This window comes from Glycomyces sp. NRRL B-16210 (genome assembly GCF_000719515.1).
In the GTDB taxonomy this organism is placed as follows: domain Bacteria; phylum Actinomycetota; class Actinomycetes; order Mycobacteriales; family Micromonosporaceae; genus Glycomyces.
Window position 1 is genome coordinate 228,564 of record NZ_JOGR01000001.1, and the last position, 230,686, is coordinate 459,249.

Below are 230,686 nucleotides of genomic sequence, written 5' to 3' on the forward strand. Positions count from 1 at the left end.
CAGCTCGTGGACGGGGTGTGGCGGAGGCGCTGGAGGAAGCCTCGATCTCAGACACCCTAAAAGCCTACCGGCCTTAAGCGGACGGCCTGTAACGCCAGGACGCGAGCCCGGTGAATTTCCAGTGTGGGCCCAGTTACGTCCTTCGGGCGCAATGCGAGGTTTAGTGGGAAGGGCAGGGACGGAGCCGTCTCGGCGGCGGCGCGAGAGCGCCCGATCCGGCCGCGGGAAAGCGGGGGAGACGTTCGCGACATCCTTCTTCCCGGCAAGGCCGAGGGCCGGGACGCCGCGTGGCGTCCCGGCCCGTACTCCGCACCTTTTCGCTGACAGGCTCGCTGGTTGAACAGGCTGGTTGAACCGGCTAGTTGAACAGGTCCGAGATGATCCCGCTCAGTTCACCGAGGAGGTCCTGCTGCTCTTCCTCGCTGCTCGTCTGGCCGTCGGCGGCCGGGCTGCTCGCGCCTCCCGTGGTCGGATCGGAGGTCGGAGCGCTCGTCTCCGCCGCCGTGCCTTCGTCTGCCGACGCCGTCGGTTCGTCGGCGGTCTCGTCGCCGGAGGTGGAGGTGCCGGTGCCGCCGCTCTCGGCGCCGCCGGACTCGCCGGGCTCGATCGGCGGCGTGGCGTTCACCGAGTTCTGGGCGCACGCTCCGGGGATCGGCCCGAGCGCGTCGCTCGCCCCGCCCTTGTCCGTGCAGTCCAGGGCTCCGCGCAGTTCCACCGACCGCACCGCGGCCGCCTCGACCACGTCGATCAGCTCCTCGCCCGCGTCCAGCGCCTCGCCGTCGAACCCGCTCACCATGCCGGCGAGCACCCAGCGGTGCTCGTTGGTGAACAGGTCCACATAGTCCAGCGGCGACGGGTCGTGGTTCGCGACCGCGACCTCGCCGAGCAGGGCCGTGCCGCTGCGCAGCTCCGAGGCCGCGTCGCGCAGCGCCGCCGCGACGGACTCTTCGTCGTCGCCGACCGCGGCCGCCTCCTCGATGCGGGTGCGGGCGAACTCCAAGTAGAGCTGCGCCTTCCCCAGATCGTCGCCGGCGAGCGCCAGCTGCGCCCTCTCGGTGGAGCGCTTCACGCTGTACAGCGTCTCTCCCGGCAAGGCGTCGCCCGAAGCGGCGGACACCCCCGAGATGGCGACGGTGCCGGTCAGCAGCGCCGCGACGATCGCGATCCTGCGGCCGCCGCGGGGGCGGCGCGGGAACATGTCGACCAGGACGGGCGCGCGCTTGGTCTCGGGCACCGCGGCACTGGCGCGGTGCCGGGCGGTGGCGCCGATGCCCTCGTCGACCGCGACGGCCATGAGCCGGCGCCTGGTGGCGTCCTGCCAATGGCGCGACGGACTGCCGGCGACGGCGAGCTGCTCGCGGAGACCGCCGAGCCGATCGGCGACGCCGACGAGTTCGGCGAACGCCTCTTCACCGGCTGACACCGCCGTCGACGCGCCTGATGCGTCGACGCTGCGGCGTGAGTGAGGGAGGGCGGAACCGCCTGAGTCAAGCAGCCGCGCGAATTCCTCCGCGCGACGGCGCTCCATTGGGTTCAAGTTCAAAGTCACCGGGCACACCCCCTCTCACTGCATGGATCCTGCTCCTGTACTGAGAACAACGCACGAGTAGCCCCTGAGGTTACGGTTCGCCGCGAACCTTGCGACCTGGGTCTCATCCCGGAGGTCGCAGTGGGGTCTCGCGGCGGTATCGAGCCGGTAAACGGCTCTGACCTGGCAGTGTCGGTCCGAGCGGGGCGGGGCCCCGACGGACTGCGGAATGATCGGCCGCGGGACGTGGGCCCGCGGCGGGCTGAGAAGACGGGTTTTCGTCGGGTTCCCGACAGCGGCCTGGGCCGTCGGGAAGGGGTCGGCGGGTGGACGGCGGTAGTGGGGACCGGTGGCGGTCCCGAGGCCCTCAGCCCCGGAAGCCCTCCGGCAGCAGCCGCGCGAGCGTGCGCACGGCCCGGTACTGGAGCGCCTTGACCGCACCTTCGTTCTTGCCCATGGTGCGGGCGGTCTCGGCGACGGTGAACCCCTGGAGGAACCGCAGGACGATGCACTCCTGCTGGTCGGGGTTGAGCTTCTTGACGGCGGTGAGGAGCGTCGCGTTGGACAGCTTCTCCAGCGCGGCCGTCTCCGGCGAGGTGGCCGGATCCGAGTCGGGCGCGTCGCCCCCGAGGACGTCCGGCTTGACGATCTCCAGCCGGTACCGCCCGGACTTGAAGTGGTCCACCACGAGGTTGCGCGCGATCGTGACCAGCCACGCCCCGAAGGCCCGGCCCTGCCAGCTGAAGCTGGAGATGCGCCGCAGCGCCCGCAGGAACGTCTCGGACGCGAGGTCCTCGGCGAGCTGCGCGTTGTTCACGCGGAAGTAGATGTAGCGGTACACCGTGTCGTTGTAGCGGTCGTAGATCTCCCCGAACGCCCGCGGATCGCCGTCCTGGGCGCGCGCCACGAGCTCGGCGACCTCGTCGCCGTCCGCCTGGTCGCCGTCCTGCTGCTCCCGGCCGGCCCCCGGGCTCGCGACCGCGCCGCCCGACGACCCCCGCCCCGAGTGCACCTGGTGCTGCTCGGCCGTGCCGGTGTCCAGGCTCAGGACCGTCCACACGGCCTGCTTGAGCGCCTCGAAGGTCGAGGCGGGCAGTTGCGACAGGGCTCCGGCGACGGCGCCGGCGCGGGGGAAAGGGGCGGATGCTGTGGTGAACGATGCCGGTTCGAGGCTTGCAGGCAAGCTCGGCGAAGCTTGCAAGCCGTGGATGTGGCCAGCCAAGGCTGGTGCAATACCGGGCACTAGTGGCCTCCTCGGGTGAGGGGTCGGGCCGAGTCATGCGATCGGGTCCCGCAGGGACTGACCCGCCTGAGTCTAGAAATCAGGAGTGCCCTCGCCGCGGATTTGCGACCGGCGTGTCGCTTTCGGTGACGGCTCGGGCCAGGTCGATGTCGGCGCTCACTCGGCGCTGCGACGTACCCTTCGTTGCGGGGGCGGAATCCCACCATTACCTCCCCATATGTTCGGCGGTCCGCGCTCGCGGACCCGTTATGGCTCAATAGTGAGCGAGGAATGACGGAGGGTGTCGCACAGAATGTGCGATCCCTCGGGCGCCCCCGCGTTCCCCCGAAGGGGGCACCGGGCGAGAGGAGCAGGGTGAACAGGCTGACGCTGTTGACTACAAAGGAATGCCACCTGTGCGCGGCGGCGCGCGAGGCCCTCGACCGGGTGACGCGCGAGTCCGGGGTCGGCTGGTCCGAGATCGACGTGGCCGAGGACGCGGCGATGGCGCGCGAGTACGGCGACCGGCTCCCGGTGGTGCTGCTCGACGGCCGCGAGCACGGCTACTGGGACGTGGACGTGCCCCGGCTCCTGCGCGACCTGGCGGTCACCGACGGTGAAAACGCCGACACACCGAAAATCCGCGATTAACGGGCGACACCTGACTTTTAGGGCAAAATCGTTCCGGACGGCGGCTCGCCGGGGGAAACCGGACTTCGGTACAGCTGGGCTTCGCCCAGTGTTACGGGGGTGTACCGCACCGGCCCTGCGGGCCGCCGTATCCCCGCCCCCGCCCCGGACGGCCTGATCGCCGCGGCGATCGCGGCGCCGATCCCCTCGCGCCGCACGGGTTAGCGCCGCCTATGCGAAGCGGCGCACTTCTCACCTCCTAAGCTGAGTGACGCGCCGGTGAACGGCGCCACGGAACCAGCGGACCAGGAGTTCCACCATTGACCACCACCGGCGAAGGCACCGACCGACTGGCCCCCACCGCTCCTCCCGCGACGGCCGCCGACCTCCCGGCCGCCACGGTCAGGCGACTGCCCGAGTACCTGCGCGCGCTCGGCGCGCTCTCCGAGACCAGCGTCGAGACCGTCTCCTCCGAGACCCTCGCCGCCGCCACCGGCGTCAACTCGGCGATGCTCCGCAAGGACCTCTCGCAGCTCGGGGCCTCGGGGATGCGCGGCGTCGGCTACAACGTCGCCGCCCTCGCCACGCACATCGCCGGTGTGCTCGGACTCACCAAGGACTCGCGCGTGGCCATCATCGGCCTGGGGCACTTGGGACAGGCGCTCGCCCGCTACCCCGGGTTCTCCGACCGCGGCTTCGACATAGTTGGCCTCTTCGACGCCGACCCGGGCATCATAGGGAAGGACCTGGACGGCATCCAGGTCCGCGACGTGGCGCTCCTGGCGCGCGCCGTACGTGACGAAGGCATCAACATAGGGGTCATCGCCACACCCGGAGCGGCCGCCCAACACGTCGCCGACCTTCTCGTAGATGCTGGTGTCACAAGCATTCTCAATTTCGCGCCGTGCGTGCTGGCCGTCCCGCAGGGCGTGGTGGTCCGCAAGGTCGACCTGGCCGTCGAACTCCAGATCCTCTCCTTCCACGAACATCACAAGACGCTCGGCCCGCAAGAGACGCAGTATCGGAAGACCCGCAAAGAGAGTCAACAGACGGGAACGGTGACGTGAACCTCCTGGTAGTCGGCATCTCGCACCGCAGTGCCGCGGTCGAGACCCTGGAACGACTCGCGGTCGGCCCCGAGGCCGCCGCCGACCTCGCCCGAGCGCTGCTGCGCGGCGGCGAGGTCCGGGAGGCCGTGGTGCTCTCGACGTGCAACCGCGTCGAGGTCTACGCCAACGCCGACACCTTCCACGGCGGCCTCTCGGCCGTCGTCGACGAGCTCCACCGCGTCTGGGGGCTCACAGAGATTGAGGCCTCCCTCGACTTCGCCTCCTGCGGCTACGTGCGCCACGGCGCCGACGCCGTCGCCCACGCCTTCCGCGTCGCGGCCGGGCTCGACTCCATGGTCGCCGGCGAACCGCAGATCCTCGGCCAGCTCCGCGAGGCCTACGAGACCGCCCGCGAAGCCGACCACGTGGGCCGCCACCTGCACGAACTGTTCCAGCAGGCCCTGCGCGTCGGCAAGCGCGTCCACGCCGAGACCGACGTCGACGCCGCCGCGCCCTCCGTCGTCACCGCCGCCCTCGACCTCGCCGAGCGCGCCCTCCCCGGCGGCCTCGCAAAGGCCCGCGCCGCCGTCGTCGGCGCCGGAGCCATGGGCGCCCTCGCCACCGCCACCCTCGCGCGCGCCGGCGTCGACACGCTCGCCGTCGCCAACCGCGACCGCGCCAAGGCCCAGCGCCTGGCCCTCGAATGGGGCGCCGAGGCCGCCGAGTACGGCGACCTCCCCTCCCTCGCCGCCGACGTCGACCTGCTCGTCTGCGCGACCTCCTCGCCCGAGCCGGTCCTGCGCGCCGCCGACCTCGAAGGCCGCACCGGCCCGCTCGTCGTCTGCGACCTCGCCCTGCCCAAGGACGTCGCCGAGGACGTGGCGCTCCTGGAGGGCGTCACGGTCGTCGACATCGCCGAGATCCAGCGCGACACCACCGCCGGAGGCGCCGCCGGGGCCGCCACCGAGACCCTCGCCCAGGTCGAGGCGCTCCTGGCCGAGGAGATCGCGGCCTACAACGAGAGCCTGCGCGCCGACACCGTCACCCCCACCGTCGCCGCGCTCCGCTCGGTCGCCGCCGACATCGTCGACGCCGAGCTCTCGCGCGTCGCCCGCCGCGGCGACTTCTCCGACGACCAGCGCGCCGAGGTCGCCCGCACCGTCCACCGCGTGGTCCAGCGGCTCCTGCACGAGCCCACCGTGCGCGTCCGCGAGCTCGCCGGCCGGCCCGGCGCGCCCGACTACGCCCGCGCCCTGCGCGACCTGTTCGCCCTGGAGGCGGACGCCGTCGCCGCCGTCGGCGACGTCGGCGAGGCCCTCAAGATCAATCCCGTCCCCGTCGAGGCCCCCGCGGCGGCGGCCCCGGGGGCGACACCGGCACCGGCCTTCCCGGCCGTCTCCATTGCGTCGCAAGGGCTCTCATGCCCGCTGCCTGACGCGGCCGCCACCGGCGGCACGCGCCCCGAAGGCGCCTCCCTCTCCATGCCCGCCGCCCCGCCACAGCCTGGAGCGACTACGCCGCCCCGGCACTAAGAAGGGAAGCAACCCGTGATCCGAATCGGGACCAGGGGATCGAAACTCGCGCTCGCGCAGAGCGGCACGGTGGCGGACGAGATCGCCCGCCTCACCGGCGAGCAGGTCGAACTCGTCGAGATCAAGACCACAGGGGACGGGACCACCGTGCCCGTCGCCCAGCTCGGGGTCGGCGTCTTCGTCAACCAGCTCCGCGAGTCGCTCGAATCCGGTGAGATCGACATCGCCGTGCACTCGTACAAGGACCTGCCCACCGCCCAGCCCGACCACCTCGTCATCAGCGTCCCCCCGCGGGCCGACCCGCGCGACGTGCTCATCACCTCGGGCGGGCGCACCCTCGATGAGCTGGGGCCGGGCGCGAGGATCGGCACCGGCGCGCCCCGGCGCATCGCCCAGGTGAACGCCCTGGGGCGCGGGTTCGAATGCGTCCCGATCCGCGGCAACATCGACACGCGCATCGCCCGCGTCGGCGACGACCTCGATGGGGTGATCCTCGCCGCGGCCGGGATCAAGCGCTCCGGACGCGAGGCGGAAGTGACCGAATACCTGGACCCGCTCGTGATGCTTCCCGCTCCGGCACAAGGGGCGTTGGCGGTCGAATGCCGCAAAGCGGACAAGACATCCGCACGGATTTCGAGTATGCTCAACGACCGGTACACACAGGCCGCCGTCGCCGCCGAACGCGCACTTCTGCAACGACTCGAAGCCGGATGCAGCGCACCCGTCGCCGCACTCGCCGATATCGCCGAAAGCGCCGAACCCGGAGAGGTCGACCTGTATCTGCGGGGGCTCGTCGGCGCCGAGGACGGTTCCGTCACCGAACGGCTCTCGACCACCGCCACACTCCCCGACGCGGGCGAGACGGGCACCGCCGATCTGGTCGCCAGGGCCGCCGCCGCGGGGAGGGCGCTGGCCGAGGACCTCCTCGAGGTCGGCGCCGACCAACTACTGAAGTTAGACGCAAGCTCAGACGATTGTTGATGGAGAGAACATGACCAGTGCCCGTAAGCCGGTGGGCCGCGTGCGTTTCGTGGGAACCGGCCCAGGCGATCCGGGACTGCTGACCAAGCGCGCCCTCGACGCGATCCGCGAGGCCGACCGGATCTACTACGACCGGTCGCTGCCCCAGTCGCTCATCGAGGCCGCCAAGGAACTCACCGGAGACGACTCGCGGCTCAAGCTGATCGAATCCTCCCCGAGCGACCAGGGCAAGCTCATGGCCGCCGCCGCCCGCGAGGGCGAGAACATCGCCCGCCTCGTCGTCGGCGACGCCTACCCGAACCGCCTGGCCAAGGCCGAGATCAAGGCCGCGTCCGCCGAGCAGGCCCGCTTCGAGGTCATCCCCGGCATGAGCCACGCGCAGGCGGTCGCCGTCTACGCGGGGATGCCGCCCGGCGAGATCCGCACCGTCATCGACATCGACGACATCGCCTCCATCGAGCCCCAGATGATCGCCGACGCGATCAAGCGCGGCTCGCTCACCGTCACCGCCGACGTCTCCGACCTGTCGTCCCTGCGCGACATCCTGCTCGCCGGCGGCGTCTCCGGCGAGACCGCGGTGGCCGTGACCGGCGACGCGACCGGCGAGACCGAGTACACCACCACCTCCTCGGTGGACACCTTCGTGGAGGCGGCCCTCGGCTACGCCGGGCAGGTCGTGCTCACCATCGGCCCCGGCGTCGACGACCGGCACGAGCTCGCGTGGTGGGAGGGGCGCCCGCTGTACGGCTGGAAGGTCCTCATCCCGCGCACCAAGGAGCAGGCCGGGGTCATGTCCGAGCGCCTGCGGGCCTACGGCGCGATCCCGTGCGAGGTGCCGACCATCGCCGTCGAGCCGCCGCGCACGCCCGCCCAGATGGAGCGGGCCATCAAGGGCCTCGTGGACGGGCGCTACGCGTGGATCGTCTTCACCAGCCAGAACTCGGTGAAGGCCATCTGGGAGAAGTTCAAGGAGCACGGGCTCGACGCCCGCGCCTTCGGCGGCCTGCGCATCGCCTGCATCGGCGAGGCCACCGCCGACGCCGTGCGCGAGTTCGGCATCGAGCCCGAACTCCTGCCGACCGGGCAGCAGTCCTCCGAGGGCCTGCTGGAGGTCTTCCCGCCGCACGACCCGGTGCTCGACATGGTCGGCCGGGTGCTCCTGCCGCGCGCCGACATCGCCACCGAGACCCTGGTCCAGGGCCTGAGCGAGCGCGGCTGGGAGGTCGACGACGTCACCGCCTACCGCACCGTGCGCGCCTCGCCGCCGGCCGCCGACATCCGCGACGCGATCAAGTCCGGCGGCTTCGACGCGGTCCTGTTCACCTCCTCCTCGACGGTGCGCAACCTCGTCGGCATCGCCGGGAAGCCGCACCAGCGGACCGTGGTCGCCTGCATCGGGCCGGCCACGGCCGACACCGCCACGGAGTTCGGGCTGCGCGTGGACGCCAAGCCCGACAACGCCTCCGTGCCCGACCTCATCGAGGCGCTCGCCGAGTACGCGACCGAGCTGAAGCAGCGCCTCGCCGAAGGCCCCATCAAGACCCGCCGCGGCCAGAAGGTGCAGGGCCCCACGGCCCTGCGGTTCCGGTAGAGGGCGCCGAGCTCAGGAAGGAAGTGGCCGCAGTGCCGAACAGCTCCGAATTCCCGATCATCCGGCCTCGGAGGCTGCGCCGCACTGCGGCCCTTCGCCGTCTGGTGGCCGAGACCCGCGTCCACCCGTCCGACCTCGTGCTGCCGCTGTTCGTCAAGGAGGGCTTGACCGAGCCGGCCGCGATCAGCTCCATGCCCGGGGTCTACCAGCACACCGTGGACTCGGTGCGCAAGCTCGCGGTCGAGGCCGCGCAGGCGGGGATCGGCGGGCTCATGCCTTTCGGCATCCCGGCGGTGCGCGACGCGGTCGGCTCGGGCGCGACCGACCCGAACGGGATCCTGAACCGGACCACGCGCGCGATCCGCGAGGAGATCGGCGACGACCTCGTGGTCATCCCCGACCTGTGCCTGGACGAGTTCACCGACCACGGCCACTGCGGCGTCCTGCGCGAGGACGGCACCGTGGACAACGACGCGACGCTGGTGCGGTACGCGGAGATGGGCCGGTGCCTGGCCGAGGCCGGGGCCGATCTGCTCGGCGCCTCGGGGATGATGGACGGCCAGATCGGCTATGTGCGTGCGGCCCTTGACGAGTCGGGCCACACCGACACCGGGCTGCTCGCATACGCGGCGAAGTACGCGAGCGCGTTCTACGGGCCGTTCCGCGACGCGGTCGACTCGCAGCTCAAGGGCGACCGGCGCACCTACCAGCAGGACGGCCCGAACGCGACCGAGGCGCTGCTGGAGATCGACCTCGACATCGAGCAGGGCGCGGACATCGTGATGGTCAAGCCCGCGCTGCCGTACCTCGACATCGTGAGGGCGGCGGCCGAGCGCAGCCCGGTTCCCGTTGCGGCCTACCACATCAGCGGCGAGTACGCCCAGATCGTGGCGGCGGCCGAGAAGGGCTGGATCGACAAGGACGCCGCGATCCTGGAGTCCCTCACCAGCATCAAGCGGGCGGGAGCCGGAATCATCGCCACCTACACGGCCCTGGAAGCCGCAGCCCTCCTCCGCTGAGCGAAGTCATTTTGCATTCATTGCAGCTATAATGGCTGCATGAGTGAAATCAGTATGACCATCAGGCATGTACCGGCCGAATGGCGCGATGAGTTGGCCTCCAGGGCGGCCCGCCAGCGGCAGTCGTTGCAGGAGTACATGCTCAGCCAGATCGAAGGCATTGTCGCGCGGCCACCGCTTGACCTGGTCATCGAGCGCGCCCGCGAACGTGTCCGCGCTTCGAATTCCAGCGTCACGATCGAAGACATCATCGAGTCGCGGGACGCGGATCGCCGGTGAGCGTCGGAGACGGGCTTGCCGTCGATGCGTCCGCAGTCGCCGCAGTGCTCATCGAGCCGGGTGCGGTCGCTGAATGGGCAGTCGGCCAAATGCGCGGCAAGCGGCTGTTCGCCTCGGAGATGCTGCATTACGAGACTGCGAACATCATCCGCCGTGAGGCGCGGAAAGGCACCATCGACGAGACCGCGGCCGCATTGGCGTTTCGGGACCTGCTGGACATGCAGGTGCACTGCGAGTCGTTCGCGGTGGTCGCGGATCGAGTCTGGGAGCTGCGACGAAGTGTGACCGCTTACGACGCCTCATATATCGCGGTCGCCGAGTGGCGGCGGGCACCGCTGCTGACCACCGATCTGCGACTGACTCGCGGCAACGGGCCGCGGTGCGAATTCCTCACGCCCCCGAGCCTGTGATCCGCCGCGGCTCTGGCGGCAGGGTTGTGGACAGGTAGGCGCGGAGTGCCCGCTTGGTCTCCTTCACCACCTTCGGCAGGTCGGGTTCCTCGGCCGCCATGATCATCGGCAGCAGGCCTCTGAACAGGTGGACCGCTACCTCGGCGGTGAGCGTCCGCTTTTCAGGCGGAAGGCCTGGGGCCTTCTTCTCCAGGATCTTGTCCAGGCGCTCGAACATCAGCTTCTGCGCCGGTCTCTTCGCGCTCGCCAGTTCCGGGGCCAATTGCGGGTCCGACAAGAGCGCGTAGAAGCCCGGGTTCGCTCTGTCGAAGGCCACCACCGGGTCGATGATCCGGTCGAGCATCGCCTCCAGTGGCAACTCCGCCACCGCCAGGTCGAAGGCCTCCCCGTGGGCCTCGCGCAGCCGCGTCACGTACCGCGCCATCAGCGCCTCGGCGATCGCCTCCTTGTTCTCGAAGAACTGGTACAGCGTCCCCGGCGAGGCCCCCGCCTTCGCGGCTATCGCGTTCGTGCTCGCCTTCGCGAAGCCCTGCTCGGCGAAGACCTCGGCCGCCGCGTCCAGCAGTTCCGCCATGCGCTTCTCACCCCTGGCCTGGCGTTTTTTGACGGGTCTGCTGACGGGCTTCGCCGTGTCCTCGGTCACCGGTCTCCCCTCGACTTGCAAATACGAGTCATCACTCGTATTTTAGATTGCGAGCGCTCACTCGTATTCAGTCTATGCCGGTCGGGAGACCCCATGACCACCACCGCGCCAACCCGTCCCGCGCGCCGCCTCGGCGACGCCGTCTTCCGCCGCAGGCGACCGATCCTCCTCGCCGCGCTCCTGGTCTTCCTCGCCGCGGCCCTCGTCGGCTCCGGGACCATGAACGCCCTCGTCCTCTCCCGGTTCGAGGCCCCCGGCTCCGAATCGATCGTCGCCGGCGAACGCCTCGACCGCGACTTCGGCGTCGGCTCCGCCAACTTCCTGCTCCTCGTCACCGCCGCCGACGGCGACGTCGACTCCGCCGCCAGCGCCGCCGCCGGAGCGGCCCTCACCGCCGAACTCGCCGCCCTCGACCCCGTCGCCGCCGTCCAGTCCTACTGGGACGCGCAGTCCCCGGCGCTCCGGAGCGAGGACGGCGCCCAAGCCCTCGTCACCGCCTACCTCCCCGGCGAGGTGACCTTCGTTCGCGAGGAGGTCCTGCCGCAGCTCAAGACCGAGTTCACGCGCGAGGGCGGCGCCATCGCGGTCGCCGTCGGCGGCTCCGACGAACTCTTCCGCGAAGCCGCCCAACTCGCCCGCGAGGACTTCCTCCTCGCCGAGGCCATCGTCATCCCCGGCCTGCTCCTGCTGCTCATCGCCTTGTACCGCCGCCCCGTCGCCGCGTTCCTCACCCTCGGCGTCGGCCTCTTCGCGCTGGCGGTCTCCCTCGCCGCCATGCGCGCCGTCGCCGCCGCGACCGAGGTCTCCACCTTCGCCGCCAACCTCATCCTCGTCATGAGCATCGGCCTGGCCGTGGACTACTGCCTGTTCGTCGTCAACCGCTTCCGCGAGGAGGCGGCGGTCCACGACCGGGCCGAAGCGGTCGCGCGCACCGTCGCCAGCGCCGGGCGCACGGTCGTCTACAGCGCCGTGACCGTGGCCGCGAGCCTCTCGGTGCTGCTGCTCATGCCGTTCCCGTTCCTGCGCTCCTTCGGCTACGCCGGGATCATCGTGCCCCTCGCGGCCGTGCTCGGCGCGGCCGTGGTCCTCCCCGCGGCCCTCGCCGTCTGGGGCGGGCGGGTCGAGCGGCGCAGGCCCCCGCGCCCTGTCGAGCAGGGCCGCTGGTTCCGGTCGGCGACTGCGGTCATGCGCCGCCCGATCCTGTGGGGCGCAGCCGCTCTCGTGCTCGTCGGCGTGCTCGCCTCGCCGCTCGCCGGCGTCCGGTTCGGCGTGCCCGACGAGCGGGCGCTCCCCGAGGACGCGCCCAGCCGCGTCGTCGCCGACCAGATCGCCGCCGGTTTCACCGCCGAGGAGACCGACGCGCTGCTCGTCCACGTCTCCGGCGCGGACCGGTCCGGTCTCGCCGCATACGCCGCCGCGTTGTCCGAAGTGGACGGCATCGCCCAGGTCGACTCCGCCTCGGGCCGCTTCGTCGACGGGCTGCCCGCGGGAGACGGCGACCCCGGCCGCTTCGCCTGGTCCGGCGACGCCACCTGGGTCTCGGCCGTGCCGACCGTCGCGGCCATGCGCGAGGACCCCTACGCCATGGTCGGCCAGATCCGCGACCTCGAAGCGCCTTTCGCTGTCGCCGTTTCGGGCTACCCCGCCGACCTCGCCGACTTCCGCGACGCCCTGCTCGACCGGCTGCCGCTCATCCTCGGCCTCATCGTCCTCATCACCTTCGTGATCCTGTTCCTCATGACCGGCAGCCTCATCGCACCGATCAAAGCATTGATCCTCAATGGACTCTCATTGGCGGTGATGTTCGGCGCCCTCGTATGGGTCTTCCAGGAGGGGCACCTGTCGGGGCTCATCGGGTTCACCCCGCAGGGCTCGTTCGAACCGAGCATCCCGATCCTCATGTTCTGCATCGCCTTCGGCCTGTCGATGGACTACGAGGTGTTCATGCTCGCCCGCATCAAGGAGGAGTACGACCGCATCGGCGACCGCCTCGGGTCCATCGCGGTCGGACTCCAGCGCTCGGCGCCGCTCGTCACCGCCGCGGCCCTCGTGCTCGCCTTCACCTTCGCCGTCTACGCGACCGGCGACGTGGTGTTCCTCCAGATGCTCGGCCTGGGCATGGCGCTGGCGGTGGTCGTGGACGCCACCGTCATCCGCGGGGTGCTGCTGCCGGCGATCATGCGCCTGACCGGCCGCGTCAACTGGTGGGCGCCGGCGCCGTTGCGACGCCTGCACGACCGCATCGGACTGCGCGACTAGCGGGGCTCAGAGGACCATGACCGGCTCGGGGCGGAGGCGGACGCCGAACTTCTCCTCGACGGTGTCCGCCACCTCGTCGGCGAGGGCCAGGAGCTCGGCGGTGGTCGCCCCGCCCCGGTTCGTCAGCGCCAGCGTGTGCTTCGTGGACAGACCCGCGTTGCCGCTGCGGTAGCCCTTCGCGAAGCCCGCCGCGCCGATGAGCCACGCCGCCGAGACCTTCACCAGGCCGTCCCCGGCGGGCCAGTGGGGCGGTTCGCCGCCCGCGCGTTCGGCCAGCTCGTGGAAGACCGCGGCGCCGACGACCGGGTTGACGAAGAACGAGCCCGCGCTCCACGAGTCGTGGTCCTCGGCGTCCAGGACCATGCCCTTGCCGCGGCGCAGCGCGATCACCGCCTCGCGCACCTCGGCCGGCGGTGCGGCCTCGCCGACCTCGACCCCCAGGCGCTTCGCCAGCTCGGCGTAGGCGATCGGCCGGGAGAGGTGGCTCGGTTCGAGCCGGAAGTCCACGCTCAGCACCAGGTACCGATCGTCGTGCTTGAAGACGCTGTGGCGGTAGGCGAACCGGCATTCGGTGGGGGACCAGTCGCGGATCTCGTCGCTTCGGCGGTCCCAGACGCGCACCGCCGCGATGGTCTGGGCGACCTCCTGGCCGTAGGCGCCGACGTTCTGGATCGGCGTCGCCCCGGCCGAGCCGGGGATGCCGCTGAGGCACTCGACGCCCGAGAGGCCCTCGGCGACCGTCCACGCCACGAACGCGTCCCACTCCTGCCCGGCCTCGACCCGCACCACGTCCCCGACGCGGGCGATCCCCCCGCCGCGCAGGAGCACGACCGTGCCGTCGAAGCCCGCGTCGCCGATCACCACGTTGCTGCCGCCCGCGAGGACCAGGGTCGGCCCCTCGGCGGCGCGCAGCGCGGCCACGGCCTCCTCGGAGGAGCCCGTCTCGACCAGCTCGGCGGCCGGGCCGCCCAGCCGCAGTGTCGTGTACCCGCTGAGCGGTCTGCCGGGAATCCGACGTTCCGGGCGGTGCTCGCTTGGCCGTGGGCTGGCGTCTGTCACGCCGAAAAGCCTAAGCTTTACGCAGGCTACGAGGAACGGCGGTCACCATGGCTAAGCTGCGCATCACCGACTACCTCACCGAACTCAAGACCGAGGCCGCGGGCCTGCGCTCGGTCTGCGAGACCGAGGTGCTCGACCGCGTCGCGCCCTCGCGCCCGGACACGACCGTCGCCGGAATCCTCCTCGACCTCGCCCGCCTCTACCGCTGGGCCGTCGAGGCCCTGTTCGCCCCGACCGTCGAGGACGAGGACCTCCCCGAACCGCCGCCGGTCGCCGCCGCGGGCCCGGCCGTGCTCGACGTCTTCGACCAGTCGCTCGCCGCCGTCCTCGACGCGATCGAGTCGCGACCCGCCGAGGCGCCCGCGTGGACGTGGGCGCCGGTGGAGTGGCGGGCCGAGTTCTGGCACCGCCGCGTCGCCGTCGCCACCGGGATCGCCCGCTGGGACCTCCAGATGGCCGTCGGGGCGACCGCGCCGGTGCCCGTCGCCCTCGCCGCCGAGGCGATCACCGAGGTCTTCGAGGCGTTCCTGCCCGTCGGGGCCCGCCGCGGGGCCCATCCCGAGACCTCCGGGCTGGTGCAGCTGTTCGCCCAGGACGCCGACGCGACCTGGTTCGTGCGATTGCGGCAGGGCCGCGTGGCCCTGCTCGACCAGCCCGACGCGCGCACCGAGCTCCAGTCCCGCGCCGCCGGATCGGCCTCCGACATCGCCCTGGCCCTGTGGGGCCGCCTGCCGTTCGGGATCTGCGACGTGGTGGGCGACGAGCACCTGCTCCAGGCGCTGCGGGTCGAGTAGCGGCGCGGATAACGTTTCGGTAAACCTTCCAGGGAATCCGGACAAACGTTCGGGGCCCGGTTGGCAAAGGCATTCTTTCAAGGTTAGGCTCACCACACGCTCCGCGGCGCCCGCCGTCGCGGCGCCCGTCGCAGCGCAGGGTCGCGCCGCCTGGTGAGACCCGCTCCGCGACGTCAACCGCCTTTTACCACGGATCGTCTGGCACGTACCTGCCAGTGAAAGGGAACACATCACCATGGCAACAGTGACCTTCTCGGATGCCACGCGCATCTACCCGGGCACCGAAAAGCCCGCCGTCGACAAGCTCAACCTGGAGATCCAGGAGGGCGAGTTCCTCGTCCTCGTCGGCCCGTCCGGTTGCGGCAAGTCCACCTCGCTGCGGATGCTCGCCGGCCTGGAGGAGATCGACGAAGGCTCGATCTTCATCAACGAGACCGACGTCTCGAACCTCCCGCCGAAGTCCCGCGACATCGCGATGGTCTTCCAGAACTACGCGCTCTACCCGCACATGTCCGTCTTCGACAACATGGCGTTCGCGCTCAAGCTGCGCCGCATGCCGAAGGCCGAGATCAAGCAGCGCGTGGAAGACGCCGCGAAGCTCCTCGACCTCACCGACTACCTCGGCCGCAAGCCCAAGGCCCTCTCCGGCGGTCAGCGCCAGCGCGTCGCCATGGGTCGCGCGATCGTGCGCGAGCCGCAGGTGTTCCTCATGGACGAGCCGCTGTCGAACCTCGACGCCAAGCTCCGCGTCCAGACCCGTTCGCAGATCGCCTCGCTCCAGAAGCGCCTGGGCATCACCACCGTCTACGTCACCCACGACCAGGTCGAGGCGCTGACGATGGGCCACCGCATCGCGGTCCTCAAGGACGGCCTGCTCCAGCAGTGCGACAGCCCGCGCGTGCTCTACGAGAAGCCGAAGAACACCTTCGTCGCGGGCTTCATCGGCTCCCCGGCGATGAACCTCAAGACCGTGAGCCTGACCGAGTCCGGCGGCCTGTTCGGCGACGTGACCCTCCCGCTCTCGCGCGAGATCCGCGACGCGGCCACCCAGGACGGCGGCGACCAGCAGGTCACCATCGGCATCCGCCCCGAGCACTGCAAGCTCGGCACGGAGTCCTCGGGCGGCATCGCGATCGAGGTCGACCTCGTCGAGGAGCTCGGCTCCGAGGCGTACGTCTACGGCCACGCCGCCTACAGCGGCGCGTCCGAGCGGTTCGTGGTGCGCACCGAGTCGCGCAACGTCCCGCGCCTGGCCGAGACCGTGTTCGTCGTGCCCGAGCCGGGCCACGAGCACGTGTTCCACGCCGCCACCGGCGAGCGCCTGAACTAAGCGACACGCATCGAGGGGCCGCGCGGTTCGCCGCGCGGCCCTTTCGCGTGAGCGCGACGGAGCCGAAACGCCGCCGCAACGCCCGGGGCGCTACGGTTGTGCGTATGGCCGCGGTCACCCCCAGTAGACCGATCCCCGCCGGCGCCGACGAGTTCACCGTCGGCACGGCGTTCCACCGCGCCCTGGACGACGGGCGCGTCGAGTGCACCGTGTGCCCCAGGGCCTGCCGGCTGCGCGAGGGCCAGCGGGGACTGTGCTTCGTGCGGGCCAGGTACGGCGACCTGATCGTCCTGACCTCCTACGGGCGCTCCTCGGGATTCTGCGTCGACCCGATCGAGAAGAAGCCGCTCAACCACTTCCTGCCGGGCACGCCGGTGCTGTCCTTCGGCACCGCCGGGTGCAACCTGGCGTGCCGGTTCTGCCAGAACTGGGACATCTCCAAGTCCCGCGAGATCGACACCCTCTCCTCGCAGGCGAGCCCCGAGCGGCTCGCCGAGGAGGCGAAGCGCCTGGGCTGCAAGTCGATCGCGTTCACCTACAACGACCCGACGGTGTTCTTGGAGTACGCGGCCGACTGCGCCGAGGCGGCCCGGGCGGCCGGGCTCAAGGCCGTGGCGGTCTCGGCCGGGTACATCAACGAGGCGGCGCGGTCGGAGCTGTACGCGCACATGGACGCGGCGAACATCGACCTCAAGGCCTTCAGCGAGGACTTCTACCGCAAGGTCGCGTTCGCATCGCTGCGCACGGTCCTCGACACGCTCGAATACCTGGTGCACGACACAGAAGTGTGGACCGAGATCACGACGCTGCTCATCCCAGGGCACAATGACTCCGACAGCGAGATCGCGGCCGAGTGCGCGTGGATCGCCGAGCACCTCGGCCCGGAGGTGCCGCTGCACTTCACGGCGTTCCACCCGGACTTCAAGATGCGAGACGTGCCGCCGACGCCGCCGGCCACGCTGCGGCGGGCGAGGCGGATCGCGCACGAGGCGGGACTGCGGTACGTCTACACCGGGAACGTGCACGACCCGGAGGGGCAGACGACGACGTGCGTCTGTGGCGAAGCCCTCATCGTGCGCGATTGGTACCGAATCAACCGATATGCAGTGTCGGATAGCGGACAGTGCACTGGTTGCGGTGCGCGCGTTCCCGGAGTTTTCGACGGACCCGCGGGAGACTGGGGTCCCAGGCGGCAACCGATCCGCATCGCCGCACCGTCCAAGAGACCGATGCCCGAACGACCGACCGCACCGACGTCACAGCCAGCACCGAGACGAACACCCGCAACACCCGAAACGCCCGTATAGAACCGCACACCGTCCCGAGAGCCCACACGGATCCGCCGGTCAGCACCCAGACCACAGGCCGGACCACCGAAAACCCACCACCGGAAGACCTGCGATGCCTTCGATCACTTCAGACACGGTTCGGCCCCCGGCCGTCGCCGGCCGGTTCTACCCGGCCGACCCCGAGCGGCTGCGCGCCGACATCACCCGACTCATCGACGCCGTCGGCCCCGTGAGCGAACCGCTCGCGGCGGCCTACATCGTCCCGCACGCCGGCTACCGCTACTCGGGCCCGGTAGCCGCGGAGGTCTACGCCCGACTCGCCGCACATCGCGGCCGCATCCGGCGCGTCGTGCTGGTGGGGCCCTCCCACCAGTACCCGCTGCGCGGGCACGCCGCCGCGCCGTACACGGCCTGGCGGACCCCGCTCGGGGACGTGGCCGCCGCCGCGACGAACGTCGTGGGGTCCTCGCGGCTGCCGCACGAGGCCGAGCACGCGCTCGAGGTGCAGCTGCCGTTCCTCCAGGTCGCGCTGGGGGAGGACATCGAGGTCACGCCGGTGGCGTGCGGCATGAGCCAGACGCCGGACACCGCCCGGATCGTCGGCGCGCTGCTCGAGGAGGCCGGGGACGACACGGTGCTGCTGTGCTCGACCGACCTGTCGCACTACCACGACCAGGAGACCGCGACGCGGGTCGACGCGGCGACCGCCGAGGCGATCCGGTCCCTGCGCCCGCGCGAGATCGCGCCGCAGCACGCTTGCGGCGTGTTCGCGCTGCGCGGGACGGTGGCCTGGGCCGACGCGACCGGCAGGCGCCCGAGGCAGCTCGCGCTCGCCACGTCAGCGGACACGGCGGGCACGCCCGAACGGGTGGTCGGCTACCCGGCCTTCGCGATCGAATTCCCAGGAGTAGCCGAATAACAGCCCGGCCCGGCGGGCCTCGGCCGGCGGACTCCGGATCGCCGGACCTCGGATCGGCGGACCATTGTCGGACCCTGGAGGCACCCTTGTCATCGGGGGGCCGGCGCTCGCACACTCCCGAGTGCGGGGGCGTGTGATGCGCGCTCGCTGCGGCGAAACTCCCATGCCGTCCTCCACGGGCGGCATTTACCCTGTAAGACGTGACCGAGCACGAGCAAGAGACCACTGAAACCGACGACCTTCCCGAGCAGATGCAGATCCGGCGCGAGAAGCGCGCCGCCCTCCTCGCGGAAGGCAAGGAGCCCTACGCGCTCGGCTACCCGCGCACCCATTCGCTCGCCGAACTGCGCGAGCGCTTCGCCGACCTCCCCGACGGCGAATCCTCAGGCGTCACCGTCTCCACCACCGGACGGGTGATCTTCGTCCGCACCGCCGGGAAGCTCTGCTTCGCCCGCCTGCGGGACGGCGACGGCACCGAGTTCCAGGTGATGCTCTCCCAGGGCAAGGTCGGCGAGGAGGCCCTCGCCGACTGGAAGCGACTGGCCGACATCGGCGACCACATCGGCGTCACCGGCGAGGTCGTCACCTCCAAGCGCGGCGAGCTGTCGGTCATGGCCGACTCCTTCCAGATCACCGCCAAGGCCCTGCGCCCCCTCCCGGTGGCCCACAAGCCGCTCGCCGAGGAGACGCGGGTGCGCCAGCGCTACGTCGACCTCATCGTGCGCCCCGAGGCCCGCGCGAACGCCCGCGGGCGCGCCAAGGTGGTCCGGTCCCTGCGCGAGCACCTCGACGACCAGGGCTTCATCGAGGTCGAGACCCCGATGCTCCAGGTCCAGCCGGGCGGGGCCACCGCGCGGCCGTTCGTGACGCACATGAACGCGTACGACATGGACCTGTACATGCGCATCGCCCCCGAGCTCTATTTGAAACGGTGCGTAGTCGGGGGGATCGAGCGCGTATTCGAGATCAACCGGAACTTCCGCAACGAAGGCGCCGACTCGACGCATTCACCCGAGTTCGCGATGCTGGAGGCCTATCAGGCCTACGGCGACTACCGGACGATCGCGGCGCTCACCAAATCGCTCATTCAAGGCGCGGCCCGATCGGTGTTCGGCACCGAGACCGTCACTCTCGCGGACGGCTCCGAGTACGACCTCGGCGGCGAGTGGGCCGAGATCACCGTCTTCGGCTCCCTTTCCGAAGCGCTCGGAGAAACAGTGACCGTCGACACCCCGCTGGAGACCCTGCGGGCTTACGCCGACAAAGTCGAACTCGGCGTCGACCCGAAGTGGGGGCCGGGGAAACTGGCCGAGGAATTGTTCGAGCATCTGGTCTCGGACCATCTCCACGCGCCCACCTTCGTCTTCGACTACCCCGAGGAGACCTCGCCGCTCACTCGCGGTCACCGCACCACTCCCGGTCTCACCGAGAAATGGGACCTGTACGTGCGCGGTTTCGAACTCGGCACCGGATATTCGGAGCTCATCGACCCGGTGATCCAGCGCGAACGCCTCGAAGCCCAGGCCAGACTGGCCGCGAAGGGCGACGACGAGGCCATGACCGTCGACGAGGACTTCCTGCGGGCGATGGAGTACGGGCTGCCGCCGCTGTGCGGCATGGGCATGGGAATCGACCGACTCCTTATGGCGCTCACCGGACTCGGCATCCGAGAGACCATCCTCTTCCCGCTGGTGAAACCCGAATAGCAAAGGAATGCGACCGCGCCGGTAGCGGTGTTTCACACAGGCCGTGCATTGGCCTTCACTTCCGGCGCGGTCCCTTTTTGCCCGCAGAGGGGAGCGTTGGACGTATTCAAGTCGCCGAGGCCCCGTCCGGTGTCCGCGTAATTGCAAATATCTTCACCCACCCTCTTTCCCTTCTCTAAGGGACTCGTATATGCTCTGGCACTAGTAAGACGGTTGTCCCGTTAGCGCCAGTCGCTTCAGTTCGAGAGGAATTTGCCATGGCGAAGAAGACACAGGTCATCCTGATCGACGATATCGACGGCAGCAAGGCTGAGGAGACCGTCAAATTCGCTATCGACGGGCAGGCCTACGAGATCGATCTCTCGGCCTCTCACGCCAAGGAACTGCGCGACGCGCTGGAGAAATTCCAGGAGGCCGGCACCCGCCTCGGCCGCTACAGCCTGGGCGCGCCCCGCGGACCGGTCCGCGGCTCGGCCGCCCCGCGCCGCCAGACTGTGGATCGTGAGCAGAACAAGGCCATCCGCGAGTGGGCCGAGCGCAACGGCAAGCGCGTCTCGCCCCGCGGGCGCATCCCGCAGGCGATCGTCGAGGAATACAACGCCGCCCACCACTAGAGCAACGGACCGACTCCTCGCCCGCCCCCGCTGGGGGGCGGGCGTTTTCGCGTGACGGGCGCCCGGCGCGGGCGCGAATTGATTGCGAACGCCCGCCCACGGGTATTGCGCTCAGAGCGAACCTGTTATCACCTGGAATGGCCGAAGGTGCACGCTTGTTGTCACCCACGTGGCAACCGCCGCCCGCAGAACCGGGAGATAAGGTGTACCCACAGGGTTTTGCAAGCCACGACCAGTAACGACGACAAGTAGCGGCGGACGCGAGGAGCAGAAGCGCATGTTTGAACGGTTTACGGACCGTGCCCGACGCGTGGTCGTCTTGGCTCAAGAAGAAGCCAGGATGCTCAACCACAACTACATCGGCACGGAACACATCCTGCTCGGCCTCATCCACGAGGGCGAGGGCGTGGCGGCGAAGGCCCTGGAGAGCCTGGGCATCTCCCTCGAAGGCGTCCGCCAGCAGGTCGAGGAGATCATCGGTCAGGGCCAGCAGGCCCCCTCCGGGCACATCCCCTTCACCCCCCGGGCGAAGAAGGTCCTGGAGCTGAGCCTGCGCGAGGCGCTCCAGCTCGGCCACAACTACATCGGCACCGAGCACATCCTGCTCGGGCTCATCCGCGAGGGCGAGGGCGTCGCCGCCCAGGTCCTCATCAAGCTCGGCGCCGACCTCAACCGGGTCCGCCAGCAGGTCCTCCAGCTCCTGTCGGGCTACCAGGGCAAGGAGCCCGCGGGCGCCACCGCCGGGGGCACCTCGACCGAGGCGCAGCAGTCCGGCTCGCTCGTGCTCGACCAGTTCGGCCGCAACCTCACCCAGGCGGCCCGCGACGGCAAGCTCGACCCCGTGATCGGGCGCCAGCGCGAGATCGAGCGCGTCATGCAGGTGCTCTCGCGCCGCACCAAGAACAACCCGGTGCTCATCGGCGAGCCCGGCGTCGGCAAGACCGCCGCCGTCGAGGGCCTCGCGCAGGCGATCACCAAGGGCGAGGTCCCCGAGACGCTCAAGGACAAGCAGCTGTACACGCTCGACCTGGGCGCCCTGGTGGCCGGTTCGCGCTACCGCGGCGACTTCGAGGAGCGGCTGAAGAAGGTCCTCAAGGAGATCAAGACCCGCGGCGACATCATCCTCTTCATCGACGAGATCCACACGCTCGTCGGCGCAGGGGCCGCCGAGGGCGCGATCGACGCGGCCTCCATCCTCAAGCCGATGCTCGCCCGCGGCGAGCTCCAGACGATCGGCGCGACCACGCTCGACGAGTACCGCAAGTACCTCGAGAAGGACGCGGCCCTGGAGCGGCGCTTCCAGCCGATCCAGGTGGCCGAGCCGTCGCTGGCGCACACCATCGAGATCCTCAAGGGCCTGCGGGACCGCTACGAGGCCCACCACCGCGTGTCGATCACCGACGGCGCCCTGGTGCAGGCCGCGACGCTCGCCGACCGCTACATCTCGGACCGGTTCCTGCCGGACAAGGCCATCGACCTCATCGACGAGGCGGGCGCGCGGATGCGCATCCGCCGGATGACCGCTCCGCCGGACCTGCGCGAGATCGACGACGAGATCGCCGAGACGCGCCGCCAGAAGGAGTCGGCGATCGACGCCCAGGACTTCGAGGCCGCCGCGCGCCTGCGCGACACCGAGAAGCGCCTCCACGAGAAGCGCGCCAAGCGCGAGCAGGAGTGGAAGGCCGGCGACCTCGACCAGGTCACCGAGGTCGACGAGGAGATGATCTCCGAGGTCCTCGCGAACTGGACGGGCATCCCCGTCTACAAGCTGACCGAGGAGGAGACCTCCCGTCTGCTGAAGATGGAAGAGGAGATCCACAAGCGGATCATCGGCCAGGAGGACGCGGTCAAGGCCGTCTCCAAGGCCATCCGGCGCACCCGCGCGGGCCTCAAGGACCCGAAGCGACCGTCCGGTTCGTTCATCTTCGCCGGCCCCTCGGGCGTCGGCAAGACCGAGCTGGCGAAGGCGCTCGCGGAGTTCCTGTTCGGCTCCGAGGACGCGCTGATCCAGCTCGACATGTCCGAGTTCCACGACCGGTACACCGTCTCGCGCCTGGTCGGTGCGCCTCCCGGGTACGTCGGCTACGACGAGGGCGGGCAGCTCACCGAGAAGGTGCGCCGCAAGCCGTTCTCGGTGGTCCTGTTCGACGAGATCGAGAAGGCCCACCCGGACGTGTTCAACACGCTCCTCCAGATCCTGGAGGACGGTCGCCTGACCGACGGCCAGGGCCGCATCGTGGACTTCAAGAACACGGTGCTGATCCTGACGACGAACCTCGGCACGAGGGACGTCGGCAAGGCCGTGTCGCTGGGCTTCCAGGCGGACGCGACCGAGGGCGGCGACTACGAGCGGATGAAGGAGAAGGTGAACGAGGAGCTGAAGAACCACTTCCGCCCCGAGTTCCTCAACCGCATCGACGACACGATCGTGTTCCCGAAGCACACGCAGGAGGCGATCGTCTCGATCGTGGACCTGATGGTCAAGCGCATCGAGGACCAGCTCACCAACCGCGACATGGCGCTGGAGCTGACCGACAACGCGAAGCTGTACCTGGGGCACAAGGGCTACGACCCGGTGCTCGGGGCGCGGCCGCTGCGCCGGACGATCCAGCGCGAGATCGAGGACACGCTCTCGGAGAAGATCCTCTTCAACGAGTTCACGGCGGGTCAGATCGTCGTGGTGGACGTGGACGGCGATCCGACGGACGTCGAGAAGACGAACCTGACGTTCAGGGCCGCCGACAAGCCCGCGGGCGTGCCGGACACGCCCCCGGCCGAACTGGCCGGCGAGCGGGCTCCCAAGAGCCCGGGAGCCGGGACCGGCACGCTGCCGCCGAAGAGCCCGGGGGCCGGGCCGCGCGGCAGCCAGGCGGGCCAGGGCGGCGCTTAAACGCCAGTGAAACGGGGCGGGACCGAATGGTCCCGCCCCGTTTCGCGTGCGCGGCGGGTTGCCTCGACCCCGCATGAGATGCGACACCGATCCTCGCCCGGGGTGCGAAGTGGCCTGCAATGTCCCACTATCGTCCCCTTGGAGACATACGAGGATTACTTGCGCATTGGAGAACGTATGAACCGCAAGAGGATCGGGACGTCCGCGGTGGCCCTGGCCGGCTGCGTGATGGCCGGGGCGCTCGTCGGCTGCGACGATTCGCCGGAGCTCGACGCGATCGACCAGATCGAGGCGGAGCTGTTCACTGGCACCAGGACGTTCACCATCGGGGGCGACACGGTGAACGTCTCGTGCTCGGGCAGCTTCGTGACCGACGGGCCGACCGTGGTGCTCCTGCACGGCGGCGGCGACGACCTGACCGCGATGGCCGACTTCCAGGAGGCGATCAGCGCCGACGCCCGGGTGTGCTCCTACGACCGGCTCGGCGCGGGCGCGAGCGACCAGCCCGAGGGACTCCAGGACTTCGCCGCGGTCGGGGAGACCCTGGACGGGGTCATCGAGGCGGTGGCCGGCGGCGAGCCCGTCGTCCTCGTCGGCCACTCGATGGGCGGCCTGATCGCGGGCAGGTACGCGCCCGACCACACCGACAAGGTCGCCGGCCTGGTGCTGCTGGACGCGACCCCGCCGACCGGGGCGGGCGACCTGGAGGAGCGGATCCCGGAGGACGCGGACGGGGCCGCGGGCGAGCTGCGGGCCGGGACGCTCGCGTTCTACGCGGGCGAGAACCCCGAGCAACTGGTCTTCGCCGACGGGGAGGTGCGGTCGGCGGGCGACGTCCCGGTGCGGGTGATCCAGCACGGGGTGCAGTACCTCGCAGAGGCCGAGCCGGACTACGGCCAAGGCCTCGAAGAGGACTGGACGGCGGGCCAGAACGCCTGGCTGGGACTCTCCAGCGACAGCCGGCTGGACACCGCCGAGGACAGCGGGCACTACATCTACCTCGAAGCGCCCGACGTGGCCTTGGAGGCAGTGGCCGACGTGCTCGCACGAGCCTGAACACATGCGCCCGCCCGGCGGTCCGCGTCGGACCGCCGGGCAGGCGCAAACTGAGCAGCGTCCAGGGACGCAAGGGCTGAGCCCCACAGAGCGGGCGGTGCGGGAGGGACCTTTCGGACCCTCCCGCACCGCCTGATCTGTGGAGTGGCTACTCGCAGGTCCAGACGACCGCGTTCGTGACCGGCAGGTCGGCTTCGTCCGTTTCGATGTAGACGCTCCCGGCGATCAAGGTGCCGTCGGCGCTGATCTCCTGCGCGTAGTCGCCGTGGACCCTGGCGTCCGGGTCTACGACGCCGGGCAGCTCGACGACCGTCGCACCGGCCTGGTAGGCCGCGAGCGTGGGCGTGCCCGGCACGTATCCGGCGACGGTCCCGTCGGCGCTGACCGACACTTCCAGGTCGAGGGCGGTCCGCTCCGCGGTGCCCTCGGCGAGGTTCCAGCGGACGCCCAGGGGCTGCGTGCCCGCGCCCGGCACGAAGTACTGGCCGGAGGCCCAGTCGCCGTTGAGGTCCGTGGCGAGGGAGAAGGACTCGGCCGGGTCGGCTCCCTCGGGAACCGGCAGCGCGGCATGGGTGCCGTCGGGGTGCCACGTGTACGCCGAGGTGGTGCCGTTCTCGTCGTAGACGGCCCCGACGATCGTGCCGTCGTCGCCGATGTCCTGGGCGCTGCCCGAGATCGCGCCGTCGGGCAGTGTCAGCTCGACGTACCCGGACCCGTCGGCGGGCCACAGGAGCGGGATGCCGCCGTCGAAGGACGCGCCGCTGCCGACGACGTCGCCGCCCTCGTTGATTCCCAGCGCCCGCCCGCCGTCCTCGGCGACGGGCAGTTCGGCGAGCGTGCCGTCGCTCCAGATATAGGGGACGTCGCGCCCCAACGTGTTCGTCGAGTACCCGGTGCCGGTCCCCGAGGAGTTCACGTCGTGGATTCGCGGGTGGTCGCCGGGCATGGGCACGTCGGTGACCTCGCCGTCGGCGTACAAGCGCGGAAAAGCGCCGAGACCGTCGGGCCAGCTCTGGTCCAGCGGCAGCGCGTAGTAGGCGATGACCGAGCCGTCGTCGCTCATGCCGCTGACGGAGGTGGACACCAGGCCTTCGGGGATCGGCAGCGCCTCCCGGGAGCAGGTCTGGGCGGTGGCGGGGTCCTCCTCGGCAGACGCGAACTGGGACGCGACCACCGTGGTTCCGGCAGCCGCGGCGGCCGCGATTCCGGCCGCGAGCAGCTTGCGTGCGGTGCGTCGTTTCACCGTGGTCTGCATGTTGTCGTCCACCTGTTCTGTAGGAATCTGATCGGCCGCCGGCCGAACTGGACCGCGGATCCGCAGGTCCGGCAATTCGTACAGAGTGTGCTGGATCGGGTCGGTTTTCAAGGCGGACGACAGGCGGGACACCGGCAGGAGGCCGCCACCGGGAGCAACCACGGAAGAAAGAACGCCGAGGCGTACGCCTCAGCGGTGCCGCCGACCGGATCGGCGGATTCGTCCGGGGGAGTGGGTAGGCCGAAAACCAGGCCGTCGAGACCCAAGCGAAAACGCCGGGGCTCGCACATAAGTGCAGCTCCGGCGTTTCCTGCTGGTCAGTGGCGGAGGATAGGGGATTCGAACCCCTGAGAGCTTTCACTCAACACGCTTTCCAAGCGTGCGCACTAGGCCACTATGCGAATCCTCCGCCGGGAAGCTTACCGGATCGCCTCAGCGGTGCTGATCCGGGTTGTTCGACGTGACCTGCGTTGCGTCGGCATCGGATGCGTCCGCTTCGACCTCGCCCGTCACGGGGCCGTCCGGCGTCGCGGGCAGGTCGCGGAGGCGGATCACCGGGGACAGGAAGAGCGCGATCAGGACGGCCCCGGAGCCGATCGCCGCCACCGTCAGCGCGCCGTGGGCGCCGATCCGGCCGGCCAGCAGCCCGGCGGACAGGCCGCCGAGCGCACCGCCGCCGAACAGCAGCGTGCGGAAGACCGCCGTCATCCGCGCCATCAGCGACTGCGGCGTGCTGGCCTGCCGGAGGCTGACGATGACGACTCCGGCCACGCCGAGGCCGAGGTAGGTGGTGAAGAAGGACAGGACGAACATGCCCACCATCACCGGCCGGGGCCCGGCGGCCACGACGATCAGGGTCGGCCCGATCAGCAGGGCCGACTGGGCGACGAGGTAGACCATCCCGAGTCGGAACCGCCGGATGACCCTGCGGGAGATCACCGCCCCGATGAGGCCGCCCACCGAAGCGGTGGCGAGGATGCCCCCGAGGGTCGTCGAGTCCAGGTGCAGGTCGCGAGTTCCGTACAGCAGGAACATGGTCCATACGGTGACCATGGAGAAGTTGCAGCAGAACCCGATCAGGGCGAGCGAGCGGAGGACCGGATCGCCGATCACCCAGCGCAGGCCGTCGCGCAGCTCGCTCGGCAGATGCCGCTTCGCGGGCGGCGCGGGCCGCGGCTCTGGCGTGCGGATGAGCAGCAGCGAGACCAGGGACACCAGGTAGGAACCGGTGTTGACGATGAGCGCGACGGGAGCGGTGACGGCGCTGATCAACAGGCCCGCCAGTCCCGGGCCCGCCACCTCGGCGGTCGAGGAGCTCATCCCCATCTTCGCGCCCGCTTCGACATAGTGCTTCGGGTCGCGCACGAGCGCGGGCACATAGGCCATCCAGCTCACGTCGAACAGCACCGAGGCGATGCCGACCGCGCAGGCGATCACCAGCAGCCAGGACATGTCGAGCGCGCCCCTCCAGTAGAGGAGGGGCACCAGCGCGAGCAGGACCGCCCGGGCGAGGTTGGCGCCGAGCATGATCGGCCGCCTCCGCACCCGGTCGGCCCACACCCCGAAGACCAGCGCGAGGCCGAGGTACGGGACGAGTTGCAGAAACCGCAGGACGCCGACCTGCTCGTCGCTGGCGTCGAAGGCGAGGATCGCGGTCAGCGGCAGGGCGAGGTTCGTGACCTGCGTCCCGAGCAGCGAGACGGACTCGCCGAACCAGAACTTGAGGAAGTCGCCGTTGCGCCACAGGCCGCCCTCGGCGGGCTTGTGCGGGGGAGTGAGCGTGGTGGTCATCGCCGTGCTCGTCCGAACGCCGGTCCGCAGTCGGTGTGCCCGGCCCGACCGTAGGGATCGGTCTCGCCGGTCCGAAGCGTTTCCGACGCCGATGCAGTAGCGCTACTATGGTCTCTCATGAACAACAGTAGCACTTCTGACGAGTTGCTCGACGGTCTCCGCGCGCTGCTCACACGGCTCACGCCGGGCGAACGACTGCCGACCAGCCGAGACCTCGTCAAGGAGTACCGGGTCGGGCCGGCGACCGTGGCCCGGGCCATCGCCGCCCTCGCCGCCGAGGGCGCGGTGGTCACCCGTCCCGGCAGCGGCACGTTCAAGGCCGCGCGGAACCGCATCGACGCGGCCGAAGGCGACACCGACTGGCAGACCGTCGCCCTCGCCGACCGCGCCGTCGACACCAGCCTGATCGCCGACCCGCTCGGACCGGCGCCGGAGGGCACCATCGCCATGGACGGCGGCTACGTGCACCCCTCGCTCCAGCCCACCCGCGCGCTGAGCGCGGCGCTCGCCCGCGCCGCCCGGCACCCGCAGGCCTGGGACCGCGCCCCGGCCGGCGGCCTCCCGGCACTGCGCACGGTCTTCGCCCGAATCGTCGGCGGCAGCGTGACGGCCGACGACGTGCTGGTCACCGCCGGAGGGCAGAGCGCCCTGTCGATCGCGTTCCGGGCCATCGCCGGACCGGGCAGCCCGATCCTGGTCGAGTCGCCGACCTACCCGCTGGCGCTGGCCGCCGCCCGCGCCGCGAAGCTGCGGCCGACACCCGTGCCGACCGACGCCGACGGCCTGCGCCCCGACATGCTGGCCGACGCCTTCGCGATGACCGGCGCGCGAGTGCTGTACTGCCAGCCGACCTTCCAGAACCCGACCGGCGCCGTAATGTCGCCCGAGCGGCGCCGCCAGACCCTCGACATCGCCCGCGCCGCGGGCGCGTTCGTCATCGAAGACGACTTCGCGAGGCACCTCGGGCACGGCGGCCCCGTGCCCCGGCCGCTGGTCGCCGACGACGCCGACGGAACGGTCGTCCACGTCACCTCGCTCACCAAGCCCGCCGCGCCGGGCCTGCGGATCGGAGCGCTCGCGGCCCGCGGCCCGGTCATGGAGCGCATGCGCGCGGTGCGCCTAGTCGACGACTTCTTCATCAACCGGCCACTCCAGGAGGCCGCGCTGGAGGTGCTCAGCTCACCGTCCTGGGACCGGCACGTGCGCACGCTCGGTGCAGCGCTTCGCGAGCGGTGCGCCGCGTTGGCCGCCGCATTGGCCCGGGAGGTCCCCGAGGCGACCTTGGCGCGGCTGCCGACGGGCGGACTGCACCTATGGGTCCGCCTGCCGTCCGGCGTCGACGACGCCGCGCTCGCCGGCGCCGCCCGACGGCGAGGGGTGGCCGTGAGCGCGGGCGGGCGGTACTTCGCCACCGAGACCCCGGCGCCCCATCTGCGCATCGGGTTCGCCGCGACGGCCGATCTCGCGGAGCTGGCCGAGGGCGCCCGCCGGTTGCGGGCCGCGCTCGCCGAGCTCGGCCCGAACGGGCGGGGTTGAAGGCGCGACCGCGTCCGGCGCCGGTCCGTGCCCGCTCCCGGTCCGACCGAGACGGTGACCTCTGCGACCTTCGGGGCTCGCCCGCTACTGGATCGCCGCCGCCGTGCGGTAGGCTATTGCCCGTCCCTCATGCGGCGTCATCTTGTGAACCTCCCCAGGGCCGGAAGGCAGCAAGGATAAGCGGGCTCTGGCGGGTGCGTGAGGGACCCAGCCGCCTTAGCTCAGTCGGCAGAGCGATTCACTCGTAATGAATAGGTCGACGGTTCGATTCCGTCAGGCGGCTCCATCAAGACCCTGTTCAGCAGGGTCTTTTTTCTTGCCCGCGGCCCGTCCCGGGTCGATCTCGCCGGGCGGTCCTCCTCGCCCTCCGGCCGGCGGCGCGCCGGCCCGAAACCTCGGAGACGGACACCTTGTGCGTGTGCCCGCGGTAATCGCCCATTTACGATCTGCCCATGGGCCATGGCAAACCGTGGAAAGCTCACGATCACTATGGCCCCTTTGCGACAGTGCCGGTAGGCTCTGCTCGCAAACACCGATTATCACCCCTAAGGATGAAACGTCATGACCGGAACCGAAGCACCGACGCTGTCCGCTTACGAGCGAATCGGTGGAGCCCCCGCGGTCACCGAGACGGTCGAGCGGTTCTACCGCCGCCTGCTGGACGACCCCGAGCTCTCCGGATTCTTCGCCGACACCGACCTGGCGATCCTCAAGCGCCACCAGGTCGCCCTCATCTCGCAGGTCCTCGACGGCCCCAAGTCCTACGAGGGCCGCGAGCTCGCCGAGGCCCACCGCGGCATGGGCATCACGGCCGGGCAGTTCGAGGCCGTCGGCGCCCACCTCGTCGCCGTCCTCAACGAGCTCGAGGTCCCGCAGGACATCATCGAGGCGGTCGTCAAGGTCCTCGCATCGGTCGCCCCGGACGTCATCGGGACGGACGACTAGTCGCATGATCGACGCCGAACGGCTGAAGAAGAACTGGAGCCTGGTCGCCTCCCACGGCGACCAGGTCCCGCTGTACTTCTACTCGACGCTGTTCCTCACCCATCCCGAAACGCGCGACCTGTTCCCCATGAACATGGCCGCGCAGCGCGACAAGCTCGTGACCGCGCTCGGGGCCGTGGTCAGCAACGTCGACACCATCGACGCGGTCGTCCCCACCCTCCAGGCGCTCGGGCGCGACCACCGCAAGTTCGGGGCGCTGCGCGGCCACTACCCGGCCGTCGGCGAGGCGCTGGTGGCGACTCTCGAGCACTTCAGCGGCCCTCACTGGACGCCCGCCATCGCCGCGGACTGGACGGCGGCCTACGGCCTCGTCGCCGCGACCATGGCCGACGCCGCCGACGCGGCCGCCCACTACACGCCGCCCTGGTGGGACGCCGAAGTCGTCGCCCACGAGCGCATCGACCTCGAGACGGCCGTGATCACCATCGACCCGGGGAACCGGATCGACTACCTCCCCGGCCAATCGCTCACGCTGTGCACGAACCTGCGCCCGCGCGTCTGGCGCCACTACACGCCGGCGAACGCCCCCAGGGCGGACGGCACCGTCGAACTGCACGTCCGCGCCGTCGACGGCGGCGAGGTCTCGACCGCGCTGGTCTCCCTCGTCCGCCCCGGCGACACCCTCAGGGTCGGCCCGGCCGTCGGCAACGGGCTCACCCTCCGCCCCGGCCGCGGCCCGGTCGCCATGATCGCCGGCGGCACCGGCATCGCCCCGATGAAGGCGCTCGTCGAGCAGATCGCCGCCGCCCCCAGGCACACGACCCTGTACTGGGGCGCGCGCAGCCCCGCGGGCCTGTACTGCATCGAGCCCATGCGCGCCCTCGCCGCCGCGTACGACTGGCTCGACCTCGTGCCGTGCGTCGACGAGGACCTGTTCGGCGAGATCCGCTCGGGCTCCCCGGCGGAGCTGGCCGTCGCGCACGGCCGCTGCGCCGGCGCCGATGTCTACCTTTGCGGGCCGCCGGGAATGGTGGAGTCGAGCAGGAAGCACCTGGTCGGCTCCGGCATCCGGGCGGAGGCCATCCACTTCGAGCCCTCGGGCGAGTGAGAGAGGACGTTCCATCATGTACAACTACCGGTCGTCCGGTGTGAAAGTGACCGTCGGACAGGTCAACAACGCCAGGTTCTCCATGACGAGCCTGACGCGGCGCGGCTACCAGCCCGACGAGGTCCACCGCTTCCTCGAACGCGTGGCCGACGAGCTGGCCAGCCGCGACCAGCGCGAGGCCGCCCTGCGGACCGACGCGGAGAAGCTGAAGGAGGCGCTGCGGTCCTGGCAGTCGCAGCAGAACTCGCAGCGGCTCCAGAGCGCGTCCCCCGTGACGCCGACCTCGACGGCCGTCAACCTCGTCTCGCAGGCGCAGCAGCAGGCCGAGAGCTTCGTCAACCAGGCGCAGCACTACTCGCGCCAGATCATCGCCCAGGCGAGGGCCCAGGCCTCCGAGCTCATGCGCCAGACCCAGGAGCGCGCCAAGGGCGAGGCGGACCGGGCCGTCGCCGAGTACCGCCGGGGCAACGACGGGCGCCACGACCGCGCCGCGGAGGACCGCATCAGGCAATTGGTGCGCGCCCGCAGCTTCCTGGAGGCCGTGGAGGTCGCCGAGGAGCAGCTGCGCCTGACCCGTGAGGGGCTTGAGCACGAGGTCGCGAAGCTCCAAGACGAGTCGTGAGCGCCGCCGGGGCCGGCGCGCGAGCGGCGCCCGCCCCGGAGGGGGCGGGCGCCTTCTCGGACTAGAGGTACTGCGCCAGGATCGGGGTCAGGAGGTTTGCGATCTTCGCGTGCCCGGCGTCGTGCGGGTGCACGTTGTCGCCGGTGTCCGCGACCGGGTCGACCCAGCCGACCGTGTCGACGTAGTGGACCTTCTGGTCCCCGGCCGCGTTGCGGGCGGCCACGGCGTTCTGGACCTCTTGCAGCAGCCGCTCCCTGAAGACCCCCATCGCGAGGATCTCCGCGTCCGGGTACGCCTGCCGGGCCCGCTCCAGCAGGAGCACGTAGTCGCTCTGGAACTCGACCGAGGACACCTTGTTATTGGTGCCCAGATTGATGACGACCAGGTCGGTCTCGTAGGTCGAGAAGTCCCACATCTCGTCGAAGTCCTGGTTCGTCGTGCGCAGGAACCAGTCGACCATGCCCCGGCAGTCGGCGGTCGAGACGCACGCGCCGCCCTCGGCCACCTGCATGTGCGACGCCCCGAGCGCCTCGGCCGACAGCCACGGGTAGGTCGTGAACGGCCGGTCCCCGTTCGGCTGGCCCACGGTGATCGAGTCGCCGATGAACTCGATGTGGTGCTCCGGGCGCGCGATCGACACGGTCGCCCCGCCGCTCGCCAGGAGGAACCCGCCGAAGGCCGGGTCGCCGGTGTAGGACCCGGCGCGCTCGCGGAAGCCGATGCGGATCGTGTGGGTGCCCGAACCGAGCCCCGAGCGGATCGTGACGTTCCCGGAGGCGTTGCGCAGCCACGTCTCCGCGCCGCCGTCGACCGAGTACCACAGGTCGATGGTGCCGCGGAGCTTCACGCCGATCGAGGAGCCGGTGAACGCCGACTCGACGTACCCGCCGGCCCAGCCCATCGTGTAGTACGAGGAGTCGGCTCTGCTCCAGCGCCCGTAGTACTGGAGGTTCGCGTCGGTGACCGAGCCGTCCCCGGTCGCGCCGGTCGAGCCGACCGGGACGAGCTGCCAGCGCTGCGCCGCCAGGTCGTTGCGGTCGTACTGGGACACGCGGCTGCCCGCGCTGGTGGCCCATTCCCAGTTGTCGAGGGCCTTGCCGGAGTTGCGGTTGACGAGCTCGACCGAGCCGCCTGACACGGCGTTGACTTGCCATTGCTGGTTGGTGCCGTTGTTGTCGGTCCACTGGACGATGTCGGCGCCGTTCTCGGTGGACTTCGCGTAGACGTCGAGGACCTGACCGGAGTGCCGGGCCTGGATCCGGTAGTGGCCGCCGGAGTCGACGAAGCGGAACTGCTGCTCGGCGGCGTCGGAGGGGGCGGCGAGGACGGCGGCCGCGCCCGCGGTCGCCGAGCCGTTCTGGATGCTCACGGCCAGGCCCGAGTGCTCGTTGACGATCCGGTACCAGGTGCCGGTCTCGACGGCTCCGGCCGGGGAGGTGCCGATGACGGTGAGGCTGACGGCGCAGGCGGTCACGACCGCGGCGGCCAGCCAGCGGGCGAGCCGCCGGCGGCGGGGAGGTGCGGGGGTACGCAACGCGGACTCCTTCTATTGAAACGTTTAAATGTGTGTGTACTCCATGAGGATATCGGTAACATCCGTTCGAGGCCACCCCTCGCGACCCCTCACGGCCTCCCCTTGCGACCCTCCCTCACAAGCGCGTCCCTCGGCCCGAACAGCGACGCCGCCGCTCCCGCGGGCCGGCCTGTGCCGCTCGCTCCAAGACCACCGGTCGCGCCGCCGAACGTCGGACCCAGGCCGTACCCTGGCTTCAGGCGAGCCGCGAACCGGCTCGGCACAGCCCCGGGCGGGCGCCGCCCGGGACCGCACGGAACGGGCACCGCCCGAGAGAGCAACGAGGCGCCGCCCCAAGGGCGCGTCGACCTGGAGGATGACGTGGCACTCGCGCTGTACCGCAAATACCGGCCGCAGACCTTCGCCGAAGTCGTCGGCCAGGAGCACGTCACCGAACCGCTCATCAACGCCATCCGCGCCGGGCGACTCAACCACGCCTACCTGTTCTCCGGGCCGCGCGGCTGCGGCAAGACCTCCTCGGCGCGCATCCTCGCCCGCTCCCTCAACTGCGCCCAGGGCCCCACGCCCGAGCCGTGCGGGGAGTGCCGCTCCTGCCGGGCCCTCGCGGCCGACGGCCACGGCTCGGTCGACGTGATCGAGATCGACGCGGCCAGCCACGGCGGCGTGGACGATGCGCGCGAGCTGCGCGAACGCGCCGTCTTCGCGCCCGTGGACTCGCGCTACAAGATCTACATCATCGACGAGGCCCACATGGTCACCGCCGCCGGCTTCAACGCGCTGCTCAAGCTCGTGGAGGAGCCGCCGGAGTACGTCCTGTTCATCTTCGCGACCACCGAGCCCGACAAGGTCCTGCCGACGATCCGCTCGCGCACGCACCACTACCCGTTCCGCCTCATCGCGCCGCCCGCGATGCGCGAGCTGTGCCGCAAGCTCTGCGACGAGGAGGGCGCGGTCGTCGCCGAGGACGTGCTCCCGCTCGTGGTGCGCGCCGGCGGCGGCTCGGCCCGCGACACGCTCTCGGTCCTCGACCAGCTCATCGCCGGGGCCGGCGCCGAGGGCGTCACCTACGAGCGGGCCGCCGGGCTCCTCGGGGTCACCGACGCCGGGCTGCTCGACGAGATGTGCGAGGCCTTCGCCGCCGCCGACGGCGCGGCCGTCATGGAAGTGGTCGAACGCGTCGTCGAAGGCGGCCACGACCCGCGCCGCTTCGCCGGGGACCTCCTCGAACGCCTCCGCGACCTCATCGTGCTCACCCAGGTCCCCGACGCGGGCTCGCTCGGGCTCGTGGACGCGCCCGCCGACCAGCTCGCGAAGATGACCAGCCAGGCCACCCGCATGGGCACCTCCACGCTCACTCGCATGGCCGAGGTCGTCGCCGCGGGGCTGGCCGGGATGCGCGGCGCGACCGCGCCGCGGCTCCTGCTCGAACTCGCCTGCGTGAGAGCGATCCTGCCCGGCTCGGACGAGTCCATGGCCGGGCTCATGCAGCGCCTCGAAACCCTCGAACAGCGCGCCGCCGGAGCGGCCTTCGCCGAACCGCGCCCAGCGGCCGCACCCGCCGCGACCGCGCCTGCCGCACAGGCGCCCGCCGCGACCGGCCCCGCCGCCGTCCGCAGCGCCCTCGCCAAACCAGCCGAACCCGCCAAACCGGCCGAACCCGCTGAGCCCGCGAAGGCCGAACCCCCGGCTCCCGAACCCGCACCGGCCGCCGCGAGCGCCCCGCCGCGAGCACCCGAGCCGCCCGCGGACGAGTGGGCCGAGGCGGCCCCCGCTGTGCCCGAGCCCGCTGCGGCCGCGCCCTCCGGCGAGGTCAGCGTCTCGGCCGCCTCGATCCGCCGCCAGTGGGACCGGATCATGATGGCCGTCAAGGACCGCAAGCGCACCACCGCCGCGCTCCTGTCGGAGGCCACGGTCGCCGACGCCACCGACAACGAGGTGGTCCTCGCCTTCAAGCACGCCTTCCACGCCGAGAACCTCCAGAAGGAGCCCGCGTACGGCATCGTCGTGCAGGTCTTCAACGAGGTCCTCGGCGGGACCTGGAAGATCCGGTGCGAGGTCGGGGAGGTCGCGAACCTCCCAAAAGCGGGGCCGGGAACGGCGCCGGCCCCGGCGCCTAGGAGCCCGGCCCCCTCCGCCGCCCGATCGTCGAGCGCCCCCGCGCAGCGCGCCCCGGCCGCCCGCTCGCACGAGGAGCCGCCGCCGGACGACTACGACGAGCCGAGTCCTGACGACCCGGTCGCGCCCGGCGGCTTCGGCACCAGCGAGGAGCAGGCCGTGAAACTCCTCGCCACCGCGTTCGGCGCCAAGCAGATCGCCTGAGCCGACCGGCCGTTCGCGGTGGGGCGCCTCGCGCCGCGGCGTGCTCGGCGGGTGGGCGTCGGCGCGGGCGGCTAGGCTGGCCCAAGGAACCGGACCCCGACAGCCACGGCGAGGAGTGAGCGACATGTTCCCAGGCGGAGACATGCAGAAGCTGTTGCAGCAGGCGCAGCAGATGCAGGCCGACATGCTGGCCGCGCAGGCCGAACTGGCCGAGACCGAGGTCAGCGCCTCGGCCGGCGGCGGGCTCGTCACCGCGACCGTGACCGGCGACGGCGACCTCGTCGGCGTCAAGATCGACCCGAAGGCGGTCGACCCCGAAGACGTCGAGACCCTCGAAGACCTCGTGCTCGCCGCGATCCAGGCGGCCACCGAGGACGCCAAGCGCATCGCCGCCGAGAAGATGAGCCCGCTCGGCGACGCCCTCGGCGGCATGACCGGCGGCCTCGGCCTCCCCGGCATGTAGCCGGCGCTCCGAGCCCGGAGCGGCGCCCGCACCGCGACCGGGCGGCGCGCCGCGCCCGACCCGCTTCGCCCCCGCGCGGACCGGGCCGAGCGCCTTCCCACACCGACCACGTTCGAGCGGCGAGAAAAGAGAGTTCCTTGTACGACGGGGCATTGGGCGACCTCATCGAGGAGCTGGGCCAGCTGCCCGGCATCGGGCCGAAGAGCGCCCAGCGGCTCGCCTTCCACCTGCTCGCCTCCGAGAGCGCCGAGGTCGAGCGGCTCACCTCCGCGCTCGAGCGCGTCAAGGCGCAGGTCCGGTTCTGCGAGACCTGCGGCAACGTCACCGAGGCCGAGCAGTGCGGGATCTGCCGCGACCCGCGCCGCTCCGAGGCGCTCATCTGCGTGGTCGAGGAACCCAAGGACGTGCTCGCGATCGAGCGCACCGGCGAGTTCCGCGGCCGGTACCACGTGCTCGGCGGGGCGATCAACCCGCTCGAGGGCATCGGCCCCGACGACCTGCGCATCCGCCAGCTCATGGTGCGCCTCCAGGCCGGGGAGACCAAGGAGCTCATCGTCGCCACCGACCCCAACACCGAGGGCGAGGCCACCGCCACCTACCTGGCGATGCTCATCAAGCCCATGGGCTTCAAGGTCACCCGCCTCGCCAGCGGCCTGCCGGTCGGCGGCGACCTGGAGTACGCCGACGAGGTCACGCTCGGGCGGGCCTTCTCCGGCCGCCGCGACATGGCCTGAACGCGGCCGCGACCATGGCCGCAACCGAGGCGATGCAAACGGTTTCACCGCCGTTCGCCCGCTCGCCGCCTCCCGCGTCGACTTTTTCGATCTCGTTGCGCCCCAACGCATCTCAGACCCATGCGAGCTGTGCGGTTTGGGTAACAATAGTCGCCGGAACGGTCACGATCGCATAACGCTTAACAGTGTCGTAACTCACCTTGACCTAGTCTTGGGCTACCTCCGAATACCCAACGACCGACGGGTGAGACAACCTATGCGCACGTCACCAATCCCAGTCAGGCGCGCCCTGGCCGCAGCGGCGGCAGCCGCGATGGCTCTGGGCCTGTTCACCGCCTGCGGATCCGACGGCGGCTCCGAAGGGGACGCCAGCTCCGCGGAAGACTTCGACTTCTCCTGCCCCGAGCGGACCGACGGCGACCCGGCGCCCGACGAGGCGGCCAACGAATCGCAGCCGTTCGTCTTCGGCGCCCCCGGCGACCCGTCGAGCATCGACCCGGTGCTCGCCTCCGACGGCGAGACCTTCCGCGTCACCCGCCAGCTCTACGAGACCCTCATCGACACCGAGTGCACCGACAACGTGCCCGGTCTCGCCGAGTCCTGGGACCAGAACGACGAAGGCACCGAGTGGACCTTCCACCTGCGCGAGGGCGTGAACTTCCACGACGGCACCGCGCTCGACGGCGCGGCCGTCTGCGCCAACTTCGACCGGTGGGCGAACTTCAAGGGCGGCTTCCAGTCCCCGAACTTCAGCTACTACTACTCGGCGGTCTTCGGCGGCTTCGCCGAGAACGACCCCGAGATGGGCGTGGAGTACGAGCCGATCTACGCCGGCTGCGAGGCCGACGGCCTCACCGCCACGATCAGCCTGACGAAGTACACCTCCAGCTTCCCGGGCGCGTTCAGCCTCTCCTCCTTCTCGATCATCAGCCCCGCCTCGCTTGAGGCGATCGCCGACGTCGAGCTCCCGTCCGCCGACTCGCCGCTGCCGGAGTACTCGCAGACCGCCGGCACGCTCGCCGGCACCGGCCCGTACACCCTCACCGAGTGGGACCACAGCGAGCAGCAGGTCACCCTGACCCGCAACGACGACTACTGGGGCGAGACCGCGAAGGTCAAGACCCTGATCTTCCGCACCATCTCCGACGAGACCGCCCGCCGCCAGGCCCTCACCGCCGGCGACATCCACGGCTACGACCTCGCCGCCCCCGCCGACGTGCAGCCGCTGCTCGACGACGGCTACCAGGTGCCGATCCGCGGCGTCTTCAACCTGCTGTACCTCGCCTACACCCAGGGCCACGAGCCGCTCGAGGACCACGCCGTCCGCGAGGCGCTCTCCTACGCCGTCGACCGCCAGCGCCTGGTCGACTCGGTGCTCCCGCCGGGCGGCCTCATCGCCACCCAGTTCCAGCCGCCGAGCCTCGAAGGCTGGTCCGAGGACGTCGTGACCTACGAGTACGACCCCGAGAAGGCCCAGGAGCTGCTGGCCGAGGCCGGCCAGGAGGACCTGACCCTCGAGTTCTGCTACCCGACCGACGTGACCCGGCCGTACATGCCGGCGCCGAAGGACATCTTCGACATCGTCGCCGAGAACCTCAAGGAGGTCGGCGTGACCGTCGAGGCCAGGCCGATCACCTGGGTCGAGTACATCCCGGCGACGCGCAGCGGCGAGTGCCCGCTGTACTTCCTGGGCTGGACCGGCGACTTCGCCGACCCGTACAACTTCCTCGGCACCTGGTTCGCGGCCCCCTCGACCGAGTGGGGCTTCGACAACCAGGAGGTGTTCGACGCCATCGCCGAAGCCAACACCGAGCCCGACCAGGACACCCGCGTGGACCTGTGGAAGACCGCCAACGAGCTGATCATGGAAGAGCTCCCGGGTCTGCCGCTGACCTCCTCGCCGCCGTCGATCGCGTTCGCGCCGAACGTGTACCCGCCGGACGTCTCCCCGCTGACGCAGGAGAACTTCGCGCAGGTCTACTTCACCGCCGACGCCTAACAGAAACCAGTAACAGCCGAATATGCTGCGCTACACCGTTAAGCGCCTCCTGCAGTTGGCCGTGGCGCTCTTGGGACTCTCTCTGCTCCTGTTCGCGTGGTTCAAGGCCCTTCCGGGCGGACCCGAGAACCGGCTGCTCCCCGAGAACGCCACGGACCAGCAGCGGGAGGCGCTGCGGGCGGCCCTCGGGCTCGACGAGCCCGTGTGGGTCCAGTACGGGGAGTTCCTCGGCCGGATCGTCCGCCTCGACTTCGGTTCCTCGTTGTCGAGCGGGCGGCCCATCGCCACCGAACTGGCCGACCGCCTGCCCGCCACCATCGAACTCTCGCTGGCCGCCATGGTCATCGCCGTCGGCATCGGCATCCCGCTGGGGTACCTGGCGGCGCGGCGGCGCGGCACCTGGATCGACTTCGGGTCGGTCTCGGGGTCGCTCGTGGGGGTGTGCATCCCCGTGTTCTTCCTCGCCGCCATGCTCAAGGTGGTGTTCGCGCAGGAGCTCGGCTGGCTGCCGACGGCGTTCCGGCTCTCGGCCGGGGCCTCGTACACGGAGGTCACGGGCCTGCGGGTGCTCGACGGGATCATCACCGGGGAGTTCGACATCGCCGCCGACGCGTTCTTGCACCTGGTGCTGCCGGCGATGGCGCTCTCCTCGATCCCGCTCGCGGTGATCGTGCGGATCACGCGGGCGAGCGTGCTCGACGTGGTCGGGGAGGACTACGTGCGGACCGCGGACGCCAAGGGGCTCAAGCCCGGCACGATCCGCGGGCGCCACGTCATGCGCAACGCGATGCTGCCGATCGTGACCGTGATCGGCCTGCTGCTGGGGAGCCTGTTCTCGGGGGCGGTGCTCACCGAGAGCGTGTTCGCGTTCGGCGGCATCGGCTCCTTCGTCTACCAGGCGACCACCGAGCGGGACTATCCGGCGCTGATGGGCTTCATCCTCATCATCGCGGTGTCCTATGTGGTGTTGAACCTGATCGTGGACCTCTCCTACGGATTCCTCGACCCGAGAGTGCGGGTGCGGAAATGACGACCGCCAAGATCGAGAAGCTCGAACGCCTCATCGAGGCGACCGCGACCGCGCGGGACGCGAAGACCGGTTCCCTGTGGCGCCAGTCGATCCGGCGCATGCGCCGGTCGCCGATGGCGATCTGCGGCGCGGTCATCGTGGCGCTGTTCGTGATCGTGGCCGTGCTCGGCCCGTGGATCGCGCCCTACGAGGCCTCCGCGCAGACCTGGGGCAAGGAGGTGTTCCTCAACCGGAACATCTTCCCCGGGCCGCGCCCGGAGAACTGGTTCGGCCTCGACCACCTCGGCCGGGACATGTTCTCGCGCATGATCGTCGGGGCCCGCCAGACCCTCCTGGTCGGCGTGGTCGCGACCCTCATCGGGTTCCTCGCCGGGGCGTTCATCGGCGGGATCGCCGCCGCCGCGGGCACCTTCGGGGGCCGCTGGGGCGAGCGCCTCGAAGCGGTCATCATGCGCTCGGTGGACGTCGCGCTCGCGATCCCCATGCTGCTGCTGGCGCTCAGCGTCGCGGCGCTGCTGGGCCCGAGCCTGTCCACGGTCATGATCGCCGTCGGGGTCGCGCAGATCCCGATCTTCGCGCGCCTGCTGCGCGGCTCGATGCTCGCGCAGGCGCACTCGGACTACGTGCTGGCCGCGATCGCCCTCGGGGTCCCCAAGGCGCGCATCGTGGTCTCGCACATCCTGCCCAACTCGCTGGGGCCGGTGATCGTGCAGGCCACGCTGGTGCTCGCCACGGCGATCATCGAGGCCGCGGCGCTGTCGTACCTGGGCCTGGGCAACCCCGACCCGGGCAATCCCGAGTGGGGCACGATGCTCGCCGACGCGCAGCGGTTCCTCTCGGGCGCACCGCAACTGGCGATCTACCCGGCGGTGGCCATCATCGTCACCGCGCTCGGCTTCACCCTCCTGGGCGAGGCCATGCGCGAATCGCTCGATCCCCGACTGAGAAGGCAGGAATAGTGGCACTGCTCGAAGTAGAGGACCTGCGGGTCGCCTTCGGCGCGGCCACCGCGGTCGACGGCGTCTCCTTCGCCGTGGACGAGGGCAAGGTGGTCGGGCTCGTGGGCGAGTCCGGCTGCGGCAAGTCCGTCACCAGCCTGGCGATCATGGGCCTGCTGCCGAAGGGCAAGGGCCGCAAGGCCCGCGCCGCGAAGTCCCGAAACGGCAAGGTGCCCGCGCAGGCGGAGGCCACCGGGCCCGAAGGCACCGGACCGGAGGGCGCGGCCGGAGACGGCGCGGTGCCGCCCGGCCATGGCGGCGCCGTCGCGGCGACCCCGCAGGGGATCGCGGTCGGCAGACGCAGCAACCGGGGCGGCGCGGACGTGTCGGGCCGCGCGGCCTTCGACGGCGTCGACCTGTTGACGCTGCCGCCCGCCGCGATGCGCCGCCGCCGCGGCGCCGACCTCGCGATGGTCTTCCAGGACCCCCTGTCGAGCCTGAACCCGGTCGTCCCGGTGGGCCGCCAGATCACCGAGGTCCTCGAACGGCACCGGGGCCTCAAGGGCGACAAGGCCGTCAAGGAGGCCGCGAACCTGCTCGACCGGGTCGGCATCCCCGACCCCCTGCGCCGCTTGAAGGAGTACCCGCACCAGCTCTCGGGCGGGATGCGCCAGCGGGTGCTCATCGCGATCGCGGTCGCGTGCGCGCCGCGGCTGCTCATCGCCGACGAGCCGACCACCGCGCTCGACGTCACCATCCAGGCGCAGATCCTCGAACTGCTCAAGGACCTCGTCGACTCCGAGGGCACGGCGCTGCTCATGATCACCCACGACCTCGGCGTGGTCGCCGGGATCTGCGACGAGGTGAACGTGCTCTACTCCGGCCGCGTGGTCGAGTCGGCGCCGGTGCGCGACCTGTTCGCCCGGCCCACGCACCCCTACACGGTGGGGCTGCTCGGGTCGATCCCGCGGCTCGACCTGGGCACCCACGAACCGCTGACGCCGATCAGGGGCTCGATCGCGGACGTGATCCGCTGGAAGGACGGCTGCGCGTTCGCGCCCCGCTGCGACCGCGTCGCGCCCGCCTGCGTCGAGGGCGAGCCCGCCCTGGTGGGCGCGCCGCACGCCCACCGCTGCGTCATGGCAGAGGAGATCGCATGAGCACCGAACCGCAGGCTCCCGAGGACGCCGAGCCGCAGGTCCCCGACGAGCCGGCCCCGGCCGCCGAGCCGCTGCTGGAGGTCGAGGACCTCGAAGTCCACTTCCCGATCCGGCGCGGCATCGTCGTCGAACGCGTCGTCGGGCACGTCCGCGCGGTCGACGGCGTCGGCCTCAGCGTCGACGCGGGCGGCACCTACGGCCTGGTCGGCGAGTCCGGTTGCGGCAAGACCACCTTCGGCAGGGCCGTGCTGCGCCTGGAGGAGCCGACCGCCGGCCGCGTCCGGCTCGGCGGCGACGAGGTCACCGCCCTCAAGGGCGAGCGGCTGCGGCGGTTCCGCTCGCGGATGCAGATGGTCTTCCAGGACCCGCTCGGCTCGCTCAACCCCAGGCACAATGTGGACATGCTGCTCGCGGAGCCGTTGAAGGTCCACGGGATCGGCTCGAAGGAGGAGCGGCGCAAGCTCGCGGTCGAGACCCTCGACGCGGTGGGCCTGCCCAAGTCGGTCATGGAGCGCTACCCGCACGAGTTCTCCGGCGGGCAGCGCCAGCGGCTCGGGATCGCGCGGGCGCTCATGCTGCGCCCGGACCTGATCGTGTGCGACGAGCCGGTCAGCGCCCTGGACGTGTCGATCCAGGCGCAGGTGATGAACCTGCTCGAAGAGCTCCAGGGCGAGTTCGGGCTGACCTACCTGGTGATCGCCCACGACCTCGCGGTCGTGCGCCACCTCTCGGACCGGGTCGGGGTCATGTACCTCGGCAAGCTCGTCGAGGAGGCCGACTCCGAGGCGATCTACGAGAACCCGCGCCACCCGTACACGAAGGCCCTGCTCTCAGCGGTGCCCCAACCGAACCCGGAGATCGAGGCGACCCGCGAGCGGATCATCCTCAAAGGAGACCTGCCGAGCCCGGCGAACCCGCCGAGCGGCTGCCGCTTCCGCACGCGGTGCCCGTGGGCAGAGGACGTCTGCGCCGAGGTCGAACCCGAATGGCGCGAGACCGCCGCCGGCCACAAGGTCGCCTGCCACTTCGACCTGTGACGGACGAAGGCGCGGACGGCATCTGCCGTCCGCGCCTTCGCATCGCGATCACCCACCGAGCCGGACGAGACGGCGGCCCGCCCGCCGTGCAGTCAGCTGAACGCACGGCATGAACGTTGGTCATCAACTGTCACAATGGCGGCATGGAGACTTTCACCGCCCCGGACGAGTTGAGCCGCGGCATGCGCCGCAACGGCGTCATGATCTGCGCCTTCTTCGGCCTCGGCTGGTACATCGGCGGCGCCGGGATCATCGAAGGACCCGCCTACTGGGTCGGGTTCGCTCTGGCGGCCGCGGTGAGCATCGGGCTCGCGGTCGCGACCGGGAAGGTCGAGTCGGGCCGCGGGCGCCCCCGGGAGCTGCCGAAGGACTGGGGCCGCCGGTACGGCATCTGGATCGCCTTCGAGGTCGTGCTCATCGTCGCCGCGGTCTTCCTCTACGGCGCATTGGACCTCGTCGACTTCCTGCCGGGGACGATCGCGGTCATCGTCGGCTCCCACTTCCTCCCGCTGGCGCGGGCCTTCGACGAGCCGATGTACAAGTGGACCGGCTACGCGATGATCCTCGCCGGCGCGGCCGGGATCGCCGCGGGCGCCGGCGGCGTCGCGATCGGGGGAGCGGTGGCCGGCTTCGGCAGCGCCGTGGTCCTGTGGGCCACCGGCTTCGCGGTCCTCAAGCGCGGCTGAGCCGGTCGAGCCGCACCTCGCCGCCCTGCACCACGAGCTTCAGGTTCTTCTCGGGTTCGGTGAGCACCCCGATGTCGGCGAGCGGGTCGCCGTCCACCACCAGGAGATCGGCCCTGGCCCCGGGAACGACCTGGCCGATGCGCCCCTCCTCGCCGAGCAGGCGCGCCGCGGTGACCGTGGCCGAGCGGATCACGTCGGCCGCCGGGATGACCGCGCCCCGGATCGCGAACTCCTCCAACTGGTGCCGGCGCATCCCGCCGAGCAGGTCCGAGCCGTAGCAGAGGTTCACCCCGGCCTCGTGCGCCCGTTCCAGCGCCTGGAGCCCGGCGTCGAGCACCATGCCGTTCTTGGCGAGGCTCTCCGCGGGAAGCCCGTACTCGGCGCCCTCGACGGCCATCCGCTGATACGTCACCAAGGTGGGCACCAGGAACGCGTCGTGCTCCAGGAACAGCTCCACACTGGACTCATCGAGCAGGTTCCCGTGTTCGATCGACCGCACGCCCGCCTTCAGGCCCCGGTTGATCGCCCGCGCGGTGTAGGCGTGCCCGGCGACGTACCGGTTCGCCGCCTCCGCCTCTTCGACGATGGCGCGGATCTCCGCGATCGAGAACTGGGTCGAGTCGACCCGGTCGGTCGGCGAGGCGACGCCGCCCGACAGCATGATCTTGACGTGGAACGCGCCGGTGCGCAGTTGCTCCCTGGCCGCCTTGCGGACCCCGTCCACGCCGTCGCACACGACCCCGAGGCCGGGACAGCACTGGTGGTCGTCGCTGACGCTGCGCCCGCGCGGGCGCATGTCCACGTGCCCGCCGGTCTGCGAGAGCGCCTTGCCGCCGAAGAACACCCGCGGGCCCTCGATGAGGCCCTCGGCCGCCGCGTCGGCGATCCCGAAGTCGGCGCCGCCGGGGTCGCGCACCGTGGTGAACCCGCGGTCGAGCATCGCGCGCAGCTCGATCGCGGCCTTCACCGCGACGTACGCGGGCGACTCGTCGGCGATCCGGCCGAGGTCGGCGCTGTGCGCGTTGACGTGCACATGGCAGTCCACGAGCCCCGGCATGAGCGTCTTCCCGGCGAGGTCGACCACGGGAGCGCCCTCGGGCGCCGCGACATCGGGCCCGACCTCGGCGATCTCCCCGTCCCGCACGAGCACCCTCTGGTCCGCGACGAGTGCGCCGGCGACGGGGTCGAGCACGTTGGCGCGGTCGAACAGCAAGGTCATCGGCGTCTCCAGACGGTTCGCGGAAGCGGCGCGGCTCGTTCCTAGCCGCACGGCAAGTTCTCCGTATCAATATGCCCGACCGTCCTCGCTTGGCGCGCGGTGCCCCCGTTGCCGAAGGTGAACGGAGATGCCCGTGCGCTTCATTCGTGCGATGATTCCCCGTCCACCGGGTCGTCTGCACTGGTGACCCTCGAACGCCGCACCCAAGGAGCGACCATGTCCTACCCCGAGCCGAAGTACTTCGGCGAGACCGGCGAGGTGAACGCGCACTTCCGCCCCGCCGCGCACCCCGCCGAGCTGGTGTTCGCCAACGGCGGCTCAGCCGACTACCTCGCCACCGGCGCCTCCACCGACGGCAGGTTCGGCCTCTACCAATGGAACATGAGCGCGCGCCGCTCCGGGCCCGACCCGCACTTCCACAAGACCATCTCCGAGTCGTTCTACATCCTCTCGGGGACCGTGCGGATCTACAACGGCGTCAAGTGGATCGACACTGAGCCGGGCGACTTCGTGCACGTGCCCGAAGGCGGCGTGCACGGTTTCCGCAACGAGAGCGGCGAACCGGCCTCGATGCTCCTGCTGTTCGCCCCCGGCGCGCCGCGCGAGGCCTACTTCGAGGGCCTGGCGAGCCTCGGCGACATGACCGAGGCCGAACGCAAGGCCTTCTTCATCGAGCACGACAACTACTGGATCGAGGACTGACCGGTCCGACTCAGGGGATGAGGATCGCGTACTCGCGCAGGTGCCTCTCGAACCCCGGGGCCACCTCGACCTCCAGGATCACCTCGTCGAGGCTCTGGAAGGGGCCCAGGCGCTCGACGCGCTCGACCACCCGCGCCGCGGTCGCCTCGGTGAAGCCCGGCAGGTCGCGCAGTACCGCCGCGGGCGCGTGGTTGAGGTCGACCAGGCCGCCGTCGTCGAGGCGCCGCGGCTGATCGGGACGGCCGATGCCGTTGCGCTTGGCGAGGGACGGGTCCGCCTCGGCCAGCCGCCTCGCGTCCTCGCGCAACTGGCGCTCGCGCTCCAGGGCGGGCGCGACCCAGTCGCCGGCGGAGGGCGCGGTCGTCTTGGCGGCCGGCGTGCGCGTCCGCTCCTGCCGCGGGCCCTGCACCCACACGTACTTGCGGATCGCGAACAGGTGGGCACTGGCGCCGATCGTGGTGGCGAGCATCGCGAGGACCTCGGTCGGGAAGACCCAGGCCGGCGCCGTCGCCAACTCGAACGAGGTGAGCAGCAGGAAGAACGCGCCGAGCGCGACCGAGTAGAGGACGAGCGGCACCAGCGTCACCGCGCTCGCGCGCCGTCCGACCGCGAGGCCGAAGGCGAGCGGCGCCCCCAGCATCGGCAGCAGGAGCGGCAGCAGCGCCCAGACGATCGTGCCCGCCGTCCGCGCGGCGCCGCCGCCCGTTCGCGGCGGGTGGGCGGGCGCGGGGCTGTACGGCGAGGCGGGCATGTGCCGAGGATAGCGGCCCGCCGCCCGACCGGGACCGCCCGTGAACGCGGCGAAGGCCGGACGGTTCGCCGTCCGGCCTTCGTTCGTCTCGCTAGAGGTTCTCGACGACCTCGCGCATGAGGCGGGCGGTCTCGCTGGGGGTCTTGCCGACTTTGACGCCGGCGGCCTCCAGGGCCTCCTTCTTCGACTCGGCGGTGCCGGCCGAACCGGAGATGATGGCGCCGGCGTGGCCCATCGTCTTGCCCTCCGGCGCGGTGAAGCCCGCGATGTAGCCGACCACGGGCTTGGTCACGTGCTCCTTGATGTACGCGGCGGCCCGCTCCTCGGCGTCGCCGCCGATCTCGCCGATCATGACGATCGCCTTGGTCTCCGGGTCCTCCTCGAAGGCCTTGAGGCAGTCGATGTGGGTGGTCCCGATGACCGGGTCGCCGCCGATGCCGACGGAGGTCGAGAAGCCGATGTCGCGCAGCTCGTACATGAGCTGGTAGGTCAGCGTGCCCGACTTGGAGACCAGGCCGATGGGGCCGGCGCCGGTGATGTCGGCGGGGGTGATGCCCGCGTTCGACTTGCCGGGGCTGGCGATCCCGGGGCAGTTGGGCCCGACGATGCGGGTCTTGCCGCCCTTGGACTCGGCGTGGTTCCAGAAGGTCACCGAGTCGTGCACCGGGATGCCCTCGGTGATGACGATGACCAGTTCGATCTCGGCGTCGATCGCCTCGATGACGGCGGCCTTGGAGAAGGCCGGGGGTACGAACACGACCGAGGCGTTCGCGCCGGTCTCACTGATGGCCTCCTGCACGGAGGCGAACACCGGGAGGCTCACGCCGTCGACGTCGACCTTGGTGCCGGCCTTGCGCGGGTTGACGCCGCCGACGATCTCGGTGCCGGCCTTGAGCATGCGGCGGGTGTGCTTCATGCCCTCGGAGCCGGTCATGCCCTGGACGATGACCTTGGAGTTCTCGTTGAGGAAGATCGCCATGGACTTAAGCCCCCTGGTTCGCGAGTTCGGCGGCCTTGTCGGCCGCGGCGTCCATGGTCTCGACCACGGTGATGAGCGGGTGGTTCGCGTCGGCGAGGATCTTGCGACCGGCCTCGGCGTTGTTGCCGTCGATGCGGGCGACCAGCGGCTTGGTGACGTCCTCGCCGCGGTCGGCGAGGGTCTGGAGGGCGCCGAGGATGCCGCGGGCGACCTCGTCGCAGGCGGTGATGCCGCCGAAGATGTTCACGAACACGCTCTTGACCTGCGGGTCCGACAGGACCACTTCGAGGCCGTTCGCCATGACCGCGGCCGAGGCGCCGCCGCCGATGTCGAGGAAGTTCGCGGGCTTGACGCCGCCGTGGCCCTCGCCGGCGTAGGACACGACGTCGAGGGTGGACATGACCAGCCCCGCGCCGTTGCCGATGATGCCGACCGAGCCGTCGAGCTTGACGTAGTTCAGGCCGGACTCGGTGGCGCGCCGCTCCAGCGGGTCGACGGCCGACTTGTCCTCGAACTCGGCGTTCTCGGGGTGGCGGAAGGAGGCGTTCTCGTCGAGCGTGACCTTCGCGTCGAGCGCGAGGACCCGGCCCTCGGGGGTGCGCACGAGGGGGTTGACCTCGACGAGCGTGGCGTCTTCGGCCACGAACGCGCCCCAGAGCTTGACGAACACGTCGACGAGCTGGTCGCGCAGGTCCTCGGGGAACCCGGCCTTGTCGAAGATGGAGTTCGCGATCTCCGGGGTGACGCCGACGCCGGCGTCGATCGGGAGCTTCACGACCTTCTCGGGGTCGGTGTGGGCGACCTCTTCGATCTCCATGCCGCCGGCGACCGAGGCGATGCACAGGAAGGTGCGGTTCGCGCGGTCGAGGAGGTAGGAGAAGTAGTACTCGGAGTCGATGTCGGCGGTGACCGTCAGCATGACCTTCTCGACGGTGTGGCCCTTGATGTCCATGCCGAGGATGTTCGTGGCGTGGGTCTCGACCTCGGCGACGGAGTCGGCGAGTTTGACGCCGCCCGCCTTGCCTCGACCGCCGACCTTCACCTGCGCTTTGACGACCACCCGGTCACCGAGGCGCTCGGCGAGCTCCACGGCCTCCTGCGGGGTGGTGGCGACGCCGCCGTCCAGCACCGGCACGCTGTGCCGGGCGAACAGTGCGCGGCCCTGGTATTCGTACAGATCCACTGTAGAGTCCGCTCCACTAGCTAGTCTTCTGTGACCGGGTCGGCCTGGGCCTCCGCCCAGGGGCCCGGTGCGGGCCGCGGTCTCGGCGAACCGGGGCCGGTGGGCGGGGAACAGGCACAGGTGCCCGTTATCGCAGGGTAACGCGCGGCGAGCCGCCGGAGCGTACGGCGGGCGGCCGGTGTGACGAGTCAGGCTTGCGCGGCGCGGCGCAGGGCGCCGGCTGGGGATTCACGATGCGGCGGCGAAGAAGTGAGCGGAACGGGCCCGGGCCTGGCGCACCCGCGGTCGGGCGTGTCGCGGCAGAGGCGCCCCCGGTTCGATAATGACTCGGGGGTGCGACATCGGGGCGGGGACGAGTTCGGCCGTTGTGACTCGGGGCGGCTCGGAATTGCGCGGAGCACCGGGGAAAGAGGCGGGGACCGGACGCACCCCTCAGGCGTCCGGTCCCCTTAGCGGGAACCAAGCCCACCCCTCAATGGCTTGATTCCCTTAGGCACGATGCCCTATCGCCACCCCTCAATCGACAGGGCATCGGCAGTTTGTGGCATGGCTCTAGCGCGTTCCCTGATCGGGGCGAGGCCCTGATGCGTGTGCTCGAACCATTGCGGTGCGGTCTTTCGACTCGCGGCCGATGCGTCTTCCGCGTTTTCCTTCTGCGTCCGACACTTATAAGAACGAGGCCCGCCGAGCGCGGTTACGGTCGCCGTTGCGGTTTTCTCGAAAAAACTTTGAGCCGGGTCGTTCGCCCAGGTCGCGGCCTATCTCAGACGGCCGCGGGGCGTCCCTGATCGGGTGAGGCGACGTGTTCGCGGACCCATTCGGCGATCACCTGGGTCGAGGCCCCGGGGCCGAATATCTCGGCCACTCCGGCCTCGCGCAGCTGCGCGGCGTCCTCGTCGGGAATGATGCCGCCGCCGAAGACGACGATGTCGCGCGCGTCGGCCTCGTCGAGTAGTCGCAGCACGCGCGGGAACAGCGTCATATGGGCGCCGGAGAGGATGCTCAGTCCGATCGCGTCGGCGTCCTCGGCGATCGCGGTCGCCACGACCTGCTCGGGGGAGTTGTGGAGGCCGGTGTAGACCACTTCCATGCCCGCGTCGCGCAGGGCCCGCGCCACGACCTTCGCGCCGCGGTCGTGCCCGTCGAGCCCGACCTTCGCCACGACCACCCGGATCGGTGCGCCACTTGCAGACATCGATGTACCTCCTCGTACGGAGACCGCGGCGTTCACGGCGCTTTTGGCGAACCGTGGACGCCGCGGCCGTTGCATACGAGTGAGCTTAGTCGCGACCGGCGGGAGCCGGTAGGCCTAACGGCCGTAGGGGCCCTGCGGGGGCTGCTGCCCCTGCTGGGGGTAGCCGGGCGGCGGGGGCGGGTAGCCGCCGGGCTGTCCCTGCTGGCCGTACGGCTGCTGTCCCTGCTGCGGGTAGCCGGCCTGCTGCGGGTATCCGGGCCCGGCGGGCGTGCCCTTGATGTACGCCTTGGACGCGTCGTCCTTGATGTAGATGAAGGACGCGTAGCCGTAGGCGCCGGCGAGCAGGATGCTCTGGACGAGGCTGATCACGCCCAGCCCGCCGAACACCGCGATGGTGTTGAAGGAGCTGAACAGGCCGAGCACGGCGCTGCCCGCGGCGATCATCATGAGGATGATGCCGGTGAGGCGGAGGCCGTTCGAGGTGATCTGGCCCCGCGGCAGCGCGTAGCCGTACCAGCCCAGCGCGAGCGCGAACAGGATGCTCAGCGGGGCGGTGACGATGGCGAAGCCGCCGAGCACCGCCAGGACGATGATGCTGGTGAGCAGGCCGATGCCGGAGCCGACGATCGCCATGAGCCCGATGCGCTTGACGCCTTCGGGGGCCTCGCCGGCCGCCGGGGCCGTCTGCGGCTGCGGGTATCCCGGCTGCTGTTGCTGCGGGGGCGGCGGGTAGCCGCCGGGCTGGCCCTGCTGCGGGCCGGGCTGGCCGTACGGCTGCTGCGGCCCGGGGCTCTGCGGGGTCGGTCCGAGCGGGCCCTGCGGGGGCTGCGAGGCCTGCTGGCCCGTGGGCTGGAAGCCGGTCTGCGAGCCGCTCTGCTGGGGCATGACGGTGGTCTCGGCGAACGCGGCGGCGGGCGGTTCGGCCGGGCCGGTCGGGTTGCCGAGCGGCGAGGCCGGGGGCGGGGGCGTCGTCGGCGCGGGCGGGACGGCGCCGCGCTGGATCTTCATGGTGCGGTCGAGGTTGTCCTCGTCGCCCGGTCCGGCGGCGGGCGCGGCGGGACCGGGCGCGCCGGCGCCGGGCGCACCGCCGGGCTTGAGCTTGAAGGTGCCGCCGTCCTCGTCGTCTGGTCGGTCGTTCTCAGGGGGAGTCATTGCATCCACGCTCCATGCCGGATCAGGTCGTGACTTCTCTCGCACTCACCTTAGCTTCCGCATGCCGCAACCGGGGGAAGCCGTCCCTCGTTCAGCGCGAACGCCAGGGGCGCAAGGGTTTCGAGTGGCGCCCGCATCGGCCGGGGCCGTACTCCCGCAAGCGGTGTCAGGCGAGGTGCTTGACGAGGACGCCGCGGTGGGTCGGCTTGGCCGCGTCGAAGCGCTCCTGGCCGGTGGGGGTGAGCATGAGGAAGTTCGCGCGGCGGTCGAACTCGCACGCGGCCCGGGTCACGAGCCCGGCCTTCTCCAGGCGGGTGACGGTGCGGGAGAGGGCGCTCTGGCTGAGGTACATCTCGGCCTCGATGTCCTTCATCTTGGCCTGGCCGCCGCCTTCGCCGCAGCACCGGGACAGGATCTGGAGCACCTCGAACTCGCTCAGTCCCAGGCCGTGCCGGGCCTGGAGCTCGTTCTCCAGCTCGCACGAGGCGGCGTGGTACACGCGCAGTGTCTCTGACCACTTGACGCACACGTCTTCGCCCGATGCAGCCTCCATGACCAGGAGATTACCATGTCAAGGCATTTAATGTCCATGCATTTGATGTGTTGACATCCAATGCACGCGCATGTAAATTCGTGCCCATGACGATCACCGCCACAAAACCCCTGGACAACAGCAATTCGAACCCCGTCGATGCGCCCGCACACGCCCCGTCCCGATGGGGACCGCGGCTCTGGGCCGTCCTCTTCGTCGCCGGCCTCGCGATGTTCCTCGACGCCCTCGACGTCTCCATGGTCGGCGTCGCGCTCCCCTCCATCGGCGCCGAGCTCGGCCTGGAGACCGCCTCGCTCCAATGGATCGTCAACGGCTACATCCTCGGCTACGGCGGCCTGCTCCTCCTGGGCGGACGCATGGCCGACCTGCTGGGACGGCGCCGGGTGTTCCTCGCCGCGCTCGTCGTCTTCGGCGCCGCCTCGCTCATCGGCGGCATGGTCGACAGCGAGGCCCTGCTCATCGCCTCGCGCATCGTCAAGGGCGTCGCCGCCGCCTTCACCGCCCCGGCGGCCCTGTCGATCATCACGACGACCTTCAAAGAGGGCCACGACCGCAACAAGGCCCTGTCGATCTTCGCCGTCTTCGGCGCCACCGGCTACGCCTCCGGGCTCATCGCCTCAGGGCTGCTCACCAGCATCGACTGGCGCCTGACCTTCTACGCGCCGGTCGCCGTGGTCGCCGTCGTCCTCGTCGCCGCGTTCATCGTGGTGCCCCGCACCGCCGAGAACGAGCGCGGCGGCATCGACTTCGCCGGCTCGGCCACCCTCACCGGCGGGATGCTCGCCGCCGTCTACACCATCGTCACCGTCCCCGAGACCGGTTTCACGCCGCTGGTCACCGCCACCGCCGTCGCCGCGGTGGCCCTCCTCGCGGCGTTCTTCGTCATCGAGAAGCGCATCGCCCACCCGCTGGTGCGCCTGAGCATCTTCAAGGTCAAGTCGATCGTGCGGGCCAACCTGGCCGCGCTGGCGATCTTCGGCTCCTACATCAGCTTCCAGACCATCGTGTCCCTCTACCTCCAGAACACGCTCCGGTGGGAGCCGCTCACCATGGCGCTCGCGCTGGCCCCGGCCGGAATCCTCGTGGCGTTCCTGTCGCCGTTCGCCGGGCGCCTGATCGACCGCTACGGCACCAAGCCGATGATCATCGCCTCGATGGCGGCGTTCGTACTCGGCTACGTGTGGTTCATCGTGCGCGGCGGCAGCGCCGAGCCGAACTACCTCGCCGACTACCTGCCGGCGTTCCTGCTGCTGGGCCTCGGCTTCGCGATCGGCTTCTCCTCGGTCATGGTCCAGGCCACCGAGGGCATCGCCGACGACGAGCAGGGCCTGGCCTCGGGGCTCGTGCAGACCTCCGGGCAGATCGGCGGCGCGGTCGTCCTCGCCGTCGTCACCGGGCTGATCACCGGCGGCGCGGCCACCGGCATCGCCCAGTACCGGCCCGGCCTCTACATGGTCACCGCCGTCGCCCTGATCGGCCTGGCCGCCAGCGCGACCGCCCTGTTCGGCCGCCGCGCCGAGGACACCGTCGAGGCCGCATAACCCCACTCCTGCGCACCGCGGACCGGGCCGCCGTCCCATGACGGCGGCCCGGTCCGTTCAATCCACCGCGAGTGCGGCCGTCGGCGGTCCGGCCAGTGCGCGCCGGGTCGGGACCGCGGTCGCCGTCCATGCGAGGAGCACGGCGACGCCCGCGGCGGCCGGGATGACCCACAGCGGGCCGTGGGGCCACGGCTCGCCGAGGAACCCGAGGCCGAGCGCGGCCATCGGCAGGACCGAGAACGCGAGCCCGGCGCCGACGGCGATGGCGGCGGTGACGAGCGCTTCGCGGGTGACCATGGCCCGCACCTGGCGCGGCGTGGCGCCGACCGCGCGCAGCGAGGCGAACTCGGCCCGCCGCCGCGAGGTGGCCGCGACCAGGCCGTTGGCCGTCCCGAGGAGTACGTAGCCGGTCATGGCGAGGGTCGCCATGAGGCTGATCCACTGGTCGGGCGTCATGCCCTCGGGCGCCTGCGGGACCGCCGCGCCCGTGCCCACCGCCAGGCCCGGCACGCCCGCGGCCCATGCGGCCACGGCCTCGGGGTCGCCGGTGACGAGCGCGGCGTCGTAGAAGCGCGGCGCGTCGAGGAGGTCGGCGGCGAGGACGACCGTCCCGAAGCCGAAACCGCGCTCGTAGGTCGCGGCGATCCTCGGGCTGACTTCAGTGCCGTCGGCGAGGACGAGGTCGATCGCGTCGCCGATGCCGACGCCCCACAGCCGTGCGGCGGCCGAGGCGACGGCGACCGTCTCGCCGCGCAGTTCGGCGAGGTCGCCTTCGACTTGCCCGAGGTCGGCGACCTGTTCGATGCCCGGCGTGAACGCCAGGGCGGCGAAGGACTCGACGCCGCCCGCGTCGTCGGTGAGCCGGGCGACCATCGTGTCCGCGACGCCGACGGCGGCCTCCACGCCCGGCTCGGCGCCGAGTGCGGCCAGGTCGGCGGCGGCCACGGGCCCGGTGACCGTGGCGTCGGCGACCGCGCCCGCCTCGATCTCGGCGGCGGTCACCTCCACGAACGTGGTCTGCGAGAACACCTGCGTCACGGTCAGGCCCACGGCCAGGGCGAGGACGGCGACGGCCCCGGCGGTGCGGCGCGCGAACGCGCGGCTGTTCTTGACCGCCAGCCAGACCGGCGCGGGCGTCCGGTCGTCCAGGCGCTTCGCCGCCCGCCGCGTGAGGGCGCCGACGAGGAGCGGCCCGGCCATCGCGAAGCCGATGACGGCCACGATGGTGGCGGTGACGGCGGAGATGAACGCGGTCTCGCCGGGGACGGCGAGCGGCACGAGCGACTGCGCCGCGGCCGCCAGCAGCAGGAGGACGCCGACGACGGTGCGGACGCGCCCGGGCGCCTTCGGCTCCACGCGCGCCTCGGCGACCGCGGCGGTCGCCGGCAGGCGCGAGGTCCGCATGGCCGCGCCGCGCGCGGCCAACTGCACGGTGAGCAGCATGGCGGCCGCGACGATCAACGCGCTGATCGGCGTGCGCGCCAGAGGGAGCCCTTCGGGGAGCATCCCGCTCTCGGCGAGGAAGCCGGTGAAGGCCCCGGCGAGCGCGTACCCGGCGGCGATGCCGGGCACGAGCGCGATCGCGGCGGCGGCGCTGGCCTGGGCGGCGATGAGGCGCCGCACCTGGCGCGGGGTCGCGCCGACCGCGCGCAGGAGTGCGAGGTCGCGGCGCTGGTTCGCGACGGCGACGCCGAGCGCCCCGGCGGTGATGAACCCGACGAGGAGCACGATGGTGCCGGCCATCGAGATCGCCATGGCGACCAGGTCGGCGTCGGCGGCCGCGTCGCCGAGGCGTTCGACCGCGCCGCGCGCCTCGCCGGTGGTGACCTCCAGGTCCGGCAGCGCCTCGCGCAGTCCGTCGGCGACCGCGCCGATGTCGGCGCCGGTCTCGGTGCGGACGGCGATGAGGTCCGCCTCGTGCTCCTCCAGGCCCGCGAGGGCCCGAGCGGTGGCGGCGTCGGCGTGGATTCCGGGTGCGTCGGTCAGGCCCACGACGACCAGATCGGCCGCACCGGTGGGCGAGGTGACGGCGACGCTGTCGCCGACTGCCAGTCCCGCTTCGGCCGCGGTCGCGGCGTCGAGCACGATCTCGCCGGGGCCCGGCTCGCGGCCGTCCACGGTCGCGCCGGTGAGCGCGGCGGTGTCCCAACCGTGCCCCTCGACCGTTCCCGCAACCGCGCTCTCGGTCGCCATCCGCACGGTGAACGCGATGTCGGCGGCAGCCGCCTCCACCCCCGGCACGGCCTCGACGGCCGCGACGAGTCCCGCGTCGATCGTCTCCCGTTCGGGCAGCCGCAGGTCGATGTCCTCGACCACCGGATACGTCTGCGAGGCCGCGACCAGCACTTCGGCCCCGTCGAGCCGCTCGGGCCCGATGTGCGAGGTGAGCCCGGTCTCGGCGAGGACCGCCGCGACGGTGACCATCGCGGCCCCGCCGGCGACGGCGAGGCCGACCGCGACGAGCCCGGGCAGCCGGTGTCGGGCCATGTGCAGCGACGGGCCGGCCATGCCGAGCCGGCCCGACCGCAGGCGTGCGGCCATTCAGCGCCGCCCGAGGGCCGTCAGGCGCCGAGCGAGCTCGTCCGCGTCCGGATTCGGCAGGTAGGAGTCGATGCGGCCGTCGGCGACGACGCACGCGGCGTGCGCGTGGGCCGCGGCGGCCGGGTCGTGCGTGACCATGACGACCGTCTGCTCCCACTCGTCCACCAGCTCGCGCAGCAGGGCGAGCACCTCGGCGGCCGTGTCGAGGTCGAGGGCGCCGGTCGGCTCGTCGGCGAAGACCACGTCGGGCCGGGCCGCGAGCGACCGCGCGATGGCCGCGCGCTGCTGCTGCCCGCCCGACAGCTCCCCGGGCCTGCGGTCGAGCAGGTCCGCGAGGCCGACGCGCGCCACGAGATGGCGCAGCCAGTTCCCGTCGGCGGCCGCCCCCGACAGGCGCAGCGGCAGCGTCAGGTTCTCCTCCACCGTCAGCGACGGCAGCAGGTTGTACGACTGGAACACGAACCCGATCCGCCTGCGCCGCAGCAGGGTCCGCTTCGTCTCGCTCAGGCCCGACAGGCGCTGGCCGCCGACGCGGACCTCGCCGCCGGTCGGGTCGTCGAGCCCGGCCGCGCAGTGCAGGAGCGTGGACTTGCCCGAACCCGACGGGCCCATGACCGCCAGGAACGTGCCCCGCTGGACCTCCAGCGAGACGCGGTCGAGGACGGTGTGCTCGCCGTCGTACGTCTTCGTCACGTCGCGCATGAGCAGCGCCGGGGGCCGGGCCGTGTCGGTGCGCAGCTCCCCGCGAGGGGTGGTGAGGGTCTTCATCGGCGCTTCCCCGCGACCGCCCGGACGATGAGCGCGATGCCGCTGAAGGCGGCCATGGCGCCGAACGGGATCGCCAGGAGCGCCAGCCCGATGAGCTGGAGGCCGAAGTTGAAGACCGCCCCGCCGATGAGGCCGATCCACAGCGCGGTGCTGGTGAGCTGGTAGTGGCTGGTCGCGGCCTTCGGCGGCGACGCGGGGGCGTTGATGCGGTACTGGTCGTTCACGGTGTTCCCTCCGTGGGATCGGATGACCATCACGCTATGGCGAAACGCCTTCGCGCCCAATGCAGTCAGCTGGCGAATCCGAGGTGGGGCCAGCCGCAGGCCGGGGGGTACAGGTAGCTGTAGCGACGATCGGCGCCGCCGAGGGTAGGTTTCTGGGGCGACCGCACGGCCACAGCGCCGCCGAGCCGCGGCTCAGGCGCCGCAGGAGCACTGTCGCCGCAGTACAGCGGCACCACGGCCGCGCCGAGACGTCGCAGCCGCACACCACCGGGGGGAGGTCCGCACATGGCGGAGAGCCGATTCACGCGCTGGCGCGCCCGGTTCGACGACCTGCTGCGCCCCGCGGGCGCGCAGACCGAGACCGGGCCGCTCCTGCGCGCGTCCCTGCGCGCCTCCGGGTACGGCGCCGTCGGCGCCGGCTTCGGCATCCTCGCGCTGTACACGCTGCCGCTGCTGGCGCTCACCGGCCTGCTCGCGGTCCTCGGCGTCGGCCGCCCGCTCGTGGGCCCGATGATGCAGTGGGTGCGGGTCGTCGCCGGGCTCGAACGCCGCCGCCTGCGGCGCATGGGCCACGAGGTCGAATCGCCCTACACCGACCCGATCGCCGAACCCGCCCGCACGCTCAGGGAGGTCCGCACCGACCCGAGCGCCCGCCGCGACCTGCTCTGGACCGTCCTGCACGGCACCTGGGGCCTCATCCTCGGCGCGATCCTGCTCCAGATGCCGTTCATCGCCGTCCGCGACGTCACCTACCCCCTGTGGTGGTACTTCCTGCCCGCCTCCGAGCAGCAGATCCTCAACGGCCTGATCACCGCCCAGTCGGCCAACTCCGCGATCCTCGGCTGCGCCACCGGCATCGCCGTGTTCGTGCTGTGGCTCCTGTTCGCCCCCAAGATCCTCGACTTCCAGGCCCGCCCCGGCCTGAACCTCCTCGGCCCCGACCCCGAGGTCGACCTGTCCGAACGCGTCGCCCAGCTCACCGCGACCCGCGCCGCCGCGCTCGACGCCCACGCGGTCGAACTGCGCCGGATCGAACGGGCCCTGCACGACGGGGCCCAGAACCGGCTCGTCGCCGTCGCCGTCCTCATCGGCGCGGCCCGCCGCGAGGTCGAACGCGCCCCCGAGCGGGCCGACGAGATCCTCGAACGCGCCCAGACCACCGTCGAAGGCGCGCTCGCCGAACTGCGCGCCGTCGTCCGCTCGATCCTCCCGCCCGTGCTCGAGGACCGCGGTCTCGCCGGGGCCCTCAGCGCCCTCGCCTCCGACTGCGCCGTCCCCTGCACCGTCGAAGTCGACGTCGAGGGCCGCTGCCCGGCGAGCGTCGAGGCCACCGCCTACTTCGTCGTCGCCGAATCGCTCACCAACGTGGCCAAGCACTCCCGGGCCTCCAGTGCCTCCGTCGAGGTCCGCCGCCGAGGGAATACGCTCGGCGTCGTCGTCACCGACGACGGCCGGGGCGGCGCCGACGCCGCCACCGGCTCCGGACTCGCCGGCATCGGCCGCCGCGTCGAGGCGCTCGACGGCACGGTGAGCGTCACCAGCCCACCCGGTGGGCCGACCGAGATCAGAGTGGAGCTGCCATGCGGATCGTGATCGCCGAGGACGACACCCTCCTGCGCGAGGGCCTCAACCTCGTCCTCCAAGGCGAGGGCTTCGACGTCGTCGCCTCCGTCGGCGGCCCCGAGGCGTTCCTCGCCGCCGTCGAGGAACACCGCCCCGACATCGCGGTCGTGGACGTGCGGATGCCGCCCACCCACACCGACGAGGGCATCAAGGCCGCCGTCGCCGCCCGCCGCAACCTGCCCGGCCTGGCCGTCCTCGTCCTCTCCGCCTACGTCGAGCAGTCCTTCGCGACCGACCTCCTCGCCGACGGCGCCCGCAGCGTCGGCTACCTCCTGAAAGAACGCGTCGGCCGCGTCGACGCGTTCGTCGAGGCCCTGCACCGCGTCGCCACCGGCGGCACCGCCATCGACCCCGAAGTGGTCGCCCAGCTGTTCGCCCAGCGCCGCGCCGACGACCCCGTCGAACGCCTCACCCCGCGCGAGAAGGAAGTCCTCTCCGTCATGGCCGAAGGCCTCGGCAACGCCGCGATCGCGCAGCGGCTCTTCATCACCGAGAACGCCGTCCACAAGCACATCCGCAACATCTTCCTCAAACTCGACCTCAACCCCGGCGACCAGACCGACCGCCGAGTCGCCGCCGTCCTCCACTACCTCGAACGCGCCTGATCCGCACCCGCGCGCCGCGAATCGCGCCGAAACCGCACGTGACGTCCACAATGCTGCGATCCTCGAAAGCCTGAACGGCACGCACCGGCACCGAGGAGGACGTCATGCGCGCGATCTGGGCCGAACTGATCGGCACCTTCTGTCTCGTGTTCTTCGCCGTCGGCGCGGCGGTCTTCGGCATCGAGGCCGGCGCCATCGGCTTCGTCGGCGTCGCCCTCGCCTTCGGCCTCGTGCTCTTCGCGCTCGCCTACGCGCTCGGCCCCATCTCCGGCTGCCACGTCAACCCCGCCGTCACCCTCGGCGCCCTCCTCACCGGGCGCATCAACGCCGGAGCCGCCATCGGCTACTGGATCGCCCAGTTCATCGGCGGCATCGGCGCGGCCGCGGTCCTCAAGTACATGACCACCGGCGGCGGCGCCACCGACCAGACCGGCGCACTCGGCGCCAACGACTACGGCGCCACCGTCGACGTCGGCGGCGCCTTCGTCATCGAGACGCTCCTGACCTTCCTGCTCGTGCTCGTCGTCCTCGCCGTCACCAGCAAGAAAGGCGCGACACCCGCCGCGGGAGCGGCCATCGGCCTCGTGCTCACCGTCATCCACCTCGTCGGACTCCCGCTCACCGGCACCTCCGTCAACCCGGCCCGCTCACTCGGCCCGGCCCTGTTCGCCGGCGGCGCACCGCTGGAGCACCTGTGGCTGTTCATCGTCGCACCGCTCGTCGGCGGCCTCCTCGCCGCCGTCGTCCAACCGCTCCTCTACGGCCGCGAGCACACACCCGTCGAAGAGAACGTCTGAACAGGCGACGGGCAACAGGCAACGGGCCCCGGCCGCTCTGCGGCCGGGGCCCGTTCGCGTCCGAAAGGCTCAGTCGTACAAATGCTCAGTCGTACTGAGGCTCAGTCGTACTCCGGGGCCGCCCACAGCCCCCGCCGCTCAGCCCGCGCGAGCTTCTCCGCCTTGCGCAGCGTGTCCCCGATCGTCAGATCCTGGTGGCGCAGAATATAGGTGAACGCCATGCCCTCGGCGACCGCCAGCACCGCGTAGTTCATCCCGTTCTCCATGACCACATGCGCCAGCAACCGGTCGTACTGGTCGAACATCGGATCACCCGGATCGGTGAACAGATGCACCGTCCGACCCTCCAACTTCTTGCGCGCGTACTCCTTCGCCTCCGCGCCCCAGTCCTCCGCCTCACGGAAACCGCCCGACTCCGGAGCGTTGATCCCCATGATCCGCACCCGGACCTTCTCGCCGTCGATCCTCGCGCGGAACGTGTCGCCGTCGACCACCTCGTAGGCCTCGACCGTCGCGTAGAAGTCGCCCGGACCCTCCATGAACCTGCCTCCTCCAGCCCGCCCCCACAGGCGGGCGACGACCCATCCTCGCATTCGCCCGCCCGTCATGGGAACCGTCCTCCACGTGCCCCCTTGTGACAGACTGGTCGGCGTGGAGCAACGACCGAGACGGCGGCCCGGCCCCGCGCGCAACGCGCAGCGCGACACCGTGCGCATCGACGACTCCGCGAACCCCCTCCCCGCCCAGAGCCGCACCGACACCGCGATCCCCTCTCGCGCCAAGGCCCCCCGCCGCCCCCGGGCCCTGGTCGCCTCCGCGCTGGCGACGACCACGTGGTCCATCGTGGTCGTGTTCACGCCGATCCTCGTGTGCGTCATCCTCGGCTGGTGGCAGGCCGGGCGCGAAGGCTCGGTCGCCACGGTGGTCGCCGCCGCCGGAATCGCGTGGCTCTCGGGCCACGGCGTGCCCGTCGACATCGGACCGATGCACCTGAGCGTCACCCCGCTCGCCTTGACCGCCGTGATCGCCTGGCGCCTCGCGAAGGCCGCCGCCGGGACGACCCGCGCCATCGGCGGCCGCAACGCCGCCGCGGTCCGCGCCGCGGCCGGGCTCGTCACCATCCTCTACACCGGCGCGGTCGCCGGGGCGGCGGCCCTGTGCGGCACCGGACCGTTCAGTGTGGACGTCTTGCCGGCGCTGCTGCACGCCGTGCCGCTCGTCGTCGCCGCGACCGCCTACGGCGCCGCCCGCGAGGCCGGGGTCCTGCCCTGGGACGCGGCCTCCGAGTGGCTGCGCCGCGGCCTGCGCACCGGGTTGACCACCGCCGGCGCGCTCCTGGCCTGCGGCGCCGCCGCGACCGGCGTCGCGTTCGCCGTGCGCGGACCGGTCGTCGCCGACACGCTCGCCGTCTACGGCGACGAGTCCTGGATCGTGGCCCTGCTGAGCCTGCTCTACCTGCCGAACCTCGCGGTGTGGGCCGCCGCGTACCTCGTCGGCCCCGGCTTCGCCGTCGGCGCGGGCACCGCCGTCCAGGCCGAACTCGTCGAGATCGGGCCGCTCCCGGCGTTCCCGGTCTTCGCGGCCGTGCCCTCCGCGCCGCTGCCCGACTACGCGACCCTCCTCATCGGACTGCCGCTGATGCTCGCGGCGGTCTTCGGCGTGGTCCTCACCTACCGCTCCCCGGACCTGCGGGCCCCGCGCGTGACCACCGCGGCGATCCTCGCGGCCGCGACCGCCGCCGCGACCCTGGGGCTGCTCTCCTACCTCTCGGGCGGCGCGGCCGGTCGGCACCTGCTCGCCGACCTGGGGCCCGACCCGCTCGCCGTGGCCGGGATCGGCGCCGTCCAGTTCCTCATCGGCCTCGTTGGCGCCGCGATGATCGCGCGCCTGTTCGCCGTGCACCGCCGGGCCGCCGAGGCCGAGCTCGTGCGCAGAGACACGGTGGTCATCCCCGAACCCGCGCCGAGCCGCGAGGACGCGTTAGGGTTCTGGGCGTGACCACCGCGCCAATCCACGGCTCCGCGGGCGCCGCCGACGCGAGGCTCGTCGTGCTCGTCTCCGGCTCCGGCTCGAACCTCCAGGCCCTGCTCGACGCCTGCGCCGACCCCGCCTACGGGGCCCGGGTCGTCGCCGTCGGCGCCGACCGGAACGGCACCTTCGGCGCCGAGCGCGCCGCGAAGGCGGGCGTGCCGGCCTTCGTGCACCGCGTCAAGGACTACCCGACCCGCGACGCCTGGGACGAGGCCCTCACGCGCACGGTCGCCTCGTACGCGCCGGACCTGATCGTCTCGGCCGGGTTCCTGAAGCTCTGCGGCCCGCGCTTCCTGGGGGCCTTCCCGGGCCGGTACATCAACACCCACAACTCGCTGCTGCCCGCCTTCCCCGGGATGAACGGCCCCGGCGAGGCGCTCGCGGCGGGCGTCAAGCTCGCGGGCGCGACCCTGTTCATCTGCGACTCCGGGGTCGACACCGGGCCGATCGTGGCGCAGTGCGCGGTCCCGGTCGAGGACGACGACACCGTCGAGACGCTGACCGAGCGGATCAAGGAGGCCGAGCGGGCCCAACTGGTCACCGCGGTCGGCCGCATGGTCCGCGACGGCTGGAAGGTCGAAGACCGCCGCGTCCGCCTCGGCTGAGGCCGCCATGCCCCCGCCCTTCCCTCTCGCCTTCGGCGCTCCCCTCGCCGTCAACGCGCTCGAATCCACGACGATGCTCGTCTCTCTCGCCTTGGTGCCCTTGGGCCTCCTCCTCGCCTGGGCGCTCGCTTCGGTGCGCCTGCGGCGCGGCGTGCCTTCGCCGACCGCGTGGCGGCACTCGATCGCCGAGGTCGGGATGGTCGCCGGAACGCTGCCCTGGCTGTTCCTGGTGCTCACCCCGCGCGGCGGCTCGGGCGGGGTCCAGCTCGTCCCGTTCGCCGACCTCGTCGACCTGGCCTCGGCCGATCCCCGCACGATCGTGGAGCAACTGGTCGGCAACCTCCTGCTGTTCTTCCTCGCCGGAGTCTTCGTGCCGCTGCGGTTCAAGGTCGGCCTGTGGGCGGTGTTCCTCGGCGGGGCCGTCGGCGCCTCCCTGGTCGAGACCGCGCAGTTCGCGTTCGGGACCGGACGGGTCGCCTCTGTGGACGACGTGCTGCTCAACGCGGTCGGCGCACTGCTCGGCGCGCTCGCCTCGCGCCATTGGTGGCGATCCTCACCGGCGCTCGCGGCGGAACGGGCCGAAACGGCCGTGTTACGCTCGGCTGGTCGCGACTGGCGAGTGACGTCTTTCGAGGTTTCCCGTGGCACGGACCGGGCAGCTCGTTGTTGAGGGGAGACCTTCTGAGACGTTCGCAGGTGGAGCACCACCAGGGAGCGGCACTGCTGAACCTGTCACTGCGGTCGAACGCCTGGGCCGCAGTCTTACTCGATCAGGAGCAGTGCATTCATGTCCGAGCGGAAGCTCATCAAGCGAGCCCTCATCTCCGTATTCGACAAGACCGGCGTGGTCGAACTCGCGGCGGACCTCCATGCTTCGGGCGTCGCGCTCGTGTCGACCGGCTCGACGGCCGCGCGCATCGCCGAGGCCGGCATCCCCGTGACCAAGGTCGAGGAGCTCACCGGGTTCCCCGAGATCCTCGACGACCGCGTGAAGACCCTGCACCCGAAGGTCCACGCCGGGATGCTCGCCGACGTGCGCCGCGAATCCCACCGCGACCAGCTCGCCGAGCTCGGCATCGAGGCGTTCGATCTGCTCGTGGGCAACCTGTACCCGTTCGCGGCCACGGTCGCCTCGGGCGCGGGTTTCGACGACATCGTCGAGAAGATCGACGTCGGCGGCCCTTCGATGGTGCGCGGCGCGGCGAAGAACCACGCGAACGTCGCCGTGGTCGTCGACCCCGCCGACTACGACCTGGTGCGCGCCGCAGCGGTCGAAGGCACCACCGCGCAGCAGCGCCTTCGCCTGGCCGCCAAGGCCTTCGCGCACCTCGCGACCTACGACGCGGCGGTCGCGACGTGGCTCGCCGAGCAATCCGCGGACGGCGGTCTGAGCGACTTCCAGGCCGTGCCGATGGCGAAGCTCGCGGACCTGCGCTACGGCGAGAACCCGCACCAGGCCGCGGCGGTGTACAGCGCGCCGGGCGCGGCGGGCCTGGCGCAGGCCGAGCAGCTGCACGGCAAGGCGATGAGCTTCAACAACTACACGGACGCGGACGCCGCTTGGCGTGCCGCGCACGACTTCAGCGCGCCCGCGGTCGCGATCATCAAGCACGCCAACCCGTGCGGGATCGCCGTGGGCGCTTCGATCGCCGAGGCACACCGCAAGGCGCACGAGTGCGACCCGCTGAGCGCGTTCGGCGGCGTGATCGCCGCGAACGGCGAGGTGGACGCGGAGGCGGCGGCGCAGATCGCGGAGATCTTCACCGAGGTGGTGGTGGCTCCGGCGTTCACCGACGAGGCGGTCGTGATCCTCTCGGCGAAGAAGAACCTGCGGCTGCTGCGCGCGCCGGAGTGGGTGCCGGCGGGGATCGAGCTCAAGCCGATCTCGGGCGGGGTGCTCGCTCAGAAGCCGGACCGGATCGACGCCGACGGTGACGACCCGGCGAACTGGACGCTCGCGACGGGCACGGCGGCGGACGCCGAGACGCTCGCGGACCTGGTGTTCGCTTGGCGCGCGGTGCGTTCGGTGAAGTCGAACGCGATCCTGTTGGCGCGCGGGGGCGCTTCGGTGGGCGTGGGCATGGGCCAGGTGAACCGGGTCGACTCGGCGAAGCTCGCGGTGGAGCGGGCCGGGGCCGAGCGCGCCCGCGGCGCGGTCGCGTCGTCTGACGCGTTCTTCCCGTTCCCGGACGGGCTGGAGATCCTGGTCGAAGCCGGGGTCAAGGCCGTGGTGCAACCGGGCGGCTCGGTGCGCGACGAGGCCGTGATCGACGCGGCCAAGCGCGCCGGAGTGACGATGTACCTCACGGGAACGCGGCACTTCACACACTGAGGAACGAAGTGTGTGAAGCGGAAGTGCAGCACGCACTGAGGAACGAAGCGAAGAAAGCCGAGGCCTGGAACGGGCCGGCGGCTTGGCCGCCGTGGGACTCTCGCGGGTGAGGCGGGTCGGTCGGCCGACCCGCCTCACCCTTGCGAAGCTGAGAAGACTCTCAGGCGCATACGCCCAGTGCCGGTTGGGCATAGACGAGGAATTCACGATAGATTCTTCTCATGATGCAGATGCTCTGTCCGAAATGTCAGAACCTTATGCACCAGTACGAACGCAACGGCGTCGTCGTGGAGCAGTGTTCCGAGTGCAAAGGCATTTTCCTCGACCGAGGCGAGCTTGAGCACCTGATGAGCGCCGAGGCCGTGTTCCATCGTGGAGCGGCGGTCGCGCCGCCCCCGCCCGCGCCGCCGCGCTACGACGATCGCCGACACGACGACCGCCGCTATGACGACCGGCGCCGCGACGACCACTACGACGATCGCCGCCGCAGCGACGACTACCACTACAAGAAGAAGAAGCGCAAGAGCGTCTTCGAAGAGCTCTTCGACTTCTGACCGCCGTCGGCGGCCCCGCCGCCGACGCGCTCTCCAACCCCCTCGCCCACCCCGAGCGGCCGCCTCACGTCCCCGTCAGCGGGTAGACCTTCGTCGGCGTCCACGGCACGGCCGCCGCCTCGGGGTTGCCCGGGCTCGGGTGCGTGTACAGCGTGAACGAGGCCACCGGGAACTTCGCCTCGAACCCGGACAGCTCGTCGAACGCCCGGTCCAGCGCCTCGCTCGGCACGTTCTGCGCCACGGTGATGTGCGGGTGGTACGGGAAGCTCCGCTCCCGCGCCATCGGGCCGGTCCGGATCGCCGCCTCCAGCCGCTCGCACCCGGCGATGCCGTCCACGACCGCGACGAACACGACCTCGGTGACCGGCCGGAACGACCCCGTCCCCCGCAGGTGCAGGTTGAACGGCCCGAACGCGGCGCTCACCTCGTCGAGGCGCGCCTGCGCCGCCGCCAGGTCGCCCGCGTCGATCTCGGTGGGCCCCAGCAGGGTCAGGTGCGCGGGCACCGTCCCGCCGAACGGGTCGCCGGAGGCGATGCGCGCCTGGTCGAGCACCTCGCGCCACGGCGAGGGCACCGGCACGGCCACGCCGACGACGACGGCCTCACCGGGCCGCGCCGACAAGTCGGACTCGGCCACTAAAGCGCCGCCGGAGGGAAGAAGCCGACCTTCTTGTACGCCTTCGCGAGGGTCCGCGAGGCGACCTGCCTGGCCCTCTCGGCCCCCTGCGCGAGGATCCGGTCCAGCTCGGCCCTGTCGGCCAGGTACTCCTTGGTCCGCCGCGTGATCGGCCCGATCGCCTCGACCACGACCTCGGCCAGGTCGCCCTTGAAGTCCCCGTAGCCCTTCCCGGCGTACTCGGCCTCGAGCTTCGCGACGGTGGTGTCGCCCAGCGCGGCGTAGATGTTCAGCAGGTTCGACACGCCCGGCTTGCGCTCGACGTCGTAGCGCACCTCGGCCTCGGAGTCGGTGACGGCGCTCTTGATCTTCTTGCGGATCTGGCCGGGCTCGTCGAGCAGGTAGACGCACCCGCGCGGGCTCGGCGAGGACTTCGACATCTTCTTCTCGGGCTCGGAGAGGTCCTTGATCGTCGCGGTCTCCTTGACGATCCTCGCCTCGGGCACCTTGAAGGTGCTCCCGTACGTGGTGTTGAACCGGACGGCGAGGTCGCGCGAGAGCTCCAGGTGCTGGCGCTGGTCCTCGCCGACGGGGACCTGCTCGGTCTGGTACAGCAGGATGTCGGCCGCCTGGAGCACCGGGTAGGTGAACAGGCCCACCGTTGTGCGTTCTTGTTTGGCGGACTTGTCCTTGAACTGGGTCATGCGCCCGGCCTCGCCGAAGCCGGTCTCGCAGCCGAGGATCCACGCGAGCATCGGGTGCTCGGGCACCTGCGACTGGACGAACAGCGAGCACTTCTCGGGGTCGAGTCCCAGGGCCAGCAGCTGCGCGGCACTGACACGGGAGCGCTCGTGCAATACCTTTGGCTCGTGATCGACGGTGATCGCGTGGAGGTCGACGACGCAGTAGAAGGCGTCCGCGGTGTCCTGGATCGGCACCCACTGCCGCAGCGCGCCCAGGTAGTTCCCGAGGTGGAACGAGTCCGAGGTGGGCTGGATCCCTGAGAAGGCGCGGGGCTTGCGGTCGGCAGTGGTCATGGACCGATTCTGACATCCGGGCCGAGACGGCGACCACCCGGTATTGCGGCGCCGACGATCGTGATGTTTAATTGTGTTGGATCTTGAGCATTATGTGCTCGCGTATTTTATGGGAGGCGCCATGTTGGCGCAGCAGCGACAGAGCAGGATCGCCGAGCGCGTCCACCGGACCGGGGCGGTCCGCGTGGCCGAACTCGTCGAGGAGTTCGGCGTCTCGGACATGACCATCCGCCGCGACCTGGAGACCCTCGCCGAACGCGGTCTCGTCGCCAAGGTCCACGGCGGCGCGACCGCCGTCGACTTCGGCTCCACGGCCGAACCGGGCTTCGCCGTCAAGCAGGTCCGCCAGGAGGCGGAGAAGCAGGCCATCGCCGACGCCGCCGCGACGCTCGTCGGCCCCGGGCAGGCCATCGCCCTCTCGGCCGGGACCACCACGTGGACCCTCGCCCACCGCCTCACCGACGTCGCCGACCTCACCGTGGTCACCAACTCCGTGCCCGTCGCCGACGTCTTCTACCGCGCCGGCCGCAGCGACCAGACCGTCATCCTCACCGGCGGCGTCCGCACCCCCTCGGATGCCCTCGTCGGCCCCTTCGCCGTCGCCTCGCTCGAACGCGTCAACGTCGACACCGTCTTCCTCGGCGTCCACGGCATGTCCGAACGCGCGGGTTTCACCACCCCCAACCTCCTCGAGGCCGAGACCGTCTCCACCCTCGCCGGCAAGGGCCGGCGCCTCGTGGTCCTCGCCGACCACACCAAGTTCGACGTCGTCGGCATCGCCACCATCGCCGCGCTCGGCGACGCCGACGTCATCGTCACCGACTCCCTCCTCGACGAGGAGGCCCGGCGCGTGCTGGGCGACCATGCCGACCAGGTCGTGCTCGCGCCGGTGCCCGAAACCGGGGCCCGCACCACCACCGAGAAGAGACCATGACCGCCTTCCACACCGAGACCGGCAGCCTCGCCGACGGCCGCCAGGTCATCTACTTCAACTCCAGCCCCGACGCCGGGCGCGCCGGCTTCGCCGACAAGCGCGACCTCGGCGACCGCGTCAGCGCCGGCCAACTGCGCTACGACGTCCTGCGCGACGAATGGGTCGCCGTCTCCGCCGGGCGCAGCTCCCGCCCGACCCTCCCGGTCGCCTGCCCGCTGTGCCCCACCGACGGCGATGAGCTCACCGAGATCCCCGCCCCCGACTACGAGGTCGCCGTCTTCGAGAACCGCTTCCCCAGCTTCGGCGGCTTCGGCGAACCCGGGCCCCTCCCCCCTGCCGATCCCGGTACCGGCATGGCGGTCACCGCCCCCGCCTCAGGACGCTGCGAGGTCGTCTGCTTCTCGGACCAGCATGAGTCCTCCCTCGTGGACCTCAGCCCCGAACGGGTCGAACTCGTCGTCCGCGCCCTCGCCTCGCGCACCGCCGAGCTCTCCGCCCGCGGCGACATCGCCCAGGTCTTCTGCTTCGAGAACCGCGGCGTCGAGATCGGCGTGACCCTCCACCACCCCCACGGCCAGATCTACGGCTACCCCTACGTCACCCCGCAGACCCGCACCCACCTCGCCGCCGCCGCCCGCCACAAGCGGGCCACCGGCCGCGACCTGTTCGACGACATCATCGAGGCCGAGCGCCGCGGCCCCCGCGTCATCGCCGAGAACGACCACTGGATCGCCTTCACCCCCTTCGCTGCCCGCTGGCCCTTCGAGGTCCACCTCTACCCGCTCCAGCGCTTCGCCGACCTCGCCGAACTCACCGACGAGTCGATCGCCGCGTTCGCCCCGCTCTACCTCGACGTGCTGAAACGCTGCGACGTCGCCTTCCCGGGCGAGGCCATGCCGTACATGGCAGGCTGGCACCAGGCCCCCGTCGGCGAAGGACGCGAACTGGGGCGCCTGCGCCTGGAGGTCGTCTCGATCCGCCGCGGCGCGGGCAAGGTCAAGTTCCTGGCCTCCTCGGAGTCGGTCATGGGCGGATTCGTCAACGACCTCGGCCCCGAGACGGCCGCTGAGATCCTGAAGGAAGCACTGTGAAGTACCTCGTCACCGGCGGCGCCGGCTACATCGGATCGATCGTCGCCACGATGCTGCTCGAAGAAGGGCACGAGGTCGTCGTCCTCGACGACTGCTCGACCGGCGCCGCCGACCGCGTCCCCGCCGGAGCGACCCTCGTCCGCCGGCCCGTCCAAGAGGTCGCCGAGGTCCTCGACGGCACCTTCGACGGGGTGCTCCACTTCGCCGGGCTCATCGCCGCGGGCGAGTCCATGGAGAAGCCCGGCATCTACTGGGAGGCCAACACCACCGGCACCTTCGCCCTCCTCACCGCTATGCGCGCCGCCGGGGTCGGCACCCTCGTGTTCTCCTCCACCGCCGCCGTCTACGGCAACCCCACCGAGGTCCCCATCCGCGAGGACGCCGTCAAGGACCCCACCTCCACCTACGGCGCGACCAAGCTCGCCAGCGACATGGCCATCGCCTCGGCCGTTACCGCCCACGGCCTCGCCGCGGTCTCCCTGCGCTACTTCAACGTCGTCGGCGCCTACAAGGACAAGACCGGCACCTGGCACGGCGAGAACCACGAGCCCGAGACCCACATCATCCCGATCGCCTTCGACGCCGCCTCGGGCGCGCGCGAGTCCTTCGGCCTCTTCGGCGACGACTACCCGACCCCCGACGGCACCTGCGTGCGCGACTACATCCACGTCGCCGACCTCGCCGAGGCCCACCTGCTCGCCCTCAAGGCCGCCGAGTCGGGGCGGCACAAGATCTACAACCTCGGCAACGGCAACGGCTTCTCCAACAAGGAGGTCGTCGCCACCGTCAAGCGCGTCACCGGCGTCGACTTCCCCGTGAGCATCGGCCCGCGCCGCGCCGGCGACCCCGCCGAACTCGTCGCCTCCTCCGAGCGCGCCAAGACCGAACTGGGCTGGAAGCCCAGCCGCGACACCCTCGACCGCATGGTCGCCGACGCCTGGGAGTACTACCAGCATGCCCGCTCCTGACCCGCACGCCGCCCGCCTCGCCGAGTCCGCCGCCGCGGCCCACCGCGAGGTCTTCGGCGCCGAGCCCGAAGGCGCCTGGGCCGCGCCCGGCCGCGTGAACCTCATCGGCGAGCACACCGACTACAACGACGGCTTCGTGATGCCCTTCGCGCTGCCGTTCTACGCGGCGGTGGCCGTCTCCAGGTCCGAGACCTGGGAGTTCCACTCCACGTACGACGGCGGCTCGACCGTCCGCTCCGAGCGCCTCGACGGTCCCTCCGGGGAGCGCGTCGACGGCTGGGCGGCCTACCTCGCGGGCGTCGCCTGGGCGCTGAACGAGTCGGGCTACCCGGTCGGCCCGGTCCGCATCGCGCTCCACTCGGACGTGCCGCACGGCGCGGGACTGTCCTCTTCGGCCGCGCTCGAATGCGCGGCGCTGATCGCCCTCGCCGACCTCCACGGCCACGAGATCGACCGCGCCGAGGCCGCCCGCATCGCGCAGAAGGCCGAGAACGAGTACGTCGGCGCCCCCACCGGGGTGCTCGACCAGTCCGCCTCGCTGCTGTGCACCGCCGGGAACGTCATGTTCATGGACTGCCGCGACCTCTCCCGCGAGCAGGTCCCGTTCGACCTGGCGCCCGAGGGGCTGACGATGCTCGTCATCGACACGCGGGCCCCGCACCGCCACGCCGACGGCGAGTACGGCGCCCGCCGCGCCGACTGCGAGGAGGCCGCCAGGCTGCTGGGCGTGAGCCACCTGCGCGACGCCCCGGCCGACGCCGAACTGGCGGACGACCGGCTCAACCGCCGGATGCGCCACGTCCTGTCCGAGAACGCGCGGGTCAAGGCGACCGTGGCGATCCTCAAGGGAGGCAACGTTTCCGGTATCGGCGAACTGCTCACGGCCTCGCACGTGTCACTGCGCGACGACTACGAGGTCTCCTCGGTCGAGCTCGACTCCGCGGTGGACGCGGCGCTCGGCGCCGGCGCCCTCGGCGCCCGCATGACCGGCGGCGGCTTCGGCGGCAGCGCGATCGCCCTGGTCGAGGCCGACGCGGCCGCGAAGGTCGAAGCGGCCGTGGTCGAGGCGGCGGCCGGGGCCGGCCTGCCGGTCCCGCGGGTGTTCGTCGCCCGCGCCGCGGCCGGCGCGCACCGCGTGCACTAGGTCAGTACGTCGGCGGCCGGGACCCCCAGGTCCCGGCCGTCCTCGCGTCCGGCCCCCGCATCGTCGCGCGGTCGCACCACTCCTGCATGGCGAAGGCGCCGCAGAAGAACCACGAGAGCACGACCGCCGGCCGGCCCTCGCTCGGCATGGCCTTGAATCCGGACTCGGGCCGCTCGCTCATCGGGGGTGCTCCTGGGGTCGGGAGTGCGCGGGCCGCCCACGATAGCCCCGCCCGTCCACGGGCCCGGCCGCACCGGAGAGACCGCATTCCGGTCCTCGCTGCCGATGCGCATTCCCGGCCGCACTGCCAACGCGCACTCCCGATGCGGCACTCCCGATGCCACGGCGCATTCGCGGTGCCACTGTGACTGAAGTTCGCGACCGGCCGCTCACGCGCGTGCGGGCCGCGCCCTCTGCCATACTCCGGTCATGGAATTCGTCCACCTGCTGCTGCGCTACCTCCACCTGCTCGGCTTCGCCGCGATCTTCGGCGGCTGGCTGGTCTCGCTCCTCAAGCGCAAGTTCGACTTCAACGCCGCGATGCTCTACGGCGCGGCCGCCCAGCTCGCCACCGGCATCGTCCTCTACGGGCTCGCCAGCGCCGACGGCGACGCCAACCACGCCAAGCTCGGCGTCAAGTTCCTCTTCGCGCTGCTGCTCGCGGTCATGATCGCGATCCCGGTCTGGAAGAAGCGCGAGAAGGTCGCCGCGGGGCACTTCTACGCGACCGGCGCGCTCATCGCCGCGACCGCCGCGGTGGCCGTCTTCTGGCAGTAGCGGGTCTGGAAACGGTTACCGATTCCAGGCGCCCGCGCGCGCCGTTCACCCGCCGGTAACGGCCCGCGGGTGCCCGGAGCTGCAACCACGCCGTAGTCCAGGCGAAACACCAGTTCACCACTGGTCTCAGTCATAGGATGTTTCGGTAACGAAATCATCAAGGACAGTGTCAAAGGACCGCGACTGCGGCCATGATTAGGCGGGTATCGACTTACCCCCTTGGATTGTCAAAGGAGACCAGATGGCTGTCAAGCCGTTCAAGCTGGCCCTGGCGGGCTTCTCCGCCATCGGCCTCGCCGCCCTCGCCGCCTGCGGCGACGCGCCCACCGACGACGGCGGCGACGACAACAACGCCGAGGCGTCGTTCCACGCCTGCATGGTCACCGACTCCGGTGGCGTCGACGACAAGTCCTTCAACGAGTCCTCCTGGGCCGGCATGGAGGCCGCCGCCGACGAGAACTCCGACATCAAGGTCTCCTTCAAGGAGTCGGCCTCCGAGACCGACTACGACCCGAACCTCCAGTCCTCGGTCGACGACGGCTGCGACTTCATCGTCGGCGTCGGCGGCCTCATGACCGCGAACGTGGACACCATCGCCGAGGCCAACCCCGAGCTTCCCTTCGCCACGGTCGACGGCCTCTCGGCGATCGACAACGTCTACTCGGTCGAGTTCGACACCGCCCAGTCGGCCTTCCTCGCCGGCTACGTCGCGGCCGCGCAGACCGAGACGGGCACCGTCGCCACCTGGGGCGGCCTCCAGATCCCGCCGGTGACCATCTTCATGGACGGCTTCGCCGCGGGCATCGAGCAGCACAACGCCGACAAGGGCACCGAGGTCGAGCTCCTCGGCTGGGACGCCGAAGCGCAGGAGGGCACCTTCCTCAACAGCTTCGAGGACACCGCCGGCGGCAAGAGCACTTCGGACACGTTCATCCAGCAGGGCGCGGACATCATCTTCCCGGTCGCCGGCCCCGCGGGCCTGGGCGCTCTGACGGCCGCCCAGGAGAACGACGCGGTCTACGCGATCTGGGTCGACACCGACGGCTTCGAGTCCACCGAGTACGGCGCCGAGATCATCACCTCCGCCGAGAAGGGCCTGGCGAACGCCGTGCGCGACGCCGTGCTCGCCGCTTACGACGGCACCACCGGCGGCGAGTACGTCGGCACCTTGGAGAACGGCGGGGTGGCGCTGGCGCCGTTCCACGACTTCGACTCGGTCGTCTCGGACGAGACGAAGGCCGAGATCGAGGAGCTGACGCAGCAGATCATCGACGGCACCCTGGTCGTCGAGTCGCCGTCCAGCCCGAGCGCCGGCTAGCGCCGCACTCGGGTAGCACCGACACTCTGATCCAAAGGGACGTGCATTGCGACTCGAACTGAAGGGCCTGACGAAGAAGTTCGGCTCGTTCACCGCGGACGACGACATCGACCTGGTGGTCGAGCCCGGCCAGATCCACGCCGTCCTCGGCGAGAACGGCGCGGGCAAGTCGACGCTCATGAACATGCTCTACGGGATCTTGCAGCCGACCAGCGGCGAGATCCTCATCGACGGGGAGCCGGTGGACTTCTCCGACCCGGGCGAGGCGATCGCCGCGGGGATCGGGATGGTGCACCAGCACTTCAAGCTCGTCGGGCCCTTCAGCGTCGCCGACAATGTGCAGCTCGGCCGGGAGCACACCCGTTTCGCGGGGGTGCTCTCGGCCGGCGCGGCGCGCCGGGCCGTCCGCGACGTGTCCGAGCAGTACGGGCTGCACCTCGACCCGGACGCGATCTGCGAGGACCTGCCGGTCGGGGTCCAGCAGCGCGTCGAGATCGTCAAGGCCCTGTCGGGCCCGAAGACCGAGCTGCTCATCCTGGACGAGCCCACGGCGGTGCTCACGCCCGCCGAGATCACCGAGCTGCTCCAGATCATGCGCAACCTCGCCGAGGGCGGCACGTCGATCCTGTTCATCTCGCACAAGCTCAAAGAGGTCCAGGCCGTGGCCGACACCATCACGGTGATCCGCCGCGGCAAGGTCGTCGCCGAGCTGGAGCCCACGGCGTCTGAGTCCGAGATGGCCTCCGCGATGGTCGGCCGGGCCGTCTCGCTCCAGGTGGACAAGTCCGCTGCGGAGCCGGGCGAGCCGCGTCTGGAGGTCACCGACCTGACGGTGGTCACCGACGCGGGCGTGAAGGCCCTCGACGGGCTCGAACTGACCGTCCACGCCGGTGAGATCGTGGGCCTGGCGGGCGTGGAGGGCAACGGCCAGACCGAGCTGGCCCGCTCGATCCTCGGCCTCCTCAAGCCCGACGCCGGGCACATCGCGATCGACGGCGAGGACGTGCACGGCCGCAACCCGGCCCGGCGCATCAAGGCGGGCCTGGGCTACATCCCCGAGGACCGCGGCCGCGACGGCCTGGTCGCGGAGTTCTCGGTCGCCGAGAACCTGGTGCTCAACCAGTACCGCGACGCCCCGTTCGCGAGCAGCGGCGTGGTCAACGCCTCCGCGGTGGACCGCCGAGCGGTGGACTCGATCGCCGAGTTCGACATCCGCACCCAGTCTCCGGACGAGTCCGCCTCGTCGCTGTCGGGCGGCAACCAGCAGAAGGTCATCATCGCCCGCGAGTTCTCCCGGCCCCGCCGGTTCCTCGTGGCGGCGCAGCCGACCCGCGGCGTGGACGTCGGCGCCACCCAGTTCATCCACTCCCGGCTCGTCGCCGAGCGCGACACCGGGACCGGGATCCTGCTCATCTCGTCCGAACTGGACGAGATCTACGCCCTGGCCGACCGCATCGCCGTGATCTACAACGGCCGCATCGTCGGCGAGGTCGACCCCGACACCCCGCGCGAGGTGATCGGCCGCCTCATGGTCGGCGGCCGCCTCGACGACGAGACTGACACGGCCGACGACGAAGCCGACAGCGGCCCGGAGGCCGCCGCCGTCGTGAACGACGCCGAGGTCGAGACCGAGACCGAGACCGATGTCGAGACCAGCACCGAAACCGACGAGGACGCCAATGGAGGTGACCGTTGAGCACGGAGACCGAGACCCCGGCCCCCGAGCAGCCCGAGTCGGCTGAGACCACCGAGCCGAGGCCCAACTTCATGCGGCTCTTCGGCCGCTACCTGATCGAGGCGAACTCGGTCATGGTCACCATCTACTCGCTGGTGATGGCGTTCTTCATCGGCGCGGTCCTGCTCATCGTCTCTGACGAGGGCGTCCGCTCCACCTGGACCTACTTCTTCGCGCGCCCCCAGGACGCCCTGTCCGCCTCCTGGAACCTCGTCTACGACTCCTACCTGGCCCTGTTCCAAGGCGCGATCCTCAACCTGAACACCCTGGAGGCCTTCCGCGCCGGGGACGTCGAGTTCGGGAACCTCCTGCGGCCCCTCTCCGAGACGCTCCTCAACGCGACCCCGCTGATCTTCACCGGCCTAGCCGTCGGCCTCGCCTTCCGCGCGGGCCTGTTCAACATCGGCGCCCAGGGCCAGATGATCTTCGGGATGCTCGGCGCCCTCGTCATCGGCTTCACCCTCAACCTCCCGGCCGCGATCCACCTGCCGCTCGCGGTCATCGCCGGCGCGGTCGCCGGCGGCATCTTCGGCGCCGTCCCCGGCGTCCTCAAGGCCACCACCGGGGCGCACGAGGTCATCTCTTCGATCATGCTCAACAACATCGCCGCGCTGTTCCTGGTGTGGGCGATCGGGTCCCAGTTCCTCCACTCGGAGACCAAGTCCGAACTGGTCACCAAGCCCGTCAACGAGACGGCGACCCTCCCGACCCTGCTCTCCTCGTTCAACCCGAGCCTGCGGGTCAACCTCGCGCTCCTCCTCGGCGTCGCCGCCGCGGTCTTCGTGTGGTGGCTGCTGTCGAAGTCCACCTTCGGGTTCCGCATCCGCGCCGTCGGCTTCAACGAGCACGCCTCCGCGACCGCAGGGATGCGCATCGGCGCGACCTACACGACCACCATGGCCGCCGCGGGCGCCCTCGCCGGGCTCGCCGGCGCGGCCCTGTCGCTCGGCGTCGGCGCCTCGGGCATCACCACCAACACCGCGCTGGAGTACGGCTTCGACGGCATCACCGTCGCCCTCCTGGGCCGCGCCAAGCCCGGCGGCATCGTCGCGGCCGCGATCCTGTTCGGCGCGCTCAAGGCCGGGTCGCTCTCGGCCCAGCCGGCCGTCCCGGTCGACATCTCGATCCTGCTCCAGGCGATCATCGTGCTCTTCATCGCCGCGCCCGCACTGGTCAAGGCGATCCTGCACCTGAGGGCCCCGCGCGGCGGCCTGGTCACCCTCGAAGCGAAAGGCTGGTGAGCCCCATGGCATCGGACACCATGACCGCACCGCCGCTCGTCGACGAGACCAAACCGGTCCGCCACCTCCTGGCGGGCGTCGTCTTCCTGGTCCTGGCCGTCGCCGTCCGCGCCGCCGTCTCCCTGGTCGGCATCGGCGAGAGCGCCACCGTGGCCTTCGACCGCACGCTCACCGACTTCTCCTGGACCCTCCCGAGCGACCCGGTCGTCGCCTTCCTCAACCTCGTCGTGGTCGGCCTGGCGATCTGGATGATCGTCGGACTCCCGCAGCGCTGGTTCAAGATCGCCACCGCCGCGGCCGTCACCGCCGTCGTCCTGTCGCTCCTGATCTGGAACTACTCCCAGCCCGGCACCGTCTTCCGGGCCGAGTCGATCCTCGCCGGTGCCCTGTTCCTGTCGATGCCGTACCTGTTCGGCGCCTTCTCGGGCGTCGTCTGCGAACGCTCGGGCGTCATCAACATCGGCATCGAGGGCCAGTTCCTCATGGGCGCCTTCACCGGGGTCCTGGTCGCCAACATCACCGGGAACGTCTACGCCGGCATGGTCGGCGCGATGCTCGCCGGTTCCCTCTCGACCATGCTGCTGGCCCTCCTCGCCACCAAGTACCAGGTCAACCAGGTCGTCGTCGGCGTCATCCTCAACCTCCTCGCCCTCGGCTTCACCAGCTTCATGTACGACCAGTTGAAGAAGGCCGAGGGCCTCAACTCCGCGTACTCGGTCAAGACCATCACCTGGGGCCCGCTCACCGACATCCCGATCCTCGGCCCGGTCCTGTTCCAGCAGAAGGTCTTCGTGTACGTCGGCATCGCCATGGTCGCCGTCGTCTGGTTCCTGCTCTATCGCACCCGCTGGGGCCTGCGCACCCGCGCGGTCGGCGAGCACCCCGCCGCCGCCGACTCCATGGGCGTCAACGTCAACCGCCTCCGCTTCTGGAACGTCACCGTCGCGGGCCTCCTCTCCGGCTTCGGCGGCGCCTGGTTCACCATCGCGAACTCGCTCGCCTTCGGCAAGAACATGACCGCCGGGCTCGGGTTCGTCGCGCTCGCGGTCATGATCGTCGGCCGCTGGAACCCCCTCGGGGTCCTCGCCGGGGCGCTCATCTTCGGCTTCACCACGCAGGTCGCGCGCGACCTCGACGCCGCGGGCGCCTCGATCGTCCCCGGCGAGTTCCTCCAGATGCTCCCGTACGCGGTCACCCTCGTGGTCGTGGCCGGCCTCATCGGCAGGGCCAAGGCCCCCGCGGCCGACGGCGTGCCCTACAACCCGGGGGACAAGTAGTGGGCTCCGGCGCCGCGCCCGTCGACTGGGAGACGCTGCGCCGCACCGCGAGGGAGGCCATGCGCCACGCGTACGTGCCCTACTCGAAGTACCCCGTGGGCGTTGCCGGACTCGTCGACGACGGCCGGATCGTCTCCGGCTGCAACGTCGAGAACGCCTCCTACGGGCTGACGCTCTGCGCCGAATGCGGCATGGTCTCGGACCTGGCCGTCTCCGGCGGCGGCCGACTGGTCGCGGTCGCCTGCGTCGACGGCGCGGGCGAACCCCTCACCCCCTGCGGCCGGTGCCGCCAACTGCTCTTCGAGCACGGCGGCCCCGAATGCCTCGTGGACGACCGGCCCGGACCGACCACCGTGGGCGCACTGCTGCCCGGCGCGTTCGGGCCCGACCACCTGGCGCAGGACTGAAAACGAGGCGCGGCCCCGATCGGGCCGCGCCCAGGACGAGTGAGGGAACGCCCATGATCACCGCTGTCGACGTCATCCGCGCCAAGAGGGACGGCGGCGAGCTCTCGACCGCCCAGATCGACTGGGTCATCGACGCCTACACCAAGGGCGAGGTCGCCGACGAGCAGATGTCCGCCCTGGCCATGGCGATCTTCCTCAACGGCGCGCGGCCGCGCGAGATCGCCGACTGGACCGCCGCGATGATCCGCTCGGGGATCACCCTCGACCTCGCCGCCGTCGGCAGGCCCTGCGTCGACAAGCACTCCACCGGCGGCGTCGGCGACAAGATCACGCTGCCGCTGGCCCCGCTCGTCGCCGTCTTCGATGTCGCCGTCCCGCAGCTCTCGGGCCGGGGCCTGGGCCACACCGGCGGCACCCTCGACAAGCTCGAAGCGATCCCGGGCCTCCAGGTCGACCTGACCGAGGGCCGGGTTCTCCAGCAGCTCAAGGACATCGGCGCGGTCATCTGCGCGGCCACCGGCGACCTCGCCCCCGCCGACAAGAAGCTCTACGCCCTGCGCGACATCACCTCCACAGTGGAGTCGATCCCGCTCATCGCCTCCTCCATCATGTGCAAGAAGATCGCCGAGGGCGCGGACGCGATCGTGCTCGACGTCAAGGTCGGCTCCGGCGCCTTCATGAAGGAGTTCGGGCAGGCCCGCGAACTCGCCGAGACCATGGTCCGCCTCGGCTCCGACCACGGCGTCGACACCCGCGCCCTGCTCACCGACATGTCGATCCCCTTGGGCCGCACCGCCGGCAACGCCCTCGAAGTGCGCGAGTCCGTGGAAGTCCTCTCCGGCGGGGGACCGGCCGACGTGGTCGAGCTGACCGTGGCCCTCGCCGAGGAGATGCTCGCCGCCGCGGGCAGGCCCGACGCCGACCCGGCCGCCGCGCTGCGCGACGGCCGCGCGATGGACGTGTGGCGCAAGATGATCGCCGCCCAAGGCGGCGAGGTCGACGCGGCGCTGCCGACCGCCCGCGAGAGCGAGGAGGTCACCGCCGACGCCGACGGGTTCGTGTCCGAGATGGACGCCTACGCCGTGGGCGTCGCCGCCTGGCGCCTCGGCGCGGGCCGCGAACGCCAGGGCCAGCCGGTGCAGGCGGGCGCGGGCGTCGAGATCCTCAAGACCGTGGGGGAGAAGGTCACGGCGGGCGAGGCGGTCTTCCGCCTCCACACCGACACGCCCGAGCGCTTCGCCGCCGCCAAGGAGAGCCTCGCCGGTCGGTGGACGGTCGGCGCCGAGCCCGCCGCGCGCGGACCGATCGTCCTCGACCGCGTCACCGCCTGACCGGGCACCGCGGAAGGCCCGGCCTTCCGCAGGCCGCAGGCGAGTCCGACCTACTTGAGCCGGCGGCGCCAGTCCGGGACGAGGACCTCGATGCGGGTCTTGCGCGAGCCGTTCCACTCGGTGCGGAGCCCGTGCTCGCCGAGGACCTTCACGATCTCCTCGCCGATCGACTCGACGTCCTCAGTGGCGTCCGACCGCGAGCCGTACGAGAGGTGCACGGCGCCCTGCGGGGCGTACTCGGTGTCCTGCATGTGGAAGAACGCGTAACCGCGGGTCGCGTCGTCGGCCTCGCCCCAGATCTCGGTGGTGCCGCAGTTCTGGCAGCACGCGAAGTTCTCCCGGGCGACGATGCCCCGGCCGTCGAGGTCGGCGAAGGCCGCGGTGAGCCGGTCGCAGTCGCTGGCGCCCCAGGCGGCCTGCGCGGCGACGCGTTCGCGCCACAGCGGCGCGGCGATCGCCTGCGCCTGCGCCGAGGACAGCCGCGGGTCGGAGTCGGACAGCTCGTGCAGGGCATCGACCAGCTCGTCGAATTCGAGGTAGCCCTCGTCGATGAACCGCTGCGCCTGCCCGCTCGCCCAGGCGGCCGCCTCCGGATCGGGCTCGGGCGGGTCGGCCGGGTTCCACCATCCGGCCCGCTCCCACGCGTGGTCGCCCTGCCAGCCGGGTTCGTTCGCGGCCCAGGCGAGGAACAGCCCGGGCGCGGCCTCGGCGGGCACCGTCGCCTCCTGCCACGGATCGTCGCCGGTCCGGAAGGAGACCAGGAGCGTGCCGGGCGCGTCGCCGAGCCCGGCCTGGAGGCTGTCGTGGGGCATGTGGGGGATTCGCAGCAGCACGATGAACTGCGAGCCCTCCTGCCCGATCGCTCGCACCCGGGAGGCGAGTTCCGCCGCGCTGGGATGCTCGATGGTGCGGTTCTTGTCGTCGTAGCCGCGGACGGGCAGGGAACCGGCCGGGACGCGCGTGGGGGATTCGTCCATGGGCGAACCCTACGACAGGCGGTCCACGGCGGCTCCGAACGCCGCCGTGAGCGCGACGGCCGTCATCCTCGGGCCGGAAAAACCCGGACGCTAACGGAATGGAATATTCCCTTCTGTTAAGCTTGCATCATCGAGCGAGCGACCCGCCCGCCGGAACGAAGGAGCACGACATGACCACCGAATGGAACCTGCTGAACGAGGCCCACACCGCGCTGCTCGGCGCGGTCCAAGGCGTCGGCGACGCCGAGTGGGACCTGCCCACCCCGTGCGAGCACTGGACCGTCACGCAGGTCCTCCAGCACGCGGCGGGCGACCAGGTCGGTTTCGCCGCCGCCATCACCGGCGGCGCGGGCCCGGCCGAGAACCCGTTCGCCCCCTCGGGCCGGCTCGACGCCGACCCGGTCGAGCACGTCAAGGCCGCGATCACCGCCGCCGCCGAGGCCTGGGGCACCGTCGCCGCGGACGCCGCCGAGGTGCCGGTCCCGGTTCCGCCGAACCTGCTCGACGCCGCGACCGGCTCGGGAGCCTGCGCGCTCGACGCGGCCGTCCACGCCTGGGACATCGCCCGGGCAACCGGCCAGGAACAGCCGCTCACTCCCTGGGCCGCAAGGGAACTGCTCGAAGTCGCGAAGCGGATCGTGGAGCCGCTGCGGAACTTCGGGGCCTACGCGCCGGCCCTCGCGCCGCAGGAGGGCGACGACGAGGCCGCGGCGCTCCTGCGCTACCTGGGCCGCGACCCCGAATGGGCCGCCTGAGCCCTGACGGGTGCCGATACACACTGCCGAAAAGCGGAATTCCCGCCCGAACCGGGTGGTTGCACCTGGGTATGAGCACCATCGGATTGATCGGCAGCGGCAAGATCGGCGGCGCCGTCGCGCGCCTGGCGGTGGCCGCGGGCTACGACGTCGTACTGAGCAACCGGCGCGGACCGGATTCCCTGGCCGACCTGGTCGCGGAACTGGGACCGAAGGCCAGGGCCGCCACGCCCGCCGAGGCCGCCGCCGCGGGGGACCTGGTCGTGGTCACCGTCCCCCTCCACGCCTACAAGAGCGTCCCGGTCGAGGAGCTGCGCGGCAAGACCGTCATCGACACCAACAACTACTACCCCGAGCGCGACGGCCGCATCCCCGAGCTCGACGCCGAGACCACCACGGTCAGCGAACTGCTCCAGGCGCACCTGCCCGAGTCGCACGTGGTGAAGGCCTTCAACAACATCTACTTCGACCACATCGGCGAGCTGGCCCGCCCGACCGGCAGCGCCGAGCGCTCGGTCCTCGCGATCGCCGGGGACGACGCCGCCGCGAAGCGCGCGGTCAGCGACTTCCTCGACGCGGTCGGGTACGACGCCTACGACGTGGGCCCGCTGTCCGAAGGCTGGCGCTACCAGCGCGACACCGCCGCCTACGTGCTGTACTTCGCGACGCCGCCGAGCAAGGAGAACGGTCTCGGCCACGGCCGCCAGGTCACCGCGTCCTTCCTCCAGGAACGCCTGGACGCCGCGAAGCGCTACAGCGAGATGTGAACGCGGCCTTGACCGGCCGCGGTCGGCTCGCGCATCGGCTCGATACACTCGGCCGATGCGCGAGCGGCAACCGCAACCTTCGGCCCTGATCACCGGCGCCGCATCGGGAATCGGCGCGGCGTTCGCCAGAGCGCTTGCGGCCGAGGGCTACCGGCTCGTGCTCGTGGACTGCGACGGCGAAGGCCTCGAGCGCGCCGCCGCGTCGCTGCCCGCGGACTGCGAGACGCTGACCGCCGACCTCACGGTGGAAGCGGACCTCGCCCGGATCGAGCGCCGCTGCGGCGAAGGCCTCGACCTGCTGGTGAACAACGCCGGATTCGGCCACCCGACCCGGTTCCTCGCGACCCCGCCGGAGGCCGAGACCGCGATGCTGCGGCTGCACACCGAGGCCGTGCTCCGATTGACGCTCGCCGCGCTGCCATCGATGGTCGAGCGCCGTCGAGGCGGCGTCATCAACCTCGCCTCCGTGCTCGGGTTCTTCCCCAGTTCGACCTACTCGGCCAGCAAGGCGTGGGTGATCAACTTCAGCCGGTCGACGGCGGTGAAGATGCGCGGGCACGAGGTCGCCGTCATGGCGCTGTGCCCCGGATTCACGCGCACCGAATTCCACGACAGCGCCCGGATGAACATGAGCGGCGTCCCCGGCTTCCTGTGGCTCGAAGCCGAAGTGCTCGTCGCGAAAGCGCTGCGGGACTGGCGGAGGCGCCGGTCCGTCAGCATCCCCGGTTGGCAGTACAAGGTCATCGCCACGCTCGCGCGGCACCTGCCGATGGCGCTGATCGACCGCATCCTCACCCACAGCGGCAAGCGGTCGGTAGTCGACTGATCAGCGCTCGGGGAAAGCGGCCCCGGTGAGCGTTTCGGAGATCTCCCGGAGACGGTGAAGACTTCCGTACTCGAACCCGAGGCGCTGGCTTACCCGGACCGGGTTAGTTCTCCGCTCGCTTACACACTCCCGTGCCGGGCAACGCGAACGCGGAGAAGGCGATGGAACCCGCCTGCGGGCGGCTCGCCGATCCGGACCGGGTCCGTTCTCCGCTCGCCCACACCCCACGCCCGGCAACGCGAACGCGGAGCGACCACCGCCCCTCCCGCTCACCGAACCCCGAACAGTGACCAGGGCGCGGGTCGGCCTGCACGGTGGCCTTCCCGCGCCCTGATCGGCTCTATGCGTAGGGGTCGTCCTCTTCGTCCTCCGGGACCCCGCCCCACACGTCGTCGTCCTCGACGAGCCAGACCTTGCGCTCCTGCGGGCCGTCCTCGCCGGCCCCGCGGCCCGCCGCGCCGCCGGGGAGCATCCCCCCGCCGCCGACGACCCCGCCGCGTCCCGCGCCAGTGCCGCCCACACCGCCGCCGCCGACGCCGCCTCGGCCCATGCCGCCGCCCGCGCCGGCACCGCCGACACCGCCGCTGCGCAGGCCCGAGCCCGTACCGCCACCGGCGCCGCCTCCGGGCCGCAGCCCCGATCCGCTGCCGCCGACGCCTCCGGGCCGGCCGCCGCCGGTCCCGCTCGTCAGCCCCTTGGTCGAACCGAGACCGCCGGGGACGCGCCCGCCGGTGCCGGTGGCGCCCGGCACGCGCCCGCCCGTGCCGCCGGGGACCCGCGGGGTCAACGGCTTGCCCGAGGTGGTCGATCCCGGCCGGGTGCTCAGGCCCCGCGGCGTGGCGACCCCGCCCGGGACGCTGCCGCCGCCCGGCGGCATCAGGTTGCTCGGAGTACCGCTCTGGAGGCCGCCGCCACCGCCGCCACCGCCGAGGGCGCTCGGCGGCAGGGTCGAGCCGGGAACGCCGCCGCTGGCGAGACCGCCGGAGGCGTCCTCGGGCAGCGGCGTGCTGGAGCTCCACGGGTTGTCCCCGGTCGTCAGGTCGCTCCCGCCGGTGATCGAACCGGGCACCGAGCCGCCGTACCCGCCGCCGCCGGTGAGTCCGCCGTTGGCGAGGTTGTCCGGGTCGTCCAGGCCCGCGCTGAACGGGTTCTCGTCGCCGATCCCGCTCAGGTCGCTGCCGCCGGTGATCGAACCGGGCGGCGTGCCGCCGGCGCTGTACGCGCTCGGCAGGTCGCTCCCGCCACCGCCGCCGGTGGTGCTGCTGAGGCTGGGGCTGCCGAACCCGGAGGAGTCGTCGAGCTTCGACAGGTCGCTCGGGGCGGTCATGCCGTCCAGGCTCCCGCCGCCGGGGAGGTCGGGCATCCCGCCGCCCCCGCCGGTGTCGAGGCCGCCGCTGCCGGGCAGGTCCGTCATGCCCTCGTTGAACGTGGTCGGCTGCGACGGGCGCACGTCGGGCTCGACCTCGGTCACCTGCGCCTCGACGTTGCTGTGGCGCTCGGTGACCTCCTCGTTGACGCGCGCGGCCTCCTCGTCGAGGTGGCTGGCGCCCTTCGGGCCCAGCGTCTCCAGGCGCTGCGTCGCGTACTCCTCGGCCTTGCTGGTCGCCAGCTCCTCGCCCTTGAGCCCGCCCTCGGTGTAGTCGGGGTTGGCGGTGACGAACTCCATCCACATGTCATAGGTGCGCTGGCGGCCGTCGCTCACCTCGTCCACGATCATCGGGTCGAACCCGGCGAGCTCCAAGGCGGCCTTGGTCTCGTCGTTCTCGCGGATCTCGCAGTTGCGGAAGAACGGGGGGCGGATGTGGATGCGGTGGGAGCCGCACTTGGTGCCCTCCATGTAGAACTTCGGCGCGGGGTAGACGCACGCGGTGCCGCCCTGCTGCTCGAAGATCTCGGACTGCTTGGTGTCGAGGACCTTGATGACGCCGTCGGTGCCGTCCTCGCCGCCGATGTCGCTCTGGATCGTGCGGCAGTTCTTGACGACGGTCTCGGCCTGCTCCTCGAAGGCGTCGAAGTCGACGCCCTTCCAGCCCGAGGAGAGGGCGGTGAGGCCCTGCTCGATCTTCGGGCCGACGATCCGGAACTCCTCGTAGAAGTCGATCCAGGCGTCCCGGATGGTGTCGAGGGCGTAGTCGGCCTCGGGCTGCGGGCGGATCGAGGCGACCATGGACTGGATGGTCTGGCCCTCGGGGAGCATCATGGTGCCCTCGCGGCCGGCGCGGAGGTTGTTGATCTGGGTCGCCTGCGGCACCGCCGACATGAGCTTGACCCAGGCGGCCTCGGCGGGCTCCTCCACTTTGCACGTGCAGGAGTCGGTGCCGCAGTGCGGGCTGACCATGAGGGCGTTCGCCGCCGCCCGGTACTGGGACGCGGACTGGCCCGCGTCCATCTTCCCGTACTCCTCGCGTTCGATCTGGGACGCCTCGGTCATCGGCCCGCCTCGCTCTCGGCTCGTTCAACGATGTCGGTCTGGATCTGGGTGAGGTGCTCGCCGGTCACCCACGCGACGAGTTCGTCGGTGGTGAACGGGTACACCGCCATCTGGTCGGCGTCGGAGTCCGGGTAGAACTCCGGTGCGGTCTCGTAGGCGTCGACGCCCGGGTCGTGGAGGAAGTCGATGGAGAGGTACACGACCCAGTCGCCCTTGCGCCCGTAGGCGTCGAGGTAGAAGCGGTTGGCCGAGTCGGCGGCGATGTAGAGGCTCTCGTCCCAGTCGCCGCCGAGTTCGCCCTCGGTCTGGTCGGTGTAGGCGACCCCGGCGGGGTTCTCGCGCCGCTGCTCCACCCGGTCGGCGAAGTTCGCCTCGGCCTCGGCCTCGGTGCTCCAGGGGGCGAGGCCGCCGCGGGCGGTCGCGTCGCCGGTCACCGAGAAGTCGAACGAGCCCTGCGTGTCGGCGAAGGCGGCGAGGTCGAACAGCCCGGCGCATCCGGCGGCCTCGGCGTCGATCCCCTCCTCCAGTCCGTCGCTCTGCAACTCGCCGTCGATCCCCGTGGCGCCCAGGCGCTCCTGGAGGTCGGTGAAGTCGCCGAAGACCTCGCAGCCGCGCCAGTCATCCATGACGGCGAGGCTGCCGGAGGGGCCGTTCGCGGTCGCGTCGGACCCGGATCCGTTACAGGCGGCCAAGGTCAGTCCCGCCGCGAGGGCGGCGGCGCCCGCGGTGGCGCGGCGGTTCCATGCCCGCACGTCGCTACCCCGTGAGTTCGGCATCGTAGCCGTCCATCTCGGTGGCGGCGGCCTCGTCGGCCTCGACGGCGAGTTCGGCGGTGTCCTCGAGCGTCTCGATGATGCCGCTGAGGGAGGCCCGCAGGTTCTGGAGGTTCTCCCAGGTGGTCTGGTGGAAGGTCTCGTAGTTCGCCTGCGCGGAGGCCGAGCCATCGAGCTGGCCGAAAGCGGGCAGGCGCCCGAGTTCGTTGCCCTTCTTGAGTCTGGGGATGATCGAGTCGAGGTGGTCCAGTTGCTCCTGGATCAGGGTCCGGTACTCCTGGAGGGCTTCGGGGTCGAGCTCTGTCTCTGCCATGGCGTGGCCGATCTGTGCGGGTCTCGGGCGCCCGGTCCGGCCCGGGCGCCGTCGATCGTCTGGAATGGATGACTACTGGGTGATCGTGCTGATCGCGCGTCGCCGCCCTCGCCGTGCTGCTGCGGGCGGTCGCGTGGAGTTCGCCGTGTCCTCGGCCGTTCGAGGGCCGCTGGACGCCTACCCGGGGGCGGCCCGGCCCAGGGCCGCTTCACCGGCCTCGACGGTCTTCGCGGTCTCGGCGGCGGCCGTCGCGGGGACAAGGCCGTGGACGCAGGTGAGAGAACGCTCTCTAGTCAAGGCGTCGGTCAACATTGCTCCTGGCGGTGCTCACGGGCTGCTTCATTGGCAAGCCAATATTATGCCGTCTTTTCGGAAGTTTGTTAATGGCTCGCCATGAACCGTACGGGCGCAAGCAAAGCCGACGGTCGCGATTGAACCGTATTGACCTGGCATTTCGCACAGTTGTTCACAGGGGTCCATGGATGCCCGGCGAATCCGACTGCCGTGCAACGTGAACAACACTACAAGTTTCAAGTATCCGGAAACGGAATCGGCGCTGAGAATTCACGGGTCCGTCACGGTCCGCGCGACCCTGTCCACCACTGTGGTCCCACGCGCCAAGGCAGCACCGCTCGTCGCACCGAAGCCGATGCGCCCGAGCCGTTCCCGCGTCGCCCCAAGCGAAGCGACGGGGCCGGCGCACAGCGCCGGCCCCGTCCCTCATCCCATGTGGTCTAGCCGAGGAAACCGGTGTTCAGCAGCAGGTTCGGGCTGCCGTTGGTGCCCGCGACGGCGCCGGCGACGGCCCCGTCGATCAGGGCCGCGGCGACCTCTTCAGGGGTCGCCTCCGGGTTGGCCTCCAGGTACAGCGCCGCGACGCCCGCGACGTGCGGGGTCGCCATCGAGGTGCCCGAGATGGTGTTCTGGGCGTCCTCGCCGTCGATCCACGAGGAGGTGATGCCCGCGCCCGGGGCGAGGATGTCGACGCAGTCGCCCCAGTTGGACCAGGAGGTCTGGGTGTCGCTGGAGTCGGTGGCGCCCACGGTGATCGCGCTCGGCTCGGCGCCGGGGGAGACGTTGCACGCGTCCTGGCCCTCGTTGCCGGCGGCGATCGCGAAGGTCACGCCCGAGTCGACCGCCGCGGCGATCGCGTCGTTGAGCGCCTGGCTGAAGGTGCCGCCGAGGCTCATGTTCGCCACGGCCGGGCCGTCGGCGTTCGCGGCGACCCAGTCGATGCCGCCGATGATCGCCGAGTACGAACCCGAACCGGCGCAGTCGAGGACGCGCACGGCGCGGATCGTGACGTTCTTGGCGACGCCGTACGTGGTGCCGCCGACGGTCCCGGCGACGTGCGTGCCGTGGCCGTGGCAGTCGTACGGGTCGGCGTCGTCGTCGATGAAGTCGTAGCCCTCGCCGATGCGGTCGGCGAAGTCCAGGTGCGCGTCGTTGATGCCGGTGTCGAGGATGAACGCGTCGACGCCGTCGCCGGTCCAGTTGTACTCGTACGCCTCCTCGAGCGGGAGCACCTCCTGGTCGATGCGGTCGAGACCCCATGAGGGCGGGTCGATCTGGACCTCGGCGACGTGCGCGAGGCGGTCCTGCTCGACGTACGCGACCGCGTCGTCGGCGGCCAGCTCGAGGGCCTCGGCCTCGGTCATCTCGGCCACGTATCCGTCGACCAGGTCGAGGCTGCGCTCGATGTCGACGTCCACGCCGAGGTCGTCGGCCAGGGCGCTCAGACCGGTCGCGCCGGCGCGGTCCTCCAGGACCACGATGTACGAGCCGTCGATGGCGTCCGGCGAGTCGGCGCCGAGAATGATCGCGTCGGGGACCTCTTCGGCCGAGGCGAAGGCCGAAGCCGCGATGAGCGAGCCTCCGGCCGTCGCCACCGCGATCCCTACCGCCGCGGCGGTGCGAATCCGCCTTTGCTTACCTGCCCTAGACAAGGTAGCACTCCTTTGTTGTGCCCCAAGGCGTCCGCGGTGCTTGGGCCGCGTCCGACCCGGGGAGGGTGGTCGGTTCGGGCCCGGAGCTCGTGCGAACGGGGGGCGGACCCGGGTCCGCTGCCGAGGGGGCTCGGCGGCGGGCCGTTCCGGCCCGCTCGGTTCGAGATCGAGCGGCCCGGGGCGGGTCCGGCGGGGTCGGCGGGCGGGGAGGCCCGGACCGGTGCGGACCGGCCCTGCCGGGCCGGGACGCGCCACCCGGCCGGGCGCGGTGGCCCGGACGGGCCGACAGGCCCTGCGTGTGAGCCTAAGCCTTAGAACAAATCGTGTAAAGGCCTTGTAACGACCGAATACATCAGTGAATGAGAAAACCCTGTTAAAGGTCCAAAACAGACAACTCTGTGTCAGTGACCGATCACCCGGTCCCGGAAGGCGAACGCGCGCACCTCAGAAGCGACCGTTCGCCCAGCTGGCGAGCCCCGAGAAACGCGTCGGGACCGCCGATCCGTCCCCTGCCGCACCGGCTCTCGTTTGGCGCAGCGTTCACCGCCGGCCCCCTTGTGGGGGACCGGCGGTGTTCGCTCCGGGGTGCGGGGGACCGCGGGCGGGCCCGGGCCGAGGCGCGGCCGACGGTGCGAGGGCTCCAGGTCGCGGCCGCCGGGGGGTTCGCGCTCCGGCCGGCGGAGGGACCCGCCCGCGGTCCCCCGCTATTCAGTTGGGTGGAGGGAATCAGACTTCGAGCGACCAGGTGTTGAGCGTGCCGGTGTCGCCGGCGTAGTTGTCGACCACGCGGAGCGTCCAGGCGCCCGCCTTGGTCTCGCTCGACAGGTTCACCGTGTAGGTCGCGATGACGTTGTCGGCCGCGTCGGCCCCGGAGGACTTGACCTGGTAGCTGCTGCCGTCAGGGGCGATCAGGTAGATCGCGAGGTCCCCGCGGTAGGTGTGGCTGATGTTCACCGACACCTTCGAGGCGTTGCTCGCCGCGCCCTCGCAGTCGAGGGTGATGGTGGACTCGACCGTGGCGCGGTCGGCGATGAACTGCGCGGTGCCGTTCGACCCGGCGCAGTCGGCCGGTTCGCCGGGAGTGCCGCCGCCGTCCTCGGTGCCGGTGTACAGCAGCAGGTTCGGGCTGCCCTGGACGTCGGAGAGGCGGCCCTCGCCGGCGTTGCCGATGACCCAGGCCTTGACCTCGGCGGTGGTCGCGCCGGGGTTGAGGCTCAGGTAGACGGCGACGGCTCCCGCGACGTGCGGGGAGGCCATCGAGGTGCCCGAGATCGTGTTGGTCGCGGTCGGGCTTGTGTGCCAGGCGGAGGTGATGCCCACGCCGGGCGCGAACACGTCCACGCAGCTGCCGTAGTTGGAGAAGTAGGCGCGGGTGTCGGTGTTGTCGCTGGCGCCCACCGTGATCGCCTCGCCGGAGGAGGCGGGCGACTTGATGCACGCGTCGGTGTCCTCGTTGCCGGCGGCGACCGCGAAGGTCACGCCCGAGAGGACGGCGTTGTCGACGGCGCTGTTGACCGCGGCGGAGTAGTCCCCGCCGAGGCTCATGTTGGCGACCGACGGTCCGGAGGCGTTGGCGGCCACCCAGTCGATGCCGGCGATGACGCCCGCGTAGGTGCCCGAGCCGGAGCAGTCCAGCACGCGCACGCCGACGAGCGTGACCTGCTTGGCCAGGCCGTAGGTGGTGCCGCCGACGGTGCCGGCGACGTGGGTGCCGTGCCCGTTGCAGTCGGTGGGGTCGGAGTCGCCGTCGACGAAGTCGTAGCCGGCGCCGACGCGGCCGGTGAACTCGCTGTGCGAGGCCAGGATGCCGGTGTCCACGATGTACGCGGTCACGCCGGAGCCGTCGCCGAGGTACTCGTAGTTCCCGTCGAGCGGGAGGTCGAGCTGGTCGACCCGGTCGAGGCCCCAGGTGGCCCCGGTCTGCACGTCGTCGACGGTGACGATCTGGTTCTGCTCGACGAAGGCGACCGCGTCGTCGGCGGCGAGTCGGGCCGCCTCGTTCGCGGAGAGCTCGGCGAGGTGGCCGTTCAGGGTGTCGAAGCTTTCGACGACTTCGCCGCCGTACTGCTCGGTCACGTTCTCTGCTGCGGCCGTGGACAGGTCGTCGGCCATGACGACCAGATAGGACCCGGGGATCGCGGTGGCGGAGTCGGCGCCGAGGACTTGGCCGAGCGGTTCGGCCTGGGCGGCGATGCCGCCCAAGGTGATTGCGCCGACGGTCGCGACGCCTGCCAGCGTGGCGACCGCGAGTCGGCGGGTCGTATGGTGCGAGACGGTCATAAGGGGGGTACTCCCTCTCGGTTCAGTCTGCCCGGTGCGCAATGCGATGAATAGGGCGCACCGGCGTTGCGGGCACGGTTCGGTGGAACCGGGCCCTTTCGGGCTTTCAAACCGAGGTTAGGGAAATCACATCGAATTGTGAAGACCCTGGAAGATGCCCATAAATCAGTGAATTAAGCTTCGGTTACCGATCGGTATGGGAGCGTTCGATACCGGTATCATATTCAGCCCGGTCATCGGGCCGCGCAACCGAACGAGACCGCACGCCGAATCCCGCCGACGACGAGAAACCAAGGGACGCAAGCGAAACCGACGCTCAGTCGGCCAGCTCCATCCAGCGCTCCTCGATCTCGTCGCGCTCGGTCTCCAAAGCGGACAAACGGTCCTGAAGTTCGGAGAGTTTTCCAGGATCGGTCGCGAACTCGGCCATCTCGCCGTGCACGCCGGCGATCCGCTCCTCGACCTTCTCCAAGCGCCGCTCCAGCTTCGACAGCTCCTTCTGCGTCGCCCGGTCCACCGCCGCGGCCGACTTCACCGGCGCCGCACCCGAGGACTTCGCCTGCACCGCAACGGGCTTCTCCGAAGCCGCCCGCCGCTCCAGGTACTCCTCGACCCCGCGCGGCAGCATCCGCAGACTCCGGTCGCCCAGCAGCGCCCACGTCTCGTCGGCGACCCGCTCGGTGAAGTACCGGTCGTGGCTGACGACCACCATCGTCCCCGCCCAGTCGTCGAGCAGGTCCTCCAACTGCGTCAGCGTCTCGATGTCGAGGTCGTTCGTCGGCTCGTCGAGGAACAGCACGTTCGGCTCGGCCATGAGCAGCCGCGCGAGCTGGAGCCGCCGCCGCTGGCCGCCGGAGAGGTCGCGCACGAACGTGCGCTGGCGCCCGCCGACGAACCCGAGCCGCTCGGCGAGCTGCCCGGCCGTCATCTCCTTCTTGCCCAACTGGACCCGCTTGGCCACCATCTCGATCGCCTCGAGCACCCGCCAGGACGCGTCGAGGTCCTCCATGTGCTGGGTCAGCCACGCCAGCTTCACCGTGCGGCCCACCTTGATCCGCCCGGCCGCCGGCTGCTTCTCGTCGATCGCCTCCGCGAGCGTGCGCAGCAGCGAGGTCTTCCCCGCGCCGTTCACGCCGAGCAACCCGATCCGCTTGCCCGGACCCAGGATCCAGTCCAGATGCTCCAAAAGGGTCTGATCCCCGGCCTTGACCGTCACGTCCCGCGCCTCGAACACGGTCTTGCCCAGCCGCCCGGTCGCGAAGCTCACCAGCTCGGCGGTGTCGCGCGGCGGCGGCTCGTTCGCGATGAGCTCGTTGGCCGCGTCCACCCGGAACTTCGCCTTCGAAGTGCGCGCCTTGGGGCCGCGGCGCAGCCACGCCAGCTCCTTGCGCATGAGGTTCTGGCGCTTCTCCTCGGCCACGTTCGCCTGCCGCTCGCGCTCGGCGCGCGCGAGCACATAAGCCGAATAGCCGCCCTCGTACTCGAACACGTTGCCGCGCTGGACGTCCCACACGTTGCTGCAAATCTCGTCCAAGAACCACCGGTCGTGGGTGACGACCACGATCGCCGAACGCGTTGCGTTCAGATGCGAGGCGAGCCAGGCGATCCCCTCGATGTCGAGGTGGTTGGTCGGCTCGTCCAGGAGCAGCAGGTCGGCCGGCTCGGCCCCGGCGGGCAGGCGCCCGTCGACCGAACCGGTGAGCACCCGGGCGAGGTCGACGCGGCGGCGCTCGCCGCCGGAGAGCACGCCGATGCGCGAATCGAGGCCCTCGGGCAGCGCCGGGGCGTCGAGGCCGCCGAAGAGCCCGGTGAGGATCTCGCGGACCCGCGCAGAGGAGGCCCACTCGTGCGCCTCGGCGTCGCCGAAGAGGGCCTCGTGGACCGAGCGGGCGTCGTCGAGGGCGTCGGTCTGGCCGAGCACGGCGAGGCGCGTGCCGCCGGTGTGGACGACGCGGCCGGAGTCGGGCTCGTCCGCGCGCGCGATGAGCCGCAGCAGCGTGGACTTCCCGTCGCCGTTGCGGCCGACGACGCCGACGCGCTGGCCGGCGGCGATGCCGAGGGAGACCGAGTCGAGGATGACCTGGTCGGGGTAGGCCTTCGAGACGGTTTCGAGGTTGACGAGATTGGGCGCTGACACGAGGCACAACACTACCCGGGGAGCCCAGGCGCCGGTCAGGACGTGGCCCGGCCGGTGGCGGGGCCGATTCGGCGTGACGGTCGGCACCGGTTCGTATGCTCTGGTGATGGAGCTGGAGTTCAGCGGGGCGATCTGGTACTGGCGCGGGCCCGCGCCCTGGTATTTCGTGACCGTGCCCGAATCCGAGTGCCGCGAGCTCGCGGCCGCTTCCGAAGTGGTCAGCTACGGCTGGGGGATGGTCCCGGTGACCGCCCGGATCGGGTCGGTGTCCTGGGAGACCTCCCTGTGGCCCAAGGACGGCGCCTACATCGTGCCGCTCAAGGCGGACGTGCGCCGCAGGGCCGGAGTCGACGACGGCGACACGGTGACCGTGCGCCTCTCGGTGGACGGCGTATGAACCGCTCGGGCCGGAACGCGGATGCGTCCCGGCCCGAGCGGTGGTCGTATTCCTTCGCCCGCGCGGCGTTCTGCCGCGTGCGGGCCGGAGAACGCGCCGCTCGTGGCGGCGGTTCGGCGCGGTCGCCTCGTGGGCCGACCATCGCGCATCGGTTCGATCGGACCGCCTTGTGGACGGTCCGGATCGCAGGTCTCCGATCGATTCGGCGCGGCCGCAACGGGCTTCGCCGGTGGCGCTCCCGGCGGCCCTAGGCCCGGTTGTAGGCGCTCGCCACGGCCCGCATCGTCGCGAGGACGATGTTCGGGTGGACGCCCGCGCCCCACACGGTCTTCCCGTCGATCACGCACTCCACATAGGACGCCGCCTGGGCGTGCTGCCCGGCCGACAGCGCGTGCTCGGCGTAGTCGAGGACCTCGACGTGGACGCCCACGGACGTCAGCGCGTCCGTGAACGCCGACAGCGGGCCGTTCCCCGCCCCGGAGATCTTGTGCTCGACGCCGTCGAGCACGATCTGCGCGTCCAGCGTCAGCTGCTCGTCGGCGTAGGCGGTGTTGTGGTTCTCCACGACCAGGCGCGTGGTCGGCTGGTACTCGGGGTGGTACTCGCGGCGGAACAGCTCGTGGATCTCGGCGGTCGAGACCTCCTTGCCGGAGGCGTCGGTGTGCCGCTGGATCGCCTGGCTGAACTCGATCTGCATGCGCCGCGGCAGGTCGAAGCCGTACTCGCTCTGCATGACGTAGGCGACCCCGCCCTTGCCGGACTGCGAGTTGACGCGGATGACCGCCTCGTAGGTGCGGCCCACGTCCTTCGGGTCGATCGGCAGGTACGGCACGCCCCAGGTGAACTCGTCGACCGGGACGCCCGCGGCCGCGGCGTCGGCCTCCAGGTGCGCGAAGCCCTTCTTGATCGCGTCCTGGTGCGAGCCGGAGAACGCGGTGTACACCAGGTCCCCGGCGTACGGGTGCCGCTCGGGCACCGGCAGCTGGTTGCAGTACTCGACCGCGCGCTTGATCTCGTCGATGTTCGAGAAGTCGATCCGCGGGTCCACGCCCTGGCTGAACAGGTTCATGCCCAGCGTCACCAGGCACACGTTGCCGGTGCGCTCGCCGTTGCCGAACAGGCAGCCCTCGACGCGGTCGGCCCCGGCCTGCACGGCCAGCTCGGCCGCCGCGACGCCGGTGCCGCGGTCGTTGTGCGGGTGCACCGACAGGATCAGCGACTCGCGGTTCGGCAGGTTGCGGTGCATCCACTCGATCGAGTCGGCGTACACGTTCGGCGTGGCCATCTCCACCGTCGCCGGCAGGTTCACGATCAGCGGCCACTCAGGGGTCGGCTGGATGACCTCGGCGACCTTCGCGCACACCTCGACGGCGTACTCCAGCTCGGTGCCGGTGTAGGACTCGGGGGAGTACTCGTAGCGGATCGCCGTGTCGGGGGTGTGCATCTCGGCGTACTTCAGGCACAGCCGCGCGCCCTGCGTGGCGATGTCGGTGATGCCGTCCTTGTCCAGGCCGAACACCACGCGCCGCTGGAGCGTCGAGGTCGAGTTGTAGAAGTGCACGATCGCCTGCTTCGCGCCGCGCAGGCTCTCGAAGGTCCGCTCGATCAGGTGCTCGCGGCACTGCGTCAGGACCTGGATCGTGACGTCCTCGGGGATGAGGTCCTGCTCGATCAGCAGGCGCACGAAGTCGAAGTCGGTCTGGCTCGCCGAGGGGAACCCGACCTCGATCTCCTTGTACCCCATGTCGACCAGCAGTTGGAACATCTTCTTCTTGCGGTCGGGGGTCATCGGGTCGATGAGGGCCTGGTTGCCGTCGCGCAGGTCCACCGCGCACCAGACGGGGGCCGTGGCGGTCACCTTGTCGGGCCAGCTGCGGTCGGGCAGCGAGACGGTGAACTGCGAATGGTACGGCTGGTAGCGCTGAACGCGGTCTGCGAAGGACGAAGTCACGGATGCTCCTGTGATGTGGATGGTCTAGCAGTCTTTGCCTGAGCCAGCCGGCATGCGAGAACCCGCGGCGAGGGAGCCGACCTAGTTGGCCCCGCCGCGGCACGTAAGGAGCATCGTGAACCGCATGATGCCCGTGAGCTTACACCCCGGCCGAGGCCCCGGTCGACGCCGTTGCCCGGATGCCGGGACGCTGTCGCCGAATGCCGGACGGTCCTACGGGCGGATCAGCAGCTCGTCGATCGACAGGCGGCGACGCGGGGTGCGGTCGGGGCCGGCCACCGACTCCGGCAGCGAGGCCGCGTCGCCCGGGACGCCGATCGCGGCCACGGTCGTCGGCACCAGCGGGCCCTCCAGGTCGAACTCCGCGGCCAGCGCCGCGGCGTCGAACCCGCCCATCTGGCGGACGGTGAGCCCTTCGGCGGCGGCCTGGAACGTCAGGTGCGCCATGGCCTGCCCGAGGTCGTAGGCCGCGTGCGAGAGCGGGCCCTTCGCGTTGGCGTCGGTGCGCACCGCCACCAGCAGCGCCGAGGCGTGGGCGGCCCAGTCGCGGTTGCCGGGGTTGAGGCAGTCGAGGACGCGCTTGAACTCGCCGGTCTCGCGCCGGGCGAGCAGGAACCGCCACGGCTGGGTGTTCCCGGCGCTCGGCGCCCAGCGGGCGGCCTCGAGGAGGGCGGTGACCTGCTCGTCGGTCAGGTCGACCTCGGGGGTGAACGCGCGGGTGGAGTGGCGGGAGGCCAGGAGCGGGTGGATCGGGGCCGCCGTCTGGGCGTGGCGGTCGATGGAAGCGGTCATGCGGAGTCCTTCGATGCAGTGCCGTCGTCGGACGGCGCCTTGCGAACCTGTGAACATATGCCGTGGGCGCGGCGCGATCGTGCGCCGCGAGCGCGCGTCGTCGCGCGGCGGCGGCCCCGCGGGCCGTGCGGGCCGCAGGCACCGCCACAGTTCATGGTGCCACGACCGGCCCCGGAAGGACCGCTCGTGTCGCCTTCCTTACTCACCGGTCCCACCGGTGGGTGAGGCGTCCGCCGAAGCGTCGGGCGTCTCCGACGGCTCCTCGCTCGATCCCGGCGTTGGCGTCGCCGAGGGGTCGACGCTCGGCGACGGCTTCTCGGGCGCCTTGGCGTCCAAGGGATCGGCGTCGCTCGCCTCGCCCGGCAACTCGACGGTGGCGACCGCCTCGGTCGGCGGCCCGGTCAGCTCCAGCGTCCCGAAATCGGCCGTGACCGACAGGATCGTCCCGGCCTCGTCGAGGCACCACTCGCCGCCGGGCATCGGCGAGGCGACCACGACCGTGTTCGACGTGAGCGTGAAGCAGTCGCCCTCCTGCGCGACCGCGAACGGCAGATGCCGGTCGAGCAGCTTCGGCAGCCACTCCACGAACGGCAGCTGCACCCGCGGGTCGAGGTCCTCGGGGATCTCCCCGGTGATCCCGGCGATCTTGACGCAGCGCCCGGCCGCGCACTGGAAGAACCCGCCGGTCGTCCACGCCACCGTCACGTCCACCGTGCCGCCCAGCGCCCAGTCCGGCACGTCCACCCGCCAGGTGCCGTCCTCGGCGGCCCAGACGGTGACCGTGCCGCCCTCCGACCACGCGTACTCGGCGGTGAAGGTCGCGTCGAGCGCCTTCGTCACCCGCCCGATCAAGGCCGCCTGCGCGCTGACGCGCTGCGGCGGCGGATCCGGTTCATCGACCACCGTCGCTGTCCCGCATCCCGAGGCCGCCGCCGCCATGCCGGCGAGCGTGAGCGTCGCCACTGTCTTGCCCAAAGAGAAAGCCACGGCCCGATTCTCTGTCCCATCACCCAGAACGACCTGGCGACACACCGGTATGCGCAGTTAAGGTGACATGGCCGCCCGCGCACGGGCGGCCCCGTGCACCCGACACATGAACGAGTGAGGTGGAAGTCCGTGGCGCTAGTCGTGCAGAAGTACGGCGGTTCATCGGTGGAGAATGCCGAACGCGTCAAGCGCGTGGCGGAACGGATCGTCGCCACGCGAAAGCGGGGGGACGACGTGGTCGTCGTCGTCTCCGCCATGGGCGACACCACCGATGAACTGCTCGACATGGCCGCCAAGGTCTCGCCGGTGCCCGAGCCGCGCGAACTCGACATGCTCCTGACCGCCGGCGAGCGCATCTCGATGTCGCTGCTGGCCATGGCCATAAACGACCTCGGCTTCCAGGCCCGGTCGTTCACCGGCTCGCAGGCCGGGATGCTCACCACCGCCGTCCACGGCGGGGCCCGCATCATCGACGTCACGCCCGGCCGCATCCGCGCCGCCCTCGACGAGGGGTACATCACCATCGTCGCCGGCTTCCAGGGCGTCAGCCCCGACACCAAGGACATCACCACGCTCGGGCGGGGCGGGTCGGACATGACCGCCGTGGCGCTCGCGGCCGCGCTCGAAGCGGACGTGTGCGAGATCTACTCCGACGTCGACGGCGTCTTCAGCGCCGACCCCCGGATCGTGCCGAACGCGAAGAAGCTCGACGCGATCACCTTCGAGGAGATGCTGGAGATGGCCGCCTCGGGCGCCAAGATCCTGTACCTGCGCAGCGTGGAGTACGCCCGCCGATACGGCATCCCGCTGCACGTCCGCTCGTCGTACTCGAACAAGACCGGCACCATCGTGTCGGGTTACATGGAGGAGCTGCCCGTGGAGCAAGCACTCATCAGCGGCGTCGCGCACGACCGCTCCGAAGCGAAGATCACCGTCACGCGCGTGCCCGACAAGCCCGGCGCCGCCGCTTCGATCTTCCAGGTGATCGCCGACGCCGAGGTCGACATCGACATGATCGTGCAGAACGTGTCGACCGCCGGGAACGGCCACACCGACATCTCCTTCACCCTCCCCAAGGAGGCCGGGCCGAAGGCCACCGGAGAGCTCAAGCGCCACCAGGACGCGATCGGGTTCGAGAAGCTCATCTACGACGAGCACATCGGCAAGATCTCCCTGGTCGGGGCCGGGATGCGCTCGCACCCGGGCGTGACGGCGAACTTCTGCCAGGCGCTGGCCGACGCCGGCGTCAACATCGAGATCATCTCGACCTCGGAGATCCGCATCTCCGTGGTCTGCCGCGACACCGACCTGGACGCGGCGGTGCGGGCCGTGCACGACAAGTTCGAGCTCGGCGGCGAAGAGGCGGCCGTGGTCTACGCCGGGACGGGGCGATAGGCATGGGACGCAAGCTCAACGTCGCGATCGTCGGCGCCACCGGCGTCGTCGGGTCGATCATGCGCCGGCTCATCGCCGCCGAGCGCGGCAACTGGGGCGAGGTGCGGCTCGTCGCCTCGGCGCGGTCGGCCGGCAAGCGCCTCGAGGTCGGCGACGAGGTGATCACCGTGCGGGCGCTCGACGCCGACGTGTTCGACGGGATCGACATCGCCCACTTCGACCTGCCCGACGAGGTCAGCGCCGAGTGGGTGCCGGTCGCCGCGGCCAAGGGCGTGGTCGTGATCGACAAGTCCGGGCACTTCCGCATGGACCCCGAGGTGCCGCTGGTGTGCCGCGAGGCCAACCCCGAGGCGGCCCTGGTGCGGCCCAAGGGGATCATCGCGAACGCCAACTGCACCACCCTCGCGCTCATCCCGACCCTCGCGGCCCTGAACGCGCACTTCGGGCTCCAGTCGATGTCGGTGGCCTCCTACCAGGCCGCGTCCGGCTCGGGCAAGGAAGGCCTGGAGGCGCTGTACGCGCAGTCGCAGAAGATCGCCGGGGTCGACCGGATCGGCACCGAGGACGGCGACGTGCGCGCGGTCCTCGGCGAGGAGTTCCACGCCCCGTTCGGCGCGCCGCTCGCGTTCAACGTCGTCCCGAAGGTCGGCGGCTGGAAAGAGGACGGCTGGACCTCCGAGGAGCTGAAGGTCCGCAACGAGTCGCGCAAGATCCTCGGCCTGCCCGACCTGAAGGTGGCCTCGACCTGCGTGCGCGTGCCCGTCGCGGTGGGCCACTCGCAGGTGGTGCACGCGACCTTCGCGAACGAGGTGACCGTCGCCGAGGCGCACCGGGTCCTCGGCGCGGCCGACGGCGTGGAGCTCGTGGACGACCCCGAGAACATGGTCTTCCCGATGCCGATCGACTCGGTCGGCAAGGGCGGCACCCAGGTCGGGCGCATCCGCCAGTCGATCGACTTCCCGAACTCGCTGGAGTTCTTCGTCGTGGCCGACAACCTCATGAAGGGCGCGGCCCTCAACTCGATCGAGACCGCCGACCTCGTACGCCGAGAACTCGAAGCGGCCTAGACCGCACCGACACAGACGGCACTGACGCAGACGGCCCGCGGCGAAAGCCGCGGGCCGCTCCGTTCCCAGGTTTACGCGTCGCGCTTCTTGAAGAGGATCCAGGCTCCCGCGATGATGGCCGCCGCGAAGACCGCGAACACCCCGCCCGAACCCCAGCGCCCGAAGTAGTCGAAGTCCGGCATCCCCATGCCCGACATCTCCGACAGGTCGAACGCCATCAGCCGCGCCCCCGACGAGAACGGCAGGAACTTGACCACCGGCACCAGCCAGTCCAACGCCGGCAGGAACGACAACCCGAAGATCAGGTTCTCGATGACCAACGGCGCCAGGAAGATCACGACCAGCGCCGAAGGCACGCCCCGGAACAGCAGCCCCAGGCCCAGACCCACCAGCGTGTAGACCAGCGTGTAGGCCACATACCCCAGCAGCGCCGCGCGCAGCGGATCCTCGAACAGGCCCGGCAGCTCGCCCCAGAAGACCAGGACCGCCAAAGCGTTGAGCGCCAGGGAAACGAACGTCACCACCACCGTCACACCGGAGACGACCAGCAGCTTCGCCAACACCAGCCGCGAACGCTGCGGCAGCGCCGTCAGCGTCGGCTGGATCGTCCCGTGCCGGTACTCGTGGCCCGTCGCGAAGATCCCGACGATCGCCATGAACACCGCCAGGAACGGGATCCCGAACGCAGCCCCGCCGTTCAGCATGATGGCCAGGGCCTCGGGGATCATCTCCTCGTCGCCGACGGCGAACCCGGCGATCACCGGGATCGCCAGCGCGGCCAGCACACCGAGACCGATGAGCCAGTAGGTCGAACGCAGCGTCGTCAGCCGCGTCCACTCGTATCGCAGAGCATCAAGCATGGTCGGCACCGTCGGTCTTCTCGGTCGCAGGGGCGGCGGGCGGCTCGGCCGCGACGAACTCCTCCGAGGAGCCCGTGGCCGACATGAACGCCTCTTCGAGCGAGGCGCTGCGGGTGGACAGCTCGGACAGCTCGACGCCCTCGGTGAACGCCAGGTGCCCCACCGCGCCGATCTCCAGGCCGGAGACGACCAGTTCGCCCTCCGCACCCTTCGTGACCTCGGCCCCGGCCGTCTCCAGCGCCGGGACGAACCCCTCGGCGGTGGGACTGCGGACGATCACCGTGGACTGCGTGAACTCGCGGACGAACCGGTCCACGTCCCCGTTGAAGATCATCTTGCCGCGGCCCACGACCACCAGTTCGTCGGACATGAGCTGCATCTCCGACAGGAGGTGGCTGGAGACGAAGATCGTGCGGCCCTCGGCGGCCAGGTGCTTGAGCATGTCCCGCATCCAGTGGATGCCGTGCGGGTCGAGACCGTTCGTGGGCTCGTCGAGCAGGAGGATCCGCGGGTCGCCCAGGAGCGCCTGGGCGAGGCCGAGGCGCTGGGCCATGCCCAGCGAGTAGCCCTTCGGCTTCTTCTTCTTGACCGTGCCGAGGCCGACGAGCTCCATGACCTCGTCGACGCGCTTGTCGGTGACGCCGTTGGCGCTGGCGAGCATCCGCAGGTGGTTGCGGGCGCTGCGGGTGGGGTGGAAGGGCTTGGCCTCCAGGAGGGTCCCTACCTTGTCCATGGGCCGGCGCAGGTCGGTGAACTTCGCCCCGTCGAAGAGGGTCTCGCCCTCGCCGTGGTCGAGACCGAGCATGAGGCGCATGGTGGTGGACTTCCCGGACCCGTTGGGTCCGAGGAATCCGGTGACGACGCCTGGCCTGACGTCGAAGGTGAGTCGGTCTACGGCCACCGTCTTGCGGTAGCGCTTGTATAGACCCTTCGCGGTGATCAAGGGGGCTCCAAAGGTTGCTGTCGCGGGTCTGTATGTCAGCGCCAGTCTATGGATCGCGGCGCGTCCGCACATGGGCGCGCCGACCGATTCGGCCCTCCTCCTCAGGGAGGAGGCGCGGCCGGGGGCGGTACCGCGGTACTACCGCGGGTCGATTCGCGCCCCGGTGTTCACACCCGGTTCACCGCGCGCTCGGGAGCGGGTCGCCTGCGGCCGTTGAACTGGGGCCGTTCCCCTCGTTCCCCCCGTTCCCCACTGAAGGACAGGAACCGCACCGTGCACAAGCGCCTGCTCGTTCCCCCGCTGGCACTCGGGATCGCCGCCCTCGCGATCCCGGCCCTCCCCGCCGCGGCGCAGGACGACCCCGCTCCGACCCTGACCGTCCTCGGCACGTACGAGTCCGGCGTGTTCGCCGCCGGGGCCGCCGAGATCGTCACCTACGACCCGCTGACGCAGCGGGTGTTCACCGTCAACGCCGAAGCGGCCGTGGTGGACGTGCTCGACGTCGCCGACCCGACCGACCCGGTGAAGCTCTTCTCGATCGACACCGCGGCGGCGGTCGGCGTCGACGGCGCGGTCGCCAACTCGGTGGCCGTCCACGGCGACCTGCTCGCCGTCGCCGTCGAGGCCCCCGACAAGGTCAGCCCCGGCTGGGTCGCCCTGTTCGACACCGAGGGCGCGTTCCTCGACGAGGTCGAGGTCGGCTCGCTGCCCGACAGCCTCGCGTTCTCGCCCGGCGGCAAGTACATCGTGGTCGCCAACGAGGGGGAGCCGTCCGAGGACTACTCGGTCGACCCCGACGGGACGGTGTCGGTCATCGACGCCGACACGTTCACCGTGCGCACCGCCGACTTCGCGGCGTACGCGAGCGGCGAGCGCGACCTGCCCGAGGGCTTCCGCGTGTTCGGCCCCGACCCGTCGGACGTCGCCGCGGGGATCGAGCCGGAGTACGTCGCCATGCCCGACGACGAGACCGCTTACGTGACGCTCCAGGAGAACAACGCGATCGCGGTGGTCGACCTCGACGCCGCCGAGGTCACCGACGTCCACGCGCTCGGCACGAAGGACCACTCGGCTCCGGGCAACGAGCTCGACCCCTCCGACGAGGACGGCGCGATCAACATCGCGAACTGGCCGGTGCGGGGCCTGTACCTGCCCGACACGATCGCGACCTACGAGACCGGCGGCCAGACCTACCTCGTGACGGCCAACGAGGGCGACGTGCGCGAGTGGGGCGACTACACCGAGGAGGCGCGCGTCAAGCACCTGGAGCTGTGCGCCGACGCGTTCGGCGCCTTCGACGTGGCCGCGCTCCAGGCCGACGAGGCGCTCGGGCGGCTCAAGGTCACCTCGACGCTCGGGCAGACCGAGGCGGGCTGCTACGACGAGCTGTACTCCTTCGGCGGCCGGTCGTTCACGATCTGGACCACCGACGGCGAGCTGGTCTTCGATTCGGGCTCGGACTTCGAGCGGCTGCTCGCGGCCGACTACGCCGAGCACTTCAACGCCGACAACGAGGGCAACGACTTCGACGACCGCTCCGACGACAAGGGCCCCGAGCCCGAGGCGGTCGAGGTCGGCCGGGTGGGCGACCGCGTCTACGCGTTCATCGGCCTGGAGCGCCAGGGCGGCGTGATGGTCTACGACGTGACCGACCCGGCCCAGGCCGAGTTCGTGGACTACGCGAGCCGGCGAGACTTCTCGGTCGAGCCCGGTGAGGGCGACGCGGGGGACCTCGGGCCCGAGAGCATCGAGTTCGTGGCCGCCGAGGACTCGCCGACCGGGCGGGCCCTGATCGTGGTCGGCAACGAGATCTCCGGCACGACGACGCTGTACGAGGTCGCGGGCGGCGACGCGGTCCCCGGCGGCCAGGAGCCGACCGAGAGCGCGAGCGATGACGACCAGGCGCTGCCGGTGACCGGCACGGGCGCGACGGCGCTGCTCGTGGGCCTCGCGGCGGTGCTGGCCGTGGGCGGCGGGGCGCTGGTGCTCATGCGCCGCCGCACCGCTTGATCGCAGCCGAGCCGGACCGTTCGACGGCAAGGGGGCGGCGGCCCACACCGCCGCCCCGAAACCGGCCGCGGCGCCCGAAGGGCGCCGCGGCCTCGCCTTGCCCAGAACCGGGGAGGTTTCGCGGGCAGGGGCGAGGGACCCGATGGCCGCAGTCCGGGCCCCCGATACGAGGGTGCCCGAGGGGTACGACATTTCGGCCGGATGCGCCGTTCGAAAATCCGCACCGCCTGAAAACCTGCCCGAGAATCGCGCTCCCCGAACCTCCGCGACGGCCCGATCTCCCAGCACCGGCCGCGCATCCGGGCGCCTCGCCGAACACTCCCGTTGCGCGGGTCCACTGCCGGTGCGGCAGGTTCGCGTGGGGCGTTCGCCTTCCCGCGCCCTCGCCGCGACATGCGGGGCGTGGCGGCCGAGGCGGGTGGCCTGGTTGTTTAGACTTGACGGGTGAGCCTGCGACTGTACGACACCGGCACCCGATCCGTTCGCGACTTCCAGCCCCGGAAGCCCGGCCAAGTCGGCGTCTACCTGTGCGGCCTCACCGTCCAGGGCCCCCCGCACATCGGGCACCTGCGCTCGGGCGTCTCCTACGACGTGCTCATCCGCTGGCTGCGCCGCACCGGCTACGACGTCACCTACGTGCGCAACGTCACCGACATCGACGACAAGATCCTCGTCCGCGGCGAGGAGCAGTCCCGCCCCTGGTGGTCCATCGCCTACGAGAACGAGCGCGTCCTCGCCGCCGGCTACGCCGCCCTCGGCGTCCTCGCCCCCTCCTACGAGCCCCGCGCGACCGGCCACATCACCCAGATGACCGACCTCATCGCCGACCTCGTCGAGCGCGGCCACGCCTACGTCACCCCCGCCGGCGACGTGTGGTTCGACGTCTCCTCCTGGCCCGCCTACGGCGAGCTCTCGCACCGCCGCCCCGAGGACATGCTCTCCAGCCCCGACGCCGGCTCCAAGCGCGACTCGCGCGACTTCGGGCTCTGGAAGGCCCACAAGCCCGGCGAGCCCGCCGACGCCTCCTGGACTTCCCCGTGGGGCCCCGGCCGCCCCGGCTGGCACATCGAGTGCTCAGCGATGGCCCGCCGCTACCTCGGCGACGCCTTCGACATCCACGGCGGCGGCACCGACATCATGTTCCCCCACCACGAGAACGAGCTCGCCCAGTCCCGCGCCGCCGGGCTCGGCTTCGCGAACTTCTGGGTGCACAACGGGATGCTCAACCTCTCGGGCACCAAGATGAGCAAGTCCCTCGGCAACACCCTCAGCGTCGAGGCCCTCGGCGAGAAGGGCTTCCGGCCCGTCGACATCCGCTACTACCTCACCAGCGCCCAGTACCGCTCCGCCGTCGACTTCTCCGAGACCGCCCTCGGCGAGGCCCAGGCCGCCTGGGACCGCCTCAACAACTTCGTACACCGTACGGCCGAATCGCTCGGCGCCGAGACCACCATCGGCGGCGCCCTGTCCCCCGAGTTCACCGCCGCGATGGACGACGACCTCAACACGCCCGCGGCCGTCGCGGTGATCCACGACGCCGCCCGCGAGGGCAACGCCGCGCTCGACGCCGGTGACGACGCCGCCGCGGCCCGCTCCGGGGCCGGCGTCCGAGCTATGCTCGACCAGCTCGGCCTCGACCCGCTCGACCCGCACTGGGACGACCCGGGTGACGCGAAGCTCAGCGGCGCCGTGGACGCGCTGGTGAAGCTCGCGCTCGAACAGCGCGCCGAGGCCAGGGCCCGCAAGGACTACGCGGCTGCCGACCGCATCCGCGACGAGCTCGCGCACGCCGGCATCACCGTCAAGGACACCCCTCGCGGTCCTGTGTGGACTGTGGACTAGGCCGAGCCCGAGCGTCCGCGGACCCGAGCGGCCCGCGGGCCGCGCGTGCGACGGGCCCGGGCGAAGCCGCCCGGCGGCCACGACCGAGCTGTCACGACCGGGCAGCGACGACCGACGACCTGGGGAACCTGAACCGATGAGCACCAAGGGTGGACACCCGAACCGCCGCAAGACCTCCAAGGCCGGGCCCAAGATCGGCTCCGGCGGCGGCAAGAAGGGCCTGGCCGGCAAGGGCCGCACCCTCAAGGCCGAGGACCGCCCCTGGCACAAGCAGTACCAGGGCGACGACAAGCCCCGCAAGACCCAGTGGAAGCAGTCCAAGGAGCGCGCCAAGGCCGCCTCCGAGGGCCGCACCACCAACATCGGCAAGGCCAAGCCCCGCCGCGACACGCGCCGCTCCGACGAGGCCGAGCTCATCCTCGGCCGCAACCCCGTCCTGGAGGCCCTGCGCGCGAAGGTCCCGGCCACCGCCCTCTACGTGGCCTTCGGCACCGACCTCGACGACCGCGTCGCCGAATCCGTGCGCCTCGCCGGCAACCGCGACCTGCCGATCAAGGAACTCGCCCGCCGCGACCTCGACCGGCGCACCAACAACGCCCTCCACCAGGGCATCGGCCTCCAGATCGAGCCGTACGAGTACGCCGACTTCGACGGCCTCCTGGAGATCAGCCGCACCTCGGGCACCGCCCCGCTCCTGGTCGCCCTCGACGGCGTCACCGACCCGCGCAACCTCGGCGCGATCATCCGCTCCACCGCCGCCTTCGGCGGCCACGGCCTCATCATCCCCTCCAAGCGCGCCGCGAGCGTCACGGCCGTGGCCTGGCGCACCTCCGCCGGAGCGGCCGCGCGCCTGCCCGTCGCGAAGGTCGTCAACCTCACCCGCACCATCCAGGCCTGCCAGCAGGCCGGGTTCATGACCGTCGCCCTCGACGGCGGCGGCGACGTGGACGTGTTCGACCTGCCCGTCGCCACCGACCCGCTGCTCATCGTCGTCGGCGACGAGGGCAAGGGCGTCTCCCGCCTCGTCTCCGAGACCTGCGACCACCGCGTCGGCATCCCGATCGCCAGCGAGGTCGAATCGCTCAACGCCTCCGTCGCAGCCTCCATCGCGCTCGCCGAGGTCCAGCGCCAGCGTCGCTGAGCATCGCCGCCGAAGCCGCGGCGCCGAAGCCCGTCCGCGGACGGGTCTCGGCGCCCGCGGACGGGACGGGGCCGCCGAAAGCGCTCGTGGCGGGCCCCTGCGGCCCCCACTTCGGATGATCCCGTACCCGCACGCGTCGCCCGCCGGGATTAACCTGGAACGATCCTGCAAGCCCTAGCCCCTGGAGCTGCGCCCACATGCCGGCCGATTACCTGCTCAGCGTCGACCTCGGTACCTCGCACACCGTCGCCGTCGTGGTCTGGCCCGACGGCCGGACCCGGCCGCTGCTGTTCGACGGCTCCCCGGTCATGCCCTCCGCGGTGTTCCTCGACCCGGCCGGGACGATCCACACCGGCAAGGACGCCGAGCGCCTCGCGCTCACCGCCCCCGAGCGCTTCGAGCCCAACCCCAAGCAGCGCATCAGCGACGGCACGCTCCTCCTCGGCGACCGCGAGATCCCCGTGACCGCCGCGTTCGCCGCGATCCTCACCCGCGTCGCCCGCGCCGCCATCGAGTCGGTCGGCCACCTCCCCAACGCCGTGCTCACCTGCCCGGCCGCCTGGAGCGAGCAGCGCCGCGCGGCCCTCCACGACGCGGCCGCGCAAGCGGGCTACCGCCCCGTCAAGATCCTCACCGAACCGGTCGCCGCCGCCCACTACTACACCTCCCGCCTCGCCCAGCCGCTCGCGTCCGGCCAGGCCCTGGCCGTCTTCGACTTCGGCGGCGGCACGCTCGACATCGCCGTCCTCGAACGGCGCGCCGACGGCTCCTTCGGCGTCCTCGCCGACGGCGGCCTCCAGGACCTCGGCGGCCTCGACTTCGACGCCGCCCTCGTCGCCCACATCGGCGACACCGTCAAGCAGCGCGACCCCGACATCTGGAAGCGCCTCGAGCAGCCCAGCGGCGCCAGCGAGATGCGAAACCGCCGCGAACTGTGGGAAGAGGTCCGCGCCGCCAAGGAGATGCTCTCGCGCACCTCGGTCGCGCCCATCACCGTGCCGGACATGGCCCAGTCCCTCCACCTCACCCGCGGCGAACTCGACCAGCTCTCGCGCCCGCTCCTGTCGCGCGCGGTCGGCGAGACCCAGCGCGTCCTGGGCCTGTCGGGCCGGCGCCCCGAGCACCTCGCCGGGCTCTTCCTCGTCGGCGGCTCCAGCCGGATGCCGATGGTCTCCAAGGTCCTCCACGAGGGCCTCGGCATCGCGCCCACCGTCCTCGAACAGCCCGAACTGCCCGTCAGCGAAGGCGCCGCGCTCGCGATGACGAGCGCCGCGCCGGTGACGCCGCCCTCGCCGATGTCCTCCCCGCCGCACTCGCCGACCGCGCCGCACCAGTCCGGGAGCCTGCCGCCGAGGACGCCCGGCTCGGACCAGACGATGCGGCTGCCGCGCCCCGCGCCGCAGGGCCCCAAGCGCCGCCTGCGCCCCAAATGGGTCGCCCTCGTGGCCGCGATCGCGGTGCTCGCCGTCGCGATCCCGCTCGGCTGGTGGTGGCTCACCAACCCCTACAAGCAGCGCCCCTTCGCCGACCGGCTCACCGAGGTCGGCGACGCCACCCCGCTCGCCCTCGAAGGCAACGGCGGCATCTACGGCGTCCGCGTCTGGGGCGACCGCACCCTCTTCGCCTACACCACCGGCTCCTCGAACCTCGACGGCGAGGAGCTCCACGTCCGCGCGGTCGACAACGCCACCGGCGAGCCGCTGTGGGACGAGGACAGGGTTTTCCTCGGCGACGGCTGGGACGAGCTCTTCTTCGTCTCCGAGGAGCTCGTCGCCTTCGCCCAGGAGGTCGACGCCTCCGGGGGCGGCTACGAGTACCGCTACTACTTCCTCGACTGGAGGACCGGGGAGACCCGCAACACCGTCGTCAGCCCCGCCCGCCAGGCCGCGCGCTCGGGCGACCTCCTCGTCGTCGCCCACGGCGGCAACGACTTCAAGGTCTACGACGCCGCCGGCGAGCGCGTCTCCGACTGGAGCCTCGGCGACGCCGAGGACGGGATCGCCGTCGAGGACTGGAACCTCGTCGGCACCCCCGACGACCTCGGCGACCCCTCCCGGGCCCGCAACGGCGACGGCCGGGTCTGGGCCCTCACCGGCGACAACGTCGTGCACCTCTTCGACGTCGAGTCCGGCGACACGGTCGCCGAGAAGGAGCTGGAGACCGTCGACGACCGCTACTTCGCGTGGAACGGCCTGCTGTACGTGCTGGTGGACAAGGAGACCGGCTACGACCTCAAGGTGTACGACCTCGCGAAGGACCTCGCCGAGGTCGACCGCGAGTTCGTCGAGGCGAGCGCCGTCGTCCCCGAGGGCGTCGTGGCCTGCGGCGAGGCGCTCGTGTGCGTCGCCGAGAGCTTCGAGGACGCGGTGAACGGCTACCACTGGCGCGTCTACGACGCCGACGCCGAGAAGATCGTGCACACCTTCGACGACGGCGAGTACCGCGGTATCAGCGCGATCGGCGACCGCCTCATGGTCGAGTACTACGAGGGCGACGACGTGCGGACCCAGATCTACGACAAGGGCTTCAAGTCGGTCGGCAACAGCCTCGGCGAGTACGGCTTCACCGCCGTCGACGGCGGCAGCGCGCTCTCCTGGCCCGGGGACTCCGGTTTCAGCGCCGACACCGGCAACGTCATCGGCCTCGGCCGCGACGGCACCCGCACCGCGCTGCGCACCGACCTCGCGGCCTTCGCCTGCGACGCCTCCGACACCCGCCTCGCGTGCATCACCGCGGAGGGCCTCCAGGTCTTCGCCATCCGCGACGAATGACCCCGGCGCCCGCGCGGCGATCCGGTGCCTTCAGACCAGAAAGCGGCCGGTTACAATCGACCCGACGCGCCGCCGAGGCGGCGCGATCGGCCGCTGTAGCTTTAACGGTAGAGCAACGCACTTGTAATGCGTAGGTTGCGGGTTCGAATCCTGTCAGCGGCTCTCTTGCCCGGTCCCCGGCCGGGCATCACTCGTTCCCGCCCCGATGCGCGAGGTCCCTCCCCGGTCCGCGTCACCGTTTCGAGGCCCTGCCGCCGCGCCAGCGTGCTCGTCCAGGTGTGCGTGCGGCCGTACACTTCCGCCATGACCGCCGCCCGCATCCTGGCCGCCCTCGCCGATCTCGCCCCGGTCGCGAAGCAGGCCGCATGGGGCCGCATCGGGGCGAAGGCCGCCTGGGGCGGTGACTTCGCGTCGGTCGCCGGGGCCGAAGCGCTCGCCGCGCACGACGAGCTCCACCGCGACGAGCGATCCCTGCGGCAGGGCTTCGCCGTCGTCATGGGCCGCATGGAGGTCGACGGCAAGAAGAAGCGCGTCACGGTGCCGCTCGCGACCCGCCCGATCCGCCTCGAACCCGCGCGCGGCCGGTCCGGATTCACCGTGGTCCCCGCCGGGGACCTCGCCGTGCACCCGGCGCTGGAGGCCACCGACCACGCCGCGAAGCTCGCCGCCGCGTTCGAGCCCACCGAGCCCGCTGAGGACTTCTCCTGGCTCCTCGACGCCGCCCGCGCCGCCGGGTTCCCCGTCGCCGAGGTCGTGACGCGACTGGACGGCTCCCGTGCGCCCGAACCCAAACGCGCCATCGTGCTCGCCCGGCCCGTCGTCTACGTCGCCGAGGAGCCCGAGGCCGCCCCGATCGCCCGCAGCCTCAAGGACTGGGCCGCCCGCCCCGGACTCGAGGCCACCGCCCTGGCGGCGGCCTACCTCGCCGGTCCCGAACCCGGGCCCGAGTCGACCGAGCCGCCGCGCTGCCCGCTGCCGTTGAGCCGCGAGCAGGCCGCCGCGGTGCGCCTCGCCCGCCGCCACGCGGTCACCGTCGTGACCGGCGCCCCCGGCTGCGGCAAGTCCCACACGCTCGCCGCGATCGCCCTCGACGCCGTGGCCGCCGGGCAGTCGGTGCTCATCGCGACGCAGTCGGTCCACGCCGCCGACGTCCTCGGCTCCCTCCTCTCCCGCCATCCCGGCCCGGCCCCGGTCCTGTTCGGCGACACCGAGCACCGCGGCGGACCCGACCTCGGCGAGGTGAAGTCCGGGGCCCGTGCCGCTGCCGAGCGGGACGCGCGCGCAGCCGACGACGCCGAGGCCCACCGGGCCCGCGTCGAAGCCGCGATCACCGCCGGGCTCGACCTGGAGCGCCGTCGCCTGCGGGCCCAGGACGCCCCGGTGTTCCTCCTCGACGACTTCCCGCTGCTCCGCGACGCCGACCTCGACGCCGTCGAAGCCCTCGCCGCCCGAGCCGAAACCGAAGGCGGCGGCCCGTGGCGGCAGTGGCGCAGACGCCGCGCCCGCGCCCGCCTCACCGCCGCGACCGGCGCCGAAGGCACCCCAGGGGCGCTGCGCCGAGCCGTCGAGGTCGCCCGCGACCTCCAGGCCGCCGCCTCGCTCGCCGCCTCCGGCGGCCTCGACCTCGCCCCGATGTGGCGCGCCCTCGAAGCGGCCGACCACGAAGCGGCCCAAGCGGTCGGCACCGCCCTGCGCACCCGCGCCGCCGGAGCGGGCCGCCGCGGCGCCCGCCGGGCCCTCGCCTCGCTCGAACTCGCCCTGCGCACCGGCGGGCGATCCGACCGCGGCCGCGCGCTCGCGGCCGTCGACCCCGCCGACCTCTTCGAGGCCGCACCGCTGTGGATCGGCACCGTCGCCGACGCCGAAGCGGTCCTCCCGCCGCTCGCGGGACTGTTCGACCTCGTGATCCTCGACGAGGCCAGCCACATCAACCAGCTCCGCGCCGCCCCCGTCCTCGCCCGCGCCCGCCGCGCCGTCGTCGCCGGCGACCCCCGGCAGCTGCGGTTCGTGTCCTTCGCCGCCGACGACCGCCTCCACGAGGTCCTCGACCGGCACGGCCTGCGCGAACGCGAGACCCAGCTCGACACCGGCCGCGTCAGCGCCTACGACCTCGCCCGCGGCGCCGGGCCCGCCGTCGAGCTCACCGAGCACCACCGCGGCGTGCCCCACCTCATCGGCTTCTCCGCGGCCCGCTTCTACGGCGGCCGCGTCGCGCCCGTCACCACCCACCCGCGCAACCACGACGCCGACGCGATCACCGTCCACCGCGTGGACGCGAAGCGCGCCGACGCGGCGGGCCTCATCCCCGCCGAGGTCGACCGCGCCGTCGACCTCCTCGCCGAACTCGTCGAACGCGGCGAGCGGGGCCTTGCCGTCCTGTCGCCCTTCCGCGCCCAGGCCGAGGCGATCGAGGCGGCCATCGTGCGCCGCTTCGACCTCGGCACCCTCCGCGAGCGGCGCATCCGCTCGGGCACCGTCCACGCCTTCCAAGGCAGCGAGGCCCCGACCGTCATCGCGGCCCTCGGCGCCGCCGACGGCGACCCCGCCGGACGCCGGCGGTTCCTGGCCGGACCGAACCTGTTCAACGTCATGGTCACCCGCGCCCGCGAGCACCTGCACCTCGTCACCGCCCTCGGCGAACCCTCAGGTCTCGTCGGCGACTTCCTCGCCTACGCCGACCGCCCGCCGCGCTCCCCCGAAGGCGGCGGCGACGCCGGGACCTGGGCCGGCGCGGTCGCGGCGGCGCTGGCCGGGAGCGAGGCGACCGTGCGCCTGGACTACCCCGTCGGGCACTGGAGCGTCGACCTCGTCCTCGGCGACGGCGAGGAAGCCGCCGGCGTCATCTGCGGGGTCCACCCCGAAGGGCCCGAAGCGCACCTGGCCCGCCACCGCGCCCTGCGCCAAGCCGGATGGCGCCTCGCCGACGCCTTCCCCTCGTCCTACGCCGACGACCCCTCCCGCGCCGCCGTCGCCCTCCTCGCCGACCTCGGGCGCCGGTGATCTTCACCATGCGGCCTGGACCCCGATTTCCCGGACCCCGCGAAACCCCAGCTCAACGGCCCGAATGCGGTTTCGGTCACCGCGTCCGCCGTCTCAGTAGTTGAACCTTCCCCATATGGTCGCCGCTGTACTCAGGTGCACCGTCCGATCCGATGAGCGGTGCCGCACAGAAAGCAGCACATCAACGTGAACTCCGAGACCTCCGGTCCCCTCCGCCGCCTCCTCGCCGTCAGCGCCGCGGGCCTCGCCGGCGCCGTCGCCCTCACCGGTTGCAGCCTCCTCAGCGGCTCGACCGACGACTCCACCGACGGCAACGACGTCAGCGAGGAGCAGTTCGACGCCGCCGCCGACGCCTCCGCGGGCGACTGCCTGCCGTTCGAGATCCTCGGGACCGACCAGGACACCTTCGCGATCGACTGCGGCGGCGAGGACGCCTTCTGGTCGATCACCGAGATCGTCGCCGACCCCGGCATCACCACCGCCGGCGGCACCATCACCGACGACCAGCAGATCTTCGACGTCTGCGGCGAGGAGATCGGCGCGTTCCTGCCCGGCAAGCCCTGGACCGAGTGGAACATGATCTACGACCAGGGCACCGGCGAGGTCGACTACCTCTTCTGCGTCGAGGCCCTCGACAAGCCCGACGCCGACGAGAAGACCCCGGCCGTCCCCGAGGCCGGCGAGTGCATCTCCAGCGCCGACACCGCCTGGTACACCCTGCCCTGCGAGGCGGCCCTGGCCGACACCACCGTGACCCACACGGTCGCCTTCGACACCGCCGACTGGGCGGCCCCCGACGTCGAGACCGCCGTCGCCGAGTGCGCCGGCGTCTACTACGAGCTGACCGACCAGTTCAACCGCGTCAACGGCGTCGTCTGCACCGACTAGCCGACCGCGAGCACTCGGCCCCGGGGCGGTGCCCCGGGGCCTTTCGCGACCCCGGGACCCGGCCGTCCCGACCGGACCGTCCGCGACCGGACACGCCCCGAAACGGAACCGGCGGCACGGGGGCATGGGACTGGTCACAAGTCGGGTCAATTGGGTGCTCCGGACACTTGCGACACACTCGGGCGGCGGCGAAACACCTGCGTAACACGCATGTTCGGACCGAAGTATTTCCGCGGCCCGCGTTGACTCGGAGCTGTGTCGGACGCTACAGTGCTTCACTAAATACTCTTCCGAGTGAATGCGCACTCGCCCCCACAGGTGAACCCCAAGTGGTAGGGAGCCATATGCCGACGGTGATCTCAGACCCCCGGAGCGTCCGACTGCGTACAGTGGACGGACTCAGTGCCCTCGGCATCCCAGCGCCCCCCGCGCAGTTCCCCCTGCCCTTCCCCTCCGGCAAGCTCCCGCGCCTGCGCGCCCGCGGCCACGTCGAGGCCCGCGCCGCCATCCTCAACATCGTCCAGGCCCGCGTCTTCGACATGCCCGAGGAGCTCGCGATGCGCTGGCTCCTGGACGCGCACGTGCTCGACCACCTCACCCCGGACGAATGGGGCTTCATCGCCTGCGGCCGAGGGGAGCGCGCCCGCTACGCCGACCAGCTCGAAAGCCTCTACACCGTCTCCTGGCTCCTGGGGCTGGTCGACCACCTCGACCCCGGGGTGCCCTGCACCGAGGAGCTGCCCGAGCTGCTCCCGGACCTGCGCCGCCCGGAGTCCTTCGGGGCCTGGCGCGACCGCCAGCTCACCCCGACCCGCGACGCCGGGGTCGTCGCCGAGATGCTCGACCTCTACTACTGCCTCGACTGGCTCTGCGACCAGGCCCGCAAGGCCGGCCAGGCCCCGCCGCGCGGCGTGGACGACAACCTCGTGTGGCACCGGCGCTGGGCCCTGGAATGGGCCGTGGTCTTCGCCGAGGAGCGCCCCGTCCACTGGGACGAGGTCCGCCTGTAGGGACGGGCCCGGCTGTGAGGCGCACCCGCGAAACCGCCTGACTATATTCATGGGATGAATCCGAAGGCTCTTTCGCACGAACAGCTCCGCGCGGCCCCGAAGGTCGTGCTCCACGAGCACCTCGACGGCGGCCTGCGCCCGCAGACGCTCATCGAGATCGCCGACGAGATCGGCCACACGCTGCCCGCCACCGAGCCCGACGCGCTCGCCGACTGGTTCTTCGAGGCCGCCGACTCCGGCACCCTGGAGCGGTACCTGGAGACCTTCGCGCACACCATCGCCGTCTCCCAGCAGGCCGACCACTGCTACCGGATCGCCGCCGAGGCCGCCCAGGACCTCGCCGCCGACGGCGTGGTCTACGCCGAGGTCCGCTACGCCCCCGAGCAGCAGCTCCTCGGCGGCCTCAGCCTCGAAGGGGTCGTCGAGGCCACCCTCGCCGGCTTCGAGGAGGGCGAGCGCCTCGCCGAGAAGGCCGGGCACCCGATCAAGGTCCGCACCCTCCTGTGCGGGATGCGCCACGCCGACCGGACCCTGGAGATCGCCAAGCTCGCGGTCGCCTACCGCGACAAGGGCGTCGTCGGCTTCGACATCGCCGGCGGCGAGATCGGCAACCCCGCCGAACGCCACATCGAGGCCTTCGACTACCTGCGCCGCGAGTCGATGCCGTTCACCATCCACGCCGGGGAGTCCTGCGGCCCCGAGTCCATCTGGGGCGCCGTCGCCGTCTGCGGCGCGAACCGGATCGGCCACGGCGTCCAGCTCATCAAGGACATCGACCTCACCGGCGACGAGGCGAAGCTCTCCAACCTCGCCCACTACATCCGCGACCGGCGCATCGCCCTCGAGATCGCCCCCTCCTCCAACCTCCAGACCGAAGGGGCCGAATCGATCGAGACGCACCCGATCAAGGCCCTCTACGACCTGGGCTTCCGCGTCACGGTCAACAACGACAACCGCCTGATGAGCCGCACCGATACCTCCCGGGAGTTCCAACTGCTCTCCGAGACGTTCGGCTGGGGCTGGGCGGAGGTCGAGCGCTGCACCGAGAACGCCGTCCGCGCCTCCTTCCTGCACCTGCCCGAGCGCCGCCGCCTCCTCGAAGAGGTCGTCCGCCCCGGTTACGCGGCGCTCGAAGGAACCGAAACGAACCCTGAGTAAGCTCAGGGACATGCACGTTTACACCGCCCCCGTCGTGGTTCCGATCGCGGGCGAGCCGATCCGCGAGGGCGCGGTAGGGGTCGACGACGGGCGCATCGCCTACGTCGGCCCCGCCGCCGACGCCCCCGAGGCCGACGGCGCGACCGCCCTCGACGGCGTCCTCACCCCCGGACTCGTCAACGCCCACACCCACCTCTGCTACACCTCCTTCGCCGACATGTACGGCAATGAGAAGGAGTTCTTCGAGTGGATCCAGGAGTTCGCGCGCCGCAACCCCGCGACCGCCGACGAGATCTGGAAGGACTCGGTGCAGACCGGCATCGACGAGTCGATCGCCGCCGGCGTCACCGCCGTGGCCGACATCGTCACCCCCGAAGCCGGATTCGAGCCGCTCTTCGCCTCCGACCTCGCCGGCGTCGCCTACTGGGAGGCCTGCTTCATCGACGAGACCGCCTGGGAGGTGCGCCGCAACTCCTGGCGGGAGGTCGTCACCGAGAGCCGCGCGATCAACAACTCCGACATCGCCGTCGGCATCAGCCCCCACACGCTCTACACGCTCGGCACCAACGTCGGCAAGAGCCTCGCCGAACTCGCCCGCACCCTCGACATCCGCATCCACCCGCACCTGGCCGAGACCACCCACGAGGACATGTTCGTGCGCCGCGGCTCCGGGCCGTTCGCGTTCATGAACCGCCGCGCCGGGCTCGCCCTCGAACTCGCCGACGGCGGCGCCGGGCACTCCCCGGCCACCCAGATGGACAAGGTCGGCTGGCTCGGCGCCGACGCCCACGTCGCCCACGGCGTCCACCTCGACAAGGCCGACCGCGAACTGCTGCGCGCCAAGGGCTCGGCGGTCGCGCTGTGCGCCCGCTCCAACGCCCGCCTCGAAGCCGGCGAGGCGCCCGTCGCCGCGCTGCGCGCCGAAGGCAACATCGTGGCCGTCGGCACCGACTCGCGCGCCTCCAGCCCCGACCTCGACGTCGCCGCCGAACTGCCGGTGCTGCGCAAACTCGCGCTCGCCCAAGGCGACGGCGGCGAGGGCCTCAACGAATGGCTCGTGCGCGCCGCCACCGAAGGCGGGGCCAAGGCCCTCGGCCGCGAGGACATCGGCGCTATCGAGGTCGGCGCCCGCGCCGACCTCGCCCTCTTCGCCGTCGACACCGAGGGCGACCCGTACACCGCCCTCGTCAACGGCGCGGCGGGCAACTGCAAGGCCACCGTGCTCAAGGGCGAACTCATCGAGCACTAGGTAACGCTTCGGTCTCGGTCCTTGCCGATCGGGCCCCGGTTCCGCGATGCTCGACAGGGCCCGTTCAGCGGGCCTTCATACCTGATTCACGGGAGCGGCCGCGCCGCTCCGTGTATCCCCTGGAGAAGGCGGGGCGCGCACCGCGCGCCCCGCCGCCGCGCGCCGAGTCCGCAGTGCACACCCGGGACGCCCCGTGCCAAACCCGCCGGAACCTGCGACTATCCGGCCTTCGTGACGACCCGGCCGCACCCTGTGACAACCCCCACCTCCTAGTTATCGGATGGGTTACGCGCGATAACGGTTCGGTTTCATAGATCGACATCACAGCTTCCATGCGTCAGGGTGGTGCTGTAGCGCACGCCGCACTCGGGGGATCTCTCAGCGTCATCCCAGCCGGGCCGCGGACCGACGGCGCTCGTCCCAACTGACGACGAGGAGGCGCAGGTGGCCCAGGCGATCGAGTTCACCGCCGAGAGCTCCGTTGCGCCGCAGTCGATCCCGTCGTCCTCCTCGACCCCCCACACAGCCTCTCCTCCGGGCGAGCGCGCGGCCCTTCCCTGCTCCCTCAGAGCCGCTCGCTACGCGTGATCCTGCGCGTGCCCGATATAACCCCTTGATCCGCCGGGGCCCACACCGACAGGGCTCCGGCGGATTTTCATCGCGGCGTGTGCAAGGCTGTCGGAGTGATCGAGGCGAACGAAGCGAACACCCCGCGTAAGGAACCCGGCCGCATCGCGGCGATGTTCGACCGGGTCGCGCCGGGCTACGACCGCACCAACACCGTCATGGTCGCCGGGCAGGACAAGCGCTGGCGCAAGGCGGTGCGCGAGGCCCTGAGCCTCCAGCCCGGCGAGCGCTGCCTCGACCTGGGCGCGGGCACCGGCGTCTCCACCGCCGAACTCGCCAAGTCCGGCGCCGACGTCATCGGCGTGGACTTCTCCCTCGGGATGCTCAAGGCGCACAAGGACCGACAGGTCCCGCTGGTGAACGCCGACGCGCTGCACCTGCCCTTCGGCGACGGCACCTTCAACGCGGTGACCGGTTCCTTCTTCGTGCGCAACGTGGTCGACCTCGACGCGTGCCTGGCCGAGATCCTCCGCGTGCTCGCCCCCGGCGGGCGCATGGTCCTGTGCGAGGTCTCGCGGCCGGTCTGGAAGCCCTACCGCAAGGCCCACGGGGTCTTCGTCAAGCACGTGCTGCCGAAGGTCGCCGCGCGCGTGGCCTCCGACCCCGAGGCCTACCGCTACCTGGCCGACTCGACCATGGCCTGGCCCGACCAGGCCGGGTTCGCCGACCGCATCGTCAAGGCCGGCTACCGGAAGGTCGCCTGGCGCAACCTCGCCGGCGGCGCCGTGGCCATGCACCGCGGCTTCAAATAGGCGCGCCGCCCGCGCCGCCCCCCGTGGACGGCGCGGACGACGCTGCGGACCTTCGACATGACGATCACCGGCCCGCGGTCTCAGCGGCACTGCGCAGCAGCGCCGAAACTCAGTCCAACTGGAACGAGCGCTTCGACAACCCCAGCCAGTACCCGTCGATGACGGTCTTGGCGACCTGCTCCTGGTCGCTCGCCGCGCCGTAGGTGACGAACAGCGGGATGTAGTGGTCGACCGTCGGGTGCGCGTACGGCATCCCCGGGGCCTGCGAGCGGTAGCGCGCCAGCTCCTCGATGTCCCCGCGCCCCAAGGCCTCCGCGGCCCACAGGTCGAAGTCGGCCGACCAGCCCGGGACCTGCTCGGGACGCTGGAAGTCGAGGTACGGCAGGCCGTGCGTCATGAAGCCCGAGCCGATCACCAGGTAGCCCTCCTCGCGCAGCGGCCGGAGCCGGCGCCCGATCGCCATGAGCCGGTCGGGGTCGTGGCTCGGGATCGACAGCTGGAGCACCGGCAGGTCCGCGTCCGGGTACATGACCTTGAGCGGCACCCACGCGCCGTGGTCGAGCCCGCGGCTCGAATGCCGGTGCAGCGGTTCGGTATCGGGCATCGCCGCGGCCACCCGGTCGGCCATCGCGGTCGCGTCCGGGGTCTCGTAGCGCATCGTGAAGTAGCGCTGGGCGAAACCGCCGAAGTCGTAGACCAGCGGCGTGGCCGCCGCGGGGCTCGAGATCATGAGCGGCGCGGCCTCCCAGTGGGCCGAGACGATGAGCACGCCCTTGGGCCGCGGCAGGCTCTGGGCCCATGCGAAGAGCCGGTCCATCCACTCGGCCTCGTCGAACAGCGGCGGGGCGCCGTGGCTGAGGTAGAGCGCGGGCAGCGGGCCGTCCGCGGGGGTCCAGTCGCGGCGCTCGGCCGTGCGGGATGCGGTGGTTTCGAGGAAGGCGTCGAACGCGGCGCCTGGACGGGGAGACATGACCACTCCGAGTTCTTGAAGGTTCAATAAATACTACTCGTGTTCGTTGATCGATCAAGTAGTGAAGTTAAGCTTGATGCATGAGTGAAGCGGCGCACTGGCTCGACGATGCGGAGATGGAATCCTGGCTCGCCCTCATCGGCGTGGTCATGCGCCTCCCCAGTGCCCTCGACGGGCAGCTGCGCGGCGACGCCGACCTCAACTACTTCGAGTACGTCGTCCTCGCCGCGCTCGAGCACGCCGAGGAGCAGACCATGCGCATGAGCGACCTCGCCTTCGTCTGCCACGGCTCGCTCTCGCGCCTCTCCCACGTGGCCAGACGCCTTGAGGGCGAAGGGCTCATCGAGCGCTACGCCTGCCCCAGCGACGGCCGCTCCACCCTCGCGACCCTCACCGACGGCGGCCGCGAGCGCCTCGCCACCGCCGCCCCCGGCCACGTCAAACTGGTGCGGCAGTTGATCTTCGACGAACTCGACCGCGAGGAGATGCGCGAACTCGGCGCCCTCTCCAAGCGCCTCCTCGCCCGCATCCAGGCCTGAGACGGCCCGCCGCTGGCGTGACGCTCCGTGGCGGTCCCGTACGCGGCCTTGGTGGTAGGCGCTCGGTATAGTGGGAAAAATCTCCTTTCTCCCATCGCCCCAGAGGAGTTCCTGAGTGGCAGCCCCGCACGCTCCGGCGTCCCCACCTGAGAACGAGGTCCGACATGGCCGGCGCTGACGTCTTCGCCATGGACCCCGACGAGGTCCACAAATCCGTGGAGATCCTCTTCGAGATCGAAGCCGAGGTCGACCGGGCCACCGCCGCGGTCGCCGACGCCAACGCCGCCGCCTCCGGGCCCCTGACCGCCGCGGGCACCGCCCTCGGCCCGGCCCTCGAAGCCGCCGGCGAGTGGTGGAGGGTCCAGCGGGCGGGCGGCTTCTGCGGCCTCGTGGGCAACACCGGCGAGTACCTCGCCGCGTGCGCGCAGGAAGCGGTCGAAGTGGACGACTACAACTCCGGGACCTTCGCGTCCCTCGCCGGGGAGCTCTACCCCGACCGCCCCAACGCGGGCGCCTCCTCCCGGCCGGACTGGTAGCCGCGATGAGCGAGATGACCTGGCAGCAGCTCCGCGACCTCGACTGCGGGGCCGTGCGCGCCCTCGGCGACTCCTGGAAGACCTACGTCGACGGGATGCTCGACCACACCGCGCGGCTGCGCACCGACGTGATCGAGGGCCACCTCGGCGTCGAGAACTACGAGTCCGACACCGCCACGCAGGTGCGCGAGCAGATCGGCCTCACCGCCGACCGCTTCGAGGACGACCTCTCCGACTACGCGACCACCCGCATCGCCACCTCGCTCCACGAGGCGGCCGACGCCTTCGAGGCCGAGCAGGGCGAGCTCAAGGAACTCGTCCCGCTCATCGAGTCGCACGACTTCGACATCGAAGGGCCCCAGAGCGAATACGACGTGAACCTCTCGGGCGGCCTCCACCAGGCGATCCTGACCCTGAACCCGCCGCAGTGGCTGTGCGACATGGTCGGCATCAAAAAGCCCGACGGGTTCTGGGACTGGGACACCCTCAAGTCCCTGTTCAGCAGCGTCGACCTCTACGGCACCGCGATCGGCCTGGCCGGGCAGTACCAGGACTGGCTGCGGGCGGTGATGGCCCGCGCCCACGACGCCGACGACGACGCCGCCGCGGCGCTCAAGGAGATGCGCGAGAACCCCTCCGGCCTGCCCCCGCACCTCGGCGCGACCTACGACGACCTCATCGACGACTACAAGGACGCGCTGTCCTCCGAGGTCGCCGACGAGGCCCGGGCGATCGCCGACGGCACCTCCGGGATGTCGCCCGAGCAGGTCAACCAGTGGTGGGAGGGCCTGAGCGACGCCGAGCGCGAGGCGCTCATCGCCGAGCACCCCGAATGGGTCGGCCCCGTCGACGGCATCCCGACCGAGGCCCGCGACACCGCCAACAGAACGCTCCTCGACAACCGCATCGACAGCCTCGACGACCAGATCGCCGCCAAGGAACGAACCCTGGCGGGCCTGGACCCCGAGTCCGACGCGTACGAACGCGTCAAGCAGGACCTCGACAACCTCAAGGGCGACCGCAAGGACCTCAGCGAACTCCAGGCCATCATCACGGACGAAGACGGCAACCCCGCCATGTCCGACAAAGCCGGGGAGCAGCACTACCTGCTCGGCTTCGACACCGAAGGCAGCGGGCAGGCGATCGTCGCCGTGGGCAACCCCGACACCGCCGACCATGTCAACACGCTGGTCCCGGGAACCACCACGGCGCTGGCGGGCATCGGAGGCTCGATCAACCGCGCCGACACGATGAGTCTGGACGCGCAGAACGCCGCGCCCGGAGACGCCAACGCGACGGTCATGTGGCTCGGCTACGACGCACCGGACACCATCTTCCCCGAGGCCATGCAGAAGCGCTGGGCCGACGGCGCGGCCGAGGACCTGGAGAACTTCACCAGGGGCCTCACCGCCACCGGGCAAGAGGGCGCCAACCACACCTTGACCGGACACTCCTACGGCACCACCGTGATCGGCCACGCGGCCACCCAGCGGGGCGTCGATGCCGACAACCTCGTCTTCGTCGCCTCCCCGGGCGTCGGCACCGACACGGCCAGCGCCCTCGGCGTCGACGAGCAGAACGTCTGGGCCACCACGAACTCGCTCGACCCGATCCAGCTGACCCCGGAGTTCCTCCACGGCAACAATCCGATCGACGACGACTTCGGCGGCAACACCTTCCACAGCGACACCGGCGCTTGGAACGACAACAACCACAGCACGTACTGGCAGGACACCAACCAGGTGGGCCGTGATTCGATCGCCTACATCGCCACCGGGAACCGGCCGCAGTGACGTGTCGCCGCAGCGGCGATCGTTCAGTGAGAACGGAGGCCCGGGCAAGCGGCTCGAACCTCCTCGCCACAACGACCACGAAGGACGCCATGGACATCCCGCCTCCATCCACCTACACGCAGGCAGAGGCCTATGCCCCGATGGAGGCAGCCGCCGCCGAGGCCGTCGCGGCGCTGCCGGACTTCCCGGGGTTCGAATGGCGGCTCTGGTCGGAGCTGCCGTGCAGCCACAACGGCGTCATCGACCCCAATTACGTCGAGGTCGAGATCGAGTACCGGTTCACGCTGCCGGACTCCGGGACGCCGCTCGTGCGGCAGACGTATGTGGAGGTGCTCCGCGAGTTCTGGTCCGGGCTCGGATACCAGATCCTCCGCGACGAACCAGTGCACGTGCCGGACAGGCTCGACCACAACCTCTACGCGCGGCGTGAAGACGGCATAGGCCTCTGGTACTGGGTCGCCGGGTACACCGTGCTGCGGATTCAGTCCGGTGCCGTGCCGATCAGCGATCCCGCCGACATCGAGTACGTTCCGCCATCCGGTGGGATCAGACCCGGCAGCAAATACGACAAGGTCGGCAAGTACTTCCCCGAAGGCATCCCCGAGCAGGAAGCCGTCGCCCCCTTCGAATCGCCCGACTCCTACGAGGACTCGTTGTGACCGCAAGGGCCCGTCTACTAGCCGCGGCGATCCTTCTCGCAGTGGCTCTGAGCGGTTGCGGTCTGGTCCCGGGAACCGCAGGCGGGCCGCCCGAGTCGGCTTACACGCAGGCAGAGGCCTACGCCCCGATGGAAGCCGCCGCGGCCGAGGCGGCAGCGGCGCTGCCGGACTTCCCCGGGTTCGAACGACGGCTCTGGTCCGAGTCGCCGTGCAGCCACAACGGCGTGGACGACGAGTCCTACACGGCCATCGAGATCGAGTACCGCTTCGACTTGGAGGACTCAGAGAGCGCGCTCGTCCGCGAGGACTACGTGGACGCGTTGCGCGACCACTGGACCGGGCTCGGCTACCGGATCGGCAGGGACGAGGCCACCGAGCTGGAGGATCGCACCGACTACAGCCTGGTCGCCGAGCGCGAGGACGGCATCGACCTCTGGTACTGGGTCGCGGGATACGTCGTGCTGCGGGTGCAGTCGGGCTGTGTGCCGGTGAGCGATCCGAGCGAGGTCGAGTACGTCCCGCCGATCGGCGACATCGAACCCGGCGGCGAGCACGACCTGGTGAGCACCTACTTCCCCGACGGCATCCCGACCGAACAGTGATGGGCCCTTCCGCAAACCCTTGGCGGCGTAAGCGACCGGCCCTCGCCGCAATGCTGGCCGGAGCACTCGCCTTGACCGACTGCTCCCGCCCGAACATCAACGAGAACCTCACCGACACCGAGGCGCTGGCCAAGATGGAGGCGTTCATCGCCGAGTCCGTCGCGGCCGACGACGAACCGTTCACGATCCCCGAACCGGTAGGCGACGTCCCACCAGAAAACGACCACTTCACCGACAACGGCCCCGGAAACTCCACATGACGTTGACCCACAAGCGCCGCAGACTCGGCACTCTCGCCGTAGCGTTCGCGCTGGCCTTGACGGGTTGCTCCAGCCCCGACGTGAACGAGGACATGACCGATGTCGAGGCCCTCTCCGCGGAGGAGGCGTTCGTCGCCGCGACCATCGCCGAGCTGGACGGCTTTCCGGGTTTCGAGCAACGGCATGTGCTGTTGAAGAGCTGCCTGTACGGCATGAACGAGGACCAGGTCGCCGAGGGCGCGGACATCGTCAACCTGACCTACCGGCTTCCCGAATCGTTCGCCGAGAACGCCTCGGCCGTCGAGTCGCTGGCGAGTGAGATTCGAGCCGTCTGGGAGGCGAAAGGGTACGAGGTCGAGGTGGAGCTGGCGGGCGATGGTTCACTTTGGGCGGTGAGGACTGAGGGACCAGGAATCGTCTCCCGGTTCTTCCTCCGCCCGACGCCGAGGTTCGAGGTCAACGCGGGAGGGTGCGTCCTGATCGCCGAGGGCGACTTCGTCATCCCCGAACCGCTCGGCGGCGTCACGGCCGAGAACGATGTATTCGAGAACCGCAGCCCTCGCCCCGACTTGGACGACTGGGACGGCTAGCGGCGTTGAGGTCATCTTCGGTTCCGTTGGGGCCGTGGTTGAGCAACGCTGAACAGGTGCGGTCTGTGCTCACATGTGTTGGGCCGCCGGGCATCGCCCGGCGGCCCAACACCTCGCATCGTCTCGGTCAGCGCTCGCAGTGCTTGGTGCTCTCCTCCCAAGCTCGGGCGGCTCTTGCGGTGAGGGCCCGCTCGTTCGCCAGTGCCCATTCGGTGTGGAGCGGCTCCGAGACCACCATGCGCGGGCTCGGCGAGTCGAGGGCGATGACGTGCCCGATCAGGCTCGGATCGATCTCCTTGAAGGTCAACCGGAACCGCGACTGACCGACAACCAGTGAGAATCGCACCGGGCGACCGTCGATCGTCTCGGTGGCGAGTATCGGCAGCCCGGCCAGATCGAAGGGCAGCGCCGCCTCGGCAGTCTCGCTTCGACGTACCGGCAGCGGAATCGCCTGCATCGCACGCAGGTAGCGGGCGCGGATGCGGCGGGTGGTGTAGCGCTCGGGGATCACGCGGCACCGCCGAACACGCAGGCGCCGTCGGTGTCGAAGGCCTGTTCCCAAGCGGCCATGTACGAACCGGGCCGAGCCGTCTGGCGCCGGCGATTCTGCCCGGGGCGGCTCCGGTTCGGCCGGGTGCGCCAATGGGTCGGACCGTTGTCGACGGCACTGCTGCGAACGGCATCGGCGAGTTCGCCGCTGGACTGGGTGCTTCGAGCGCTGATGACCGCGCGTGCGGCGCGGGCGCCGTCGAACGCGGCTGCGATCGCGGTACCGGGGCTGTGCGTCCGGTCCGGCAGGCCGTTCCGTGTAAGCGTGGTGGGGCCGGGCTGCGTCGGGATCCGTTGCGGCGACTGCGGTTCCGGACGGCTGGACCGGACCGTCAGCGGGCCGGGCATGGGGGCGAGACCGCAGGCGAGAACCCACAGAAACCAACGCAGCGCCCAGACCGCGCGCTCGCGCAGGTACGGCGACTCGGGCTGGAAGTGCGCGGCGCGCAGCGCAGCCGACTCGACCATGAACCGGTCGAAGGCCTCCTCGCGCATCTTCGAGAACCGGTGCTCGTCCCGGCTTGCAACTGTTCGAGCAGAGCCGGTCCGATCATGTTCCTCGCCCCGGTCCTCAGGGGCCCTCCTGCAGCCGCGGTCCCGATTTCCCTCGGGCCGTGGCGCTTCAGCGTCCCGGCGACCCCACGGCGACCGCTGCCGGGAGCCGCGCGGCTCGGGGGAGGGGCGGTCGTCCTCAGGGGACGGACGTGCGAGTCCGACGCCACCTCGGGGCGGGGGACGGTCGTCGTTCCGATGCCGCGAACCGTCCTCCGAGCCGGACCCGCCGTGCCAGCTGATCCGCTCCGTCCGATCCGACTGCGGCGCAGCCGGTTCGGGCCAATCGGAAGTCCCCGGGAACCAGGCTCCCTCCGGCGGCACCCAGCCTTCGGCCGGGAGCGGGTCGGGCAGTTCGTCGCGGCGGTGGCGGCCGGTACGCCGGTCCTGGTACCAGCCGTGGGAGCCGTACGGGCCGGGGTCGTACGGGTCGTGGGGCCGGTTCACGTCGATGATCCAGGTGTCTCCCGGCTTGTGGCGCAGGTGCATCGGCTCGTAGCGCGGGGAGCGCGGATCGGAGTCGGCCGCCTCGAGGTCGCAGCAGTCGGGGTTGTGCTGGTAGCGGTAGGCGCCGGGGCACATCGTGTCCGGCTCGCCGTCGGCGTGGAACAGGCGGCGCCCGGCCCAGTCGTAGAAGCCGGCCTGTTCACTCAGACCGGTGATCTCGCGCAGCGGCGCACCGGGACCGAGCGAATCGTGACGGTAGAACGGGGGTTGGATCAGCATCATCATGCGGGCCTGATTGCGGACGGCCGCGAGTTGATGAGTTGCGGCACCCCTGTTTTCGCGTAGGGTGGACTCGACCATGGGAGGTTCGCCTCTCTGGTGTAGGAGGTGGGCCGCCAATCTGTTTAGCGACGAGAGGGCGGCCCACCGGCCATATTCGATTTGCACATGAATCACGCGCACTGCACGTGTCACGAGATTGGCACACGGTATGTGGCCGGTCAAGTGCGACACGCCGTCGCGTACGAAAACGTCCAGTTCTGTTCGAACTTCCCCCGTTCGACCTGCGGCATTGAGGTGTACCGAGCGAGTGGTAACACTCCGCTACGATGAGAATCACCGCGATTAGCCTGATTCGTGCACCGGAGGACCCCCTAATGGCCCAGCGCATTCTCGACCCTGCCTACCTTGAGGCGTACCGCGATCAGATCGTGGAGCGGCTCAATTTCGTGACCGAGAAGATCGACCTGCTCCGCACCGGCAACGAACTCGGTGTCGAGCCCGGGTTCGGACTTCTCGACTCGTCACAGGCGGCGCGCCGGGCTTACGCGGCGGCGCACGAGGAAACCTGGAACAACCTTCAGAAACTGCGCGCGGATCTGTACGGCGCGATCGTGACGATCAACGAATCGCTCGGCGTCCACACCGACGCCGAGGAGTTGAACATCACCGAGTTCGCCTCCAGCCAATCCGACGTCGACAATGACTAGGACCCCGAACCAGATGAAGCGCACCTTCTTCAAGACGCTCGCCGCGACCGGCGCCGCCGCACTCCTCTTGAGCGGCTGCGGCCTGCTCGGCGACGACGCCTCAGGCGATGACACCGACGGCGGCAACGGCGGCGACAATGCCGTCTACGACGCGATGACCACTTGGGACGCATGCGAAGTCCTCGACAACCTCCAGCCCATCACCGACTACATGGGCATCGAGGGCTACGGTTCCAATACCGGGACAGGCGGCGAGCCGAGCACCGCGAAGATCGGCAACGCCTGGGATCCCGAAGCCATCGGCTGCAACGACCTCATCTACCTCGGCAGCTTGCAGGGCTTCGGGATGAACGGCGAGATCAAGGTCAAGATCGTCCCGACCGAGAACGAGGAGCAGGCGTCAGCGACCTACCGGGATCGAGTCTCGCTTGCAGAGTCGGTGTCGGCCCAATGGGACGACGCGAAAACCGTGGAGTTCTCCGATCCCTGGGATGAGGGAACCATGGTCTCCTGGACCGGCGATGTCGACCAGCCCTATGTGCAGGTGATCGCTCGCGACGGGCAATGGGTCTTTCACATCGACCTGTACCACTCAGAGGACTTCGGGCTGGACGCCAACGGCGAAGCGTTTCTCCCCTTCACTCCGGAAGAGCGGAATCAATGGTTCGTTGACACCTATCTGCCTGATGTGAACCAGACCATTAACGACCGGATTGCGGAGGTTCAGTAGTCATGGGCGACAACATCGAATTCCAGACCGAGGATTATTCCGGCAACGCTGACCTTGTGGGTCAGGATGCGATCGACGGTCAGCAGGCGACCGCTGACGGCGCGTATCTTGGCAATCAGCCGTGCGGGAACAGCAACTGTCAGAACACCCATAATCCGGCCGAGGACGCCTGGGTCAAGCTGGTCTCGGCCATCCCGGTGACCGGGCAGGTCGCATACCTAAAGTGCGTTGCCACCGGCACCGCCGCCCCCAGCCAGGAGGAAGTCCAGAACCTGGTCGGCCAGATCAGGCCCGCCAACCCGGACAAATACGCGCTCAGCGCCATTGCCGAGAAGTGGGTGGGGTTCAATCGAGAATTCTCGATGAGCGAGGGATCTGCCGTCGAACCGATCCTGCGCTCGAAGCTGATCGAGCTGTCGAACGGCTGGCAGGGCAACGACTTCGATGCGTTCGCCGAGCAGATGGAAGCCGTTTTCGCCAACTGCGAGCAGATCGCATCGGATATCGGAACTGACGCTACCGGTCTGGTCGGTCTGCTCAATCAGAAGAGCGACGAGATCTACAACCTCCAAGGCGGCGGGTCCGGCGAGTTGCCCTATCCCGCACCGCAGTACTGGGTCCAGAACAAGAAGACCCTGTTCACCGATACCAAGGTCCATATGCGGGCGCCGTTCAAGAGCGGGGACTGCGAGATCACCGACGGCTGCTCCTGGAACGGAGACCAGGGTCCCGAGGAGGCGATGACCTACGGCGGGTTCGACGGGGAGTACACCGACGAGCTCAACCAGTACGTCGTCGACCAGACCGAAGTCCACATGGCTCGGCTCAAGGCTGAGCAGATCGCAACGATCGATACCACCGGGATGAGCACGGCCGAAAAGTCTGAGGCCACGAAGCTGACTCCGGAGCAGGAGTCAGCTCTCCGGGTCGAGGCGGAGCGCCTCGCGCAGGAGGACGCCAACGAGCGCGCCGCGCGGGACTATGATGACAGCTCCGCCAGTTACGAGATGCGCGCCGCCGAGCAGAATGACTCCGTCACCGCCCGCTGGCAGGACGCTGAGACCGCCGCTTCAGAGTTCGTTCCGACGACCGTGCCCTCACAGGACACCACGTTCCGTGACTCGGCCGGGGACCTCTCCGGCTCGGGGTACACCCCGCCCGGCGGCGCCGACTACAACGGTTCGCTGACCAGTTCCGGCAGCTCCGGCCTCAACCCTCCGCCCACGACCACCAGCTTCGGTCCCGGCGGGAACCTCCACACCGGCGGCACGGGCGGCAGCGGGTCCACCGGGCTCAACCCTTGGGAGTCCACGGGCGGAACTGATGACGACGCCTCCGGTGGTCTGGCCTCAGCTATCGGCGCGGGCACGCTGCCCGGTACGGGCCTCGGCCCCGGCGGCGGCTTGGGTCCCGGCGGTGGCGGTTCAGGTCTCGGCCCCGGCTCGGGGCTCTTCGGCCCGGCGGTCGGCGGTGCAGGATCGGGCGCGGGCGGCATGACCGGCGGTGTCGGCGGCGGTCGCGGTGGTGCGGGCGGCCTCGGCAAAGGCGCGGGCCTGTTCGGCAACGCCACCGGAGCGGGCGGCAAGGCCGGCGGCGCCGGCGGCGGCATGATGGGCGGCCGCGGCGCGGGTGCCGGCGGCACCGGTGACGGCGAAGACGCCGACACGGGAACCTGGCTCACCGAAGACGACGACGTCTGGGGCACCGGCGTTTTCCTGGACGAGAACAACCCCTACGCCTGACCACGAACCGACTGTAGTCGGCGGGGCAGTCTCCGCATGTCAGGAAACTGCTCGGCCGTGAACAGTGGAGACACGGATGATCCCTGCCCATTCTGCCAACATCAGCGAACCCGAAATCGGACCCGACTCGGCCGACGGTCTCGGCGGCCGGAGTGGTCTGGCCACTGCGACTTCGCGGGCGCGTAGGCGCCGCCGGGCTTACCTGGTCGGGGTGCTCTGCGCGGTGGTGGTGCTCTTGGCGGTGGGTGCGTTCGAGTGGCGCAACTCCCGCGTCGACATGCGTGCCACTTCACCGTTGTTCTCCACCGCCCCTGGAGCGTTCGATTGCGCTGAGGGTCTGTCGGAGGTGATCGCCGGCATCGACATCGAAGCTGCTGTAGTCGGGTCGGGGCGTTCCTGCCACGTCAGCTTCACTGCCGGGGAGGCGTCGGAGGGCGGAGTGTGGCGATACCTGATCGAGGTGTCCCTACAGGATTTTGACACCTCCTTCGGCCCCTACAGGGCACTCGGCAACCCATGGTCGAGTGGCGAATGCGCGCTCTTCGACAACGGATCCACCGGTGATTCGCGGTACCTACCAGGTGCGGGCGGCTCGTGCGTCGTCAGAGACACGCTTCCGACGTTCGGGACGACGGGATCGATCGACTCAAAAGTGATGCTCGCCAGGTTCGGCGAGCAGATCGACATCGAGATCGGGATCAGGTCGCCTGAGGGAGCCGCCTCCATCGAGGAACAGCGCGCGCTGCCGATCAACGATCTGAACTTCCTCGAATACCGGACGGCGACCGTCTTCGCATCGCAGCTCGATCCAGAAGGTGCTGTCGACACGCAGCTCCTGGAACAGGCCCGAGGAGAAACGCCGTTCGCACGCCAGCTGCCCGCGAACAGCGCCGGATGGTGTGCGGCGCTGGAATCGGTGAACATCGGGATCGTGGAAAGCGGCGGGCTGACCTATACGCAGTCGGGGGCCGTACGAAGCGGGACCGACTGGTGGTCCTCGATCGACGCTGTCGAATTGCACTGCTCGGTGACCTGGACCGTTGAATCATGGTGGTCCTTCGATGAGGTCCGAGAAGTTCCCGCAGGGCTATACGGCCAAGCGGCGGAGCTCAGCGTCACCCCGTGGCCGTGGGGCGTTGAAGCGCTCGATGAATCCGAACAATATCTGCATGGATACAGTTTCTGCGAGTTCATCGATGCGGAGGCCGAATTCTCCGATTCCTCGGTGCCGGCCGCAATCTACGACGGACCGGCGGGATCGATTCGTTGCCCGATCGATTCGGAGGCTCGGGATGTCGCGTTCGTCATCGACGATGGGTTCCTCGTGCAGATCAATTCCCTCGGTTGGGATGGGAGTGGAGGCGGCGATGCGAATGCCGCATGGGTGCAATCGGTGCAGGGGCAGTTGCTCACCGCGCTGTTGGCAGCGACGTGAGCGCCGGGAATGAGCGGACGGCCCGGCTCAGGATCGATTCTGGAGAAGCCATGAAGGACTCAACCGAAAGACTGCCTGAGCCTGTTCTCGAGTTGTGGCATCGGAAGTCTCCGGTTGCGTTCGTTGCGGTGGTGATCGTCGGATTCATTGTCGTGCAGATCAGTTCGATCGCCATGGACACGGTGGTCGAGTGATGGCCGGTCGCTCCCCGGAACCTAATACTCCAGCCGTGAAGTGTGATTGATGCGGTGGGTGACGGCTTGATGGCGTTGGGGCGCTTGGGGTTTGGGTGCAACCAAAAGCAGCCGCTTCATCGAGCGTGCGAGGCGGGCGTCGGAACGATTGCAGCGGGCGCGCGAACGGATGCCGATGTTGAATGGCACTGAGATGACCAGCCACGACGGCATGGTCACAGTCAAGCTCGACGTGCTCGGTCGGCCCGAGGTCGCCATCGAGCGCAGCCGTACCTACTCCTATGAGGAGTACGAGGTGAAGATGATCGTTATCGACACCTACAACCAAGCCGTACGAGCCCATGCGCGTCAGACGCAAGACGCCGCCGTCAGGGCAGCCGAGGTCCTGAGAACTCTCTCTGGAAATGGAGAGCGGTGACCATGTCCATCGTCTTCGAGCCCGACGAAGTGAGCGCTTACGCCGCCAAGATCGGTGAACGCGCCACCACGGTCGCAGACTACGACGGCCAACTCCTGTCCACCGCTGCCTCAGGGTTGCAGGCGAACAGCGATCTCGACCAGGCCCTCCGACTCGACCCCGACTGGTTCGGCGGCCCTATCGCGCCCTGGTACGGCGATATCGAGGCCACCCTCAATTCGGTCTACGACGGCCGCAATGCAGAGGCGCTGCGAGTCCACGAGGAACTCACCGGGATCCAGACCGACCTCAACGACTTCGTGCAGCGCCGGCAGAACGACGAGGACGCGGCAGTGTTCGAGATCAACAACGCCAGCGACGCCGAATAGCCGAGGAGGCCGATATGTCCGGAGTGCCGACCAGCTTCGATACCTTCTACAACCCCATCGTGGACATGCACGAGGAATACAAGAACGAGATCGCTCTGGCCGACGAGCTCGCCGTGCACTACATCGGCGATGACGACCTCAAACCCAGCCACATCCTCAACATCCTCGCGAACATCGATGTCAACGAGATCCGCAACCACGGCGCGCGCCTGCATCACCGTGCGCAGGAGGTGTACGCCACCCTTCAGGACTCCTCCTTCAAGGAGCTGCTCTCCAACAGTTGGCAGGGAGGCGATGCCGACGCCTTCGAGGACTACATCTGCGGAGGAGGCGGGCACCGTGGACTCGATCTCTACTTCGAAGAGGTGAAAGCCAAGACCGAGAGCCACTCGATGGCCCTGATCAATCTCGGCGAGGAAGTGGCTGAACTTCTCTCGACGGCGAACACCGAACTCATCTCGATCCTGGTCGATGTAAAGAACGGTGTCTACGAAGCGGAAGCCAATGGGTGGGGTGGAGCTCTCAAGAATGTGCTCAACGGCGGATCTGCTCTCATCACCGCTTGCGCGGCCATTCCAGGTCTGGGCTGGTTGGTCTCTGCCGTCCTACTCATCGTCGGGACACTGCTGTCGTACATCGTGGCCCAGATCGACGAAGCGGTGAAGACGGAGAATGCCGCTCGTTCGTTGATGAGTGATCTCGAGTCCGTGGCCGCAGGCACCGATCCGGACCTCCCCTCGGCGCAGCGAGACGACCTGGGGGTGACCGATTGGTAAGAGCCCGTGATGGGGCGCCTCGAGAGGAACAGGAATACATCGAGCTGCGTCATCGGACGAGTTGGATCGCTGTCGCGTTCCTACTTCTGGTGCCATTGAACGTCGTGTATTTCTTCGGAGGGGCACTGTTCTTCGAGCCGCGGGTCCAGTTCAATCCGTCGACTTGGATGAGCATCTGGTGGGGACTCGTACACGGTTTCGTGCTCTTCAGCGCGTTCCGTGCGTTGACGACCCCGTTCGGGGTGTACCGCGCCTCCGACAATTCGCTGATCCTGATCAGCCACTTCACCAGAGCCGAACGCCATTACCCCTCTTCGCGGCACCATGGCCGCCTTGTCGCCGAAGACGGCAAGATCGCGTTCGTCGGACCCACGGGGTACCGACAGGTGCTTGTAAGACAGGTTTTCGTGAAGGATGAAGGGTTCATCGCCGCCCACGACGCGATTCTGGAAACGGATCAATGAGAGCGGCCCGTACGCCGCCATCGGACGCGGAAGCGCCCGCCTGGTGGGTCCGGGCGGGCGCTTCGTTTTCTGCTATGCGGCCAGGGCTGCTCGGCCGATGTTCAGGGCTGCCGCGGTGGCGACCACTCGCTCGGCCTGGGCGGTCGCGGCCGCGAAGGTCGTCTCGTCGATGTCGTTGCCGTTCCAGTGCGACACGCCGTACGGCGAGGCGTTCGCGAACAGTGCTTCGTTCGCGTAGCCCGGGGCCACCACGATGCCGCCGAAGTGGTGCACCGTGTTGTACAGCGCCAGGATCGTCGACTCGTTGCCGCCGTGCTTGCCCGAGGCCGCGGCGAAGCCCGAGTAGACCTTCCCGGCGAGCTTGCCCTGGAACCACAGGCCCCCGAGGGTGTCGAGGAACTGCTTGAGCTGCGAGGCGACGTTCCCGAAGCGGGTGGGGGAGCCGAAGATGACCGCGTCGGCCCACTCGACGTCCTCGGGCGTGGCCACGGGGATGTCGGCGATCGCCTTGACGTTCTCGGCCCATGCCGGGTTGGAGTCGATCGCGGCCTGCGGGGCCAGTTCGGCCACGCGGAGCAGTTTGACCTCGGCGCCGGCCTTCTCGGCGGCGGTCGCGAGCTGGCGGGCCAGGGCGGTCACGTTGCCGGTGGCCGAGTAGAAGATCACGGCGACCTTGACGGGGGCGACTTCAGACATGTGCAACCTCTTCCAGGAGCGGTCTAACTAGTTCAGATTTGAATTACCAGTCGACTCTAGCGGTGCGCCGGTTGAAGTTCAAATTCGAACGATGTGGCGATGGCCACGGTGCGTGCCCGTCGGGTGTTACGAGAGTGTTTCCGCGCGTTTCGAGTGGCGAGGGCCGCGCGCTGTCGGGTTGTTCACGAACCGGGCCGTTGTCACCGCTGACGCTCCCTTCGCTTCCGCACCTCCGGTTCAGCGACGCCTGTACGCATCGTGACCTCGAATAATGACGACTTAGGCGGACCTAAGTGACAATGCGTGGATAGCGGAGTTCTAGACTTGCGGCAAACGCTTGTGAAGAGCTTCACAAGTAGGCTGATCGTTAAAAGGATCACCACCCCATCCGCCTGAGAGGACGCCCGTGACCACTCACGCAGCCCCGGATGCCGACGTCATCGTCGTCGGCGCGGGACCAGGTGGCTCGGCCGCGGCCTACCACCTGGCGACCCGGGGCCTCGACGTACTGCTGCTGGAGAAGACCCGCTTCCCCCGCGAGAAGGTCTGCGGCGACGGACTGACCCCGCGCTCGGTCGCCCAGCTGCTCAAGATGGGCGTGGACACCTCCGAATCCGCCGGCTGGATCCGCAACCGGGGCCTGCGCGTGGTCGCCGACGGGATCTCCATCGAACTCGACTGGCCGACCCTGGACCACTTCCCCGACTACGGGCTCACCCGCACCCGCCTCGACTTCGACCAGATCCTCGCCGACCGCGCCGTCGCCGCCGGCGCCAAGCTCCTCACCGGCGTCAAGGTCACCGCCCCGGTCTTCGACCTCGCCGGACGCGTCTCGGGCGTCACCGCCGTCGCCGACGGCGAGCACCGCACCTACAAGGCCCCCTTGGTCATCGCCGCCGACGGCGTCTCCGGGCGCCTCGCGCTCGCCCTGGGCCTCAAGCGCGACGAGTCGCGCCCCATGGGCGTGGCCGTCCGCCAGTACTACCGCTCCGAGGCCAAGCACGACGACGACTACCTCGAGTCCTGGCTCGCGCTGCGCACCGCGAACGAGCCCGACGTCCTCCAGCCCGGCTACGGGTGGATCTTCGGCCTCGGCGACGGCCGCGTCAACGTCGGCCTCGGCGTCCTCAACTCCTCCGAGGGCTACCAGGGCACCGACTACCGCGCGCTCCTGCGCGACTGGCTCGCCAACACCCCCGAGGAATGGGGCCTGGCCGACGAGGCCAACGCCGACGGGCCCGTCCGCGGCGCCGCGCTCCCCATGGGCTTCAACCGGACCCCGCACTACAGCCGCGGCCTCATGCTCGTCGGCGACTCCGGCGGCATGGTCAACCCCTTCAACGGCGAGGGCATCGCCTACGCCATCGAGGCCGGCGAGATCGCCGCCCAGACCGCCGCCGAAGCGCTCCGCGCGCCCAACGTCCCCCGCCGCGAGGCGGCCCTGCGCTCCTACGCGGGCCGCATGGACCGCCTCTGGGGCTCCTACTACCGCATGGGCGGGATCTTCGTGCACCTCATCGGCCAGCCGGCCGTCATGAAGCTGTGCACCGAGCACGGCCTCAAACGCCCCGCGCTCATGCGCGTCGTCTTGAAACTGCTCGCGAACCTCACCGACCAGCCCGGCCGGGACGCCGCCGACCGCATCGTCAACGGGATGCGGCTGGTCACGCCCGGACTGAGCCGGCCCGCCGCCCGGCTCGCAAGCTCCACCGAAAGGAGGCTCTGAACGATGCAGGTCTACGTGCCGGTCGTGATCATGTTCGCGATCGGACTCGGCTTCGGCGTCGTCTCGATCGTCGCCTCGCGCATCGCCGGACCCTTCCGGAGGAACCGCGCCAAGGCCGACCCGTACGAGTGCGGCATCGAGCCCGCGCCCAACACGAGCGGGCCGATGAAGTTCCCGGTGAAGTTCTACCTCACCGCGATGCTGTTCATCGTCTTCGACATCGAGATCATCTTCCTCGTGCCGTGGGCCGTCCACCACGACGTGCTCGGCATCTTCGGATTCTGGGCCGTCTTCATGTTCATCGCCGCGCTGTTCGTCGCCTACGCCTACGAATGGCGTCGCGGCGGACTGGACTGGGACTAGCCAATGGGTATCGAAGAGAAACTCCCGCAAGGGATCATCCTCACCACCGTCGAGGCGCTGGTCAACTGGACCCGCAAGTCCTCGATGTGGCCGGCCACGTTCGGCCTCGCCTGCTGCGCGATCGAGATGATGGCCACCGGCGCCGCCCGCTACGACACCGGCCGCTTCGGCATGGAGGTCTTCCGCGCCTCCCCGCGCCAGGCCGACCTCATGATCGTGGCCGGACGCGTCAGCCAGAAGATGGCCCCCGTCCTGCGCCAGATCTACGACCAGATGCCCGAACCGAAGTGGGTCCTGTCGATGGGCGTGTGCGCCACCTCCGGCGGCATGTTCAACAACTACGCGATCGTCCAGGGTGTCGACCACGTCGTGCCCGTGGACATGTACCTGCCCGGCTGCCCGCCCCGCCCCGAGATGCTCCTCGACGCGATCCTCAAGCTCCACGAGAAGGTCCAGCACGAGCCCCTCGGCGAGAAGCGCCGCCAGGCCCTCGCCGACCTCCCCGAGCCGGTCGTCAAGCCCGGCGCCATGCCCTCCTCCTACCGCTTCAACAAGCAGCGCAAGAAGGAGTGGACCGAGGCGGTCAAGGCCGGCAACGAAGAGCAGCTGCGCATCCGCAAGGGGGTGGCCAAGCGATGAGCGAGAACAACGAGGTCCAGCCCGTCGGCACCGAGCGCCCGAAGGGCCTGTTCGGCGTCACCGGCACCGGCGACACCTCCGGCTTCGGCGGTCTCGTCCGCGCCGTGCCGGCCCCGGCCGAGATCCTCTCCACGCCCGAGCCCCTCGGCGGCTACTTCGACGAGATCGTCGGCGCCCTCAAGGACCTCCTCGGCGAGGACGTCGCCCGTGCCGTCGTGGTCGACCGCGGCGAACTCACCATCCACATCGCGCCCGACCGGACCGCCGAGGTCTGCAAGACCATGCGCGACGACGAGAGCCTGCGCTTCGAGTTCTGCTCCTCGGTCTCCGGCGTGGACTACCCGGAGCGGGCCAACCGCCTCCACGTGGTCTACCACCTGACCTCGATGACCTACCGGCGCAACGTCCGGCTCGAGACCGCCGTCGGACTCGACCACCCCGTGGTCCAGTCCGTCACCGCCGTCTACCCGACCGCCGACTGGCAGGAGCGGGAGGCCTACGACATGTTCGGCGTCGTCTTCGAAGGGCACCCCCACCTCACCCGCATCCTCATGCCCGACGACTGGGAGGGCCACCCGCAGCGCAAGGACTACCCGCTCGGGGGCATCGCCGTCGAATACAAGGGCGCGCACATCCCTCCGCCGGATGAGCGGAGGGCCTACAAGTGACGACCTACCGGATTTCCCCTTGGGGGGCGCGGGGTGGCGAAGCCCCCCGCGGAGGACAGCAGAGTCCGCCGCCCGACGAACGGAGGGCCTACAAGTGACCACCACGGAACACGGCACGGAGCCCGCGGCCGACGCCTACGCGGCGGAGCGGGACACCACCGAAGGCCGCGTCTACACCGTGACCGGCGGCGACTGGGACGAACTCGTCGCCTCCGTCGACCCGGTCAACGAAGAGCGCCTCATCGTCAACCTCGGCCCCCAGCACCCGTCCACGCACGGCGTGCTCCGCCTGGTCTGCGAACTCGAGGGCGAGACCGTCCGCTCGGTGCGCCCCATCGTCGGCTACCTCCACACCGGCATCGAGAAGAACCTCGAATACCGCAACTGGACCCAGGGCACCACATTCGTCACCCGCGCCGACTACCTCGCGCCGATCTTCAACGAGACCGGCTACTGCCTCGCCGTCGAGAAGCTCCTCGGCGTCCAGGCGCCCCGCCGCGCCGAGGTCATCCGCGTGATCATGATGGAGCTCAACCGCATCAGCTCCCACCTGGTCGCCCTCGCGACCACCGGCATGGAGCTCGGCGCGCTCTCGATGATGATCTACGGCTTCCGCGACCGCGAGAAGATCCTCGACATCTTCGAGGCCGTCTGCGGCCTGCGCATGAACATGGCCTACGTCCGCCCCGGCGGCGTCGCCCAGGACATCCCCGGCGAAGCCGTCACGATGATCCGCGACTTCGTCGACTACATGCCCAAGGGACTCGACGACTACGAAGGGCTCCTCACCGGCAACGCCATCTGGCAGGAGCGCACCCAGGGCGTCGGCTACCTCGACGTCTCCGGCTGCCTCGCCCTCGGCGTCACCGGCCCGGTCCTGCGCAGCGCCGGACTGCCCTGGGACCTGCGCAAGACCATGCCCTACAGCGGCTACGAGGAATACGACTTCGAGGTCCCGACCCACAACGGCGCCGACGCCTGGGCCCGGTACCTCCTGCGCCTCGAGGAGATCCGCGAGAGCCTCAAGATCATCGCCCAGGGACTCGACAAGCTCGAACCCGGCCCGGTCATGGTCGAGGACAAGAAGATCGCCTGGCCCGCCCAGCTCGCCCTCGGCGGCGACGGCATGGGCAACAGCCTCAACCACATCCGGCACATCATGAGCCAGTCCATGGAAGCCCTGATCCACCACTTCAAGCTCGTCACCGAGGGCTTCCGCGTCCCGGCCGGGCAGGTGTACACCGCGATCGAGGCCCCCCGAGGCGAACTCGGCATCCACGCCGTCTCCGACGGCGGCACGAGGCCCTTCCGCATCCACATGCGCGAACCCTCCTTCGTCAACTTGCAGGCCATCCCCGCGCTCGCCGAAGGCGGCCTCCTCGCCGACGTCATCGCCGGCGGGGCCTCGCTCGACCCCGTCATGGGAGGTTGCGACCGATGAACTACCCGGAGAAGATCCGCGAGCAGGCCGAGGCGATCCTCGTCCGCTACCCCGAGGGCCGCGAGCGCTCCGCGCTCCTGCCGCTGCTGCACCTCGTGCAGTCGCACGACGGCTACGTCTCGGATGAGGGCATCGGCTTCTGCGCCGAGATCCTCGGCCTCACCAAGGCCCAGGTCCAGGCCGTCTCGACCTTCTACACCATGTACAAGCGCGAACCGGCCGGCGACTGGCTCGTCTCGGTGTGCACCAACACCCTCTGCCAGTCCAAGGGCGGACAGAAGGTCTTCGACGCGCTCTCGGACGAACTCGACGTCGACCACGACCAGACCACGCCCGACGGCAAGATCACGCTCGAGCACGCCGAGTGCCTCGCCGCCTGCGACTACGCGCCCGTCGTCACCGTCAACTACGAGTTCTTCGACGAAGTCGACGAGGACGGCGCCCTCGACCTGGTGCGCGAACTCAAGGACGGGCGCCGCCCCATCCCCAGCCGCGGCGCCCCCCTGTGCACCCTCCGCGAGATCTCCGTCCAGCTCGCCGGGTTCGACGAGGAGCGCACCGCCGGACTCGAAGGCAACGCCCAAGGCGACGCCACCCTCGCCGGGGCCCGCCTCGCCGCCGAGGCCGGCATCACCGCCCCCGCCTTCGACCCCGCCGCCCCGCTGCTGGACAAGACACCAGAGGAAGCGAAGTGAGCGTTACCGTGCCAGCTCCCAGGCGACCCCGCGAGGACGTCCTCAACAAGCTCAAGCCCGTCGTCACCAAGCGCTGGATGTCCCCGGGCGCGTGGAAGATCGACGTCTACGAGCAGCTCGACGGCTACAAGGCCCTCCGCAAGGCCCTCGGCTACACCCAGGGCGACCTCATCACCTTCATGAAGGAGTCCGGCCACCGCGGCCGCGGCGGCGCCGGCTTCCCCGTCGGCATGAAATGGCAGTTCGTGCCCGACGACGGCCAGGAGCACTACCTCGTCGTCAACGCCGACGAAGGCGAACCGGGCACCTGCAAAGACCTGCCGCTCATGATGAACGACCCGCACTCGCTCATCGAGGGCATCGTCATCGCCTCCTACGCCATCAAGGCCTCCCGCGCCTTCGTGTACGTCCGCGGCGAGGCCATCCACGCCGCCCGGCGCCTGCGCAACGCCGTCCGCGAGGCCAAGGAGGCCGGCTACCTCGGCAAGGACATCCTCGGCTCCGGCTTCGACCTCGAAGTGGTCATCCACTCCGGCGCCGGCGCCTACATCTGCGGCGAGGAGACCGCCCTCCTCGACTCCCTCGAAGGCAAGCGGGGCCAACCCCGCCTTCGCCCGCCCTTCCCCGCCACGCACGGGCTCTACAACAAGCCGACCTGCATCAACAACGTCGGCTCCATCGCCGCCGTCCCGCACATCGTGCTCGGCGGCGCCCAGTGGTGGAAGGACCTCGGCTCCGAGAACGCCGCGGGCACGATGATCTACTCGCTCTCGGGGCGCGTCAAGCACCCCGGCCAGTACGAGTGCTCCCTCGGCACCACGCTGCGCGAGCTCATCGAACTCGCCGGCGGCATGGAGGAGGGCCACGAGCTCAAGTTCTTCACCCCCGGCGGCTCCTCCACCCCGATGCTCTCGGCCGACTCGATCGACGTCCCCCTCGACTTCGACAACGTCGCCAAGGCCGGGTCCATCCTCGGCACCACCGCGGTCATGATCTTCTCCGACCAGGACTGCCCGGTGGTCTCCTGCTGGCGCTGGCTGAAGTTCTACCAGCACGAGTCCTGCGGCAAGTGCACCCCGTGCCGCGAGGGCAACTACTGGATGGTCCGCGTCTACGAGCGGATCCTCTCCGGCCGCGGGTCGCTCGGCGACCTCAAGCTCCTGGAGAGCGCCTGCAAGAACCTCCTCGGCCGCTCCTTCTGCGGCCTCGGCGACGGTGCGACCTCCTGCGTCACTTCGTCTCTGAAGTACTTCCGGCAGGACTACCTCGACTACATCGAAGGCAACAAGCAGCCCCTCTTCGATGCCGAGAAGATCGGAGCGCACTGACATGACCGATCAAGTCACGTTCACCATCGACGGCGTCGAGGTGACGGTCCCCAAGGGCACCTTGATCATCCGGGCCGCCGAGCAGCTCGGCATCGAGATCCCCCGGTTCTGCGACCACCCCCTGCTGGAGCCTGCCGGGGCCTGCCGCCAGTGCCTCGTGGACGTCCCCGACATGGGCAACGGCCGCGGGATGCCCAAGCCCGCCGCCTCCTGCACGACCACCGCCATGGAGGGCATGGTCGTCAAGACCCAGCACACCAGCGAGGTCGCCAAGGAGGCCCAGGAGGGGATCATGGAGTTCCTCCTGATCAACCACCCCCTGGACTGCCCCGTCTGCGACAAGGGCGGCGAATGCCCGCTCCAGAACCAGGCCATGAGCACCGGGCGCACCGAGACCCGCATGGAGGCCGCGGACAAGCGCACCTACAAGAAGGCGCTGCCGATCTCCTCGCAGGTCCTGCTCGACCGCGAGCGCTGCGTCCTGTGCGCGCGCTGCACCCGCTTCTCCGACCAGGTCGCCGGCGACCCGTTCATCGAACTCATGGAGCGCTCGGCCCTCGAGCAGGTCGGCGTCTACGAGGACGAGCCGTTCGAGTCCTACTTCGCGGGCAACACCGTGCAGATCTGCCCGGTCGGGGCCCTCACCGGCACCCAGTACCGGTTCCGCTCCCGCCCGTTCGACCTCGTCTCCAGCCCCAGCGTGTGCGAGCACTGCTCGGCCGGCTGCGCGCAGCGCTCGGACCACCGCCGCGGCAAGGTCCTGCGCCGCCTCGCCGGCGAGGACCCGGCCGTGAACGAGGAGTGGAACTGCGACAAGGGCCGCTGGGCCTCCTCCTACATCGAGGCGGCCGACCGGATCACCAAGCCGCTCGTGCGCGACGCCGACGGGTCCCTGCGCGAGGCCTCCTGGCCCGAGGCCCTGCGCCGCGCCGCCGCCGGACTCGCCGGGGCCACCGAGGAAGGCGCCGAGGGCGGCACCGGCCGCGTCGGGGTCCTCCCCGGCGGGCGCCTCACCGTCGAAGACGCCTACGCCTACGCGAAGTTCTCGCGTATCGCCTTGGGCACCAACGACATCGACTTCCGCTCCCGCCCGCACTCCACCGAGGAGTCCGAGTTCCTCGCCCACGCCGTCGCCGGGGTCTACCCCTCCAGCGGCGCGGTCACCTACGAGGACCTCGAGAAGGCCCCCGTGGTGCTCACCGTCGGGCTCGAACTCGAAGAGGAATGCCCGATCGCGTTCCTGCGCCTGCGCAAGGCCGTCCGCGCCTCGGGCCAGCGCGTCCACGTCGTCGCCCCCTTCGCGACCCGCGGCACCCGCAAGCTCGACGCGAACCTCATCGAGGCCCTCCCCGGCGAAGAGGCCGAACTCCTCGCCGGCTGGGAACGCTCGGGCTACGTGCGCGACGCCCTCAACGAGGACGGCGCGGTGATCCTCCTCGGGGAGCGCCTCGCCACCGTCGAAGGCGCGTTCTCCGCGGCCGTGCGCCTGGCCAAGGCCACCGGCGCCCGCCTCGCCTGGATCCCCCGGCGCGCCGGGGACCGCGGCGCGGTCGAGGCCGGGTGCCTCCCCGGGCTCCTGCCCGGCGGCGGCCTCGCCTCCTACGCGGCCGACCGCGAGCAGCTCGCCGAGTACTGGGGCGTCGAGTCCCTGCCCGGCAACGACGGCCGCGGCGCCTGGCAGATCCTCCAGGCCGCCGCCGACGGCGAGATCGACGGCCTCCTCATCGGCGGGGTCGACCCGTACGACTTCGCCGACGCCCCCGCGGTCGAGGCGGCCCTGTACGCGGCCCGCTTCGTGGTCTCCCTGGAGATCCGCCACTCGGCGGTGACCCGCGTGGCCGACGTGATCCTCCCGGTCGCACCGGTCACCGGCAAGGCCGGGGCCTACTTCGACTGGGAAGGGCGCCTGCGGACCTTCGACACGGTCATCGAGTCTGACCTCATGAGCGATCACGCCGTGCTCGACACGCTCGCCGCCGCGATGGGCTTCAAGCTCGGCCTGGCCGAGACGCGCACCGTCCGCGCCGAACTCGCCGGACTCCCGGACCCGATCACGCGCCAGGAGGCGCCGGAGTGGTCCGCCGACAAGCCGGCCCGCACGAGCGAGGACGGCAAGGCGGTCCTCGCGACCTGGCGCCAGCTCCTCGACGGCGGCTCGATGCAGGAGAACAACCCGCACCTGGCCGGCTGCGCGCCGGACCCGGTGGTGCGCTTGAGCGCGGCGACGGCCAAGGCCATCGGCGCGGTCGAGGGCTCGGGCGTCACGGTCGCCACCGCGATCGGCGGGATCACGCTGCCGCTGGCGGTGACCGACATGCCCGAGGGCACGGTGTGGCTGCCGACCAACGCGCCCGGTCGCGGGATCTACCGCCACCTGGGCGCGGGCTCGGGCGACGTGGTCACCATCCGCGCCTACCCGAACGCGCCTCGCCCGGCCGAGACCGGCTCCGAGGACGAGATCAAGGCGGTCAAGTCATGAACGATCCGATCTGGCTGATGCTCGTCAAGGGCGTCCTGGTCTTCGTGGTGCTGGTCCTGCTGGTGCTGTTCACCATCTGGTTCGAGCGGCGCGTGGTGGCGATCATGCAGGTGCGTCCCGGGCCGAACCGGAACGGCCCCTTCGGGCTGCTCCAGTCGCTCGCCGACGGCCTGAAGCTGGCGTTCAAAGAGGACGCCATGCCGCGCACCGCCGACAAGATCGTGTTCATCGCGGCCCCGGTCATCGCGGTCACCTGCGCGTTCACCGCGTTCTCGGTGATCCCGTTCGGCCCCGAGGTGAGCCTCTTCGGCGTCGAGACGGCCTTGCAGCTCACCGACTTCGAGGTGAGCGTCCTGGTCATCCTGGCCTGCTCGGCCCTCGGCGTCTACGGGATCGTGCTGGCCGGCTGGGCCTCCGGCTCGGCCTACTCGCTCCTGGGCGCGCTGCGGGCCGCCGCGCAGGTGATCTCCTACGAGATCGCGCTGGGCCTGGCGGTCCTGGCGGTGTTCTTCCAGTCGCGCCTGCTGTCGACCGGCGCGATCGTGGACGCGCAGGCCGAGGGCCTGCCGCTGAGCATCGGCGGGTTCGAGCTGACCCTGCCGGGCTGGTACTTCATCATCCTCGCGCCGAGCTTCGTGATCTTCGTGATCGCGATGGTCGGCGAGACCAACCGCGCCCCGTTCGACCTCCCCGAGGCCGAGTCGGAGCTCGTGGCCGGGTTCGCGACCGAGTACTCCAGCCTCAAGTACGCCTCGTTCTTCCTCGCCGAGTACGTCAACATGGTCACGATGTCGGCCCTGTGCGTGACGCTGTTCCTCGGCGGCTGGGCCGCGCCGTTCCCCAACTCGTGGTGGCCGGGCGCGAACGAGGGCTTCATGCCGCTGATCTGGTTCTTCGGCAAGGTCCTGGCGTTCCTGTTCTTCTACGTGTGGCTGCGCGGGACCCTGCCGCGGCTGCGCTACGACCAGTTCATGCGCCTGGGCTGGAAGGTCCTCGTGCCGATCAGCCTGGTCTGGCTCATGGTCCTGGCGGCCATGAACATCGGCCTGGACACCGGCAACGGACTGCCGACCCGCATCGCCTTCGCCGGCGGCGCGGCCATCGCGGTGATGGCCCTGATCTTCTTCTGGCCCAGCCGCAAGCCGTACGAGGACCCGGCCGAGCCCGACACCGGCATGGGCGGCTTCCCCGTCCCGCCGCTCGACCTCGCCGTCCCGCCGAACCCGCGGGCCCTCAAGGAACTCGAACCCGCCCGCACCGGCGCGGCGCCCGACGAGGACGCCGCCGCCGCGACCACCGAAAAGGGGGAGGAGTAGATGTCCGGTTTCGCCAAAGGCTTCGGCGTCACCTTCTCGCACATGTTCAAGCCGAAGGTGACGGTCGACTACCCCGAGGAGCCCTCGAAGCTCCAACCGCGCTACCACGGCCGGCACGTGCTCAACCGCCACCCCGACGGGCTGGAGAAGTGCATCGGCTGCGAGCTGTGCGCCTGGGCGTGCCCGGCCGACGCGATCTACGTCGAGGGCGCCGAGAACACCGAGGCCGAGCGGTTCTCGCCCGGTGAGCGGTACGCCAAGACCTACCAGATCAACTACGCGCGCTGCATCTTCTGCGGCCTGTGCATCGAGGCCTGCCCGACCCGCTCGCTCACCATGAGCAACGAGTACGAGCTGGCCCGCGACGACCGCCGCGACCTCATCTTCACCAAGGAGGAGCTGCTCGCGCCGCTCATCGAGGGCATGGAGCAGCCGCCGCACCCGATGCGCCTGGGCGACTCCGAGAAGGCCTACTACGAGTCGGGCCCGACCAATCCGGGCGCGAGCGAGGGCGCGGAGTTCTCCCTCACCGAGATGCTCGCCTCCACCAAGAGCAGCGCCGCCGCGGACGGCGCGGCCGACGCGTCCAAGAGGGGGCAGCAGTGATCGACCTGGCCCAGTCACTCGCGCAGGGCGCCTCCGTCGGCGAGTCCGTGTTCTTCTGGATCCTCGCCCCGATCGCGCTCGGCGGGGCCATCGGCCTCGTCCTGGCCCGCTCGGCGATCCACGCCGCGCTCATGCTCGCGATCACCATGATGTGCCTGGCGGTCTTCTACATCATGCAGTCGGCGCCGTTCCTCGGCTTCGTGCAGATCATGGTGTACACCGGCGCGATCATGATGCTCTTCCTGTTCGTGCTCATGCTCTTCGGACGCGACTCGAAGGACTCGATGTTCGAGACCCTTCGCGGCCAGCGGTTCTTCGGCGTGTGCCTCGGCATCGGCCTCGCCGCCCTGCTGGCCGCGGGCCTCGCCCGCGCCGTCTCCGGACTCGCCGTGGCGAACGACCCGGCCTGGGCCACCGGCGCCCAGGGGAACGTCGAGGCGATCGCCGAGGCGCTGTTCTCGACGTACCTGTTCCCGTTCGAGGTCGTCTCCGGCGTGCTCACCGTCGCCGCCGTCGGCGCCCTGATGTTCGCGCACGTCGCCAAGAAGGGCGGCGTCCGCGGCCAGAAGGTCCACAGCCGCGAGCGGTTCGCGCCCGGCGTCTACCCCGGGCCCAAGCCCGGTCCCGGCGTGTTCGCCACCTCGGACTCGACCGCGACTCCGGCGCTGCTGCCCGACGGCTCGATCGAGCCCGAGAGCCTCTCGGAGTACGTCCCGCCGCGCCAGCTCACGGCCGCCGAGGCGGCCCCGAAGCACACCGAAGGGCGGGAGTCATGAGCCCGGAGTACTACCTGATCCTCGCGGCCATGCTGTTCTGCATCGGTGCGGTCGGCGTCCTGGTGCGGCGCAACTCGATCGTGGTGTTCATGTGCGTGGAGCTCATGCTCAACGCCGGGAACCTCACCCTGGTCACCTTCGCCCGCACCACCGGCACCATCGACGGGCAGGTCATGGCCTTCTTCGTGATGGCCGTGGCCGCCGCCGAAGTCGTGATCGGCCTCGCGATCATCATGGCGATCTACCGGTCCCGGCGCTCCGCCTCCGTCGACGACGCCAACCTCCTGAAGGCCTAGAGGGAACACAGTGGACACCATCACGTACGCGCCCGCATCCGGGCTGCTCGCCTGGACGTGGGCGCTCATCGCCCTGCCCGCGCTCGGGGCCGCGATCCTGCTGCTCGCGGGCCGCCGCGCCGACAAATGGGGCCACTGGCTCGGGGTCGGCACCATCGGCGCGGCCTTCGCGCTCGCCGTCGGCCTGTTCGCCTCCCTTTCAGGGCTGGACAACAAGAGCGCGCACCTGGACCTGTTCACGCTCATCGCGATCGGGGACCTCCAGATCGACGCGAGCCTGCTGTTCGACCCGCTCAGCGCGGTCTTCTGCCTGCTCATCACCGGCGTCGGCCTCCTCATCCACATCTACGCCGTGGGCTACATGGCCGAGGACGCCGGGCGCCGCAAGTTCTTCGCCTACTTCAACCTGTTCGCCGCCGCGATGCTCGTGCTCGTGCTCGGCGGCAACTACTTCATGACCTTCGTCGGCTGGGAGGCCGTGGGCCTCGCCTCCTACCTCCTCATCGCGTTCTGGCAGCTCAAGCCCGCCGCCGCGACCGCCGGCAAGAAGGCCTTCCTCACCAACCGGGTCGCCGACGTCGGCTTCCTCCTGGCGATGTTCACCATGCTCGGCGCGCTCGGCACCGTCGACTTCGCCGGCGTCTTCAACGGCGCCGAGTCGCTCTCGACCAGCACGAGCCTCGCCCTCGGGCTGCTGCTGCTCGCCGCCGCCTGCGGCAAGTCCGGCCAGTGGCCGTTCCAGACGTGGCTGCCCGACGCCATGGAGGGACCGACCCCCGTGTCGGCGCTCATCCACGCCGCCACCATGGTCACCGCCGGGGTCTACCTCATCGCCCGGTCGCACATCATCTTCAGCCTCAACCCGAACGTGCAGACCGCCGTGGTCGCCGTCGGCGCCCTGACGCTCCTGTTCGGCGCGATCGTCGGCTGCGCCAAGGACGACATCAAGCGCGTCCTCGCCTGGTCCACGGTCTCCCAGATCGGCTACATGTTCCTGGCCGTCGGCCTCGGCGGCGGCGCGTTCGCGCTCGGCATCCTGCACCTGCTCGCGCACGGCTTCTTCAAGGCCGGGCTGTTCCTCGGCTCCGGCTCGGTCATGCACGCCATGAACGACCAGACCGACATCCGCCGCTTCGGCGGCCTGTGGCGCGTCATGCCCTGGACCTACGCGACCTTCCTCGCCGGATGGGTCGCCATCATCGGCCTGTTCCCGTTCTCGGGCTACTTCACCAAGGACCCGATCATCGCCGCCGCCTTCGCCCGCGAAGGCTGGCAGGGCTGGGTCACCGGCGGCGCGGCCCTCCTCGGCGCCGCGCTCACCGCCTTCTACATGACCCGCCTGTTCGTCCTCACCTTCCACGGCCCCAAGCGGTGGACCGAGGACGTGCACCCGCACGAGTCCCCGGCGATCATGACCGGCCCGCTGGTGCTGCTGGGCCTCGGCTCGCTCGGCGCCGGCGCCCTCATGGTCTCCCCGGTCACCGAGTGGCTCACGCCGGTCTTCGGCGAGCACGCCGAGCCCCACGGCCACCTGAGCCACATGCAGGTCACCGTGATCACCACCGCCGTCGTCGTCCTCGGCGCGGCCCTCGCCTGGTTCCTGTTCCGCGGCGGCACCGACGAGGTGCCGCGCGCCGCCGCCTGGCCCGTCCGCGCCGCCCGCGCCGACCTCGGCGGCGAAGCGGTCAACCGCGGCGTCTTCGAGAGGCCCGGCCGGCTCGCGGCGAACGCCTCGGTCGCCATCGACGCCCGCGGCGTCGACGGCGTCGTCAACGGCCTCTCCGCGGCCGTCGGCGGGACCTCGCGGCGACTGCTCGCGCTCCAGACCGGCTTCGTCCGCTCCTACGCCCTGTCCATTCTGTCCGGCGCCGTCATCGTGGTGGCCGCGCTCATGGTGGTGGTCATCCAATGAACGAACTCCCATTGCTCTCGGCGCTCGTCGCCGTGCCCTTGATCGGCGCGGTCGCGGTCGCGTCGATCAAGCGCGAGCGGGCCGCCGCGGCCCGGTGGACCGCGCTCGGCTTCTCCGGAGCGGTCGCCCTCATCGCGGCCCTGGTCGCGATCGGCTTCGACTACTCCGCCGGCGCGCCCTGGCTCCAGTTCACCGAGTCCTACGCCTGGATCCCCAACTGGGACCTCAGCCTCTCGTGGGGCGTGGACGGGATCGCGCTGCTCCTGGTGGCGCTCACCGCCGGGCTCACCCCGATCGCGATGCTCGCCGCCTGGCGCGACCTCGACTCGGTGCAGCGGTCGGTCCCGACGTTCTTCGCGCTCATCCTCGCCCTCGAAGCGGCGATGCTCGCGACCTTCCTGGCCTCCAACGTCCTGCTGTTCTACTTCTTCTTCGAGGCCATGCTCGTGCCGATGTACTTCCTCATCGGCTCCTACGGCACCGGGCCCCGGCGACAGTACGCGGCGGTCAAGTTCTTCCTGTACTCGCTGCTCGGCGGCCTGTTCATGCTCGTCGCCGTCATCGCCCTGTGGGTCCACAACGGCGGGGTCTTCGACTGGCAGACCCTCGTCGAGGCCGAGCCGATGGCCGCCGGGTCGCTCCAGAACTGGCTGTTCCTCGGCTTCTTCCTCGCCTTCGCGATCAAGGCCCCGTTCTTCCCGTTCCACACCTGGCTCCCGGACGCCGGAGGCGCGGCCCCGGCCGCCGTCGCCGCGCTCCTGGTCGGCGTCATGGACAAGATCGGGACCTTCGCGATCCTGCGCTACTGCATCCCGCTGTTCCCCGACGCGACTCAGACGTTCGCGCCGTGGGTGATCGGCATGAGCGTCATCGGCGTGCTCTACGCCGCGTTCGTCGCCATCGGGCAGACCGACCTCAAGCGCCTGGTCGCCTACACCTCGATCGCGCACTTCGGGTTCATCGGCATCGGGATCTTCGCGTTCACGCAGGCCTCGGCCACCGGCGCGGTCCTCTACATGTTCAACCACGGGCTCGCCACGGGCCTGCTGTTCATCATCGTCGGGTTCCTCGCACTGCGCCGCGGCTCCTCGCAGATCGCCGACTACGGCGGGGCGGCCAAGACCCTGCCGCTGCTCGCCGGGATCTTCCTGTTCGCCGGGCTCGCCTCGCTCTCCCTGCCGGGCACCGCGCCGTTCATCTCGGAGTTCCTGGTCCTGTTCGGCATCTTCACCGAGAACACGATCGTCGCCGTCCTCGCGACCCTCGGGATCATCCTCGCCGCCGCGTACGTGCTCTGGATGTACCAGCGCACCATGCAAGGCGACCGGAACCCGGCCCTCGACGAGGTGCCCGCGATGAAGCGCGACCTCACCGTGCGCGAGAAGGCCCTCGTCGCACCGCTGGTGATCGCCATCCTCGGCTTCGGCCTCTACCCGCAGCCGCTCATCGACGCCGTCCAGCCGGCCGTCGACAACACGCTCGTGTTCATCACCGGCGAACCCGCAGACGCGCCCGCCGCCGAAGGAGTCACCAATGAATGAGGCACTCCAGATCGACTGGGGCGGCCTCGCCCCGCTGATCATCGTGTTCGCCGCGGCCTTCGGCGGACTCCTCGTGGAGGCCGCGGTGCCCAAGGCCGTGCGGCTCTACGTACAGGTCGGCCTCGCCGTGGCCGCGCTCGCCGCCGCGTTCGTGACCGTGACCGTGCTCCTGCTGGGGGACAAGCAGACCACCGCGTTCTCCATCGAGGGCACCGCCATCGGCTCGGTCGTCCTCGACGGGCCCGGGCTGTTCCTCCAGGCCACCATCGCGATCCTCGCGATCGTCGCGGTCCTGCTCCTGGCCGAGCGCCGCACCACCCGCGGCGGCGACTTCGTCGCCGAGGCCGCGGTGGTCGCCGACTCGGCCGCCGACATCCAGCAGCGCCGCTCCGACGGGGCCACCGAGATCTTCCCGCTGACGCTCTTCGCCGTCGGCGGCATGATGATGTTCGTGACCGCCGGCGACCTGCTCACCATGTTCGTCGCCCTGGAGATGCTCAGCCTCCCGCTGTACCTGCTGTGCGGGCTCGCCAAGCGCCGCCGCCTCATCAGCCAGGAGGCCGCGCTCAAGTACTTCCTCCTGGGCGCCTTCGCCTCGGCGTTCTACGTCTACGGCATGGCGATGCTCTACGGCTTCGCCGGCACCGTCGACCTCGCCGGGATCAACCAGGCCGGGATCAGCTCCGGGCAGCCGCGCCTGTTCCTCTACATCGGCGTCGCCATGCTCGCGGTCGCGCTCCTGTTCAAGGCCGGCGCGGTGCCGTTCCACATGTGGACCCCCGACGTCTACACCGGAGCGCCCACGCCCGTCACCGCCCTCATGGCCGCGTGCGTCAAGGTCGCCGCCTTCGGCGGGCTCCTGCGGGTCTTCAACGTCGGCCTCGCCTCCTCGGCCTGGGACTGGCACCTGATCCTCACCGTCATCGCCGTCGCCACCATGCTCGGCGGCGCGATCTTCGCGGTGACCCAGCGCAACATCAAGCGGCTCCTCGCCTACAGCTCCATCGCGAACGCCGGGTACCTCCTGGTCGGGGTCATCGCCCTCGGCGAGGCGGTCGGACAGACCATGTTCTACCTGGCCGCCTACGGGTTCACCGTGATCGCCGCCTTCGCCGTCGTCTCGCTCGTGCGCGACGGCGACGAGGAGGCCACGCACCTGTCCCGCTGGGCCGGTCTCGGCAAGAACTCCCCGGGCACCGCCGTGGTCGTCACGATCCTCATGCTCGCCTTGGCGGGCCTGCCGTTCACCAGCGGCTTCGCCGCGAAGTTCAGCCTGTTCGCCGCCGCGCTCCAGGCCGACGAACTCGGACTCGTCATCGTCGGCGTCGTCTCCTCGGCGATCCTGGCGTTCCCGTACCTGCGCGTGGTCGTGCTCCTGTGGCTCAACGAGCCCGCGCCGGACGCGCCCACGGTCAACCTGCCGAGCCCCATGGCGGGTACGGTGGTCGCCGCGGGCGTGGTCGCCACGCTCTTCCTCGGCCTCTTCCCCGGTTACCTCCTCGACATCGTGGACCAGGCGAGCATCTTCCTGAACACGTGACGGACACGAGCGAGAAGCCGCGGGGAGCACATGCTCCCCGCGGCTTCTTCGATTGGAGCCCCATGGACCTCGATCCTGTGACCGAGACCCTCCTCTACGGCCTCGCCGCACTCCTGCCGTTCCTACTGATCATGCTGTGGCGCAAACACATCCCCGGACTCCGCGGCATGGTCGAACGCAACACCGCCCCGCCCTTCCGCGCCTGGACCGCCAGGCCCCACCCCGACGCCTCGGTCCCGGTCCGGACCGGATCGCGCGTGGCCGCCGCCCCCGACGACCCCGCCCACGCCACCGTCATCCTCCGCACCACCTGGGGCAACTACCCCGGCCGCGGCGAAGGCCCCGGCTGGGGCCAGGCCCGCCCCCTCACCCCCGTGGTCTACGTCGACGGCCTCCCCGCCTCCTCGGGCTGGGGCGTCACGCGCCTCACGCTGACCCCCGGCCCGCACCTCGTCGCGGTCGCCGGCAGCCACTCCCGCTGCTACAAGCGACTCGACCTCGGGCGCGGCGAGCGGCGCGAACTCGACTACCGCTGCGTCCTCGGCGGCAACGCCCACGAGTACGCCGAGGGCTTTCCCGGCCTGCACCACGGCACCTACCTCGTCACCCGCGGCCGCGGCCTCCGCGGCGGCAGCCGCCTCGCCCTCGTCCTGTACGGCGCCATCGCCCTCTCGCTGCTGCTGTTCCTCGTCATCTTCCTGCTGCCCGACGACTTCCCGGTCTCCACCGAGGCGCTGATCTACCTGCCGGCGCTCATCGTCCCCGGCGCGGCGGGCCTCGGCATCGCGATCGCCGCGATCCGCCAGGGCTTCAACGCCAACCGCCCGACCGTCGCTCAGCCGCCGCCGCTCGGCGCACCCCACGAACTGCGGATCCTCGACGACGACGATCCCGAGAAGCTCACCCCCGCACCGGGTTGGGCCGCCCTGAGCCTGCGCCTGCGCTTCTGGCTAGACCCGTACGAGCCCGAGGCGCTCGCGGCCCTGGCCGGCGGCAAGCCGAGCCTCTTGCAGCAGTGGCGCATCAGGCGCGTCGGCGAACCCGAACCGCCCGCCGCCCGCCCCTGGGTCCCGGCTCCCGAGGTCACCGTCGACGGCCGCCCGGTCGCGACGGGCTGGACCCGCTCGTGGATGCAGCTCCCGCCCGGCGAGTACGACGTCCATGTCCGCGTCCCCGCGCCCCGCCCGAGGATCGGCCCCGAGACGCGCCTGGACCTGAGTCGCGCCGAATGGCGCCACCGCGTGATCCTCACCGCCGGGCAGACCCGGGAGGTGGACCTCCTCGCCCACATCGCCGCGGTGCCCCGCCGCGACCGGCCCGAGCTGGCCGCCTACAGCGTCCGCCTGTGAACGCCGCAGAGGTCAGCTCCTGACGGCGACGGCGTCGACCTCGAATCGCATGTCGGGCAGCGCCAGCGCGGCCACTCCCAGGAGGGTCTGGACCGGCGGCCGGTCGCCCCAGATCCGGGCGATCGCTTCGCCGAGGATCTCCAGTTTCTCCATGTCGTGGTCGACGACGAAGGTGCGCAGCTGCGCCACGTCGGCGTAGTCGAGCCCGGCCGAGTGCAGGGCCTTGCCGAGGTTGGCGAACGCGTTGTCGACCTGCGCGGCGAAGTCGCCGCTGGTGGTGCGGCCCTCGGCGTCGGAGTCGTACTGGCCCGCGACGAGCACCAGCTCGCCCGAGACGCGGGCGACGTGGCTGTAGCCGAATCCGGTGGGGTCGTGGAGTTCTGCGGGGTTGGTGATCGTGACGGGCATGGCGTCTCCTGCTCTCCGCTCCGACCCTCGGAGCCACTTATCTGGATATTACTTGTCCAGATAAGTGGCCGCAAGAGGGAAGACCGGTGGCGCTGCGCGCCCAGAGCGACTCAGCGCACGCCGGCGGATTCGAGCTCGGCGGTGTCGGACAGCTCGCGGTCGATCTCCTCGAACAGCTCCGCGGCCGCGAACCAGGCCCGCGCGCCCCTCGTGCGCAACAGCAGCAGGGCCGCGGTCGGGAACGAGCCGCACACCAGGAGCATCGCGGCGGCGCTGAGGAAGAACGGCGCCTCGTCGGGGAAGGTCGCGAAGTAGGCCCGCCCGAGTATCCACGCGTACATCGCCAGCGGCACGTACGCGAGCGCCCACCAGGCGGTCCTGACCGCCTCGGCGCGGCGCTGCCCGAGCCTGGTGGCGATGAACGGCATGGAGACGGTGATGGCGACGCTCAGGAGGATCGTGACGAGGTTCTCGAGGCCGATCGAGCCGATGACGTCGAGCATGGTCTCGTGGCTGGAGGAGGACCTGGTGGCGTCGAACAGGAACCGCAGCCCGATCGAGTAGACCAGGAGGATGGCGGTGAACTGGAGCCAGATGACGCCCTGGGCGGCGAGGACGGTCTTCGGCTTGGCAGAGGGCCCGGTGGCACGGGGTCGCACTGCGCTCCCTTCTCGGCGGAGGCGCCGGGGGGATCGTGCCCGGCGGATCGAGGCCGACGCCGGGACCGACTGTCTGGAACCCGGCCCGCGAGCCGAGGGGGCCGCCCGTGAGCGGCGCTTTGAACGATAGCGAATCCCGGCCACCCCCGCGCACCCGGTGCGACGGGGAACACAGGCCCCTAGGCGTCGCGTTCGAGCATGTACTCGCAGATGTCGACCAGGGCCTTCTGGGCCGGGCCCTTCGGCAGGGACTTGGCGAGGGCGCGGGCGCGCTCCTGGTACTGGTGCAGCGTGTCCTTGGCCCGGTCGAGGGCCGCCGAGGCCCGCAGGAGCGTCAGCGCCTCGTCGAGGTCCGATTCGGCGACGGGCCCGGAGACGAGTTCGCGCAGGCGCTCCCCGGCCGGGTCGTCGTCGGCGAGGGCGTAGATCACCGGGAGGGTCGGGACCCCTTCGAGGAGGTCGGTGCCCGGGGTCTTGCCGGAGGTGTCGGAGGCGATGTCGATGATGTCGTCGGCGATCTGGAAGGCCACGCCGATGACCTCGCCGAACTCTTCGGCGGTCGCGATGGTCCGCTCGTCGGCGCCGGAGAACCAGGCGCCGAACTTGGCGCAGGTGGCGATGAGCGAGCCGGTCTTCTCCGAGAGGATCTCCAGGTGCCATTCGACCGGGTCGACGTCCTCGGGGATCGGCATGGTCTCGTTGATCTGGCCGCGCACGAGGCGCGCGAACGTGGCGGCCTGGAGGCGCACCGCCTCGGTGCCGAGGTCGGCCATGATCTCGGCGGCGCGGCTGAAGACGTAGTCGCCGGTGAGGATGGCGATGGAGTTGTCCCAGCGGGCGTTGGCGCTGGGCGCCCCGCGGCGGACGAGCGCCTCGTCCATGACGTCGTCGTGGTAGAGCGTGGCGAGGTGGGTGAGTTCGAGCGCGACGGCGGCCTCGAGGATGTTCGGCCGGGTCGGGTCGCCCAGGTGCGCGCACGTGAGGGTGAGCATCGGCCGGAAGCGCTTCCCTCCGGCGCGGATGAGGTGGGACCCGGACTGGCGCAGCAGCGGCTGGTCGGTGTCGACGGCTTTGAGCAGTCGCTCTTCGACGAGGTCGAGGGAGGAGCGCATCTGGTCCGCGAAGGCCTCGTCGGTGAAGGTCAGCGCGGTCTGGGCTCGTCGGGTGGTCACCACAGGCTCACCTTATCGTGTTGCCGCGGCGGGGCGGACGGCACGGGAACTGGGAGTCGCCGGGGCCGCAGCGAGGATCGTCAATGCGCGGCCCTGCGCGAGACGGCGCCGCCGACGGCGATGAACAGGGCCGAGGCGAGCATCGCGGAGGCGGCGGCGATCCACCCCGGGCCCCATCCGAAGTGGTGCACGATGAGTCCGAAGCCGACCGGTCCGATCGCGCCGCCGACGAAGATCCCGGTCTGCGTCACCGAGGTCGCGAGCGCGGGCGTGTCGGGGTAGGCGCGGGTGACGGCGTGGTTCATCAGGCCGGGCCAGGCCCAGCCGAGCGCGTAGGCCGCGACGGTGCCGAGCGGCAGGAGCCACGGCAGTTCGAACAGGAACGTCGCGACGCCGGCCGCGCCGCCGACGAGCATGAAGGTGATGACGGTGAACGCGTTGCCGCTCTTGCGGTCGCCGACGGCGCCGAAGCCGGTGCGGGCGATGACCCCGGTGATGCCGCCGATGGTGAGGTTGAGGCCCGCGTACCGCTCGGAGGCGCCGACGTCGACCGCGAAGGTCGTCAGGAACGAGCCGATGGGGGTGGCGGCCATGGCGCCGAGGCAGGTGGCGACGGCGAACAGCAGCAGTTGCGGCTCGAAGGACTTCGGCGCGGCGTTCTTGACGCGCACGGCGGGCCGCCCGAGCCGCGAGAGCGGCAGCAGCGCGAGCGTCACCAGGGCCGCGCCGAACACGAACGCCCACCGCCAGCCGAGGGTGAGGGCGACGGCGGGGACGCTGAGGCCGCCGAGCATGATGCACAGCGGCACCGAGGCCTGCTTGGCGCCGAAGAGGAGTCCGCGGCCCCGCAGCGGCGCCCATTCGGTGAGGACGATGTTGGAGGCGAGCTGCCCGAGGCCGTTGGCGGGGGCGCACAGGACGAGCATCGCGGTGAGGACGGCCGGGTGGCGGGCGAAGAGCGCGATGCCGAGCATCCCTCCGGCCGAGAGCGCGATGGCGATGCGGGCGGTGATGAGCGCCCCGAACCGGTCGACGAGCTTCCCCGAGGGCACCGTGGTGAGCGCCGAGACGGTGAAGTACAGCCCGGAGATCAGGCCGATCGCGCCGACGCTCATGTGGAGCTCCCCGGCGATCTGCACCGCGAGCCCGCCGAAGAGGAACAGCGGCAGGACCGCCGCGACCTGGACGCTCATCGCGGTGACGACGGTGGTGGAGGTCCTGGGCGGGGCGGTGGGGCTCAAGGTGGCGGCGGGCACGCTGGCAACCGTACTCCAGACCGCGGGCCCGTCCTGAAATCCGCTCATGTCGGCGGAGTGCTCGCTTCGCGTCCCTGATCCGGGTGACAGCCCTTGACCCGGACACGCAGCGTGTGCGAACGTTGGCCTCGGCGTCACCGGCCGGGCTCGCCGGTGGACCGCCGCCGCATCGCCTTCCCCCGCAAGGGGAGACGAAACGCGGCGGCCCTGGTGGGAGGGAGCCGCCGCGTTTCGGTTATTCGAATGTTCCGCGGTGGCGACGAGGAAGTTTGGTGGGGACTCGACGCCGCCGCCGCGGGTTGTCCGCGACCGGCCGGAGCCGAACCGCGAACGGTGCTGACACATCGATAGTGCCCTGTATGCGACGGTGACGCAACCCGCTGTTGTTTATATAGTTAGATCACGGCCGACCAGGGCGGTGCCGGACCCGGCGCCGTGCCCTCAGGTCAACGGTGTGCAATTGGAGCGGCGGCATGGTGGAGCAGCGGCGACCAGGCGGAGAATCGCGTGGAGGCGACCCTGAGGAGACCGGTGTGCGGCGTCGCACCGAGGGACCGAGGCTCGGAAGGTCCCGGCCCGACAGGCGCGACCACAAGGCCGCCAAGGTGATCGGAGCGCTCCCGGCCGACCGGGTCGAGCCGACCAAGATGATCCAGAGCGTCCAGAGGGCGCTGCGCATCATGGAGCTGGTGGGCCGCCACGCCGACGGCGTCTCGGCTCCGCGCATCGCCTTCGAGTGCGGCCTCAACCGCGCCACCGCCTACAACCTGCTGCGCACGCTCGTCTACGAGCGGTACCTGCGCCGCGACGAGGCGGGGCGCTACTCCCTCGGTCTCGAGGTCTCCGACCGCTACTCCGAGCTGACGCGCGCGATGGCGGGCCCGAGCACCTGCGGCGAGTACATGCGCCGCATGTCCAGCGAGACGGGCTACTCGACGTTCGTGGCCCGCTTCGTGGAGGGCCGCCCGGCCGTCACCGACGTCATCGAGGGCAACCGCAGCCCGCACGTGGAGGACCTCATCGTCGGCTTCGACGACGGCGCCCACGCCACCGCGCTCGGCAAGGCCCTCCTGGCCACGCTCCAGCCGATGGACCGCGCCCGGTTCCTGCGCTCGGCGGGGATGCGCAAGTTCACCGGGCACACCCTCACCGAGCCCGACGAGTTCGAGTACGACCTGGCCGTCTACGGCGAGTCCGGGGTGTACGCCGAGATGGGCCAGTTCAAGGACGGCGTCGGCTGCGCGGGCGTGGTCGTGCGCGAGGGCGCCGCCCCCGACGAGCGGATCGTCTTCGCCGTCGCGATGCCCCTGGAGGACATCCGCACCTCCTGGCCGATCCTCACCGAGCGCCTGCGCTCGGCCGCCGACGAACTCCAGCCGCTCCTGTAGCGGGTGTTCGAGGACCCCATAGCGAAACGGCCGGCCCCGCAGGGCCGGCCGCCGCACACGCGTCGCTTAGAGCACGGTCCAGGTGTCGCCCGAGGCCAGGAGCCGGTCGAGGGCCTCCTTGCGGTCGACGCCCGTGGCGGCCTCGTCGACCTGGGTGCGCACCCCGTGGTCGTAGGTGGGCCGCTTGACGTTGCGGAACACGCCGATCGGGGTGTGGTCGAGCGCGACCCCCGACAGGCGCGAGAGCGCGAAACCGTAGGCCGGGTCGTCCACGTCGGTCTTGTGGACCACCACGTCCGCCGCGTCGACCTCGCTCGCGTCCTTGACCTGGAGCCCGTAACCGGACTGCACGACGACCTTGTCGCCGAACGCGATCGGCTCGCCGTCCTGGAGGCGGATGAGCGACTCGTCGCGGGTCTCGGGGTTCTTCAGGACCTCGAACGCGCCGTCGTTGAAGATCGGGCAGTTCTGGTAGATCTCCACGAACGCGCTGCCCTCGTGCTCGGCCGCGGCCCGCAGCACCGACTGGAGGTGCGCGCGGTCGGAGTCGAGCGTGCGGGCCACGAAGGTCGCCTCCGAGCCCAGCGCGAGCGACAGCGGGTTGAACGGGGCGTCGATCGAGCCCATCGGGCTCGACTTGGTGAGCGTGCCCGAGCCCGAGGTCGGCGAGTACTGGCCCTTGGTGAGCCCGTAGATCCGGTTGTTGAACAGCAGGATCTTCAGGTTCACGTTGCGGCGCAGCGCGTGGATGAGGTGGTTGCCGCCGATCGACAGGGCGTCGCCGTCACCGGTGACGACCCACACCGACAGGTCCGGGCGCGAGACGGCCAGGCCCGTGGCGATGGCCGGGGCGCGGCCGTGGATCGAGTGGATGCCGTACGTGTTCAGGTAGTACGGGAACCGCGAGGAGCAGCCGATGCCGGAGATGAACGCGATCTTCTCGCGCTCCAGGCCCAGCTCGGGCAGGAACGACTGGACCGCGGCGAGGATGGCGTAGTCCCCGCAGCCGGGGCACCAGCGCACCTCCTGGCTCGACTTGAAGTCCTTGGCCTTCAGTTTCTTCGGGGCGTCGAGCGCGACCGAGCCGGCCGCTTTCACCGTGTCAGCCATTCTTGATGACCTCCTCCAGGGCGTCTTGGAGTTCGTTGGAGGTGAACGGCAGCCCGCGCACCTTGTTGTAGCCGACCACGTCGGTGCCGGGGAAGGCGCCGCGCAGGAGCAGCGCGAGCTGGCCCAGGTTCATCTCGGGGACCACGACCCGCTCGTAGCGGGCCAGGATCTCGGCGGTGTTCTTCGGCATCGGGTTGAGGTAGCGCAGGTGCGCGCGCGCGATCGGCACGCCCTTGTCCCGCAGGCCGCGCACCGCGGCGCCGATCGGGCCCCAGGTGGAGCCCCAGCCGAGCACGAGCACCTCGGCGTCGCCGGCCGGGTCGTCCACTTCCAGGTCCGGCACCTCTACCCCGGCGATCTTCGCCGCGCGGGTGCGCACCATGTGGTCGTGGTTCTCCGGGTCGTAGGAGATGTCGCCGGTGCCGTCGGCCTTCTCGATGCCGCCGATGCGGTGCTGGAGCCCGGGCGTGCCGGGCAGCGCCCACGGGCGGGCCAGGGTCTCGGGGTCGCGCAGGTACGGCAGGAACACCGGCTCGCCGGCCTTGTCGACGCCGTTGAACTCGGTCGCGAACTCGACCGACAGGTCCGGCAGGTCGGCCGGCTCGGGCAGGCGCCACGGCTCGGCGCCGTTGGCGATGTACCCGTCCGACAGGACCATGACCGGGGTGCGGTAGTTCAGGGCGATCCGCGCGGCCTCGAGCATGATGTCGAAGCAGTCCGAAGGGGACTGCGGGGCGAGGATCGCGATCGGGGCCTCGCCGTGGCGGCCGAACATGGCCATCAGGAGGTCGGCCTGCTCGGTCTTGGTCGGCAGGCCCGTCGAGGGCCCGGCGCGCTGCACGTCCACCACCAGCAGCGGCAGCTCCAGCGAGACCGCCAGCGAGATCGTCTCGGACTTCAGGGCGATGCCCGGGCCCGAGGAGGTGGTGACGCCGAGCGAGCCGCCCCACGAGGCGCCCAGGGCCGCGCCGACCGCGGCGATCTCGTCCTCGGCCTGCACCGTGGTGACGCCGAAGCGCTTGTGCTTGGACAGCTCGTGGAGGATGTCGCTGGCCGGGGTGATCGGGTAGGCGCCCAGGAACACCGGGAGCCCCGAGGCCACGCCCGCGGCCGTGATGCCCCACGCCAGCGCCGTGTTGCCGGTGATGTTGCGGTAGTTCCCGGCCTTGAGCTTCGCGGGGGGCACCTCGAAGCGGACGGCGAAGGCCTCGGCGGTCTCGCCGTAGTTCCACCCGGCCTTGAGCGCGGCGATGTTCGCCTCGGCGATGGCCGGCTTGGACTTGAACTTGCCGCGCAGGAACTCCTCGGTCGCCTCGGTCGGGCGCGAGTACATCCACGACACCAGGCCGAGGGCGAACATGTTCTTGGACCGCTCGGCGTCCTTCTTGCTCACCTCGTGCTCGGCGAGCGCGGCGATGGTGAGGCTCGCGAGCGCCACCGGGTGCACCTGGTAGTCGTCCAGGGAGTCGTCTTCGAGCGGGTTGGCGGCGTAGCCGACCTTGGTGAGGTTGCGCTTGGTGAACTCGTCGGTGTTGACGACGATGGTGCCGCCCGACTTGAGGTCGCCGAGGTTCGCCTTGAGCGCCGCCGGGTTCATCGCGATGAGGACCTCGGGCTGGTCGCCGGGGGTGAGGATGTCGGTGTCGGCGAAGTGGATCTGGAAGCTCGACACCCCCGGGAGCGTCCCGGCGGGGGCCCGGATCTCGGCGGGGTAGTTCGGGAGGGTCGACAAGTCGTTGCCGAGTTTTGCGGTCTCCGCCGTGAAGCGGTCTCCCGTGAGCTGCATGCCGTCGCCGGAGTCCCCTGCGAAGCGGATGACGACCCGGTCGAGCTGCCGGACGGTGTTCACCTAGTTCTCCTCATGCGGATTCGGGGGCACGCAGGCACTGCGGCGTTGCGGGCTGGGGGAGCGGGGGGCTCCGCCAGGGTCTACCTTTCTGATGCTACGCGGGCGCCTCCCCGCGATGCCAACCCCGCGACGCGGGCGCGATGTAGGCGACACCACAAGGTGCGTTTCCGCTCACCTGGTGGGACGCTCCCGGGCCGGAAGTGACTCAGACCTCTGGTTTCGGCCGCGCCGGCGCCGAATCCGAGCGTTCGAAACGTCTCGGATCGTGGAATGGGCCCGCGCGGGCCCGACACGCCGGAGTCGGGGATCCGACCCTTCGGGCCCTCGCGCTCAGGACCCGCTGGAGGAGCTCGCCGCGGCGCCGTCGGTGGCCGTCGGCGTCTCCGACGGGGTCGGGCTCGCGCTGGTCTCGGTCGGGCTCGGCTCGTCGGCCTCGGGCTCGTCGACGTGGACGAACTCCTCGCCGTCCCACTCGTAGCGGTCGGCCCACGGCGCCGCGGCGCCGTCGGTCCCTTCGAGCGCCACCCCGCCGTCCTCGACCAGGTCGATCGCGACGAGGTCGTCGGCGCCCGCGGGCTGCCACACCCACCCGAAGGAGGCGAGCACCGGACCGGTGTCGCCGTGCTGCATCGAGAAGGCGGCCACGCCGGTGCGCCCGGCGCAGGTGAGCGCCAGGACCGTGTCGTTGGTGCCGTCGCCGTCCGCGTCGCCCTCGGCGACCGCGCTGATGCTCCAACCGGAGTCGGCGGTGATCTCCCAGGCGGTGAAGTCCGCCTCCTGCGGACCGGTCGCGCACGAGGCGGCCCAGTCCCCTTCGAGCGGGCCGTTGACCCACAGCGCCTCGATGTGGTCGGCCGGGGCCGCGGGCGTGGTCGTGACCGTCTCGCCCGGTTCGCCTTCGGGCGTGGTCGTCTCGCCCGGCCACGAGGACGGCTCGTCGTCCGAAGCGGACGAGCCGACGTTCGCCGAACCGGGACCGGCCGGGTTGATCCCCCCGGTGAGCGGCCCGAGCGTCTGGGCGACGGCGAAGCCGCCGGCGGTGACGGCCGTGCACGCGCCGAGGACGGCCGCGAGCGAGACGAGCCGGCGGCGGCGCAGCGCGGCGGGGCCGCGCATGAGCATCTCGTGCACCGGCGGCGGCGGGAACTGCGCGGCGGCGGCCGCCTTCATCTCCGCGAAGGCGGCGGCGACCGCCTCGTCGTCGAGCGGTTCGTCGGTCATGAGCGGTCCTCCCTCACGGAAGATCGGCGGTTCGCGGGCCTGGGCACTTTCGCGGCGCCGGGTAGGGCGCGCCTGATGCGGATCGGCATCGTGTCGGGGTCGGTCTCGCCCCTCGGGGACGGTACGAGTTCGGGGGCCTCCTCGCGCAGCAGCGCGGCCAGCTCCTTGCGGCCGCGGTGCAGCCACGACTTGACGGTGCCCTCGCGCGCCCCGGTGTGCTCGGCGATCGCGCTGATCGTCATGTCCGCCATGTAGTGCATGACGAGCGCCCGGCGCCGCTTGGCCGGGATCGACTTGAGCGCCGCCACGAGCGCCACGTGGTCGGGGCCGGCGGCGGGCGCCGGCTCGGGCGCCGAGGACTTCTGGAGGAACTTGCGCGCCACCTGGTTGCGGCGGTGGCGGCTGGTGGCGAGGTTCCACGCCACGCGGCGGACCCACGCGACCGGCTCCTCGTAGCCGCCGACCTTGTCCCAGCGCTGCCACGCCCGCAGGAAGGCCTCCTGGACCAGGTCCTGGGCTTCGGTGGCGTCGCCGAGATAGGCGCAGACCTGGGCAGCGAGCTCCGAGAAGTGATTCTCGTAGAGGGCGGTGAACTCCGCCTCCGTTCGCACATCCGCTCCTGCGCAGTTAGGGGGGACAAGGGCACGCTTCGGGCCCTGTCGCTCGGGTCCGGCGGCAACCATTGTCGCTTTCGCACGGGTGCGGACGCGAGGCGGGGTCGCCATGCGGGCCGCCGTGACGCCGAGTGCGGACACCGGACCGTCACCTTCCGTCGCGGTCCGGTCGCGCACGGACTCGGCGAGACCGGGGCCGGCGGGCCGGCCTCCGAAGCCCCGGGCGAGCCCCGGAAGGGTCGCCTCGGCGCCGGGCCGCGGGCCGGCCCGGTGCAGCGTCGGGGCGCTGGCGGTCATCTGCTCGATCCCAATCCTCGATGCGGGAGCGCGGCGGAGGCGGCGAGTGCGCACCGCCTCCGGCGTGAATCCTCTTCGTACAGCAACACGCTCCCGGCGGGCCCCCGGTTGCGTCCCCGGCCTCGCCGATCCACTTCGGTTCCGCGCGGCGAAACCCGCGCCGCACGGCTTCCGCCGGCACCCCGGCGGCACTAGGCTGACGGGCATGGACTCCTCACGGCTGAGCGACTACGCGGTCTTCGGGGTGCTGCTGCTGGCCGGATTCGCGTTCGTCGCCGCGGCCATGGCCGCCAACCGGGTCCTGCGCCCCTCGGCGCCCTCGGCCGCGAAGGGCGAGAACTACGAGTGCGGCGTCGACCCCGATCCCGGCGCCGGCCACGTGGGCCGGGACTGGGCCCAGGTCCAGATCCGCTACTACGTCTACGCGTTCCTGTTCGTGCTCTTCGCCGTCGAGGCGGTGTTCCTGTTCCCGTGGGCCACGGTCTTCCGCGAGTTCGGCGCCCCCGCCGCCGCGGAGATGGGCCTGTTCGTCGGCGTCCTCGCCCTCGGCCTCGCCTACGCCTGGAGGAAAGGAGTCCTGCGATGGCGGTGAAACTGCCCTTCCCGGCCAAACCGGGAGACACGAGCCTACAGAGCACAACTACAGCTCGCACGCTCGCAGTGGCGGGAGACCCGATCCGCTTCGTCCTCAATTGGGGCCGGCGCTATTCCCTCTGGGTCTTCAACTTCGGTCTCGCGTGCTGCGCCATCGAATTCATCGCCGCCTCGATGAGTCGCCACGACTTCATGCGCCTGGGCGTCATCCCCTTCGCGCACTCGCCGCGCCAGGCCGACCTCATGGTCGTCTCCGGCACCGTCACCGACAAGATGGCCCCGGCGATCAAGCGGCTCTACGACCAGATGCCCGAACCGAAGTACGTCATCTCCTTCGGCGCCTGCTCCAACTCCGGCGGCCCCTACTGGGACTCCTACTGCGTCACCAAGGGCGTCGACCAGATCATCCCCGTCGACGTCTACGTCCCCGGCTGCCCGCCGCGACCCGAGGCCCTGCTCTACGGCATCGGCCAGCTCCAGAAGCAGATCGGCGCCGAACCGCTGCGCAGGCCGAGCCTGCGCCCGCTGCTGCGGAGGCCCTCGTGAACGACGCCTGGAACGAGCGGGTCCGCGCCGCGCTCGGGCTCGACGCGACCGAGGCCGACGGCCCCCGCGCGGTCGCCGACGTCGACCCCAAGCGCTGGCACGAGGCCGTGCGCCTGTGCCGCGACGATCTCGGCTGCGACTTCTTCGACTGGCTGTCGGCAGTGGACGAAGGCGACGGCTTCCGGGTCGTCGCCCACTTGTGGTCGGTCGCCGAGCGCCGCGGCGTGCTCCTGCGCGCCCGCCTCGCCGAAGGCGCCGTCGACACCGTCACCGACCTGTACCCGGGCGCCGACTGGCACGAACGCGAGACCCACGAGATGTTCGGCGTCGACTTCCCCGGCCACCCCGGACTCACCCCGCTGCTGCTCACCGACGAATTCGAGGGCCACCCGCTCCGCAAGGACTTCATCCTCGCCTCCCGCGTCGTCAAGCCCTGGCCCGGCGCCAAGGAGCCCGGCGGCGGCCGCGTATCCAAACGCGCCCCCAAGCGCCCGCCCGGCGTCCCCGAGGACTGGCTCGAACCCGAGACCGAGAGCACGGACCCCGATGGCGCTTGAGATCGCCGTCAAGGCCGTCGCGGTCCTCGCCGCGTTCCTGGTCCTGCCGCTCGTGGTCGGCCAGACCGAGCACAAGCTCATGGCCCACATGCAAGGACGCCTCGGCCCGATGCACGCCGGGCGCTTCCACGGCTGGGCCCAGCTCATCGCCGACGGCGTCAAGTTCGCCCAGAAAGAGGACCTCGTCCCCGACGCCGCCGACAAGCCCGTCTTCAAGCTCGCCCCCGCCGTCGCGCTCGTGCCCTACCTCCTGGTCATCCTCTTCATCCCGCTCGGCCCCGGCGACCTCGTCGGCTCCGGCCTCGACATGGGCCTGTTCATCGTGATCGCCCTCGTCGGCATCGGCGTCCTCGCCGTCCTCATGGCCGGGTGGTCCTCGGCGAACAAGTACACCCTCCTCGGGGCCCTGCGCGGGGCCGCGCAGCTCATGGCCTACGAACTGCCGCTCGTGCTCGCGGCCGCCTCGGTCGCCGTCGCCGCCGGGACCCTGAGCCTCACCGGGATCGTCGAGGCCTGGAACCCCTGGTGGCTGCTGTGGCAGGCCCCCGCCATGTTCGTGTTCTTCACCGCCGGGCTCGCCGAGATCCGCCGGCCCCCGTTCGACGCCCCGATCGCCGACTCCGAACTCGTCTTCGGCTACCTCACCGAGTACGCCGGGCTGCGCTTCGCGCTGCTGCTCCTGGCCGAGTACGTCGGCATCGTCGTCATCGCCGCCCTCACCGCGGTCCTGTTCCTCGGCGGCTGGAAGGGCCCGGGACCCGAATCGCTCGGCTGGCTGTGGACGCTGCTCAAGACCGGCGCGCTCGCCGCCGTCGTCATCTGGCTGCGCGTCGCCTGGCCGCGCCTGCGCGTCGACCAGATCCAGGCCCTGTGCTGGAAGGGCCTCGTCCCGATCGCCCTCGCCCAGCTCGTCCTCACCACCGCCGTGGCCCTCGCGATCTGAACCCGGGCACGACGACGACCGGCGCCCGGCACGGCCGGACGCCGGTGGCGATGAAGAAAGAGGAGCGGCTCAGGCGGCCTTCGCGGCGGCCGGCTTCGACTCGGACTTCGCGGGCTTGGACTCGGACTTCGGCTTCGCGTCCGACTTGCCCTCGGACTTCTCGGCCGGCTTCGCGCCGTTCTTGGAGCCGTTCGAACCGAGCGAGCTCGAATCGGTGGACCGCGAGTCGGTGCGGTAGAAACCGCTGCCCTTGAAGGTGACGCCGACGTTCCCGAAGACCTTGCGCAGCGCCCCGGCCGCCTCGCAGCTCGGGCAGTCGGTCAAGCGGGCTTCGGAGAACGACTGGTGCTTGTCGAACTCGTAACCGCACTCCTTGCAGCGGTATTCGTAGACGGGCACGTCCTACCTCCAGCACTCAACAAAGATCCCGATCGACATTAGCAGTCAACGACGAGGAGTGCTAATCCCATCCGCCCGGCTCACACTCGCCGCGTGAGCCCGCTCACCGCAGCGACACGAAACCCCTCGACGGGGTGATCACGCCGGTGACCGGACGGTCGTGCGGCTCGGCCGGGACCGCGACCCCGAACTCCTCGTCGCGCAGCAGCGCGACCACCGGCACCTCCGGCCCGACCCGCGCCAGCGCCCGATCGTACGAGCCCCCGCCGCGTCCCAACCGCATCCCGTCATGCGAGACGGCGAGGCCCGGGACGATCACCGCCGCGACCGAACCGACCGCCTCGGGGCCGAGCACGCCGCCTCCCGAACCCGCCGCCGAAGCCTCCGGGCCCACCGGATCGGGTGAACCGCCCGCGGAACCCCCGTTCGAGTGGTCCCCTTGCGGCTCAGGCACTCCCACCGGCGCCCAAGCGAGGTCCTTGTCCGGCAACAGCACTGGGACCAGCACCTTGTAGACCACCGTGAGCCGTTCGGGCAGTTCGGGTTCGAGCGCCGCGCCCGGTTCGGACCCGAACGGCCGGTAGGCGGCGACCGCCGCGCCCTCCTCGACCGACTCGATCAGGAAGGCCCGCAAGGCCTTCCAGGTCTCCAGGTCGGCCCGGCCCCGCTCGGCCCCGGGCGTCGCGGTGCGCGCGGCCAGCAACCGGCGCCGTGTCTGCGGCTTCGCCTCCTGCATCGCATTTCCCTTCCTCGTCGTCGTTTACCTGGGAGGATTCCACCGAACAGCCGACCTTGAACATGCAACCGGCCAGACCGTGGGAAAACCTCATGCCGAGTCGTGTCCGGTCGGTTGCTCTAGGTAGTCTTCTAAGCAGTGAACTTGAGGGGGCTTCGGTGTCGCTGCGCTCACGGCTCACCACGGCGTTCCTCGTGGTGGTGCTCGGGCCGGTCCTGGTGGGGGCCGTGTTCGTCGCTGCCGTCATGTCCCATCTGGCGGACTCGCGCGGCGAGGCGCTGGCGAACTCGGCGGTCACGATGGTCGATTCGACCCTCGGCACGATCTGCGAGCGCATCCAGGCCTCGGCCGCGGCGGTCGCGCTCAATTACAGCAGCGGCGGCCGGCGGACCGCCGTCGAGATGGCCCAGCTCGTGGTCAACCGCTCGGTCGTCGACGGCGTCGTGTTCACCAGCCTCGACGAGGCCGGGACCGACCCGGGCACCGACATCGGCGCCGAGGCCCCGCAGGGCGCGTGGGTCGACTGCGGCGAGTCCGCCGCCTACGCCGGGGCCGGCCCGATCGTCGCGCTCGGCGCGCAGGTCGAGGTCCAGGGCACCGACGGGTCGACCGCCGTGTTCAGCGCCTTCCGGATCGTCGACCGGGAGTTCCTCGACCGCCTCGCGCTGGTCGCCGACGCCGACCTGATCCTCCGCGACGACCGGGAGCGGCCCCTGTCGGCGGGCGGCGACGACGTCGGACGCTGGGAGTACACCGACGCGTTCCTGCCGCTGAGCATCGGCACCGTCGCCACCGACGTCACCCCCATGTACTGGACCCTCGCCGCGATGGTGACCGCCTCGACGGTCCTGGCGATGGGCCTGGCCTCGTGGCTGGCGCGCTCGACCACGCGCCCGCTCGCGGAGCTGTCGGCCGCCGCCGAGCGCGTCAGCGAGGGGGACCTGGACGTGCGGGTGCCCGTCCACGGCCGCGACGAGGTCGCGCACCTGGCGCTCTCGTTCAACCAGATGACGGCCCAGACGCAGTCGTACGTGCAGGCGCTCACCTCCTCGCGCGACCAGATGCGCGGCCAGCTCGGGCGCCTGGGACAGACCCTGACGGCCACGCTCGACCTCGACCGGATCCTGGAGGTCATCCTCGACACGGCCATGGTCACCGCCGGGGCCGAGGCCGGCGCGATCCTCCTGGTCGACGTGGACGACACCGACCAGCTGCGCCAGCGGGCCGGCGAGGGCGACCTGGGGATCGACCAGCCCGCGTCCATCCGCATCGGCGAGGGCATCCTCGGCTCGATCGCCGAGAGCGGCGTCCCGGCCCACGGCCGGATCGTCGACGGCCGCTTCGGCGACCGGCGCCGCGCCGCCACCGAGCCGGACGCCGGCACGATCGTCGCCGTCCCGTTCAACGGCCGCCAGCCCGTCGACCAGGAGCGCACTTACAGCCGCCAGCCGGTCGAGCAGGACCGCGCCCGCACCGCCCTCGACCAGGGTTCCGGCTCGCGCCGGGCCGATCCCGAACCGGACGCCGCCCGCGCGCCGAACGACGCGGACTACGGAGAGCCGCGCACCGGCGGCGGGGTCCTCGGCGTGCTCGTGGTCTACAACCGCGTCGCGGGGGAGGACTTCGAGCCCGGCGACGTGGACTCGCTGCGCACCTTCGCCGGGCAGGCCGCCGTCGCGGTCGAGAACGTGCTGCTGCACCGCCAGGCCCAGCGCCTGAGCCTCACCGACCCGCTCACGGGCTTGTGGAACTACCGGTTCATGCAGACTTCCCTGCGCCGCGAGGCCGAGCGGACCCGCCGCTACCAGCGGCCCTCGGCGCTGCTGGCGATCGACCTCGACCGGTTCAAGATCGTCAACGACACCTACGGGCACCCCGTCGGCGACCAGGTCCTCGTCGAGCTGGCCCGGCGCATCACCGGGCAGATCCGCGAAGTCGACCTCGCCTTCCGCCACGGCGGCGAGGAGTTCATGGTGATGCTGCCGGAGACCGACGCGGTCGGCGCCGAGGTCGTGGCCGAGCGGCTCGGCCGGGCGGTCGCCGCCCGGCCCTTCAAGGTCAACGACGCGACCGGCGGGCGCGAGCTGCGCATCAGCGTCTCGATCGGCATCGCCGTCCTCGGCGAGCACGCCGACACCGCCACCGCCGTCCTCGCCGCCGCCGACGAGGCCCTCTACGCCGCGAAGGCCGCCGGGCGCGGGACCTGGCGCGTCGCGGTCTGAGACCGCCCGTCAGCACTACAGGCCCCGCCTCGCGGCCCGCGCGTACTGCCCGATACGTGAACGTTCACCCGATGTTCGGCAGGGTGGCCGACATCTGACGGAGCGTGTGCACGATACCCTCGCCGTATGTCTGCAACCTCGCCTCGCGCCACGAAAGCCGTCATCCCCGCGGCCGGATTCGCCACCCGCTTCCTCCCGGTCACCAAGGCCATCCCCAAGGAACTGCTGCCCATCGTGGACAAGCCGGTCCTCCAGTACATCGCCGAAGAGGCCGCCGCCGCCGGCGCCGACGACATCACCCTGGTCACCGCGCCCGGCAAGGACGCGATGATCGACTACTTCGACGCCCGCGCCGACCTCGACAACGCCCTCCGCGCCAAAGGCAAGGACGCGATGCTCGCCAAGGTCAAGGCCCCCGAGTCCATCGGCGAGCTCACCGCGATCCGCCAAGGCGGCGCCAAGGGCCTGGGCCACGCCGTCGGCCGCGCCGCCTCCCACGTCGGCGACGAGCCCTTCGCGGTCCTCCTCGGCGACGAGTTCTACCCGCTCGAAGACCGCCTCCTGCCGCGCATGATCGACCTCCAGGCCGAGACCGGCGGCATCGTCCTCGCCCTCATCGAGGTCCCCGACGACCAGGTCTCGCGCTACGGCGTCGCCGCCGTCCAGGCCACCGACGACCCCGACGTCGTCGAGGTGACCGGTCTGGTCGAGAAGCCCGCCGTCGAGGACGCGCCGTCCAATCTGATCCTCATCGGACGCTACGTCCTGCCCGGTTCCATCTTCCCCGTCCTGGAGGCCACCGGCCCCGGCTCCGGCGGCGAGATCCAACTCACCGACGCCATGGACACCATGCGCGCCAAGGGAACCCCCGTCCACGCCGTGGTCTACCGGGGCCGCCGCTTCGACACCGGCGAGCCCGTCGCCTACCTCCAGACCCTGGTGGAACTCGCCAGCGAGCGCGACGACTTGCCCGGCTTCAACGCCTGGCTGCGCGCATTCAGTGCGACACTTGACTGAGCCCGCGGCCGCGAGGCGGCGCCACAGGAGAAACTGACCGACGGGGGGAAGCGCAGTGACGGGGACCGGTGAGGCGACGCCATTGGCCGACTTCCTGTCGAAGGCATTGGCCCTGGTCCGACCCCTGCCCCCGGTCGACATCGACATGACCCAGTCGACCGGCGCGGTCCTGGCCGAGAACGCGGTCAACCCCGGCCCGCTCCCGGCCTTCGACTACGCCGCCATCGACGGCTACGCGTGCGCCGCCGACGACATCGGCGGCGCCAGCGCCGAGCGCGGCGTCGGCCTCAAGGTGCTCGGCGACCTCTCCGCCTCCTCATGGCGCCCCGTGCGCCTGGTCGCCGGCACCTGCTTCGCCGTCGCCGCCGGCGCGGCGCTCCCGGTCGGCGCCGACATCGTCGTGCCCCTGGCCTGGACCGACGAGGGCATGGCCACCGTCGAGGTCCGCCAGGCCCCGCGCCGCGGGCACGGCGTGCGCCGCGCCGGGTCCGAGCGGCCCGCCGGCGAGATCCTCGCCCACGAGGGCCGCCGCGTCACCCCCCAGCTCGTGGGCCTCCTCGCCGGCGCCGGCATCGCCGACGTCGTCGTCCGCCCGACCCCCCGCGTGGTCGTCATCGCCACCGGCGACGAACTGGTCGACACCGGCCGGCCCTCGCAGCCCGGCCAGCTCATCGACGTCAACTCCCACCTCGTCACCGCCGCCGCCTCCGAGGCCGGCGCCCACGCCTACCGCGTCGGCATCTGCGACGACGAGCCCGACGCGCTCCGCTCGGTCCTCGACGACCAGATCCTGCGCGCCGACCTCGTCATCACCACCGGCGGCACCGGCACCGGCCCCGGCGACATGGTCCGGCGCACCTTCTCGCGCGACGGCGCGGTCGACTTCGCGCCCATAGCCGTCTACCTCTGCGAGACCATGGGCTTCGGCACCATCGGCCCCGAAGAGGTCCCCGTCGTGTGCCTGCCCGGCGACCCCGTGGCCGCCACCATCGCCTTCGAGGTGATCGCCCGGCCGCTCATACAGCGCCTCGCCGGCGCCGAACCGGTTTTCCGGCCCAGCGTGCGCGCCAACCTGACCGAGCCCGTATCCTCACCGAGCGGGCTGCGGGAGTTCCGACCCGTCCGCGTCGCCGAGCGGCGCGGCGGCGGCTACACCGTCGCCCCGCTGGGTTCGGTGTCCTACACGCTCTCCGGCCTCGCCGAAGCGACCGGTCTGATGACCGTCGGCGAGAACGCGACCCGGGTGCCCGCCGGGTCGACGGTGGACGTGCTGCTCCTGGATCGGAACCGATGACCTCTCCCATAGACCCGCAGGCGGACGACCCCCGATGACCGTCCACCACGAACACCGGCTGGACCGAGACCGATGACCCTTTCCAACCCCGGATGGCCGGTGCACCTCGACCACGGCGACGTCAGCGTCAGGCCCTTCCGACGCTCCGACGCCGGACGCTGGTCGCAGCTGCGCCGCGCCAACGAAGCCTGGCTCGCCCCCTGGGAGCCCGGCACCGGCACCACCTGGCACGAAGCCCACTCCCCGGCCGCCTTCCGCGCCATGGTCCGCGGCCTCAAGCGCTCGGTCAAGGACGGCACCAGCTGGCCCCTCGCCGTCTGCTGGAGGCAGCAGCTCGTCGGCGGCCTCACCGTCGGCAACATCGTGCGCCGCGCCTTCGGCTCGGCGTACGCCGGCTACTGGATCGACCGCGGCCACGCCGGGAAGAACATCACCGCGACCGCGCTGGCGATCGTGGTCGACCACGCGCTCACGGTGGGGCGCCTGCACCGCATCGAGGTGAACATCCGCCCCGAGAACGGCCCCTCGAACCGGGTGGCCGAGAAGCTCGGGCTGCGCCGCGAGGGCCTGCACAAGCGCTACCTGTACATCGACGGCGACTGGCGCGACCACTACGGGTACGCCGTCACCGCCGAGGAGATCGCCGCCGAGCGGATGATCGACCGCATGGAGCGGCTCCGAAGGGCCGAGGCCGAGCGCTGAGGGCGGTCAGTCCCTGGCCGTCAGGATGATCGGGCCGTCCTCGGTGACGGCGATGGTGTGCTCCATGTGGGCGCCGCGGGAGCCGTCGGCGCTGCGCAGGGTCCAGCCGTCGGGGTCGTAGCGGATGTCCTCGGTCGTGTGCAGGAACCACGGCTCGATGGCGATCACCAGGCCCGGCTTGAGCTTCATGCCCCGGCCCGGGCGGCCGTCGTTGGGGATGTGCGGGTCGCCGTGCATCGTGCGGCCCACGCCGTGCCCGCCGAACTGGGTGTTCACGCCCAGGCCGTCGCCGCGCGCGACCGTGGCGATGGCGTGGCCGATGTCCCCGACCTTGTTCCCCGCCTGCGCCGCCGCGATGCCCGCCTCCAGCGCCCGCGTCGTGGTGTCGATGAGCCGCAGGTCCTCGGCCCTGGGCGTGCCGACCACGACCGACAGCGCCGAGTCGGCCACCCAGCCGTCCATTTCGGCGGCGAAGTCGAAGCTCACCAGGTCCCCGTCGCGCAGTTTGTAGTCGAACGGCAGGCCGTGGAGGACCCCGTCGTTGACCGAGGTGCACAGCACCTTCCCGAACGGGCTGCCGCCGAAGGACGGGTGGTAGTCCACGTAGCACGAGACCGCCCCGGCCTCCTTGATGCGGCGGGCGACGAGGTCGTCGAGGTCGAGGAGGTTGACGCCGACGTCGGCGACCTCCGAGAGTTCGGTCAGCGTGGCGGCGACGAAGCGTCCCGCCGGACGCATCGCCTCGATCTCGGCGGGGGAGTACAGCTCGATCATGGTGGCCCTTCGGGACTCGGCGTCGGTGCGCTGCGGTGGGTACGCCTCCATCATGGCCGCCCCGGCCCGCGCCCGCCGCCAGGCCCCGGAAAACTGCGACCGCCCAGACATCCCATCATCCCGTGAGGACCGAGGTCAGAGGGTCCAGATCACGCCGCGTCCCGAACCCGCGGGCCGGGACCGGGCCCCGGGCTAGGCTCTGGCCGTGGACGCCGCGACGCAACTTCCGACGGTGGGCATGATCGGCGCCGGTCAGCTCGCCCGCATGACCCACCAGGCCGCCATCGCGCTCGGCCAGAGCCTGCGCGTGCTCGCCGGCGACCCGGCCGAGAGCGCCGCGGTCGTGGCGCCCGCCGTGACGCTCGGCGACTACCGCGACCTCGCCGACCTGCGCGGCTTCGCCAAGGGCTGCACCGTGGTCACCTTCGACCACGAGCACGTCCCGCAAGAGGCCCTCAAAGCCCTCGTCGCCGAAGGCGTCGAGGTCCAGCCCCGGCCCGAGGCCCTGCTCCACGCCCAGGACAAGCAGGCCATGCGCGTGCGCCTGGGCGCCCTCGGCCTGCCGCAGCCGCGCTGGGCCCCCGTCGACTCCATCTCCGACGTCGAGGCCTTCGGCCTGCCGTGCGTGCTCAAGGCCGCCACCGGCGGCTACGACGGCAAAGGCGTGTGGATGTGCGCGACCCCCGCCGACGCCCAGACGGTGCTCGCCTCCGGCATCCGCCTCATCGCCGAGGAGCGCATGGCGCTCCAGCGCGAACTCGCCGTCCAGATCGCCCGCTCCCCGAGCGGCGAGACCGCCGTCTACCCCGTGGTCGAGACCGTCCAGCGCGGCGGCATCTGCACCGAGGTCCTCGCCCCCGCCCCGCACCTCGACCCGGCGCACGCCGAGCAGGCCCGGCGCATCGCCGAGACCGTCGCCGCCGAACTCGACGTGTGCGGGATGCTCGCGGTCGAGCTCTTCCAGACCTCCGAGGGCCTGTTCGTCAACGAACTGGCGATGCGCGCCCACAACTCCGGCCACTGGACCATCGAAGGGGCCCGCACCAGCCAGTTCGAACAGCACCTGCGGGCCGTCCTCGATTACCCGCTCGGCTCGACCGAGCCCGCCGCGCCCTACACGGTGATGGCGAACGTGCTCGGCGGCGAACCCGGCGGCCCGCGCCTCGACGAGCGGCTCCAAAGGCTCCTCGCCGAGGACCCGGGCGCGCACGTCCACCTCTACGGCAAGGCCGTCCGGCCCGGCCGCAAGATCGGCCACGTCACCGTCTGCGGCGACGACCCCGACCTCCTGCGGCGCCGCGCCCTGCGCGCCGCGAAATGGCTCCAAGAAGGCGAATGAACATGGCAGAGCAGGCCAAGCCGCGAGTCGGCGTGATCATGGGCTCGGACTCCGACTGGCCCACCATGGAACCGGCGACGGTCGCGCTCGCCGAGTTCGACCTCCCCTACGAGGTCCGGGTGGTCTCGGCGCACCGGACCCCGCACGGGATGCTCGCCTACGCCGACTCGGCCGCCTCGCGCGGCCTCCAGGTGATCATCGCCGGCGCCGGCGGCGCGGCGCACCTGCCGGGCATGGTCGCCTCGGCGACCCCGCTGCCGGTCATCGGCGTCCCGGTCCCGCTCAAGCACCTCGACGGCATGGACTCGCTCATGTCGATCGTCCAGATGCCCGCGGGCATCCCGGTCGCGACGGTCTCGATCGCGGGGGCCCGCAACGCGGGCCTCCTAGCAGTCCGCATCCTCGGAGCGACCGACGCGGCCCTGCAAGAGAAGATCACGAACTTCCAGGTCGACCTCGAACGCATGGTCACCGAAAAAGACGCCACCCTCCGCCGCAAACTCACCAACCCCGAATAGAACCCCGACCCCACTACCGCCACGTGGTACTACCGCAGAGCGGTAGTACCACGTGGCGGTAGTGCCCCCTCCTTGACTGACGTTGAGAGTTACTATCGCTGAAGATAGTATCGGTATCGATAGTATTTACTCGCGGTGAAAAGGCGGCAGGTTCATGATCGATTTTCTTGGTCGTACGCGTGAACTCGACATGCTCCGACGAGAGCTCGCGAAGGTCCGCGAGGGCGTCGGCGGGTGGAAACCCGGCCAGTGCATTCTGCTCCGTGGCCGCAGGCGCGTGGGCAAGTCGAGTCTCGTCGAGGAGTTCTCCCGCCAGGCCGAGGTCCCGACGTTCTACTTCGCCGCCCGCAACGAGACCCCCGAGCGCGAGTTGCAGGAGTTCATCGACTCCGTGGCGCTCTCGACCCTGCCTCGACGGGAGGAGTTCCTTGAGAATCCACCCTCGCACCTGAACGACGCGCTGCGGCTGCTGGGCAACATCGTGCCCGACGACACCCCGAGCCTGATCGTGCTCGACGAGGTGCCCTATCTGATGGACGAGGCCGGGCGGTTCGAAGGCGCCCTGCAATGGACCTGGGACCGGCTGCTGCTGAGCAAGCCGGTCCTGATGCTGCTGATCGGCTCGGACCTCTCGATGATGCGCACGCTCAACGAGTACCGCCGGCCGTTCCACCAGCGCGGCAGGGAGATGGTCCTCGGCCCGCTCAATCCCGCCGAGGTGGGGGAGATGCTCGAACTCGGCCCGGCCGAGGCGTTCGACGCGGCACTGGTCACCGGTGGGCTCCCGCTGATCTGCGCCGGGTGGCCGACCGGGGCGGACCTGTGGGACTTCTTGGGCGAAGCGCTCAGCGATCCGATCTCCGCTCTGAACGTGTCCGCGAAGCTGATGCTCGCGGCGGAGTTCCCGGAGCAGGCGATGGCCGCTCAGGTGATGCGCGCGATCGGCAACGGCGAGCGGACCTTCGCGAACATCGCCAGGGCGGCCGGAGGCATCGCGCACTCCACCTTGAGCCGCGCTCTGGAGATCCTCGTGGACAAGAGCATCGTGAGCGCGGACCTCCCGATCGCGTTGCACCCGTCGAAGGAGCGGCGCTACTCGATCGCCGACCCGTACCTGCGATTCTGGCTGGCACTGGTCGAGCCGCACTTCGACGAGATCGACCGTCTCCGAGGCGACCTGGTGGTGAATCGAATCCGCAAGTCCTGGACGAGCTGGCGCGGACGTGCGATCGAGCCGCTGGTCCGCGAGTCGCTGGCGCGCATCCTCCCGCTCGGGCCGGTTCCCTATGCGCGGCATGTCGGCGGCTACTGGACCCGGAGCAACAGCGTCGAGATCGACATAGTCGGTGCGGAAAAGGCCCCGGTCGCGGAGGAACTGGCCTTCCTCGGATCGATCAAGTGGCTTGAGAGTGAACCCTTCGATCGCCGAGACCTCGCCGCCCTCCACAGGCACCGAGCGGCGGTGACAGATGAACCGGTCCCCCTGATCGGCGTTTCCCGCAACGGCTTCGACTGCGAGGGCCTGGACGGCGAGTTCGGGCCCGAAGACCTCATCGAGGGTTGGCAGCGCTGACGGGCGAAAACCGATGGTGGGCACAGAGCCCGGTCGTTAGGGTCGGGGCATGTCTGAACTGCATTCGACAGGCGGCTACGAGCACGTGACGATCGTCGAGCCCGGGAGGCTCGCCTTCCTCGCCGGGCAGTGCCCGGTCGACGCGGACGAGAACGTGGTGGGCGTCGGCGACCTGGACCGCCAGATCGAACAGGTGGCGGCGAACTGCCTGGCCGCGCTGGCGGCGGCGGGTGCGAAGCCCGAGGACGTGGTCCGCTCGGTCGTCTACGTGGTGAGCGCCGAGAGCGAGGCGGTCGGCCGCGCCTGGCACCGCCTGGCCGACCACCCCGACCTCGCCCCGGCCTTCAAAGCCGCGAGCACAGTCCTGGGAGTAACCGCCCTCGGCTACCCCGACCAACAAATAGAAGTAGACCTGACCGCCCGCCTCCCCGAATAAGCCAGAACACGCTTTCCCTGACGCCGCCAGGCGTGGTGTCGGTCTAGTGCTGCGGCAGCGATGTTCCTCGAAAGGATGGTTGCGATGGCCTTCAGGGTCACGGCGAAGGCATGGGAGCACGGTTGGGAGCTGTACATCGAGGGCGTAGGGGTTACGCAGGCCGAAGGCGTCGATGACGCCGAAGCGATGGTGAGAGATTACCTGGAAATCGACGGCCTCGACAGCGCTGCTCCGATCAACATCACCTTCGGCGCGCAGTGTGAACGCTCGACGTTATTAACGCCATGCGTTAATATTGGGTGTGATTAGATCATTCGCCGACAAAGAAGCCGAGCGGGTCTGGGAGAGGAAGCGATCGAAGAAGTTCGACGACGCGACGCAGCGGTCGGCGCTCAGGAAGCTCTTGATCTTGGATGCGGCTGAGACGACCGAGGACTTGCGGGTGCCGCCTGGCAATCGCCTCGAAAAGCTGAAGGGTGATCGCGAAGGGCAGCACAGCATCCGCGTCAACCAGCAATGGAGGGTGTGCTTCCGCTGGACCGACGCGGGCCCGGAGGGAGTGGAGATCGTTGACTATCACTAGATTGGGTTGGATGAGGCACGGGAAGGGGAACCTGATGGCGGAAGCCTTGATGCCACCGATGCACCCGGGGGAGATCCTGGCTGAGGAGTTCCTCGCGCCGCTGGGTGTCTCGCAGTACCGGTTGGCGCTCGCGATCGGGGTGCCGCCGCGGCGGATCAACGAGATCGTGCACGGCAAGCGCCGCATCAGCGCCGACACGGCGCTGCGGCTCGCCCGCTACTTCGGGACCTCGGACCGGTTCTGGATGAACCTCCAGAACCGCTACGACCTCGAAATCGAGCGCGACCGGCTCGCGAACGACCTGCGCCAAATCAAGCCGTTCGCGGCGGCTTAGGCCTCCGAGCAGAGGAGGGCTTTGTGGGCTTGTCCTATTCGGGTTGCTATTAGGGTGGCTTCGTTGGGGCCCTTCAACTTCAACTGCTTTCGGAGGGTGGCCGGGTCGAGTCCGGTTCCTCTTTGCTTGATCGTGAGGCGGCCTATTTCTCGTTCTGCCAGTAGGGCTTTCAGCTTCTTCGGGTGCAGGGGCCAGACCTCCTCCACCTTCCAGGCCCTCGCGAACGGGGTCTCCTTGATCTCATCGCCGTACAGGTACGCGATGGTCTCGTTCGCCGTGTGGGCTTTGAGCTCTCCGGCCAGCTCCGCCACCAGGCCCGCCCGGATCACCGCACCGTCCGGCTCGTAGAGGTACGCCGCCACCTCGCCCACCTCGGCCCGGTCCTTCCCGTCGCCGGTCAGCTCGTGCCACTCGCCCGCCTTGCGCACGCTGGCCCGTCTCGGCACCTGTGCCGCCTCTCCCAGCCACAGGCACGCCTCCACCACGTCCCGGTCCACCGAGACCCATTCCGCCTCGGCCCCTTCCGGAATCCAGTCGTGCCCGATCCCCGGGCCCAGCTTCACCGCCGCGAACCGGGCCTCGCGCAAACGCCCGAGCAACTCGTCCAGCGGCGGCGAGTACGCCGCCGGGTCGAAGTTCCGGCCCGCACCCGAGCGCCTCGCCGGGTCCGCGAACACCGACTCCCCCAGCTCCGCCTTCAGTGCGTCCCCCACCCGGACCTCGATCTCCAGACCCGCCGCCTCCGCGTTCGCCCTCGCGTACGCCGCCGTCGCCTCGCTCAGGTCCACCGCCTCGACCCGCAGCCCCGCCTCCGCGAACGCCAGCGCCTCCGTCCCCAATCCGCAGCACAGGTCCGTCACCGCGTCCACGTGCCGCGCGAAGCGGGCCGCGCGGCGCTCGGCCACCGGCCATCTCGTGGCCTGCTCCAGGCCCGCCCGCGTGAAGTACAGCCGCTCGGCCCGCTCGCCGAACTTGGCGCGGGCGTGGCGGCGCAGCTCCGCGAGGGTCAGTGCCGCTGCCGCCGTCTCCGGGTCCACGCCCGCCTTCCGCAGGCGCAACGGCGCCCGGTCTCCGTCGCGCTCCAGGGCCTCGGCGGCAGCGTTCTGAAGGCCGGGATCGGCGCGGAGTGCTTCGAGCAGGCTGGGTTCCACGGCTCCCATGATCCCTCACAGGCGAGGCCGGCGAGCGTCGGGCCGTGACTTCTGGTTCCCCGCCTTGACGCTCCCACCTGCGCGAATTAACGTTGGGCTGGCACTCGCAGGTCGAGATTGCTAAGCGCTATGATCGGGTTGGCACTCTCACCTGGAGAGTGCCAACAGCCACGGGCCGGTGCCTCGGCACCCGCGACGACGAGACCCGCGCTGTCGTGGCCGACAACCGTATTGAACACGCAGGTTTGGAGAAACCAAGTGAGCAAGGCTGCCATCAAGCCGCTGGGCGACCGCATCGTGGTCCAGGCGAACGAGGCCGAGACCACCACCGCTTCGGGTCTCGTCATCCCCGACACCGCCAAGGAGAAGCCCCAGGAGGGCACCGTCCTGGCCGTCGGCCCCGGCAACATCGACGACAAGGGCAACCGCATCCCGATCGACGTGAACGTCGGCGACGTGGTCATCTACTCGAAGTACGGCGGCACCGAGGTCAAGTACAACGGCGAGGAGTACCTCGTCCTGTCCTCGCGCGACGTCCTCGCGGTCGTCGAGCAGTAGCACGTCCCGGGCCCCAGCGAATGGGGCCCGTTCGTGTTCTTAGGAAGGGATATCCATGCCGAAGATTCTCAACTTCGCCGAGGACGCACGGCACAACCTGCTGCACGGCATCGACGAGCTCGCCGACACCGTCAAGGTCACGCTCGGCCCCAAGGGCCGCAACGTGGTGCTCCAGCGCTCCTTCGGCGCTCCGCTCATCACCAACGACGGCGTCACCATCGCCAAGGAGATCGAGCTCGCCGACCCGTACGCCAACCTGGGCGCGCAGCTGGTGAAGGAGGTCGCCACCAAGACGAACGACATCGCCGGCGACGGCACCACCACCGCGACCGTCCTGGCCCAGAAGATGAGCCACGCCGGCATCAAGGCGGTCACGGCCGGGGCCAACCCGATCGCGATCCGCAAGGGCATCGAGGCCGCGGCGAACGCCGTGTCCGAGGAGCTCCTGAGCCAGGCCATCCAGATCTCCGACCACGAGAACATCGCGCAGGTCGCGGCGGTCTCGGCGCAGGACCCGGAGATCGGCGAGCTCATCGCCAAGGCCATGGACGCGGTCGGCGTCGAGGGCGTCATCTCCGTCGAGGACGGCTCCAGCCTGGAGACCGCGCTCGAGGTGACCGAGGGCATGCAGTTCGACAAGGGCTTCATCTCGCCGAACTTCATCACCGACCAGGACCTGCGCCAGACGGTCTTCGAGGACCCCTACATCCTCATCAGCAACTCCAAGGTCTCCTCGATCGAGGAGCTCCTGCCGGTGCTGGAGAAGGTCGTGGAGACCTCCAAGCCGCTGCTCATCATCGCCGAGGACGTCGAGGGCCAGGCCCTCGCGACCCTGACGGTGAACGCCCTGCGCGGCACCCTGCGCGTGTGCGCGGTCAAGGCCCCGGCCTTCGGCGACCGCCGCAAGGCCATCCTGGGCGACATCGCGACCCTCACGGGCGCGGAGGTCATCTCCTCGGAGATCGGCCTGGAGCTCAAGCAGGCCGACCTGTCCCACCTGGGCCGGGCCCGCCGGGTCACCGTGTCCAAGGACGCCACCACCGTCGTCGACGGCGGCGGCACCAAGGACGAGGTCAACGCCCGCATCGCGCAGATCAAGCAGCAGGCCTCGACCACCGAGTCCTCCTGGGACCGCGAGAAGCTCGAGGAGCGCCTCGCGAAGCTCTCCGGCGGCGTCGCCGTCATCCAGGTCGGCGCGGCCACCGAGGTCGAGCTGAAGGAGCGCAAGCACCGCATCGAGGACGCGGTCAACGCGACCAAGGCCGCGGTCGAGGAGGGCATCGTCGCCGGCGGCGGCGCCTCCCTGGTCCACGCGATCGCCGGACTCGACAAGCTCGAGCTCGACGACCCCGAGGCCCGCGTCGGCATCCAGATCGTCGCCGCCGCACTCTCGGAGCCGCTGCGCCGCATCGCCGCCAACGCGGGCGAGTCGGGCGACGTGGTCGTCAACGCGGTCGCCGGCAAGGGCTGGCGCGAGGGCTGGAACGCCGCCACCGACGAGTACGAGGACCTGGTCTCGGCCGGGATCATCGACCCGGTGAAGGTCACCCGCAACGCGCTGCTCAACGCCGGCTCGATCGTGGGCATGCTGCTCACGACCGAGGTGACGATCGTGGACAAGCCCGAGGACGAGGACGAGGAGGCCGGACACGGCCACTCGCACTCCCACGGCGGGCACAGCCACTCGCACTAGAACGGCTGAAGCCGGGGACCGCGGTCCCCGGCTCCAGAGGGTTCCGGACGGGGCCGCCGAGGACTTCGGCGGCCCCGTCCGCGTTTCGGCCCAGGTCAACCGCGGGCCCGGAATCCGAAGTGTCAACATCCCGACAGTAGCTCGCGCCAGTGTCGGGAAACCGATAGAGTTCAAGTGCCTTCGCGGCCTTTGGGGATCGGAGCCGCGAAGGCACTTTTACGCCCAGTTTTCACTGGTAACGCCTGCGGCCCGCTCTGGGCCGCAGGCATTGTCGTCTCCGCGCCCGCCGCTCACTCCTCGGCCCGGCGCACCCGCAGCTCCCGGATCCGGTTGAGCGTCGCCGCGACCTCGTACCGCCGCGGGAGCGCGAAGTCCACGTCCCTGATCCGCAGCAGCTCGGCCTCGCCGCCGCTCTCCAGCTCGGCCTCCATGCGGCCCAGGAACTGCGCGATCGTGGCCTCCCCGTCGATCCAGCCGCGGCGCACCGCCGCCTCGATCGCCAGGCCGATCCCGGAGGTCATCGAGTGGTCGGTGATCTGCTCCACCGATCTGACGTCCACTTCGGACTCGCCGAAGCGCAGTCCGTCGGTGCCGTCGGCGCGGATCTTCTGCCGCCCGCGCGCCTCCGAGGACACCGACCGAGGGTCGACCACCCGCGCTCGCGGCATCCGGAACCCCTCGGCCTCCACCTTCCTCCCGGTCGGCTCGGCCGCGAGGGCCCGCGCCCGCGCGGTCACGTCCTCGGGCCGGTAGGCGTCCATCAGGACCACCCGGTCGGCCACGTCCATGTAGTCGCCCGAGCCGCCCATGACGAGGATCGTCGCGACCCCGTGGTCGTCGGCCATGGACCGCACCAGGTCCACCAGCGGCGTCAGCGGCTCGCGGTCCTTCGCCACGAGCTCCTGCATCCGCGCGTCGCGGATCATCAGGTTCGTCGCGGCCGTGTCCTCGTCGATGAGCAGCACCCGCGACCCCGCCTCCAGCGCCTCGACCACCGAGGCGGCCTGCGAGGTCGATCCCGAGGCGTTCGCGGTCGTGAACCGCCGCGTGTCCTCGCCCGAGGGCAGGTGGTCGACGAACGCGTGCACGTCGACCCCGGTGACGGCCCGGCCGTCCTCGGCGCGGATCTTCACCGCCGAGGGGTCGGCGACCACGAGGTCGCGACCGTCCCCGGGCACGTGGTCCCACACGCCGGACTCCAAGGCCCGCAACAGGGTCGACTTGCCGTGGAAGCCGCCGCCGACGATGAGCGTGATGCCGGGGCCGATGCCCATGCCGCGCACCGTCCCCGCGTGGGGGAGGGTGAACTCCACCGCCATCGACTCCGGGCTCGCGAACGGCACGCCCGATTCCAGGGGCCGGTCGTCCACGCCCGATCGCCGCGCGAGCATCGAGCCGTCCGCGACGAACGCCACCAGGCCCGCGGCGGCCACCGCTTCACGCAGGGCCGCAACGTCATCGGCGTGTCGCACCCACCGCTCGGCCTCCTCCTCGCCGACCGCCAGAGCGGCGTCGGCCGCGTCCGGCAGCGCCTCGCACAGCAGTCGTGCGGCCTGGCGTCCGGCGATGCGCCGCCCGTGCCCGGGCAGTTGGGCGCCGAGGCGGAAGACCACCGAGCCGTCCTCGCCGACCTCGCACGAGGACCGCCGCAGGATCTCCTGGCCGCCCGCGTCGATGCGCAGGTCCCTGGTGGCGCAGGCGTTCTTGAAGCGCTTGGCGAGGAGCACCGCGAGCGCGCGGCGGCGCACGGGGCTCGCGTGCCATTCGGGGACGAGGTCCGCCGCTTCGGACTCGAACCGCAATGCGATCCGGCTCGGGGGAGCATAAGGGTCGGACTGGACTTTTGCAATGTCCAGAACCGCCGTATCTGTCCACCATTTGCCACGCAGCGATTTATATCTCGCGTAACTCGTACCTTCCAGGGCCGTTAGTTCGTTAGACAGGTCATGGCGAGGTGGATGTGAACGATGATCACCAAAATCGCTGGACTCGGCCCGGTGCTGTCGTCCGCCTCTTCGCTGTGTCATGCCCCCAGTTTCCCACCGGGGACGAGGTCTTCGCGTCAGCGAACCGATCACATGCGTCCACGCCTCCTCCCGGAAACCTCGAAAAGTCACTCGAAAAATTCGCGCGAACCCGCGTCATGGCGGCGGACCGCCTGCGTGCTGGAAGAAGAGACACGCACGGCCTACCGCAGCGAAAGGTAGAACAAAGTGAGAACCGTACTGGTCTGTGTTAAGACTCCTCAAGCCGGACAGAAGATCTCGGCCTGCGCGACCCGGATGGGTCTGGCGCAGGCGGTCAAGTCGGTCGAGGGATCACCCGAGCTGTTCCTCGAGCTCGGCCGACGCCAAGTGGACGTGGTGCTGGTCGATGTGGCTCTGGCCGCTCCCGACCCGGTCAAGTTCGTCAAGACCGTCCGCGCCCGTTCGCCCCGGACCGGAGTCCTCCTGTCCGGTGCCGCCGATCCCCGCACGGCCGCGATGGTGGTCGCCGCGGGGGCACGGGGTGTCATCCGCACCCCGTCCAACAACTCGGACGACCTTCTGGTCGCCTTGGCGCAGGCGATCATGTTCGCCTCGCCGACGCTCCAGCGCGTCACCGAGACCGTCCCCCGCCAGCGCTCCACCTTGCAGGGCATGAAGCTCACCGAACGCGAGCTCCAGGTCCTGCGCGGGATGAGCGAGGGCAAGTCGAACGCCGAGATCGGACGCGACCTGTTCGTCTCGGAGGACACCGTCAAGACCCACGCGCGGCGCATGTTCCGCAAGCTCGGCGCCCGCGACCGGGCCCACGCGGTGGCCGAGGCCTTCCGCTCGGGGCTGGTCTGCTGAACACCGGCCGCTGAGGATCGCGCTGCGCCGTTTGGCAGGACGGCGACCGGACCGAGGCGGCGACGCGGAAGCGCCGGGGTGCTGGCAGGCCCCCGACCTCCGACATGAAGCAGTGCAAGGCCTTCCGAGGGCCGCTCCGGGAAGCGAACATCCCGTGCGGGCGGCACCGCGGGACGGCGGCGTCCGCAAGGACCGCGGCAGGCGGGTCCGGGACGCGAACGGCGGCACGGCAACGCGACGGCGACCCCGCGCGACCGTGCAGGAGAACGACACCGCGCATTTCAGTGACACCAAGCAGTGGAACGTTGCCGTGCAGTGGAACGGCACCACGCGCATTGCAACGACACTGCGCATGCAACGACACCGCGCATTCGAACGACACCGCGCGGTGGAACCACCGGGTCCGCCGAGGACGAGGCGGTTCCCCGCGCACGCTCAGGCTCGCCGGGCGGTCACGACCGATCGGCCAGCGCGAGCAGCGACTCGTCGCTTCCTGGAGCAGCGACGATTTGCAGCCCGACCGGCAGGTTCTCGACCCTGCCGGCGGGCAGGGCGGCGGCGGGGGCGCCGGACAGCCCGGCGATGCACGTCAAGCGCACGATGGCCTCGCGGTCGGGCTCCTGCCCGATCCGGGGGGCGGGGCCGGGCGCGGCGGGGATCGCCAGGGCCGTGCCCTCCGGGAGCCGGTCCCGCACGAGGGCGACCATGCCGCTGCGGACCCGTCCGGCCGCGGTGATGTCGGTGCTGGCGATCGTGGACGCGTTCGCGAAGCGGGCGGCGACGCCGGGTCCGAACTCGGGTTTCGCGTCCTCGATCCACGCGCCGTGCGCCTGCCACGCCTCCCAGGCGAGAAGGGTCGCGTAGGCGATGCGGCCGCGTTCGAGCGGCGCGGGGTAGGCGGGCACCTCGGTGAACAGCGGCGTGTCGTCCACGTCCAGTCCGAACGCCTCGACCGCGGGCAGCAGCGCGTCGCGGGTCGAGGCGGGCGCCTCGCCCCAGACGTCCCGCGGCGCGAGCAGTCTCGTGATCGGCGTGTAGGCGCGCGGTCCCCCCAGGAGCACGGTCATCGCCAGGCGCAGCGTCGCGGCGTCCCTGGCGAGCACGCCGGCGGTGTCGAAGGTCGGCGCGAGCGGGACCGCGCCGGTGAGGCTCACCCGCCCGTGGGTGGGGCGCAGTCCGTAGAGGCCGCAGTAGGACGCGGGCACGCGGATGGAGCCGCCGGTGTCGGTGCCGAGCCCGATGTCGGCCAGGCCCGAGGCGACGGCCGAGGCCGAGCCGGAGGAGGAGCCGCCGGGCACGCGGCCCGGCGCCGCCGGATTGTCGGGCGTCCCGTAGTGCCGGTTGGTGCCGTTGAGGCTCCACGCCAGTTCGTCGGTGATCACCTTGCCGACCACTCGCGCGCCGGCCTCGCGCAGCAGCGCGACGGCTTCGGCGTCGGCCCGGGGCACCTCGTGGGTCTCCCGCCAGCGGGGGTTGCCCGCGCCGGTGGGGACGCCGGCGAGGTCGAACAGGTCCTTGACGGCCAGCCGCAGGCCCGCGAGGGGCCCTTCGCGGCCGGTGTCCTCGAAGGTCTGGATGAACGGATCGGTCATGCCTGTGCACTCCTCGCGATTCGCGCCGGCGAGATCGACCTGCCGACCCCCGTTCAGTCTCCCGCAGCGCCGCAAGCCCTCCCCTGGCGCGGTCGGCCCTCGTCCCGGGCCCCGCGGTCAGGCTCCCGAGGCCTCTTCGCCGTGGTGCTTGACCCAGCAGTCGGAGAAACCGCGGGCGTAGTCCCAGGTCACGTAATGGGCCGGGTCGGGGTCGAAGGCCGGCTCGTGGACCTGCGCGCAGTTGGCCTCCAGGAGGCCGCGCAGGTTCGCCATGAGCAGGCCCCACGTGAAATAGTGCGGCTCGTCGCAGTCGGCGCAGTCCACGACCACTCCTCTGAAGCCCTGCGGGTGCAGCACCCGCTCGAACATCTCCAGTTCGTGGAGGTCCTCAAGGAGGTCGGCGCGGTCGTCGTCGTCCAGCTCGGGTTCGAACGGGGCGAGCGCCTCCGCGTGGTCGGGATCGTCGGCGAACGGGTCGCGAGGCTCCTCATACACCCTTCAAGCCTAACGCCCGGTGACGAGCCCGCCCGGTGAGCGCGGGCGACCCGCCCGCCGGCTCCCCGGATCGTGCCGTCCCCGGGCCGCGCGGGCACCGGTCCCGAAGCGCTCATTACCATGGGCCGCAATCCGACCGGCCCGAACGGACCGGTCCGAGGACGCAAGGAGCGGGCAATGGACGATTTCAGCGACGGCGCCGCGGAGATCTTCGACGGCGTCGTGGACTCCGTCGCCGACGCGATCGCCGACATCGAGGTCGGCGAGGTGTGGGAGGACATCGCCGACGGCGTCACCGAGGCCTGGGAGACCGTCTCCGAGGAGGCCGGCGAGCTGTTCGAATAGCGCCCCGCGTCCGCTTCCGCGCCGGGCCGCGCCCATCGGGCCCGGGCACGTCCCATGATCCCCTCACCGGCGCTTTCGGCCCGCTGCGAATCACACCGCGCGGCGCCGTGTGCGACTCCGAGCGACGCAGGTTACGGCACTACCATTGGATCATGGCGTTCTCAGGGGATTTCGGAATTCAGGGGCACGAGGGTGCTACCGGTGAGCGTGTCGGCGGCACCACGGTGCCGATGGGTTCGATCGGTGCCATCCCGCTCGGCCTCACTTACGACGACGTACTGCTGCTGCCCGGCGAATCGGACGTGGTGCCGTCCGAGGTCGACACCTCCTCGCAGCTGACCCGCAACATCCGCATCTCGGTGCCGCTCCTGACCGGGGCGATGGACACCGTGACCGAGGCCCGGATGGCCATCGCCATGGCCCGCCTGGGCGGCATGGGCATCCTCCACCGCAACCTCCCCGCCGAGGAGCAGGCCCAGCAGGTCGACCTCGTCAAGCGCTCCGAGTCGGGCATGGTCGCCGACCCGGTGACCTGCTCGCCCGAGGACACCCTCGAGCAGGTCGACAAGCTCTGCGGCAAGTACCGCATCTCCGGCCTGCCGGTCACCGACGAGACCGGGAAGCTCGTCGGCATCATCACCAACCGCGACATGCGCTTCGAGACCGACCAGACGGTCAAGGTCGCGAACGTCATGACCCAGCGCGACCTCGTCACCGCCGCCGAGGGCGTCTCGCAGGACGAGGCCCTCGAACTGCTCAAGCGCCACAAGATCGAGAAGCTCCCGATCGTCGACGAGGGCGGGTTCCTGCGCGGCCTCATCACCGTCAAGGACTTCGCCAAGCGCGAGGAGTTCCCGAACGCCTCGAAGGACGACTCCGGCCGCCTGCGCGTCGGCGCCGCGATCGGCGTCGGCGAGGAGCAGTACACGCGCGCCGGGCAGCTCGTCGAGGCCGGCGTGGACCTGCTCGTCATCGACTCCTCCCACGGGCACTCCCGCGGCGTGCTCGACATGATCTCGCTCATCGCGAAGGACTTCGGCGACAAGATCGACATCGTCGGCGGCAACATCGTCACCGCCGAGGCCGCGAGCGCCATGATCGACGCGGGCGTCGACGGCGTCAAGGTCGGCGTCGGACCCGGCGCCATCTGCACCACCCGCGTGGTCGCGGGCGTGGGCGCCCCCCAGGTCTCGGCGATCATGGACACCGTCAAGGTCGCCCGCGAGCGCGGCGTCCCGGTCATCGCCGACGGCGGCATCCAGTACTCCGGCGACATCGCCAAGGCCATCGTCGCCGGCGCCTCCACCGTCATGATGGGACAGCTGTTCGCAGGGTGCGCCGAGAGCCCCGGCGAGCTGATCTACATGAACGGCAAGCAGTTCAAGTCCTACCGCGGCATGGGCTCCCTGGGCGCCATGCAGACCCGTGGCCAGGCGAAGTCCTACTCCAAGGACCGCTACTTCCAGGACACGGTGGCCTCGAACGACAAGCTCGTCCCCGAAGGCGTCGAGGGCCAGGTGCCCTACCGCGGGACCCTCGCACAGGTGGTCTACCAGCTCGTCGGCGGTCTGCGCATCGCGATGGGCTACACCGGAGCCGGTACGATCGAGGCGATGCACGAGCGCGGGCGTCTGGTCAGGATCACCGCCGCGGGACTCAAGGAGAGCCACCCGCACGACATCCAGATGACCGTGGAAGCGCCGAACTACCACACCCGGTAGTCGGGCCCTGTAGGAGGAGAGACTGTGCGGGAATTGGTCGAGATCGGCCCCGGCAAGATCGTGGCGCGCGGCTGGCGTCTGTCCGAAGTGGCGCTCGTGCCGACCCGGCGCACCAGGGACATCGACGATGTCTCCACCGAATGGCAGCTCGACGCCTACCGGTTCGAGATCCCCGCCGTGGCGCACCCGTCCGACGCGACGATGAGCCCGGCCTCGGTGATCGAGATGGGCCGCCTCGGCGGCCTGGGAGTGCTCAACGCCGAAGGCCTCTGGTGTCGCTACGTCGACCCCACGTCGCTGCTCAAGGAACTGGCGGACACGCCCGCCGAGAACGCCATCGAACGGCTCCAGGAGATCTACGCGGAGCCGGTCAAGCCCGAGCTCATCGCCGAGCGGGTCGCCGAGATCCGCGCCGGCGGCGTCACCACCGCCATCCGGATGAGCCCGCAGCACACCGCCGAACTCGGGCCGCTCGCGGTCGAGGCCGGGGTGGACCTGCTGGTCATCCAGGGCACCATCGTCTCCGCCGAGCACGTCTCCTCCGGCGGCGACGTGCTCAACCTCAAGCAGTTCATCGCCGACCTGGACATCCCGGTCGTCGTCGGCGGGGCCACCAACTACAAGACCGCGATGCACCTGATGCGCACCGGCGCGGCCGGCGTCATCGTCGGGGTCGGCTCCGACGACTGGTCGACCACCGACACCGTCCTCGGCATCGACGTGCCGATGGCCTCGGCCGTGGTCGAGGCCGCCGCGGCCCGCCGCGACTACCTCGACGAGACCGGCGGGCGCTACGTGCACCTCATCGCCGACGGCGAGATGACCAACTCCGGGGCGATCGCCAAGGCCATCGCCTGCGGGGCCGACGCGGTCATGCTCGGCTCGATCCTCGCCGACGCGGCCGAGTCCCCGGCGGCGGGCGCGTGGTGGCACTCGGCGGCTTCGCACCCGAAGCTCCCGCGCGGGCGCTTCCGCCCCGGCGACTCCGGCGACGTCGAGGTCCCCGACCTCGAGGCGATCCTGTACGGCCCGAGCAACTCCTCCGACGGCAGCCAGAACCTCTTCGGAGGCCTGCGCAGGGCCATGGCCAAGACCGGCTACACCACCGTCAAGGAATTCCAGAAGGCCAGCCTGGTCACCGCATAGGACAACCCGATCGAGGCCCGGTCCCGCAAAGCGGGACCGGGCCTCGTCTTCGTCCCGATTCGCCCAGCCGCTTCCGGTTCGGGCGCACTCCCCAGCAGACTTTGATTGCGACGATGACTGAACACGCACTTCTGATCTCGAAACTCCGCTGCACCCTCGGCGATCGCGTCCTCTTCGACGGCCTCGACCTCGCCATCGCACCCGGCGAGTCCGCGGTGATCCTCGGCCCCAGCGGCTCCGGCAAGAGCACGCTGCTGTCGTGCGTCCTCGGCCTCATCGCCCCCGACGCCGGCGCGATCTCCGTCGCCGGAAACGCGGTCACCGAGGCGAACCGCTCCCAGATCGCCCGCATCCGCGCCGGCGAGATCGGCATGGTCTTCCAGTTCGGCGAACTGCTCCCCGAACTCAGCCCCGTCGAGAACGTCGCCCTCGCGGCCCTGCTCGCGGGCCACCGCGGCGAGGTGGTCTATGAGCGGGCGCGGGCGTTCCTGAACGAACTCGGCGTGCCCGAATCCGAGACCGTCGCGACGCTCTCAGGCGGCGAGCGCCAGCGCACCGCCGTCGCCCGCGCCCTCATCAACGAGCCCGCGCTCCTGCTCGCCGACGAACCCACCGGCGCCCTCGACACCGCCAACCGCGACCGCGTCGCCCAGATGCTCTTCGCCATCCCGCGCACCCACGCGTGCGGCCTCCTGGTCGTCACCCACGATCTCGCCGTCGCCGAACGCGCCGACGTCGTCTACACCATCCAAGACGGCGCACTCGTGCGCGCCCGCTCGCCACGAGGTCAGCGATGAGCCGGGACGGCGTCGCCGCGCAACTGCTGCGGATCGGCCGCGCCGCCGGCACCAGAGCCGAAGCGGGCGGGATCCGCTTCACCGCGCTGCTGCTCGCGGCGCTCCTGCTGCCGCTGGGACTGGCGGCGCCGGTGCTCCTCGCGGCCGCCATCGACGGACGCCACGACCGGGCGGCGCTGCAAACACCGACCATCGCCACCGCGGACACCCCCGACGAGGAGATTCTGCTCGTGTCGGGGGAACTGGACAGGCTTCCCAACAGCCGCCAGTTCCAAGTCGACTACATCTCGCCGCTCGGCCCCGGCGCGCCGCTGCCTCCAGGCCTTCCAGCCTGGCCCGCTCCAGGCGAGGTCTACCTCTCACCGCGGCTCGCCGAAATCGGCGGCGAAGCGGGAGTCGACGAACGGTACGGCGAGGTCGTCGGCGCCATCGACGCGGACGCGCTCCTGGACCCCAACCAGCTCTACGCGTACGTTCGGCCCCTCGAACCACTGTCCAGAACGCAGACCGACGACCTCGGCCTCCTGGAGGTCACCGAGTTCGGCTCGTCCGGCGACTGGCGCGAGTCCGCGAACTGGCTCCTGCTCCAGCAGGACTACGCCCCGATCAGCTTTTTCTACCTGTTCACCTTCCTCCTTCTGACCGTTCCCGCCTGCCTGCTCGCCTTCGCGGCCACCCGCGTCGCCGCCCACGCCAGAGACCGCCGCGAAGCGCTCATCCGCGTCCTCGGCGGCCGCCCCCGACACACGGTGCTCGTCTCCTTCGGCGAGACGTGGCTGCCCGTCGTGATCGGAACGATCGGCGCGGGCGTCGCGCTCGCGACCGTGATGCTCGCCGACCTCTCGCTGCCGTACGTGGAGTTCACCTCGAGAGCCACCGACGCCCGAGCGATCTGGCCGCTCCTGGCGGGAGGCCTCGCCGCGTCCGTAGCTGCGTTGTTCTCCATGAGCCTGCTCGTCCCCACCGCACGCCTGCACGGCCGCGAGCCCACCCGAGGCCTACTGCGTCCGCGGCCCCGCCTGTTCGCGACGCTCGCCTGGATGTTCCCGGCGTGCTTCGTGCTCGCCGCGTGGGGGCCGTCGTTCTTCCCCCAGCAGAGCGCCTTCTACTTCCTCCTCAACTACCTCGGACAGGCCGGAGTCGTCATCACGGTCGCGCCCGCGATCGCGCTCGTCTGCGCCTGGCTGGGGAACCTCGCGAAAGACGCGCGTTGGGCACGTCAGCGCCCTTCGGTCCTCGCGGCGGCCGCCAGGGTAGCGGCCTACCCCAAGGCGACCGCGCGCCAGCTCACGGCGATCATCATCGCCTTCTTCCTGCTGTTCTTCGCCTTCGCCTACCATTCGGCGTGGACGGTCTGGGTCGTCGAGGACCGCGCGATCACCGGTGAACTCGCGGGAAGCTTCGCTGAAGGCGTCCCCGCGGGAGCGCTGCGGGAATCCGAGGTCGGGGTGTTCCTGGAGGAGCTTCCCAGCGACCTCGTGGTACTCGCCTGGGCCGAGGAATGGGCCCCCGACATGACCAAGACCATCACCGTCAGCGGTTCCTGCGAAGCGCTCGCGCTGCTCCGACTCGAATGCCCGGACGGCAGCCGGTACCGGCTCGACGGCACCGTGCCGGACGACCGCTTCGCGGCGTGGCTGGACGCCCGCGGATCCGGGATGCCGACCTCGGTCGTCGTCGAAGACGCCTCGGCGGCCGAGTTCGTCGACGCGAGAGCCGGCGAGCGGGACGCGCGCGGTCGCTTCCTCCTGATCGCGCCCGACGGACTCCGGGTTCCCGAAGCGGAGATCAAAGCCGCTGGAACGGTCTTCCAGCTCGGGCTCAGTCTCGAAGTCCTCGGCGGCGACGAGGTCGGGTCGACCCCCAGCGAGGAGCAGGCCCGGTGGATCACCGCGTTCGGCACCGTCGCGCTGGCGGTCCTGGCGTTGACGTCGGTGCTGAGCGCCTCGGGGGAGTTCCTGCGCCACGGCCGCGCGCTCGCACCGATCGGAGTGCTCACCGGCGGGCTGCGGACCTTCCGGGCGACCTCGGCGATCACGGTCTTCCTGCCGCTGCTGATCGGCACGACAGTGGGGGTGACCGTGGGCATCGCGGCGAGCAACACCCTGATGAGGCCCGGAACCACGCTGCTCAAGGCCGAGTACCTGGTGCCGACGGTGTGCACCCTGCTGGTCGTCTCGGTCCTGATGTGGCTGTGGGCCTCCACGGTCGCGATCCGGGAGGCCGTCAAGTGGCGACCCGGCCAAGGCGGCTGACGCGCGATCCGACTCGCTCCGACCGCGCCGCCACCGCCCAGCCGCGCCGGAGCGCGTTGCCTCCGGCGCGGATCGCCAACCCCGGTTCGAACCGGTTCCCGATGCGGCGCACCGAAAGGCATGGGCGGCGACCGAGTCGCGCCCGATGGCGCCGCGCGCCGGAGGAATCGCGGCGGTCAGGGCTCGCCCGACTCGTCTTTCGCTGAGGCGGTGCCGTTCGGACGGATCGATTCGGGGTGGTCCTGCGCGAACCGGTCGACGAACGTCTTCCACGCGGCCTGATCGCGGGCCCTTCCCGTGGCGATGCGCCGTCGTCTGCCGTCGCCGCGCACCTCGAAGAGCGCACCGTCATAGAGCGAGTACTCGAGTCGGTCACCGCCGCGTCGGGGGAATCGGCGAAGTGCGCGGCCGCGTGTCTTGACGCTGACCTGGCCCGACTCGTAGATCAGTGTCGGGTTGAGGAGGAGCGGGACCGCTCCGATGAGGAGGTAGAGAAGGGCGCCGAATCCGAGGGGTCCGACCGGGTCGAAGTAGTCTTCGGAGCGGCTCGACAGGTGGAATTCGAGCGTGGCCAGAGCGAGGCCGATGAGCAGTATGCCGAGGAAGCACCGCCAACGGACGCCGACCTTGATCGCGGACCCGGTCTCCTCCGGTGGCCGGGCGGCGGTGGCGTCCTCCCGGGCGGTGTCGCGGTTGTGCGGCGCTTCGGCGCGGGCGTTCTGGTGGGCCAAGAAGACGTCCACGAAGGCGATCCAGTCCGAGCGGTTCACGTTGAACGCCCGGTGGATGAGGAGCCTCGGTCTTCCCCTCTGGCGAACTATCCGGAGTTGGCCCAGGTAGACCGAGTACTCGATCCGGTCGCCCTGCTTCCACCGGTTGAGCCTGCCTTGGACGGCCGCCTGCCCCGAGCCGATCTGGCCGGTCTGCGTGTCGTAGGTGAGGAGGTTCGGACCCTGGGCGAGCATGACCGTGCACATGACCGCGACGAACATCGGCGTCCAGGTGAGCGCGAACGCGAGCAGGCGGTTGCCGACGCCGTGGGCGATGAGGTGGAAGCTGAGCGCGAACCCCACGGGGGTCAGCAGCCACCCGAGCCACGTCCCCCAGAGCGCCAACCGGCGGTTGGAGCGGACGGTGATCACCGTCCGGGAGGGTTCGTCCGGGACCGGCTCTCGCCGGTCGGGCGCCTTCGGGTAGGGGCGGCCTTGGGCCGCGGCGAGCTCCTCCCTCGGGACGGGCGGCATGGGCGGCAGGTCGGGAAGCGGGGCCATATGGGGTCTTTCGTCGCCGGAGCCGCTGTTCGAGAGGTACGGCTCGTCTGGGCGAATCCTATCGGCGTTCCGCGCCCGGCGGGGGCGTCGACCACGCTCGCCCAGCGGCGACGGGGTCGGCTTTTCGGGTGATACCGGGATCGTCCGCTCGGTGGTTTGTGGCCGGTTCAAGCGGCTCGCCGGAGCGAAACGACCACCAGCGCACAGGTATCTGTCAGCTAGGCCACGTATCCTTGCCAGCGTGAAGCGCAAGAAACACCCCGTTCTCACAAGGAGTGGGGAACAACACACCCGGCATTCGGCGTTGGTGCTGCTGTGACCTGCCCGTTCTGTTCCGTCCTCACCGTGCCCGGCGCGCGCTACTGCCACAACTGCGGCGCGCCGCTGTCCCCCGAAGCGACCTCGCCGCAGACCGAGCGCCGCTACGTCACGGTGCTCTTCGGCGACCTCTCCGACTTCACCACATGGTCCGAGAGCCTCGACCCCGAACGGGTCTCCTCGGTGACCGACCGGCTCCTCGCCGAATGCGTCTCCGCCGTCAACGAGTTCGGCGGCCACGTCGACAAGCTCACCGGCGACGGCCTCATGGCCGTCTTCGGCGCCCCGCTCTCCCACGAGGACGACGCCGAGCGCGCCGTCCGCGCCGCCCAGGCCATGCAGAAGCGCGTCCGCAGGCTCCTCAAGGCCGAATCCGGCGGCGGCCTGCCCATCGGCCTGCGCATCGGCCTGCGCTCCGGCCTCGTCGTCGCCGGCATGCAGGCCAACCTCGAGTACACCGTCATCGGCGACACGGTCAACACCGCCGCGCGCCTGTGCGACGCCGCCGCCGTCGGCACCGTCTGGGCCGGCGAGGAGACCGTCCGCGCCACCAAGCACGCCGCCGCCTGGCGCCGCCTCACCCCCGTGCGCCTCAAAGGCAAGCGCGAGCCCGTCGAGGTGTTCCAGCTCCTCGGCCTCGAAGACGAGCCCGGCACCCGCGCCAGCCTCGGCGACACCGCCCCCTTCATCGGACGCGACACCGAGATCGGCCGCGTCACCGGCCGCCTCGAAGCCGTCATCGACCGCGGCGAGCCCCTCGTGCTCATCCACACCGCCGAAGCCGGCATGGGCAAGACCCGCTTCGCCCGCGAAGTGCGCACCGTCGCCACCGAGCGCGGCGCTCGCGTCCTCACCGTGCGCGTCGCCCCCTACGGCGAAGGCCGCCGCTTCGGGCCCCTCGCCGACCTCGTGCGCAAGGCCGCCGGCCTGCGCTTCGACGACGACCGCGCCACCGCCGAGGCCAAACTCCGGCGCATCGCCGACGGCCACGCCGACCACGGCGAATGCCGCCTCAACATCGCCCTGCTCCTCGGCCTCCTCGGCCACGGCCGCCCCGGCGCCACCGACCGCCCCGGCGGCTTCACCGGCCAGCAGTCCGACGCCTACACCATCCCCGAGGCCGTCGCCGAACTCATCACCCACATGGCCACGCAGGGCCCGCTCGTGCTCAACATCGACGACCTGCACACCGCCTCGCCCAACGGCATCGACGCCCTAGGCGTCGCCCTCGCCAAGATCCACGGCCCCGTCCTCGTGCTCCTCTACGGCCGCCCCGAGCTGACACGCTCCTCCGGCGTCCTCACCCGCATCTCCGAGGCCGAGGTCCACCCGCTGCCGCCCCTCGCCGGCGCCGACGCGGCCCGCCTCCTGCGCGAGTTCCTCGGCGGCGGGCGCATGCCCAAACCCGACGAGGACCGCCTCCTCGGCTTCGCCCAGGGCAACCCCTACTACCTCGCCGAACTCGTCACCCTCCTCACCGAGCAGGGCCTGCTGACCGACGCGGGCGACCACTGGCGCCTCGCCGCCGGGTCCCTCACCGGACGCGTGCTCTCCCGCGACCTCGCCCAGGTCCTCGGCGCCCGCATCGACGCCCTCTCCCCGCCCGCCCGCGCCCTCCTGAGGGCCGCCTCCATCTTCGGCGACGCCGTGCCCCCCGAGGCCACGCAACTGCTCGAGAAGGAGATCCCCGGCGAGTTCGAACGGGCCCTCCAGGAACTGCTCGACCGCAGGATGCTCCGCCGCCGCTCCTACGGCGGCTACCGCTTCGTCACGCCCCTGCTGCGCCAGGCCGCCTACGCGCCCATCGGCAAGGCCGACGCCGCCCACGCGCACGCCGAGATCGCCCGCTGGGCCGCCGACACCGAACTCGAGGGCCAGAGCGCCGACGACCTCGTCGTCTTCCACGCCGAGCAGGCCGTCACCCTCGCCAAGGAAGTCGAGATCGAAGCGCTCGACGAGGTCTGGAACGTCCTCCCGCTCGCCGTCGAAGCCGTCCGCAAGCAGGCCGTCCGCGCCATGGACGCCTCCGAGCCCGAACGGGCCGTCGCCCTCCTCAACGGCGTCGAGCGCCTCGCGCCCCTCAGCGCCGACGACCGCCTCCTGCGCGGCCGCGCCCTCACCCGCCTGGGCCGCACCGTCGAAGCCGAGGCCGAGATCGAGGGCCTCGCCATCGACATCGGCCTCATCGTCCCCACCGACGACCACGAGGAGCACCCCTCCGGGCGCCTCTTCGGCGACGACTTCCCCGAGGACGAGGCCGAACTGGTCGCCCAGCTCCTGCTGCTGCGCGGGCGCCTCCACCGCTACAAGGGCGAGCTCCAGGACGCCCGCACCGCGTGGACGGCCGCGCTGGCGCTGTCGCGGCGCGAGGGCCTCGCCGGGCCCCGCTGCGACGCGCAGTGCCGCATCGGCCTGCTCGACTTCCTCGCCGGGCACCTGTCCGAGGCCGAGGCCCGCTTCCTCGACGCCTACGACACCGCGTTCGGCGTCGGCGACGACAAGCGCCTCGCCTGGGCCCTCCAGCACCGCGCGTGGGTCCTGGTGGCCCGCGGCGACTTCGACGGCGCCGACGACGTGCTGCGCGAGGCCGCCAAGGCCTTCGCGCGCCAGATGGACCTCGTCGGCCGCGCCTGGGTCCGCGGCGTCTCCGCGTTCGCCCTGCTCATGGCCGGGCGCTTCACCGAGGCGAAGCGGCTGTCGGACGTGTTCATGCCCATCGGCGAGCGCTCGGGCGACGTGTTCGCCGTCGGGCTGCTGCGCGCGATCGGCGCCGCCGCCCAGATCGGGCTCGGCAACCCCGCGGGGGCCGACGCGGCCGCCCGCAAGTCCTTCCGCGACTTCGAGCGGATCGACGACGACTGGGGCCGCGGCTTCGCCAAGTACGTGCGGGCCCTCGCGGCCCGCTCGATCGGCGCGCTCGACCACGCCGCGGACCTCGCCGCCGGCGCCGAGGAGTACGGGGCCAAGACCGGCCACCCGCTCCTGATCAGCTTGGCGCACAACCTCAGAGGCCGCTGCGCCCTCGAAGCGGGCGACGTCGCGACCGCGCAGGCCGCCGCCGAGGAGGCCCTGGCGCTCGTCACCGACGACGTGCTGGAGCCGGGCCGAGCGGCCAACACCGCGCTCCTGGCGGACGTGCGCGCCGCCGGAGGCGACCGCGCCACCGCCCTGCGGATGCTCGAAGCGCTTGCGGCCCATCACGACGAGCCCTCACTCGGGCTGCCGCGCCGCGCCATCGTGGCCCGCTACGCCCGCCTGCTCGACGAGGACGGCCGGCGCGAAGCGGCCGCCGAGTGGGCCGCGATCGCGCTCAAGTCCTTCGGGGAGGACCCCGAGAGCACGGCCTGGGCCGAGTCCTACCTCGCGAACGCCCCTGTGGCGTGAGCCGCCGGACGGACCCGCTGTGCGCCGTGCGGGCGGCCCCCGCCTGCGATGCTGGGTCTATGAAGACGCGACGAGCCATGAAGACGCGGCGAGCCTTGAGGACGCGCGGGCCGAAGCGGCAGCGGGAGGACGGGCGGTCCTTTCGGGCCGTGCCCTCGCGGGCCGCGGCCCGTTCCAGTCGGACCGCCCGTCCTCCCGCGCTTCATACGGGGGATGCGTTCACTATGCGTCACCCGGCTCTGCCCCAGGGGAAGCGACACCTCATCCGTTCGGCCAGTTATCGGTGCCTTTTCGTCCAGGGGTATACAGAATCGGGGGCGCGTTGCCGTAACGTTATGCGTCAAAGGTCCCATGACTCGGAACCCCCAGGCCCGAGCGAAGCGACCGAGGTTCGGAACGTCCCCCCACGCTGACCCGCGCACCGACCCGCACCAGGCTCGACACTAGGCTCATCGACGTGTTGCAAGCGTCGCCGAGAACGGAGGCTGTACCCCAGTGGACACCATCTCGTCCTACGGTGCTCCAACCGATCCCCACCTCGTTCCGCACACCCCCCTCGGGTTCGTCCAGGAGGCCGACCCCGAATCGCTCCTCCAGGGGATCGAGCGTCTGACCGGTTTCACCGAGATCGACCGCGGCGCCTACTCGACGGTCTACAGCGCCACCCGCTACGACGACGGCCACGAGGTCGCCGTCAAGATCGAGGCCCGGCCGCTGACCGACGACGACTCCCGCGAGCGCTTCCGCCGCGAGGTCCAGACCGCCGGGCGCGTCTCCGACCACCCGTGCGTGGTCAAGATGCTCTCCGCCGGCCTGACGCACCAGGCGAACCCGTACGTGGTCATGGAGCGCTGCCGCGGGTCCGTGGCCGACCTGCTCGACCGGCACACGACGATCCCGCCGCAGCAGACCATCGCGATCGGCATCCGCATCGCCGACGCCCTCGCCGCCGCGCACGAGGCCGGGATCGTCCACCGCGACGTCAAGCCCGCGAACCTCCTCATCAACCACCAGGGCAAGGCCGTCCTCGCCGACTTCGGCCTCTCCAGCCTCATCCCGGTCCCGCAGCCCGGCGAGCCGATCTCGACCATGGCGACCCCGGCGTACGCGCCGCTGGAGATCTTCCAGATGCGCGAGGTCGGCCCCAGCGCCGACGTCTACTCGCTCGCGGCCACGCTGTACACGATGCTCAGCGGCAACCCGCCGCGCTTCCCCTCCGACGGGGTCCTCGACATCAACGACGTCGCGGCCCTGTTCGACCAGCCGATCCCGGCGATCCCCGGTATATCGCCGCTCCTGCTCGAGATGCTGCGGACGGCCCTGATCAACAGCCCCGACGGCAGGCCCACCGCCGTGGAGTTCCGGGAGTTCCTCGCGAGCATCCCCGAGGCCTCGACCGGCATCCTCCCGCGCGTCACCGACGGGCCCCCGCCGCCGCAGCAGCGGACCCCGGTCTCGCCCGCGCCCCAAGGGGTCGGCGTGTTCGGCGCCTACGCCTCGCCGCCGAGCCCCGAGGCCCGCGGCGCGGCCCCCGCGCCCGGCTTCGGCGACTTCGAGGAGCCGCCCTCGACGCTGCGCCTCGCGCCCGGCAAACGCCGCGGCCAGGCCGCACCGCCCGCGCCCGAACCGCAAGCGCCCCAGAGCTACCGGGCCCCCGCGCCCGAGCGCGCCGCCACCGCCCGGGTCCCGAGCCCGCCGGTGAGCCCGCCCGTGCGGGCCTCGATCCCCGAACCCGAGGACTTCGGGAACGAGACGAAGTGGCAGTCCTTCACCTCCGGCGGCACCCGCGAACGCGAGGACTACGACTCGCGCCTGCCGGTGCCGATCGCGCGCAACGAGACGGGCCTGACCCGCCGCGAGCGCCGCCTCAAGGACGGCGACACCGGCTCCAGCGTCGGCCGCCTCATCGGCATGGGCGCTGCGGGCCTGATCATCCTGGCCCTGCTCATCACCGGCGGCGTCTGGCTCTTCGGTGGCGAGGAGAGCGCCGACCTCGCCGAGCAGTCCATCGCGGCCGACTACGTGAGCACCTGCACCCTGGCGACCGAGGGCGTCGGCTGCGTGACCGAGCCGACCTGCTTCGACGCCGAGTTCGCCGCCGCGAGCTGCGACGCGGCCCACCAGTGGGAGGCCTACGCGACCGGGCAGCTCCCTGAGGGCGTCGACGACGCCGAGGCCGCCCGGGCCGACGAGACCGTGGCCGGCGCGTGCATCGACGGCCAACGCGAGAACGGCCCGCTCTCCCAGCTCATCGCCGGCGACGCGATCGACTGGGCCACCGACGTGCATCTTCCGGGCGACGGCTCGTTCCTGTGCGTCGCCCAGCTCCAGAGCGGCGAGGCGGCGAAGGGCATGACCTTCGCCCGCGCCGAGTAACCGGTTCGACGACGAAAGGGCCCGGCACCGCAAGGTGCCGGGCCCTCAGTTCGCCGTTCGGAGCCGGGAGGAGGCTCCGCGCGGTCCCCGCGACCGGGACTGGGTGTAGGGCTCTGCCTTGATCCGATCGGCCGCCATCCGGTCCGTCCGCCCGCTATCGAAGCGAGCGAACGGACTCGGACACCGATCTGAACCTCAGGACGGGCCCTGGTCGCGGATCAGAACTCCTCGTCGAGGTCGACCCTGCCTTCCACGGCCACTTGGTAGGCGGTGGGGCGGCGTTCGAAGAAGTTCGTCAGCTCCTGCACGTCCTGGAGCGCCATGAACGGGAACGGGTTCTCCGAGCCCCATTTCTTCGGCATGCCGAGGCGCACGAGGCGCTGGTCGGCGGAGTACTCCAGGTACGACTTCATGTCCTTGACGGTCATGCCCGGCATGCCCTCGCCGATGAGGTCCTCGGCGAACTGGAGCTCGGCCTCGACGGCCTCCTCGAGCATGTCGGTGACCTGCTGGCGCATCCGGTCGTCGAACAGCTCGGGCTCCTCCTGGCGGACGACGTCCACGACGCTGAAGGCGAAGTTCATGTGGCAGGACTCGTCGCGGAAGACCCAGTTGGTGCCGGTGGCGAGGCCGTCGAGCAGGCCGCGGCTGCGCAGCCAGTACACGTACGCGAAGGCGCCGTAGAAGAACAGGCCCTCGATGCACGCGGCGAAGCAGATGAGGTTGAGCAGGAAGGTGCGGCGGTCCTCGCCGGTCTTGAGCTCCTGCATGTCGAAGACCGAGTCGATCCACTTGAAGCAGAAGTCGGCCTTGCGCTTGATGGAGGGGATGTTGTTGACCGCGTCGAAGGCCTTGGCCCGCTCGTCGGGGTCGGGCAGGTAGGTGTCGAGCAGCGTCAGGTAGAACTGGACGTGCACGGCCTCCTCGAACAGCTGCCGCGACAGGTACAGGCGGCCCTCGGGGGAGTTGACGTGCTGGTACAGGTTGAGCACCAGGTTGTTCGCGACGATCGTGTCGCCGGTGGCGAAGAAGGCCACGAGGCGGTGGATGAGGTGCTGCTCCTGGGGCGTGAACCCGGCCAGGTCGGTCAGGTCCGAGGCGAGGTCGACCTCCTCGACGTGCCAGGTGTTCTTGATGGCGTCCCGGTACTGGTCGTAGAAATCCGGGTACTTCATCGGTCGCAGTGTCAGGTCCATGCCCGGGTCGAGCAGCATCGGCGGGTCCTCATCTCTCTGGGTTCGGGGTGCGGGGCGAGGGGTGTGCGGGGGCGGGACCCGAAGGCCCCGCCCTTCTCGCTGTTACTGGCAGGCCTCGCAGCTCTCCGGGTTCTCCAGGGAGCAGGCGACGTCGGCGGGGATCACCTCGAGCTCGGTGGGCCGCTCCTCGGCGGCCTGGGCGCTCACGGTGGTCTGGTTGATGCGCGTGGCCGGGCGGCTGCGCAGGTAGTAGGTGGTCTTGAGGCCCTGCTGCCAGGCGTAGCGGTACATCGAGGAGAGCTTGCCGATGGTCGGGCTGGCCTGGAATAGGTTGAGCGACTGGGCCTGGTCGATGAACGGCGTGCGGGCGGCCGCGAGGTCGATCAAAGCGCGCTGCGGCAGCTCCCAGGCGGTGCGGTAGCGCTCCTGGAGGTCGGCCGGGATCGCGTCGATGCCCTGGACGGAGCCCTCGGCGACGACGATGGCCTGGCGCAGGGACTCGTTCCAGATGCCCCGCTCCTTCAGCTCGCTGATCAGGTGGCGGTTGACCTGGAGGAACTCGCCCGAGAGCGTCTCGCGCTTGAAGACGTTGGAGACGACCGGCTCGATGCACTCGGCGCAGCCGGCGATGGACGCGATGGTCGCGGTCGGCGCGATGGCGATCATGAGCGAGTTGCGCAGGCCGTGCTCGCCGATCGCGGCGCGCACCGCTTCCCAGCGCTCGGGGAGCGTGATCCGGGCGTTCGGGAAGTGGTCGGCGTGGAGCACGCCGCCGGCGGCGCGGGTCTCGTCGAAGTTCGGGTGGGCCCCGAGCTCGGCGGCGAGGGCCGCGGAGGTCTCGTAGGACACGATCGCGATGCGCTCGGCGATCGCGGTCGAGAGCGCGAGGGCCTCCTCGGAGTCGAAGGCGAGGCCGAGCTTGAAGAACACGTCGGCGAGGCCCATGCAGCCCAGGCCGATCGGGCGCCATTTGCGGTTGGCCTTCTCGGCTTCGGCCGTCGGGTAGAAGCCGAGGTCGATGGTGCGGTCGAGGAACTTGACGGCGGTGCGCACGGTCGCCTCGAGCCGCTCGAAGTCGAAGCCCTCGGGCGTGGTGTGCTCGGCGAGGTTCACCGATCCGAGGTTGCACACGGCGGTCTCGGAGTCGTTGGTGACCTCCAGGATCTCGGTGCACAGGTTCGAGAGGTGGATGACGTTCTCGCGGCGCGCGGTCTGGTTCGAGGTCCGGTTCGCGGTGTCGGAGAAGGTGATCCAGCCGTTGCCGGTCTGGGCGAGGGTGCGCATCATGCGCCCGTACAGTTCGCGGGCGGGGATGGTCTTGCGGGCCTTGCCGGCGGCCTCGGCGGCGCGGTAGGCCTCGTCGAACTCATCGCCCCACAGGTCGACCAGCTCGGGGGTCTCCTTCGGGTCGAACAGGGACCACTGGGCGTCGGACTCGACGCGGCGCATGAACTCGTCGGGGATCCAGTTGGCGAGGTTGAGGTTGTGGGTGCGCCGCTCGGTGTCGCCGGTGTTGTCCCGCAGCTCCAGGAACTCCTCGATGTCGGCGTGCCAGCTCGCGAGGTACACGCACGCGGCGCCTTTGCGGCGCCCGCCTTGGTTCACGGCGGCGACGGAGGAGTCGAGGGTCCGCAGCCACGGCACGATGCCGTTGGAGTGCCCGTTGGTGCCGCGGATGAGCGAGCCGCGCGAGCGCACGCGCGACCAGGCGATGCCGATGCCGCCGGCGTACTTCGACAGGCGCGCGACCTGGCTGTAGCGCTCGTAGATCGAGTCGAGCTCGTCCTTGGGGGAGTCGAGCAGGAAGCACGAGGAGAGCTGCGGGCGGCGGGTGCCGGAGTTGAACAGCGTCGGCGAGGAGGGCAGGTACGCGAGGGTCGACAGCAGCGCGTACAGCTCGGCGGCCTCGGCGACCGACTGGCTCAGGCCGCAGGCGACGCGGAGCATGAAGTGCTGCGGGCGCTCGAGCACGGTGCGGTTCTCGGGGTGGCGCAGGAGGTAGCGGTCGTAGACGGTGCGCAGGCCGAAGTACTCGAAGCGGTCATCGGCGCCCTGGTCGATGACCGCGTCGAGCTCGGGGCCGTTGGCCTCGACGAACGCGACGAGGTCGGCCGAGAGCAGGCCGTTGTCGCGGCAGGCGGCGATCGAGGTGGTGAAGCTGGTGACGCCCTCGCCGGCGGTCTCGTCGGCGATGTGCTCCGCGAGCAGGCGGGCGGCGAGCTTGGAGTAGGTCGGCTCGGAGGCGACGCTCGACGAGGTGAGCTCGACGGCCCGTTCGCGCAGCGCCTTCTCGGTCGCGCCCGGCCACAGGCCGGCCTCGATCTGCGCGATGACCCGCTCGGCGTCGACGTCGGGCAGTCCCGCGGCGTGGACGCGGATGCGTTCGGCGACCCGGGCGGCGGGCCCTTGGTCGTGGCTCCGCTGCTGCGGAGCGGTGGTGGCGGATGGCGTGGTGGCGAGCCCGGTCATCTCTGCATCCCCTCGTACTGTGGCGTGCGGTCCGAGCGGACCGCGTTCTGACGGCACGGCGGCGCGGCCCTCTCCACATGGCGGGAGCGGAGGCTGACAGCACCGACCTGACAGAGGGAAATCATACATGTTGTGGTTACCGCTCGGGGCATCCCCAATATCTTGCGTTTTCGCGATGATTCTTCCGATGAATCCGCAGCGTGGCGGCTACGCTGAGGGCTTCTGCGGAGTCAGCCTATGCCGCCGGTACGACACTCCCGTCGCGAAATCGCCGGAGCCGCCCAGGTGTGATCCTCACCGGTCAAACCGCCTGCGCCCGCCCGCCCGAGCCCTGGTAGCATCGTGGCGTCTGATCGACAGACACGCCTCCGTAGCTCAGTGGATAGAGCACTGGTTTCCGGGACCAGGTGTCGCAGGTTCGAATCCTGCCGGGGGCACAGCACGCCGAGAGGCGGCGACGAAGTCGAGAAGGGGGCCTACGCGGCAACGCGCAGGCCCCCTTCTTCGCGTCGCGGCGAGGACGGTAACCGGGGTTCTGGGGTTGCTCGGTCGGGGTCTCGGTTTCTCAGGTCGCGGGCTACTTCTACGAGCATTGGGTGCGCGCTCGGTTCTTTCTGTCGCGGGTGTCCGTACATGCCTTCGCCGCTCAGCACCACCCAGCATGACCGCATCAGGATCAGCAGGTCCAGCTTGAGGCTCTGCGTCACCGCGTAGACCAGATCGTGCTCGGTGCGGGCGTCCCAGTCGAGGCTGTTCCGGCCGACGGTTTGGGCCATGCCCGTCAGTCCCGGCAGCACTGTCAGCCTCCGCAGCTCACTGGAGCCGTAGTGCCGGAGCCGGTCGGGCAGGTGCGGCCGGGGACCGACCAGGCTCATCTCGCCTCTGGCGATGTTCAGCAGCTGCGGCAACTCGTCCACCGACAGCCGGCGCAGGACCCGGCCGACCCTCGTGATGCACCCTGCATCGGGCACCTCCGAGGCCGGAGCCGCGCAAACGGTCATCGTTCGCAGCTTCAAGAGGACGAAAGGCTTGCCCCGCAAGCCGATGCGGACCTGGCGGAAGAAGACCGGCCGGCCGTCCTCGCACAGGATCGCCACCGCGGCGACCGCGATCACCAGAAGCGCCGGAACCGCGAGCAGGCACAGCACCGCCCAGTCCAGCAGTCGCTTGCCGCGATAGGAAAAGCGGCCCAACGGGACGAGTGAACAGCCGTCGGCCCGTTCGTGCCCATGCGAAGCCGACGAATCCTTGCTCGGATCGTTTCCAGCGCGCATCCGACGGACCCTTCCTAAAACGATCGTTCAGCCACTTGGGACGTTGCCCGACTCTATAGTGCATTGCAGACCGCATGCGGGGAATCTCGAGGCAATCCAATGCCGGGGAAGGGGAAGGCGTGCCGGACCGAACCGGATCCGACTACCTGCCTCCCGAGCGCAGTCTCGGGCGGCTCGGCGTCATCAGCCCCTGCTACGACCCGGAGACGGGCTCGGCCGCCGTGGCCGGAGCGATCTGCCGCGCGCTCGCCGGGCTCGGCTACGAGGTGCACGTCCTCACCGGTTTCCCCAACTACCCCACGGGCGCGATCTACCCCGGCTACCGCATGAAGCCCTATCTCTACGAGCACCGCGACGGCATCCACCTGCACCGGGTCCCCCTGCTGCCCAGCCACGACCGTTCGGCGACGCGGCGGGCGCTCACCTATCTCTCGTTCGCCGCCTCGGCCTCGACCAAGTGGAGCGTCCTGCGTTCGGTCGACGCCTGGCTGGTGATCTCCTCCCAAGCCACCGTGGCCCTCCCGGCCCTGTTCGCCCGGGCCTTCTTCCGCCGCCCCTTCGTTCTGTACATTCAGGACCTCTGGCCCGAGACGGTCGTCGAGAGCGGGTTCATCCGCCCCGGCCGCGTGCTCGACCTGGTGGCGCGCTCCATTCAGGCGTTCTGCAACTTCTCCTACCGGCGGGCCTCGGCCATCGCCGTGAGCGCCCCGGGGATGGCGAGCCGCCTGCAACAGCGCGGCGTCGCCTCCGCCAAGGTCACACCGGTGCCCAACTGGGTCGACGAGCAGGTCTTCAGCCCCGTCACCCGCGATGAGGACCTGGCGGCCGAGTTCGGCCTCGACGGTTTCGTCATCATGTACGCCGGGAGCCTGGGCGACCTGCAAGGGCTCGACACGGCCGTCAAGGCGTTCAAGATGCTCCCCGACCTCCCCGACCTCCGGCTGGTCTTCGTCGGCAGTGGCGTGGCCGAGGAGCGGTTGCGCGCCCTCGCCGAGGGCGACGACCGCGTGCGCTTCCTCGGGCCCCACCCGGTCGAGCGCACCGTGCGCCTGATGGCGCTCAGCGACGTCCAACTGGTCAGCCTCCAGGACCGCCCGCTGTTCCGGCACACCATCCCCAGCAAGATCCAGGCCGCCATGGCGTGCGCGAGGCCGATCATCGCCTCCGCACCCGGCGACGCCGCTCATGCGGTCCTGCGCTCGCGCGCCGGACTCGTGGCGCGTCCCGGCGACCCCTGCGAGCTGTCATCGGCGATGCGATTGCTGCATGGATTCGGTCCCCAGATCCGCGAGGCGATGGGGAGAAACGGAAGGGAGTTCTACATGGAGCGAATGTCGGCTCGGGTCGGCAGCGCGACGCTGTCGGACCTGGTGGCTCTGGCGTGCGGAGGCGACGGCGGATGATGGACGATCTCGCAGGCAGGTCGGTGCTGATCACCGGCGGCACGGGCACGTTCGGCAAGACCATGGTGAATCGGCTGCTCGCCTCCGAGTGCGCCGAGATCAGGGTGCTGAGCCGCGACGAGGCGAAGCAGGACGACATGCGGCGGCGGCTGCGCGACGAGCGGCTCCGCTTCTACATCGGCGACGTGCGCGACCGCGACGGCGTCATGCGCGCCTGCGCCGGCGTCGACCACGTCTTCCACGCCGCGGCGCTGAAGCAGGTGCCCTCGAGCGAGTTCTTCCCGCTGGAGGCGGTGCGGACCAACGTCCTCGGCAGCGCCAACGTCATCGACGCCGCCCGGGCCGGCAACGTGCGCAGCGTGGTCTGCCTCAGCACCGACAAGGCCGTGTACCCGATCAACGCCATGGGCATGTCGAAGGCGCTCATGGAGAAGGTCGCCCAGGCCTACGCGCGCAAGGTGAACGCCGGCGACACCGTCGTCTCGCTGGTGCGCTACGGCAACGTGCTGTGCTCTCGCGGCTCGGTGGTCCCGGTGTTCGTGCGGCTCATCAAGGAAGGGGCGCCGCTGACGATCACCGACCCGAACATGACGCGCTTCCTCATGTCGATCACCGACGCCATCGGACTGGTCGAGCACGCCTTCACCGCCGCGAACCCCGGCGACCTGTACATCCACAAGGCGCCGGCGAGCACGGTCGGGTGCATCGCCCGGGCCGTCGCGCGCATCTTCGGCGTCGAGCTCAAGGCCGACGTCATCGGCGCCCGCCACGGCGAGAAGCTCTTCGAGACGCTCGTGGGCGACGAGGAGTCCGCCCGCGCCGAGGACGAGGGCCGGTTCCTGCGCATCCCGATCGACCACCGCGGCCTGAACTACGGTTCGACCGGCGTCGAGGGCTTCGTCTCCCAACCCGGGCAGTCGGGCGGCTACACCTCCCACAACGCCCGGCGACTGGACGAGGACGCGGTGGTCGAGCTGCTGCTCCAGACCCCGGAGATCCAGGCCGAACTACAGTCCCAGCCGGTCCCGGTGGTGACATGAGGATCGCCGTCACCGGCGCCGACGGCTTCCTGGGCTGGCACCTGCGCTGCCTTGCGTTCGCCCGCGGCATCGACTGCGTCCCGATCGACAGGGCCCTGCTCGGCGATCCCGAGCGGCTGGACGCGGCGCTCGCCCGCGTCGACGCCGTCGTCCACTGCGCGGGGACCAACCGCGGCACCGACGAGGAGGTCACCGCCGGGAACGCCCAGGCGGCCGAGCGCCTCGACCGGCCCGTGAGGACGGTCTACGCCAATTCGGTGCGCCGCGACGACGACACCGCCTACGGGCGCGCCAAACGCCGAGCCGCGACCGTCCTGGCCGGGCCCGACCCGGCCGCGGCGGAACTCTCGGACGTCATCCTGCCCAACCTGTACGGCGAGCACGGGCGGCCGTACTACAACTCGTTCGTCGCCACCTTCTGCCACGAGATCGCCCACGGGCGCCGCCCGGAGACCGTCGGCGAAGGCGAGGTCCCGCTCCTGCACGCCCAGGAGGCCGCCGCCGTGCTCCTCGACGAGACGGTCGAGTCGGGCCGCACCCGCGTCGAGCCGAAGGCCGAACCCAGATCGGTCGCCGAGGTGGCGGCGCTGCTGGAGGAGTTCGACGCCGAATACCGCCAAGGCCGCCTGCCCGACCTCACCGGGCCCTGGCGCACGACGCTGTTCAACACCTTCCGCTCGCACCTGTTCCCGGCCCGCTACCCGGTGACGCTGCCGCCGCACACCGACGGCCGCGGCACGCTCGTGGAGTTCGTGCGCGTGGCCGCCTCCGGCGGCCAGGCCTTCGTCTCCACCACCGCGCCCGGGTCGGTGCGAGGCGAACACGCGCACCTGCGCAAGTTCGAGCGTTTCGTCGTCGTCTCCGGGCAGGCCGAGATCGCCGCCCGCAGGCTCTTCTCGGACCACGTCGTGCGCTTCCGCGTCGACGGCGCCTCGCCTGTGGCCGTGGACATGCCGACGATGTGGGCCCACCGCCTCACCGCCCTCGGAGACGAACCGGTGCTGGCGTGCTTCTGGGCCAACGAGGGCTACTTGCCCGAGGACGCCGACACCTACCCGTGCACCGTCGACCACCCGAGCGAGGCGCCATGACGAAGGTCCTCACCTTCACCGGAACGAGGCCCGAACTCATCCGCCTGTCGAGAGTGATCGACAGACTCGCGCAGACCCTCGACCACGTGCTCGTCCACACCGGGCAGAACTGGGACCCGCGGCTGCGCGACGTGTTCCTCGCGGAACTGGGCCTGCCCGAACCCGACCACCAGTTCACCCTGGACGCCTCCAGCCTCGGCCGGACCCTCGCGGGAATCCTCGTCGACGCCGAAGCGGCCCTCACCGCCGAGCGGCCCGACGCCGTGCTCGTCCTGGGCGACACGAACAGCTGCATCGCCGGCCTGATGGCGCGCCGGATGCGAATCCCGGTCTACCACATGGAGGCGGGGAACCGGTGCTTCGACCTCAACGTGCCCGAGGAGACCAACCGGAGCCTCATCGACCACATCGCCGACTTCAACCTGGTCTACACCGAGCACGCCAGGCGCAACCTGCTCGCCGAGGGCGTCCACCCGCGCAGGATCCTGCTCACCGGCTCCCCGATGCGCGAGGTCCTCGACCACCACCGCGAGGCCATCGCCGCCTCCGACGTCGTGCGCCGGCTCGGCCTCGAACCCGGCGGGTACTTCGTCGCCAGCGCCCACCGCGAGGAGAACGTCGACGACCCGCGCCGCCTGCGCCGCCTCCTCGACTGCCTGCGGGCCGTCCGCGACCGCTGGGGGCTGCCGGTGCTCGTCTCGACCCACCCGCGGACCCGCAAGCGCATGGAACTCCTGGTCGGCGACGTCGAACTCGACGACATCGCCTTCTGCGAGCCGTTCGGGTTCTTCGACTACATACGGCTGCAACAGCAGGCGCGCTGCGCCCTGTCCGACAGCGGGACCGTCAGCGAGGAGTCGGCGATCCTGGGCTTCCCGGCGGTGACGCTGCGCGACGCGATCGAGCGCCCGGAGTCGCTCGACGCCGGGTCGATCGTCGCGACCGGCCTCGATCCCGAAGGGGTCGTGGAGGCCGTGGCGACCGTGCTCGCCCGGCACGCGGCGGGCCCGGCCGGATGCGCCGAGGAGTACCGGATCGACGACACCTCCTGGCGCGTCGCCAACTTCATCCTCTCGACGGTGCGCCGCCACCGCGAATGGGCGGGCCTGCGGACCCGCGCGGAAGAGGGGGCGCGATGAGCAACGCGGTACTGGACACCGCCGGAGGCGAGGTGGGCGGCGCGGCCCGCTGGAGGTCCGAACTGGACGCCTACCTCGCCGCCGCCGAGTCCCGTCCGGTCGTGATCGGGCGCTCCCAGCGGCTCACCCCCTCCTGGCTGGTCCGCCGCGAGGCCAAGGCGCGGGGCGCCGGGCTGGTCGTCGCCGCGAACTCGGCGTCGTTCGCGTTCGGCGGCGCGCAGCGGCGCGTGCTCGTGCGCAACGCCCTGCACTTCCTGTACCCCGACGAGCAGCACCTGCTGCGGGGGCTGCCGCGCTCCTTCAAGGCCCAGATCCCGGTGATCCGCGGACTGCTGTCGAGGGCCGACCTCATCGTCGCGCCGACCTCGGCCATGGCCGACCGGGTGCGGCACCACGTGCCCGCCGCGCGAGGGCGGATCGCGGTGCGGGCCCACCCGGCGAGCCCTTCCGGGCCCTCGGTGACCGCCGACCGGCCGTTCGTGCTGGTGCCGATCGTGCCCGCGTCCTACAAGGACCTGGGCCCGCAACTGTCGGCGCTGCTGGAGGCGATCGCGCGCACCGGACGCGACCTCCGCGTCGCGGTCACGGCCATGCCCGGGCAACTGCCGCGGGCCATCGCCGCCCATCCGTCGGTCGACGCCCTCGGCATGGTGCCGACCTCCTCTGCCGGGCTGCTCTGGCGCTCGGCCGCCGCGGGCTTCTTCCCGCTGACCGTGGAGGCCTTCGGCTACCCGCTCGCCGAGGCCCGCATCCACGGGGTGCCGGTGCTGTCGCCCGACACCGGCCAGGCCCGCGAGGTCGCCGGGCCCGCGCTGGTCCCGTTCCAGCGCGGCGACGGCGACAGCCTGGCGGCCGCACTGGAGCGCTGCGCCGAACCGGTCGCCCCCGAACCGGACGCCTTCGACCCCCGGGACTACTTCCGGTGGCTCCTGGAGACGCGGGACCCGGCCGAGGGCGGCGAGCGGTGACCGCCACCGCCCTGCGCGGCTTCGCCGGGTCGGTGGCCACCACCGCCGCGTGCAACGTGACGGCGGCCGCGGCCTCCGGCGTCGCCGGCATCGTCATCGCCCGGGCGCTCGGGCCGTCGCTGCGCGGCGAATACGCGGCGGTCATGGCCTGGTTCGGCGTGGCCCTGGTCGTCGGGCAGCTCGGCCAGACCGCCGCCACCACCTATTTCGTGGCCTGGGCGCCCGAGCGGGCGGGCGACTACCTCGCCACCTCCCGCAACCTCATGGTCGCCTCCGGCGTCGCGACCCTCTTGGCCGGCCTCGCCGCCGCCCCGATGCTCGCCGAGGGCGTCGTGCTCTCGGCGTACCAGATCATGTTCGCGACCTGCTTGGCGGCCTTCGCGGGCGCGAGCTACGTGTTCGCGCTGCACGCCGCCCGCCTGCGCCGCTGGAACCTGGTCCGGATCGTGCAGCCGACGACGTTCCTCGCGGCCGTCCTCGCCCTGCACCTGGGCGGCGAGCTGACCCTGCTGACGGCGATGGCGGCCCTGGCCGCGACGATCGCGCTGCAATCGGTCCTGGCCTACCTGCTGTGCCGCGCCAGTGGCCTCACCGGCGGCCGCGCCGACAAGGCGCTGGTCGCCCCGCTGTGCCGCTACGGCCTCGCCCAGCTCGCCGCGAGCGTACCCGCCGTGATCACCTCCCGGCTCGACCAGCTGCTGCTGTCGTTCCTGGTGGCCTCGGCGGTGCTCGGCAACTACGCGGTGGCCGTCTCGCTGACCGCGCTGGCGGTGCCGCTCGTCGCCGCGTTCGGCAACGTCGCCTTCCCCCGGCTGGCCGCCAGGACCGACTCGGCCGCAGCCCTGGCCCGGTTGCAGCGGTGGGCGCTGCTGGCCGCCGCCGCGATCGGCATCGCCCTGGCCGTGCCGGTGGCCGCGCTGGCCCCGGCGCTCATCCCCGCGGTCTTCGGCCCCGGATTCGCCGAGGCGGCCCGCCTGATGTGGCTGCTCGCGCCCGGCGGCGTCATGTTCGCCTGCGCGCAGGTCGGCGCCGACCTCCTGCGCGGCCACGGCCGGCCGATGGCGGTCGCAAGGGCGCAGTGGATCGCCGCCGTGGTCATGATCGCGCTGCTGGCGGCCCTGGTGCCGCAGTGGGGCGCGACTGGTGCCGCGCTCGCCTCCACCGCTTCGGCCGCCGCGGCGCTGCTGCTCATGCTCCGATCCCTGGCCCGGACGGCCCCGGCCGCCGATCTCCGGACCGTCCCCGAGCTCACCGGGAGGACCCGATGACGCCCTCACGGCAGATGGCGGCCCTGGCCGTCGACACGCTCGGCGCCGTGATCGGCCGGGCGGCGCTGGTGCGCACCGCGCGGTTCGCGCTGCACCGGGCCCGGCTCGACGTGCCGAACGACCCGGTGCGCAACGGCGAGTACGCGCTCCAGCGCTGGATGCTCGAATCGGCCCGGCCCGGCGCGCCGATCACCGTCCTTGACGTGGGCGCCAACGTCGGCGCCTGGTCGCAGTCGTTGCTGCGCCAGGCCGCGAGCGCGGGCCGACTCGCCCAACTTGGCCTGCACGCCTTCGAGCCCTCCGGCCACACCCACCGGCTGCTGACCGCGAGGCTCGGCGGACGGGCGCGGGTCAACCGCCTCGCGGTGTCCGACCGCTGCGGATCGGCGACGCTGCACGTGGCGGCGCCCGGGGCCGGGACCAACTCGCTGCACGGCGACCCGAACGCGCCCGTGCCCACCGAGCAGGTCGCGACCACCACCGTCGACGACTACCTCCGCGGCGAGGGCATCGAGCACGTCGACTTGATCAAGGTCGACACCGAGGGGCACGACTTCGATGTCCTCTCCGGATGCCGGCGCACACTGCGGAACCGGGCCGTCTCGCTCGTGCAGTTCGAGTACAACCACCGCTGGATACGGGCCCGCCGCTACCTCAAGGACGCCTTCGAACTGCTGGAGCCGTTCGGCTACCGGATCGGGAAGCTCACGCCGCGCGGCATGGAGCCCTACCCCGGCTGGGACCCGGACCTGGAGACCTTCGTCGAGGGGAACTACCTCGCCGCCACCGCCGAGACCGCCGACCGGCTGCCGCGGGTCGCGTGGTGGAAACCGCGGTGAGGGCGATCCGCCGGGAACACAGACGCTGCGTGAGGAGCACATCGTGCACATCGGATTGATCGGCCGCCGGGGACCCGACACGTTCCAGGCCAACATCGGCGACGGCCTGACCCGCCTGGGGCACCGGGTGACCTATCTCGGGCTCGGCCAGCCGCAGTTCCGGAGCCGACTCGCGAACCGGGCCACGGCACTCGCGGCCTCGGCGGTCGACTCACTTGAGGAGCGCCTCCAGCGGAGCGTGGTCCGCGCCGCGGCCGAATCCGAATGCGACGCCGTCATCAACACCTTCGGCGGCCTGGCACCGGGCACCGTCGCCGCACTGCGCAGGAACGGCACCCCCGTGGCCCTGTGGTTCCCCGACGCCGTCTCGAACCTCGGCCGCCAGGCCATGCTCATGGCGCCGTACTCGGCGATCTTCTTCAAGGACCCGCTGCTCGTCGCACGACTGCGGGACACGCTCGACCTGCCCGTCTGGTACCTGCCGCAAGGATGCAACCCGCGCTCGCACCGCCCGATCGGCGAACCCGGGTCCAGGCGCGTCATCGCCGTGGTCGGCAACTGCTACCCGAGCCGCGCGGTGCTCCTGCGACGCCTCCACGACGCGGGCGTCCCCCTCGTCGTCTACGGCGCACCGCCGCCGAAGCGGGTCCGGGACCTCCTGCCGCCCCGATCGCACACCGGACACCCGGTGTTCGCCCAGGACAAGGCGAAGGTCTTCCGGGAAGCGGCCGCGGTGCTGAACAACCTCCACCCCGCCGAGATGCACGGCCTCAACGCCCGCCTGTTCGAGGCCGCCGGCTCCGGCGCTGCCGTGCTGTGCGAACGGCGCGCCGTCCTCGGCGACCTGTTCGACCTCGACTCCGAAGTGGTGCCGTTCACCGACTTCGACGAGCTGACGCTGCAAGCCAAGCGACTGCTCGACGACCCCGACCTGACCCGGCGCATCGGCGACGCGGCCAGCCGCCGCGCCCACGCCGAGCACACCTACGAGCAGCGGCTCCCGCAACTCCTGGAGCGCCTGGCATGACCATGGCCCTCCGCAGCCGGACCGGCGGGCCGGTGCGCGTCGCCCTCGTCCTCGACCATCCGGCGCAGTACTTCGCGCCCGCGTTCCGGGCGCTGGCGGCCGACCGGAGGCTCCGCATCCGCGTCTACTACTGGGACCACGCCGCCGACGGCGCCTACGACCCGGGATTCGCGCGCCGCGTCCGCTGGGACACCGACCTGCACGGGGGATACGACTGGTGGTCGCCCCGCCGACCGGCGCCTAGCTGGCATCGCGGCGCGGCGATGCTGCGCCGCCTCGGCCGCGACCGGCCGGAAGCCGTACTGTGCTTCGGCTGGGCGAACCCGGCGACGCGCCTGGCGGTCCTCCACGCCTCACGGACCCGGACGCCGCTGCTGTACTACGGCGACACCAATCCACTGAGTCCGGTCGCGAACCGCCACCGGCACCTGCGGACCCTGATACTGCGCTGCCTGTTCCGGGCCGCCTCGGGCGCCGTCGCCACCGGCGCCCTCAACCGCGAGTTCTACCTCGCCCACGGCATGGCCCCCCACCGCGTCCACCCGGGCGTGCTGCCCGCCGACGTCGACCGGTTCGCCGCCGCGCGGACCGAGGCCCGCGACGGCTCGCCGCTCGTCATCGGCTTCGCCGGCAAGTTCATCCCCGTCAAGGGGACCGCGGACCTGATCGTCGCCGCCGCGAGGCTGCCGCGCGACGAACCGTGGGAACTGCGGCTCATCGGCGACGGCCCGCTGCGGCCCGAACTCGAGGCGCTGGCGGACGCCCACGGTCTGGGCGAGCGGGTCCGGTTCCTCGGTTTCCGGAACACCGACGAGCTCCCGACCCTGTTCGCCGACATCGACATCATGGTCATGCCCTCACACGTCGAGCCCCGCGGCCTCGTCGCGATCGAGGCCATGGCCTCCGGCGCCGCGGTGGTCGTCAGCTCGGCCACCGGGGTCTGGGGGAGTGGGGACGCCCTCGAACACGAACGGTCCGGCCTGGTGTACCCCGTCGGCGACGTCGCCGCCCTCACCAGGTGCCTGACCCGGCTCATGCGCGACCGGGCACTGCGGTCGCGATTGGCGCACGAAGCGCGGACGAGCGTCGCCGGCCTCGGCCCGGAGGGATTCGCGGCCACCGCCGCCGACGCCCTCCTCGCCGTCGCGCGGAGCCGCCGATGACGCTCACCCACGATGCCGCACCACCGCACGCGACTCCACCTTTGACACTGCCTCCGACACCGCGCCCGACGCTGCCTCCGACCACTGTCCTGACCGTGCTGGCGCTCGCGGCCGGCGCGGTCGCGGCGATGCTGCCGGGCGGGTTCTGGCCGCTGAGCGTCCGCGAGGAACTGGTGCTCAGGACGATCGCGGTCACCCTGCTCGCGTTCGCCGCGCTGCGGGTCGTCACCGCCCTCCCCGGCAACGAGAACGGCATCGGCCGCTGGCGCCTCGGCCCCTGGTACCTGCTGTGGACCGCCCTCGCCTTCGGCCTGGCCTCCCTGACCTGGCTCGGGCCTCAGACCGGTTCGGCCACCCGCATCATGCCGGCCAGCGTCGTGACGGGCCTGGGCGTCCTCGCACTGGCCGTGGCCGCCTGGACGCTCGGGTACGTGCTCGGCCCGCCGCGCGCGCTCCGAGACGCGGCGCGGCGGGGCCTCGCATTCGCGCTGCGCGGCACCGGCACCACCGTCCGCGGCGGCCTCCTCCCGTGGTGCTTCTACGCGGTCGGCGCCGGCGCCCGCGTCGCCGGCGCACTCCTCACCGGCGGATTCGGGTACGTCGGCGACCCGAGCGCCCTCGTCAGCTCCGCGAACGCCTACAGCCAACTGCTGCACCTGGTCTCCACCTTCGCGCTCTTCGGCATCGCGGCGGCCGCCTACCGGGCGTTCCACCCCGCGATCCGGGGCGGCCGGGCCACCCTGTGCGCGCTGCTCGCCGCAGAAGTCGCCCTGGGCGCCCTCGCCGGCAGCAAAGGCGCGCTCCTGCTCGCACTGGCCGCGGTCCTCATCCCCTACGGCGCGCTGCGCGGCAGGATGCCCCTCCGAGTGCTCCTGACCGGAGCGATCCTGTTCCTGTGGATCGCCGTCCCGTTCAACTCCGCGTACCGCCAAGCGGTGCGCGGCGACACCGCGAACATGACGGTCGCCGAAGCGGCCGCCGCCGCACCGCGGATCCTCACCGAGACGCTGACCGCCAAGTCACCGGTCGAGGCGGTGGGGGAGTCCGCCGACGCCATGCTCCGGCGCATCCGCGAGATCGACAGCATCGCGATCATCACCCAGATGACGCCCGAGACCATCCCGCACCGCAGCCCATGGGAGTTCGCGGCCGCGCCCGTGGTCGGGCTCGTGCCGCGCGCGGTCTGGCCCGAGAAGCCGATCTTCGCCAACGGCTACGAGTTCAGCCAGGAGTACTACGGCATCCCGTCCACGACCTACACCTCCACGGCGATCACCGGACTCGGCGACCTGTACCGGCACGGCGGACTGTGGACGGTCGCGGTCGGAACGGCCCTGCTCGGCGCGGCGTGCCGGCTCTTCGACGCCCTGATCCGACCCGAATCCGACCCGCGGGCGCTGTGCTTCGCGCTCGTCTTCCTGCCCGTCGTCGTCAAATCCGAGATCGACATCAGCCTGCTCATCATCGGCGTCCCCGGCGGCCTCCTCGTCGCCGTCGCCGGTGCCCGCCTGATGTGCCGGCCGACCACCGCCGAGGAGCGCCCGTGAACCGCACCGTCCTGCTGCTCGCCCCCTCCCGCGGCCTCGGCGGCGGCATCGAGCGCTACGCGTCCGGCATCGAGGCCTCGCTGCGAGCCGTCGGGATCGACTACCGGCGAATGGACCTGCGCGAACCGGGCCTCCCCGGAGGGACGACCGCCAAGATCCGGTTCCTCGGCCGGGCCCGCCAGGCGATCCGATCGAGCCGCGCCCCCACCCGGCTCGTCCTGGCCCACCGCAACCTGCTGCCCGTCGTCTACGCGGCGGCGCGCCAGCCCCGCTACGACGGGACCACCGTGATCCTCCACGGGCACGAGACCTGGTCGGACCAGCGGCGGCGGGCGAACCGGATCATGCGACGCCCCGACGTGCACGTCGTCGCCGGAAGCAGCTTCACCGCCGGAGCCCTGGCGCCGGTCTGCCGGGCGGGCGTGCTGCACCCGGGCATCGCCGCCGACTGGTACCGGACCCTCGTCGACGCCTCACGGCCCGAACGCGACAGCGCCGACCGCTTCGAACTGGTCACCGCCTTCCGCCTCGCCGACTGGAAGCGCAAAGGACTGCCGACCCTCCTCGAAGCGGTCGAACGCCTCGGCGACCCGAGGATCCGGCTCACCGTCTGCGGCACCGGCCAGGTCCCTCCGGAACTGCGCGACGCGCTGGCGGCGCGACCGTGGGCCACGCTCGCGCCGAACCTCACCGAGCGCGAACTCGCCGCACGGCTCGCCCGGGCCGACCTGTTCGTCCTCGCCACCCGCACCCGATCCGGGACGGGCGCGAGCGGCGAGGGCTTCGGCCTGGCCCTCCTCGAAGCGCAGCTCGCGGGCACACCGGTCATCGCCCCCGCCTACGGCGGCAGCCACGACGCGTTCCAGCACGGACTCACCGGCCTGGCCCCGGTCGACGAGTCGCCGCGGGCGCTCGGCTCGGCCATCGCGACGCTGCTGCACGACGACCGGCTGCGAACGCGGATGGCGGCCGCCGCGACCGCTTGGGCGCGAGAACGATTCGACCCCGGCCACTACGCCGGGCACCTCGTGCGGACCCTGCTCGGCGATGACACCTTCGGAGGAACACAGTGAACGCGGACCGAACGCTCCGACACCAGTTGGCGGCCCTCCCGGTGGTGGGACCGGCGCTCACCCGGACGGCCAGAACCGTCCGCGGCCGCCGGTTCCCCGGCTCGGCGCGGTACTGGGAACGGCGCTACGCGCGGGGCGGGAACTCCGGGGCGGGCTCGTACGGGGAGCAGGCCCGATTCAAGGCGGCGGTCCTCAACGGCCTCGTCGCCGACCGGGGCCTCACGTCCGTCATCGAGTTCGGCTGCGGCGACGGGGCCCAGCTCGACCTCGCCGACTACCCGCGGTACCTGGGACTCGACGTCTCGCCCACGACGCTGCGCCGAACCATCGCCAAGTTCGCCGACGACCCGTCGAAGAGCTTCGCGCTCTACGACCCCGAGTGCTTCACCGACCGCGCGGGCCTGGTCACCGCCGACCTCGCCGTCTCACTCGACGTGATCTACCACCTCGTCGAAGACCGCGTCTACGAGCTGCACCTCCGGCACGTCTTCGCCGCCGCCCGGCGCCAGGTCGCCCTGTTCACCAGCGACGCCGACGACCCCTCGCTGACGGGGACCTTCGCGCCGCACGTCCGCCACCGCCCGGTGGTCCGGGACGTCGCCGAGCGCTTCCCGCAGTGGCGCCTGGTCGAGCGCATCGACCATCCCCGCGGCCCCCACGGCGGGCACTCATCGGACGCCTTCGCCGACTTCCTCATCTACGAGCGCCGCACCGCGACCGAGCAGCCCCGGGGCGACCGCGAAGAGGTCCGCGGCCGACTCCTCGGGCGGGACTAGGGCGTGCAGCCGCCCGCCCGAGTCGGGCCGCGCGAACGTGTACCCGTACCCGCGGAGCAACTCGGCCACCGGCGCCCGGGACTCGTCCAGCAGGCCGCGGCTCATCGAGTTCCACTCCAACTGGAGCACGCCGATCCGCCCCTCGCTCAGCGCCCGCCGGGCGCCCTCCAGGACGAGCCGCTCGGCCCCCTCCACATCGATCTTCACCCCGGCCGCGTACCGGTCGGCGAGCACGTCGTCGAGCGTCTCGACCGCGATCTCCTCACCCGACCCGTCCCGCGACAGGTGGTTCATCGTGTCCCGATCGCTGGTCAGACGCATCCGGCCGCGGCGGTCGGCCAGCCCGCACTGGAGCACCGAGACCGGGAAGTCGTTGAGCGCGACGTTGCGCCGCAGCCGCGCCGCCGCCTCAGCCGAGGGCTCGACGGCGATCACGGTCGCACCGAGGTCCCCGGCCCACAGCGCATAGGCCCCGACGTTGCTGCCCACGTCGACGAACAGGTCGCCGGGCCGCAGCAGTTGCCGCCAAGCCCGCATCTCGTTCCAGTCCGGGGGATTCGCGTAGCGCACCTTCGAAGCGGCCGTGACGTGCAGTTCGGCCCACATGCGCCCGCGTTCGCCGATCGGGGTGAGGACCGGGCCGCCCAGGCGGGCGCGAACCTGGAAGCCGACCGCCCGGCCGATCGCGGCCAGGCGCCGGTCGCGGTTCGCCGGATGGTTCCACACGAACCCGAGCACGCCCCGGACCTTCCCGAACACGCTCATGAGACCTCGCGAGGTTGGGATTGCGGAACCAGGCGGCTGGCGCCGCGATCGCGATGCGTGGCAGCGGACTCGCGCATCGCTCTCCTGTAGCCGATCGGCGACCTTTTGGACAAGAAGCAATTACCGTACCAATATCGACCGATCCATCAGGGGGTTTCCGAAGTGGAGTTGCGAACGGGCGTACGCCTGCTACGCGAGCGCTGGCTGCTGATCACGGCCGCCGTCGCCATCGCCCTCGCCACCGCCGGCCTCCTCACCTGGAAGCAGACGCCGCAGTACACCTCCAGCGTCACGTTCTTCATCTCCGCCTGGACCGACCCGGGCGACGTAGCCTCGGCCTACCAGGGCGGCCTGCTCTCCGAGCAGAAGGTCCGGTCCTACGCCGAGCTGCTGCGCACCCGCAGCGTGATGGGCGGCGTCATCGAGGACCTCGCGCTCGACCTCACCCCCGAGGAACTCGCGACCAAGGTGACCACGAGCGTCGTCCCCGACACCTCGCTGCTCAACGCCACGGTCACCGACGCCTCCCCTGCGGAGGCCCGGCGGATCGCCCGGTCCATCGGCGAGCACTTCGCGGCCGTGGTCCCGACCCTGGAGAACTCCTCGGACGCGAAGCAGGCGGCGGTCAAGGTCACGGTCGTGAACGAGCCCGAACTCGCCACGGCCCCCGTGACCCCCAAACCGGTGCGGAACCTCGCCTTGGCCGCGGCCCTGGGCCTGCTGGCCGGGATCGGGCTCGCCGTGGCCCGGCGCGCGCTCGACACCACCGTCAAGTCCGCCGAGGAGTTGCAGGAGCACTCCGGGGTGCCGACGCTCGGCACCGTCGCCGCCGACCGCAAACTCGCGAAGGCCCCGCTCATCGTGCACGACCCGCACGGCGTCCGCGCCGAGGAGGTCCGCCGGATCCGCACCAACCTCCAGTTCGTCGACGTCGACCGGCCGCACAAGGTGATCCTCGTTTCGGGGGCGCTCGGCAACGAGGGCAAGACCACCACCTCCTGCAACCTCGCGATCTCGATCGCCGAGACCGGCAAGCGGGTCATGCTCATCGACGCCGACCTGCGAAAGCCCAGGGCCGCGAGCTTCCTCGGCCTGCCGAACGGCGCCGGACTGACCGACGTCCTGGTGGACACGACCTCGCTGGAGGCGGCGGTGCAGCCGTGGGGGACCGACCTCCTCACCGTCCTGTCGAGCGGTTCGACCCCGCCCAATCCCAGCGAGCTGCTCGGCTCGCGGCAGATGCGCGAGCTCCTCGACGAACTGCGGTCCTTCTACGACGTCGTGGTGATCGACGGGCCCCCGCTCCTGCGGGTCGCCGACGCGGCCGCCACGGCGGCCTCCTGCGACGGGGTGCTCCTGGTGGTGCGGAAGGGGCGGACCCGCCGCGAGCAGTTGAAGGAGTCGCTCGAACTGCTCGGCAACGTCAAGGCGCCGGTCATCGGGGCCGTGCTCAACTTCGCCGCGCCGTCGAAGCACAAGTCGTACGGCTACGGCAGCCCGAAAGCGGACCGGACGCTGATGGCGGAGGCGAGGACCCGTTAGCGCGATCGACTCCCGGCCGTTCGGCCTCCTCTACGTGTGCAGCGCGAACCTGTGCCGCTCGGTGCTCGCCGAGCGGTTGAGCCGCCTCTGGATCGAGCACCTGCCCGAGTGCCCTTCGGACCGGTTCGCCGTCTCGAGCGCGGGCACCGAGGCCGTGCCCGGCCTCGGGATGCCGCCGAGGGTGGCCCGGTACCTGCTACGCCGGGGCGCCGACGCCGGTGCGTTCGCCTCCCGGCGACTGACCCCGGCGCTCGTGGAGCAGGCCGACCTGGTGCTCGCCGCGACCCGCCTCGAACGCGACCGCGTCATCGCCGCCTCCCCGGGGGCCCTGCGGCGCACGTTCACGCTCAACGAGTTCGCCCGCCTGCCGCCGCGGACCGGGCCGGGCGCCGCCGCGACCGAGGTCCGGTCCCGGGCGCGGTCGATCATGGCGGAGGCGATGGCGCGGCGCGGCCAGGTCGCCGGCCTCGACGGCGAGGACGACGTGGCCGACCCCGGCAATGGCCGCAGGTCGATCGAGCGGTGCGCAGCCGAGGTCGACTCGGCGGTGACGGCGGTGCTGCGGCTCCTCACGGTCGAACGGGCCTTCGCCGGCGAACGCTGAGACCGGTTCGCGTTCGCGTCAACCCGACGTGAAAGGCCCTCCGCGGTGCTATACATACCGTGGTTCACTCACCGGGGGCATTGGAGATCCGATGGCGCGAAAGGGCCGAGCCCCGTGGTGGGCGTACACGATGCTGTACGTCGGGGCCCTGGCCTTCGTCGTCGCCGGGGGCCTCGCGGCCGCCGGCCAGTACGCGATCCACACCGCGAACGGGGCGCTCCAGCGCGAGGACCTCCTCGGCGGGCACCGCGCCGAGGTCGAGGACCCGGTGCGGCTCTCCGGCCCGCTCGACTTCCTGATCTTGGGGGTCGACCACGTCGACGGCCTGCGGCGCACCGACACGGTCATGATGGCGCACGTCGACGCCGACCTGGACAAGGTCTACCTCGTCTCGATCCCCCGCGACCTGTGGGTGGCGATCCCCGACTGCGGATGGGGCGGCGGCCCCTGCGAGTTCAAGCTCAACCACGCCGGCACCGTCGGCGACCGCGGCCACGCCCTGAACAACCTCAACGAGACGCTCTACGACCTCAGCGGGCTGCGATTCCACGGCGCGGCCACCGCGAACTTCGAGGGCTTCATCGACCTGGTCGACGTGGTCGGCGAGATCGAGCTCTGCCTCTGGCACGAGATCGCCTCGGGCGACCGGGTCTACCCGGAGGGCTGCGCCTACTACGGCAAGGACGACGCGCTCTTCCTGGTCCGCGAACGCAAGCAGTGGGACCGGGACTCGGACTGGGCCGAGGGCCGCGGCGGCGACTACGGCCGCATCAAGATGCAGCAGCAGGCGGTCGGCTCGATCCTCGCCGAGGCCGGGAAGCAGGGCCACCTCACCGACACCGGAAAGGCCATGGCGCTGCTCGAGGGCTTCAGCGGCAACCTCACCGCCGACCTCGGCGAGATCGACCCGGCCGACCTCCTGGTCGCGATGCGCGGGGTCGACCCCCGCGAGACGGTCGCGATCGACGTGCCGTCCTCTCCGGAGGAGATCACGTGGGAGGGCGCGCCGCTGTCGATCGTGCGCATCCACGAGGGCGAGGAGCGGGCCGCGGCCGACGCCCTGTGGGAGGCCATCGCCGAGGACGCGCTCGAGGAGTGGACGGCCCGGTACCCCCAATGGGTCGCCGGCGGCTGACCGCGCCGACTCCTCTGGGGGTGTCCTGCCTGGAGGGCCTGAAAACTTCCGAAAGTTTCGGTGATCGGTGCTGCGCCGTCCGTTCAGCACGGTGGTGACGGTTGGCGATTTTTGCGGTATGTCGGCTCGACAGAGCTGTCATCAGCGGATTTGTCCCAATTGTCATACTCAAGTGGAGAGAGAAAGTTCCGAAAGTTTTCCGGAAGTTCTTGACAGTCCGATCAGGCCGGTCCACCATAATGTCATCGACAAATATCGATGCTTGTCGATCCGGTTCGTCGGCACGTCATCGCCGTGCGGGCCGGCCGCACCCCCTCAGAAGGAGGAAGGATGTCCGAGGACAACTCGTCCATGGGCCCGTTCAGTCGCCGGAGCATGCTGCTCGGCGGCGCCGGGGCTCTGATCTTCACCGGAGCGGGACTGCTCACGCCCGGCACCGCCAACGCCCAGCAGACCATCACCACCAACCAGGAGGGCACCCACGACGGCTACTACTACTCGTTCTGGACCGACACCCAGGGCGCGGCCTCGATGACCCTCGGCTCGGGAGGCAACTACAGCTCCCAGTGGAACAACGTCAACAACTGGGTCGGCGGCAAGGGCTGGGCGAACGGCGGACGCCGGACGATCAACTACAGCGGCTCGGTCAACCACGGGAGCAACGGCTACCTCGCCCTCTACGGCTGGACCTCCAACCCGCTGGTCGAGTACTACATCGTCGAATCGCACGGCCCCTACAACCCCAGCAGCGGCGCGCAGAGCCGCGGCACGCTCAACACCGGCGGCGGCACCTACTGGCTGGGCGAGTCCACGCGGACCAACGCCCCGTCGGTGGAGGGCACCAGGACCTTCCAGCAGTACTGGAGCGTCCGCCAGGGCAACCGCAGCTCCGGCACGATCGACACCGGGGTGCACTTCGACGCGTGGGCGAACGCGGGCATGAACCTCGGCGCGTTCAGCTACTACATGGTGATGGCGACCGAGGGCTACCAGTCCAGCGGCAACTCCAACATCACGCTCGGCTCCACCGGCGGCGGGAACCCGGACCCCGGGAACCCTGGCAACCCCGGAAACCCCGGCAACCCGGGCAACCCCGGCGGGGCCTGCACTGCGACGCTGTCGGCCGGTCAGCAGTGGGGCGACCGCTACAACCTGAACGTCAACGTCTCGGGCAAGAGCGACTGGAGGGTCGTCCTCAACCTCCCGGGCGAGGCGCGCGTCCAGAACTACTGGAGCTGCAACGCCACCTGGCCGACCGCGACGCAGATGGTCTGCACGCCCAACGGCTCGGGCAACAGCTTCGGCATCACCGTCATGGCCAACGGGAACTGGAACTGGCCGTCGGTCTCCTGTAGCTAAGGGCGTTCTACGAGAAGGCACTTCCTCCGGATCCGATCGATCCCGCGCGGTGCGGCGGCCCCCACGGCCGCCGCACCGCACGTGCGTCTCGACGAGGCGACATAGGATCGGGTCATGCGATCAGCTCCCCTCGCCTCCGGCGGCCGCACGTTCCCGCGCCGCCTCGTCGGCGCCGTCGCGCTCGGCGGCCTCGCCCTCCTCGCCGCCTGCTCCGGCGGCGAGGCGCCCCCGGCCGACGACGTCATCCCCGACGCGGCCGCGGCCATGGCCGAAGTCCAGAGCGTCCGCTTCGACCTCGCCGTGGACGGCTCGGTGGACGGCCTGTCGGTGAAGGCCGCCGACGGGGTCGTCACCGCCGACGGCGACGCCGAGGGCACCGGGACGATCACCGTCTTCGGCGCGGCCGTCGAGATCGAGTACGTGATCGTCGGCGAGGACGCCTACGTCAAGGGCTTCACCGGCGGCTTCCAGCAGATCCCCGTCGGCGACGACATGCTCCCGTACAACCCCACGATCCTCCTCGCCCCCGACCAGGGCATCGCCGCGCTGCTCGAAGCGGTGGACTCGGCCGAGCCGCAGGACGCCGAGAAGGTCGACGGCACCGACGCCTACCGCTACGAGATCGTGTTCGACCCCGAGGTGTTCGGCCGGTTCATCCCCGCCGAAGGCGACTGGAACACCGCCACCGTCTGGTTCGACCAGGAGACCTCGCGCGTGCTCAAGGCCGAGTTCGCCCACGACGGCGCGACGGTGACGATCCACCTGTCCGACTACGACGAACCGGTGACGATTGAAGCGCCCTGACCCGGCCCGCCCGCGCCGCCGGGTGGCGATCGGCGCCGCCGGCGCCGCCGTCCTGATCGGCTCGATCGACGCCTACGTCCTGGTGACCGTGCTCGTCGACATGATCGGCGACCTGAACATCCCCGCCAACCACCTGGAGCGGGCCACGCCCCTGGTCACCGGCTACCTCCTCGGCTACACCGCCGGGATGCCGCTGCTCGGGCGCCTCTCGGACCGCTTCGGGCGCAAACCGCTCATCCACGCCTGCCTCGCGGCCTTCGCGATCGGCTCGGTCGTCTCCGCGGTGTCCACCGAACTCGCGCCGCTGGTCGCCGGCCGGGCCCTCCAGGGCCTCGCGGGCGGTGCGCTCCTGCCGGTGACGATGGCCCTGGCCGCCGACCTGTTCTCGGCCCGCCGCCGCCCCGTCGTCCTCGGCTGGGTCGGGGCCGCCCAGGAACTCGGCGCCGTCCTCGGGCCCCTGTTCGGCGCGGGCGTCGCCGCGCTCGTCGGCTGGCGCGGCATCTTCTGGCTCAACCTCCCCCTCGCCCTGGTCGCCGCCCTCGCGATCCACTACGCGCTGCCGCCGGGCGGCAAGCGCGACGCCGGCGCCCGCGTCGACTTCGTCGGCGGCCTCCTCCTCGCGGTCGCCTTGGGGCTGTTCACCGTCGGGCTCTACAACCCCGAACCCGAGCACGCGGTCCTGCCCTCCTGGGGCGCCCCCGTGCTCATCGCCGGAGCGGTGGTCCTGGTCGCCTTCGGCCTGCACCAGTGGCGCTCCCCGGTGCGGCTCCTCGAACCCGCCGGCGTGCGCTGGCGCCCGTTCGCCGCGGGCCTGATCGCGAGCCTCGCGGCCGGAGCGGTCCTCATGGTGACGCTCGTGGACGTGCAACTGCTCGCCCAGACCCTCCTCGGCCTCGACTCGACCGGCGGGGCCCTCCTGCTGCTGTGGTTCCTGATCGGCCTCCCGGTCGGCGCCCTCGCCGGCGGGGCCCTCGCCTCCCGCCTGGGCGAACGCGCCCCGGCCGTCCTCGGCTTCGCCGCCGCCGCGGCGGCCTACGCGTGGATCGGCCGCACGGTCCCCGACATCGAACCCGGCCTCGCCCTCGCCGGGGCCGCGCTCGGGGCGACGATCGCCCCGCTGTCCTCGGCCGCCCTGCGCACCACCCCCGAGGACAGCCACGGCACCGCCTCGGCCGCCGTCGTCGTCGCCCGCATGATGGGGATGCTCGTCGGCGTCGCGGCCCTCACCTCCTGGAGCCTCCACCGCTTCCAGACCGCCACCGCCGACCTCGACACGCCCCTGCCGTTCGGCCTCTCCGAGACCGAATATCTCGAACGCCAGGAGGTCTACCTCGAGGCGCTCAACGCAGCGCTCGCCGCGCAGTACGCCGACGTGTTCACCGCCGCCGCCTGGATCTGCCTGGCCGCCGCCGCGGTCTCGGCCCTCCTGCCCGGCCGGGTCCGCTCCGGGCGTGTCGCAGCCCGCACCGCGAACCCCTCGTAACGCCCGCGCGCCCGGATAGGGTTGGGCCCATGGCGGATCTGTCAGTGGTCGAGAACGTCGACGAGCACCGGTACGAGCTGCGCGACGAGGCCGGGACCGTGTTCGGTCACCTGGAGTACCTCCTCCGCGAGGAGTTCACGGTGCTGCCGCACACCGAAGTGGACCGCTCCCTGCGCGGGCGCGGCTGGGGCGACCGGCTCGTGCGCCACGCCCTGGACGACCTGCGCGCCAAGGGCGCCAAGGCCTACCCGACCTGCCCGTTCGTGGAGCGGTGGATCGACCGGCACGAGGAGTACGAGGACCTCCGCTACCGGCCCGGAACCGGCTCCTAGGCGGCACTGCCGCGGACTGTTCACCTCCGCGCCAACTTCGGGTTCACTCGTCGTTCATCTATCGATGAAGCATCTTCAATATGTGCCTCCCGGTTGACCCGACGCGACCTGTCCGACGCTCCGAATCCGATTCGGACCGGCGGCGCACCGCGCCGGCCACCGGCCGCCCCTCCACGAACGGGGACCGCTGATGCTCTCCGCCCTCATCCTCCTGCGCCACCTCGCCCCCGCCGAAACCGCACCCGCCACGCCGGCCCCGCCGTCGACGGCAACGCAGGCCGCCGGGACCCTCGCCACGGCCCCGCCGATCACCGCCGAAGCGCCCCCGCTCACCGACGACCAGTGCCGCCGCGCCTGGGCCCTGGCCGACTTCCTCCAGCTCTACAACCCGACCGAACTCATCAGCGGCCCCGGCCGCGGCTGCGCCGACACCCTCGCACCCCTCGCCACCCGCCTCGACCTGCGCGTCACCGTCGCCGACGACCTCCGATCCGAGACCCCGAGACTCCCCGGCGCCCACGCCGCCGTCTGGCTCGCCGCCCGCGCCCTGCGGACCCTCCCCGACCCGCGCCGCACCGCCGTCGTCTGCGCCGACAGCGCCGTCCTCTCGGCCCTCCTCGTCGCCGTCGCCGCCCGCGACGGCCACGACCACTCCCTCCACGACACGCCCCTGCCCACCGAAGACCCCGCCGACCTCCCGCCCGGCGGCGGCTGGGTCCTCCACCGCGACGACGGCCGCCTCGTCGGCGTCAAGCCCCTCGCCGTCCGCTAGCGCCGTGCCGTAAATCAATTGCCTCCCCAGGTCAAGCACGGGTAAGCTCCACGGTTCGTCTGCTTCGCATCCTGAACGAATCCACCGGGAGACCACCGTGTCGAGCACCGTGCCCAGCCCCGCTTCGGACACCTCCCCCGAAGCCGAACTCGAAGCCGAACGCGCCGAACACGAACGCGCCCGCACCTACATGGCCGCCATGCGCGAAGGCACCCTCGCCATCCACCGCACCTACGCCGGCGAACTCGACGAGTCCGGGAAGAACCTCGGCATCGGCGACGTCGGCATCGACAAGCAGTTCGGCTGGGCCATGGCCAACTACACCGTCCCCCGCCTCGCCGACCTGAACGACCGCGACCTCGCCCTCTTCTTCGGCCGCATCTGGATGGACGACGGCGAGGACTTCCACATCGGCCGCCGCCACATCCGCGACGAGCAGGGCGACCCCCTCGTCCTCGACTGGCGCGCCCCCCTCGCCGAGCAGTACTACCGCGCCTCCGCCCACGACCGCCGCGACCTCACCAGACGCCGCCGCTTCGGCTTCCAAGGCGCCCGCATCACCGGCTTCGAGGACGAGAACCTCCTCCTCGGCCAAGAGGTCGCCTCCGACATCCTCACCGCCGAGATCGAACGCCCCCGCACCGGGCCCATGCGCGACATCGTCGCCACCATCCAGCCCGAACAGGACGAACTCATCCGCCGCGAGGCCGCCGTCAACCTCTGCGTCCAAGGCGCCCCCGGCACCGGCAAGACCGCCGTCGGCCTCCACCGCGCCGCCTGGCTCCTCTACAACTACACCGAGAAACTCGACAAGGCCGGCGTCCTCGTCGTCGGCCCCAACGAAGGCTTCCTCGCCTACATCGCCGGCGTCCTCCCCACCCTCGGCGAGACCTCCGTCTGGCAGACCACCGTCCAGCAGCTCACCGGCGCCCACACCGCCACCGGCGCCGACGGACGCGAAGCGACCCTGCTCAAACACGACGAACGCATCGCCCTCGTCTGCGAACGCGCCGTCTGGGGCCACGTCGCCACCGCCGAGACCGGCCTCGCGGCAGCGGGCGCCGAACCGGGGGAGGGCCTCCTCATCGCCGACGGCGGCTGGCGCTGGCGACTCGGCCAGCGCTACCTCGACGAGGCGATCACCAGCGCCCGCAAGAACACCCGCACCTACACCGCCGGACGCAAAGCCGTCGAGGACACCATCGTCCAAGGCGTCCGCCGCCAAGCCGAGATCCGCTCCGGCCACTCGCCCGACGGCAAATGGGCCACCAGGATCAAGCGCGCCCCCGCCGTCCAGGCCTTCCTCGACGCGGCCTGGCCCAAGCTCAACACCAAGACCGTCGTCAAGAAGCTCTACGGCGACCGGGCCTTCCGCGCCGACGCCGCCCGCGGCATCCTCACCGACGACGAGACCGCCCTCCTCACCGGCAGGCCCGCGAAACCCAGCGCCGCCGACCTCCTCATCGCCGACGAGATCGAAGCCCACCTCAAACTCCGCGACCCCTCCGCCGCCTACGGCCACATCGTCATCGACGAGGCCCAGGACCTCTCCCCGATGCAGTGCCGCGCCATCGCCCGCCGCTCCGGCAAAGGCTCGGTCACCGTCCTCGGCGACCTCGCCCAGGGCACCACCCCCTGGGCCGCCGCCTCCTGGACCGACCAGATGCGCCACCTCGGCAAGACCGAGGTCGAGCACACCGAACTCACCGTCGGCTTCCGCGTCCCCGCTGTCATCATCGAACTCGCCAACCGCGTCCTGCCCCACCTCGGCGTCGACGTCGAACCCGCCCGATCCATCCGAGCCGACGGCTCCCTCGACTTCATCTCCACGGCAGACTCAGCCACCGCAGACCCGGCCACCGACTCCGCCGCTCCCGACCCTGCCGCCACCGACCCCGCCACCGCCCTCGCTGCCGGCGTCCTCGAAGCGGTCGCCAAGGCCCTCGAATCCGAAGGCCACGTCGGCGTCATCGCCGCCGACGACCGCGCCGAAGCCCTCCGCCCCCTCCTCGAAGGCACCGAGAGGGTCGATCTCGTCGCCGCCAGCCTCGCGAAAGGACTCGAATACGACCACGTCGTGGTCGTCGAACCCGCCGAGATCGTCGAAGCCCCCGCGACCTGGGACACCGCCGCCACCAGCGCACCCGGGGTCGGACTGCGCCACCTCTACGTCGCCCTCACCCGCGCCGTCTCCCGCCTCACCGTCGTCCACGACCGGCCCCTCCCGCCCCAGATGCGCGCCTGAGACTTCGCCCGCATACCTCCCTTCAGGACGCCACCGCCTCCCCGATTGCCGAAACTGCCCGAAACCGGCCGTTCCAGGTGTAACGATGATCCCGTCGCGGGTCCGTCACGACGCGGCCCACACGGGATTCACACACGGGGAGTGGTTATATGCGACCTGCACAAGCGAGGGCCGTCGCCCTCGCCGGCTCGGCCGCGCTGGCCGCCGCGGCGCTCGGCGCCTGCGGCGGAGGCGGCAGCGGATCGGGCGGCGACGGCGAGGCGACCTGGGCGATCAGCTCGGGCTGGCAGTCCTGGAACGAGAACACCGCCGACGGCAACAACTCGTACCTCCACCAGGTGCTCATGCCCGGTTCGACGGCGCTCGGCGACTTCGACCAGGACGGCCAGTGGGTCTACAACGACGCCCTCCTCGCCAAGGCCCCCGAGCTCGCGAGCGAATCGCCGATGACCGTGGAGTACACGCTCAACGAGAACGCCCAGTGGTCCGACGGCGAGCCCTTCGGCGCCGACGACTTCGTCTACATCTGGTACCAGATGTCGGGCGACGCCGAGAAGTGCGCGCAGGACGCGTGCACCCCCGCCTCCACCGACTGGGGCGCCAACGTCGCCTCCATCGAGGCCACCGCCGACGACGTGGTCACCATGACCTACGTGGACGGCTACCTCGACCCCGAGTGGGAGTTCTTCGGCCTGTCGATGTACCCGGCCCACATCGCCGTGGAGAACGGCTTCGAGGACTGGAAGACCGACCCGGCCGTCATGGGCGAGAGCGCCCTCTGGTTCGCCGAGAACCCGCCGACCTGGGCCACCGGACCGTACAAGCCGGTCGACGCGGTCACCGGCGACTACGTCGTCTACGAGCCCAACGAGAACTACCAGGGCAGCGTCGACCCCGGCCTCGACAAGCTCACCTTGAAGGTCGTCGAGGGCACCGAGTCGATCATCACGGAGCTGCGGCAGGGTTCGATCGACGGCGCCTGGCCCTCGGAGTTCAGCCAGGAGGAGCTCGACAAGGTCGAAGGCGACTCGGCGATCACCACCGAGGTCTACGAAGGCTCGATCTGGCTCCACATCGACACCAACACGAACAACGAGTTCCTCGCCGACCAGGTGCTGCGCCAAGCGGTGTTCACCGCGATCGACAACGCCGACATCATCGCGAAGAACTTCCCCGACACCGAGGTCGCGGCCCGCCAGAACCACTTCTTCAACGCCTCCTCGGAGTTCTTCGTGGACACGCTGGGCGCGACCGACCCGCTCCAGGGCTCGGGCGACGCCGACGCGGCCAACGCCGCGCTCGAGGCGGCCGGGTACACCACCGGCGACACGCTCATGACGCCCGAGGGCGACCCGGTCAAGCTGAACTTCCGCTACGGCGACGGCGACCTGACCCGCCAGACCACCGGCGAGCTCGTCCAGGCCTACCTGGCCGAGATCGGCATCGACGTGGAGCTCAAGGCCATCCCCGACGGTCAGCTCGGCTCGGTCCTCTCCGAGGCCGACTTCGACCTGGCGATCTACGGCTGGTCGGGCACGCCCGCGTTCACCACCGCGCCGCAGCAGTACTTCGGCTCGGACTCGTCCTCGAACTTCGGCAGCTACACGCTCGACGGGCTCGACGAGGCCATCGCGAAGGTCCGCTCGACCACCGACATCGCCGAGTCGGCGCAGTTCGCCAACGAGGTCGACGCCATGGTCATGCCCGCCGCGTTCACCCTGCCGCTCCTCGACGAGCCGCAGTCCACGCTCTACAACAACGGGACCCTGACCGGGATCGTCGCCAACGGCAACAGCCAGGCCGGTCCGCTGTGGAACGTCCGCGACTGGAAGCCCGCATAAGCGGCCCGTGAGCGCGCGAATGCGGGGGCGGCCCGGACGGGCCGCCCCCGCATTCCATATCGACCAGGTAACAATGATCCGCCAAATTCGCACCGAGACGTTCCCTTAGACACCCCTTCATGGCACTGTGTGACGCAACACTGCCGAGGCGGTCACCCGACCCCCACCGCGATCCCGGCGCAGCGACGGCGCCGCCCCGGGGCCCCAACGGGCGACTTCGCACCTCGGCCGATCCTATGGAGGAGACACATCAATGGCTCTGACTCGTAGAGCATTCGGCGGCCTGACCATCGGCGGTTCGTCCGCGCTCATGCTGGCCGCGTGCAGCAGCGGCGACGACGGCGGCGACACCGAAGCGAGCGGCGAACTCGTCTGGGCGGTCTCGTCCCCGTGGGAGGCCTGGAACTCGACCACCAGCACCGGCAACAACTCCGTCGGCAACCAGGCGATGGTGCCGATGAACCCGCGCGGCCGGGTCGGCTACGAATTCGACCCCGAAGGCAACGTCTTCTACGACGACGCCCTCTTCGAAGGCGAGCCCGAGCTCATCAGCGAAGCGCCGATGCAGGTGCAGTTGACGCTCAAGGAGAACGCCCAGTGGTCGGACGGCAAGCCCGTCCGCGTCGAGGACTTCATCTTCTACTGGTACTGCCTCTCGGGCAACCCCGAGTTCGCCAACCAGGAGAAGGCCATCCCGGCCTCCACCGCGTGGGGCGAGACCGTCGAGAGCATCGAGGCGGGCGAGGGCAACACCGTCGTCATCACCTACATCGAGGGCAAGACCGACCCCGAGTGGCCCTTCACCGGCGGCGTCTACCTGCCCAGCCACTTCGCCGAGGAGAACGGCTTCGAGAACTGGCAGTCCGACCCCGAGGTCATGGGCGACGCCATCGCCTGGTTCAACGAGAACCTGTGGACGGTCGTCACCGGCCCGTACAAGCCCGTCGACTCCAAGCTCGGCGAGTTCATCATCTACGAGCCCAACGAGAACTACCAGGGCTCGACCAAGCCGCTCTTCTCCAAGCTCACCATCAAGCCCGTCACCGGGCTCGAGGCCGAGGTCACCGAGCTGCGCCAGGGCACCATCGCCGGCTGCTGGCCCAGCGACTTCAGCCTTGAAGAGCTCCAGAAGCTCGACGAGAACCCCGAAGAGTGGAAGTACGAGACCTACGCGGGCGCGACCTGGTCGCACATCGACATCAACGTCGGCAACTCGTTCCTCAAGGACGTGGCCCTGCGCCGGGCCGTGTTCACCATCATCGACATCGAGGAGCTCAACGCCCGCGTCTTCCCCGGCACCGAGATCCCCTGGCTCGGCAACCACTTCTTCACCGAGGCCAGCGGCTACTACGAGGACTACACGACCCCGGCCAACTACGGCAAGGGCGACGTCGACGCGGCCAAGGCGCACCTGAGCGACGCCGGCTACACGTGGGACGGCGACGAGAAGCTCATCAGCCCCGACGGCACGCCGGTGGCCTTCAACTTCCGCTTCGCCACCGCCAACGAGATCCGCAAGCTCACCGGCGAGATCCTCCAGGCGCAGTTCGAGCCCCTCGGCATCGACCTGGAGCTCAAGGGCTTCGCCGACGACGACTTCGCCGGGACGCTCTCCAGCAGCGACTTCGACATCATCGTCTTCTCGTGGGTCGGCAGCCCGGCCTTCACCGGCGGCCCGAGCCAGTTCTTCTCCACGTCCTCGTCCTCCAACTACGGCGGCTACGACGACCCGGTCATCAACGAACTGCTCCCGCAGATCACCGCCACCTTCGACCTCGACGAGGCCGCCGACCTGGCCAACCAGGTCAGCGCGCAGGTGATCGACCAGGCGTACACC

204 protein-coding genes, 4 tRNA genes, 1 other RNA gene and 3 pseudogenes (2 of these 212 only partly in view) are annotated in these 230,686 nt (G+C 70.9%); 152 read left to right on the forward strand and 60 right to left on the reverse strand.

Annotated features, from left to right (window positions below; all coding sequences use genetic code 11):
• The 3 genes from IF12_RS0101030 to IF12_RS24605 all read right to left on the reverse strand — a co-directional run.
• Positions 1 to 55, reverse strand: partial view of an HAD family phosphatase gene (locus tag IF12_RS0101030; protein WP_197034564.1) — the 5' portion only. Its footprint begins 839 nt before the window's first position; 55 of the gene's 894 nt are visible here — the first part of the coding sequence; it begins with the start codon at positions 53 to 55; its stop codon lies off the left edge, out of view.
• Between the two features lie 303 nt (positions 56 to 358).
• Entirely contained in the window at positions 359 to 1,294 is a 936-nt protein-coding gene (locus tag IF12_RS22490) for a DUF5667 domain-containing protein (protein ID WP_051703815.1), read from the reverse strand.
• Positions 1,295 to 1,895: 601 nt separating this feature from the next.
• A complete protein-coding gene (locus IF12_RS24605) occupies positions 1,896 to 2,711 on the reverse strand; it encodes an ECF subfamily RNA polymerase sigma factor, BldN family (RefSeq protein WP_231492269.1) in 816 nt (271 codons plus the stop codon).
• Positions 2,712 to 3,125: 414 nt separating this feature from the next.
• On the opposite strand from IF12_RS24605, the gene IF12_RS0101050 reads away from it, so the two are divergent.
• From IF12_RS0101050 to IF12_RS0101085, 8 genes are all read left to right on the forward strand, one after another.
• On the forward strand, positions 3,126 to 3,401 hold the full coding sequence (locus IF12_RS0101050; protein ID WP_030144414.1) for a glutaredoxin family protein: 276 nt from the start codon (positions 3,126 to 3,128) through the stop codon (positions 3,399 to 3,401).
• A gap of 329 nt (positions 3,402 to 3,730) precedes the next feature.
• Positions 3,731 to 4,447 (forward strand): redox-sensing transcriptional repressor Rex, encoded by a 717-nt coding sequence (locus IF12_RS0101055; protein ID WP_081913026.1) that lies wholly within the window; start codon positions 3,731 to 3,733, stop codon positions 4,445 to 4,447.
• Entirely contained in the window at positions 4,444 to 5,961 is a 1,518-nt protein-coding gene (locus tag IF12_RS0101060) for a glutamyl-tRNA reductase (RefSeq protein ID WP_081912869.1), read from the forward strand. Before IF12_RS0101055 ends, IF12_RS0101060 begins: the two co-directional genes overlap by 4 nt.
• Before the next feature lie 15 nt (positions 5,962 to 5,976).
• Positions 5,977 to 6,942: a hydroxymethylbilane synthase gene (hemC, locus tag IF12_RS0101065; RefSeq protein ID WP_030144417.1), complete on the forward strand. Its 966-nt coding sequence runs from the start codon at positions 5,977 to 5,979 to the stop codon at positions 6,940 to 6,942.
• 10 nt (positions 6,943 to 6,952) lie between these two features.
• A complete protein-coding gene (locus tag IF12_RS0101070) occupies positions 6,953 to 8,533 on the forward strand; it encodes a uroporphyrinogen-III synthase (protein WP_030144418.1) in 1,581 nt (526 codons plus the stop codon).
• Between the two features lie 23 nt (positions 8,534 to 8,556).
• Positions 8,557 to 9,552: a porphobilinogen synthase gene (gene hemB, locus IF12_RS0101075; protein WP_369807669.1), complete on the forward strand. Its 996-nt coding sequence runs from the start codon at positions 8,557 to 8,559 to the stop codon at positions 9,550 to 9,552.
• Between the two features lie 39 nt (positions 9,553 to 9,591).
• Positions 9,592 to 9,831, forward strand: a complete 240-nt coding sequence (locus IF12_RS0101080; RefSeq protein WP_030144420.1) for a hypothetical protein — start codon at positions 9,592 to 9,594, stop codon at positions 9,829 to 9,831.
• Positions 9,828 to 10,241, forward strand: a complete 414-nt coding sequence (locus IF12_RS0101085; RefSeq protein WP_030144421.1) for a type II toxin-antitoxin system VapC family toxin — start codon at positions 9,828 to 9,830, stop codon at positions 10,239 to 10,241. The genes IF12_RS0101080 and IF12_RS0101085 overlap by 4 nt, the downstream gene beginning before the upstream one ends.
• Here IF12_RS0101085 and IF12_RS0101090 read toward each other — a convergent pair.
• Positions 10,222 to 10,884, reverse strand: a complete 663-nt coding sequence (locus tag IF12_RS0101090) for a TetR/AcrR family transcriptional regulator (protein ID WP_030144422.1) — start codon at positions 10,882 to 10,884, stop codon at positions 10,222 to 10,224. The genes IF12_RS0101085 and IF12_RS0101090 overlap by 20 nt on opposite strands.
• Before the next feature lie 93 nt (positions 10,885 to 10,977).
• Between IF12_RS0101090 and IF12_RS0101095 the strand changes: the two genes are divergently transcribed.
• A complete protein-coding gene (locus IF12_RS0101095) occupies positions 10,978 to 13,143 on the forward strand; it encodes an MMPL family transporter (RefSeq protein ID WP_030144423.1) in 2,166 nt (721 codons plus the stop codon).
• Between the two features lie 6 nt (positions 13,144 to 13,149).
• Here IF12_RS0101095 and IF12_RS0101100 read toward each other — a convergent pair whose 3' ends face one another.
• Complete coding sequence (locus tag IF12_RS0101100; protein ID WP_030144424.1) at positions 13,150 to 14,202, reverse strand: UDP-N-acetylmuramate dehydrogenase; 1,053 nt, start codon at positions 14,200 to 14,202, stop codon at positions 13,150 to 13,152.
• Between the two features lie 47 nt (positions 14,203 to 14,249).
• Between IF12_RS0101100 and IF12_RS0101105 the strand changes: the two genes are divergently transcribed.
• The 8 genes and pseudogenes from IF12_RS0101105 to IF12_RS0101145 all read left to right on the forward strand — a co-directional run bounded on the left by IF12_RS0101105 (position 14,250) and on the right by IF12_RS0101145 (position 24,800).
• Positions 14,250 to 14,996 (forward strand): hypothetical protein, encoded by a 747-nt coding sequence (locus tag IF12_RS0101105; RefSeq protein WP_051703816.1) that lies wholly within the window; start codon positions 14,250 to 14,252, stop codon positions 14,994 to 14,996.
• Positions 14,997 to 15,231: 235 nt separating this feature from the next.
• A complete protein-coding gene (locus tag IF12_RS0101110; protein ID WP_030144426.1) occupies positions 15,232 to 16,326 on the forward strand; it encodes an ABC transporter ATP-binding protein in 1,095 nt (364 codons plus the stop codon).
• Between the two features lie 104 nt (positions 16,327 to 16,430).
• Positions 16,431 to 17,633 (forward strand): AmmeMemoRadiSam system radical SAM enzyme, encoded by a 1,203-nt coding sequence (gene amrS, locus IF12_RS0101115; RefSeq protein WP_081912871.1) that lies wholly within the window; start codon positions 16,431 to 16,433, stop codon positions 17,631 to 17,633.
• Positions 17,634 to 17,727: 94 nt separating this feature from the next.
• Complete coding sequence (gene amrB / locus IF12_RS0101120; RefSeq protein WP_030144428.1) at positions 17,728 to 18,534, forward strand: AmmeMemoRadiSam system protein B; 807 nt, start codon at positions 17,728 to 17,730, stop codon at positions 18,532 to 18,534.
• Between the two features lie 251 nt (positions 18,535 to 18,785).
• Entirely contained in the window at positions 18,786 to 20,240 is a 1,455-nt protein-coding gene (gene lysS, locus IF12_RS0101125; protein ID WP_051703881.1) for a lysine--tRNA ligase, read from the forward strand.
• Positions 20,241 to 20,497: 257 nt separating this feature from the next.
• Entirely contained in the window at positions 20,498 to 20,854 is a 357-nt protein-coding gene (locus IF12_RS0101130) for an Lsr2 family protein (protein WP_030144430.1), read from the forward strand.
• A gap of 277 nt (positions 20,855 to 21,131) precedes the next feature.
• Positions 21,132 to 23,642, forward strand: a pseudogene (locus IF12_RS22500) (ATP-dependent Clp protease ATP-binding subunit); the annotation flags it as partial.
• Between the two features lie 279 nt (positions 23,643 to 23,921).
• Positions 23,922 to 24,800: an alpha/beta fold hydrolase gene (locus tag IF12_RS0101145; RefSeq protein ID WP_030144431.1), complete on the forward strand. Its 879-nt coding sequence runs from the start codon at positions 23,922 to 23,924 to the stop codon at positions 24,798 to 24,800.
• Positions 24,801 to 24,948: 148 nt separating this feature from the next.
• Here IF12_RS0101145 and IF12_RS0101150 read toward each other — a convergent pair whose 3' ends face one another.
• The 3 genes from IF12_RS0101150 to IF12_RS0101160 all read right to left on the reverse strand — a co-directional run bounded on the left by IF12_RS0101150 (position 24,949) and on the right by IF12_RS0101160 (position 27,846).
• Positions 24,949 to 26,055 (reverse strand): hypothetical protein, encoded by a 1,107-nt coding sequence (locus tag IF12_RS0101150; RefSeq protein ID WP_133884132.1) that lies wholly within the window; start codon positions 26,053 to 26,055, stop codon positions 24,949 to 24,951.
• 321 nt (positions 26,056 to 26,376) lie between these two features.
• Positions 26,377 to 26,464, reverse strand: a tRNA-Ser gene (locus IF12_RS0101155).
• A gap of 23 nt (positions 26,465 to 26,487) precedes the next feature.
• Positions 26,488 to 27,846, reverse strand: a complete 1,359-nt coding sequence (locus IF12_RS0101160) for an MFS transporter (RefSeq protein WP_051703817.1) — start codon at positions 27,844 to 27,846, stop codon at positions 26,488 to 26,490.
• A 117-nt stretch (positions 27,847 to 27,963) separates the two neighbouring features.
• Here IF12_RS0101160 and IF12_RS0101165 point away from each other — a divergent pair, with 117 nt between their 5' ends.
• The 6 genes from IF12_RS0101165 to IF12_RS22505 all read left to right on the forward strand — a co-directional run bounded on the left by IF12_RS0101165 (position 27,964) and on the right by IF12_RS22505 (position 32,057).
• Entirely contained in the window at positions 27,964 to 29,382 is a 1,419-nt protein-coding gene (locus tag IF12_RS0101165) for a PLP-dependent aminotransferase family protein (RefSeq protein ID WP_030144434.1), read from the forward strand.
• 119 nt (positions 29,383 to 29,501) lie between these two features.
• An RNA gene (ffs, locus tag IF12_RS24610) (signal recognition particle sRNA small type) lies at positions 29,502 to 29,595 on the forward strand.
• Positions 29,593 to 29,668 (forward strand) — tRNA-Thr (locus IF12_RS0101170). Before ffs ends, IF12_RS0101170 begins: the two co-directional genes overlap by 3 nt.
• A gap of 275 nt (positions 29,669 to 29,943) precedes the next feature.
• Positions 29,944 to 30,327, forward strand: coding sequence for a group 1 truncated hemoglobin (locus tag IF12_RS0101175; RefSeq protein ID WP_030144435.1), 384 nt, complete (start codon positions 29,944 to 29,946; stop codon positions 30,325 to 30,327).
• Positions 30,328 to 30,331: 4 nt separating this feature from the next.
• A complete protein-coding gene (locus IF12_RS0101180; RefSeq protein WP_051703818.1) occupies positions 30,332 to 31,435 on the forward strand; it encodes a globin domain-containing protein in 1,104 nt (367 codons plus the stop codon).
• A 46-nt stretch (positions 31,436 to 31,481) separates the two neighbouring features.
• A complete protein-coding gene (locus IF12_RS22505; RefSeq protein ID WP_166659556.1) occupies positions 31,482 to 32,057 on the forward strand; it encodes a DivIVA domain-containing protein in 576 nt (191 codons plus the stop codon).
• 61 nt (positions 32,058 to 32,118) lie between these two features.
• Here IF12_RS22505 and IF12_RS0101190 read toward each other — a convergent pair whose 3' ends face one another.
• On the reverse strand, positions 32,119 to 33,591 hold the full coding sequence (locus IF12_RS0101190) for an RICIN domain-containing protein (protein WP_051703819.1): 1,473 nt from the start codon (positions 33,589 to 33,591) through the stop codon (positions 32,119 to 32,121).
• Between the two features lie 360 nt (positions 33,592 to 33,951).
• Between IF12_RS0101190 and IF12_RS0101195 the strand changes: the two are divergent.
• From IF12_RS0101195 to IF12_RS25355, 9 genes and pseudogenes are all read left to right on the forward strand, one after another.
• A pseudogene (locus IF12_RS0101195) lies at positions 33,952 to 36,029 on the forward strand (DNA polymerase III subunit gamma and tau).
• Between the two features lie 5 nt (positions 36,030 to 36,034).
• The gene (locus tag IF12_RS0101200; protein WP_030144440.1) at positions 36,035 to 36,373 is read left to right on the forward strand and encodes a YbaB/EbfC family nucleoid-associated protein; all 339 of its coding nucleotides are present in this window, start codon (positions 36,035 to 36,037) and stop codon (positions 36,371 to 36,373) included.
• Positions 36,374 to 36,510: 137 nt separating this feature from the next.
• A complete protein-coding gene (gene recR, locus IF12_RS0101205) occupies positions 36,511 to 37,107 on the forward strand; it encodes a recombination mediator RecR (RefSeq protein WP_030144441.1) in 597 nt (198 codons plus the stop codon).
• 256 nt (positions 37,108 to 37,363) lie between these two features.
• Positions 37,364 to 39,106 (forward strand): ABC transporter substrate-binding protein, encoded by a 1,743-nt coding sequence (locus IF12_RS0101210; protein WP_030144442.1) that lies wholly within the window; start codon positions 37,364 to 37,366, stop codon positions 39,104 to 39,106.
• Between the two features lie 22 nt (positions 39,107 to 39,128).
• Positions 39,129 to 40,136 (forward strand): ABC transporter permease, encoded by a 1,008-nt coding sequence (locus tag IF12_RS0101215; protein ID WP_030144443.1) that lies wholly within the window; start codon positions 39,129 to 39,131, stop codon positions 40,134 to 40,136.
• Positions 40,133 to 41,095, forward strand: coding sequence for an ABC transporter permease (locus tag IF12_RS0101220; protein ID WP_030144444.1), 963 nt, complete (start codon positions 40,133 to 40,135; stop codon positions 41,093 to 41,095). The genes IF12_RS0101215 and IF12_RS0101220 overlap by 4 nt, the downstream gene beginning before the upstream one ends.
• Entirely contained in the window at positions 41,095 to 42,234 is a 1,140-nt protein-coding gene (locus tag IF12_RS0101225; RefSeq protein WP_133884133.1) for an ABC transporter ATP-binding protein, read from the forward strand. The genes IF12_RS0101220 and IF12_RS0101225 overlap by 1 nt, the downstream gene beginning before the upstream one ends.
• Positions 42,231 to 43,271, forward strand: a complete 1,041-nt coding sequence (locus IF12_RS0101230; protein WP_081912882.1) for an ABC transporter ATP-binding protein — start codon at positions 42,231 to 42,233, stop codon at positions 43,269 to 43,271. Before IF12_RS0101225 ends, IF12_RS0101230 begins: the two co-directional genes overlap by 4 nt.
• Positions 43,272 to 43,414: 143 nt before the next feature.
• Positions 43,415 to 43,957 carry a hypothetical protein gene (locus tag IF12_RS25355; RefSeq protein ID WP_051703820.1) on the forward strand — a complete coding sequence of 181 codons (543 nt, stop codon included), beginning with the start codon at positions 43,415 to 43,417 and terminating at the stop codon, positions 43,955 to 43,957.
• On the opposite strand, the gene IF12_RS0101240 is transcribed toward IF12_RS25355, so the two are convergent.
• Positions 43,944 to 45,176 (reverse strand): amidohydrolase family protein, encoded by a 1,233-nt coding sequence (locus tag IF12_RS0101240; protein ID WP_030144448.1) that lies wholly within the window; start codon positions 45,174 to 45,176, stop codon positions 43,944 to 43,946. The genes IF12_RS25355 and IF12_RS0101240 overlap by 14 nt on opposite strands.
• A 216-nt stretch (positions 45,177 to 45,392) precedes the next feature.
• Between IF12_RS0101240 and IF12_RS0101245 the strand changes: the two genes are divergently transcribed.
• A complete protein-coding gene (locus IF12_RS0101245) occupies positions 45,393 to 45,878 on the forward strand; it encodes a cupin domain-containing protein (RefSeq protein ID WP_030144449.1) in 486 nt (161 codons plus the stop codon).
• Between the two features lie 10 nt (positions 45,879 to 45,888).
• On the opposite strand, the gene IF12_RS23630 is transcribed toward IF12_RS0101245, so the two are convergent.
• From IF12_RS23630 to IF12_RS0101275, 6 genes are all read right to left on the reverse strand, one after another.
• Positions 45,889 to 46,629 carry a helix-hairpin-helix domain-containing protein gene (locus IF12_RS23630; RefSeq protein ID WP_051703821.1) on the reverse strand — a complete coding sequence of 247 codons (741 nt, stop codon included), beginning with the start codon at positions 46,627 to 46,629 and terminating at the stop codon, positions 45,889 to 45,891.
• A 91-nt stretch (positions 46,630 to 46,720) separates the two neighbouring features.
• The gene (gene sucD, locus IF12_RS0101255; RefSeq protein ID WP_030144451.1) at positions 46,721 to 47,608 is read right to left on the reverse strand and encodes a succinate--CoA ligase subunit alpha; all 888 of its coding nucleotides are present in this window, start codon (positions 47,606 to 47,608) and stop codon (positions 46,721 to 46,723) included.
• A 4-nt stretch (positions 47,609 to 47,612) separates the two neighbouring features.
• Entirely contained in the window at positions 47,613 to 48,791 is a 1,179-nt protein-coding gene (gene sucC, locus IF12_RS0101260; RefSeq protein ID WP_030144452.1) for an ADP-forming succinate--CoA ligase subunit beta, read from the reverse strand.
• Positions 48,792 to 49,554: 763 nt separating this feature from the next.
• Positions 49,555 to 49,986 (reverse strand): cobalamin B12-binding domain-containing protein, encoded by a 432-nt coding sequence (locus IF12_RS0101265; RefSeq protein WP_030144453.1) that lies wholly within the window; start codon positions 49,984 to 49,986, stop codon positions 49,555 to 49,557.
• Between the two features lie 114 nt (positions 49,987 to 50,100).
• Entirely contained in the window at positions 50,101 to 51,138 is a 1,038-nt protein-coding gene (locus tag IF12_RS25955) for a hypothetical protein (protein WP_030144454.1), read from the reverse strand.
• A gap of 166 nt (positions 51,139 to 51,304) precedes the next feature.
• The gene (locus tag IF12_RS0101275; protein WP_030144455.1) at positions 51,305 to 51,691 is read right to left on the reverse strand and encodes a MarR family winged helix-turn-helix transcriptional regulator; all 387 of its coding nucleotides are present in this window, start codon (positions 51,689 to 51,691) and stop codon (positions 51,305 to 51,307) included.
• Positions 51,692 to 51,777: 86 nt separating this feature from the next.
• Here IF12_RS0101275 and IF12_RS0101280 point away from each other — a divergent pair, with 86 nt between their 5' ends.
• Positions 51,778 to 53,232, forward strand: coding sequence for an MFS transporter (locus tag IF12_RS0101280; RefSeq protein ID WP_030144456.1), 1,455 nt, complete (start codon positions 51,778 to 51,780; stop codon positions 53,230 to 53,232).
• A gap of 57 nt (positions 53,233 to 53,289) precedes the next feature.
• On the opposite strand, the gene IF12_RS0101285 is transcribed toward IF12_RS0101280, so the two are convergent.
• From IF12_RS0101285 to IF12_RS0101295, 3 genes are read right to left on the reverse strand one after another with little or no spacing between them, the layout of a single operon-like run.
• Entirely contained in the window at positions 53,290 to 55,773 is a 2,484-nt protein-coding gene (locus IF12_RS0101285) for an FtsX-like permease family protein (RefSeq protein WP_051703822.1), read from the reverse strand.
• Positions 55,774 to 56,541, reverse strand: a complete 768-nt coding sequence (locus IF12_RS0101290; RefSeq protein ID WP_051703823.1) for an ABC transporter ATP-binding protein — start codon at positions 56,539 to 56,541, stop codon at positions 55,774 to 55,776.
• Complete coding sequence (locus IF12_RS0101295) at positions 56,538 to 56,765, reverse strand: hypothetical protein (RefSeq protein WP_133884134.1); 228 nt, start codon at positions 56,763 to 56,765, stop codon at positions 56,538 to 56,540. Before IF12_RS0101295 ends, IF12_RS0101290 begins: the two co-directional genes overlap by 4 nt.
• A 285-nt stretch (positions 56,766 to 57,050) precedes the next feature.
• On the opposite strand from IF12_RS0101295, the gene IF12_RS0101300 reads away from it, so the two are divergent.
• From IF12_RS0101300 to IF12_RS0101310, 3 genes are all read left to right on the forward strand, one after another.
• Positions 57,051 to 58,358 (forward strand): sensor histidine kinase, encoded by a 1,308-nt coding sequence (locus IF12_RS0101300; RefSeq protein WP_081912885.1) that lies wholly within the window; start codon positions 57,051 to 57,053, stop codon positions 58,356 to 58,358.
• Positions 58,346 to 58,993, forward strand: coding sequence for a response regulator transcription factor (locus IF12_RS0101305; protein ID WP_030144461.1), 648 nt, complete (start codon positions 58,346 to 58,348; stop codon positions 58,991 to 58,993). The genes IF12_RS0101300 and IF12_RS0101305 overlap by 13 nt, the downstream gene beginning before the upstream one ends.
• Positions 58,994 to 59,097: 104 nt before the next feature.
• The gene (locus IF12_RS0101310; protein WP_035748010.1) at positions 59,098 to 59,790 is read left to right on the forward strand and encodes an aquaporin; all 693 of its coding nucleotides are present in this window, start codon (positions 59,098 to 59,100) and stop codon (positions 59,788 to 59,790) included.
• A gap of 101 nt (positions 59,791 to 59,891) precedes the next feature.
• On the opposite strand, the gene IF12_RS25960 is transcribed toward IF12_RS0101310, so the two are convergent.
• The gene (locus tag IF12_RS25960) at positions 59,892 to 60,329 is read right to left on the reverse strand and encodes a thermonuclease family protein (protein ID WP_051703824.1); all 438 of its coding nucleotides are present in this window, start codon (positions 60,327 to 60,329) and stop codon (positions 59,892 to 59,894) included.
• A gap of 112 nt (positions 60,330 to 60,441) precedes the next feature.
• Here IF12_RS25960 and IF12_RS0101320 point away from each other — a divergent pair, with 112 nt between their 5' ends.
• The 5 genes from IF12_RS0101320 to IF12_RS24620 all read left to right on the forward strand — a co-directional run bounded on the left by IF12_RS0101320 (position 60,442) and on the right by IF12_RS24620 (position 65,312).
• Positions 60,442 to 61,788, forward strand: coding sequence for a DUF6350 family protein (locus IF12_RS0101320; RefSeq protein ID WP_166659557.1), 1,347 nt, complete (start codon positions 60,442 to 60,444; stop codon positions 61,786 to 61,788).
• Complete coding sequence (gene purN / locus IF12_RS0101325) at positions 61,785 to 62,426, forward strand: phosphoribosylglycinamide formyltransferase (RefSeq protein WP_231492273.1); 642 nt, start codon at positions 61,785 to 61,787, stop codon at positions 62,424 to 62,426. Before IF12_RS0101320 ends, purN begins: the two co-directional genes overlap by 4 nt.
• A 7-nt stretch (positions 62,427 to 62,433) precedes the next feature.
• A complete protein-coding gene (locus tag IF12_RS0101330; RefSeq protein WP_231492275.1) occupies positions 62,434 to 63,096 on the forward strand; it encodes a VanZ family protein in 663 nt (220 codons plus the stop codon).
• Between the two features lie 117 nt (positions 63,097 to 63,213).
• Positions 63,214 to 64,758, forward strand: coding sequence for a bifunctional phosphoribosylaminoimidazolecarboxamide formyltransferase/IMP cyclohydrolase (gene purH, locus IF12_RS0101335; RefSeq protein ID WP_030144467.1), 1,545 nt, complete (start codon positions 63,214 to 63,216; stop codon positions 64,756 to 64,758).
• 221 nt (positions 64,759 to 64,979) lie between these two features.
• Positions 64,980 to 65,312, forward strand: a complete 333-nt coding sequence (locus IF12_RS24620; RefSeq protein WP_030144468.1) for a zf-TFIIB domain-containing protein — start codon at positions 64,980 to 64,982, stop codon at positions 65,310 to 65,312.
• 64 nt (positions 65,313 to 65,376) lie between these two features.
• On the opposite strand, the gene IF12_RS0101345 is transcribed toward IF12_RS24620, so the two are convergent.
• Both IF12_RS0101345 and trpS read right to left on the reverse strand, forming a co-directional pair.
• Entirely contained in the window at positions 65,377 to 65,949 is a 573-nt protein-coding gene (locus IF12_RS0101345; protein WP_081912895.1) for a 2'-5' RNA ligase family protein, read from the reverse strand.
• Positions 65,949 to 66,965 carry a tryptophan--tRNA ligase gene (trpS, locus tag IF12_RS0101350; RefSeq protein ID WP_030144470.1) on the reverse strand — a complete coding sequence of 339 codons (1,017 nt, stop codon included), beginning with the start codon at positions 66,963 to 66,965 and terminating at the stop codon, positions 65,949 to 65,951. The genes IF12_RS0101345 and trpS overlap by 1 nt, the downstream gene beginning before the upstream one ends.
• Positions 66,966 to 67,086: 121 nt before the next feature.
• Between trpS and IF12_RS0101355 the strand changes: the two genes are divergently transcribed.
• The 4 genes from IF12_RS0101355 to galK are packed head-to-tail and all read left to right on the forward strand — an operon-like array spanning position 67,087 to position 71,102.
• A complete protein-coding gene (locus IF12_RS0101355) occupies positions 67,087 to 67,899 on the forward strand; it encodes a DeoR/GlpR family DNA-binding transcription regulator (RefSeq protein ID WP_035748140.1) in 813 nt (270 codons plus the stop codon).
• A complete protein-coding gene (galT, locus tag IF12_RS0101360; protein WP_030144472.1) occupies positions 67,896 to 68,990 on the forward strand; it encodes a galactose-1-phosphate uridylyltransferase in 1,095 nt (364 codons plus the stop codon). Before IF12_RS0101355 ends, galT begins: the two co-directional genes overlap by 4 nt.
• Complete coding sequence (gene galE / locus IF12_RS0101365) at positions 68,987 to 69,958, forward strand: UDP-glucose 4-epimerase GalE (RefSeq protein ID WP_030144473.1); 972 nt, start codon at positions 68,987 to 68,989, stop codon at positions 69,956 to 69,958. Before galT ends, galE begins: the two co-directional genes overlap by 4 nt.
• Positions 69,945 to 71,102, forward strand: coding sequence for a galactokinase (gene galK, locus IF12_RS0101370; RefSeq protein ID WP_035748011.1), 1,158 nt, complete (start codon positions 69,945 to 69,947; stop codon positions 71,100 to 71,102). The genes galE and galK overlap by 14 nt, the downstream gene beginning before the upstream one ends.
• 1 nt (position 71,103) lies before the next feature.
• On the opposite strand, the gene IF12_RS0101375 is transcribed toward galK, so the two are convergent.
• Positions 71,104 to 71,283: a hypothetical protein gene (locus IF12_RS0101375; RefSeq protein ID WP_030144475.1), complete on the reverse strand. Its 180-nt coding sequence runs from the start codon at positions 71,281 to 71,283 to the stop codon at positions 71,104 to 71,106.
• Between the two features lie 248 nt (positions 71,284 to 71,531).
• Between IF12_RS0101375 and IF12_RS0101380 the strand changes: the two genes are divergently transcribed.
• The 7 genes from IF12_RS0101380 to IF12_RS0101410 all read left to right on the forward strand — a co-directional run bounded on the left by IF12_RS0101380 (position 71,532) and on the right by IF12_RS0101410 (position 79,188).
• Positions 71,532 to 71,879, forward strand: a complete 348-nt coding sequence (locus tag IF12_RS0101380; RefSeq protein ID WP_030144476.1) for a hypothetical protein — start codon at positions 71,532 to 71,534, stop codon at positions 71,877 to 71,879.
• Between the two features lie 241 nt (positions 71,880 to 72,120).
• Positions 72,121 to 73,197, forward strand: a complete 1,077-nt coding sequence (locus IF12_RS0101385) for a BMP family protein (RefSeq protein WP_081912898.1) — start codon at positions 72,121 to 72,123, stop codon at positions 73,195 to 73,197.
• Between the two features lie 46 nt (positions 73,198 to 73,243).
• Positions 73,244 to 74,893: an ABC transporter ATP-binding protein gene (locus IF12_RS0101390; RefSeq protein ID WP_051703826.1), complete on the forward strand. Its 1,650-nt coding sequence runs from the start codon at positions 73,244 to 73,246 to the stop codon at positions 74,891 to 74,893.
• On the forward strand, positions 74,890 to 76,173 hold the full coding sequence (locus tag IF12_RS0101395; protein ID WP_030144479.1) for an ABC transporter permease: 1,284 nt from the start codon (positions 74,890 to 74,892) through the stop codon (positions 76,171 to 76,173). The genes IF12_RS0101390 and IF12_RS0101395 overlap by 4 nt, the downstream gene beginning before the upstream one ends.
• Positions 76,174 to 76,178: 5 nt before the next feature.
• Positions 76,179 to 77,450 carry an ABC transporter permease gene (locus IF12_RS0101400; RefSeq protein ID WP_030144480.1) on the forward strand — a complete coding sequence of 424 codons (1,272 nt, stop codon included), beginning with the start codon at positions 76,179 to 76,181 and terminating at the stop codon, positions 77,448 to 77,450.
• Positions 77,450 to 77,857: a cytidine deaminase gene (locus tag IF12_RS0101405; RefSeq protein WP_030144481.1), complete on the forward strand. Its 408-nt coding sequence runs from the start codon at positions 77,450 to 77,452 to the stop codon at positions 77,855 to 77,857. Before IF12_RS0101400 ends, IF12_RS0101405 begins: the two co-directional genes overlap by 1 nt.
• 53 nt (positions 77,858 to 77,910) lie before the next feature.
• Complete coding sequence (locus IF12_RS0101410) at positions 77,911 to 79,188, forward strand: thymidine phosphorylase (protein ID WP_030144482.1); 1,278 nt, start codon at positions 77,911 to 77,913, stop codon at positions 79,186 to 79,188.
• Between the two features lie 50 nt (positions 79,189 to 79,238).
• Here IF12_RS0101410 and IF12_RS22510 read toward each other — a convergent pair whose 3' ends face one another.
• The gene (locus IF12_RS22510; protein ID WP_035748012.1) at positions 79,239 to 80,165 is read right to left on the reverse strand and encodes a hypothetical protein; all 927 of its coding nucleotides are present in this window, start codon (positions 80,163 to 80,165) and stop codon (positions 79,239 to 79,241) included.
• A 170-nt stretch (positions 80,166 to 80,335) separates the two neighbouring features.
• Between IF12_RS22510 and IF12_RS0101420 the strand changes: the two genes are divergently transcribed.
• From IF12_RS0101420 to IF12_RS0101430, 3 genes are all read left to right on the forward strand, one after another.
• Positions 80,336 to 80,920: a TIGR03086 family metal-binding protein gene (locus IF12_RS0101420; protein WP_030144483.1), complete on the forward strand. Its 585-nt coding sequence runs from the start codon at positions 80,336 to 80,338 to the stop codon at positions 80,918 to 80,920.
• A gap of 71 nt (positions 80,921 to 80,991) precedes the next feature.
• The gene (locus tag IF12_RS0101425; RefSeq protein ID WP_030144484.1) at positions 80,992 to 81,687 is read left to right on the forward strand and encodes an NADPH-dependent F420 reductase; all 696 of its coding nucleotides are present in this window, start codon (positions 80,992 to 80,994) and stop codon (positions 81,685 to 81,687) included.
• Positions 81,688 to 81,742: 55 nt separating this feature from the next.
• Positions 81,743 to 82,513 carry an SDR family oxidoreductase gene (locus tag IF12_RS0101430; RefSeq protein WP_030144485.1) on the forward strand — a complete coding sequence of 257 codons (771 nt, stop codon included), beginning with the start codon at positions 81,743 to 81,745 and terminating at the stop codon, positions 82,511 to 82,513.
• A gap of 340 nt (positions 82,514 to 82,853) precedes the next feature.
• Here IF12_RS0101430 and IF12_RS23635 read toward each other — a convergent pair whose 3' ends face one another.
• The 7 genes from IF12_RS23635 to IF12_RS0101470 all read right to left on the reverse strand — a co-directional run bounded on the left by IF12_RS23635 (position 82,854) and on the right by IF12_RS0101470 (position 92,393).
• Entirely contained in the window at positions 82,854 to 84,944 is a 2,091-nt protein-coding gene (locus IF12_RS23635) for a hypothetical protein (RefSeq protein ID WP_051703827.1), read from the reverse strand.
• Entirely contained in the window at positions 84,941 to 85,696 is a 756-nt protein-coding gene (locus tag IF12_RS0101440) for a hypothetical protein (RefSeq protein WP_030144487.1), read from the reverse strand. Before IF12_RS0101440 ends, IF12_RS23635 begins: the two co-directional genes overlap by 4 nt.
• Positions 85,697 to 85,700: 4 nt before the next feature.
• Positions 85,701 to 86,030 carry a hypothetical protein gene (locus IF12_RS0101445; protein ID WP_030144488.1) on the reverse strand — a complete coding sequence of 110 codons (330 nt, stop codon included), beginning with the start codon at positions 86,028 to 86,030 and terminating at the stop codon, positions 85,701 to 85,703.
• 177 nt (positions 86,031 to 86,207) lie between these two features.
• Positions 86,208 to 86,339, reverse strand: a complete 132-nt coding sequence (locus tag IF12_RS26860) for a hypothetical protein (protein WP_255343522.1) — start codon at positions 86,337 to 86,339, stop codon at positions 86,208 to 86,210.
• A 425-nt stretch (positions 86,340 to 86,764) separates the two neighbouring features.
• Positions 86,765 to 87,976 carry a S8 family peptidase gene (locus tag IF12_RS0101455; protein ID WP_231492278.1) on the reverse strand — a complete coding sequence of 404 codons (1,212 nt, stop codon included), beginning with the start codon at positions 87,974 to 87,976 and terminating at the stop codon, positions 86,765 to 86,767.
• A 726-nt stretch (positions 87,977 to 88,702) separates the two neighbouring features.
• Complete coding sequence (locus tag IF12_RS26435; protein ID WP_030144490.1) at positions 88,703 to 90,256, reverse strand: S8 family serine peptidase; 1,554 nt, start codon at positions 90,254 to 90,256, stop codon at positions 88,703 to 88,705.
• A 316-nt stretch (positions 90,257 to 90,572) separates the two neighbouring features.
• A complete protein-coding gene (locus IF12_RS0101470) occupies positions 90,573 to 92,393 on the reverse strand; it encodes an ABC-F family ATP-binding cassette domain-containing protein (protein WP_030144491.1) in 1,821 nt (606 codons plus the stop codon).
• A 106-nt stretch (positions 92,394 to 92,499) separates the two neighbouring features.
• On the opposite strand from IF12_RS0101470, the gene IF12_RS0101475 reads away from it, so the two are divergent.
• Positions 92,500 to 92,790 (forward strand): DUF1905 domain-containing protein, encoded by a 291-nt coding sequence (locus IF12_RS0101475; protein ID WP_030144492.1) that lies wholly within the window; start codon positions 92,500 to 92,502, stop codon positions 92,788 to 92,790.
• 247 nt (positions 92,791 to 93,037) lie between these two features.
• On the opposite strand, the gene leuA is transcribed toward IF12_RS0101475, so the two are convergent.
• From leuA to IF12_RS22520, 3 genes are all read right to left on the reverse strand, one after another.
• A complete protein-coding gene (gene leuA, locus IF12_RS0101480; protein ID WP_231492279.1) occupies positions 93,038 to 94,741 on the reverse strand; it encodes a 2-isopropylmalate synthase in 1,704 nt (567 codons plus the stop codon).
• A gap of 213 nt (positions 94,742 to 94,954) precedes the next feature.
• Positions 94,955 to 95,533, reverse strand: coding sequence for a nitroreductase family protein (locus IF12_RS0101485; protein WP_030144494.1), 579 nt, complete (start codon positions 95,531 to 95,533; stop codon positions 94,955 to 94,957).
• A 198-nt stretch (positions 95,534 to 95,731) separates the two neighbouring features.
• Entirely contained in the window at positions 95,732 to 96,520 is a 789-nt protein-coding gene (locus IF12_RS22520; RefSeq protein WP_133884137.1) for a hypothetical protein, read from the reverse strand.
• Between the two features lie 129 nt (positions 96,521 to 96,649).
• On the opposite strand from IF12_RS22520, the gene IF12_RS0101495 reads away from it, so the two are divergent.
• Positions 96,650 to 97,915 carry an aspartate kinase gene (locus IF12_RS0101495; RefSeq protein ID WP_030144496.1) on the forward strand — a complete coding sequence of 422 codons (1,266 nt, stop codon included), beginning with the start codon at positions 96,650 to 96,652 and terminating at the stop codon, positions 97,913 to 97,915.
• Between the two features lie 2 nt (positions 97,916 to 97,917).
• Complete coding sequence (locus tag IF12_RS0101500; protein ID WP_030144497.1) at positions 97,918 to 98,982, forward strand: aspartate-semialdehyde dehydrogenase; 1,065 nt, start codon at positions 97,918 to 97,920, stop codon at positions 98,980 to 98,982.
• A gap of 71 nt (positions 98,983 to 99,053) precedes the next feature.
• Here the strand turns inward: IF12_RS0101500 and IF12_RS0101505 are convergent, their stop codons facing one another.
• Positions 99,054 to 99,842, reverse strand: a complete 789-nt coding sequence (locus tag IF12_RS0101505; RefSeq protein ID WP_133884138.1) for an ABC transporter permease — start codon at positions 99,840 to 99,842, stop codon at positions 99,054 to 99,056.
• Complete coding sequence (locus IF12_RS0101510; RefSeq protein WP_030144499.1) at positions 99,835 to 100,785, reverse strand: ATP-binding cassette domain-containing protein; 951 nt, start codon at positions 100,783 to 100,785, stop codon at positions 99,835 to 99,837. Before IF12_RS0101510 ends, IF12_RS0101505 begins: the two co-directional genes overlap by 8 nt.
• Positions 100,786 to 101,058: 273 nt before the next feature.
• Here IF12_RS0101510 and IF12_RS0101515 point away from each other — a divergent pair, with 273 nt between their 5' ends.
• From IF12_RS0101515 to IF12_RS0101570, 11 genes are all read left to right on the forward strand, one after another.
• Positions 101,059 to 102,795, forward strand: coding sequence for a choice-of-anchor I family protein (locus tag IF12_RS0101515; RefSeq protein ID WP_197034566.1), 1,737 nt, complete (start codon positions 101,059 to 101,061; stop codon positions 102,793 to 102,795).
• 444 nt (positions 102,796 to 103,239) lie between these two features.
• Positions 103,240 to 104,637 (forward strand): cysteine--tRNA ligase, encoded by a 1,398-nt coding sequence (gene cysS, locus IF12_RS0101520; RefSeq protein ID WP_030144501.1) that lies wholly within the window; start codon positions 103,240 to 103,242, stop codon positions 104,635 to 104,637.
• Positions 104,638 to 104,773: 136 nt separating this feature from the next.
• Positions 104,774 to 105,778 carry a 23S rRNA (guanosine(2251)-2'-O)-methyltransferase RlmB gene (rlmB, locus tag IF12_RS0101525; protein WP_030144502.1) on the forward strand — a complete coding sequence of 335 codons (1,005 nt, stop codon included), beginning with the start codon at positions 104,774 to 104,776 and terminating at the stop codon, positions 105,776 to 105,778.
• A gap of 197 nt (positions 105,779 to 105,975) precedes the next feature.
• On the forward strand, positions 105,976 to 108,549 hold the full coding sequence (locus tag IF12_RS23640) for an Hsp70 family protein (RefSeq protein WP_051703830.1): 2,574 nt from the start codon (positions 105,976 to 105,978) through the stop codon (positions 108,547 to 108,549).
• Between the two features lie 89 nt (positions 108,550 to 108,638).
• Positions 108,639 to 108,711: transfer RNA gene (locus IF12_RS0101535), tRNA-Thr, on the forward strand.
• Between the two features lie 141 nt (positions 108,712 to 108,852).
• Complete coding sequence (locus IF12_RS0101540; protein WP_030144504.1) at positions 108,853 to 111,549, forward strand: DEAD/DEAH box helicase; 2,697 nt, start codon at positions 108,853 to 108,855, stop codon at positions 111,547 to 111,549.
• 159 nt (positions 111,550 to 111,708) lie between these two features.
• Positions 111,709 to 112,437 carry a hypothetical protein gene (locus IF12_RS25365; RefSeq protein ID WP_030144505.1) on the forward strand — a complete coding sequence of 243 codons (729 nt, stop codon included), beginning with the start codon at positions 111,709 to 111,711 and terminating at the stop codon, positions 112,435 to 112,437.
• 389 nt (positions 112,438 to 112,826) lie between these two features.
• Positions 112,827 to 113,447 carry a DUF4272 domain-containing protein gene (locus tag IF12_RS25370; RefSeq protein ID WP_051703832.1) on the forward strand — a complete coding sequence of 207 codons (621 nt, stop codon included), beginning with the start codon at positions 112,827 to 112,829 and terminating at the stop codon, positions 113,445 to 113,447.
• A 54-nt stretch (positions 113,448 to 113,501) separates the two neighbouring features.
• On the forward strand, positions 113,502 to 114,605 hold the full coding sequence (locus tag IF12_RS0101555) for an adenosine deaminase (protein ID WP_030144507.1): 1,104 nt from the start codon (positions 113,502 to 113,504) through the stop codon (positions 114,603 to 114,605).
• Between the two features lie 10 nt (positions 114,606 to 114,615).
• Entirely contained in the window at positions 114,616 to 115,854 is a 1,239-nt protein-coding gene (locus IF12_RS0101560; protein WP_030144508.1) for an amidohydrolase family protein, read from the forward strand.
• A gap of 683 nt (positions 115,855 to 116,537) precedes the next feature.
• On the forward strand, positions 116,538 to 117,233 hold the full coding sequence (locus IF12_RS0101570) for a class I SAM-dependent methyltransferase (RefSeq protein ID WP_231492280.1): 696 nt from the start codon (positions 116,538 to 116,540) through the stop codon (positions 117,231 to 117,233).
• Between the two features lie 109 nt (positions 117,234 to 117,342).
• Here IF12_RS0101570 and IF12_RS0101575 read toward each other — a convergent pair whose 3' ends face one another.
• The gene (locus IF12_RS0101575) at positions 117,343 to 118,203 is read right to left on the reverse strand and encodes a dioxygenase (RefSeq protein ID WP_030144511.1); all 861 of its coding nucleotides are present in this window, start codon (positions 118,201 to 118,203) and stop codon (positions 117,343 to 117,345) included.
• 80 nt (positions 118,204 to 118,283) lie between these two features.
• On the opposite strand from IF12_RS0101575, the gene IF12_RS0101580 reads away from it, so the two are divergent.
• The 7 genes from IF12_RS0101580 to IF12_RS0101610 all read left to right on the forward strand — a co-directional run bounded on the left by IF12_RS0101580 (position 118,284) and on the right by IF12_RS0101610 (position 123,182).
• A complete protein-coding gene (locus tag IF12_RS0101580; protein WP_030144512.1) occupies positions 118,284 to 118,742 on the forward strand; it encodes a MarR family winged helix-turn-helix transcriptional regulator in 459 nt (152 codons plus the stop codon).
• A 164-nt stretch (positions 118,743 to 118,906) separates the two neighbouring features.
• Positions 118,907 to 119,278 (forward strand): hypothetical protein, encoded by a 372-nt coding sequence (locus IF12_RS0101585; protein ID WP_030144513.1) that lies wholly within the window; start codon positions 118,907 to 118,909, stop codon positions 119,276 to 119,278.
• Positions 119,279 to 119,283: 5 nt separating this feature from the next.
• The gene (locus tag IF12_RS23645) at positions 119,284 to 121,071 is read left to right on the forward strand and encodes an alpha/beta hydrolase (RefSeq protein WP_081912906.1); all 1,788 of its coding nucleotides are present in this window, start codon (positions 119,284 to 119,286) and stop codon (positions 121,069 to 121,071) included.
• 26 nt (positions 121,072 to 121,097) lie between these two features.
• Positions 121,098 to 121,730, forward strand: coding sequence for a hypothetical protein (locus IF12_RS0101595; protein WP_133884139.1), 633 nt, complete (start codon positions 121,098 to 121,100; stop codon positions 121,728 to 121,730).
• A gap of 41 nt (positions 121,731 to 121,771) precedes the next feature.
• The gene (locus tag IF12_RS0101600; protein WP_133884140.1) at positions 121,772 to 122,332 is read left to right on the forward strand and encodes a hypothetical protein; all 561 of its coding nucleotides are present in this window, start codon (positions 121,772 to 121,774) and stop codon (positions 122,330 to 122,332) included.
• Between the two features lie 50 nt (positions 122,333 to 122,382).
• Complete coding sequence (locus IF12_RS0101605; protein ID WP_030144517.1) at positions 122,383 to 122,592, forward strand: hypothetical protein; 210 nt, start codon at positions 122,383 to 122,385, stop codon at positions 122,590 to 122,592.
• Positions 122,589 to 123,182: a hypothetical protein gene (locus IF12_RS0101610; RefSeq protein ID WP_133884141.1), complete on the forward strand. Its 594-nt coding sequence runs from the start codon at positions 122,589 to 122,591 to the stop codon at positions 123,180 to 123,182. Before IF12_RS0101605 ends, IF12_RS0101610 begins: the two co-directional genes overlap by 4 nt.
• Positions 123,183 to 123,309: 127 nt before the next feature.
• On the opposite strand, the gene IF12_RS0101615 is transcribed toward IF12_RS0101610, so the two are convergent.
• Positions 123,310 to 123,693: a hypothetical protein gene (locus IF12_RS0101615; RefSeq protein ID WP_030144519.1), complete on the reverse strand. Its 384-nt coding sequence runs from the start codon at positions 123,691 to 123,693 to the stop codon at positions 123,310 to 123,312.
• Positions 123,690 to 125,015 (reverse strand): hypothetical protein, encoded by a 1,326-nt coding sequence (locus IF12_RS0101620; protein ID WP_133884142.1) that lies wholly within the window; start codon positions 125,013 to 125,015, stop codon positions 123,690 to 123,692. The genes IF12_RS0101615 and IF12_RS0101620 overlap by 4 nt, the downstream gene beginning before the upstream one ends.
• 371 nt (positions 125,016 to 125,386) lie before the next feature.
• On the opposite strand from IF12_RS0101620, the gene IF12_RS0101625 reads away from it, so the two are divergent.
• From IF12_RS0101625 to IF12_RS0101665, 9 genes are all read left to right on the forward strand, one after another.
• On the forward strand, positions 125,387 to 125,719 hold the full coding sequence (locus IF12_RS0101625; RefSeq protein WP_030144521.1) for a hypothetical protein: 333 nt from the start codon (positions 125,387 to 125,389) through the stop codon (positions 125,717 to 125,719).
• Between the two features lie 13 nt (positions 125,720 to 125,732).
• Positions 125,733 to 126,449 (forward strand): hypothetical protein, encoded by a 717-nt coding sequence (locus IF12_RS0101630; RefSeq protein WP_030144522.1) that lies wholly within the window; start codon positions 125,733 to 125,735, stop codon positions 126,447 to 126,449.
• A gap of 2 nt (positions 126,450 to 126,451) precedes the next feature.
• A complete protein-coding gene (locus IF12_RS23650; protein WP_051703834.1) occupies positions 126,452 to 128,191 on the forward strand; it encodes a hypothetical protein in 1,740 nt (579 codons plus the stop codon).
• A gap of 76 nt (positions 128,192 to 128,267) precedes the next feature.
• Positions 128,268 to 129,626, forward strand: a complete 1,359-nt coding sequence (locus tag IF12_RS0101640) for a hypothetical protein (protein WP_030144524.1) — start codon at positions 128,268 to 128,270, stop codon at positions 129,624 to 129,626.
• A gap of 50 nt (positions 129,627 to 129,676) precedes the next feature.
• Positions 129,677 to 129,820, forward strand: a complete 144-nt coding sequence (locus tag IF12_RS25375) for a hypothetical protein (protein ID WP_156036790.1) — start codon at positions 129,677 to 129,679, stop codon at positions 129,818 to 129,820.
• Between the two features lie 91 nt (positions 129,821 to 129,911).
• The gene (locus IF12_RS0101650; RefSeq protein WP_133884143.1) at positions 129,912 to 130,238 is read left to right on the forward strand and encodes a hypothetical protein; all 327 of its coding nucleotides are present in this window, start codon (positions 129,912 to 129,914) and stop codon (positions 130,236 to 130,238) included.
• Positions 130,239 to 130,240: 2 nt separating this feature from the next.
• Positions 130,241 to 130,606 (forward strand): hypothetical protein, encoded by a 366-nt coding sequence (locus IF12_RS0101655; RefSeq protein ID WP_030144526.1) that lies wholly within the window; start codon positions 130,241 to 130,243, stop codon positions 130,604 to 130,606.
• 14 nt (positions 130,607 to 130,620) lie between these two features.
• On the forward strand, positions 130,621 to 131,382 hold the full coding sequence (locus IF12_RS0101660; RefSeq protein WP_030144527.1) for a hypothetical protein: 762 nt from the start codon (positions 130,621 to 130,623) through the stop codon (positions 131,380 to 131,382).
• An 89-nt stretch (positions 131,383 to 131,471) separates the two neighbouring features.
• On the forward strand, positions 131,472 to 131,846 hold the full coding sequence (locus tag IF12_RS0101665) for a hypothetical protein (RefSeq protein ID WP_133884145.1): 375 nt from the start codon (positions 131,472 to 131,474) through the stop codon (positions 131,844 to 131,846).
• Between the two features lie 72 nt (positions 131,847 to 131,918).
• Here IF12_RS0101665 and wrbA read toward each other — a convergent pair whose 3' ends face one another.
• Positions 131,919 to 132,542, reverse strand: a complete 624-nt coding sequence (gene wrbA, locus IF12_RS0101670; RefSeq protein ID WP_030144529.1) for an NAD(P)H:quinone oxidoreductase — start codon at positions 132,540 to 132,542, stop codon at positions 131,919 to 131,921.
• Between the two features lie 406 nt (positions 132,543 to 132,948).
• Between wrbA and IF12_RS0101675 the strand changes: the two genes are divergently transcribed.
• From IF12_RS0101675 to IF12_RS0101750, 16 genes and pseudogenes are all read left to right on the forward strand, one after another.
• Positions 132,949 to 134,268, forward strand: a complete 1,320-nt coding sequence (locus IF12_RS0101675) for a geranylgeranyl reductase family protein (protein ID WP_051703835.1) — start codon at positions 132,949 to 132,951, stop codon at positions 134,266 to 134,268.
• Positions 134,269 to 134,271: 3 nt separating this feature from the next.
• Positions 134,272 to 134,631, forward strand: a complete 360-nt coding sequence (locus IF12_RS0101680) for an NADH-quinone oxidoreductase subunit A (protein ID WP_030144531.1) — start codon at positions 134,272 to 134,274, stop codon at positions 134,629 to 134,631.
• A gap of 3 nt (positions 134,632 to 134,634) precedes the next feature.
• A complete protein-coding gene (locus IF12_RS0101685; protein WP_030144532.1) occupies positions 134,635 to 135,270 on the forward strand; it encodes an NADH-quinone oxidoreductase subunit B family protein in 636 nt (211 codons plus the stop codon).
• Positions 135,267 to 135,938 (forward strand): NADH-quinone oxidoreductase subunit C, encoded by a 672-nt coding sequence (locus tag IF12_RS0101690; RefSeq protein ID WP_030144533.1) that lies wholly within the window; start codon positions 135,267 to 135,269, stop codon positions 135,936 to 135,938. The genes IF12_RS0101685 and IF12_RS0101690 overlap by 4 nt, the downstream gene beginning before the upstream one ends.
• 94 nt (positions 135,939 to 136,032) lie before the next feature.
• Positions 136,033 to 137,379: an NADH-quinone oxidoreductase subunit D gene (locus IF12_RS0101695; RefSeq protein ID WP_030144534.1), complete on the forward strand. Its 1,347-nt coding sequence runs from the start codon at positions 136,033 to 136,035 to the stop codon at positions 137,377 to 137,379.
• Positions 137,376 to 138,053, forward strand: a pseudogene (nuoE, locus tag IF12_RS0101700) (NADH-quinone oxidoreductase subunit NuoE); the annotation flags it as partial. The gene IF12_RS0101695 and the pseudogene nuoE, both read left to right, overlap by 4 nt.
• 98 nt (positions 138,054 to 138,151) lie before the next feature.
• Entirely contained in the window at positions 138,152 to 139,402 is a 1,251-nt protein-coding gene (gene nuoF, locus IF12_RS0101705) for an NADH-quinone oxidoreductase subunit NuoF (RefSeq protein ID WP_051703884.1), read from the forward strand.
• A gap of 1 nt (position 139,403) precedes the next feature.
• Positions 139,404 to 141,881: an NADH-quinone oxidoreductase subunit G gene (locus IF12_RS0101710; RefSeq protein ID WP_051703836.1), complete on the forward strand. Its 2,478-nt coding sequence runs from the start codon at positions 139,404 to 139,406 to the stop codon at positions 141,879 to 141,881.
• Positions 141,878 to 143,197 (forward strand): NADH-quinone oxidoreductase subunit NuoH, encoded by a 1,320-nt coding sequence (gene nuoH / locus IF12_RS0101715; protein ID WP_051703837.1) that lies wholly within the window; start codon positions 141,878 to 141,880, stop codon positions 143,195 to 143,197. Before IF12_RS0101710 ends, nuoH begins: the two co-directional genes overlap by 4 nt.
• Complete coding sequence (nuoI, locus tag IF12_RS0101720; protein WP_030144539.1) at positions 143,198 to 143,803, forward strand: NADH-quinone oxidoreductase subunit NuoI; 606 nt, start codon at positions 143,198 to 143,200, stop codon at positions 143,801 to 143,803.
• Entirely contained in the window at positions 143,803 to 144,579 is a 777-nt protein-coding gene (locus IF12_RS0101725) for an NADH-quinone oxidoreductase subunit J (protein ID WP_051703885.1), read from the forward strand. Before nuoI ends, IF12_RS0101725 begins: the two co-directional genes overlap by 1 nt.
• A complete protein-coding gene (gene nuoK / locus IF12_RS0101730; RefSeq protein WP_030144541.1) occupies positions 144,576 to 144,875 on the forward strand; it encodes an NADH-quinone oxidoreductase subunit NuoK in 300 nt (99 codons plus the stop codon). Before IF12_RS0101725 ends, nuoK begins: the two co-directional genes overlap by 4 nt.
• Before the next feature lie 10 nt (positions 144,876 to 144,885).
• Complete coding sequence (gene nuoL, locus IF12_RS0101735) at positions 144,886 to 146,787, forward strand: NADH-quinone oxidoreductase subunit L (protein ID WP_030144542.1); 1,902 nt, start codon at positions 144,886 to 144,888, stop codon at positions 146,785 to 146,787.
• Entirely contained in the window at positions 146,784 to 148,328 is a 1,545-nt protein-coding gene (locus IF12_RS0101740) for an NADH-quinone oxidoreductase subunit M (RefSeq protein ID WP_030144543.1), read from the forward strand. Before nuoL ends, IF12_RS0101740 begins: the two co-directional genes overlap by 4 nt.
• Positions 148,321 to 149,868, forward strand: coding sequence for an NADH-quinone oxidoreductase subunit NuoN (gene nuoN / locus IF12_RS0101745; protein ID WP_030144544.1), 1,548 nt, complete (start codon positions 148,321 to 148,323; stop codon positions 149,866 to 149,868). Before IF12_RS0101740 ends, nuoN begins: the two co-directional genes overlap by 8 nt.
• A 62-nt stretch (positions 149,869 to 149,930) precedes the next feature.
• Positions 149,931 to 151,217: a hypothetical protein gene (locus tag IF12_RS0101750; RefSeq protein ID WP_030144545.1), complete on the forward strand. Its 1,287-nt coding sequence runs from the start codon at positions 149,931 to 149,933 to the stop codon at positions 151,215 to 151,217.
• Between the two features lie 12 nt (positions 151,218 to 151,229).
• Here IF12_RS0101750 and IF12_RS0101755 read toward each other — a convergent pair whose 3' ends face one another.
• The 4 genes from IF12_RS0101755 to IF12_RS0101770 form a co-directional block, all read right to left on the reverse strand.
• Positions 151,230 to 151,625, reverse strand: a complete 396-nt coding sequence (locus IF12_RS0101755; RefSeq protein ID WP_030144546.1) for a RidA family protein — start codon at positions 151,623 to 151,625, stop codon at positions 151,230 to 151,232.
• A 110-nt stretch (positions 151,626 to 151,735) separates the two neighbouring features.
• A complete protein-coding gene (locus IF12_RS0101760; protein WP_030144547.1) occupies positions 151,736 to 152,284 on the reverse strand; it encodes a hypothetical protein in 549 nt (182 codons plus the stop codon).
• Positions 152,285 to 152,463: 179 nt separating this feature from the next.
• Positions 152,464 to 153,396 carry a polyprenyl synthetase family protein gene (locus tag IF12_RS0101765; protein ID WP_081913046.1) on the reverse strand — a complete coding sequence of 311 codons (933 nt, stop codon included), beginning with the start codon at positions 153,394 to 153,396 and terminating at the stop codon, positions 152,464 to 152,466.
• Between the two features lie 140 nt (positions 153,397 to 153,536).
• Positions 153,537 to 154,712: an MFS transporter gene (locus IF12_RS0101770; protein WP_030144549.1), complete on the reverse strand. Its 1,176-nt coding sequence runs from the start codon at positions 154,710 to 154,712 to the stop codon at positions 153,537 to 153,539.
• 533 nt (positions 154,713 to 155,245) lie between these two features.
• Here IF12_RS0101770 and IF12_RS0101775 point away from each other — a divergent pair.
• The gene (locus tag IF12_RS0101775; protein WP_231492287.1) at positions 155,246 to 156,100 is read left to right on the forward strand and encodes an IclR family transcriptional regulator; all 855 of its coding nucleotides are present in this window, start codon (positions 155,246 to 155,248) and stop codon (positions 156,098 to 156,100) included.
• Between the two features lie 66 nt (positions 156,101 to 156,166).
• Here IF12_RS0101775 and IF12_RS0101780 read toward each other — a convergent pair whose 3' ends face one another.
• The 4 genes from IF12_RS0101780 to IF12_RS0101795 all read right to left on the reverse strand — a co-directional run bounded on the left by IF12_RS0101780 (position 156,167) and on the right by IF12_RS0101795 (position 160,891).
• Complete coding sequence (locus IF12_RS0101780; protein WP_051703838.1) at positions 156,167 to 157,210, reverse strand: 2-oxoacid:ferredoxin oxidoreductase subunit beta; 1,044 nt, start codon at positions 157,208 to 157,210, stop codon at positions 156,167 to 156,169.
• Positions 157,203 to 159,059, reverse strand: coding sequence for a 2-oxoacid:acceptor oxidoreductase subunit alpha (locus IF12_RS0101785; protein ID WP_030144552.1), 1,857 nt, complete (start codon positions 159,057 to 159,059; stop codon positions 157,203 to 157,205). The genes IF12_RS0101780 and IF12_RS0101785 overlap by 8 nt, the downstream gene beginning before the upstream one ends.
• Positions 159,060 to 159,389: 330 nt before the next feature.
• Positions 159,390 to 160,280: a hypothetical protein gene (locus IF12_RS0101790; protein WP_030144553.1), complete on the reverse strand. Its 891-nt coding sequence runs from the start codon at positions 160,278 to 160,280 to the stop codon at positions 159,390 to 159,392.
• On the reverse strand, positions 160,277 to 160,891 hold the full coding sequence (locus IF12_RS0101795) for an RNA polymerase sigma factor (RefSeq protein WP_197034567.1): 615 nt from the start codon (positions 160,889 to 160,891) through the stop codon (positions 160,277 to 160,279). The genes IF12_RS0101790 and IF12_RS0101795 overlap by 4 nt, the downstream gene beginning before the upstream one ends.
• A gap of 505 nt (positions 160,892 to 161,396) precedes the next feature.
• On the opposite strand from IF12_RS0101795, the gene IF12_RS0101800 reads away from it, so the two are divergent.
• The 4 genes from IF12_RS0101800 to IF12_RS0101815 are packed head-to-tail and all read left to right on the forward strand — an operon-like array spanning position 161,397 to position 163,831.
• A complete protein-coding gene (locus IF12_RS0101800; protein WP_030144555.1) occupies positions 161,397 to 161,783 on the forward strand; it encodes an NADH-quinone oxidoreductase subunit A in 387 nt (128 codons plus the stop codon).
• Positions 161,774 to 162,331 carry an NADH-quinone oxidoreductase subunit B gene (locus IF12_RS0101805; protein WP_255343523.1) on the forward strand — a complete coding sequence of 186 codons (558 nt, stop codon included), beginning with the start codon at positions 161,774 to 161,776 and terminating at the stop codon, positions 162,329 to 162,331. The genes IF12_RS0101800 and IF12_RS0101805 overlap by 10 nt, the downstream gene beginning before the upstream one ends.
• Positions 162,328 to 162,888 carry an NADH-quinone oxidoreductase subunit C gene (locus tag IF12_RS22530; RefSeq protein ID WP_051703839.1) on the forward strand — a complete coding sequence of 187 codons (561 nt, stop codon included), beginning with the start codon at positions 162,328 to 162,330 and terminating at the stop codon, positions 162,886 to 162,888. Before IF12_RS0101805 ends, IF12_RS22530 begins: the two co-directional genes overlap by 4 nt.
• Positions 162,878 to 163,831 carry a complex I subunit 1 family protein gene (locus IF12_RS0101815; protein WP_030144558.1) on the forward strand — a complete coding sequence of 318 codons (954 nt, stop codon included), beginning with the start codon at positions 162,878 to 162,880 and terminating at the stop codon, positions 163,829 to 163,831. The genes IF12_RS22530 and IF12_RS0101815 overlap by 11 nt, the downstream gene beginning before the upstream one ends.
• A 69-nt stretch (positions 163,832 to 163,900) precedes the next feature.
• Here the strand turns inward: IF12_RS0101815 and IF12_RS0101820 are convergent, their stop codons facing one another.
• Positions 163,901 to 164,230, reverse strand: coding sequence for an FmdB family zinc ribbon protein (locus tag IF12_RS0101820; protein ID WP_030144559.1), 330 nt, complete (start codon positions 164,228 to 164,230; stop codon positions 163,901 to 163,903).
• 103 nt (positions 164,231 to 164,333) lie between these two features.
• Positions 164,334 to 164,966 carry a 5-formyltetrahydrofolate cyclo-ligase gene (locus IF12_RS0101825; protein WP_035748023.1) on the reverse strand — a complete coding sequence of 211 codons (633 nt, stop codon included), beginning with the start codon at positions 164,964 to 164,966 and terminating at the stop codon, positions 164,334 to 164,336.
• 158 nt (positions 164,967 to 165,124) lie between these two features.
• Between IF12_RS0101825 and IF12_RS0101830 the strand changes: the two genes are divergently transcribed.
• The 4 genes from IF12_RS0101830 (at position 165,125) to IF12_RS0101845 (ending at position 170,201) form a co-directional block, all read left to right on the forward strand.
• Positions 165,125 to 167,188, forward strand: a complete 2,064-nt coding sequence (locus IF12_RS0101830) for a diguanylate cyclase (RefSeq protein WP_051703840.1) — start codon at positions 165,125 to 165,127, stop codon at positions 167,186 to 167,188.
• Positions 167,189 to 167,314: 126 nt separating this feature from the next.
• A complete protein-coding gene (locus tag IF12_RS0101835; RefSeq protein WP_030144562.1) occupies positions 167,315 to 168,205 on the forward strand; it encodes a UTP--glucose-1-phosphate uridylyltransferase in 891 nt (296 codons plus the stop codon).
• Positions 168,206 to 168,260: 55 nt separating this feature from the next.
• On the forward strand, positions 168,261 to 169,499 hold the full coding sequence (gene glp / locus IF12_RS0101840; RefSeq protein WP_030144563.1) for a gephyrin-like molybdotransferase Glp: 1,239 nt from the start codon (positions 168,261 to 168,263) through the stop codon (positions 169,497 to 169,499).
• A gap of 72 nt (positions 169,500 to 169,571) precedes the next feature.
• The gene (locus IF12_RS0101845; RefSeq protein ID WP_030144564.1) at positions 169,572 to 170,201 is read left to right on the forward strand and encodes a GNAT family N-acetyltransferase; all 630 of its coding nucleotides are present in this window, start codon (positions 169,572 to 169,574) and stop codon (positions 170,199 to 170,201) included.
• Positions 170,202 to 170,207: 6 nt separating this feature from the next.
• On the opposite strand, the gene map is transcribed toward IF12_RS0101845, so the two are convergent.
• Entirely contained in the window at positions 170,208 to 170,975 is a 768-nt protein-coding gene (gene map / locus IF12_RS0101850; protein ID WP_030144565.1) for a type I methionyl aminopeptidase, read from the reverse strand.
• A 205-nt stretch (positions 170,976 to 171,180) separates the two neighbouring features.
• Between map and IF12_RS0101855 the strand changes: the two genes are divergently transcribed.
• From IF12_RS0101855 to IF12_RS0101885, 7 genes are all read left to right on the forward strand, one after another.
• Positions 171,181 to 172,314 carry a 5-(carboxyamino)imidazole ribonucleotide synthase gene (locus IF12_RS0101855; protein WP_030144566.1) on the forward strand — a complete coding sequence of 378 codons (1,134 nt, stop codon included), beginning with the start codon at positions 171,181 to 171,183 and terminating at the stop codon, positions 172,312 to 172,314.
• 2 nt (positions 172,315 to 172,316) lie between these two features.
• Positions 172,317 to 172,832: a 5-(carboxyamino)imidazole ribonucleotide mutase gene (purE, locus tag IF12_RS0101860; RefSeq protein WP_030144567.1), complete on the forward strand. Its 516-nt coding sequence runs from the start codon at positions 172,317 to 172,319 to the stop codon at positions 172,830 to 172,832.
• Between the two features lie 190 nt (positions 172,833 to 173,022).
• A complete protein-coding gene (locus IF12_RS0101865; protein ID WP_197034568.1) occupies positions 173,023 to 174,405 on the forward strand; it encodes an ATP-binding protein in 1,383 nt (460 codons plus the stop codon).
• Between the two features lie 49 nt (positions 174,406 to 174,454).
• Positions 174,455 to 174,841 (forward strand): Rid family hydrolase, encoded by a 387-nt coding sequence (locus tag IF12_RS0101870; RefSeq protein WP_030144569.1) that lies wholly within the window; start codon positions 174,455 to 174,457, stop codon positions 174,839 to 174,841.
• Positions 174,842 to 174,925: 84 nt separating this feature from the next.
• Complete coding sequence (locus IF12_RS0101875; protein ID WP_030144570.1) at positions 174,926 to 175,150, forward strand: hypothetical protein; 225 nt, start codon at positions 174,926 to 174,928, stop codon at positions 175,148 to 175,150.
• On the forward strand, positions 175,143 to 175,424 hold the full coding sequence (locus tag IF12_RS0101880) for a type II toxin-antitoxin system RelE/ParE family toxin (RefSeq protein ID WP_030144571.1): 282 nt from the start codon (positions 175,143 to 175,145) through the stop codon (positions 175,422 to 175,424). The genes IF12_RS0101875 and IF12_RS0101880 overlap by 8 nt, the downstream gene beginning before the upstream one ends.
• Before the next feature lie 49 nt (positions 175,425 to 175,473).
• Positions 175,474 to 175,758: a HigA family addiction module antitoxin gene (locus tag IF12_RS0101885; RefSeq protein WP_030144572.1), complete on the forward strand. Its 285-nt coding sequence runs from the start codon at positions 175,474 to 175,476 to the stop codon at positions 175,756 to 175,758.
• On the opposite strand, the gene IF12_RS0101890 is transcribed toward IF12_RS0101885, so the two are convergent.
• Entirely contained in the window at positions 175,755 to 176,909 is a 1,155-nt protein-coding gene (locus tag IF12_RS0101890) for a class I SAM-dependent methyltransferase (protein WP_035748157.1), read from the reverse strand. The genes IF12_RS0101885 and IF12_RS0101890 overlap by 4 nt on opposite strands.
• Positions 176,910 to 177,167: 258 nt before the next feature.
• Between IF12_RS0101890 and groES the strand changes: the two genes are divergently transcribed.
• Positions 177,168 to 177,467 (forward strand): co-chaperone GroES, encoded by a 300-nt coding sequence (groES, locus tag IF12_RS0101895; protein WP_030144574.1) that lies wholly within the window; start codon positions 177,168 to 177,170, stop codon positions 177,465 to 177,467.
• A gap of 55 nt (positions 177,468 to 177,522) precedes the next feature.
• A complete protein-coding gene (gene groL / locus IF12_RS0101900) occupies positions 177,523 to 179,160 on the forward strand; it encodes a chaperonin GroEL (RefSeq protein ID WP_030144575.1) in 1,638 nt (545 codons plus the stop codon).
• Between the two features lie 290 nt (positions 179,161 to 179,450).
• Here groL and IF12_RS0101905 read toward each other — a convergent pair whose 3' ends face one another.
• Positions 179,451 to 181,187 carry an ABC-ATPase domain-containing protein gene (locus IF12_RS0101905; RefSeq protein ID WP_081912920.1) on the reverse strand — a complete coding sequence of 579 codons (1,737 nt, stop codon included), beginning with the start codon at positions 181,185 to 181,187 and terminating at the stop codon, positions 179,451 to 179,453.
• Between the two features lie 186 nt (positions 181,188 to 181,373).
• Between IF12_RS0101905 and IF12_RS26440 the strand changes: the two genes are divergently transcribed.
• Positions 181,374 to 181,994 (forward strand): response regulator transcription factor, encoded by a 621-nt coding sequence (locus IF12_RS26440; protein WP_081912923.1) that lies wholly within the window; start codon positions 181,374 to 181,376, stop codon positions 181,992 to 181,994.
• A gap of 452 nt (positions 181,995 to 182,446) precedes the next feature.
• Here the strand turns inward: IF12_RS26440 and IF12_RS0101915 are convergent, their stop codons facing one another.
• Together IF12_RS0101915 and IF12_RS0101920 are read right to left on the reverse strand one after the other, a co-directional pair.
• Positions 182,447 to 183,586: an amidase gene (locus IF12_RS0101915; RefSeq protein ID WP_035748024.1), complete on the reverse strand. Its 1,140-nt coding sequence runs from the start codon at positions 183,584 to 183,586 to the stop codon at positions 182,447 to 182,449.
• A 117-nt stretch (positions 183,587 to 183,703) separates the two neighbouring features.
• Positions 183,704 to 184,081 (reverse strand): DUF5319 family protein, encoded by a 378-nt coding sequence (locus IF12_RS0101920; RefSeq protein ID WP_030144579.1) that lies wholly within the window; start codon positions 184,079 to 184,081, stop codon positions 183,704 to 183,706.
• 177 nt (positions 184,082 to 184,258) lie between these two features.
• On the opposite strand from IF12_RS0101920, the gene IF12_RS25380 reads away from it, so the two are divergent.
• The 5 genes from IF12_RS25380 to IF12_RS0101945 all read left to right on the forward strand — a co-directional run bounded on the left by IF12_RS25380 (position 184,259) and on the right by IF12_RS0101945 (position 190,345).
• Complete coding sequence (locus IF12_RS25380) at positions 184,259 to 184,426, forward strand: hypothetical protein (RefSeq protein ID WP_156036792.1); 168 nt, start codon at positions 184,259 to 184,261, stop codon at positions 184,424 to 184,426.
• Positions 184,427 to 184,656: 230 nt separating this feature from the next.
• Complete coding sequence (gene guaB / locus IF12_RS0101930) at positions 184,657 to 186,147, forward strand: IMP dehydrogenase (protein WP_081913052.1); 1,491 nt, start codon at positions 184,657 to 184,659, stop codon at positions 186,145 to 186,147.
• Positions 186,148 to 186,171: 24 nt separating this feature from the next.
• Entirely contained in the window at positions 186,172 to 187,293 is a 1,122-nt protein-coding gene (locus IF12_RS0101935; RefSeq protein WP_030144581.1) for a GuaB3 family IMP dehydrogenase-related protein, read from the forward strand.
• 113 nt (positions 187,294 to 187,406) lie between these two features.
• Positions 187,407 to 188,090 carry an ABC transporter ATP-binding protein gene (locus tag IF12_RS0101940; RefSeq protein WP_030144582.1) on the forward strand — a complete coding sequence of 228 codons (684 nt, stop codon included), beginning with the start codon at positions 187,407 to 187,409 and terminating at the stop codon, positions 188,088 to 188,090.
• Positions 188,087 to 190,345, forward strand: a complete 2,259-nt coding sequence (locus IF12_RS0101945) for a hypothetical protein (RefSeq protein ID WP_030144583.1) — start codon at positions 188,087 to 188,089, stop codon at positions 190,343 to 190,345. The genes IF12_RS0101940 and IF12_RS0101945 overlap by 4 nt, the downstream gene beginning before the upstream one ends.
• Before the next feature lie 176 nt (positions 190,346 to 190,521).
• Here IF12_RS0101945 and IF12_RS0101950 read toward each other — a convergent pair whose 3' ends face one another.
• Positions 190,522 to 191,616: a hypothetical protein gene (locus tag IF12_RS0101950; protein ID WP_030144584.1), complete on the reverse strand. Its 1,095-nt coding sequence runs from the start codon at positions 191,614 to 191,616 to the stop codon at positions 190,522 to 190,524.
• A gap of 345 nt (positions 191,617 to 191,961) precedes the next feature.
• On the opposite strand from IF12_RS0101950, the gene IF12_RS0101955 reads away from it, so the two are divergent.
• On the forward strand, positions 191,962 to 195,318 hold the full coding sequence (locus IF12_RS0101955; protein ID WP_166659558.1) for an adenylate/guanylate cyclase domain-containing protein: 3,357 nt from the start codon (positions 191,962 to 191,964) through the stop codon (positions 195,316 to 195,318).
• Positions 195,319 to 195,813: 495 nt separating this feature from the next.
• Positions 195,814 to 197,694, forward strand: coding sequence for a serine/threonine-protein kinase (locus tag IF12_RS23655; RefSeq protein ID WP_051703843.1), 1,881 nt, complete (start codon positions 195,814 to 195,816; stop codon positions 197,692 to 197,694).
• 218 nt (positions 197,695 to 197,912) lie between these two features.
• Here IF12_RS23655 and IF12_RS0101965 read toward each other — a convergent pair whose 3' ends face one another.
• Positions 197,913 to 198,908, reverse strand: a complete 996-nt coding sequence (locus tag IF12_RS0101965) for a ribonucleotide-diphosphate reductase subunit beta (protein ID WP_030144587.1) — start codon at positions 198,906 to 198,908, stop codon at positions 197,913 to 197,915.
• 84 nt (positions 198,909 to 198,992) lie between these two features.
• Positions 198,993 to 201,359 (reverse strand): ribonucleoside-diphosphate reductase subunit alpha, encoded by a 2,367-nt coding sequence (locus IF12_RS0101970; RefSeq protein WP_030144588.1) that lies wholly within the window; start codon positions 201,357 to 201,359, stop codon positions 198,993 to 198,995.
• A gap of 364 nt (positions 201,360 to 201,723) precedes the next feature.
• Here IF12_RS0101970 and IF12_RS0101975 point away from each other — a divergent pair.
• Positions 201,724 to 201,796: transfer RNA gene (locus IF12_RS0101975), tRNA-Arg, on the forward strand.
• Positions 201,797 to 201,835: 39 nt separating this feature from the next.
• Here IF12_RS0101975 and IF12_RS0101980 read toward each other — a convergent pair.
• Positions 201,836 to 202,633 (reverse strand): sugar transferase, encoded by a 798-nt coding sequence (locus tag IF12_RS0101980; protein WP_081912926.1) that lies wholly within the window; start codon positions 202,631 to 202,633, stop codon positions 201,836 to 201,838.
• 119 nt (positions 202,634 to 202,752) lie between these two features.
• On the opposite strand from IF12_RS0101980, the gene IF12_RS0101985 reads away from it, so the two are divergent.
• From IF12_RS0101985 to IF12_RS22535, 12 genes are all read left to right on the forward strand, one after another.
• Positions 202,753 to 204,036: a glycosyltransferase family 4 protein gene (locus IF12_RS0101985; RefSeq protein WP_051703845.1), complete on the forward strand. Its 1,284-nt coding sequence runs from the start codon at positions 202,753 to 202,755 to the stop codon at positions 204,034 to 204,036.
• Positions 204,036 to 205,076: a polysaccharide biosynthesis protein gene (locus IF12_RS0101990; RefSeq protein ID WP_133884146.1), complete on the forward strand. Its 1,041-nt coding sequence runs from the start codon at positions 204,036 to 204,038 to the stop codon at positions 205,074 to 205,076. The genes IF12_RS0101985 and IF12_RS0101990 overlap by 1 nt, the downstream gene beginning before the upstream one ends.
• On the forward strand, positions 205,073 to 206,167 hold the full coding sequence (locus tag IF12_RS0101995) for a sugar nucleotide-binding protein (protein ID WP_030144592.1): 1,095 nt from the start codon (positions 205,073 to 205,075) through the stop codon (positions 206,165 to 206,167). The genes IF12_RS0101990 and IF12_RS0101995 overlap by 4 nt, the downstream gene beginning before the upstream one ends.
• Complete coding sequence (gene wecB / locus IF12_RS0102000) at positions 206,164 to 207,306, forward strand: non-hydrolyzing UDP-N-acetylglucosamine 2-epimerase (RefSeq protein WP_030144593.1); 1,143 nt, start codon at positions 206,164 to 206,166, stop codon at positions 207,304 to 207,306. Before IF12_RS0101995 ends, wecB begins: the two co-directional genes overlap by 4 nt.
• Positions 207,303 to 208,274 carry a glycosyltransferase gene (locus IF12_RS0102005; RefSeq protein ID WP_051703846.1) on the forward strand — a complete coding sequence of 324 codons (972 nt, stop codon included), beginning with the start codon at positions 207,303 to 207,305 and terminating at the stop codon, positions 208,272 to 208,274. Before wecB ends, IF12_RS0102005 begins: the two co-directional genes overlap by 4 nt.
• Entirely contained in the window at positions 208,271 to 209,542 is a 1,272-nt protein-coding gene (locus IF12_RS0102010) for a lipopolysaccharide biosynthesis protein (protein ID WP_030144595.1), read from the forward strand. The genes IF12_RS0102005 and IF12_RS0102010 overlap by 4 nt, the downstream gene beginning before the upstream one ends.
• Positions 209,539 to 210,381, forward strand: coding sequence for an FkbM family methyltransferase (locus IF12_RS0102015; RefSeq protein ID WP_081912934.1), 843 nt, complete (start codon positions 209,539 to 209,541; stop codon positions 210,379 to 210,381). Before IF12_RS0102010 ends, IF12_RS0102015 begins: the two co-directional genes overlap by 4 nt.
• Positions 210,382 to 210,424: 43 nt before the next feature.
• Entirely contained in the window at positions 210,425 to 211,408 is a 984-nt protein-coding gene (locus tag IF12_RS0102020; protein ID WP_051703847.1) for a glycosyltransferase, read from the forward strand.
• On the forward strand, positions 211,405 to 212,571 hold the full coding sequence (locus IF12_RS0102025; protein ID WP_030144598.1) for a glycosyltransferase family 4 protein: 1,167 nt from the start codon (positions 211,405 to 211,407) through the stop codon (positions 212,569 to 212,571). Before IF12_RS0102020 ends, IF12_RS0102025 begins: the two co-directional genes overlap by 4 nt.
• A gap of 95 nt (positions 212,572 to 212,666) precedes the next feature.
• Positions 212,667 to 214,118, forward strand: coding sequence for a hypothetical protein (locus tag IF12_RS25975; protein ID WP_030144599.1), 1,452 nt, complete (start codon positions 212,667 to 212,669; stop codon positions 214,116 to 214,118).
• Positions 214,115 to 215,191: a glycosyltransferase family 4 protein gene (locus IF12_RS0102035; RefSeq protein WP_051703848.1), complete on the forward strand. Its 1,077-nt coding sequence runs from the start codon at positions 214,115 to 214,117 to the stop codon at positions 215,189 to 215,191. Before IF12_RS25975 ends, IF12_RS0102035 begins: the two co-directional genes overlap by 4 nt.
• Positions 215,188 to 215,967 carry a methyltransferase domain-containing protein gene (locus IF12_RS22535; protein ID WP_197034569.1) on the forward strand — a complete coding sequence of 260 codons (780 nt, stop codon included), beginning with the start codon at positions 215,188 to 215,190 and terminating at the stop codon, positions 215,965 to 215,967. The genes IF12_RS0102035 and IF12_RS22535 overlap by 4 nt, the downstream gene beginning before the upstream one ends.
• On the opposite strand, the gene IF12_RS0102045 is transcribed toward IF12_RS22535, so the two are convergent.
• Complete coding sequence (locus tag IF12_RS0102045; RefSeq protein ID WP_030144602.1) at positions 215,860 to 216,732, reverse strand: FkbM family methyltransferase; 873 nt, start codon at positions 216,730 to 216,732, stop codon at positions 215,860 to 215,862. The genes IF12_RS22535 and IF12_RS0102045 overlap by 108 nt on opposite strands.
• Before the next feature lie 162 nt (positions 216,733 to 216,894).
• On the opposite strand from IF12_RS0102045, the gene IF12_RS0102050 reads away from it, so the two are divergent.
• The 11 genes from IF12_RS0102050 to IF12_RS0102100 form a co-directional block, all read left to right on the forward strand.
• Positions 216,895 to 218,274 carry a polysaccharide biosynthesis tyrosine autokinase gene (locus IF12_RS0102050; RefSeq protein WP_051703849.1) on the forward strand — a complete coding sequence of 460 codons (1,380 nt, stop codon included), beginning with the start codon at positions 216,895 to 216,897 and terminating at the stop codon, positions 218,272 to 218,274.
• 34 nt (positions 218,275 to 218,308) lie between these two features.
• Positions 218,309 to 218,878 carry a hypothetical protein gene (locus tag IF12_RS0102055; protein WP_051703850.1) on the forward strand — a complete coding sequence of 190 codons (570 nt, stop codon included), beginning with the start codon at positions 218,309 to 218,311 and terminating at the stop codon, positions 218,876 to 218,878.
• A gap of 91 nt (positions 218,879 to 218,969) precedes the next feature.
• A complete protein-coding gene (locus IF12_RS0102060; protein WP_030144605.1) occupies positions 218,970 to 220,013 on the forward strand; it encodes an LCP family protein in 1,044 nt (347 codons plus the stop codon).
• Between the two features lie 330 nt (positions 220,014 to 220,343).
• Positions 220,344 to 221,372 carry a glycoside hydrolase family 11 protein gene (locus IF12_RS0102065; protein ID WP_035748028.1) on the forward strand — a complete coding sequence of 343 codons (1,029 nt, stop codon included), beginning with the start codon at positions 220,344 to 220,346 and terminating at the stop codon, positions 221,370 to 221,372.
• 114 nt (positions 221,373 to 221,486) lie between these two features.
• Positions 221,487 to 222,176, forward strand: coding sequence for an LppX_LprAFG lipoprotein (locus IF12_RS0102070; protein WP_030144607.1), 690 nt, complete (start codon positions 221,487 to 221,489; stop codon positions 222,174 to 222,176).
• Entirely contained in the window at positions 222,163 to 223,659 is a 1,497-nt protein-coding gene (locus IF12_RS0102075) for an MFS transporter (protein WP_035748030.1), read from the forward strand. Before IF12_RS0102070 ends, IF12_RS0102075 begins: the two co-directional genes overlap by 14 nt.
• A 29-nt stretch (positions 223,660 to 223,688) precedes the next feature.
• On the forward strand, positions 223,689 to 223,991 hold the full coding sequence (locus IF12_RS0102080) for a GNAT family N-acetyltransferase (RefSeq protein WP_030144609.1): 303 nt from the start codon (positions 223,689 to 223,691) through the stop codon (positions 223,989 to 223,991).
• A 190-nt stretch (positions 223,992 to 224,181) separates the two neighbouring features.
• On the forward strand, positions 224,182 to 224,763 hold the full coding sequence (locus tag IF12_RS0102085) for a hypothetical protein (protein ID WP_030144610.1): 582 nt from the start codon (positions 224,182 to 224,184) through the stop codon (positions 224,761 to 224,763).
• 97 nt (positions 224,764 to 224,860) lie between these two features.
• Positions 224,861 to 227,008, forward strand: coding sequence for an AAA family ATPase (locus tag IF12_RS0102090; protein ID WP_051703851.1), 2,148 nt, complete (start codon positions 224,861 to 224,863; stop codon positions 227,006 to 227,008).
• A gap of 149 nt (positions 227,009 to 227,157) precedes the next feature.
• Positions 227,158 to 228,849: an ABC transporter substrate-binding protein gene (locus IF12_RS0102095; protein WP_030144612.1), complete on the forward strand. Its 1,692-nt coding sequence runs from the start codon at positions 227,158 to 227,160 to the stop codon at positions 228,847 to 228,849.
• A 253-nt stretch (positions 228,850 to 229,102) separates the two neighbouring features.
• Positions 229,103 to 230,686: the 5' portion of an ABC transporter substrate-binding protein gene (locus IF12_RS0102100; protein ID WP_081912940.1), read on the forward strand. Its footprint extends 123 nt past the window's final position; only the first 1,584 of its 1,707 coding nucleotides appear in the window; the start codon lies at positions 229,103 to 229,105; its stop codon lies beyond the right edge, outside the window.

Excerpts from the sequence above, each read along its gene's own strand:
- amrS (WP_081912871.1), top strand. The coding sequence starts at position 16,431 with ATGGCCGCGGTCACCCCCAGTAGACCGATCCCCGCCGGCGCCGACGAG.
- IF12_RS0101420 (WP_030144483.1), top strand. The coding sequence starts at position 80,336 with ATGACCACCGAATGGAACCTGCTGAACGAGGCCCACACCGCGCTGCTC.
- IF12_RS0101220 (WP_030144444.1), top strand. The coding sequence starts at position 40,133 with ATGACGACCGCCAAGATCGAGAAGCTCGAACGCCTCATCGAGGCGACC.
- IF12_RS0101980 (WP_081912926.1), bottom strand. The coding sequence starts at position 202,633 with ATGCGCGCTGGAAACGATCCGAGCAAGGATTCGTCGGCTTCGCATGGG.
- IF12_RS0101475 (WP_030144492.1), top strand. The coding sequence starts at position 92,500 with ATGGAGCTGGAGTTCAGCGGGGCGATCTGGTACTGGCGCGGGCCCGCG.
- IF12_RS0101995 (WP_030144592.1), top strand. The coding sequence starts at position 205,073 with ATGAGGATCGCCGTCACCGGCGCCGACGGCTTCCTGGGCTGGCACCTG.
- IF12_RS0102005 (WP_051703846.1), top strand. The coding sequence starts at position 207,303 with ATGAGCAACGCGGTACTGGACACCGCCGGAGGCGAGGTGGGCGGCGCG.
- IF12_RS0101230 (WP_081912882.1), top strand. The coding sequence starts at position 42,231 with ATGAGCACCGAACCGCAGGCTCCCGAGGACGCCGAGCCGCAGGTCCCC.
- IF12_RS0101290 (WP_051703823.1), bottom strand. The coding sequence starts at position 56,541 with ATGAAGACCCTCACCACCCCTCGCGGGGAGCTGCGCACCGACACGGCC.
- nuoI (WP_030144539.1), top strand. The coding sequence starts at position 143,198 with ATGTCCGGTTTCGCCAAAGGCTTCGGCGTCACCTTCTCGCACATGTTC.
- IF12_RS0101780 (WP_051703838.1), bottom strand. The coding sequence starts at position 157,210 with ATGGCTGACACGGTGAAAGCGGCCGGCTCGGTCGCGCTCGACGCCCCG.
- IF12_RS0101940 (WP_030144582.1), top strand. The coding sequence starts at position 187,407 with ATGACTGAACACGCACTTCTGATCTCGAAACTCCGCTGCACCCTCGGC.
- IF12_RS0101505 (WP_133884138.1), bottom strand. The coding sequence starts at position 99,842 with ATGCTTGATGCTCTGCGATACGAGTGGACGCGGCTGACGACGCTGCGT.
- IF12_RS0101575 (WP_030144511.1), bottom strand. The coding sequence starts at position 118,203 with ATGTCTCCCCGTCCAGGCGCCGCGTTCGACGCCTTCCTCGAAACCACC.
- IF12_RS0101755 (WP_030144546.1), bottom strand. The coding sequence starts at position 151,625 with ATGCCCGTCACGATCACCAACCCCGCAGAACTCCACGACCCCACCGGA.
- IF12_RS0101280 (WP_030144456.1), top strand. The coding sequence starts at position 51,778 with ATGACGATCACCGCCACAAAACCCCTGGACAACAGCAATTCGAACCCC.
- IF12_RS0101380 (WP_030144476.1), top strand. The coding sequence starts at position 71,532 with ATGGAATTCGTCCACCTGCTGCTGCGCTACCTCCACCTGCTCGGCTTC.
- IF12_RS0101740 (WP_030144543.1), top strand. The coding sequence starts at position 146,784 with ATGAACGAACTCCCATTGCTCTCGGCGCTCGTCGCCGTGCCCTTGATC.
- IF12_RS0101330 (WP_231492275.1), top strand. The coding sequence starts at position 62,434 with ATGCCCCCGCCCTTCCCTCTCGCCTTCGGCGCTCCCCTCGCCGTCAAC.
- amrB (WP_030144428.1), top strand. The coding sequence starts at position 17,728 with ATGCCTTCGATCACTTCAGACACGGTTCGGCCCCCGGCCGTCGCCGGC.
- IF12_RS0102095 (WP_030144612.1), top strand. The coding sequence starts at position 227,158 with ATGCGACCTGCACAAGCGAGGGCCGTCGCCCTCGCCGGCTCGGCCGCG.
- IF12_RS0101425 (WP_030144484.1), top strand. The coding sequence starts at position 80,992 with ATGAGCACCATCGGATTGATCGGCAGCGGCAAGATCGGCGGCGCCGTC.
- IF12_RS0101620 (WP_133884142.1), bottom strand. The coding sequence starts at position 125,015 with ATGATGATGCTGATCCAACCCCCGTTCTACCGTCACGATTCGCTCGGT.
- IF12_RS0101540 (WP_030144504.1), top strand. The coding sequence starts at position 108,853 with ATGACCGCCGCCCGCATCCTGGCCGCCCTCGCCGATCTCGCCCCGGTC.
- IF12_RS23635 (WP_051703827.1), bottom strand. The coding sequence starts at position 84,944 with ATGACCGAGGCGTCCCAGATCGAACGCGAGGAGTACGGGAAGATGGAC.
- IF12_RS0101885 (WP_030144572.1), top strand. The coding sequence starts at position 175,474 with ATGCCACCGATGCACCCGGGGGAGATCCTGGCTGAGGAGTTCCTCGCG.
- rlmB (WP_030144502.1), top strand. The coding sequence starts at position 104,774 with ATGAGCACCAAGGGTGGACACCCGAACCGCCGCAAGACCTCCAAGGCC.
- IF12_RS0101145 (WP_030144431.1), top strand. The coding sequence starts at position 23,922 with ATGAACCGCAAGAGGATCGGGACGTCCGCGGTGGCCCTGGCCGGCTGC.
- IF12_RS0101865 (WP_197034568.1), top strand. The coding sequence starts at position 173,023 with ATGCTCCGACGAGAGCTCGCGAAGGTCCGCGAGGGCGTCGGCGGGTGG.
- guaB (WP_081913052.1), top strand. The coding sequence starts at position 184,657 with ATGGGTTCGATCGGTGCCATCCCGCTCGGCCTCACTTACGACGACGTA.
- IF12_RS0101905 (WP_081912920.1), bottom strand. The coding sequence starts at position 181,187 with ATGACACAGCGAAGAGGCGGACGACAGCACCGGGCCGAGTCCAGCGAT.
- IF12_RS24620 (WP_030144468.1), top strand. The coding sequence starts at position 64,980 with ATGATGCAGATGCTCTGTCCGAAATGTCAGAACCTTATGCACCAGTAC.
- nuoK (WP_030144541.1), top strand. The coding sequence starts at position 144,576 with ATGAGCCCGGAGTACTACCTGATCCTCGCGGCCATGCTGTTCTGCATC.
- IF12_RS0101175 (WP_030144435.1), top strand. The coding sequence starts at position 29,944 with ATGACCGGAACCGAAGCACCGACGCTGTCCGCTTACGAGCGAATCGGT.
- IF12_RS0102025 (WP_030144598.1), top strand. The coding sequence starts at position 211,405 with ATGACCATGGCCCTCCGCAGCCGGACCGGCGGGCCGGTGCGCGTCGCC.
- IF12_RS0101690 (WP_030144533.1), top strand. The coding sequence starts at position 135,267 with ATGAGCGAGAACAACGAGGTCCAGCCCGTCGGCACCGAGCGCCCGAAG.
- IF12_RS0102060 (WP_030144605.1), top strand. The coding sequence starts at position 218,970 with ATGGCGCGAAAGGGCCGAGCCCCGTGGTGGGCGTACACGATGCTGTAC.
- IF12_RS0101245 (WP_030144449.1), top strand. The coding sequence starts at position 45,393 with ATGTCCTACCCCGAGCCGAAGTACTTCGGCGAGACCGGCGAGGTGAAC.
- map (WP_030144565.1), bottom strand. The coding sequence starts at position 170,975 with ATGATCGAGCTGTACTCCCCCGCCGAGATCGAGGCGATGCGTCCGGCG.
- IF12_RS0101080 (WP_030144420.1), top strand. The coding sequence starts at position 9,592 with ATGAGTGAAATCAGTATGACCATCAGGCATGTACCGGCCGAATGGCGC.
- nuoN (WP_030144544.1), top strand. The coding sequence starts at position 148,321 with ATGAATGAGGCACTCCAGATCGACTGGGGCGGCCTCGCCCCGCTGATC.
- nuoF (WP_051703884.1), top strand. The coding sequence starts at position 138,152 with ATGTCCCCGGGCGCGTGGAAGATCGACGTCTACGAGCAGCTCGACGGC.
- IF12_RS0101210 (WP_030144442.1), top strand. The coding sequence starts at position 37,364 with ATGCGCACGTCACCAATCCCAGTCAGGCGCGCCCTGGCCGCAGCGGCG.
- IF12_RS0101580 (WP_030144512.1), top strand. The coding sequence starts at position 118,284 with ATGAGTGAAGCGGCGCACTGGCTCGACGATGCGGAGATGGAATCCTGG.
- IF12_RS0101200 (WP_030144440.1), top strand. The coding sequence starts at position 36,035 with ATGTTCCCAGGCGGAGACATGCAGAAGCTGTTGCAGCAGGCGCAGCAG.
- IF12_RS0101555 (WP_030144507.1), top strand. The coding sequence starts at position 113,502 with ATGAATCCGAAGGCTCTTTCGCACGAACAGCTCCGCGCGGCCCCGAAG.
- IF12_RS0101790 (WP_030144553.1), bottom strand. The coding sequence starts at position 160,280 with ATGACCGACGAACCGCTCGACGACGAGGCGGTCGCCGCCGCCTTCGCG.
- IF12_RS0101110 (WP_030144426.1), top strand. The coding sequence starts at position 15,232 with ATGGCAACAGTGACCTTCTCGGATGCCACGCGCATCTACCCGGGCACC.
- wrbA (WP_030144529.1), bottom strand. The coding sequence starts at position 132,542 with ATGTCTGAAGTCGCCCCCGTCAAGGTCGCCGTGATCTTCTACTCGGCC.
- IF12_RS0101385 (WP_081912898.1), top strand. The coding sequence starts at position 72,121 with ATGGCTGTCAAGCCGTTCAAGCTGGCCCTGGCGGGCTTCTCCGCCATC.
- IF12_RS0101875 (WP_030144570.1), top strand. The coding sequence starts at position 174,926 with ATGGCCTTCAGGGTCACGGCGAAGGCATGGGAGCACGGTTGGGAGCTG.
- IF12_RS0101165 (WP_030144434.1), top strand. The coding sequence starts at position 27,964 with ATGAACAACAGTAGCACTTCTGACGAGTTGCTCGACGGTCTCCGCGCG.
- IF12_RS0101585 (WP_030144513.1), top strand. The coding sequence starts at position 118,907 with ATGGCCGGCGCTGACGTCTTCGCCATGGACCCCGACGAGGTCCACAAA.
- IF12_RS25955 (WP_030144454.1), bottom strand. The coding sequence starts at position 51,138 with ATGACTCCCCCTGAGAACGACCGACCAGACGACGAGGACGGCGGCACC.
- IF12_RS0101990 (WP_133884146.1), top strand. The coding sequence starts at position 204,036 with ATGGACGATCTCGCAGGCAGGTCGGTGCTGATCACCGGCGGCACGGGC.
- IF12_RS0101180 (WP_051703818.1), top strand. The coding sequence starts at position 30,332 with ATGATCGACGCCGAACGGCTGAAGAAGAACTGGAGCCTGGTCGCCTCC.
- IF12_RS0101070 (WP_030144418.1), top strand. The coding sequence starts at position 6,953 with ATGACCAGTGCCCGTAAGCCGGTGGGCCGCGTGCGTTTCGTGGGAACC.
- IF12_RS0102070 (WP_030144607.1), top strand. The coding sequence starts at position 221,487 with ATGCGATCAGCTCCCCTCGCCTCCGGCGGCCGCACGTTCCCGCGCCGC.
- IF12_RS0101950 (WP_030144584.1), bottom strand. The coding sequence starts at position 191,616 with ATGGCCCCGCTTCCCGACCTGCCGCCCATGCCGCCCGTCCCGAGGGAG.
- IF12_RS0101285 (WP_051703822.1), bottom strand. The coding sequence starts at position 55,773 with ATGGCCGCACGCCTGCGGTCGGGCCGGCTCGGCATGGCCGGCCCGTCG.
- lysS (WP_051703881.1), top strand. The coding sequence starts at position 18,786 with ATGCAGATCCGGCGCGAGAAGCGCGCCGCCCTCCTCGCGGAAGGCAAG.
- IF12_RS0101560 (WP_030144508.1), top strand. The coding sequence starts at position 114,616 with ATGCACGTTTACACCGCCCCCGTCGTGGTTCCGATCGCGGGCGAGCCG.
- IF12_RS0101240 (WP_030144448.1), bottom strand. The coding sequence starts at position 45,176 with ATGACCTTGCTGTTCGACCGCGCCAACGTGCTCGACCCCGTCGCCGGC.
- IF12_RS0101710 (WP_051703836.1), top strand. The coding sequence starts at position 139,404 with ATGACCGATCAAGTCACGTTCACCATCGACGGCGTCGAGGTGACGGTC.
- IF12_RS0101305 (WP_030144461.1), top strand. The coding sequence starts at position 58,346 with ATGCGGATCGTGATCGCCGAGGACGACACCCTCCTGCGCGAGGGCCTC.
- IF12_RS0101915 (WP_035748024.1), bottom strand. The coding sequence starts at position 183,586 with ATGACCGATCCGTTCATCCAGACCTTCGAGGACACCGGCCGCGAAGGG.
- trpS (WP_030144470.1), bottom strand. The coding sequence starts at position 66,965 with ATGACCACTGCCGACCGCAAGCCCCGCGCCTTCTCAGGGATCCAGCCC.
- IF12_RS0102015 (WP_081912934.1), top strand. The coding sequence starts at position 209,539 with ATGACGCCCTCACGGCAGATGGCGGCCCTGGCCGTCGACACGCTCGGC.
- galK (WP_035748011.1), top strand. The coding sequence starts at position 69,945 with ATGCCCGCTCCTGACCCGCACGCCGCCCGCCTCGCCGAGTCCGCCGCC.
- IF12_RS25960 (WP_051703824.1), bottom strand. The coding sequence starts at position 60,329 with ATGGAGGGTCCGGGCGACTTCTACGCGACGGTCGAGGCCTACGAGGTG.
- IF12_RS0101750 (WP_030144545.1), top strand. The coding sequence starts at position 149,931 with ATGGACCTCGATCCTGTGACCGAGACCCTCCTCTACGGCCTCGCCGCA.
- IF12_RS23630 (WP_051703821.1), bottom strand. The coding sequence starts at position 46,629 with ATGCCCGCCTCGCCGTACAGCCCCGCGCCCGCCCACCCGCCGCGAACG.
- IF12_RS0101815 (WP_030144558.1), top strand. The coding sequence starts at position 162,878 with ATGGCGCTTGAGATCGCCGTCAAGGCCGTCGCGGTCCTCGCCGCGTTC.
- IF12_RS0101275 (WP_030144455.1), bottom strand. The coding sequence starts at position 51,691 with ATGGAGGCTGCATCGGGCGAAGACGTGTGCGTCAAGTGGTCAGAGACA.
- IF12_RS25355 (WP_051703820.1), top strand. The coding sequence starts at position 43,415 with ATGGAGACTTTCACCGCCCCGGACGAGTTGAGCCGCGGCATGCGCCGC.
- galT (WP_030144472.1), top strand. The coding sequence starts at position 67,896 with ATGACCGCCTTCCACACCGAGACCGGCAGCCTCGCCGACGGCCGCCAG.
- IF12_RS0101430 (WP_030144485.1), top strand. The coding sequence starts at position 81,743 with ATGCGCGAGCGGCAACCGCAACCTTCGGCCCTGATCACCGGCGCCGCA.
- IF12_RS22510 (WP_035748012.1), bottom strand. The coding sequence starts at position 80,165 with ATGGACGAATCCCCCACGCGCGTCCCGGCCGGTTCCCTGCCCGTCCGC.
- IF12_RS0101685 (WP_030144532.1), top strand. The coding sequence starts at position 134,635 with ATGGGTATCGAAGAGAAACTCCCGCAAGGGATCATCCTCACCACCGTC.
- IF12_RS0101150 (WP_133884132.1), bottom strand. The coding sequence starts at position 26,055 with ATGCAGACCACGGTGAAACGACGCACCGCACGCAAGCTGCTCGCGGCC.
- IF12_RS0101355 (WP_035748140.1), top strand. The coding sequence starts at position 67,087 with ATGTTGGCGCAGCAGCGACAGAGCAGGATCGCCGAGCGCGTCCACCGG.
- IF12_RS0101805 (WP_255343523.1), top strand. The coding sequence starts at position 161,774 with ATGGCGGTGAAACTGCCCTTCCCGGCCAAACCGGGAGACACGAGCCTA.
- IF12_RS0101095 (WP_030144423.1), top strand. The coding sequence starts at position 10,978 with ATGACCACCACCGCGCCAACCCGTCCCGCGCGCCGCCTCGGCGACGCC.
- IF12_RS0101970 (WP_030144588.1), bottom strand. The coding sequence starts at position 201,359 with ATGACCGGGCTCGCCACCACGCCATCCGCCACCACCGCTCCGCAGCAG.
- IF12_RS0101825 (WP_035748023.1), bottom strand. The coding sequence starts at position 164,966 with ATGCAGGAGGCGAAGCCGCAGACACGGCGCCGGTTGCTGGCCGCGCGC.
- IF12_RS0101800 (WP_030144555.1), top strand. The coding sequence starts at position 161,397 with ATGGACTCCTCACGGCTGAGCGACTACGCGGTCTTCGGGGTGCTGCTG.
- IF12_RS23650 (WP_051703834.1), top strand. The coding sequence starts at position 126,452 with ATGGGCGACAACATCGAATTCCAGACCGAGGATTATTCCGGCAACGCT.
- purH (WP_030144467.1), top strand. The coding sequence starts at position 63,214 with ATGTCCGAGCGGAAGCTCATCAAGCGAGCCCTCATCTCCGTATTCGAC.
- IF12_RS22490 (WP_051703815.1), bottom strand. The coding sequence starts at position 1,294 with ATGGCCGTCGCGGTCGACGAGGGCATCGGCGCCACCGCCCGGCACCGC.
- IF12_RS0101625 (WP_030144521.1), top strand. The coding sequence starts at position 125,387 with ATGGCCCAGCGCATTCTCGACCCTGCCTACCTTGAGGCGTACCGCGAT.
- IF12_RS0101870 (WP_030144569.1), top strand. The coding sequence starts at position 174,455 with ATGTCTGAACTGCATTCGACAGGCGGCTACGAGCACGTGACGATCGTC.
- IF12_RS0101265 (WP_030144453.1), bottom strand. The coding sequence starts at position 49,986 with ATGTCTGCAAGTGGCGCACCGATCCGGGTGGTCGTGGCGAAGGTCGGG.
- nuoH (WP_051703837.1), top strand. The coding sequence starts at position 141,878 with ATGAACGATCCGATCTGGCTGATGCTCGTCAAGGGCGTCCTGGTCTTC.
- IF12_RS0101130 (WP_030144430.1), top strand. The coding sequence starts at position 20,498 with ATGGCGAAGAAGACACAGGTCATCCTGATCGACGATATCGACGGCAGC.
- IF12_RS25375 (WP_156036790.1), top strand. The coding sequence starts at position 129,677 with ATGAAGGACTCAACCGAAAGACTGCCTGAGCCTGTTCTCGAGTTGTGG.
- IF12_RS0101215 (WP_030144443.1), top strand. The coding sequence starts at position 39,129 with ATGCTGCGCTACACCGTTAAGCGCCTCCTGCAGTTGGCCGTGGCGCTC.
- IF12_RS0101680 (WP_030144531.1), top strand. The coding sequence starts at position 134,272 with ATGCAGGTCTACGTGCCGGTCGTGATCATGTTCGCGATCGGACTCGGC.
- IF12_RS0101605 (WP_030144517.1), top strand. The coding sequence starts at position 122,383 with ATGCTGGCCGGAGCACTCGCCTTGACCGACTGCTCCCGCCCGAACATC.
- IF12_RS0102085 (WP_030144610.1), top strand. The coding sequence starts at position 224,182 with ATGCTCTCCGCCCTCATCCTCCTGCGCCACCTCGCCCCCGCCGAAACC.
- IF12_RS0102045 (WP_030144602.1), bottom strand. The coding sequence starts at position 216,732 with ATGAGCGTGTTCGGGAAGGTCCGGGGCGTGCTCGGGTTCGTGTGGAAC.
- IF12_RS0101500 (WP_030144497.1), top strand. The coding sequence starts at position 97,918 with ATGGGACGCAAGCTCAACGTCGCGATCGTCGGCGCCACCGGCGTCGTC.
- IF12_RS0101445 (WP_030144488.1), bottom strand. The coding sequence starts at position 86,030 with ATGGCAGAGACAGAGCTCGACCCCGAAGCCCTCCAGGAGTACCGGACC.
- IF12_RS0101160 (WP_051703817.1), bottom strand. The coding sequence starts at position 27,846 with ATGACCACCACGCTCACTCCCCCGCACAAGCCCGCCGAGGGCGGCCTG.
- IF12_RS0101105 (WP_051703816.1), top strand. The coding sequence starts at position 14,250 with ATGGCTAAGCTGCGCATCACCGACTACCTCACCGAACTCAAGACCGAG.
- IF12_RS0102080 (WP_030144609.1), top strand. The coding sequence starts at position 223,689 with ATGGCGGATCTGTCAGTGGTCGAGAACGTCGACGAGCACCGGTACGAG.
- IF12_RS0101485 (WP_030144494.1), bottom strand. The coding sequence starts at position 95,533 with ATGACCGCTTCCATCGACCGCCACGCCCAGACGGCGGCCCCGATCCAC.
- IF12_RS0101660 (WP_030144527.1), top strand. The coding sequence starts at position 130,621 with ATGTCCGGAGTGCCGACCAGCTTCGATACCTTCTACAACCCCATCGTG.
- sucD (WP_030144451.1), bottom strand. The coding sequence starts at position 47,608 with ATGGCGATCTTCCTCAACGAGAACTCCAAGGTCATCGTCCAGGGCATG.
- IF12_RS0101640 (WP_030144524.1), top strand. The coding sequence starts at position 128,268 with ATGATCCCTGCCCATTCTGCCAACATCAGCGAACCCGAAATCGGACCC.
- IF12_RS0101410 (WP_030144482.1), top strand. The coding sequence starts at position 77,911 with ATGATCACCGCTGTCGACGTCATCCGCGCCAAGAGGGACGGCGGCGAG.
- IF12_RS0101400 (WP_030144480.1), top strand. The coding sequence starts at position 76,179 with ATGGCATCGGACACCATGACCGCACCGCCGCTCGTCGACGAGACCAAA.
- groL (WP_030144575.1), top strand. The coding sequence starts at position 177,523 with ATGCCGAAGATTCTCAACTTCGCCGAGGACGCACGGCACAACCTGCTG.
- IF12_RS0101630 (WP_030144522.1), top strand. The coding sequence starts at position 125,733 with ATGAAGCGCACCTTCTTCAAGACGCTCGCCGCGACCGGCGCCGCCGCA.
- IF12_RS23645 (WP_081912906.1), top strand. The coding sequence starts at position 119,284 with ATGAGCGAGATGACCTGGCAGCAGCTCCGCGACCTCGACTGCGGGGCC.
- IF12_RS0101610 (WP_133884141.1), top strand. The coding sequence starts at position 122,589 with ATGACGTTGACCCACAAGCGCCGCAGACTCGGCACTCTCGCCGTAGCG.
- IF12_RS0101845 (WP_030144564.1), top strand. The coding sequence starts at position 169,572 with ATGACCCTTTCCAACCCCGGATGGCCGGTGCACCTCGACCACGGCGAC.
- IF12_RS0101945 (WP_030144583.1), top strand. The coding sequence starts at position 188,087 with ATGAGCCGGGACGGCGTCGCCGCGCAACTGCTGCGGATCGGCCGCGCC.
- IF12_RS25380 (WP_156036792.1), top strand. The coding sequence starts at position 184,259 with ATGGACGATTTCAGCGACGGCGCCGCGGAGATCTTCGACGGCGTCGTG.
- IF12_RS0101655 (WP_030144526.1), top strand. The coding sequence starts at position 130,241 with ATGTCCATCGTCTTCGAGCCCGACGAAGTGAGCGCTTACGCCGCCAAG.
- IF12_RS0101765 (WP_081913046.1), bottom strand. The coding sequence starts at position 153,396 with ATGCGCTCCTCCCTCGACCTCGTCGAAGAGCGACTGCTCAAAGCCGTC.
- IF12_RS0101310 (WP_035748010.1), top strand. The coding sequence starts at position 59,098 with ATGCGCGCGATCTGGGCCGAACTGATCGGCACCTTCTGTCTCGTGTTC.
- IF12_RS0101375 (WP_030144475.1), bottom strand. The coding sequence starts at position 71,283 with ATGAGCGAGCGGCCCGAGTCCGGATTCAAGGCCATGCCGAGCGAGGGC.
- IF12_RS0102065 (WP_035748028.1), top strand. The coding sequence starts at position 220,344 with ATGTCCGAGGACAACTCGTCCATGGGCCCGTTCAGTCGCCGGAGCATG.
- IF12_RS0101965 (WP_030144587.1), bottom strand. The coding sequence starts at position 198,908 with ATGCTGCTCGACCCGGGCATGGACCTGACACTGCGACCGATGAAGTAC.
- purE (WP_030144567.1), top strand. The coding sequence starts at position 172,317 with ATGGCAGAGCAGGCCAAGCCGCGAGTCGGCGTGATCATGGGCTCGGAC.
- IF12_RS26435 (WP_030144490.1), bottom strand. The coding sequence starts at position 90,256 with ATGACCGTCTCGCACCATACGACCCGCCGACTCGCGGTCGCCACGCTG.
- wecB (WP_030144593.1), top strand. The coding sequence starts at position 206,164 with ATGACGAAGGTCCTCACCTTCACCGGAACGAGGCCCGAACTCATCCGC.
- IF12_RS23640 (WP_051703830.1), top strand. The coding sequence starts at position 105,976 with ATGCCGGCCGATTACCTGCTCAGCGTCGACCTCGGTACCTCGCACACC.
- IF12_RS0101300 (WP_081912885.1), top strand. The coding sequence starts at position 57,051 with ATGGCGGAGAGCCGATTCACGCGCTGGCGCGCCCGGTTCGACGACCTG.
- IF12_RS0101835 (WP_030144562.1), top strand. The coding sequence starts at position 167,315 with ATGTCTGCAACCTCGCCTCGCGCCACGAAAGCCGTCATCCCCGCGGCC.